Below are 223,152 nucleotides of genomic sequence, written 5' to 3' on the forward strand. Positions count from 1 at the left end.
GATAACGTGCAGATGACGGTCTCGCTGATCGCGCCGATCGCGATGGAAGAGGGCCTGCGCTTCGCGGTCCGCGAGGGCGGCCGCACCGTCGGTGCCGGCGTCGTCTCCAAGATCCTCGAGTAATCGGGCATGGCGGCAGCGAATCAGAAAATCCGTATCCGTCTGAAGGCGTTCGATCATCGCCTGATCGATCAGTCGGCACGCGAGATCGTGGAGACGGCAAAGCGTACCGGGGCCCAGGTGCGGGGCCCGGTCCCCTTGCCTACGAAGAAGGAAAGGTATACCTTGCTCATCTCGCCGCACGTCAACAAGGACGCGCGCGATCAGTACGAGATTCGGACTCACAAGCGGTTGATGGACATCGTCGACCCCACGGACAAGACGGTTGATGCGCTGATGAAGCTCGACCTCGCCGCGGGTGTGGACGTTCAGATCAAGCTCTCCTGAGTTTCGGGGAACTACCCCGGCCCTGGTCGAAGACCAGTCAGCCGGGGCGGGCCTCAACAAACCGGCCAGTGGCCGGTGCCATTTGAACGAGACAATTCGGGTGGCTGGCGCCTGCAACGGCGCAGGGGTGTCTTTGCCCCGTGCGCTTGCCAGGTGCGTGTCGGTCGATAGAAGAGGACAGCGACGATGGCAATCGGAATCGTCGGCCGCAAACGCGGCATGACGCGGATTTTCATGGAGGATGGTGCCTCCGTGCCGGTGACGGTCGTGGAGGCCACGCCCAACCGCGTCACCCAGATCAAGGCGGAAGCGTCGGACGGCTACCGGGCCGTGCAGGTGACCGCCGGTACGCGTCGGCCCTCGCGGGTCAACCGCGCGGCGGCGGGTCATGTGGCCCGGGCCGGCGTCGAAATGGGGCGCGGTCTCTGGGAGTTCCGTCTCCGTGACGGGGTTGAGGCAGAGGTCGAGCCCGGTGGTGAACTGACCGTCGAGCAGTTCGAGGCCGGTGCGATCGTGGATGTCACCGGGACCTCCAAGGGCAAGGGCTTCGCGGGTACGGTGAAGCGCCACAACTTCCGCACCCAGGACAACACGCACGGCAATTCCACCGCGCACCGGGCGCCCGGCTCCATTGGTCAGGCGCAGGATCCGGGCCGTGTGCTGCCGGGCAAGAAGATGTCCGGTCAGCTGGGCAATGTGCGCACGACGACACAGAACCTGGAGGTCGTGCGGGTGGATGCCGAGCGCAATCTACTGCTGATCCGCGGCGCCGTGCCGGGCAGCCGGGACGGCGATGTCATCGTGCGTCCGGCGGTCAAGCAGCTGGCTGCGGCAGGAGGTAACTGATGGAGCTCAAACTGCAGGGCGACGGCAGCACGCTGGAGGTCTCCGAGACCGTGCTGGGTGCCGAGTTCCGCGAGCCGCTGGTGCACCAGGTGGTGGTCTCCTACATGGCGGGCGCGCGCGCCGGAACCAAGGCCCAGAAGACGCGTTCCGAGGTCCGCGGCGGCGGCGTGAAGCCGTGGCGCCAGAAGGGAACGGGCCGGGCCCGTGCCGGCACGATCCGCAGCCCGCTGTGGCGCAGCGGTGGCCGGGCCTTCGCCGCCAAGCCGCGAGACCATTCGGTGAAGGTCAACCGCAAGATGTATCGCGGTGCGCTGCGCTCCATTCTCTCGGAGCTTCTGCGCCAGGGGCGGCTGCACGTGGTCCAGGGCTTCGATGTCGAGAGCCCGCGCACCAGGGAGGCCCTCGCCGCAGTCAATTCGCTGGTGGGGAGCGATGATGCGCTCATCATCGGCACCGAAGTGAGCGAAAACCTCTACCTCGCGGTCCGTAACCTGCCGCGGGTGGATGTCCGGGACACCGAGGGGCTCGACCCGGTCACGCTGCTCACCCATGAGCATGTCGTGGTCACCGTTGACGCCCTGCGCCGCATCGAGGAGTGGCTGGCATGAATCAGGAGCGCGTCTACCAGGTCCTGCGCGGACCGCACGTCTCCGAGAAGAGCACGGTGATTGCCGATGAGGCCAATCAGGTGGTCTTCAAGGTGGCCGTGGATGCCACCAAGCGTGAGATCAAGGCGGCCGTCGAGCAGCTCTTCGAGGTGCAGGTCCGCGATGTGCGGGTCGCCAACGTGAATGGCAAGCGCAAGAACTTCGGCCGCATCCGCGGTCGGCGGCCGGACTGGAAAAAGGCCTACGTGGCGCTTGAAGCCGGCAATGAGCTCGACTTCATCGGCGGCGTCGAGTAACCGAACAGGCGAACGGGACTGAACGATCATGGCATTGCGTAAAGCAAAACCGACTTCCCCCGGCCGGCGCTTCGTCGCCCAGCCGGTGAAGGACGGCCTCCATCGGGGCGAGCCGTATGCGCCGCTGGTCCGCAAGCTCAACAAGAGCGGTGGCCGGAACAATCACGGCCGCATCACCACGCGCCACATCGGCGGGGGGCACAAGCGGCGTTATCGCGAGATCGACTTCCGGCGCAACAAGGACGGTGTACCCGCCCGGGTTGAGCGGCTGGAATACGATCCCAACCGCAGCGCGCATATCGCGCTGCTGCTCTACCGCGACGGTGAGCGCCGCTACATCATTGCGCCCAAGGGGCTGAAGGCGGAACAGGAAGTCCGCTCCGGGGTCGGCTCGCCGATCAAGCCCGGCAATACCCTGCCGCTTCGCAATATCCCGCTGGGTACCCAGGTGCACTGCATTGAACTGCGGCCCGGCAAGGGCGCGCAGATGGCCCGCTCAGCCGGTGCCAGCGTGCAGCTGGTGGCCCGCGAGGGTGCCTACGCGACGCTGCGGCTCCGCTCCGGGGAGATGCGCAAGGTGCTCAGTGACTGCCGCGCCACGGTGGGCGAGGTGAGCAACTCGGAGCATTCCCTGCGCTCGCTGGGCAAGGCGGGTGCCAGCCGCTGGGCCGGCCGCCGGCCGACGGTCCGTGGCGTGGTCATGAATCCGGTGGACCATCCCCATGGTGGCGGCGAAGGCCGCACTTCGGGTGGCCGGCATCCGGTCACGCCCTGGGGCATCCCGACGAAGGGTCACAAGACCCGCAGCAACAAGCGCACGGACAAGCTCATCGTGCGCCGTCGCAAACGCTAACGAAAAGGGGTGGATGAACCGTGCCACGCTCGATTCGCAAAGGCCCGTTTATCGAAACGCATCTCCTGAAGAAGGTTCAGGAAGCGTCCGAGGCCAACAGCAAGCGCCCGATCAAGACCTGGTCGCGGCGCTCCATGGTGGTACCGGAGATGGTGGGACTCACCATCGCGGTCCACAACGGGCGCCAGCATGTGCCGGTGCTCGTCAACGAGAACATGGTCGGCCACAAGCTTGGCGAGTTCGCGCCCACGCGGACTTTCAAGGGCCACCAGGCCGACAAGAAGGCGAAGAGGTAAGGCATGGAGACCGCGGCCAGGCTTCGATACGCGATCATCTCGCCGCAGAAGGTGCGGCTGGTGGCGGACCAGATCCGTGGTCTGCCGGTGTCGCGGGCGCTGGAGGTGCTGGAGTTCAGCCCTCGCAAGGCGGCCGGCATCGTGCGCAAGGTGGTGGATTCCGCCATCGCCAATGCCGAACACAACAACGGCGCCGATATCGACGAGCTTCGCATCGCCCGCATCCAGGTGGACGAGGGACCGATGTACAAGCGTATTCAGCCCCGGGCGAAAGGCCGGGCCAATCGCATCCTGAAGCGCACCAGCCACATTACCGTGGCCGTCGCCGAGGAGTAGGGGTCTAGGAATGGGTCACAAGGTTCATCCCACGGGTTTCCGTCTCGGTATCACCGAGGACTGGCGGTCGATGTGGTACGCCGACAGCAACCGCTTCGGTGACCAGCTGTACACCGATCACCTGATCCGGGAATTCATCCGCAAGCGCCTGTCGCATGCGTCGATCAGCCGGATCCGCATCGAGCGGCCGGCCAAGAACGCACTGATCACGATCCACACGGCGCGGCCGGGCATCGTGATCGGCAAGAAGGGCGAGGACATCGACCGCCTGCGCCGTGAGCTCACCCAGCGCATGGGGATCCCGGTGCATGTCAACATCGAGGAGATCCGCAAGCCCGAGCTCGACGCGCAGCTGGTGGCCGAGAGCGTCGCCCAGCAGCTCGAGCGCCGGATCATGTTCCGGCGGGCCATGAAGCGGGCGGTGGGCAATGCCATGCGGCTCGGCGCCCAAGGCATCAAGATCCAGGTTGGCGGCCGGTTGAACGGTGCCGAGATCGCCCGCTCGGAGCGCTATCACGAGGGCAGCGTGCCGCTGCATACGCTGCGCGCCGACATCGATTACGGATTCGCCGAAGCCAAGACGACCTATGGGGTCATCGGCGTCAAGGTCTGGGTGTTCAAGGGCGAGATCCTGGACACGGACGCCGCCCCCAACCAGCGGGCGGCCGCCAGCTGAGGCGGTTGGAAGGAGACAGTCATGCTTCAGCCAAAGCGCACAAAGTTCAGAAAACAGCAGAAGGGCCGGAACAACGGCTTGGCCAGTCGCGGCGACAAGGTCAATTTCGGCGAGTTCGGCCTGAAGTCGACCACCCGCGGGCCGGTCACGGCACGGCAGATCGAGGCCGGACGTCGGGCGATCAACCGTCACGTGCGTCGTGGCGGCAAGATCTGGATCCGCATCTTCCCGGACACGCCGATCACGTCCAAGCCCCTTGAGGTCCGACAGGGTAAGGGCAAGGGCAACGTCGATCACTGGGCCGCCAAGGTGCAGCCCGGCCGCGTGATCTATGAAATCGAAGGGGTCTCCGAAGAGGTGGCGCGCGAGGCGTTCCGCCGCGCCGCAGCCAAGCTTCCGGTGCAGACCCGCTTTGTCGAACGGACGGCGATGTGATGAAGGCAACGGAACTTCGCGGAAAGGACATCAAGGCCCTTGAGGCCGAGCTCCTGGAGCAGCGCAAGGAGCAGTTCAACCTGCGCATGCAGCAGGCGACCGGGCAGCTCGCGCGGCCCGACCAGGTGACACGGGTCCGGCGGGATATCGCCCGGCTGAAGACCGTGATCAACGAGAAGATCAAGGCAGGCGAGACGTCATGAGCGAGAAAGAAAGCGTCCAGCGCACGGTCAACGGCCGAGTGACCAGCACGGCCATGGACAAGACCATCACGGTGGCCGTGGAGCGGCAGGTCGCCCATCCGCTGTACGGCAAGTACATCCGCCGGACCACCAAGGTCCATGCGCATGACGAGGACAACGTCTGCCAGAAGGGGGACTGGGTGGCCGTCGCGGAGTGCCGCCCGATCTCCAGGCGCAAGTCCTGGCGGCTCGTCGAAGTGCTCGAGCGCGCGGCCCAATAGGCAACGGATAATCATAGAGAGTCAATCGCCATGATTCAGATGCAGACGCTGCTTGGCGCGGCGGACAACAGCGGAGCGCGGGAAGTCCAGTGCATCAAGGTACTGGGCGGATCGAAGCGCCGCTACGCCGGCATCGGCGACATCATCAAGGTCAGCGTCAAGGACGCGATCCCTCGCGGACGCGTCAAGAAGGGCGAGGTCTACAACGCCGTGGTGGTGCGCACCAAACGCGGCGTGCGCCGGCCTGACGGTTCGCTGATCCGGTTCGACGGCAATGCCGCTGTGCTGCTCAACAATAACCTGCAGCCCATCGGCACCCGCGTGTTCGGGCCGGTGACCCGCGAGCTGCGCACGGAGCGGTTCATGCGGATCATCTCGCTGGCGCCGGAGGTACTTTAGTCATGCGCAAGATCAGAACCGGTGACGAAGTCATGGTCATCGCTGGCAAGGACAAGGGCCGGCGTGGCCGGGTGACCCGGGTGCTCCCCGAGCGGGATCGCATCGTGGTCGAGAACGCGAACATGGTGAAGAAGCATCGGCGGGCGAATCCCCAGGCGAATGACGCCGGCGGGATCATCGAGCAGGAAATGCCGCTGCATCGCTCCAATGTGGCCATCTACAACCCCAACACCGGTAAGCCCGACCGGGTCGGTGTCCGGGTCGAGGATGACGGCCGTAAGGTGCGTTTCTTCAAGTCCGACAACAACCTGATTGATTAGGGTGCCGTGATGGCCAGATTGCGGGAGCAATACAAAAGCGAAATCGTCTCGGCGCTGTCCCAGCGCTTTGAGTACGGCAACCCGATGCAGGTGCCGCGGCTCGAGAAGATCGTCATCAACATGGGCCTCGGCGAGGCGGTCCGCGACAAGAAGGTCGTCGATCATGCCGTCGGTGACCTGGCGGCGCTCGCCGGCCAGAAGCCCATCGTGACCTACACGCGGAAGGCCGTTGCCGGCTTCAAGATCCGCGAGGGCTGGCCGATCGGTGCGAAGGTCACGCTGCGCCGCGAGCGGATGTACGAGTTCCTCGACCGGCTGATCAACATCGCCGCGCCACGGATCCGTGACTTCCGCGGGTTCTCGCCGCGCTCGTTCGACGGGCGGGGGAATTACAACGTCGGCATCCAGGAGCAGTTGGTGTTCCCGGAGCTCGAATTCGACAAGATCGATGCCATCCGCGGTATGGATATCGCGATCGGCACCACCGCAAGGACGGATGAGGAAGCCATGGCCCTGCTCGAGGGCTTTGGATTCCCCTTCCGCAAGTAAAGAGGGCAGGAAATGGCTAAGGTTTCCATGGTCCAGCGTGAGCTCAAGCGCGAGCGGCTTCGCAACAAGTATGCTGCCAAACGCGCCGAGCTCAAGGAAATCATTCGCAGCCCCGCCTCCTCTGACGAGGAGCGGGCGGCGGCCCAGGAGCAGATTCAGAACCTGCCCCGGAACGCCAGCCCGGTGCGGGGTCGCAACCGGTGCAATGTCTCCGGCCGGCCTCGCGGTTATTACCGCAAGTTCGGGTTGGCGCGGAACATGCTCCGCCAGGCCGCCATGCGCGGCGAGATCCCCGGCCTGAAGCTGTCCAGCTGGTGAGCGGTATGGGCAAGGGTAACCAGGCAAGGAACCAGGTGACGCGAACATGAGCATGACCGATCCCATCGCGGATATGCTGACCCGCATTCGCAACGGTCAGTCCGCCGAGAAGACGGAGGTCTCAATGCCCTCCTCGAAGCTGAAGATGGCCATCGCCCGAGTGCTGAAGGACGAGGGCTATGTTCATGACTATCGGGTCGAGGGCGACGAGAAGAAGCCGACGCTGGTGGTGTCGCTGAAGTACCACGACGGCCGTCCGGTCATCGAGGAGATTCAGCGCGTCAGCCGTCCCGGCCTGCGCCGCTTCGAGGGCAAGGGCTCTCTGCCGCGGGTACGTGGCGGGCTGGGGACTGCCATCATTTCCACCTCGCAGGGTGTCATGACCGATCGGGCGGCGCGCGACGCCGGTCACGGCGGTGAAGTCCTCTGCGTCGTGTTCTAGAGACGGGACGAGGCGGTCATGTCCAGAGTAGCGAACAGTCCGGTAACGATCCCGAGTGGTGTCGAGGTCAAGCTCGGCGGCGATCGTGAGATCACCGTCAAGGGCGGCAAGGGCGAGCTCAGCCACACCATCCATGACTGGGTGGACGTCGGGCAGGAAGAGCAGACCCTGACCTTTGCGGCCAACCGCGAGCGGCAGGATGCCGTGGCGCTGGCTGGTACCACCCGGGCCCTGGTCAACAATATGGTCCGTGGCGTGAGTGAAGGCTTCGAGCGGCGCCTGCAGCTGGTCGGCGTGGGTTACCGCGCCCAGGCGCAGGGGCAGAAGCTCAATCTCACCCTTGGGTTCTCGCACCCGGTCGAGCATCCGGTGCCCGAAGGCGTGACGGTCGAGACGCCGTCCAACACGGAAATCGTGGTCAGGGGCATCGACAAGCAGAAGGTCGGTCAGGTCGCGGCGGACATCCGCGCCTATCGTCCGCCGGAGCCCTACAAGGGCAAGGGCGTTCGATATGCCGACGAGCGGGTCATCATGAAGGAAGCCAAGAAGAAGTAATGGCGATGGAGAAGAAGGCAGCAAGACAGCGCCGGGCCCGCAAGGCCCGCGCCAAGATGCGGGAGCTCGGGACGGTACGGCTGACGATTCACCGTACGCCCCGGCATACCTACGCCCAGGTCATCTCCGCGGATGCCGGCCAGACACTGGCGGCGGCGTCCACGCTGGAGAAGGACGTGCGTGGCGAACTCGCCAGTGGCGGCAACATCGAGGCCGCCAGGGCGGTGGGCCGGGCCATCGCCGAGCGCGCGACGGCGGCAGGCATCACCGAGGTGGCCTTCGACCGCTCGGGCTTCAAGTATCACGGACGCGTGCAGGCGATCGCCGACGCCGCCCGTGAAGCCGGACTCAAATTCTGAACAGAGGCATAGTGGCGATGGCGACCAGTGATGTCAGCGGTGAGGGCCTTCGCGAGAAGCTCATCACCATCAATCGCGTGGCCAAGGTGGTGAAGGGCGGCCGTCAGTTCGGCTTTACCGCCCTGACCGTGGTCGGCGACGGCGAGGGCTCGGTAGGTTACGGATACGGCAAGGCGCGGGAAGTGCCCCTGGCGATCCAGAAGGCCATGGAGCGTGCTCGGCAGAACATGCGTTCGGTCAACCTCAACGGCCCGACGCTGCAGTACGCGATCACGGGCTACCACGGCTCAAGCAAGGTGTTCATGCAGCCGGCCTCCGAAGGCACCGGCATCATCGCCGGGGGCGCCATGCGCGCCGTCTTTGAGGTGGTGGGCGTGCAGGACGTGCTGGCCAAGGCCATCGGCTCGCGGAACCCGATCAACGTGGTCCAGGCGACCATCAAGGCGCTCAGCGACTACGATTCGCCGGCGTACGTAGCGGCCAAGCGCGGCAAGACCGTTGAAGAGGTTCAGGGCTGATCATGGCTAAGAACAAGCAGCTTCGTGTGACCCTGGTGCGCAGCCTCTCCGGCCGGCTGGCCGGACACAAGGCCTGCGTGTCGGGGCTTGGCCTCCGGCGGATGCACCACAGCGTAGTGGTCAATGACACGCCGGAGAACCGCGGGATGATCAACAAGGTCTCCTACATGCTCCAGGTCGAGGAGGTCTGAGTGATGCGACTCAATTCACTGCGTCCCGCACCGGGTTCGCGGCGCGACGCCGAGCGTGTCGGCCGCGGCGCCGGCTCGGGCATGGGCAAGACCGCGCGTCGCGGTCATAAGGGTCAGAAGTCCCGGACCGGTGGCTTCCACAAGACCGGTTTCGAGGGCGGCCAGATGCCGCTGCAGCGTCGGGTGCCGAAGGTCGGCTTCCGTTCGCGCAGGGGTCAGTATGTCGCGGAGGTCCGCCTGCCGGAGCTGGCCGCGGTCGACGGCGACGTGGTCTCCCTCGAGACGCTGCAGGCCGCCGGTGTGGTGCCGCGCAATACCCGTTCGGCCAAGGTCATCGCCTCCGGCGAGATCGGCCGGGCCGTCACGCTGCAGGGCGTACGCGCCACCGCGGGTGCTCGGGCGGCCATCGAGAAGGCCGGCGGCAAGGTCGAAGCGTAAGTGGCCCGGGCGTCCGCCAATGCAGGTGCCCTCGGGGGCATGGGCCGGCTCACGGAGGTCCGCCAGCGGCTGACCTTTGTGGTGCTGGCCCTGATCGTCTATCGACTCGGCGCGCACATCACGATTCCGGGCATCGACCAGGGTGCCCTCGCGGATATGTTCGAGCAGCAGTCGGGCACGATCCTCGACATGTTCAACATGTTCTCCGGCGGTGCGCTGGGCAGGCTGTCGATCTTTGCCCTGGGTGTGATGCCCTACATCAGCGCCTCGATCATCATGCAGCTGATGAGCGCGGTGGTGCCTTCGCTGCAGCAGCTGCGCAAGGAAGGCGAGCAGGGCCGGCGCGTGATCACCAAGTACACGCGCTATGGCACGCTGGCGCTGGCGCTGTTCCAGGGCATCGGCATCACGGTGGCGCTGCAGAACCAGGGCGTGGTGCTCGATCCGGGGCCGAGCTTCGTGTTCATCGGCACGACGACGCTGGTCACGGGTACCATGTTCCTGATGTGGCTGGGTGAGCAGATCACCGAGCGGGGCATCGGCAACGGGATCTCACTGATCATCTTCGCCGGCATCGTCGCCGGCCTGCCGGCGGCACTGGGCGGGACGCTCGAGCTGACCCGCACCGGCGAGCTCGGCATTCCGACGGTGATCATCCTGCTGATGCTGGCGCTGAGCGTGATCTGGTTCATCGTGTTCATGGAGCGTGGCCAGCGACGGATCACCATCCACTACGCGCGGCGCCAGCAGGGTCGTAAGATGTATGCCGGGCAGACGAGTCATCTGCCGCTGAAGATCAACATGGCCGGCGTGATCCCGGCGATCTTCGCATCCAGCATCATCCTGTTTCCCGCCACCATCGGACAGTGGTTCGGCGAGATGGAGGGGCTGTCGTGGATGCAGCGCCTGGGCCAGACCCTGAGCCCGGGGCAGCCGCTCTACATCGCCTTCTATGGGGCGGCGATCATCTTTTTCTGTTTTTTCTACACGGCGCTGGTTTTCAACTCGCGGGACACGGCCGACAATCTGAAGCGCTCCGGCGCTTTCATCCCCGGTGTACGGCCCGGTGAGCAGACTTCGCGCTATATCGACAAGGTCATGACGCGGCTCACGCTGGTGGGCGCGGGGTACATCACGGCGGTCTGCCTGCTGCCGGAGTTCCTCATCCTCTACTGGAACGTGCCGTTCTATTTCGGCGGCACCTCGCTGCTGATCATCGTGGTGGTGGTGATGGACTTCATGTCGCAGTTGCAGGCCCATCTGGTGTCCCACCAGTACGAGCCGCTGATGAAGAAGGCCAATCTGCAGGCCCACGGGCGTGGCGCCGGCGGCGGGCTGATGCGCTGAATGAGAAATCTGGAGACGGGACGATGAAGGTACGTGCCTCGGTCAAGAAAATCTGCCGCAACTGCAAGGTGATCAAGCGTGGCGGCGTGGTGCGGGTCATCTGCACGACGGATGCCCGCCACAAGCAGCGTCAGGGCTGAGCCCGGACGACAGTGGCTTGAATGGAATACGGTAATCCGGCTACACTAGCGGGTTTCCGCGAGCAAAGAACAACTCGGGAGTAACGGCTCATGGCCCGTATTGCTGGCGTCAATATCCCCGCCAACAAGCACACAGTGATCGCGCTGACCTCGATTTACGGCATTGGCCGGACGCGGGCGGCGACGATCTGCAAGGCGGCCGACGTCGCGCCCGACCGCAAGGTCAACGAGCTCACGGACGATGAGCTCGAGCGCGTGCGCGGCGCCGTCAACGAATATGCCGTCGAGGGCGACCTGCGGCGTCAGGTGGCCATGGACATCAAGCGTTTGATGGACATGGGCTGCTACCGCGGCATCCGCCACCGGCGTGGCATGACGGTGCGGGGTCAAAAGACCCGCACCAACGCGCGTACCCGCAAGGGCCCGCGCCGTGCCGTCACCCGTTAACGCAATAGCAGGACAGCATTCACATGGCCAAGCCAACCACCCGTACCCGCAAGCGCGTCAAGCGTACGGTTGTCGATGGGATCGCGCACGTCAACGCGACCTTCAATAACACGGTGATCACGATCACCGACCGCCAGGGCAATGCCCTCGCCTGGGCCAGTGCCGGTGGCAGCGGCTTCCGTGGCTCGCGCAAGAGCACGCCGTTCGCCGCCCAGGTGGCGTCCGAGCGGGCCGGCGAGTCGGCCAAGGACTATGGCCTGAAGAACCTGGAAGTGCGGGTCAAGGGACCGGGACCGGGCCGCGAGTCCGCCGTCCGGGCCCTCAACAACGTTGGCTACCGCATCACGAATATCGAGGACGTGACGCCCATCCCGCACAATGGATGCCGTCCGCCCAAGAAGCGTCGCGTCTGATCAGGGGAACGCAATCATGGCACGTTACATCGGACCGACCTGCAAGCTGGCCCGCCGCGAGGGCACCGATCTCTATCTGAAGAGCGGCGTCCGGCCGCTCGACAGCAAGTGTAAGCTTGACACGCCGCCGGGGCAGCATGGCCAGCGCCGTGGCCGCCTCTCGGATTACGGCCTGCAGCTGCGCGAGAAGCAGAAGGTGCGCCGCATGTACGGCGTGCTGGAGCGGCAGTTCCGCAAATATTACAAGGAAGCCGACCGCCGCAAGGGCAACACGGGTGAGAACCTGCTGCAGCTCCTTGAGAGCCGGCTCGACAACGTCGTCTACCGCATGGGCTTCGCGGCCACCCGCGCTGAAGCGCGTCAGCTGGTGGCGCATCGTGCGGTGGAGCACAACGGCCGTGTGACCAATGTCGCCTCCGCCGAGGTCAAAGTGGGTGACGAGGTGAGCATCCGCCAGCGGGCCCAGAAGCAGCTGCGTGTTCAGGCCGCCCAGGAGATGGCTCAGCAGAACGGTCTGGTGGAGTGGCTTGAGGTCGATCCGAAGGCCTTCAAGGGCACCTTCAAGCAGCTGCCCGACCGCGGCGACCTCGCCGCCGAGATCAACGAGCATCTCATCGTCGAGCTTTATTCCAAGTAAGGACGCCGCGGGCGGTCTTACCGATCAGGAGTTTCATTCATGCAGGGTCAGTTTAAGGATTTCCTTAAACCTCGAGTGGTGGACGTGGATGCGGTCAGCGAAAAGCGCGCCCGTATCACGCTCGAGCCGCTGGAGCGCGGATTCGGGCACACGCTGGGCAACGCGCTGCGGCGCGTGCTGCTCTCCTCGATGCCCGGCTTCGCCGTCACCGAGGTCGAGATCGAGGGCGTGCTCCATGAGTACACCGCCGTTGAGGGCGTTCAGGAGGATGTCGTCGACATTCTGCTCAACCTCAAGAACCTGGCCGTGCGTCTGAACGGCCGGGATGAGGCCACGCTGCGGCTCCACAAGAAGGGGCCGGGGGCGGTGACCGCGGCGGACATCGCCGAAGAGCAGAACGTCGAGGTCAAGAACCCGGAGCTGGTGATCTGCAACCTCACCAAGGCTGGTGAGATCAGCATGTCGATCACCATCGCCAGTGGGCGCGGTTACGAGCCGGCGACCGCCCGTGATCCGGAAGAGGAGCGGACCATCGGACGCCTGGCGCTGGACGCGACCTACAGCCCCGTCCGTCGGGTGGCCTACAATGTTGAGAGCGCGCGCGTCGAGCAGCGCACCGACCTCGACAAGCTGGTCATGGACATCGAGACCAGCGGCGTGATCGAGCCGGAGGAGGCGATCCGCCTGGCTGCCGGCGTGCTGCGTGATCAGCTGGCCGTGTTCGTCGACCTGGAAGGGGGCGAGGGCGAGGCTGAGCCGCGTCGCAAGGAGCCGGAGGTGGATCCGGTGCTGCTGCGCCCGATCGACGATCTGGAGCTCACGGTGCGCTCCGCGAACTGCCTCAAGGCCGAGAGCATTCACTACGTCGGTGATCTGGTGCAGCGGACCGAGGTCGAGTTGCTGAAGACGCCGAACCTCGGCAAGAAGTCGCTCAATGAAATCAAGGAAGTCCTGGCACAGCACGGGCTTCAGCTTGGCATGCGTCTCGAGAACTGGCCGCCGGCCAGCCTCGAAGAGCGTGGCCGAGCCACGGGTTAAGGGGAAAGCGTGATGCGTCATCGCAAGGCAGGACGGAAACTCAACCGCAACAGCTCGCATCGGCAGGCGATGTTCCGCAACATGTCGGCGTCGCTGTTCGAGCACGAGGCCATTCGGACCACGCTGCCCAAGGCCAAGGAGCTGCGGCGTGTCGCGGAGCCGCTGATCACCCTGGCCGGCAACGACACGGTGGCCAACCGCCGACTGGCCTTTACCCGGCTGCGCAATAAGGAAATCGTCACCAAGCTCTTCGAAGAGCTTGGGCCTCGTTACCGTGAGCGCCCGGGGGGCTATCTGCGTATCCTCAAGGCCGGTTTCCGGGCCGGAGACAACGCGCCGATGGCCTTCGTCGAGCTCGTCGACCGGCCCATGGCGGAAGCGCCCGAGGAGGTCGACGAGGAAGTCGCCGAGGCCTCCTGAGGCCGGCGACTCGCCCACCAGGGCGTCCCAGCGGTTCAATCGCATGTTGAAAGGCCACCCCGGGGTGGCCTTTTTCATGTGCTAGACTTCGCCAGATTGCGGCGGTGCACCAGTGCCGGCGCGCTGACAAAAATGGAGGGGGTTCCATGAAAGCACCTGTACGCGTAGCGGTAACCGGCGCCGCCGGCCAGATCGGTTACAGTCTCCTTTTCCGTATCGCCTCGGGGGACATGCTCGGCCCCGATCAGCCCGTCATCCTTCAGCTCCTTGAAGTACCGCCGGCCATGGATGCCGTGCAGGGCGTGATGATGGAGCTCGACGACTGTGCCTTCCCGCTGCTGGTGGGTCTGCAGGCCAGTGACCAGGCCGAGGAGGCGTTCAGGGACGCCGACTACATCCTGCTGGTGGGCGCCAAGCCGCGTGGCCCGGGCATGGAGCGCAAGGATCTCCTTGAGGCCAACGCCGCCATCTTCTCGGTGCAGGGCAAGGCCATGAATGCGGTGGCCAGCCGCGACGTGCGCGTACTGGCGGTCGGCAACCCGGCCAACACCAACGCCCTGATCGCCCAGCGCAATGCGCCGGATCTCGACCCGCGCTGCTTCACGGCGATGACCCGGCTCGACCACAACCGGGCGCTGGCGCAGCTCGCGAACCGCACCGGCACGCATGTCACCGATATCCAGAAGCTCACGGTCTGGGGCAATCACTCCGCCACCCAGTATCCGGACATCAGCCATGCCGTGGTGGACGGCAAGGCCGCCGGTGACCTGGTCGATCAGGCATGGCTCGAAGAGAGCTTCATCCCCACGGTGCAGCAGCGCGGCGCGGCCATCATCAAGGCCCGGGGCCAGTCCAGTGCGGCCTCGGCGGCCAGCGCGGCCATCGACCACATGCGCGACTGGACCCTGGGTACGCAGGAGGGCGACTGGGTGAGCATGGCCATTCCGTCGGATGGCAGCTACGGCATCACCGAGGGGATCATCTACTCCTTCCCGGTACGCTGCAGTGGCGGCCGCTACGAGATCGTCCAGGATCTCGCCATCGACGACTTCTCCCGCGAGCGCATGAGCGCCACCGAGCAGGAGCTGATCGAGGAGCGCGACGCGGTCCAGCACCTGCTGCCCTGAGCATGGCCGCCGGTGCCCGCGCCGGTTCCTGGTCCGCTGAAGGCCGATGACCCGTCCGGGCATCGGCCTTTTTCATGCCCGTGCGGTGCGCTCCAGCAGCGGCGCCAGGTACCGCCCGGTATGCGACCGCGGGTCGGTGGCGACCGCCTCGGGCGTGCCCGTGGCGACGATCCGCCCGCCACCGGCGCCGCCCTCCGGGCCGAGATCAATCAGCCAGTCGCAGGTCTTGATGACATCCAGGTTGTGCTCGATGACCACCAGGGTGTTGCCCTCGTCGCGCAGCCGATGCAGCACCTCGAGGAGCTGGGCGATGTCATGGAAATGCAGCCCGGTGGTGGGTTCATCAAGGATGTAGAGCGTCTGCCCGGTGCCCCGGCGCGAGAGCTCCCGGGCCAGCTTGACGCGCTGGGCCTCGCCACCGGAGAGCGTCACCGCGTTCTGTCCCAGCCGGACGTAGCCCAGCCCCACGTCGATGAGCGTCTGCAGCTTGCGGGCGAGGGCCGGGATGCTGGAGAACACCGCCAGCGCCTCGGCCACACTCATGTCCAGGACCTCGGCGATGCTGTAACCGCGGTAGCGGATCTCCAGGGTCTCACGGTTGTAGCGCGCCCCCCGGCAGGTGTCGCAGGGGACGTAGACATCGGGCAGGAAATGCATGGCCACCCGGATCACCCCTTCGCCCTGGCAGGCCTCGCAGCGCCCGCCGCGGACGTTGAAGCTGAACCGGCCCGGGCCGTAGCCACGCGATCGCGCCTCGGCGGTGGCGGCGAAGAGCTCGCGAATCGGCGTGAAAAGCCCGGTATAGGTGGCCGGGTTGGAGCGCGGCGTCCGGCCGATGGGGCTCTGGTCGATGTCCACGACCTTGTCGAAATGCGCGAGCCCGTCCACGGCCTCGCAGTCCGCCGGGGTCAGCTCGGCGCCGTTCAGGGCCGCGGCAGCGGCCGGGTACAGGGTGTCGTTGATGAGCGTGGATTTGCCGGATCCGGAGACGCCGGTGACACCGATCATCAGGCCGGCCGGGAAGGCCGCATCCACCGCCTGGAGGTTGTGTCCCCGCGCGCCGCGGATGTGAATGGCGCGGGTGTCGTCGGGGGCCAGCCGCTCCGCCGGCACGGCGATACGGCGCCGCCCCGCGAGGTAATCGCCGGTCAGCGAGTCCGGCGCGCGCATGACGGCCTCCGCATCGCCGGCGGCGATCACGGCTCCGCCCTCGCTGCCCGCCCCGGGCCCCATGTCGACGATGTGGTCGGCGGCACGGATCGCCTCCTCGTCGTGTTCCACCACGATGACGGTGTTGTCGAGATCACGCAGGTGCCGGAGGGTATCCAGCAGACGGTCGTTATCCCGTTGATGGAGGCCGATGGAGGGCTCGTCGAGGACATACATCACGCCGACCAGGCCCGCGCCGATCTGACTGGCCAGGCGGATGCGCTGGGCTTCTCCGCCCGATAGCGTCTCGGCGCTGCGCTCGAGGCTCAGATAGTCGAGGCCGACGTTCACCAGGAAGCGCAGGCGCTGGTCGATCTCCCGCAGGATGCTCTCGGCGATCGTGGCCCGGGCGCCGGTCAGATCCAGCCCGCCCATGGCGCGGGCCGCCTCGGCGATGGACAAAGCATTGATGTCCGCCAGCGTCCAGTCGGCCACCGTCACGTGCCGGGCGGCGGCGTTCAGGCGGCTACCGCCGCAGTCGGGGCAGGTCCGGCGGGTGAGGTAGCGGGCCAGTTCATCGCGCACCGCAGCGGAGTCGGTCTCGCGATAGCGGCGCGACATGTTGTTGACCACGCCCTCGAAGGGGTGCTCGCTGGCCCGGTCGCTGCCGCGTCGCGCCCCGGCATAGTGGAACCGGATAACCTCGTCCCCGCTACCATAGAGCACGATGTCGCGGATCGAGGCCGGCAGGTCCCGCCATGGCGTATCCACGTCAAAGCCGTAGTGGGCGGCCAGGTCGTTGATGATCTGCCCGTAGTAGGCGTTGCGCCGGTCCCAGCCACGGACCGCGCCGGCCGCGAGCGAGAGCTCGGGGTGGGCGACGATGCGCGCGGGATCGAAGAACTGCTCCACGCCCAGTCCATCGCAGGTGGGGCAGGCCCCCTGGGGGTTGTTGAACGAGAAAAGCCGCGGCTCCAGTTCGCTCAGCGAGTAGCCGCATTCGGGACAGGCATAGCGCGCCGAGAAGACCAGTTCATCGCGCGTGGCATCGTCCATGTCCGCGAGCCGGGCGACATCGTCACCCAGCGCCAGGCAGGTCTCCAGCGAGTCGGCCAGCCGCGTCGCCAGGTCCGGCCGGACCCGGAAGCGATCCACCACCACCTCGATGTCGTGGCTGCGCTGCGGGTCGAGGGCGGGGACGTCGTCCAGGTCCACCACCTCGCCGTCCACCCGGGCGCGGACGAAGCCCTGGTTACGCAGGTCGGCGAAGACCTCTCGGTGCTCGCCCCTGCGCCCGTGGATCCGCGGGGCGAGCAGCATGAAGCGCCGTTCACCCGGCTGGGCCAGGATCTGATCGACCATCCCGCTCACGCTCTGCGCCTCCAGCGCATGGCCGTGGTCGGGGCAGTGGGGTGTGCCGGCGCGGGCGAAGAGCAGACGCAGGTAGTCGTGGATCTCGGTCACCGTGCCCACGGTGGAGCGCGGGTTGTGCGAGGTCGACTTCTGCTCGATGGCGATGGCGGGCGACAGGCCCTCGATATGGTCGACGTCGGGCTTGTCCATCATCGACAGGAACTGCCGCGCATAGGCCGACAGCGACTCCACATAGCGACGCTGTCCCTCGGCATAGAGCGTGTCGAAGGCGAGCGATGACTTGCCCGAGCCGGACAGGCCGGTGATGACGATGAGCTTGCCGCGGGGCAGGGTCAGGTGCAGATCGCGCAGGTTATGGGTACGCGCGCCCTCGATGACGATGGCGTCCATGGACTTCCCGGTCAAAACAATTTGTTAGTATACCGCCCCTGCGCAACTCAGACCGACAGGGGCAAGCGTGCACGGCAAAAAGGGATCCGGCGCCGGGCCGATGAACAGCGACGAACGCCGGGCCACGGCGGGGCTTTCCATCATCTTCGGCCTGCGCATGCTGGGGTTGTTCCTGATCCTCCCGGTCTTCGCCCTCTACGGCAGCGATCTGCCCGGCGCCACGCCGGCACTGGTGGGGCTCGCCATCGGTGCCTACGGCCTCACCCAGGCGATCCTGCAGATCCCCTTCGGCATGCTCTCCGATCGCATCGGCCGGCGCCCGGTGATCGTCTTCGGCCTGCTCATCTTCGCCATTGGCAGTGGCCTCGCCGCCGAGGCCGAGAGCATCTACGGGGTGATCCTCGGTCGGGCGCTGCAGGGCTGCGGGGCCATCGCCGCGGCGGTGATGGCGCTGGCGGCGGATCTCACCCGCGACCGGCAGCGCACCAAGACCATGGCGCTGATCGGTATCAGCGTGGGTGTCGCCTTCATGGTGGCGCTGGTGGCCGGCCCGGCGATTGCCGCCTGGGCCGGGCTGCCCGGCGTGTTCTGGGCCACCGCCGGTTTTGCGCTGGTGGCCATGGTGCTGCTCTATGGCCTGGTGCCGGCGGGTGGCGAGCGGGTGTTCCGGCCCGAGGTCAATGCCCGCGCCGGCGGCCTGCCCGTGGTGCTGCGCCAGCCCGATCTGCTGCGCCTCGACTTCGGGGTGCTGGTGCTGCATCTGATCCTGACCGCGAGTTTCGTGGTGCTGCCCGTGGTGCTGGAATCACGCCTTGGTATTCCGCGGGCGGATCACTGGATGGTCTACATCCCGGTGCTGGTGCTCTCGGTGGCGGGCATGGCGCTGCTCATCGGCATCGGCGAGCGGCGCCGTATCCTGCACCGACTGCTGGCGGGGGTGGCGGGGATCGTGATCGTCGCCGACCTGGTCCTCGCCGGGTTCAGCGCCTGGCTGCCCGGCATGCTCGTCGGGCTGTGGCTTTTCTTTGTCGGCTTCAACACCCTGGAGGCGAGCCTGCCTTCGCTGCTCACACGCTTCGCGCCGGATGGTCTGCGGGGCACCGCGCTGGGGGTCTACTCCACCGCGCAGTTCCTGGGCGCCTTCCTCGGTGGGGTGTTCGGCGGCATCATCCAGGGCGCCTTTGGCGTGAACGGGGTATTCATCTTCTGCGCCATCGCGGCGGGACTCTGGCTGCTGACGGCCGTAGGGCTCAGCGCGCCGGCATCCTACCGCGAGGCCGCGGCAACCGAAACGGAGACAACATGACGGATCTCATCCCGCCCTATGGCGGCAGCCTCAAAGATTTGAGGCTCGACGCCGAGTCGGCCCGGGCGGCCAAGGACGCGGCCGTGGACTACCCCAGCTGGGATCTCACCGGGCGCCAGCTCTGCGACCTGGAACTGCTCGCCAACGGCGGTTTCTCGCCGCTGGAGGGCTTCATGGGCCAGGCCGACTACGAGCGCGTGGTCACCGACATGCGGCTCGCTGACGGCACACTCTGGCCCATGCCGGTGACCCTGGATGTGAGCGAGACCTTCGCCGGGGAGATCGCCAGTGGCGATCGGGTGGCGCTGCGCGACCCCGAGGGCGTGATCCTGGCCATTCTGACGGTCTCGGACATCTGGCGGCCCGATCGCGGGGTGGAGGCGGAGCGGGTCTTCGGCACCACCGATCCGGGGCATCCGGCGGTGACCTGGCTGCGCGAGCAGAGCCACCCGGTTTATGTGGGCGGCCGTATCGAGGCCCTGGATCTGCCGGTTCACTACGACTTCACCCACCTGCGCCTGACGCCGGCGGAGCTTCGCGAACGCTTCCGGCGCAATGGCTGGCGGCGGGTGGTGGCGTTCCAGACCCGCAACCCCATGCATCGCGCCCATGTCGAGCTCACCTTCCTGGCCGCCCGCCAGGCCGAGGCCAACCTGCTCATCCACCCGGTGGTGGGCATGACCAAGCCGGGTGACGTCGATCACTACTCACGCGTGCGCTGCTATGAGCATGTGCTGCAGAAATATCCCGAGCAGACCACGGCGCTCTCGCTGCTGCCGCTGGCCATGCGCATGGGCGGCCCGCGCGAGGCCGTCTGGCATGCCATCATCCGCCGCAATTACGGCTGCACCCATCTCATCGTGGGGCGCGATCATGCCGGCCCCGGCAAGGACAGCCGCGGCGAGGAGATCTACGGCCCCTACGACGCCCAGGATCTGGTCACCCGGCATGCCGACGAACTGGGCATTGAGATGGTGCCCTTCCGCATGATGGTCTATGTCCAGGAGCGGGCCGGCTATGCGCCCATCGACGAGGTGGACGAGGCCAGCGAGACGGTGATGAACATCTCCGGCACCGAGTTCCGCCGCCGCATGCGCGAGGGCCTGGAGATCCCGGACTGGTTCGGCTACCCCGAGGTGGTCCAGGAACTCCGCAAGACCTATCCGCCGCGGGCGCGACAGGGCTTCACGCTGTTCTTCACCGGGTTGTCCGGCTCCGGGAAGTCCACCATCGCCAATGCCGTGATGGTCAAGCTCATGGAGCGGGGCGGCCGACCGGTGACGCTGCTCGACGGCGACGTCGTGCGCAAGCACCTGTCCAGCGAGCTGGGCTTCTCCAAGGAACACCGCGACCTCAACATCCGCCGCATCGGCTTTGTCGCCGCCGAGATCACCCGCAACGGCGGCGTCGCCATCTGCGCGCCCATCGCCCCCTATGCGGCCACGCGGGGGGCGGTCCGGGAGATGGCCGAGGGCGCCAATGGCGGGTTCATCGAGATCCATGTCGCCACGCCGCTCGAGGAGTGCGAGCGGCGTGACCGCAAGGGGCTTTATGCCAAAGCCCGGGCGGGCCTGATCAAGGGCTTCACCGGCATCGATGACCCCTATGAGGCCCCCAAGGCGCCGGAGCTGCGCATTGATACCACGGACTGCACGGTGGAAGAGGCCGCGCAGAAGGTCCTGCTCAAGCTCGAGAGCCTGGGCTTCATCGATCTGCGCTAGCCGCTCGTCGGCCGGCATTTGGCATGGCGGCCGGAACGCGTAGAGTGCGAATGTCCAGCGCGGGCCGCAGCGGCCCGCGCGCAACCCGTCAACGGAGGAAGTCATGGCGCGAGGAGTCAATAAGGTCATTCTCATCGGCAATCTCGGGGCCGATCCCGAGGTGCGCTATTCGGCATCCGGCAGCGCGATCACGAACGCGCGGCTGGCCACCACCGACCAGTGGAAGGATCGCCAGACCGGCGAGCAGCAGGAGCGCACGGAGTGGCATCGCCTGGTGTTCTTCGGCCGCCTGGCCGAGATCTCGGGCGAGTATCTGAAAAAAGGCTCCAAGGTGTTCGTCGAAGGGCGCCTGCAGACCCGCAAGTGGCAGGGCCAGGACGGCCAGGATCGCTACACCACCGAGGTGGTGGTCAATGACATGCAGATGCTCGACGGCGCCGGTGGCGGCGGCATGGGCGGCAGTGCCGGCGGCGGAATGAATCAGGCGGCACCGGCATCCAGTGCCGAGCCCGCGCCGCAGACCGCCCCCGCCGACGACTTCGACGACGACATCCCGTTCTAGGGGCGGATCGCCAGGGCGAGCCGCCGGAGCTCGCCGATCATCAGCGGCACCAGGCTGGCCGCGATCACCAGCAGCCAGCCGGCGCCGCCGATGGGGGCGGTGCCGAGGACCCGGTCGAGACCGGGCAGATACACCGCCGCCGCCAGCAGCACCCCGCAGACGCCCAGTGACACCCAGATCCATGGGTTGCCGGCCACCGTCCCCCGCCACAGCGCCGTCGCCGGTTCCCTGAGCGCGAACACGAACCACAGCTTGCTGAAGCCCAGTGTCAGGAATGAGACGGTCACGGCACTGGCCTGATCGAGTCCGAGCGCGGTCAGTGCCAGGTAGAGCACCGCCAGGATGGTCGCCGCGATGACCGCGCTCCAGGCCCCGATGGCCAGCCAGTGGCGGCGGGTGAGAATCGCCTCGCCGGCGGGCCGTGGCGGTTGCTGCATGACGTTGGCCGGCGCGGCGCCCACGGCGAGCGCCAGGGCCGGAAAGACGTCGGTCAGCAGGTTGAGATAGAGGATCTGCAGCGGCAGCAGCGGCAGCGGGGCGCCCGCCAGGGTCGCCAGGGCGACGCCCGCCACCTCGGCGAAGTTGGTGCAGAGCATGAACATGAGTGAGCGGCGGATGTTGGCGAATATGCCGCGGCCGTGCCGGATGGCGGTGACGATGCGCTCGAAGCGGTCGTCCTGGAGGATGATGTCGCCCACCTCGCGGGCGGCATCGGTGCCGCGCTGGCCCATGGCGATGCCGATATCCGCTTTCTTGAGCGCCGGTGCGTCGTTGACGCCATCGCCGGTCATGGCCACCACGTAGCCGGCGTCCTGGAAGGCGGTGACGAGGTCGAGCTTCTGGGCGGGGGTGACCCGGGCGAACACCTGCGCCTCGGTGATCGCGGTTGCATCGGTCCCGGATCCGTCCCCGTCGCCGTCGCCCAGATCCTGGCCCTCCACGACACGCAGATCCTCGGCCGTCCCGATGCCCACCGCCGCGGCGATGGCCCGGGCGGTGGCGGCCTGGTCGCCGGTGACCATGATCACCTGCACGCCCGCCCGCTGGCAGGCCGCCACGGCATCGGCGACGCCCGGCCGCGGTGGGTCCATCAGCCCGGCAAGGCCGACCGGCTGCAGGGCCTGATAGAGCTGATCGGGGTCATCCGGCACGGCACCAATGCCGCGCTCGGCCAGTAACAGCGGGCGCAGCCCACCGCCGGCGAGCTCCTCCACCCGCGCCCGCCATTCATCGCGCCCGGCCTCATCCATGTCACTCGCCGCCAGTACGGCCTCGGGCGCGCCTTTCACCGCGACACGCAGGCCGTCGCCGGATGTCTCGTGACAGGTGGCCATCATCATGCGCTCGGCATCGAAGGGCTGTTCATAGACCTCGGGGCAGTCGTCGATCAGCTGCCCGCGGTGGATTCCGGCCTCCCGGCCTGCTTCCAGCAGCGCGATTTCCATCGGATCGCCATGATCCGCGCCGTCGTCGCTGTCGGCGGCCAGCTCGGCGTTGCTGCACAGTACCCCCACGGCCAGTGCCCGCCGCCGGGCCGCCGTCTCGTCCTCGACGTCCGGCGGCAGCACCAGCGTCTCCAGGTGCATGCGGTTGGCGGTGAGTGTGCCGGTCTTGTCGGTGAGGATGATGCCGGTGGATCCCAGCGTCTCCACCGCCGCGAGATGGTTGATGAGGGCATTGCGGCGGGCCATCAGCCACATGCCGCGGGCCAGCGCCAGAGTGGCGACGATGGGCAGGCCCTCAGGCACGGCCGCGACACCCAGGGCGATGGCGGTCTCCACCATCACCAGCATATCGCGGCCAGCCAGAAGACCCAGGGCGGCGAGCCCCAGCGCCAGGGCCAGCACCACCCAGGCCAGCCGATGACCGAGCTGGTCGAGCCGGGCCTGCAGGGGCGTGGCAGTGGATCGGGCCGAGGCGGTGAGATCGGCGATGGTGCCGAGTTCAGTATCCATCCCGATGGCGGTCACAATGGCCACCCCGGCGCCGCGGGTCAGCGTCGTGCCCTTGTAGAGCATGCCCTGGCGCTCGGCGAGGGGCGTATCCGCCGCGACCGCGTCGGCGGTCTTGCTGACCGGCACCGATTCGCCGGTCAGCGCGGCCTGATCGCACTGCAGGCCCTCGGCCTCCACCACCCGGGCATCGGCGGGCACGAGATCGCCCTCGCTCAGCAGCAGCACATCACCGGGCACCAGTTCGGTCGCCGCGATCTCCTCGCTGCGGCCGGCGCGGCGCACCCGCACCCGGTCCGCCTGCAGCCCCTGGAGTGCGGCCATGGAGCGGGCCGCCCGCCATTCCGAGAAAAAACCGATGAGCGTATTGATGACCACCACGGCCATCACGGCGGCGGCCTCGACGTGGTGGCCGAGCAGCAGCGCCAGCAGGCCGGCCACCGTCAGCACGAGGATGACGATGCTGCGGAACTGGCGCAGCAGGATGCGCAGGGGGTGGCGCTGCCGGCGACCGGCCAGACGGTTGGCGCCGTAGTGCCGGTATCGACGGCTGACGGTCTGGCGATCGAGGCCCCTTGCCGGGTTCACCTCAAGCTGCCTGGCCACGGTCTCGGGAGAGCGCTTGTGCCAGGCCTGCTCAGTCATTCGTCGGATCGGTCCTCGTCGCCCAGGGCGCTCAGGGCTTCTCCCACGCATTCCACGATATGACGCCGGTCGCTGCCATACCGACTTGGGCTGATCGCCTCACCGATACGGATCCGGACCCGGCCACGCCTTGGCAGGAGATGTCCGACCGGCAGGACCTCGCGCGTGCCCTCGATCCAGACCGGCACCACCGGGACGGGATGGGCGGCCAGCAGCAGGCCGATGCCCGGCCGGAGCGGTTGCAGCGACTGATCGGTCCCCCGCTGGCCTTCCGGGAACCAGACCAGTGAGTGGCCCCGCTCCAGGGTGGCCGCGGCCAGCGCCAGGCTGCGTCGCGGTGCGGCGCCGGGGTCGATGGGCAGAATCCGGGCGATTCGGCTGAAGGCGCGTCGCCAGGCCGAGGAGAAAAGCAGTCCGGTCCACCCGGCCCAGAAAAGCGGTTCCATGCGTTCCCGCGACAGCGTTGCGGTCAGGGCGATGGGATCGTAGGCGCTGGTATGCCGCGGCGTGATCAGGAACGGACCGCCTTCGGGCCATTCGCCATCGATCTCGATCCGCGTGAACAGCCGGTTGAGCAGCCGACATCCGCCCAGGGCCACGCGGGCGGCGCCGTGGCGCAGGGGGCCACGCGGGGCGAGGGCCCGCCGGTCGGCATCATTCAGCCACATCTCCGGCGACTGCAGCGCCTGGATCAGGGACTGGCCGGCACGGTCGTCATCGCTCATGGCCTGGTCGGCCTGGATGACCTCCTGGAGCAGATCGCGGACCGTCTCGACACGGCCGATGGCCTCGTCGCCCAGTTCCACGCCGGCCCGATCGCGCAGGGCGATGCCCATGTCCACCCAGCTCAGCGAGTCCAGACCCAGATCGCGGCTCAGGCGGCTGTCCGGCGTCAGACGATGATCACCGAATCGCTCGGTCAGGTACTGCCAGGTGGCGGCGGCGGTGGTATCGGCGAGCAGTGCCTGATCCTCCGGAGCCATGTCCTCGGGGTCGATGGGACGCTGTTCCACGTGCCGCTTGCCGGCCCGGAGATCGTCATAGAGACGCGCCAGGTGGGGGCGCCGCAGCTTGCCGAGGCGCGTGCGCGGCAGCGGATCGGCGCTGAACTGCACATCGCCCAGGGCATGATGGCCGGGCAGTTCACCCTGCGCCGCATCCACCGCCGCCCCGGCTTCAGCCTGCGGAACGCCCTCGGCATCCGGTTCGGGGACCACGACGGCGACCAGCCGGCCGCCGGCGTCCAGCACGCCAGCCTCGCGGATCGCCGGCCTGGCGTTCAGCACCCGCTCGATGCGCTCCGGGTCGATGTTCTCGCCACCCGGCAGCACGATGGTTGAGGACAGCCGGCCGGCGAGATGCAGATAGCCGTCGTCGTCGATGTGTCCGGCATCCCCGGTCCGGAACCAGCCCTCGGCATCGAATACCTCGTCGGGATCCACCGGGTCGTTCCAGTAGCCGGCGAAGACGTTCGGCCCGCGGGCCCGGACCTCGCCGTCGACGATGCGCAGCGATACCCCGGGCAGCGGCCGCCCGGCGGTGTCGAGGCGGGCCTCGCCCGGCGCGTTCAGGGTGAGGATGGGCGAGGTCTCGGTGAGTCCGTACCCCGTGGCCACCGTCCAGCCCAGTGCCTGCAGTCGGCCGCCGATGGCTGGATCAAGGGCGGCGCCGCCACTGACCGCCAGGCGGAGGCATGGGGCGAGCCGCTTCATCACCGGCCGGAACAGCCAGCGCCCTGGCTGGTGCCCGAGCCTCGCCTCGACGCCATTGCAGAACCGCACGACACCGTGCAGCAGCCGCCGGCGTGACGCGCTGCCGCCGGTCAGACGACTCTCCAGGCGGGTCCACAGGGCCTCATAGAGTCGTGGTACGCCGAGCAGGATGGTCGCTCCGCCCTCGCCCAGGGCCTCGGCGATGCGCGGCCCGACCAGCGAGCGGGGCATGATGAGCGTCGCCCCCACGGTGAGGACCGTGAGCAGGCCGATGCTGAAGGGGTAGACATGATGCAGTGGCAGCGGAAGCAGGACCCGGTCATCGGCGCCGGCGATCCGTTCCTCGAGCAGTCCCTGGACATTGCTGGCCAGGTTGGCATGGGTGAGGGGCACGCCCTTGGGCGGGCCGGTGGTGCCGGAGGTGTAGAACACCGCGGCCACGTCCTCGGGCGCGGCGGCAACCGCCGTCATGGCGTCGGCGGGCGTATCCGGCGCTGGCAGGGTCAGCGTGTCGAGCTCGACGACCCGTGCCGGGAGGCTCGCCGGCAGCGACTGGCGCAGGGCCGCGGTGGTGTAGACGCGGGCCGGGTCGGCATCCGCGAGCACATGGGCAAGGTCGGCGGTGCCCATCTGGGCATCCACCGGCACCAGGATGCTGCCGTTGATCAGCGTGGCGAGGGCGATGACGACCCACTCGACGCTGTTGGGTGCCTGGATCATGATCCGGTCGCCCCGGCCGAGGCCGGCGTCCCGGAATGTCGAGGCGAGCTGCGCGGCGCTATCCAGCAGCTCGCCGCGGCTCATCCGCCGGGGCCCGTGGGCGGTGAAGGCGAGCAGCGCGGTCTGATCCCGACTCACCTCGGCGGCGTGGATCAGGGCCGGTACGCTCATCGTCGACATGTCAGCGCAGTCCCCGGTAGGTCGGGTGGTCGGCCAATGCCAGCATCTCGGTATCCCCGCGGCTGTCCCCGTAGGCGTGGATCGGGTGATAGGCGTCCGGGTCCAGGACTTCTCTGAGACGTCGGACCTTCTCCGGGCCGCGGCAGTTCGTCCCCGCCAGGTTGCCGGTGATGCGCCCGTCCCGGCGCTCCAGCTCGGTGGCGATCAGCTCGATGCCCATGGACTCGGTCCACGGCCGGATCCATTCGCTGACCGACGCGGAGATCACGATCACCCGGTGGCCGGAGGTGCGGTGCCAGTCGAGTTGCTCCCGGGCCAGCGGGCGCAGCAGTTCATGCAGGTGATTGAGGGCGTACTGCCGCCCGATGGCCGTGAACTCCGCCTCGGTGAGCCCGCCGAAGAAATGCCGCAGGACATGCACCTTGGCGGTATCACGATCGACGATGCCCGCCGGCACCCCGAGGAGCCAGGGTGACAGCCGCACGCCCGCCGCCAGGCAGCGGCCGAGGCCGAACTGATGGAACAGCAGATCACTCAGCGTATCGCGCCGGGTGAGCGTGCCATCCAGGTCAAAAAGCGCCAGGGGGCGGGTGGTTGTCATGAAAATTACTCACAAGAGTGAACCCCGCATTCTGCCGCCAGTCCGGCGGGGATGCACGCCGGCGCCGGTTGGCGACTGGTCAGCACCGCGTCGACTCAGTAGAGTTCCGTCTCGCGAACACCAGAGACAACGGGACAAGGAGCTGACCCTCATGGCCACCCCCCATATCAGTGCCGAGCCAGGCGATTTTGCCGAGACCGTCCTCATGCCGGGCGATCCCCTGCGTGCCAAGGTCATTGCCGAGAACTACCTGGAGGACGTGCGGGAGGTCACCAGCACCCGCAACATGCTCGGCTTTACCGGCCGCTACGGCGACACACCGGTCTCGGTGATGGGCTCGGGCATGGGCATCCCGTCCATGTCCATCTACGCCTTCGAGCTGTTCAACGAATACCGGGTCGAGAAGATCATCCGCGTCGGCACCTGCGGCGGCGTGCGCCCCGACGTGGAAGTGCGCGACATCATCATCGCCATGGGCGCCTCAACTGACTCCAGCGTCAACCGCACGCGTTTCGGGGGCTGTGACTTCGCCGCGATCGCCGACTACGGCCTGCTCGAGGCCACCGTCGATGCCGCCCGCTCCGCCGGCATCGCCCCGCGCATCGGCAATGTCTTCTCCTCGGAGCTGTTCTACAACCCGACGCCGTCGTTCTTCGACATGATGAAGGCCCACGGCATCCTGGCCGTGGAAATGGAGGCCGCCGGGCTCTACGGTGCCGCGGCCGAGGCCGGCAAGCGCGCCGTCAGTGTGCTCACGGTGAGCGATCATGTGGTCACCGGCGCGTCCACCAGTGCCGAGGAGCGTCAGAACAGCTTCCAGGACATGATGAAGGTGGCGCTTGAGGCCGCCGTGAATGCCGACTGACGGCGACGGGGGAAGACAATGAGAATCACCATTTTCGGAACCGGGTACGTCGGCCTCGTGACCGGGGCGTGCTTTGCCGAGGTGGGGAACGACGTCATCTGCGTCGATGTGGATGCCGACAAGATCGCCGCGCTCAACCGTGGCGAGATCCCCATCTACGAGCCGGGCCTGGAGGGCATGGTGGTGCGTAACCGCGAGGCCGGCCGGCTGCGCTTCACCACCGACGCCGACACCGCCGTCCACCATGGCCAGTTCCAGTTCATCGCCGTGGGCACGCCACCCGACGAGGACGGCTCCGCCGATCTGCGTCATGTGCTGACGGTGGCCGACACCATCGCCACCTGGATGGAGGACGACAAGGTCATCGTCGACAAGTCCACGGTGCCGGTGGGCACGGCCGACCGCGTCCGCGAGACGGTGGAGCGGCGGCTCGCCGAGCGCGGCGTCGCGGTGCGCTATGCGGTGGTCTCCAACCCGGAGTTCCTCAAGGAAGGCGCCGCGGTGGAGGACTTCATGAAGCCCGAGCGGGTCATCGTGGGCTGCGATGACGCCGTGGCCCGCGAGAAGCTGCATGCCCTCTATGCGCCGTTCAACCGCAACCACGACCGGCTGATCAGCATGGATGTGCGCTCGGCGGAGCTCACCAAATACGCCGCCAATGCCATGCTCGCCACCAAGATCAGCTTCATGAACGAGCTCGCCAATATCGCCGACCGGGTGGGCGCGGACATCGAGCGGGTGCGCATCGGCATCGGCTCTGATCCGCGCATCGGCTATCACTTCATCTACCCCGGCGCCGGCTATGGCGGCTCGTGTTTTCCCAAGGATGTCCAGGCGCTGGCGCGCACCGCCCATGACGTGGATTATGTCCCGCAACTGCTGCAGGCGGTGGAGGAGGTCAACGACCGCCAGAAGCACTACGTGTTCAACCGCATCCGCGACCACTACGCCGGTGCGCTCAGCGGCAAGCGTTTCGCGCTCTGGGGGCTTTCCTTCAAGCCCAACACCGACGATATGCGCGAGGCGGCCAGTCGGCGGCTGATGGAGTCGCTCTGGGAGGCCGGGGCGATGGTGCAGGCCTTCGACCCGAAGGCCATGCCGGAGACCCGGCGCCTGTACGGCGACCGGTCGGCACTCACCCTCTGCGATAGTCCCGAGGCGGCCCTCGCGGATGCCGATGCCCTGATCGTGATGACCGAGTGGAACCTCTTCCGCAGCCCGGATTTCGAGCTCGTCCGCGAGCGTCTGTCAGCACCGGTCATCTTCGACGGGCGCAATCTCTACGACCCGGCCATCCTGGCCGGGCTCGGCTTTCACTACTACGCCATCGGCCGGCCGCCGGTGGCACCGGGCGATGGAGAGCCTGCGACATGAGCAGCATCGATGCAGGCATGCCGGTCCATCCGGTGATCCTCTCCGGCGGCGTGGGATCGCGGCTCTGGCCGCTGTCCCGTGAGCGCTACCCCAAGCAGTTCCTGGATGTCGCGGCCAGTGGCAACACGCTGGTCCAGCAGACCGTGGCGCGGCTCGAGGGCGTCGCTGGCCTCGACTCGCCCATGGTGGTCTGCAACCAGGAACATCGCTTCCTGGTGGCCGAACAGCTGCGCGACAACCCGCTCGGCGCCGCCCGGATCCTGCTGGAGCCGGTGGGCCGCAACACCGCCCCGGCGGTGGCCACGGCGGCCCTGCAGGCGCTGCGCGGGGCCGAGGACGCCGTCCTGGCGGTGTTCCCCGCCGACCATCTGGTGGGTGAGCCCGGGGCGCTGCGCGCGGCCATCACCGATGCCGTGGCCGCGGCGCGGGCCGGTTACCTGGTCACCTTCGGCATCGTCCCGACCCGCCCGGAGACCGGCTATGGCTACATCGAGGCCGGCGAGGCCGTCGAGGGCGGCCCGGCCCATGCGGTGCGGCGCTTTGTCGAGAAACCCGACGCCGCCACGGCGGAGGCCTATGTCGGAACCGGGCGTTTCTACTGGAACTCGGGCATGTTCGTGATGCGTGCCTCGCGCTATCTCGAGGAGCTGCAGCGCCATGCCCCGGCCATCGTCGAGGCCTGCGAGGCGGCCCTCGCCGATGCTGAGCACGACCTCGACTTCATCCGCCTCGCGGAGGCGGCCTTCGCGCGCTGTCCGTCGGATTCCATCGACTATGCGGTCATGGAGCATACCGACGCCGCCGTGACCCTGCCGCTGGATGCCGGCTGGAGCGATCTGGGCTCGTGGGCGACGCTCATGGAGGCCGGCGAGCGCGATGCCGAGGGCAATGTCCTGCTCGGCGATGTCATCGCCGAGTCGAGCCGCAACAACTACGTGCGCGCCGAGAGTCGTCTGGTGGCGACGGTGGGCCTGGAAGACCATGTCGTGGTGGAGACCGCCGACTCGGTGCTGGTCGCCCCGCGCGACCAGGTCCATGCCGTCAAGCAGATCGTCCAGCGCCTGCAGGATGGCGGGCGCACCGAGGCGGTGGAGCATCGCCAGGTGCATCGGCCCTGGGGGAGCTATGAGGGCCTGGTCCGGGCCGAGCGGTTCCAGGTCAAGCGCATCGTCGTCAATCCCGGCTGCCGGCTGTCGCTGCAGATGCACCACCACCGCGCCGAGCACTGGGTGGTCGTCCGCGGCACGGCCCGGGTGACCTGCGGCGAGGAGGAGTTTCTGCTCGGCGAGGATCAGTCGACCTATATCCCGCTGGGGACCGTCCATCGTCTGGACAATCCCGGGATGATCCCTCTCGAGCTGGTGGAGGTGCAGTCCGGCAGCTATCTGGGCGAGGACGACATCACCCGGCTGGAGGATGTCTATGGCCGCTGATCGGTGGATTGTCCGCCTGCGGCGGCCCTAGTATTCTGCCCGCCATGACGCAGAAGGTTTACGTGCGCACACACGGCTGTCAGATGAACGAGTACGACTCGATCAAGATGGTCGACGTGCTGGCTGCCGAGGGCGATTACGAGCGGGTGAAGACGCCGGAAGAGGCGGACGTCATCCTGCTCAATACCTGTTCGATCCGCGAGAAGGCGCAGGAGAAGGTGTTCTCCGAGCTCGGTCGCTGGCGGGCCCTGAAGGAGACGCACCCGGATCTGCTGATCGGCGTCGGCGGCTGCGTGGCGAGCCAGGAAGGGGCGGCCATCGTCGAGCGGGCGCCGTTCGTGGACATGGTCTTCGGCCCGCAGACACTGCATCGGCTGCCCGACATGGTCGGCCGTGCCCGCGAGTCGGGCCGGGCCGTGGTGGATGTGAGTTTTCCCGAGATCGAGAAATTCGATCGCCTCCCCGAGCCCCGCGCCGAGGGTCCGACGGCGTTCGTCTCGATCATGGAGGGCTGCAGCAAGTACTGCAGCTTCTGCGTGGTGCCCTACACCCGGGGTGAGGAGATCAGCCGGCCGTTCGAGGACGTGCTCGCCGAATGTGCCGAGCTCGCCGAGCAGGGGATCCGCGAAGTCACCCTGCTGGGGCAGAACGTCAATGGCTATGCCGCCGAGGGACCCGCCGGCGAGGCCGCCGATCTGGCGTTGCTGATCCACTACATCGCGGCCATCGACGGCATCGACCGGATCCGCTTCACCACCTCGCATCCGCTCGACTTCAACCAGGCCCTGGTGGATGCCTACGCCGAGGTGCCGGAGCTGGTCAATCACCTGCATCTGCCGGTCCAGAGCGGCTCCGACAATATCCTGGCGTTGATGAAGCGCAATCACACGCGGGCGCATTTCCTCGAGCTCGTGGCGCGGCTGAGGGCGGCCCGTCCCGACATCACCCTGTCGTCGGACTTCATCGTCGGCTTCCCCGGCGAGATGGACCGCGACTTCGAGGACACGATGGATCTGGTCGAGCAGGTCGGCTTCGACCAGTCGTTCAGTTTCATCTTCTCGCGCCGGCCCGGCACGCCGGCCGCCCAGCTCCCCGATGCCACCGGTCGCGAGGCCAAGAAGGCCCGGCTGCAGCGCCTGCAGGCCCTGCTCGATCGCAACGCCCGGGCCATCAGCCAGGCCATGGTGGGACGGGTCGAGTCGGTGCTGGTGGATGGTGTCTCGCGCCGCGATGACACCGAGATCAAGGGCCGCACCGCCAATAACCGGGTGGTCAATTTCCCGGGCAACCGGCGTCTCATCGGCCGGTTCGTGAAGGTGCGCATCACCGAGGCGCTGGCGCATTCCCTGCGCGGCGAGCTGATCGACATTGATATCGAGCGCGAGCCCGAGCTCGCGCGGCTGGAGTCGGCTTGACCGCCCAGCACCCCGACGCCGTGGATTTCACCCTGGCACCGGCCGACAACGAGCGGCTGGCCAATCTCTGCGGCCAGTTCGATGAGAACCTGCGTCAGGTGGAGCGTCGGCTGGGCGTGGAGATCGAGAATCGCGGGCACCGCTTCCGCATCATCGGCGATGACGAGGCGGCCAGCGTGGCCACCGATGTGATCCGGGCGCTCTACGACCATACCGCGCGGGAGCTGATCGGCGCCGAGAATGTCCACCTGCAGCTGCGCACCGCCGAGGCGGAGGCGGCGGATGCCCTCGGCCCGGATGACGGCGCGCAGGGCGAGGCGGGCGTCGAGGCGTCGTCCCCCGAGGGCGTGACCATCCGCACCCGCAAGGGAATGATCCGGGGCCGTGGCCCCAACCAGCGGGCCTACCTCGAGTCGATCCAGCGCCATGACCTGAACTTCGGTGTGGGTCCCGCCGGTACCGGCAAGACTTACCTGGCCGTGGCCTGCGCCGTCGAGGCCCTGCAGCAGGACCGGGTCCAGCGCCTGGTGCTGGTGCGCCCGGCGGTGGAGGCCGGCGAGCGGCTGGGTTTCCTGCCCGGCGATCTGGCCCAGAAGGTGGATCCCTACCTGCGGCCGCTCTACGACGCGCTCTTCGAGATGCTCGGCTTCGAGCGTGTCAACAAGCTCATCGAGCGCAACGTCATCGAAGTGGCTCCACTGGCCTACATGCGCGGCCGGACCCTCAACGGGGCGTTCATCATCCTCGATGAGGCGCAGAACACCACCGTCGAGCAGATGAAGATGTTCCTCACCCGGCTCGGCTTCGGATCGACCGCGGTGGTCACCGGCGATGTCACGCAGATCGATCTGCCGCCGGGCAAGACCTCGGGGCTGCGCGATGCCGTGGACGTGCTGCACGAGGTGAACGGCGTGAGCTTCACCTTCTTCAATGCCCACGACGTGGTGCGGCATGATCTGGTCCAGCGCATCGTGCGTGCCTACGACCGGCGCGAAGACGACACCGCCGGCCACTGATTCCGACATGCCCGATCTCGACCTGCAGTGCGCGACCGCCGCACCGGTGCCCGACACCGCGGATTTCCGCCGCTGGGTGGCGGCGGCCACCGAGGGTCGTCGGGATGACTGGGAGCTGGCCATCCGGCTGGTCGACGAGGACGAAAGCCGCATGCTCAACCGCGATTACCGTGACCGGGACCGCCCGACCAATGTGCTCTCGTTTCCGGCGGAGCTGCCGGCCGGGGTGGACCTGCCGCTGCTGGGCGATCTGGTGATCTGCGCCCCGGTGGTGATCCGCGAGGCCGCCGAGCAGGGCAAGACCGGGCGCGCGCACTGGGCCCATCTGACGATTCACGGCGTCTTGCACTTGCTTGGCTTTGATCATATGACTAGCGTGGAAGCGGAGTGCATGGAGGGCGAAGAGCGGGCCATCATGGCGCGGCTCGGGTGGCCCGATCCGTATGCATGAGCCCGGGGGTGGACCGCGGATCGATCGGTTAGGGTGCTGCGGATCAGCGCGCTAACCCATCGACCGACCGGTCGCCAACCGAGGCACACGAAGAGAAGCATGAACGACGACCAATCCGGGAGTACCGACGCCAGTCAGGGCAACTGGCTGGAGCGTATCGGCCGGGCGTTGGGTGGGCAGGAGCCACGCGATCGCGAGGGCCTGATCCAGATCCTGCGGGGGGCCCATAATCGCAGTATCCTTGATGCTGACGCCCTGTCCATGTGTGAGGGCGTCCTGCATGTGGCGGAGCTGCAGGCGCGCGATGTCATGATCCCGCGCTCCAAGGTCTCGCTGCTGCGTCGCTCGGAATCGGTCTGGGACCTGCTGCCGACGATCATCGAGAGCGGGCACTCGCGCTTTCCCGTCACCGGTGACAGCCGGGATGATGTCATCGGCATTCTCATCGCCAAGGACCTGCTGCCCTACCTCGACCCGCAGCACCAGCGGGAATTCCACCTGCGGGAGCTGCTGCGGCCGGCGCTGTTCATCCCCGAGAGCAAACGCCTGGATGCCCTGCTCAAACTCTTTCAGGAGAGCAGGAATCACCTCGCCATCGTGGTCGATGAGTACGGCGGCCTGGCGGGCATTGTCACCATCGAGGATGTCATCGAGCAGATCGTCGGCGAGATCGACGACGAGCACGACCTTGACGAGACCTCGTGGATCCTCAACCGCACCGAGGATGGCCGGACGGTGGTCAAGGCCCTGACCCCCATCGACACCTTCAACGAGCACTTCGGCACCCGGTTCAGCGACGAGGAGTTCGACACCATCGGCGGACTGGTCGCCAACGGCTTCGGTCACGTCCCGCGCCGCGGCGAACACCTGCTGCTCGACGATCTGCGCTTCGACGTGGTCCGCGCCGACAGTCGCCGGGTGCATCTGCTCATGGTCACGCCACAGCCCGGCGCCGGTACTTCGGTGGACGGTGATGACGACGTCTGAGCCTGCATGACACGACTGACCGAGTCAGCGCTGGCGCTGGCCGCGGGGCTGCTGATGGCCCTTGGGCTGGCGCCATTCTCGCTGGCCTGGGCGCCGGTGCTGGGCCTCGGCATGATCTTCGCGCAGTTGGCCCGGATGCGCCGCGCCCGGGCGGTGTCTGGCCATGGCTATCTCTTCGGCCTCGGTTATGCGGGCCTGGGCGTCTACTGGATCTACCACAGCATCGCCGACTACGGCGGCGGGCCGCTGGCGGCGGTGCTGGCCACCGGCACCCTGGTGGCGCTGTTCGCCCTGATTCCCATGAGCGCCCTGTTCATCGGCTGGTGGGTGGGCGCCGGTCATGCCGGCCGCCGCGTGCTGATGGCACTGCCCCTGGCCTGGCTGCTGGTGGAGTGGGTGCGCAGCTGGCTTTTCACCGGGGCGACCTGGCTCAGCGTGGGCTATAGCCAGATCGATACACCACTCGCGCATTTCGCGCCGGTCTTCGGGGTCTACGGGCCCGGGCTGATGGTGGCCCTGCTCGGCGGCACCCTGGCCTGGTGGCTGCTGCGGCCGCGCTCGGCGAGAGTCGCGCTGCCGCTGCTGGCGACCCTGGGCCTGGCCATGGCGGGGATCGCCCTGCAGCGGGACTGGACGCAGCCCGTGGATGGCCCTGTCACGGTGGCGATGCTCCAGGGCAACATCGCCCAGGATCGCAAGTGGGACCCGGACGAGCGGGGCGTCATTCTGGCGGAATACCTGCGCATGAGCCGGGCCGAGTTCGGTCAGGACCTCATCGTCTGGCCGGAGACCGCCCTGCCGGTGTTCTACGGTCAGGCCCGCGAGTGGCTGGATCGGCTGGCGGAGCAGGCCGCCGCGGCGGGCAGCAGCATTGTCCTCGGCGCACCGGTGGCGGCCGAGGACGGGCTCTACAATGCCGTCGCCGTGCCTGGCGGGACGCCGCAGTTCTACTACAAGCGCCATCTGGTGCCGTTCGGCGAGTACGTGCCCTTTCGTGATCTCGCCGGCGGGGTGCTGGACTTCGTCGGTACGCCGCTGGGCGACTTCAATGCCGGCACCCGTGCCGATCCGCTGCAGGCGGCGGGCCATGCCCTGGGCGTGAGCATCTGCTACGAGGTGACCTTCGGTGCCGAGGTGGCGGACGCGCTGCCGGTGGCGGAGATCCTGCTCAACGTCAGCAATGACGCCTGGTTCGGGGCCTCGACCGCGCCCTGGCAGCATCTACAGATGGCCCGCATGCGGGCGCTCGAGACCGGCCGCCCGATGATCCGGGCGACCAATACGGGCATATCGGCGCTGATCGATGCGAAGGGACGCGTGCAGGTCAGTGGCCCGCTATTCGAGCGAGCCGTGGTGAGCGGTTCGGTGCAGCCGCATGCCGGCGCCACCCCCTATCTCCACTGGCGTGACGGGCCCATGGCGCTGCTCGCGCTCGCCGGCACCGGGCTGCTGCTCGTGCTGCGGTGGCGCGGGGCGTCGCCGCATCGCCGCTGGCGATCATGAGCGGTAGACTGGGACCGACGACGGATCAGGAGTGACGCCATGAGCGAGAAAGACGACCAGCGCGATCATGAACTCCACGGTTATGAACGCATGCTCGAGCGCCTGCGCGAACGCCTCGAGGAGACCGGTGAGGCGGTGGAGCATGGCTTCAGCGAGGCCCTGGACGCGGTGCGTGAGCGCAGCGTGGCGCTCGGTGAGCTCACCCGCGAGGAGGCCGATCGGGTCGCCGCCTGGCTGCAGCGCGATCTGGAGGATGCCGCCGAATACGTGGAGAAGGCCCGCGGCACCTATTCCGACTGGCTGCACATGGATCTGCAGCTGGTGGAGAACTGGGTCTGGGACCGCTTCTCCTCGGTGGCCGATCAGACGCGTCTTCAGTGGCAGGCCCTGAACCGCGAACTGCAGGCCGCGGCGCGCTATCACACCGGCGAGATCACCGGGCCGGGGACGCTGGTCTGCCGGGATTGCGGCGAGGTCCTGCATTTCAAGCGCGCCGGTCACATCCCGCCATGTCCCAGGTGCCATGGCAGCCGTTTCGAGCGGGCGGTCCGCCAGCGGCGCGACTGATCGAAGGTGCAAACGCGCCCGGCACCGGGGTATCCTCTCGCGCCATGGAAAAGCATTACGATCCCGCCCGACTGGAGACCGACGCGCAGGCCTACTGGGAAGAGGAAGGCTGCTTCCGGGTCAGCGAAGACCCCGAGCGCGAGAAATACTACTGTCTGTCGATGCTGCCGTATCCGAGCGGCCGGCTGCACATGGGGCATGTGCGCAATTACACCATCGGCGATGTCATCAGCCGCTACCAGCGCATGCAGGGCCGCAACGTCCTCCAGCCCATGGGTTGGGATGCCTTCGGCCTGCCCGCCGAGAATGCCGCCATCAAGCGCGGCGTGCCGCCGGCGGAGTGGACCTACCAGAACATCGACCACATGCGCCGCCAGCTCCAGCGCATGGGCTACGGCTACGACTGGACCCGGGAGGTCACGACCTGCGATCCGGCCTATTACCGCTGGGAGCAGCTCATGTTCACCCGGCTGCTGGAGAAGGGCCTGGTATACCGCGCCCGGGCGGTGGTGAACTGGGACCCGGTGGATCAGACGGTACTCGCCAACGAACAGGTGGTGGACGGGCGCGGCTGGCGCTCCGGGGCCCTGGTGGAGCGCCGCGAGATCCCGCAGTGGTTCGTGCGCATCACCGACTACGCCGATGAGCTGCTGGACGGCCTGGATGCCCTGCCGGGCTGGCCGGATGCGGTCAAGACCATGCAGCGCAACTGGATCGGCCGCTCCGAGGGTGTCGAGCTGGATTTCGCCCTGGCCGACGGTGGCCGGCCCCTGCGCGTCTACACGACCCGGCCGGATACCCTGTTCGGCGCCACCTACATGGCGGTTGCCGCCGACCATCCGCTGGCTCTGGAAGCCGGGGAGCGGGATCCGTCCATCGCCGCGTTCCTCGATGACATCCGTAAGGGGGCGGTCACCGAGGAGGCCCTGGAGAAACTCGAGAAAAAGGGCATGCCGCTCGGCGTCGAGGCGATCAATCCGCTCTCCGGCGAGCGGATCCCGGTGTGGGTGGCCAACTTCGTGCTGATGGGCTACGGCACCGGCGCGATCATGGCGGTGCCCGCCCATGATGCCCGCGACCATGAGTTCGCCACCCGCTTCGGCCTGCCCATCCGCCAGGCCGTGGGGCCCGCCGACGGCAGCGCCGTGGACGTGCAGGCCGAGCCCTGGACGGCCAAGGAGGAGCTGGTCACGGTGAACGCCGGCGCATTCACCGGCATGGACTTCCCGACCGCCTTCAATGCCATCGCCGACTACCTGGAGGCGAAGGGCATCGGTGAGCGCCGGATCAACTATCGCCTGCGTGACTGGGGCGTCTCGCGTCAACGCTACTGGGGCTGCCCGATCCCGGTGATCCACTGCGCCGACTGCGGTGACGTACCGGTCCCGGATGACGATCTCCCCGTGACGCTGCCCGAGCAGGTCACGTTCACGGGCCTGCAGTCGCCGCTGAAGACCGATCCCGAGTGGCGCCGCACCCCCTGCCCGCGCTGTGGGGCCGAGGCGGAGCGTGAGACCGATACCTTCGACACCTTCGTCGAATCGTCATGGTACTACGCGCGCTACTGCAGTCCGGATGCCGATGCCATGCTCGACGAACGGGCCAACTACTGGCTGCCGGTGAACCAGTACATCGGCGGCATCGAGCATGCGGTGATGCACCTGCTCTATTTCCGTTTCTGGCACAAGCTCATGCGCGATCTCGGCTACGTGGACAGCGATGAGCCCGCCACCAACCTCCTCTGCCAGGGCATGGTGCTGGCCGAGGCCTACTACCACGACAGCGAGGAGGCCGGGCGGGAGTGGATCGCCCCCGGCGAGGTCGAGGTCGAGCGCGATGGCAAGGGGCGGATCGTGCAGGCCCGGCGCCGGGCCGATGGGGCCGAACTGGTCGCCACCGGCTGGACCACCATGTCCAAGTCAAAGAACAATGGCGAAGATCCGGAAAGTCTGGTGGATCGCTTCGGGGCCGATACCGTACGGCTTTTCACCATGTTCGCCGCACCGCCGGATCAGGCCCTGGAGTGGCAGGATAGCGGTGTCGAGGGGGCCTCTCGCTTTCTGCGGCGGCTCTACGCGCTGGTCCATGATCATGTGAGCGCGGGAGCGGTGCCGGCGCCCCGGGCCGACGGGCTCGATGACGCGGGGATCGCGCTGCGACGCAAGCTCCACGAGACCATCGCCAAGGTGAGTGATGACATCGGCCGCCGCTATACCTTCAATACCGCGATTGCCGCGGTCATGGAGCTCTGTAACGCCCTCGGGCGCCATCCGGCCGACACCGGGGCCGCCCGTGGCCTGCACCAGGAGGCCCTCGAGGCCGTGGTGCTCATGCTCCAGCCCATCACGCCGCATCTGAGCCACGGCCTGTGGAAAGCCCTCGGGCGAGACGGCGCCGCGGTGGACCAGCCCTGGCCGGCGGTGGACGAAGCCGCGCTGGTGCGCGATGAGGTCGAGCTCGTGGTGCAGGTCAACGGCAAGCTGCGCAGCCGGATCGCCGTGGCAGCGGACGCCGCCGAGGACAGCATCCGCGGACAGGCCCTCGAGGATGCCAATGTCCAGCGGTTCATCGAAGGCAAGACCGTGCGCAGGGTGATTGTCGTGCCCGGCCGGCTGGTCAACGTGGTGGCCAATTGATCCGGGCTGGCCGCCATCTCGCGGTCGTCTCCCTGGCCCTGCTGCTGGCCGCCTGTGGCTGGCAGCTACGGGGGACTGGTGGCGCTGGTTTTGATGGGGTTTCCGTTGCCGTAGACGGTGCGGTGGGAAATCGGATTCTTGACCAGGTTCGATCGCAGTTACGGGACTTGGGCGCCGAAGTGGAAACATCGATTGCTGATGCGCGGTTGGTGGTCAATATACTTGAAGCGTCGAGTCGTCGTCGGACGGTAGCAACCGGCTCGGATGGCTTCGCCAGGGAATATGAGCTGATCTACCACATGCGTTTCAGCCTGAGCGCTGGAGGGCGGGCCCGGGAAAATCCGCCGATTATTGAACCGCAAACGGTGCGTGCGACGGCGAGCTATGCTGCAAGTCCTCAAGCCCTTCAGGGCCAAGAGGCGGAGGAGCAAGTACTCCAGGAGGGGCTTGCTGCTGATGTTATCCAGCAAATGCTGGCGCGGATCGGCCGGCAGCTCTAGGGCGGCGGCGCCATGGCCGATATCCGCTTCGACGACCTGCCCGCCCGCATCGATCGCGGGCTGGCGCCCATCTACCTGATTGCCGGTGAAGAGCCGCTGCTCATCGAAGAGGTCCTGGACCGGCTGCGGGCGCAGGCCCGCCGCGAGGGGTTTGGCGAGCGCGAAGTGCTGCACGCCGACGGCAGCTTCGACTGGAGCCGGCTGGCGGCCACCACCGATAATCTCTCGCTTTTCACCGAGCGGCGCCTCATCGAGCTGCGCCTGCCGGGCGGCAAGCCCGGCCGGGAGGGCAGTGCCGCGCTCAAGGCGCAGGCGGCGGCGCCGGACGCCGACAATCTGCTGGTGGTCATCTGCGGTCGACTCGAGCCGGCGCAGCGCAGATCCGCCTGGGCCAGCGCCATCGCCCGGGCCGGTGTGATGAGTTATGCCTGGCCGCTGCGCCGCGGAGATCTCGCCGACTGGACCCGGCGCCGCGCCGGCGAGCGCGGCCTGGCACTGGATGCTGAAGTCGCGGCGCTCATGGCGGAACGCAACGAGGGCAATCTGCTGGCCCTCGCCCAGGAGATCGAGAAGCTGGCACTGCTTGCCGATGACGGGCGGGTGAGCCTTGATACCGCCGGCGAGGCGGTGGCCGACAGCGCACGCTTTGCTGTCTTCGATCTGCCGGAGGCCGTGCTGGCCGGCGACGTCGTCCGAACGCTGCGCATCCTCCGTCGTCTGCGGGCGGAGGGCGAAGAGCCGGTGCTGGTGCTCTGGGCGCTGGCCCGCGACATCCGCGTACTGGCCGATCTGCAATCGGCCCTGGATGGCCGTGGCGGTGTCGCTGAGGTCATGAGCCGGCATCGGGTCTGGAAGAGTCGTCAGGGCCGCCTGCAGGCCATTGCCCGCGGGACCAGGCCTGGTGCCTGGGCGCGCATGCTGGGACGCGCGGCCGGCGTGGACCGGGTGATCAAGGGTGCCGCGCCAGGGCGCCCCTGGGATGAGTTGCTAGAATTGTCGACGAGGGCGGCCCGCGGCGCGGCCACCATCAATCGCAGGGAGAGACATCGATGAGTGCGAATCAGCCGGCTGTCCGCCAGGACGTGACTGACTACATGCATGGCCTCGGCCAGGCCGCCCGCGAAGCCGGGCGCCACCTTGCGGCCACCGAGAGTGGTCCCCGCAATGCCGCGCTGTCCGCCATTGCCCGACGGCTCCGGGCGGACGAAACGGCCCTGCGGGAGGCCAACGAGGCCGATCTGGCGGCCGGTCGCGAGCAGGGGCTGGACGCCGCCCTGCTGGACCGCCTGGCACTCACTGAGGCGCGGATCGAGGCCATGGCCACCGGGCTTGAGCAGATCGCGGCGCTGCCCGATCCGGTGGGCGCTGTTAGCCACCTCGATCCCATGCCGAGTGGCATCCGGGTGGGGCGCATGCGGGTGCCGCTGGGCGTGGTGGGCATCATCTACGAGTCCCGCCCCAACGTCACCGCCGACGCGGCCGGTCTGTGCCTGAAGTCGGGCAATGCCTGCATCCTGCGTGGGGGCTCGGAATCGCTGCGCTCCAACCGGGCCATCGCCGCCTGCATTGCCGAGGGGCTGGCCGAGGCCGGGTTGCCGGAGACGGCGGTGCAGGTGGTGGAGACCACCGACCGGGCCGCCGTCGGCGCGCTCATTACCATGGACGAGCATGTCGACGTGCTCGTGCCGCGGGGTGGCAAGGGCCTGATCGAGCGCATCATGCAGGACGCCACCGTACCCATGATCAAGCACCTCGACGGCGTCTGCCACTGCTTTGTCGACGCCGGGGCCGATGCCGACATGGCCGAGCGCATTGTGGTCAATGCCAAGACCCAGCGTTACGGCACCTGCAACACCCTCGAGACGCTGCTGCTGGATGCCGCCATCGCACCGTCGCTGCTGCCCCGTCTTAAGTCGGCTTTCGATGCTCACGGTGTCGAGCTGCGCGGCTGCGAGAGGAGCCGCGCCCTGGTCGACGGACTCACCCCGGCGGAGCCCGCCGATTGGGATGCCGAGTACCTCGCTCCCATCCTGGCGGTGCGTGTGGTCGATGGCATCGACGCCGCCATGGCCCATATCGAGCGCCACAGTTCCGGTCATACCGAGGCCATCGTGACCCGGGATCATGCCCGGGCCCAGCGCTTCCTGCGCGAGGTCGACTCCAGTTCGGTCATGGTCAACGCCTCGACGCGCTTCGCCGATGGAATTGAGTACGGCCTCGGCGCCGAGATCGGCATCAGCACCGACAAGCTGCATGCCCGCGGCCCGGTGGGGCTGGAGGGACTGACCACGCAGAAATACATCGTCCTGGGCGAGGGGCATATCCGCGAATGACCGCGGGGCAGGGGGCGCCGGTGGCGCTGCTGGGGGGCACCTTCGACCCGGTACACTACGGCCATCTGCGCCCCGCCATCGAGCTGCTGGAGGGTCTGGGTCTGTCGGAGCTCCGTCTGGTGCCCGGCCATGTGCCACCGCATCGCCCGCAGCCGCGGCTCGATGCCGCCATGCGCTGCGCACTCCTGGAGACCGCCGCGGCCGATATCCCCGGGCTGGTGGTGGACCGCCGGGAACTGATGCGCTCGGGGCCGTCCTATACCGTGGATACGCTCGCCGGCCTGCGCCGCGAACTCGGCCCGGAACGGCCGCTGTGCTTTGTCATGGGCAGCGATGCATTCCGCGGGCTCATGCAGTGGCACCGCTGGCGCGAACTCATCGGTCAGGCCCACCTGGTGGTGACCACGCGTGGCGGCGACAACGCCGCCAGACCGCCGGCGCTGGACGAGTGGCTGGCGCCGCGCCGCGCCCGGCATCCCGGCGAACTGCGTAATGCGCCGGCCGGGCGGGTGTGGTTCCATCCGGTCTCGCGGCTGGAGATTTCCGCCACCGCCATTCGCGGCCTGCTGGCCCGCGGCTTTTCGGTCCAGGGCCTCACGCCGGATCCGGTCTGGCGGCGCCTGGCCGCCACTGGACTCTATGGTTATCCCCAGGCATCAAGGGCCACCCGGCCCGGGAGGTTGCACCCGCACCATGACTGAAACCGCTGTTTCACCCCAGGCGCTGCGTGACCAGGTGGTCGAGGCCCTGGACGACATGAAGGCCGTCGACCCGCGCATCATCGATGTTCGGGGCCGCACCGCCATTACGGATTTCATGGCCTTCGCCACCGGCAACTCGCGCCGCCATGTCCGTGCGATCGCCGATGCGGTCATCGACGCCGCCCGTGATCTGGGGCTGCGGCCGACGGGCGTGGAGGGCCTGGAGGGCAGCGAGTGGGTGCTGGTGGATCTGGGTGATGTGGTCGTCCATGTGATGCTGGAGGATGTCCGCGACTTCTATCGCCTGGAGCGTATCTGGGGTGTTGATGAGGCGGAGGCCTGAGGCGGGATGCGCCTCGATCTGGTCGCCGTGGGCCGGCGCGCGCCGGACTGGATCAGCACCGGCGTGGACGAGTTTGCCACGCGCATGCCGCGTCATCTGCCGCTGGCGGTGCGCACGGTCAATGCCGGCGACGCCCGGCGCGGCGGGGATGTGGCACGGGCCCGCGGCCAGGAGGCCGATGCGCTGCTGGGCGCCGCCGGTGATGCCCGCATAATCGTCCTCGATGAACGGGGGCGGTCCTGGCGCACCCGCGATCTGGCACACTATCTGGACGACGCGATGCAGGAGGGCCGTGACCTGGCCTTTCTCATCGGCGGAGCCGATGGGTTGCACCCGCGCTGCCTGGAGGCGGCGGAGCGCCAGTGGTCGCTCTCCGCGCTCACGCTGCCGCATATGCTGGTCCGCGTGATCGTGGCCGAACAGCTCTATCGCGCCTGGACGCTGCTCTCCGGGCATCCCTACCATCGGGGCTGAGCCGTCCCGCTTTCAGGAGCCTTCAATGACCGACGCCCAATCCGATGCCACCGATCCCGATCTCTTTCTCGCCTCGGCCTCGCCGCGACGCGCCGAGCTCCTCGAGCGCATGGGCGTGCGTTTCCGCACCGTAGCCCAGTCGGTGGATGAACAGATCGAGCCCGATGAGACCCCGGAGGTATTCGTCATCCGCCTGGCCCTGGAGAAGGCCCGGGCCGGACTGAGTGCCCGTCCGGCGGGCGCCGGTGCCCCGGTGCTGGGTGCCGACACCGCCGTGGTCATCGACGACGAGGTCCTCGGCAAGCCCGCGGATCGCGACCAGGCGCTGGCCATGCTCGACCGGCTCGCCGGGCGCTCCCACCGGGTGCTGACCGGCGTGGCCCTGCTGGACGAGGACCGCGAGGTGACCCGGCTGTCGCTGAGCATGGTGACCCTGCGCGAACTCGCAAGCGCTGAGAAGAACGCCTACTGGGAGAGCGGCGAGCCCGCCGACAAGGCCGGGGCCTATGCGATCCAGGGCAGGGGGGGCGTGTTCATCGAGCAGCTCGAGGGTAGCTACTCCGGTGTCATGGGCCTGCCCATGTTCGAAACCCACGACCTGCTGGCCGAGTTCGGCATCGATTACCAGTCACGCTGGCCGGCGGGTCAGTGAGCCAGGAACTGCTGGTCAACATCACCCCGCAGGAGACGCGGGTGGCGGTGCTGGACAACGGCAGCGTCCAGGAGATCCACATCGAGCGCTCGCGAAGCCGCGGGCTGGTGGGCAACATCTACCTGGCCGAGGTCTCGCGGGTTCTGCCCGGCATGCAGGCGGCTTTCATCGACGCCGGGCTGCAGCGCACGGCCTTCCTGCACGCCTCGGACATCAATGCCGGCCAGGCGGTGGTGGACGGCGCGCCCCGCGAACAGCCGCCCATCCAGCAGCTCCTGCGCGAGCAGCAGCGGATCATGGTTCAGGTGGTCAAGGATCCGATCGGTAGCAAGGGCGCGCGGCTGACGACCCAGATCGCTATTCCGTCGCGCTATCTGGTGCTGCTGGTGGACAACCCCGGGCTGGGCGTATCGGCACGCATCGAGAGCAATGCCGAGCGGGAGCGCCTGCGGGGCATCGGCCTGTCCCTGCTGGGCGAGGAAAGCCCCAATGGCTGTATCCTGCGCACCGCTGCGGAAGGGGTATCGGAGGCCGCGCTGACCCGTGACTGGGCGTTTCTCCAGCGGCTCTGGGCGGCCGTGCGCGACCGGGCCGAGGAGGCCCAGCCCGCGACGCTCCTGCACGAGGATCTGCCATTGGTGCTGAGGGTCCTGCGCGATCTGGTGGGCGATGACGTGGAGCGCGTCCGGATCGACTCGCGGGAGTGGCATGAGCGCATGATCGCCTTCAGCGAGGCGTTTCTGCCGGATGCCCGTTCGCGCCTCGAACACTACCCCGGCGAGCGGCCGATCTTCGATCTCTATGGCGTTGAGGATGAGATCCAGCGGGCGCTGCAGCGCCGGGTCACCCTGAAGTCCGGCGGTTACCTGATCATCGATCAGACCGAGGCGCTGACCACCATCGACGTCAACACCGGCGGCTATGTCGGTCACCGCACCCTGGAAGAGACCATCTTCAAGACCAACCTGGAGGCGGCCCAGGCCATCGTCCGACAGCTGCGCCTGCGCAATCTTGGCGGGATCATCATCGTCGATTTCATCGACATGGCCGACGCCGAGCATCGCCGTCAGGTGCTGCGGGCCCTGGACAAGAGCCTGGAGCGCGACCATGCGCGGACCCAGATCAGCGAGATCTCGGCCCTGGGGCTGGTGGAGATCACCCGCAAGCGCACACGTGACTCGCTCCAGCATCAGCTCTGCGAGACCTGTCCGACCTGTGGCGGGCGGGGCTATCTGAAGAGCGCCGAGACGGTGGTCCACGAGATTACCCGCGAGATCCTCCGGGAGGCGCGGCAGTTCGAGATCACCCGACTGCTGGTGCTGGCCTCGCAGGAGGTGGTCGACCGCGCCCTGGAGGAGGAGAGCGACAGCTTCGCCGAGCTGGAGGCGTTCATCGGCAAGCCCATCGAATTCCAGGCCGAGCCGCTCTACAACCCCGAGCAGTTCGACGTGGTGCTGATGTAGGCATGACCCTCGGGGAGAGACTGCACCGCTGGATCTGGCCGCAGCGCGGGGAGCGGCTGAAGGCCGTGTTCGTCTACACGCTGGTGACGGTGCTGGTCTCGGCGGCGGTTCTGCTGACCGGTGTGCGCCTGCTGTTCGCCGCCGCGCCCTCGCTGACCGCGCCGGTGGGGCAGTTCGTCTCCTCGCAGCTCGGGGTGCCAGTCACCATCGGCGGACTCGATGCCCGACTGCAGGGGCTCCGCCCCGGGCTGGTGCTGCGCGACGTGCGCGTCGGTGCGGCGGAGGCGTCTGCGCCACTGCGGCTTGGCGCCATGACCCTGGCGGTGGCGCCCTGGGAATCGCTGCGCAGGGGCGAGCTGCAACTCCACGGTCTCTCGGCGCAGGGCCTGGAGGTGACCCTGCGGCGCAGTGATCGCGGCGACTGGCAGATCTCCGGCCTGTTGCCGGGCCCGGGGGGAGCCACTCCGGCCTCGTTCCTCGGCGCCCTCCAGCGACTGCCGGTGGACCGGCTGCTGATCCGCGACTCCAGTCTGGCACTGGTCAATCACGATGCCTCGGCCCGTATCGCCTTCTCGCCGGTGGCGCTCCGCTGGCGCCGCGAGCCCGACGGGCAGTGGCGGTTCGCCCTGGACGCCCGTCATGAGGATGAGCAGATCCAGGGGCGGCTGGAGCTCGGTCCGGGCCAGCCGGCCAGTGCCCGCGGTCTGGTGGAATTCCAGGCCCTGAAGGCCGAACGGCTTGCCGCATGGGCCCCGCGTCTGCGGGCCGAACCCGCACCGGATGGCACCCTGTCCGGCCGTCTGTGGCTGGATCTGGCCGCCGATGGCGGGTTGCGCCTGACCACCGAGTTCGAGGCCGCGGGCCTCGGTCTGCTTGATGGCGGCGTACGGGCGCTCGGGGCCCGCGCCACGCTGGAGCGGGACGATGGGGCATGGCGGGGCCATATCCAGCCGGACGGGATCGAGCTCGCCAACGGTCAGGCGCTGACCCCGGGACCGGTGAGTGTCGCGCGCTCCGCGGACGGGCTCTGGCGGATGGCGATGATGGACCTGCCCCTGGAACCACTGGCCGCGTTGCTGCCCCAGGCGACCGGGGAGCCGCCACAGGTTCGGGGCCGGGCCGGGGCGGTGTCGCTCGTCTGGCGCGATGCCGCGACCTGGCGGCTTGCCGCCGATCTGAATGCGGTCGGGCTCAGTGGCGCCGCGCCCTGGCCTCGGCTCGAGGGGGGTGATGCCACGCTGATGGCCGGTGCGCACGGCGGTCGAATGGCGTTCCGGGGATTGCAGGCGACGACACGGCTTCCCGATCTACTCCGCCATCCGGTGGACATGACGACACTGCGCGGCGGGCTGCGGTGGTGGCGTAAGCCGGCGGATGGCTGGCACCTGGCACTGGACGAGTGGCGCGGCGACTGGGCGGGTACCGCCGTGGCGCTGGATGGTCAGGTCTGGCTCCAACCCGGACAGTCGCCGTTCGTCGATCTTCAGGCTGCGGCGGGTGCCGCCGGAGCGGGGCGGGTGGTGCGCCATCTGCCGGTGGGCGTGATGGACATGGAGCTGGTGGACTGGCTCGACGGCGCCGTCGGACCCGGCGAGATGCGTGGCGCCAGCCTGCGGCTTTTTGGACCGCTGCGGGACTTCCCCTTCGATGATGGCACGGGGTTGTTTGATCTGCGCACCCGCCTCACCCCGCTCGAGTTCCGGTTCCGCCCCGACTGGCCGGCCTTCGAGCAGGTGGATGCCGAACTGCGTTTCCGCAACCGGAGCATGATGATCGATGCCGACGCCGCCCGCATCGCCGACGTCCCGCTGCTTGAAGCGACGGCGCGCATCGATGATCTCTGGACGCCTCAGCTGAGTATCGACGGCCGCTTCGCCGGCGGGATGCAGGCCATGCAGGATTTCCTGATCCGCTCTCCGCTGCTGCCCCCGAACACGCGCCTCGAGGATGTGGTCTGGCGTGGTGATGGCGAACTCGATCTGGCGCTGTACTTCCCGTTCCGGCAGCAGCCATTGCAGGTGGACGGGCAACTGCGTCTGGCGGGTGCCGCGGTGTCCGCATCGGGCGCCGGGCTGGCGCTGGAGGATATCCGTGGTGAGGTTGGCTTCGACGAGCATGGCTTGAACTGGGACGGGCTGCGGGCGCGCCTCGGCGGTCGTCCGCTGGTCTCGAGCGCCACGACCACTGGCGAGGGCGCCGATGCGCGTATCGAGGTGACGGCGGATGCGCGCCTGGCGGTCAGCGACTGGCCGGGTCTCGCCGGGATGGCCGGGCGGGCCGAGGGCACCGGTGCCTGGCGGCTGCGCTGGGAGCGGCCGGGGTTTGCCGTATCCAGTGCCCTGCGGGTGGCGCAGCGACTGACCGTCCGCTCGGGCCTGGAGGGGATCCGGCTTGATCTTCCGCTGGGGCTCGGCAAGCCGGCGTCGGATCGTGCACCCGTGCGGCTCGACTGGTCGGCTCAGCCCGATGGTCGGCAGCAGTGGCGGCTTGCCTATGATGAACGCCTCCAGGTCCGCCTCCGTGAGACCGGCGGCGGCGACCGCCGCGCCGCCGTGCATTTCGGAGCCGGACCGCCATCACTGCCCGCGGAGTCCATGACCCGTGTCACGGGCCGGCTGCCGGTACTCGATCCAGCCGGGCTGGGGGGAGGCCAAGGGGATGATTCCGGCCCGGGGGGTGTCCTGGATGCCCTGCCGCCCATGGGCTCGGTGGATCTGATGCTGGCCGGCGCCGACATCAGCCGCTGGCGCCTCGGCGAGACGCGGTTCCGGGGCGGCATGGGCGCCGGGGGCTGGCGGTTCGACCTGAGCGGGGCGGCGGACGGGACCCTCAGCCAGACCGGTGGATCCGCGCCGTGGCTCGTGCGGCTGTCCCGCCTCACCCTCGCGACCCGCCAGGGCGATGAGGCGGTCACCGACCCGGACCAGGACGCGGAGACCGGCGGCGATACCGAGGAGACAACGGCGAGCGGGCCCGACATCGAGCTGACCGCCGATGAACTGGTCGCGGACGGCGCGTCACTGGGGCGTCTCGAATTCAGTCGCCTGGGCGCGGGCACGGCGACGAGTCGGGCGCGGCTGGCACTCAAGGGTGAGATGGTCGACCTGCAGGCGCGGATCAAGGGCGGCCCGGGCGACGGCCCCGACAATCGACTGCATTTTGATCTCTACACCCGGGATGCGGGCACGCTGCTCCGGGCGCTCGGCATGGCGCGGGTCCTCGACAAGGGCGAAGGCTCGGTCAGTGGCGATCTGAACTGGCTGGGGCCGATGTTTTCCCCGCGGTTGCCGACGCTGGCCGGCGACGTGAAGATCGATCTGCGCAATGGCGGACTGCCGGCGGTGGAGCCGGGGGCAGGGCGCGCGCTGGGGCTTTTCAGCCTGTCGGTTCTGCCGCGCCGTCTGGGGCTCGATTTCTCCGATGTCGTCGGCGAAGGGCTCAGCTATGATCGCATGGAGGGGACCTGGCGGATCCGTGCCGGGCAGATGCAGACCGACGGCCTGACCGTGACCGGTCCCTCGCTCAACCTGACACTGCGCGGTCGCACGGACCTGGTCCGGCAGCGCTACGACCAGACGGTCACGGTGACGCCGCGGCTGTCCTCGGCGCTTACTTTCCTCGGGGGGCTCGCCGGCGGCCCGGCGGCCGCCGTCATGCTGTTCCTCACCCGCGGCATGATCGAGCCCGGAGTCGAGCGGCTGACCGAATTCACCTATCGTATTCAGGGTCCCTGGGCCGATCCGCAGTTCCGGATGATCTCTCCGGTCGTCGCGGCCCCCGACAATGGAGATGACAATGAGCAGTGATCGCGTCCGCGCCGCCGTCGTGCAGATGGTCTCCGGCGATATCGTGTCGGATAACCTGCGCGATGCCGGTGCATGGGTCGATGCGGCGGCGGGTGACGGCGCCGAGCTTGTCGTGCTGCCGGAGAATTTCGCCTTTCTCGGCCGGCATGAGCGGGCGGCGCTGGAGGTCGGCGAGTCCGATGGTGCCGGGCCGATACAGGATTTCCTGGCGGCGACCGCGCAGCGCCTCGGGATCACGCTGGTGGGCGGGAGCCTGCCGATCCGGGGCGGGGAGCCGGATCGGGTACGCTCGGCCTGTCTGGTCTATGGGCCCGACGGCCGGCGCATCGCCCGCTACGACAAACGTCATCTATTCGATGTCTCACTGCCCGGCGGAGAGGGTTATCGCGAGTCGGCCACCTTCGCACCGGGTGATGACATCGTCGTCGCGGATACGCCGGCGGGACGCCTGGGGCTGTCGATCTGCTACGACCTGCGCTTCCCGGAGCACTACCGGGCCCTGGTGGATGCCGGTGCCGAGGTGCTGCTGGCGCCGTCGGCGTTCACCGCGACCACCGGCGCGGCCCACTGGGCGGTGCTGGTGCGGGCCCGAGCGGTCGAGAACCTCTGTTTCATGCTCGCGGCGGATCAGGGCGGGCTGCATGCCAACGACCGCCGGACCCATGGCGAGAGCCTGATCATCGATCCATGGGGCGAGTGCCTCGCGGCCTGTCCGGTGGGTGGCGGCCCGGGGATGGCCGTGGCCGACCTCGACCGGTCCCATCAGAGGCAGCTGCGTCAGCGTCTGCCGGCACTGGGCCACCGGCGGGGCTGAGGCCGCCCCCGCATCAGGTCGGCGACAGCCCCACGGGGCAGTCCAGCTGCGTGAATGCCGGGGGCATGGTGTCGAGCCGCATGGCCGTCAACCGGCCACCCCACAGGCAGCCGGTATCCAGTGAGATGTAGCCCGGCCCCTGCCGGCAGCCGAGCCTTGACCAGTGACCGCTGATGACGGTTGTCTCCCGCGGTCGCAGCCGTCTGCCCGGGGTCTCGTACCACGGATAGAGCCCATCCGGCGCCTCCTCGGGCGGGCCATTGTCGCTGAAGTCGAGACGCCCGTCCGCATGGCAGAAGCGCATCCGCGTGAGGGCGTTGATGATGAAGCGCAGCCTCGGCCAGCCGTGCAGCGCCGCCGACCAGGACGCCGGTTTATTGCCGTAGAGATGGGCGAGCAGGGCGTCCGATGCCTCGCTCCGCAGGCGGGTTTCGGCCTCGCGGGCACACCGCCGGGCGGTGGCGAGGTCCCACTGCGGCGGAATGCCGGCATGCACCAGCGTCAGTCCGCCGGCCGGCTCGATGAGCAGTGGTCGCTGGCGCAGCCAGTGGAGCAGATCCGCCGCATCCGGTGCCTCCAGCAGGGGTTCCAGGCGATCGTTACGCCGTAGCCGGCCATGTCCGGCGGCCACCGCAAGGCAGTGGATGTCGTGGTTGCCGAGCACGCTCTCGGCGGCCGCCCCGAGATCGCGGATGAAACGCAGCGTCTCCGCTGCCTGTGGCCCGCGCCCGACGAGATCACCGGTGAACCAGAGCCGGTCGCGGGCGGGGTCGAATTGCAGGCGCTCGAGAAGCATGCGCAGCGGATCAAGGCAGGCATGGACATCTCCGATGGCATAGTCGGCCATATCGGCTCCTAGTCGGCGGAATCCTGACGCTCGACGATCCGGGCCAGCCGCCCGTAGCCGGCGAGATCGACCTGTTCGGCCCGGGTTGCCGGATCGATATCGGCGGCCTCGATGGCCGCGGCATCCAGCAGTCCCCTGAGCGCATTGCGCAGGGTCTTGCGGCGCTGCGCAAAGGCCTGTGCCACGACCCGGCCGAGGCAGTCATCATCAACATCGCCCAGTGGTCGCGCGCGATGGGGGATGAGGCGCACGAACCGCGAGGTGACCCGCGGCGGCGGTGCGAAGGCGCCGGGGTGGACGTCGAACAGCGGCTCCACCTGGCAGCGCGCCTGCATCATGACCGACAGCCGCCCGTAGGTCCTGCTGCCCGGGACTGCCGCCATGCGGTCCACGACCTCGCGCTGCAGCAGCACATGCAGATCGCGGATGCCTGCGGGGGGTGCGGTGAGATGGAAGAGCAGCGGCGTGGACAGGTTGTAGGGGAGGTTGCCGACGATGCGCAGCGCCTGGTAGGCCTGATCGATCAGCGGCGCCAGCGGGCGTGTCAGGGCATCATCCTCGATGACCTGGAATTGGCCGGCCTGGGCCGCCGGATGCCGACGCAGGCCGGCGGCCAGGTCGCGGTCGATCTCGATGGCCGTCAGCCGCACGCCGTGGTCGAGCAGTGGCCGCGTCAGTGCCCCCTGCCCCGGGCCGACTTCGAGGAATGATTCACCCGCCCGTGGCGACAGGGCGATGATCATCTGCTGGATGATCATTCGGTCGTGCAGGAAGTTCTGTCCGAATCGGCGCCGGGCCCGGTGCATGGATCAGCCGCCGGCCCGACTCATGCGGATCGCCTCGCGGATGGCTGCCTGCAGGCTGCCGGATTCGGCCATCCCTCGGCCGGCCAGGTCGAGGGCGGTGCCATGATCCACCGATGTGCGGATGATGGGCAGTCCCAGGGTGATGTTCACGGCGTGGCCGAACCCGACGTGCTTGAGAACCGGGAGCCCCTGGTCGTGATACATGGCCAGCACCGCATCGGCATCCGCCAGGTGGCGGGGCGTGAACAGGGTATCGGCCGGCAGTGGCCCGGTCAGGTTCAGCCCCTCGCCACGCAGTCGCTCCAGCACCGGGGTGATGGTCTCGATTTCCTCGCGGCCCAGATGGCCGGACTCCCCGGCATGGGGGTTGAGACCCGCCACCACGATATGCGGGCGGGGCAGGCCGTAGAAGCGTATGAGGTCGTCATGCAGGATGCGCAGCACGCGCGAGAGCCGTTCGTCGGTAATCGCCCCGGGCACGGCCCGCAACGGCAGATGCGTCGTGGCGAGGGCGACACGCAGGCGATCGGCGGCGAGCATCATCACCGGCATCGGTGCGCCGGTGCGTTCAGCGAGGAACTCGGTGTGCCCGCTGAACGGCTGCCCGGCCTCGTTGATGACGCCCTTGTGGACGGGTCCGGTGACCATGGCCTGGAAACGGTTCTGCAGACAGCCGTCCACGGCGGTGCGGAGGGTCTCCAGCACATAGGCCGCGTTCGCCGGGTCGAGCACCCCTGGCGTCACCGGCGCATCCAGCTGAACCGGCACGATCTCCAGCTGACCCGGAGCCGGATCCGCGGACGGATCGAAGGGCGTGACCGCCGCCCCCACGTTGTCCATCAATGCTGGATCGGCAATGGCCACCAGCCGCGCCTCGGGGAAGGCATCGCCCAGGCCGGCCACCAGTTCCGGGCCGATACCGGCCGGTTCGCCCGGCGTGATGGCGATGCAGGGCCGGGTGAGGGTCATCCGGCGGCTCCGAGTCGCGACTCGACGTAGGCCTCCTCACGCAGCTCGCGCAGCCAGAGCTCGGTTTCCTCCTCGCTCTTGCGCTGTCGGATGGCCGCCTCGGCCTCTTCCCGGGCGATGGTCTCGCTGGCATCGCGCTCGCGCCAGTCGACCACCTCGGCGATATGCCAGCCGCCGCGGGTGCGGAAGATTTCACTGACCTCACCGGCCTCCAGCGACATCACCGCGGAACGGAAGCCGGGCGGGAGGTTGTCGGGGTCGATCCAGCCCAGATCGCCGCCATCGCCCGCCGAGGTCGGGTCATCGGAATTGGCCCGGGCCAGATCGGCGAAATCGCTGCCACCCATGATCCGCTCGCGGAGGGCCTGCAGTCGCAGGCGCGCGTCGGTGTCGGTGACCACCTCGTTGGTCTCGATGACGATATGGCGGAGGTTGGCCTGCCGGATCATCTGCCCGTCACCGCCACGCGTCTCCCGCAGGCGATAGATCTGAAAGCCCGCCGGCGTGCGCAGCGGCGAGGTGTACTGCCCGGGTTCGAGCTCGCGGATCGCATCGGCGCCCGCCTGTGGCAGCTGGGAGGCCGGGCGCCAGCCCATGTCGCCGCCCTCCAGCGCATTGCGCGCATCGGACTCCGCTGCGGCGACCCGGGCGAATGACTCGCCGGCGTCCAGTCGCTCGACCACCGCATTGGCGCGTTCCCGCGCCTCGGCGATGGCGTTCGCGGAGGCGGCCTCGGGCACGCTGATGAGGATCTGCTCGAGGTGGTATTCGCGATCGAGACTGCTGTTGCGCTCGATGAACTGCTGGATCTCCTGTTCGGTGACGTCCACGCGCTGGTTCATCACCTGCTGGCGGAGCCGGCTGATGATGATCTCGCGGCGCAGCTGCTCCCGGAACCGGGCCATGTCCAGGCCCTGGGCCTCAAGGGCATCGCGCAGTCCGGTGAGGCTGAGGCCGTTACGCTCGGCGACCTGGCGTACCGCCGCGTCGAGGGTCGCCGAGTCCACGCGGATCCCGCGGCGCTCGGCGACATTGAGCTGCAGCGTCTGCATGATCAGGCGCTCGAGGACCTGGCGGCGCAGTTCCTCGGCCGGGGGCATGCGGACGTTGCGTTGCTCGAGATCCTGGCGCACCGAGATCAGCTCGGCTTCCAGTTCCGAGGCCAGGACGACGTCGTCATTGACCAGAGCGACGATGCGCTCCAGCACCACCTCCTGGGCCTGGGCGATATTAAGGGAGAGCAGAAGCAGCAGCGTAGCGATTAGTGGTCTTGCCATCGATTTCAGCGCCCCGGGTCGTAGCCGTCGATTTCATCGCGAAGGAATGGCCGGATTCTATCACCGATGCCGCCCAGCCCCCGGAGTTCCAGTTCCAGCATGTATTCACGGTCCACGCTAGTGCCATCATCTGCGTTACGCTGGAGTTCGTCCGCCATAACGATCCGCCAGGCGTGACAGCATCCGCCTTGCTCCAGCCCGACGAATTCATTCCGGTTACGGTCATTTTGAAGGTCTTCCGTCATGCCAGCGAAAATGCGCAGCCCCGGGCGTAGGCTGAGTGCGAAGGATATTTCTCCGTCGTAGAGCGTGACCTCTCCATCTTGTTTGCGTCGTCGGAGCCCGAGGTTGATCGCTTCGTCGTCATCGCCGCGCCAGCGCAGCAGTGTTCGTAACTGGCGATCTCCGCTGTTTTCTGGATTCCAGTTATAGTCTATGTCGGCGCTGTAGCCGCCCGGGAGAGACATCCTGAGGGCGGTAATGTAGTCGGATCGGTCCCTTGATGCGTCTTCATGCAAGTAGAACGTCTGACCGGCGGAGGCGCTCAGGAATTCACGGCCAGTGTCGGAATCAATATAGCGAGTGGTTACACCAACGGTGACCTGCTCTGTCCGTTCAATGTCAAAGGCAGTCGTTCGGAACAACCGAGAGAGATTTGTCGGCGCCGAGGTCGTGCTGAAGTCCGGCAGGCTGTCCTGCCCCCTGTCCGGCACATTGCGGTAGAAGATTCGCGGTTCAAGCGTTTGGTAAACCCCGGAAAACGCGGTCTTGGGCCGCTCCAGGAAGATTCGCGCATCGGCTTCGTAGATTGGTACAGATACCCTCGGGGTGGCATCTGTGGCCTGGGGGTTTTCGAGCTCGTAGCCCGTGTACTGCCAAGCGATGCTCGGCTCGAAAAAGTAGGCCGGGCCACGTAGGGGCAACCCAATCTTAGGACTGAAATGGTATTCGACTCCTTGCTCGCGGTCTCTTTCACGGCTGTAGAAGTCGGTCCATTCGCTGGCAATATCCAGTTCAAGCGGACCGAAGCGCTGAAACGGGCTGTACCCGACCTGCACCCTGGGGCGCCTCGCGTAAGGGGCACTCGGAGCATCTGGCTCGACGTCCACTCGTTGCCATGACTGCGCATCAAGTGAGGCGAGCCATCCATTTCTCGCCCACGAAAGCTCGGCGTAACTCTCGAGAAATGCCGCGGATCGATAGTCGAACTCATCACCGAAGTCATCACTGAACTCGGTATCACTGGTGCGTTGCTGAACCAGTCGGCCGCGGAGGCTATTACCAACGTGCAGCTTGTGGTCCTGGTTGATGGCCCAGCGGTCTTGCCCGAAACGGTCGTCGTGTGGAAGGTAGCTACCACTGATCTCACCAGCGAAAGCCTCCTCGAGATAGCGGAACTCGCTGTCCATCATGAGCCCTCGCTTCCAGTATGACGTCGGAGTGACCGTCGCATCATAATTAGGAGCGATATTCCAGTACCAGGGCAGGGCAACGGTCGTGCCGTTGCGTTTCGACTGGCCGATCGTGGGCGCGAGAAATCCTGTAAGTCGCTCGTTGCCCACCGGAAACTGCAGGTATGGAGTGTAGAAAACCGGAAGCCGCCCGACAGATAGTATGGCGTGATGAGCCCGCCCTTGTCGCGATTCCGTGTCGATCGACGCACGGCTCGCGCTTAGTGTCCAGAATTCGTTCCCGGGCAGACAGGTGCTCAGGGTCACGCCTTTATATCGGGTAAATGTTGGCCCCTCTCGGATGATCTGCTCCGCACTTCCCTGCATATGTGCGGCGGCTATGCGGTACTCCCTGACGCCGTCGAATCGGCCACGCTCCGGGTCGAGCAGATACCGGGCCCGTGCGCCTGCGATCAACCATCCGGATTCTCTGAGCTGGATCTCTCCCTGCGTTTGGATCTCTCCAGCGCCCGTATCGTATTGGAGGTGCTCTCCCTCGAATGTCTGATCTGCCCGGCTCAGCATGACATCACCGCTGAACTCATAGACTGGTGGTGATCCGGTAATGCGTGCGCTGTCGGCTGTTATACGCACTGGAGCTCTTCCGCTTGCACGCATCTCTGCATTTCCCGCCACCGGCTCCAGCAGGGGCGCGGCACACAGGGCCCAGCGGCCGTTGTCCTGGGCCTCGGCGGTCATGCAGGCCGTGGCCAGGGCAAGGGCGATCAGTAGCGTTCTCGGTGTTCGCTGCAAGTAAGCGCCTGATTCAGTCGATGGGCGGAACCACAAGTCCAGAAAGGGTACCCTATGCACTCCATCGGGACCACGCGTGGAGGACGCCGGCAGTCTTGGACGGGCAGACAGGGGATGAGCGCGACCGGGCCATGGCCGACTGGCTGGCTCAGCTGGGCATGGACCCGGCGCGGCTTCGGCCGCTGGGCGCCGATGCCAGTACGCGTCGCTACTTCCGGCTCATGGGCCCCGAGGGTCCGCGCGTGGTGATGGACGCCCCGGCGCAGGCCGAGAGCTGCGAGGCCTTTCTGCGGGTCCAGCGTCTCATGGCGGGTGCCGGGCTGCATGTCCCGCGCGTCGAGGCCGCAGACAGCCAGCAGGGCTTCATGCTGCTGGAGGACCTTGGCGATGACGGCTATCTGGCCGCTCTGTCCGGCCCGGACCGGCGGCGGTTGCTGGATGACGCCCTGCATGCCCTGGTGCGCTGGCAGGCGGCAACCCGGCCCGACGCGCTGCCCCGCTTCGGTGCCCATCGCCTGGCCAGCGAGCTCGCGCTCTTCCCGACCTGGTATGTGGAGCGCCATCTGGGGGTGGCTCCCGACGCCGAATGGTGGCGGCGCTGGCAGGCGGGCAGTGCGGCACTGATCGGTGCCGCGACGGCCCAGCCGCAGGTCTGGGTGCATCGCGATTTCATGGCCCGCAACCTGCTGGTCAGTGACCCCAGTCCGGGCATCATCGATTTCCAGGACGCGCTGCTCGGGCCGGTGACCTATGACCTGGCGAGCCTCCTGCGGGATGCGTTCTTCAGTCTTGATCCGGCGGAGGAGGCCGACTGGATCGAACGCTACCGGGAACGGGCCGGGCGGGCCGGTGTCCGGCTGCCCGACAATCCGGTGCGGGCCCTGGATCTGATGGCCGCGCAGCGCCATCTCAAGGTCCTGGGTATTTTCGCGCGACTCCGGCATCGCGATGACAAACCGCGCTATGTCGCGGATGCGCCGCGTTTTCTCGCCTATCTCGAGCGGGAGTTGCGGCCGTATCCGGCGTTTCAGGATCTGGCGGATCTGGTGGCGGCGCTGCCACCTCCGCCACCGGCAGCCGCTTCGACATGAATGCCATGATCCTGGCCGCCGGTCGCGGCGAGCGCATGCGGCCGCTGACCGATCACTGCCCCAAGCCGCTCCTGACGGTAGGCGGCAAGACCCTGCTCGACTGGCATCTGGAGCGCCTGGCCGCTGCCGGGTTCGAGCGGGTGGTCATCAATATCGCCTGGCTGGGGGCATTCATCCGGCGGCACCTGGACCACCATGCGCCACCCGGCCTGGAGATCCGCCTGTCCGATGAGGGTGACCAGGCCCTGGAGACCGCCGGTGGCATCGCCCGGGCCCTGCCGCTTCTCGGCACCGAGCCGTTCATCGTGGTCAATGGCGATGTCTGGACCGACCTGGACCCCGCCAGCCTGCCGACGGCGCCGGAGGGGCTTGCGCACCTGGTGCTCACCGATAATCCGGTCCATCACCCCGATGGCGATTTCTGGCTGGCGGGGGACGCGGTCACGAGCCACGGCCCGGGGTGTCGGCTGACCTTTACCGGGATCGGCTGTTATCGCCCGGAGCTCTTCGCCGGGGTGGGCCGGGAGATCGCCCCCCTGGCGCCGCTGCTGCGCCGTGCCGGCGAGCGCCGACAGCTGACGGGCCAATATCATGGCGGCGAGTGGCATGACATTGGCACACCGGCGCGGCTGGCGGCCCTGGATGCCCGTCTCAGAGCCGGTCGAGACCCTTCAGCAGATGCGCCGTGAGGCCGTCAAAGGCCTCGGTCAGCGGACAGTCAACGCCCAGTGAAGACAGATCGGTCACCGGCATGCCGGCGTAGCCGCAGGGATTGATGCGCTGGAACGGCGCGAGGTCCATGGCGATGTTGACCGCCAGGCCGTGGTAGCTGCAGCCGCGGCGGATCCGCAGGCCCAGGGCAGCGATCTTGGCCTTGCCCACGTAGACGCCGGGGGCATCCGCCCGCGGCGCCGACTCAATGCCCTGGCCGGCGAGCCAGTCCACCACGGCCCCCTCCAGCAGGCTGACGAGGCGGCGGGCGCCGAGGCCGTGACGGCGCAGGTCGAGCAGCGGATAGAGGATCGCCTGACCGGGGCCGTGGTAGGTCACCTGCCCTCCGCGGTCGGTCTGCACCAGGGGTATATCGCCGGCATCCAGGACGTGTTCGGCACGACCGGCCTGTCCGAGGGTGAACACCGGCGGATGCTCGACCCGCCAGATTTCATCCGCCGTCCCGGCGTCACGTTCGTCGGTCAGCCGGCGCATCGCGCGCCAGACGGTGTCGTAGTCGCAGCGTCCCCAGTCGCGGATCAGGATCTCACCCGCCATCAGAGCGTGGCGAGCACACCGTCATGGGCCTGGAGATCGGCATAGATGGCATCGAGCTGGGCCCGGCTTCGCGCGGTGATGGTCACCGTGACCGACATGAACCGCCCACCGCTGCTGTGGGCGGTGTAGAGGCTCTCCTCGGAGACGTCCGGTGCGTGCTGCGCGACGATGTGCCGGACGGCCTCGGGCAGGCCACTATCCACGGGCCCCATCGCCTTGACGGGAAACTCGCAGGGGAAAGTCAGGCCTTCCGGCCGTTCATTCAGTTCATCCATAGCAACAGGCTGTCAACGGTGCGTGAGATCAATCCGCCCTCCGGAACCGATTCCAGGGCGACGATATCGCGCCGGGTCACCGGCTCGCCATCCAGAGAGACCTGCAGCTCACCCAGTGCCTGACCGAACTCGACGGGCGCCTCGAGTCGGTCGGCGAGGGTCATCTGCGCATCCAGACGCTCGTAGGAGCGGATCGGGACGGTGACGTAGACATCCTCGGTCACTCCGACTGGCAGGTTATCGACGTTGCCCTTCCAGATGCGCGGCGTGTCGATGGCCTCGTCGGCCGCGTACAGGCGGTGGGTCTCGAAGAAACGATAGCCATAGTTGAGCAGCGCCTTGGACTGCTGGACGCGGGCCTCCGGGGTGCCGGCGCCCATGACCACCGAGATCAGCCGCATGCCGTCGCGGCTGGCGGAGGTGGCCAGGCAATAGCCGGCGGCCTGGGTGTAGCCGGTCTTGACGCCGTCCACGGAGTCGTCCTGCCAGAGCATGCGGTTGCGGTTGAACTGCTCGATGTCATTCCAGGTGAAGGCGCGCTCCGAGTAGAAGCTGTAGTACTCGGGGAAGCGGGCGATCAGGGCGCGGACCAGACGGGCGGTGTCCTCGACGGAGGCGTAATGATCGGGGTCGGGCAGGCCGGCGGCGTTGGTGTAGTGGGTATTGTCCATGCCGAGTTCGGCGGCGTACTGGTTCATCAGCGCGGCGAAGGTTTCCTCACTGCCCGCCACATGCTCGGCGAGGGCGACACTGGCGTCGTTGCCGGACTGGATGATCATCCCGCGCAGCAGGTTCTCGACGCTGATGCGGTCCCCGACCTCGATGAACATGCGCGATCCGGGGGCGCGCCAGGCCTTCTCGCTGACCAGAACCTCTTCGTCGAGGCTCAGGTTGCCCGACTTCAATTCGCTGAAAACGACAAACGCGGTCATGACCTTGGTCAGGCTGGCCGGGTCGCGCTGCAGATCGATATTCTTCTCGGCGAGGATCTCACCGCTGTGGAAGTCCATGAGGACATAGCTCTCCGCGCCCAGCACCGGCGGGGCGGGGATGGGCATCGGCTGGGACTGCGCCGCGGCCTGGGTGCCGAGGAGCAGGGTGAGCAACAGGACGGTCAAGCGAAGCAGCGTCATGGGCGATGGTCTCAGTCAGCAGTGGCGGTGTCGTCGGGAATAATGACATGCCCGGGCGAAAAACGGGCACGCTGTAGTTCGGCGCTGATGCGATCGACCGCGGCCACATCGGGCAGCGGCCCGACGCGCACGCGATGCAGGCCGTCATTGCCGCGGTGGATGCGGGGCGCGGCGGAGAGTCCGGCGCCGTTCAGCTCCGCGGCCAGCTGCCGGGCGTTGGCCGCCTGGCTGAAGGCCGCGAGCTGGATCCAGTACGCCGGCTGGTCGCCTGCCGCGCCGTCATCGTCAGTCCGGGCGGCGACCGTGCGTGCCCGGGCGGGGGCCGGCTCGTCCGGTGTTACGGTGCGGATCTCCACCGGCGCGGTGCCGGTGCCGAGCATGCCCAGCTTGGCCGCCGCGGCGTAAGAGAGGTCAATGATGCGCTTGTCGGCGAAGGGGCCGCGGTCGTTGACCTTGACCACGATGCGGCGACCGTTGCCCAGATGCCGTACCTCCACCCAGGTGGGCAGGGGAAGGTGCTTGTGGGCTGCCGTCATGGCGTACATGTCGTAGGGCTCGCCGCTGGAGGTGCGCCGGCCATGGAACTTGCTGCCGTACCAGGAGGCAATGCCGCGTTCGCGATGACCGGCCGCGGTGTCCATGACCCGGTAGCGCTTGCCGAACACCTCGTAGCTCTCCGGGTTGCCGTATCGGCTGCGCGGGGCATCCTGCGGCACGGCATCGGGGATCGCCATGGGGTCGTCGATGACGCGGCCCGGGCCATCGCCGGGCTCCGGCACCATGCTGCTGCACCCGACCAGCACCAGTGTCACGAGCAGTACAGCCAGCGCCTTCATGGGCGCGCCTCCCGAATGGCGTCGGCAAGCTGGTGGACCGCCATCGCGTAGAGCGCGCTGTGGTTGTAGCGCGTGATGGCGTAGAAATTCTGCAGCGTCACCCAGTATTCGGTGCCATCCTCCAGCTCCAGGGCCAGCAACCGCGCGCGCGCTTCGCCATCCAGCGGCTGCTCCGGCCGGACGCCGGCCTGCGCCAGCTCGGCCACGGTGTCCACCGGTTCCAGGGGCGTTCTCAGGAAGGCCCGCCAGGCCTTGCCACGGACCTGGGCGGGGACGGCGACCGGGGCATCGCCCTGCCAGCCGTGAATGGCCAGGTAGTAGCCGACACTGCCGATGGCGTCGGCGGTCTCGGAGAACAGATCCCGCCGGCCATTCCCGTTGAAGTCCACCGCGTAGGCGCGGTAGCTGCTGCTGATGAACTGCGGCACGCCCATGGCACCGGCGTAGGAGCCCAGCGGCGCGGTCGGGTCCATGCCCTCCTCGTCGGCGAGCACCAGGAATTCCTCGAGTTCGGAGCGGAAGAAGTCCGCCCGGGGGGGATACGCGAAACCCAGCGTGCGCAGTGAGTCGATCACCCGATGGCGGCCGCGGTAGCGGCCATAGAGCGTCTCCACGCCGATGATCGCCACCATCACCGCCGGCGGCACGCCGTAGCGGGCCTGCGCGGCCTCCAGCCACTCGGCATGGGTGTCCCAGTAGTCGACCCCGGCGGCGATGCGCTCCTCGGTGAGGAAGATCCTGCGGTACCGGTACCAGGGCAGCGCCTCGGCGGGATTGCTGATCGCCTCGATGATTTCGGGCTGGTGCCGGGCCTCGTCGCGGATCAGGCGCTCCACCATGTCCGCGTCCATGCCGTGGCGGCTGGCCATTGTCTCGGAGAAGTCCCGCAGCGCCTGCGGATCGGCGGGGTCTTCACCGTGGGCGGTGACACTGCAGGCCGACAGGGTGATGAACCCCAGGCAGACAATCAGCAACGACAGGAAAGGACGAGCGGTGTTCACGATGACCACATGCGGCGGTGGGTGTGGATAGCCATGAGAATACCGAACCCCGCGAGAAGCGTCACCATGGATGATCCACCATAGCTCACCAGGGGCAGGGGCAGGCCCACCACGGGCAGGAGCCCCGAGACCATGCCGATGTTCACGAAGCAGTAGACGAAGAAGGTCAGGGTCAGTCCGCCGGCGAGCAGGCGCGAGAAATTATCCTGGGCTTCGTGGGCGATCCACAGCCCACGGGCGATGATGGCGAGGTAGACGGCGAGGATCATGATCACGCCGAACAGGCCGAACTCTTCGGCCATCACCGCGAAAACGAAGTCGGTATGGCGCTCGGGAATGAACTCCAGATGGGCCTGGGTCCCGTTCAGCCAGCCCTTGCCGCTGACACCGCCGGAGCCGATGGCGATCTGTGACTGGATGATGTTGTAGCCGGCGCCGAGCGGGTCGCGCTCGGGGTCGAGGAAGGTCAGCACGCGCTGGCGCTGGTAGTCCTGCATGCCGAAAAACCACAGCAGCGGCGCCGCCGCCGAGACCAGCACCGCCATCAGCCCCATGAGCCGCCAGCCGATGCCGCCGAGGAAGAGCACACTGGCCCCGGCGGCGGCCACGAGGACGGCGGTGCCCAGATCGGGCTGGGCGCCGATCAGGCCCACCGGCACGGCGATCACCAGCACGGTGATGGCGGCGCGGCCCAGGCTCACCGGCAGGGGGCCTCGGGCCATGAGCCAGGCCACCATCATCGGCAGCGCCAGTTTCATGAGCTCGGAGGGCTGGAACCCGATCACACCCAGATCGAGCCAGCGCCGGGCGCCGCCGCCGATCTGGCCGGCCACCGGCACGGCGACCAGCAAGAGCAGGACAGCGCCGAAAACCCACGGCGCCAGTCGCGCCAGGCGCCAGGGCGGGATCTGGGCCGCCACCACCAGCACGCCCAGGCCGATGCCGAGGCGGATGAGATGATCATGAACGGGCTCGATGCGCCCGCCGAAGGCGCTGTAGAGCACTACGACGCCGATGCCGGCCAGCAGCGCCAGCAGCGCGAGCAGCACCCCGTCCAGGTGCAGGGCGCGCTGCAGCAGACCACCAGTGGCCCGCCGTGCCGCCTCGTTAACGCCACCCGCGGGCCAGTTCACCCTGTGCCTCCAGTCGCTCCATCCACGCGTCGATCACGCGGCGCGCCATGGGGGCGGCCGTGGCGCTGCCACTGCCGCCGTTCTCCACCACCACGGCCACCGCGATGCGCGGCGAGGTGGCCGGCGCGAAGGCGGTGAACAGCGCGTGGTCGTGGAAGCGCTCATCAATGGCGTCCTCCTCGTACTCCTCGTCCTGGGCGATGCCGATGACCTGCGCCGTGCCGGTTTTCCCGGCGATCCGGTAGTCCAGGTCCTCGCCGATGGCGCGGGCGGTGCCGCGCGGGCCGTGCACCACCTCGACCATGGCGTCGATGGCGGTCTGCCAGAGTGCCTCGTCGTCGAGGGTGAGCGGTGCCACGAGCGGGGGTGCGACGCCGCCGCCCTCATCGGTCTCCAGCAGGTGCGGCCTGACCGGCGCACCGCGGTTGGCGAACATGGCGGTGGAGGCAGCCAGCTGGATCGGCGTGGCGAGGGTGAACCCCTGGCCGATGCCGGTGTTCACGGTCTCGCCCTGGTACCAGGGCTCGCCGAGGTTGTCGCGCTTCCACTCGCGGGAGGGCATGACGCCCTTCCGCTCGCCGGGCAGGTCGATGCCCGTCTCGAGACCGAATCCAAAGCGGGTCATCCAGTCATGCACGGCGTCAATGCCCATCTGGTAGGCCAGGTCGTAGTAGTAGATGTCGCAGGACTGGGCCACCGACTGAATGAGGTCCACATGGCCATGACCCTCCGGCTTCCAGTCCCGCCAGGTGCGGGAGACGTTGGGCAGATGGTAGCGGCCGTTGCAGAAAACGGTTTCGTCGGGATCCATATGCCCCGAAGCGACACCCGCCAGCCCCAGGAAGGGCTTGACCACGGAACCCGGCGGATAACGCCCACGCAGCGCCCGGTTGAACAGCGGCTGGTCGGGATGACCGCGCAGTGACCGGAACGCCTCGCGATCGAGCCCGCGCGAGATGGCGTTGGGATCGAAGCCGGGCTTGCTCGCCAGGGCCAGGATGCCGCCGGTGCGTGGATCCATCGCGACGATGGCGCCGCGGTGATCGCCGAGCGCCTCCTCCGCCACCCGCTGGAGCGCGATGTCCAGGGTCAGCCGGATGTCATCGCCCGGCACCGGTGGCTCGCGATCGATGATCGAAAGTGGCCGCCCGAGGGCATTGGTCTCGATACGCTCGAGGCCCATTTCCCCACGCAGCCGATCCTCGTAGGCGCGTTCCACGCCGGTCTTGCCGATCATGCTGGTGCCGCGGTAGTGGCGCCGGTCACGATCGCGCAGTTCCGATTCGCTGATCCGGCCGACATAGCCGACGGCATGGGAGCCGATCTCCCCATACGGGTAGTGACGCGTGAGATGCGGGCGCACCTCGACGCCGGGGAAGCGATGGCGGTTGACCGCAAGCCGGGCCACATCGGCATCGGTCAGCTGGAGTTTGAGCGGGATTTCCTGGAAGCCTCGGGCCCGTCGTCGGGTCTCCTCAAAGGCGTTGATGTCCTCGGGGCTCAGGTCGATCAGGCCGCCCAGCTCCTCGAGGAGGGCATCCATGTCGGTGACCTGCTCGGGGATGACCGTGAGCCGGAATGCCGGACGGTTTTCGGCGAGTATGCGCCCGTCCCGGTCGAGGATGAGCCCCCGGGTCGGCGTCACCGGCGCGAGGCGGACCCGATTGTCCTGGGACTGGGCCGCGAAGTGGTCATACTGGGCGATCTGCAGGTAGGCGATGCGGCCTGCCAGCAATCCGAACAGCACCGTCGCGATCACGCCTGCCACCAGCAGCCTGCCGCGCACCACGCGGCGTTCGCCGGTCTTGTCACGCAGCAGGTCGAGACCCATCTCAGTTGACCCGGTAGGCGCGGCGCAGGAAGCGCAGCAGCAGGAACATCGGCGGCCAGATCAGCGTGCTGGTCAGTACCGGCAGCCAGAACTGCCAGTCGAGCGCCGGCGCGTTCATCAGACCCCGGGTCAGGAACAGTGAACCACGGACCAGCAGGAGCAGCAGCAGCACGGTGAGGGCCTGCTGCCAGACCGGGAAGTTGCGGATGCGCTGATAGAGCTGGATGGTCAGATAGGCGGCCAGGGCAAAGGCGAGGGCATGCGAGCCCAGCGGTGTTGCCTGCAGGACGTCCTGCAGCAGACCCACCAGCCAGGCGACGCCCACCCCCACCCGGACGGGCAGCGCGAGACTCCAGTAGATGATGACCAGCATGGCCCACTCCGGCCGCCAGGGTTCGAGGACCGATGGCAGCGGCAGGACGGTGAGCACCAGGGCCAGCAGGATGGTGAGCGCGATCAGCCAGCGCCCATGAGGCCGCGCATCATTCATCGTCCGTCTCCGGGCCCGACTCCCCGGTCACCGCCATGGCGGCCGCGGCGTCGCCGCGCTCGATGAGCAGCACCTCCTGGACGCGGCCCAGCGCGCCGAGCGGTTCCACCTCCACTCGCGAGAATTCGCGACCGGGGTTGGTGGTGACGCTGCGGACCTCTCCCACCGGGTAGCCGGCAGGGAAACGCCCGCCCAGCCCCGACGTGACGAGCAGATCGCCCGCGCGGATGTTCGCGTTGTTGGGCAGGCTGCCGATGGTCAGCGTATTGATCCGGCCGGTGCCGAAGGCGACGCTGCGCAGGCCGTTGCGATTGACCTGCACCGGAATGCCATGACTCGGATCGCTGATGAGTCGGACGGTGGCGGTGAGCGGTGAGACGCGCTCGACCTGACCGATCACGCCATCCGAATCGATCACCGGCTGACCGACGTGAATACCGTCACGGAGGCCCTTGTCGATCTGGATCAGGTGGCTGAACGGGTCGAGGTCCACGGCGACCAGCTCGGCGATCAGGACCGGCCGCTCCAGCTCATAGGAGGAATCCAGGAGGCTGCGCAGGCGGATGTTTTCCACCTCCAGTGCATCGAGGCGCTGGAGACGGGCCTCGTAGATGCGCTGGCGATCGCGCAGGCGCTGGTTCTCGCTGATCAGCTCGCGGCGGCTGGTCAGCGACTGATCGGTGAGGGTGGCCAGCTGATCGGGCAGTCCGGCGATCAGGCGTACCGGATGGACCGCGGCGGAGAGGGTCTGCCGCGCCGGCTCCAGCAGCCCCTGGTGATGATCGATGGCGAGAAGCGCGACCGACAGCAGGGCCAGCAGCACGAACCGTGCTGTGGTCGATGGAGCCTGTGTGAATAGCGGTTTGATGGCCTGGCGTCCTCCGGCGAATCGCGTAATGCCAAAAGCCTAGCGGGCGCCCCGTCGAGCCCTCAAGCGCCAGTGCCTTTGGCCGGACCCGACGGGTCTACTCGCTGGTGAACAGGTCAGCGCCCTTCTCGTCCATCAGCTCCAGGGCCCGACCACCGCCCCGCGCCACCGAGGTCAGCGGATCCTCGGCGATGACCACCGGCAGGCCGGTCTCCTCCATCAGCAGTCGATCGATGTTGCGTAGCAGGGCGCCCCCGCCGGTGAGCACGATGCCGCGTTCGGCGACGTCGGCGCCCAGCTCGGGAGGGGTCTGCTCCAGGGCCGTCTTGACCGCGCCGACGATGCCGGAGAGCGGCTCCTGCAGGGCCTCGAGCATTTCATTGCTGTTGAGCGTGAAACTGCGCGGGATGCCCTGGGCGAGATTGCGACCCTTGATCTCGAGCTCGCGGACCTCGTTGCCGGGAAAGGCCTGGCCGATTTCGTGCTTGATGCGCTCGGCGGTGGCCTCGCCGATGAGGATGCCGTAGTTGCGGCGCACATAGTTGACGATCGCCTCGTCGAACCGATCGCCACCGATCCGCACCGAGGCCGAGTAGACGATGCCGTTCAGCGACAGGACCGCCACTTCGGAGGTCCCGCCGCCGATGTCGAGGACCATGGAGCCGCGGGCCTCGCCGACCGGCATGTTGGCGCCGATGGCGGCGGCCATCGGCTCCTCAATCAGATACACCTCGCGGGCGCCGGCGCCGGCCGCCGATTCGCGGATGGCGCGACGCTCAACCTGGGTGGAGCCGCAGGGCACGCAGACAAGGACGCGCGGGCTGGGCCGGAAGAAGCGCGCCTCATGCACCTTCTTGATGAAGTACTGGAGCATCTTCTCGGTGACGGTGAAGTCGGCGATGACGCCGTCCTTCAGTGGCCGGATCGCCTTGATGGTGCCGGGGGTCCGGCCGAGCATGAGCTTGGCCTCGCGCCCGACGGCGGCGATGGTCTTGGGGCCTCCATCGCGGTCCTGCCGGATCGCCACCACGGACGGCTCATCGAGCAGGATGGACTGCCCGCGGGAGTAGATCAGCGTATTGGCGGTGCCGAGATCGATCGAAAGATCGTTGGAGAAAATGCCCCGTATGCCCTTGAACATGAAGAAATCCAGACGAGTGGGAAAGATTCGCTAATCTATCAACCGCCGGGGGTTTGGGCAAGCAGGTCGGTGTGGTAGCTTAAGCCGCTTGATGCTTGATTCCCGAGGTGATCCCGCATGCCCATCGACGCCGATGAAGTGGCGCAGATCGCGCATCTGGCCCGGCTGGCCGTCAATGCCGAAGACAGCCAGGCCCACGCGCAGAACCTGTCCGAGATCCTCGCCTTCGTCGAGCGGCTCGGCGCTGTCGACACGAGCGGGGTGGAGCCGCTTGCCCATCCGCTGGAGATGACCCAGCGGCTGCGTCCCGACGAGGTCAGTGAAGAAGACCAGCGTGAGCGCTTCCAGGCCATCGCGCCGCTGACCGAGGACGGTCATTACCTCGTCCCGCGCGTCATCGAGTAATCCCGCCCGACAGGGCCACGGCTCAGGATTCGACCGACCATGCATGACCGGACCATTGCCGAACTCGGCGCGGCGCTCGAGCGCGGCGAGTGTTCCAGCGTCGAGCTCACCCGCTCGACGCTCAAGGCCATCGAGCAGGCCACCGAACTCAACGCCTTCATCACGCTGACGCCCGAGACCGCAATGGCCGAGGCTGAGGCGGCGGATGCCGCCCGCGCCCGCGGCGAGGCGGGCCCCCTGACCGGCGTGCCCATCGCCCACAAGGACATCTTCTGCACCGAGGGCGTCCGGACGAGCTGCGCCAGCCGCATGCTGGACCGGTTCGTGCCCCCCTATGACGCCTTCGTGGTGAGCCAGCTGCGGGCCGCCGGCGCGGTCAGCGTGGGCAAGACCAATATGGATGAGTTCGCCATGGGCTCGTCCAATGAAACGAGCTGGTACGGGGCCGCGCGCAATCCATGGGACATCGGCACCGTGCCCGGCGGCTCATCGGGGGGCTCGGCGGCGGCGGTCGCCGCGCGTCTGGTGCCCGGAGCGACCGGTACCGACACCGGTGGCTCCATCCGTCAGCCCGCCGCGCTCACTGGGATCAGCGGCCTCAAGCCCACCTACGGACGGGTGTCCCGCTACGGGATGATCGCCTTCGCCTCCAGTCTCGATCAGGCCGGGCCGATGGCGACCACCGCGGAGGATCTGGCGATCCTGCTGCAGGCGATGGCCGGGTTCGATCGCCGGGATTCGACCTGTGTGGATCGGCCGGTGCCGGATTATCGCGCGGCGCTCGGCGATGGCGGTCTGCGGGGGCTGCGGGTTGGCCTGCCCCGGGAGTATTTCGAGGCGGATGGCGTTGACAGCGAGGTGACCCGGGCCGTCGAGGCCGCGGTGGACGCCCTGCGCGAAGCAGGCGCGGAGATCCGCGGGATCTCCCTGCCCAACACCAGCCTGGCGGTTCCCGTCTACTATGTGATCGCCCCGGCGGAGGCCTCGTCCAACCTGTCGCGCTTCGACGGGGTGCGCTACGGCCATCGCTGTGACGACCCGGCCGACCTTGAGGACCTCTACAAGCGCAGCCGCGGGGAGGGTTTCGGTGAAGAGGTCAAGCGCCGGATCATGGTGGGCACCTATGCGCTGTCGGCCGGTTACTACGACGCCTATTATCTCAAGGCACAGCAGGTCCGGCGGATGATCCGCGACGATTTCGCCCGGGCGTTTGATGAGGTGGATGTCATCGCCGGCCCCACGGCGCCGTCCACGGCCTTCGCACTGGGCGCCAAGTCGGATGACCCGGTCCAGATGTATCTCTCGGATATCTTCACCATCGCCGTCAACCTGGCCGGGCTGCCGGCGCTGTCCGTCCCCGCCGGCTTTGGTGGCGGGCGGCCGGTGGGGCTTCAGCTCATCGGCAATCATTTCGACGAGGCGCGCCTGCTCGGCGCCGCCCACGGCTACCAGCAGCTTACCGACTGGCACACGCGGCGGCCGTCGCTGGAGGGATAGCGGATCATGCAATGGGAAGCAGTCATCGGCCTGGAGCTGCATGCGCAGCTGGCCACGCGCACCAAGATCTTCTCCGGGGCCTCCACCGCCTATGGAGCGGAGGCCAACACGCAGGCGTGCGCCATCGATCTCGGCATGCCCGGCATGCTGCCGGTACTCAACGAGCGGGCGGTGCGCTTCGCCGTGCGTCTGGGCCTGGCGCTGGACGCCGAAGTGGCGGGTCGCTCGGTATTCGCCCGCAAGAATTACTTCTACCCGGACCTGCCCAAGGGCTACCAGATCTCTCAGTACGAGATTCCGGTGGTGGGTACCGGGCATCTGGACATCGAGCTCGAGGATGGCAGCCGCAAGCGTATCGGCGTGACACGGGCGCATCTCGAGGAGGATGCCGGCAAGAGCCTGCATGAGGGCTTTGCCGGCATGAGTGGCATTGATCTCAACCGCGCCGGCACCCCGCTGCTGGAGATCGTCTCCGAGCCCGAGCTGCGCTCGGCGAAGGAGGCGGTGGCCTACATGAAGAAGATGCACTCGCTGGTGCGCTATCTGGGCATCTGTGATGGCAACATGCAGGAGGGCAGCTTCCGCTGCGACGCCAACGTCTCGGTGCGGCCGGTGGGGCAGCTCGAGTTCGGTACCCGGGCCGAGCTCAAGAACCTCAATTCCTTCCGCTTCGTCGAACGGGCGATCAATTTCGAGATCGAGCGTCAGATCGAGCTCATCGAGGACGGCGGCACGGTCGTGCAGGAGACCCGGCTGTTCGACCCCGACCGTGGCGAGACGCGATCCATGCGGGGTAAGGAAGAGGCCCACGACTACCGCTATTTCCCTGATCCGGACCTGCTGCCGCTGGAGATCACGCCGGCGTTCATCGACGAGGTGCGCGCCGAACTGCCGGAGCTGCCCGATGCCAAGCGGGCGCGCTTCGCCAGTAACTATGGCCTGCCCGATTACGACGCCGGTGTGCTGACAAGTTCGCGAGAACTGGCGGATTACTTCGAGGCGGTGGCCTCCGGCTGCGGCGATGCCAAGCTGGCGGCCAACTGGGTGATGGGCGAGTTCTCCGGCGCGCTCAACAAGGCCGGGCTCGACATCATTGACAGCCCCGTGGATGCCGAGTCGCTGGCGGGGCTGCTGCGCCGCATCGTCGACGAAACCATCTCCGGCAAGATCGCCAAGGAGGTCTTCGAGGCCATGTGGCAGGGCGAGGGCGATGCCGATGCCGTGATCGCTGACCGTGGCCTTGAGCAGGTCACGGACAGCGCCGCCATCGAGGCCATGGTGGACGAGGCCATTGCCGCCAATCCGCAGCAGCTTGAACAGTATCGGGCCGGCAAGACCAAGCTGATGGGCTTTTTCGTCGGCCAGGTGATGAAGGCATCCGGTGGCAAGGCCAACCCGCAGCAGGTCAACGAGATCCTCAGACAGCGGCTGGATGGGTGAATCGGGCATGAGCGACCGGCTTCACCGCTTTCTGTTCGAGCATGCCGATGTCCGTGGCGAGGTGGTGCAGCTGGATGATGCCTTCGCCGAGATCGTCCGGCGTACCGACCATGAGCCGGCGGTGGTGCGCCTGATCGGCGAGGGACTGGCCGCGGTGGCGCTGCTTGCCGCCACGCTCAAGTACCCCTGTGCCCTGACCCTCCAGCTCCAGGCCCGGGGTCCATTGACCCTGCTGCTGGTACAGGCGGCCAGCGACGGCTCGTTGCGGGCCATGGCCCATGCCCGGCAGCCGGTGCCCGATGATGCCCCGCTGGATGCCCAGGCCAGCGATGGGACGCTGGCCATCACCATTGAGCCGGAGTCCGGTGGTGAGCGCTATCAAGGCGTGGTGGACCTGGCCGGTGGCAGCCTGTCGGCCGCGCTGGAGCACTACTTCCGTGAATCCGAACAGCTGCTGACCCGGGTCTGGCTTTCCGCCCGGGAGGATCACGCCGCCGGCATGCTGATCCAGCGTCTGCCGGCCAGTGAGGTGGCCGGTGGCGACGCCGACGCCTGGTCGCGGGCCGAGCAGCTCGCCGCCACCATCACCGGCCATGAGCTCCGCGAACTGGCGCCGGGCGAGGTGATCCGGCGTCTGTTCCACGAGGAGGACATCCGTCTGTTCGACCCGATGCCGTTTCGCTTCCGCTGCCGGTGCTCGCGGGAACGGGTGGCGGCCATGCTGCAGGGGCTGGGCGAGCAGGAGATGCGCGAGATTCTGGAGGAGCAGGGCCAGGTTGAGGTCCACTGCGATTTCTGCAACGAGCCCTATCGCTTCGATGCCGTGGATATCGAGGCGCTTTTCACCGATCCCGCCGTCCGGTCACCGGACAGTGGCGAGTCTCACTGACCGGCGGGCACACCACAGACGGGACACTGCGGATCGCGACGCAGGCTGAGTCGCCGCCACTGCTGGGTCAGGGCATCCACGACCAGCAGCCGACCGGCCAGGGATTCGCCTAGCCCGGTCACGACTTTCACCGCTTCCACGGCCTGCAGGCTGCCGATGACACCGGTGAGCGGGCCCAGTACGCCGGTCTCGCTGCAGCTCTGTGCCTCCTCGCCGATGTCGGCATAGACGCAGCGATAGCAGGGGCCTCCCTGGTCAGGCCGGAAGACCGCCACCTGGCCGTCCATGCCGATCACCGCCCCGGACACCAGCGGCCGACCGGCGGCCACGCAGGCGGCATTGACGGCGAAGCGGGTGGCGAAGTTGTCCGATCCGTCGATGACGATATCCACGGCCTGCACGACTGTGACGAGATGGTCGGTGGTCAGCCGCTCCGCCAGCGTGTCAACGGTCACCTCCGGGTTGAGCGCGGCGATCCGGTCGCGGGCGGAATCGGTCTTCAGGTGGCCCAGATCGTCGGTGCCGTGGATGATCTGGCGTTGCAGGTTGGTCAGCTCAACGCGGTCGAAGTCGGCCAGGACCAGGTGCCCCAGGCCGGCGGCGGCGAGGTAGAGCGCCACCGGTGAGCCCAGTCCGCCGAGACCGACGACCAGGGCGCGGCTGGCCAGCAGCTGTTCCTGCCCGGCCAGGTCCAGTCCCGGCACCATGATCTGCCGGCTGTAGCGGATGAGCTGATCGTCGTTCATGCCGGGTGCTCCAGAACGCCGCCGGTCACGCGCTCATGGCCGGCCAGGTCGAAACGGCTCTCGATGCCGCTGAACCCCTGCGCCGCCAGCCGGTCCCGGATCGCGGGAGCCTGGCGGTGGCCATGCTCGAGCCAGATCCTGCCGCCGGGGCGGAGGTGGCGCGGCGCCGCGGCGATGATGGTATCGAGCGCCTCCAGGCCGTCCGCGCCCGCCCGAAGGGCGCCGCGCGGCTCGAAGCGTGCGTCGTCGCGGTCCGGCTCCGGTTCGTGGTCGGCGATGTAGGGTGGGTTGGAGACGATCAGCCCGTAGCGGTCCGTCGTCACCGGGCCGTACCAGTCGCCCGCCAGGAAGCGGATCGATGTGATGCCCAGGGCGTCGGCGTTACCGCGGGCCACGGCGAGCGCCCCGCGCGATCGGTCGACGGCGTCGATCCGGGTATCCGGCCAGGCGCGGGCGAGGGCGATGGCGATACAGCCACTGCCGGTGCCCAGTTCCAGTACCCGGTCGGTGGGCTGCTCGAGGGCCGCCTCCACCAGGTGCTCGGTTTCGGGCCGGGGGATGAGAACCGCCGGCGTGATCGTCAGCTCGAAGTCCATGAACGCCCGGCGACCCAGCAGATAGGCCACCGGCTCGCCGGCCCGGCGACGCGCCATACTGCGCCGGAAACGCTGCCAGGCGGCGGCGTCGAGCGGGGTCTCGGGCCAGGCACGCAGCTGCACCGGATCGAGGTCGGTGGCGGCGGCGAGCAGGCAGTCGGTGTCGATCGCCGCGCTGGGGCTCGTGGCGGCAAGCTGATCGATCCCCCAGCGCCGGGCCTCGGCCAGCGTGGCGGGTTTCATCACTTCAGGCCGGCGGCCCGCAGGTTGATGGCCCGTTCCTCGAGCATGACCGGGATGCCGTCGTCGACGCGGTAGACGCGTTCTTCGTTGGCGGTGATCAGTCCCTCGTCGAGGGGCGTATCCACCGGCGTCTCGTCCTGATAGTGCACCGCGCCCTCGGCGATGCGCTCATTGAGCGATTTCAGCTCCGCACGGGCGAGTGTCCGGACCGGCTGCTTGGTCACCGGGCAGCAGAGGACGTCCAGCAGTTTACGGTCAATGGCCATGGCGACTCGGCTGATTGGGGTTGATACGTAGGATATCAGACTGCCGGATCGGCAGTCCCTGGCGTGGAGAAATTCGCCCGCCCGGGCTACCATAAACGGACGATCTGCCAATTGAACTCCGGTTTTGGAAAACGCCATGAGTGAAGCGCCCATCGACAATCTGAACGTCCTTGCCCAGGAGCCCCTGCCCACGCCGATGGAGATCAAGACAAGGCAGCCGCTCTCCGAGCGCGGTCGCGAGACGGTGGAGGCCGGCCGGAAAGCCGTGGAGGCCATCCTCGACGGTCAGGATCACCGCCTGCTGGTCGTGGTGGGACCCTGCTCCATCCACGATGTGGAGGCGGCCAAGGACTACGCGCGGCGCCTGAAGGCCCTGCATGACGAACTGCAGGACTCGCTGTTCATCGTCATGCGCGTGTACTTCGAGAAGCCCCGGACCACGGTGGGCTGGAAGGGACTGATCAACGACCCCTACATGGATGACAGCTTCGACATCGAGGAAGGGCTCGGTCGGGCCCGCGATCTGCTGCTCTATCTCGCCGAGCTGGGTCTGCCCGCCGGGACGGAGGCGCTCGATCCGATCACGCCGCAGTACCTCGGCGACCTGATCAGCTGGACGGCGATTGGTGCGCGGACCACCGAGTCGCAGACCCATCGCGAGATGGCCAGCGGCCTGTCCACTGCCGTGGGTTTCAAGAATGGCACCGACGGCAGCCTGGATGTGGCGATCAATGCGATGCGCTCGGCGTCGAGTCCCCATAGTTTTCTGGGCATCACCCAGCAGGACGGGCGCTCGGCGATCATCCGGACCGCCGGCAACCGCTATGGACATGTGGTGCTCCGTGGTGGGGATCAGCCCAATTACGATTCGGTGAGCATCGCCCTCTGCGAGAAGGCCCTGGCCGATGCCGGCCTGTCGGCCCGGCTGATGGTGGACTGCAGCCATGCCAATTCCAGCAAGGATCCCGGCCTGCAGCCGCTGGTCATGGAGAACCTGGTCAACCAGATCATTGAGGGCAACCGCTCGATTGTCTCGGTGATGATCGAGAGTAATATCGGTTGGGGCAACCAGAAACTCGGGGACGATCCGGCCGCTCTGGATTATGGCGTGTCCATCACCGATGGCTGCATCGACTGGGAAACCACCGAGCGTGTGCTCCGGGATGCCGCTGGCAGACTGTCCCAGCCGCTGCTCGCGCGGACCGGTTGAGGGCAGGGAAGAAATTGGGGCTTGACCGTTGCGACGGCGAAGGGTTGAATCAGCCCTCGACCTAACGGAGGTGCACTATGACCGACAAGGCTTCACTGCCCGTTCGGGGGATCGACCCCTACCAGCCCGCAGAGGGCGAAGAGTACATGAACGAGGCTCAACTGGCGCATTTTCAGGCCATCCTCGAGGCATGGAAACGGCAGCTGCAGGAAGAGGTGGAGCGCACGGTCAGCCACATGCGTGATGACGCGAATCATTATGCGGATCCGGCCGACCGCGCCACTCAGGAGGAGGAGTTCGCCCTGGAACTCCGCACCCGGGACCGGGAGCGCAAGCTGATCCGCAAGATTGACCAGACCATGGAGCGCATCCGCAAGGATGATTACGGTTTCTGCGACCAGTGCGGTGTGGAAATCGGGCTGCGACGGCTCGAGGCCCGGCCCACGGCCACGCTTTGCGTGGACTGCAAGACGCTTGAGGAAATCCGCGAGAAACAGCGGGTCGCCTGACCCGGGAAGCTCTGCCAGCGGGGCGGCATGATGCCGCTCCCGCGCCTCGCCTAGCCTTCGGCCGCCAGCGCGGCCAGCTGATCCGCCTGGTACTCGCTGATCAGCGGCTCAATCACCACGTCCAGATTGCCCATCAGTACATCCTCGAGCTTGTAGAGCGTCAGATTGATCCGATGATCGGTGACCCGGCCCTGCGGAAAGTTGTAGGTCCGGATGCGCTCCGAGCGATCGCCACTGCCGACCAGCAGGCGGCGGGTTTCCGTGCGTTCCGCCACGGCGGCGTCACGCTGCTGGTCCATGAGCCGGGCCTGCAGCAGTGACAGCGCCTTGGCGCGATTCTTATGCTGCGAGCGCTCCTCCTGGCACTCGACGACCACTCCGGTGGGCAGGTGCGTGACACGCACGGCCGAATCGGTCTTGTTGACATGCTGTCCGCCGGCACCGGAGGCCCGGAAGGTATCGATGCGAAGGTCCGACGGGTTGACGTCAATCTCATCCAGGGCCTCGGCCTCGGGCAGGACCGCGACGGTGCAGGCGGACGTGTGGATGCGGCCCTGGGACTCGGTCGCCGGGACGCGCTGCACACGATGGGCGCCGGACTCGAACTTGAGCCGCGAGTACACCCCCTGGCCGTCAACCCGTGCCACCACCTCCCGGTAACCGCCCTGTTCGCCGTGGCTCTCGCTCAGGATTTCCGTGCGCCAGCCCTGCTGTTCGGCGTAGCGCAGGTACATGCGCAGTAGATCGCCGGCGAACAGCGCTGCCTCATCACCGCCGGTGCCCGCCCGGATCTCCAGGAAGGTGTTGCGCGCATCGTGGGGATCCTCGGGGATCATCAGGACCTTGAGCGCCTGCTCGAGATGCACGAGACGCTCCCGCGCATCAGCGGCCTCATCCTCGGCGAGCGCCCGCATGTCGGCATCGCCCTCGGCCGCCATTTCCTCGGCGGTGGTCAGGTCCGCCTCGGCGGCCTCGAATTCACCCAGGGTGCGGGCCACCGGCTCCAGCCTGGCATACTCGCGGGACAGGCGGGTGAACGTGGCCGAATCACCAATGACGTCGGGATCGGCGAGCAGCTGTTCGATTTCCTCGTGCCGCTCCACCAGATTGTGGAGTTTGCGGCGCAGGTTGTCATTCATTCGTTCTCGTCGTCTCTGCGGTCGTCGAGGCCCAGCAGGCGATGGCTCTCCCGGATGGTCTCCGGATCGCCGCTGCGGGCTGCCTCGCGCAGCCCCAGCGTGGGCAGATGCAACAGCTTGCGGGTCAGTCGGTGGGCGAGGGCCTCGAGCACCTGCTCCGGCGGCTGCCCGGCGTTGAGTTGTCGGCGTGCCTGGTCCAGTGCGTAGTCGCGCTGACGCTCGCCGTGCTGGCGATAACGGCGGATGGCGCTGACCGCATCCAGCGTCCGCACCCAGTCCATGAACCGGTCGGCCTGCCCGGCCACCAGACGCTCGGCCTCATCGGCGGCCGCCGCCCGCGATTGCCGGTTGCGGTCGATCACATCGCGCAGGTCATCGACAGTGTACAGATAGATGTCGTCCAGATCCTCGACGCGGGGTTCGATGTCGCGGGGAACGGCCAGATCGGCCATGAAGACCGGGCGGTGGCGACGTGCCTTGAGGCTTCTGCGTACCGCATCGCGGCGCAGGATGGGTTCGGTGCTCGCCGTACAGGAGATCACGATGTCCGCGTCCGGCAGGTTGCCTTCCAGTTCATCCAGGCCGATGGCCCGGCCACTGCAGAGCGCCGCCACCATTTCAGCCCGGTCGCGGCTGCGATTGGCCACCATCAGGCCGCCCATGCCCTGTTCCCGGAAGTGTCTCGCGGTGAGTTCGATCATTTCGCCGGCACCGATCAGCAGCGCGTGGCGCTCGCCCAGATCCCCGAAGATCTGACGGGCGAGGGTGACCGCGACGAACGCCACGGAGACCGGGTGGGCACCGATGTCCGTCTCGGTCCGTACGCGCTTGGCCACCGAGAAGGCATGCTGGAAGAGCCGGTCGAGGATCTGGCCGAGGAGCCCGGCCCGGGACGCCGAGTGATAGGCGAGCTTGGCCTGCCCCAATATCTGCGGCTCGCCGAGCACCAGCGAATCGAGGCCGGCGGCAACCCGCAACAGATGGATGATGGCGTCGCGGCCCTCGAGGGTGTACAGATAATCGCTGAGACCATCATGGGGCAGCCCGTGCTCGCTCTCCAGCCATCGCTGGAGAATTGCCGGCGTCGCCTCGAGCGCCAGTACCGCGTAGATTTCCGTGCGGTTGCAGGTGGACAGCACGGCGGCCTCCCGCACGCCCGGTCTGTCCGCAAGGGCAGTCAGGGCGGCGTCCAGCCGATCGGCCGGAAACACCACCTGCTCCCGCACGGCAAGCGGCGCTGACTTGTGATTGAGGCCCAGGCTGACGACAGGCATCGGGATCCGATTGAGTGGAAAGTGGCAGATTGTAGGGCAGCACCGCTGCAACACAAGTATAGTAAGGCCTTGATGATCAGGTTCGCTAACAGCAAGCCGCAGCGGCCGACCGCGGTCCGATGCCCCGGCGCGCGGATCTGGCCATTGCTGATGGCAGGGCTGCTGGCGGCCTGTGTGCCCATGGCCGGTGACGACGTTCCTGTGGCGGAGCGTGCCGACACCCGATTGGCCGTGTCCGCCGATCCCGTCGCCGGGGAAGTCGAATCGCCCATGCACCGGATCATGGCAGCCGAGCTGGCCGCCGTGCGGGGGCGTTTCGAGCGTGCCAGTGCGCTGTATGCCGAGGCGGCCGATCGGATTCGTGATCCCGAGGTGATGGCCCGCGCCGTGCAGATCGCACTGCGCGCCGATCAGCCCGATCAGGCGATCCGGCTGGCGCAGCGTTGGGTGGAACTGGCCCCGGGGAGCGTTGAGGCGAAGCAGCTGCTCGGCGTGATGCAGCTGCGCGCCGGACAGATGGATGCAGCCATGCAGACCCTGCTGGACAGTCTGCCCCCACCCGGCCCGGACCGTGACCCGGCGATTGCCAGATTAGGCGGATTGCTGCTGGATGGCGCGCTGCCGCCTGACGTCATCAAGGTCATGCAGGCCATCGCCCGCGCCGCACCGCGGTCGGAGGCGGCAAAGCTCGCGTTGGCCCGGCTTGCTCTGACAAGGGGTGAGCCGGCCATTGCGCTCGGGGCGGTGGATGACGCGCTGGCGGAGCGGCCCGGCTGGGTGAGCGCACGGCTCCTGCGCGCCGACGCGCTGCTGGCCCTCGGTCGTCCGGACGCCGCCGTCGCCATCTTCGAAGATCTGCTGGAGGACTCGGCTGGCAATCATGCCCTGCGGCGCGACTATGCACGAACCCTGCTGGATCTCGGCCGGGACGGTGAGGCGCTGGTGCAGTATCGCGACCTCGTGACCGCCGGTGCCACGCATCCGCAGCTGCTCAGTACGGCCGCTCTGCTCGCCATGCAGGCCGGCGACGACGCGCTGGCGCTGGAGGCCCTGCGACGCCTGCGCCGCGCGAACCCCGGCTTCCGTGCCCGGAGCCTGCTGCTGGAGGGCGGGCTGCTGCGTCGTGCCGACCGACTCGGGGAGAGTCTGGCGGTCTTCAACCGCGGCCTGCGGGACTACCCGGCGAACACGGAGCTGCGCTACGGGCGGGCCATGACCCGGATCATGGACGGCGATATCGAGGGGGGCGAGGCCGACCTGCGGCGGATTCTGCGGGACGATCCCGACGATGCCCGTGCGCTCAACGCACTGGGCTATACCCTGGTGGATCAGACCGACCGCATTGCCGAGGGAGCGGCGTTGATCGAGCGGGCCTATGCCATCGAACCGGATGACCCCGCCATCATCGACAGCATGGGCTGGGCCGCCTATCGGCAGGGCGATCCGGCACGTGCCCTCGGTTATCTGCGGCGTGCTCATAAGCTGACCGACGGCGATGCCGAGATCGCCGCCCACCTCGGGGAAGTGCTCTGGGTGCTGGGCCGCCGCGAAGCGGCCCGCGATGTCTGGTCGCAGGCCGCCGCGGCCGATGCCGATCACCCCGTCCTTCGGGAGACCCGGGAGCGTCTTGATCCATGATCGGGCCGGTCGAATGGCGCCGGGGACTGGTGGCCGCCCTTCTCACGGTGCTGCTGGCGGGGTGTGCCGTGCGCGCGCCACAACCGCCGGAGGCCGGCCGCACCGTGGCGGTCGGCGACTGGGATGCGCCGCCTGCGCCGGATGCGTGGGCGTTCAGCGGGCGCACGTCGCTGCGGCTCGCCGATGAGGGGGCGACCGCCTCGGTGTCTTGGGTGGAGGATGCGACGACTTACCGGATCGACCTCCGCGGGGTCCTCGGTGCCGGTAGCCTGCGCATCGTGGGCGACGAGGCGAGTGTGCGGCTGACCACCGCCGATGGGGAACGTTATGAGGCCGGCAGTGCCCGGGAGCTGGTCCGGGCAATCACCGGCTATGACCTGCCGGTGGGATTCCTGCGCCACTGGGTCACGGCGAGCCCTGTGCCATGGCTGGACGGCCAGGTCACGCTGGATGAGCGCGGCAGGCCCCGGCAGTTGCAACAGGACGGCTGGGAAGTGACATTCGATGGTTACCGCACGCTTGATGCGCATCGACTGCCCGGCCGGATCGGCGTGAACCATCGGGACATGGCCATCAGACTGGTGATCGGCGAGTGGCGGCTGCGCTGATGGGTCCAGTCTCCCGTGACTGGCCGGCGCCGGCCAAGATCAATCGCTTCCTGCACATCACCGGTCGGCGCGCCGATGGCTATCACGAGCTCCAGACGCTCTTTCAGTTCGTCGAGCCGGTGGACGGACTGGTCTTCGCGATGACGCCGGACGGCACCATACGGCGTGAGGGTGGGCTGCCGGGTCTGCCGCCCGAGTCCGACCTGGCGGTCCGCGCCGCGACGGTTCTCAGACATCAGACCGGCAGCGGGCCGGGTGTCCGGATTCAACTGGACAAGCGCATTCCCGCAGGGGGTGGGCTCGGCGGCGGCTCGTCAGACGCGGCCACCACGCTGGTGGCCCTCAATGAGCTCTGGGGCTGTGGTCTATCCACCGCCGAACTCGAGCAGATCGGCCTCGGCCTCGGTGCCGACGTGCCAGTCTTCGTGCGGGGGTTGGCCTGCTGGGCGGAGGGGGTCGGCGAGCGGCTTTCACCGCTCTCGGTCGATTGCCCCTGGATGGTCATCATCGATCCCGGGGTCTCTGTGGATACGCGGTCGGTGTTCACTGACACCAAATTGACACGCCATGGAGAGCGTATAACAATACGCGGCTTCGAAACCGGGGCGGCGAGAAATGACTGCGAACCGGTGGTGCGCCGGATTCATCCGGCAGTGGGGGAAGCACTGGATGCCCTGGCGGCATTCGGTCCATCCCGCCTGACGGGCACGGGGGGGTGCCTGTTCGCCACGTTCCAGCACAGGGCATCCGCCGAGCACGCCGCAGCGGGGGTCCGCGACCGTTGGAGCGCCTGGGTGACCCGGGCAATGAATCGCTCACCTCTGCTCGACCGCCTCGACGCCGAGAGGGCACGAACGACTGGGGCGTAGCCAAGCGGTAAGGCACGGGGTTTTGATCCCCGGATTCGCAGGTTCGAATCCTGCCGCCCCAGCCAATTTCCGACAGCCACCGCAGGGTGCCGCCGCCATGGAAAACGGAAGCATGATGGTGTTCTCGGGGAACGCCAATCCCGCACTGGCCCGATCCGTGGCCGCCCACCTCAAGATCCGCCTCGGTGACGCGCTGGTCACCAGTTTCAGCGACGGCGAAGTGCAGGTGGAGATCAACGAGCATGTCCGCGGGCATGACGTGTTCATCATCCAGCCGACCTGCCAGCCCACCAACGACAATCTCATGGAACTGCTGGTCATCGCCGATGCCCTGCGCCGATCCTCGGCCGCGCGCATCACCGCGGTGATCCCTTATTATGGCTATGCGCGGCAGGATCGCCGGCAGCGCTCGCAGCGGGTGCCGATCACGGCCAAGCTGGCGGCGGATATGATCACCACCGCCGGCATCAACCGGGTGATCACGGTGGATCTGCATGCCGACCAGATCCAGGGCTTTTTCAACATTCCGGTGGACAATGTCTATGCCTCGCCGGTTCTGCTGGGCGATATCTGGCGCCAGACGCATCCGGACAAGATCGTGGTCTCGCCGGATGTGGGCGGCGTGCTGCGGGCCCGGGCGGTGGCGCGGCGGCTTGACAATGCCGACCTGGCCATCATCGACAAGCGCCGGCCCCGGGCCAACGAGCTCGAGGTGATGAACATAATCGGTGATGTAGAGGACAAGACCTGCATCATCGTCGACGACATCATCGACACCGCCGGGACGCTCTGCCAGGCCGCCACGGCGCTCAAGGAGCGCGGCGCCGGCAAGGTCGTGGCCTACATCACCCATCCGGTGCTGTCGGGTCCGGCCATCGAGCGTATCGAGAACAGTCACCTGGACGAACTGGTGGTCACCGACAGTATCCCGCTGTCGGCGCCGGCCCGTGCCAGCGTAAGGATTCGCCAGCTTTCGCTGGCGGAAATGCTCGCCGAGACGATGCGGCGGGTGAACAACGACGAGTCGGTCAGCGAACTGTTCGTCGACTGACTGCCGTAACGCCCCTGGTCGCGGGGGCCATCATGGAGACAGACCGTAATGAGCGTTGAACTGAAACTGGATGCTACCGTTCGCGATGACCAGGGCAAGGGTGCGAGCCGCCGCCTGCGTCGTGCGAAGCGGATCCCGGGCATCCTCTATGGCGCCGGTAAGAAGCCGGTCGCGCTGACCTTTGACGAGGAGCAGATCCTGCGCCTGATGCGGGAGGAGGCCTTCTTCTCTCAGATCCTCGACGTCAAGGTGAAGGGCAAACGGACCGAAAAGGCCATTCTCAAGGACCTGCAGCGGCATCCCTTCAAGCCACTGGTCTCTCATCTCGACCTGCTGCGCATCAAGGCCGGCGAGAAGATGCGCCAGCATGTGCCCATCCACTTCCTCAACCAGGAGGATGCCGTGGGCGTGAAACAGGGCGGTGGCGTGGTCCACCACGATGCCATCGAGGTCGAGGTCGAGTGCCTGCCCGATGATCTGCCAGCCGCCATCGACGTGGACATCGCCGAACTCGAGGTGGGCAGCTCGCTGCACCTCTCCGAGATCATGGCGCCCGAGGGCGTGGTTTTCCCGGGGCTGGATCCGGAAACTGACCATGATCCGGTGCTGGTGAGCATCCACGCCCCGCGCAAGGCCGTCGAGGAGTCCGAAGAAGGCGCCGAAGAGGGCGGCGAGGCCGGTGGCGGAGAAGCCTCCGGCGAGTCGGAAGAGCAGGGCTGATCCCGGCGCGGTGTCCATGCGGACATGACCACGGCGGCGATCAGGCTGGTCGTCGGCCTCGGCAATCCGGGGCCGAAGTATACGGGAACCCGGCATAACGCCGGGTTCTGGTTTGTTGAGGCCCTGGCCGACCGGGCTGGCGTCGCGTTGCGCATGGAGCGCAAGTTCCAGGGGGTGGCGGGCCGCTGGCGGGAAGGGGAGGCCGACGTGCATCTGCTCTGTCCCACCACCTACATGAACCACAGCGGTCGTGCCGTCGCCGCGCTGGCGAATTTCCACCGCATTCCTCCGGAGGCGATCCTGGTGGTGCATGATGAGATCGATCTCCCGCCGGGTGTCGTCCGCCTCAAGCAGGGGGGCGGACACGGAGGGCATAACGGACTGCGGGATATCGTGGCTGCCCTCGGCACCCGGGCATTCGCCCGCCTGCGGCTGGGTGTCGGCCATCCGGGCAGCAGCGACCGGGTGATTCCCTACGTCCTTCATGCGCCGGGCCGGGGTGAGCGGGCCGACATAGACGCCGCGGTTGCCGCAGCCCTGGATGTGATGCCTCTGCTCGCCGCCGGCGATTGGGACCGGGCCCAGCAACAGTTGCACACGAGAGACTGAGGACACAGTCCATGGGATTCAAATGCGGTATCGTCGGGCTCCCCAACGTGGGTAAGTCGACGCTCTTCAACGCCCTGACACAGAACGAGATTCCGGCGGAGAACTATCCGTTCTGCACCATCGACCCCAATGTGGGCATCGTGCCGGTACCGGACCGGCGGCTCGATCGGCTGGCCGAACTGGCCAGGCCCGAGAGCGTCATCCCGACGACGATGGAGTTCGTCGACATCGCCGGTCTGGTGGCGGGGGCGTCACGCGGCGAGGGGCTGGGGAACCAGTTCCTCGCCAACATCCGCGAGACCGATGCCATCGCCCATGTGGTGCGCTGTTTCGAGAGCCAGGATGTGCACCATGTCGAGGGACGGGTGGATCCGATCGAGGATATCGAGACGATCAACACGGAGCTGCTCCTCGCCGACATGGACACGGTCGAGAAGGCGCTGGATCGCTACGCGCGGCGGGCCAAGTCGGCGGACAAGGCGGCCATCGCCACCCGCGACGCACTCAAGGCCATGGCGGCAGCGCTGGACGAGGGCACGCCGGTCAGGGCGCAGACGCTGGACGACACCGGGGAGGCGGTCCTGCGGGAGCTGCACCTGCTGACGGCCAAGCCCGTGCTCTATGTCGCCAATGTCAACGAGGAAGGCCTGACCGAGAATGCCCAGCTGGCGGCCGTCGAGGGCCTGGCGGAGCGCGAGGGCGCGCTGGTGGTGCCGCTCTGTGCCGCCATCGAGGCCGAGCTCGCCCAGCTCGACTCCGATGAACAGGGCGAGCTGCTGGCTGCCTATGAGCTCAACGAGCCCGGTCTGAACCGCCTTATCCGCACCGGCTATGCCCTGCTGGATCTGCTGACGTTTTTCACCGCCGGGCCGAAAGAGGTCCGGGCCTGGACCGTGCGCTGCGGCGCCACAGCACCCCAGGCGGCCGGCCGCATCCATACCGATTTCGAGCGCGGCTTCATCCGGGCCGAGGTCATCGGCTTCGAGGATTACGTCCGCGCGGGCAGCGAACAGGCCGCCAAGGAGCAGGGGCTGATGCGTCTCGAGGGCAAGGACTACGTCATGCGCGAGGGTGATGTCTGCCACTTCCGCTTCAATGTCTGAACGCGGGATTTGACAGCGCTGCCGCGGCTCTGGATACTTCCTGTCCTCGCCTGAATGGCTACGTAGCTCAGCTGGTTAGAGCACATCACTCATAATGATGGGGTCGGTGGTTCGAATCCACCCGTAGCCACCATACTTTCCTTTTCCGCTGTCTGGTACGGGTCCCTGACCGGTCCGGTTACTACGTCTGAAACTGCCGTCCAAACAGGCACTTGAGGGTCTCTCCCCGGTCTGACTCTGCGTCATCACAAGCGTGGAGGGAAGACTGCATGAAAACTCGTGCAACCATGCCGGCACTTCTGCTGGCGGGAACGATGGCCATGGCCGGCACCAGCGCCGCCGAGGCGAATATCGTCAAGGAAGCCTACCTGGGGGCGGGGGTCATGCCCTGGTCCTACGAGGGCTCCGGCGAGGATGTCGACGCCATCGGCGGCCGGCTCGTTGGCGGCGTCATGTTCAACGATTACCTGGGTGTCGAGGCGCACTTCGGCTGGATGGGCGAGGATGATTCGGGTAATGACCGGACCGTGGAGCTGGATTCGGTGGACAGTGTCCTGCTGCGGCTCAACCGGCCGCTGAACGAGACCTTCGACGTCTATGCCCTCGCGGGTTTTTCATCGGTGCGTATGGTGCTGCGGCCATTCACCATCGCCGGCACCGACGAAGCCCCCTCGGATTCGGGGGTGAGTTTCGGGGCGGGCAGCCAGTTCCGCTTCGCCGAGGATTTCTCGGTGGCCGTGGATGCGGTGAGCTATCTGAGCGAGCCGGACTACGACTTCATGGCGGTCAGCGCATCCCTGCGCTGGCATTTCTGAGGCGGGATGAAAGAAAGGATGCGGTCACGCCCGATGAACAAGGTGTGACCGACTGATTCCTCTAGCGACCGACCGTGACCTCGACATTCAGTCCATCACCGTGCTGACGGACGGCCACCCCTGTCCGTGTCCCCGGCTGCTGCTCCACCCGCGCGTTATTGATATCGCCGACCTGCTGGATGGCAGCTGCCTGCGGAACCCAGCCGAACTGCATGATGCGGGCATCGTTGCCACTGCCCTGTTGATCAATCAGCGCTTCATGACCCCAGCCGCGCTGCAGGATGCCGGCGTGATTGGCATCGCCCTGCTGGTTGATGGCGGCCTCGTGCCACAGGCCCTGCTGATCGATGCCGGCCCGGTTGCCGCTGCCGTTGTGTGCGGTCGGTGTCAGTTCCGGCGCCGCCAGATCGTTGAGGGGGGAGGCGGAGGTGAACGTCCAGGGCCCGGCGCCCAGCAGCGCGGCGAGGAGTGTGCTGTACGCCAGTCGGGAAAGGCTTTTCATACCGTGATCTCCTGTCGGTTTGGGCGGTTGGGCCGGCCTAGTGGGTCATCACCCAGGCACCGCTCATGGGATAGGTTTCGCGCACCTGAAGGGGGGCGGCGCCATCGGGTTCCACATCGAGGCTTACATCGATGCGGCGTGGATCCGTTGTCGAGAGACTGATCCGGGCGAGCGTCGTCGGACTGGAATCGATCTGCGCCCGACTGCTGTCGCGGCTGCGTGTGGTCCCGGCATCGCTCACCGACTCAATCACCAGGGCATACCGGGCGGTCATCGGCCGTGGTGCGACGGCGTGTGCGCTGATCGTGACGGTCTGTCCGTGTTCGTCGAATTCCACCCAGGCGCGGATGGGCGGATCGTTGTCGGCATCCGCCATGCCGGGCTGGATGCCCACCAGGGTGATCAGGCCGAGGGCGAGCGGGGCGAGGATTGAGTGACTCTGGGGCATGGGGCTGACTCCGCGGTAGGAGGGACCCGCCACCGGGTGGCGGGTCATCCAATGCTCAGCCCCTCAGCGGGCCGACTGATTGATCGAGGCGGTGTGACCCACCCCGTCCTGGGTCACCTGAGCCATGTTGCCGCGATCCCGCTGGGTCACTTCGGCATAATGGTATGAGCCGCTCTGCAGAACATCGGTCATGTTGCCTCGGCCCTGCTGGTCGACGTTGGCGACACTCATGTAGGCGTCATCCTGAGCCACCATCAGGTCGTTTTCCCGGCCGCGCTGACGCAGTTCGGCGCGGTTGCCGCCCCAACCGGACTGCTCCAGCGTGAGCTCATTCATCCGGCCACGCTGATCCACATCAGCATAGTTGCCCCAGTCCTCCTGGGTGATGGTGATGCTGCCATTGCGGCCGCGCTGGGTGACATCCGAGGTGTTCGACCAGCCGTCCTGGTTGATCTCCACCATGCCATCGCGGCCACGCCGGTCGATCATGGCCTCGTTCCAGCCGCCGCCGGTCTGGTTGATCGTGGTCTCGTTACCGCGGCCCTCCTGCTCGATGGAGGCTTCCTGCTGATAACCGCGCTGGAAGATGGTTGCATCCAGCTCCCGGCCATCCTGCTCGATGCTCGCGTCATGGTCGACGCCGTCCTGGTCGATGGTGGCCATGTTGGCGCCAAAGCCGCCGCCACCGCCGTGGCCACCGCCACCACCGTGACCACCGCCGTGGTCATGGTCATCCTGCGCCAGGGCAGTGCCCATCGTCATGCCGAGCATGAGCACCAGCGAGAGGGCAGAAACCGTTTTGGGCTTCCTGATCATGGTGATCTCCTGTATTCCGGTTTGCGAAATGTCATTACCAGATGCCCCGGAGGTCTCCGGCAATTCCGTTTGCCGGAGAACCCGTTGGGGCAGTTCCAGAGTAGGTTCAGGGGAGGGTGGTCGGAATACGGAATGCGACGTAAATGATGCCTCGGGAATCAGGAACTCTGCGGGGATCCCTGACGGGCCGTTTCCTGGTGCTCGAGAAACGCCTCGTTGTAGGTCTGGATGACCGGCGAATTCCAGTCCTCGGCATTGGCGAGTCGCCAGTGATCCTCGGAAAGTCCGCGGACGATCAGGTGGATCAATGCGGCATTGATCGCGTCATGCGTCGCCAGGTAGCGCGGCTCGTTATAGGTATAGCCGGCCTCGACCTCCAGCAATCGCTGATTGCGTACGAAACGGAAAAGCCCGCCCTCGAGTTGATAGGAGTAGATGGTCTTGGTCGTGGTGACGGCGGCCAGGACCTCGCCATTGCTGACATTGACCGCGCGCAGGCTGACCGTCACCTGATCGATGACATAGGCCTCGCTGGCGCCGAGGCCAAAGTAACGGGCCCCGAAACCGCCGGTGGTGGTGTTGCGGTCGTAGCCGGTGATGCCACCCTCGAACAGCACTCGGGCATCCTGCAGGGTGGCCACGCTGGTATTGAGTTGACGGGCGACGCGCCGCTCGGTGAGCAGATCCTGCAGGCCCTCCCGCTCCAGCGGGCGGAACCAGCCCGAGCGTAACAGGGCCTCGGTGAGCAGGCTCCCGCCGCCCTGGGTGACCGCGGTGGACAGGTTGCTGTTGGGTGACTCGCGGTACTGCCCGGTCAGGTCGCGGAAGCCGTAGACCGCCGCCGGGATGACCCCGGCCGGTTCCGGCAGTTCAAGCAGGTCGCCATAGGTGGTCGAGGCCGACGCCAGATCGGGCCGATCCATCGTGGCCCAGTCGGGGGGGCGGTCGCCATCGAGGGTCGTGCAGCCCACGATGACGAAACCCAGGGAGAGAATCAGGCTGCGTTTGACGATCATAGCTGGTTGTTGATGTTGATTTCGGTGAATTCACTGCTTCCCTCGTCCCGGGCGAAGATCGACAGCTCCCCTTCGGTCTCGGTGAAACGCAGCTCGAAGTCGCCGATGCTGAAAAGGCGGGTGCCGTCGAACGGGATCAGCTGGCCCTCGTCATCGAGCAGGCCGATGTTGCTGGTGGTCGCCCGCGAGACATCCCGCAGCAGCGCTTCCTGGAGGTCTTCCTGAAAGCGTTCGATGGAGGTGCGCGCCGGCCGTCGCGCTGCCTGCAGCGGCGCCCGGCTGGTGTCCTGGGTGGTCGCCCGCTGGAAGCGCTGGCTGAGCATGCCGGGGTCTCCCGACTGGATCGGCTGATAGGTCAGATCGGCCTGGGCCGTGGCGGCGAGGCCAATGCCGAGCAGGCAGACGATGGGCATTCTTCCGTGCATGGTGTCGCTCCTTGCGTGTCATTCGCCGGTCTGGTTGCGAAGCCTTGTCTGATAGTCATCGATAATGCGGCTGACCTCCGCCACCGCCTGTTCGGCGGTCTCCTCGGGCGAGGGATTGCGGGGCCAGACGCGTACCCGGTAGATCGCCTGGCGTTGGAAGCGCACGATCACCTCGGTGCCCTCGCTCATCCAGGGCCGCTCTTCGATGGTGATCACGCCATCCGCCACGATGGGCTGGCTCCGCCAGTGGCTGGCGAACGCGTCACTGAACCGGTCGCCCAGCGCAGTGACCGTGCGCTGCAGGACCATGTTGTCCAGTCCGTCGTTCTCCAGTGTGTCCCCGGGTAGCGGCGGCGCTTCCAGCGGACGATCATCCTCGATGGCGCCGTTCGCCTGCTCCTCGGCCACCACATGCATGCCGGCGAGGCCGAGGATGATCAGCGCGATACCGGCCCATCCGCGATGATGCCGGTGCCGGGTCATCGGCTATCAACGAGCGGTAGCGCCCTCTGCGCCCACATGGCGGCGGCGACGCGGTTGGTGCAGCCGATCTTTCGGTAGGCGTTGTAGAGGTGTGTCTTGACGGTATGCGGACTCACGGAGAGCTGATCGGCAATATGGTCATTGCTGAGGCCGAGGGCGAGGGCACGCAGCACGGCCATCTCCTTGCGGGTCAGTGTCTCCAGGTGGGTGGCGACGCCGGCCCGTGCGCGGCTCGCCTCCGGCTGGACGACGCTGCGGATCTTGGCCAGGAGCTGATCCACGGATTCGTTGTCATGGAAGGCGGCGACGATATCGCGATGACACATGAAATTCTTGAGATCGGCATTCGACGGCACATTCAGCAGGATCATCGGTACCGTCGGCTTGCGCGAATCGGCCCTTGTGGCGCCATCGCCCAGCAGGTCGGCCACGGCGCGGTCGCTGCTGCGGATATCGAGCAGGATCAGGGCCGGGCGCTCGCACTGCATGAGTGCATTCAGCTGCGAAGGGGAGGCCAGGAAGGTGCGGCAGATGCCATAGTCAGCCAGGTACTTGCCCATCAGACGGTTCTGAATCGTTGAATCGCAAAGCAGCATGGCGGTTGGCAGGGGGGTGGACGGCTCCGTTGATAAGTCGAAGCGGGCCGAATGGTGACCATCCGGTCTGGCTTTCTGAAATGGCGTTTTTTGGGCATTCCTTTCCATGGTTTACCTCGATGTGGAATGGATGGGCTGATGGGACGAATCATAGAATCGTACTCTGGCGGGGTTCTACGCGCTTTGGATTGAGTGCCATTAATAAGTTTTCCTTAGCAATCATTTCCCATTCTTTTCGGAAATAACAGTCTGTCCAAAGGAATAGGTCATTCGGACCCCTTCGTTTGGAGGGGATAATGTCGCGGAAAAGGAGAAAGGGTGGATGAATGCCTAGAGCAGGAAAAAGGTGGCAAGCCCCAGAAACGACATGAATCCGATGACATCGGTCACCGTGGTGAGGACGACACCGCCGGCAAGCGCCGGATCGACCCCGAACCGCTTGAGAATGAGGGGGACGCCGACCCCGGAGAGCGCCGCGACGATCAGGTTGATGGTCATGGCGGCGGCGATGATCGCGCCCAGCGCCGGTCGGCCGAACCAGAGAATCGCGATGCCGGCCAGGATCCCGGCCCAGAGCAGGCCATTGAGCACACCAATGCCAAGTTCCTTGTAGAGCAGCGCCCGCGTGTTGCGTGAGGCGATCTGCCCCAGTGCCAGCGCCCGGATGACCAGCGCCAGGGTCTGGGTGCCGGCGATACCGCCCATGCTGGCCACGACCGGCATGAGCACCGCCAGAGCGACGACCTGCTGGATGGTGGCCTCGAAAAGCCCGATCACATAGGCGGCGAGCAGCGCGGTGAGCAGGTTCAGGCCCAGCCACACCGCCCGGCGCCGCGTGCTGGACCAGATGGGCGCGAACAGGTCCTCTTCCTCGCCCAGGCCGGCCATGCTGAGGATGGAGCGCTCCGCCTCCTCACGGATCACGTCGACCACATCGTCGATGGTGATCCGGCCGATGAGCCGGCCACGGGCGTCGAGCACCGGCGCCGAGATCAGGTCGCGGTCCTCGAACATCTTGGCGACCTCGCGATCGGAGGTCTCCGCGGGGATCGCAATCGCCTCGGTGTCCAGTACGTCCTCGACGCGGCCGGCAGGATCGCGGGTCAGCAGATCGCTGACGCGCAGGACGCCGAGGAAATGGTCGAAGCGGCTGACCACGAACAGGTGGTCGGTGAGCTCGGGCATCTCACCGCGCATGCGCAGGTAGCGCAGGACCACGTCCAGGCTCACATCCGGCCGGACGGTGACCGTGTCGGTGTTCATCAGCCCGCCGGCGCTGTCCTCCGGGTAGGCGAGCACGGCCTCGAGACGCTGGCGGTTCTGGTTGTCGAGAGAACGCAGGATCTCGCCGGTCAGGGTCTTGGGCAGGTCCTGCATGAAGTCGGCGAGATCGTCCATGTCCATGCCGGAGGTGGCCGCCAGTACCTCCCGCTCATCCATCTCCCGGATCAGGCCGCTGCGTACCTCATCGTTGACCTGCAGGAGGACATCACCGCCGTTCTGCTCGTCCACCAGCTCCCAGAGCAGCTTGCGCTCCGGGGCAGGGAATGATTCGAGCAGGTTGGCGATTTCGGCGGGATGCAGCGCGTTGAGCATGCGGCGTGCCTCCGGCACCGTACCGCCCTCAAGCAGATCGGTGACGGTCTCGGCGACGCGCCCCTGCTTGTTTTCGCGTTCTTCTGCCATCGTCCTTTCCGCCGGTGTCAGTCGGCCTCGCCGAAGCGGTCGGCGAGCAGGGCGCCCAGCGCCTCCAGTGCCCGCGGGCCATCATCGCCCCGGGCCGTGACCGTCAGGCGGCTGCCCTGGCCGGCGGCCAGCATCATCAGGCCCATGATGCTCTTGCCGTTGGCCTCGTTGCCGTCGTGCCGGACCTCGATGGCGGCTTCGTAGTCGCTGGCGACCGCCACGAATCGTGCCGCGGCCCGCGCATGGAGGCCCAGGCGGTTGATGATCTCGAACTCGGCCTCCTGAATCGGGCTATCCGCTGCCATGGCCTTCCCCGTCGGTATCCGCCGCCGGCGGCGTTGCCTGAAGGATACCACTGCGTGCCGCAGCGAGGGCGGTCTCGGCCAGCGCGTCCATGGGCAGCCAGGGGTAGTTGAGGGTCCGCAGGAGCATCGGCAGGTTGAGGCCGGTGATGACGGGGTAGCCACGGGCACGGCCAAGGGCGACGGCCAGATTGCCGGGTGTCGCCCCGTAGGCGTCGGTCAGAATGACCACGCCATCGCCTTGGTCGAGCTGGTCGGCCAGGGCATCCGCACGCCCGTGAGCCGCCTCCGGAGATTCCGCGTCCTGTGGACTGAGCGCCGCCATCTCAAGGGGTAGCCGGCCGAGGATGGCCTCGGCGGTCTCCTGTAATGCGATGCCGACGCCGGGGTGGGTGATGAGAAGCAGCCCGGCGCTCACGGCAGCTCCCGATGCCGGACGGTGACCGCGATGTCCTGTCGGCGCAGGTGCGCTGCCAGCGCCTCGACCAGATACACCGAGCGGTGCTGTCCGCCGGTGCAGCCGATGGCGACGGTCAGGTAGCTGCGGTTTTCCGCTTCAAAGACCGGCAGCCAGTCTTCCATGAAGTCGCTGACCTGGCGCCGATAGCGGGCCACCAGTGGCGTGGCATCGAGGAAATCGATGACCGGCTGGTCGCGTCCGGTCAACGGCCGCAGCGCAGGCTGCCAGTGCGGGTTGGGCAGACAGCGGCTGTCGAAGACGAAATCGGCGTCCGTGGGGGTGCCGTGCTTGTAGCCGAATGACTCCAGCTGCACGGATAGATGGGTCCGGGATTCGGTGAGCCGTGCGCAAATGAGGTCGCGCAGCTCGTGTAGTGTCGTTCGGGTCGTGTCCACGGTGAGATCGGCCCGCTCATGCAGCGGCATGAGCCGCTCGCGCTCGCCCTGGATGGCCTCGGCCAGGGGCAGGTCGGGACCACTCAGCGGATGGCGTCGGCGGGTCTCCGAGAAGCGCTTGAGCAGGGTGGCGTCATCGGCGTCGAGGAAAACGATCTCGGCGTTCAGGCCCCGTTCCCGCAGACCGTCGAGAATGCTCGGGAATCGTGTCAGTGAGACTGGACGGTTACGGGCATCAATGCCGACGGCATAGCTCTCCTCGCCGCCGGTATCGGCGATATGACGGCCGAAGGCATCCAGCAGGTCCACTGGGAGATTGTCGATGCAGTAGAACCCCGAATCCTCCAGCGTGGCCAGTGCCACGCTCTTGCCCGATCCGGACAGACCGCTGACGATGATCAGCCGCATGCCGGCGCCTCCGGGCGCGGCTGCGTCGTCCGGCCGCCCGTGGCGATCACTTCCAGCAGGGCGGACAGCGGCCGCTCGGGTACGACCGCCATGCGGGGGCAGGGCACTCCGTGGATGCGGATTGACCGCCAGTCGGCCTCGGTACTTGCCGGGAGCGGTTCGTCGACGAGGTCGACCACCCGATCGACGGTTGCGGATCGGGCGAGCGCCCCGTCACCGAAACACGCCGCGACATCGATCAGGCCCGGGCCACGCAGGCAGAGCAGCCCCGCGCCGGCCGCCGGCGCGCTCCCCACCAGCGTGTCGTCCAGTCGCTGGATGTCCACGGCGTCGTCAGCGACCAGGCGATGCCCGGCATGGATCAGCGCCAGTGCGGTGTCGCTCTTGCCGCTCCCGGCCGGGCCGCGCAGGAGGATGCCCATCCCATTCACCAGGACCAGCGTGCCGGGGATCAGGCTCATCCGTCGGGCGCCCCGCTGCGCCAGCCGCAGACGCTGTCATAGAGGTCCTGGTCGCTCTGGCAGGCGCGCAGTCCTGCGCACAGCGCCTCGTCGCGGAACATCTCCGCCAGTCGCGAGAGGATGCGCAGGTGCTCGTCGTTGCTGTGCTCGGGCACCAGCAGCGCGAACAGCAGGTCCACCGGGCGACGGTCGGCCGCGTCGAAGTCGATGGGCTCGGCGAGCCGGAGAAGCGCCGCCCGCGGCTGCTCGATATCAGGGCTGCGGGTATGCGGCAGCGCGACACCACGCCCGAGCCCCGTGCTGCCGAGCCGCTCGCGGACGATCAGACCCTCGAAGATGCTCCGGGTGGTATCCGGATCGGCATCGGTGTCGGCCATCAGCTGTTCGCTGAGGCATTCCAGCGCGCGCTTCTTGCTGGTGACCGTGACGCCGCAGCGTGTCCGGGCCGCCGTGAGCAGTGTGGAAAGATCCATGGTGATCAGGGTTCCAGTGTTGGTCCGACCCGGCCTTCCTCGCGGTGATGATCGGTGCGCTTCTCCTTGTGCTTGACCACCTGGCGGTCGAGTTTGTCGATCAGGGCATCAATGGCGGCGTACATTTCCTCCGACGTCGCCTCGGCGAAAAGCCGTGCCCCGCTGACGGCGAGCGTGGCCTCCGCCTTCCTGGTGTTCTTCTCCACGGTCAGGATGACGTGTACATCCACCACGTTATCGAAGTGACGCTCGAGCCGCTGGAACTTCTCGTCGACATAGCCGCGGAGTGCATCGGTAACGTCGACATGATGGCCGGTGACATCGATTTTCATGGTCTCTCCTTTATTGTCGAATCAGACCAGGCGTTTGCGATCCGTTGACGAGGCGATGCCCATGACCTCGCGGTACTTGGCCACGGTGCGCCGGGCAACGTTGATGCCCTCCTCCCGGAGGATTTCGGTAAGCCGCGAGTCGCTCAGCGGGCGCGCCGGATCCTCGGCGGCCACGAGCCGCCGGATTCGCGCCCGGATGGCGGTGGCCGAGCACTCGCCGCCATCGGCGGTGGGGACATGGCTGGAGAAGAAGTGCTTGAACTCCAGTGTCCCCTGCGGTGTGCGCATGTACTTGCGCGAGGTGATGCGCGAGACCGTCGACTCGTGCATGTCGATGGCCGTCGCCACGTCACGCAGCACCAGGGGCTGCATGGCCTCCTCGCCATGTTCCAGAAAGCCCTGCTGACGCTCGACGATGCACTCGGCCACCTTCTGCAGCGTGTCGCTGCGGGACTGCAGGCTCTTGATCAGCCAGCGCGCCTCTTGCAGATGCTGACGCAGGAGGCTGTTGTCGGCGCTCGTGTCACCCCGTCGCACCAGGCTGGCGTAGTAGTCGTTGACGCGGATCCGGGGGGAGGCATCGGGGTTGACCTCCACCTCCCAGCGGCCGTTGATGCGGTGGACGAGGCAGTCGGGGATGACGTATTCCGTTCGGGTTTCGCCAAAGCCTGAGCCCGGGTGGGGGTCGAGTTGCTGGATGAGCGACAGGACGCCGGCCAGCACCGTTTCATCGATACCCAGTCGGCGACGCAGCGTGGCGTGCTGCCCCGGGCCGAGCAGGCTGAGATCCTCGGCAATGGCCAGACGGGCTACGTCCCGGCAAGGCGTGTCCCCGGGCAGGGCATCGAGCTGTATGCGCAGCGCTTCCCGGGCGTCGCGGGCGGCGACGCCCACCGGATCCATATGCTGGATGACGGCGATGACGGCCTGGATGTCATCCAGTTCGACTTCTTCGTCATCGGCCAGCGCCTCACGCAGCTCCTCGGATGACTCCGTCAGGTGGCCCTGGTCGTCGAGGGCGTCGATGACCGCCTCGGCAATCTGTCGATCGCGGTCGCTCAGGCTTGACATCTCCACCTGCCAGTGGAGGTGATCCCGCAGCGAGGCCTCCGGGCCCGCCTGATTGTCCAGCAGGCTGTCGCGACGCGCCGGATCCGGTGCGCTGAAGCTGGTGGCACCCGCGGCCGGGTCCTCCCAGCGCTCATCGATTGGCATATCCTCGCCGAGCCGGGAGGCGTCGGCCGCGTTCGACCCCAGCGTGGTCTCCGACGGATCAATGGCCGGCGGATCCACCGCGGCCGTTTCATCGTTAGGGAAGGCGGACTCGGCTTCCTCCTCGGCCTCGAGCATGACGTTGGATTCGAGCGCCTCGCGGATCTCCAGATTGAGTTCGGCCGCCGGCAGCTGCAGGAGGCGGATGGCCTGCTGGAGTTGCGGCGTCATGGTCAGCTGCTGGCTGACCCGGAGTTCCAGGGATTGCTTCATCGTCACCTGTGCCCTTTATTGGTCTTCCAGAGTAACGCCGCCAATGGATCCCTCGCCAGTACTACAGGTGGAAGTCTTCGCCCAGATAGACCGCACGCACCTCGCGGTTTTCGAGCACGGCCGTGGCATCGCCCTCCGCGATGACGCGGCCCGCGCTGAGAATGCTGGCCCGGTCTACGAGAGCGAGGGTCTCACGGACGTTATGGTCGGTGATCAGGACACCGATGCCGCGCCCGGAGAGATGCCGCACGATGGATTTGATGTCCCCCACGGAGATCGGATCGACACCGGCAAACGGCTCGTCCAGCAGGATGAAGCGCGGGTTGGCGGCGAGGGCCCGGGCGATCTCCACACGGCGCCGCTCGCCACCGGAGAGGCTGGCGCCGGTCTGATCCCGCAGATGGGCGATGTTGAACTCTTCCATGAGCGCGCTTGCCTGACCCTCGCGTTCGATCCGGGTCAGCTCGCGACGGGTCTCGAGCACGGCGAGCAGGTTGTCGATGACCGACAGGCGCCTGAAGACCGAAGCCTCCTGGGGGAGATAGCCGATCCCCAGGCGTGCCCGGGCATGCATGGGAAGCGACGTGATGTCGGTGCCATCCAGCTGGATCTGACCGCTGTCCGCCCGGATCAGGCCGACGATCATGTAGAAGCTGGTGGTCTTGCCGGCCCCGTTGGGCCCCAGCAGTCCGACGATCTCGCCGCTCTGCAGCGCGATGGAGACATCGTCCACGACCCGACGGCCGCGGTAGGCCTTGCCGAGGCCACTGGCACGGAGTTCGCTGCCGCTCATTGATCCCCTTCCGGTGCCGGCAGCACGCGGACGTTGACCCGCCCGTCTCCGCCTCCGGCGCCTTCAGCGACGGTTCTGTCCTCGGCCGGATAGTGTGTGATGGTCTCCCCGGTGACGGTGTTGTCGCCCTGCCAGAGTCGTGCACCCTCGAGCAGGATCAGCCGTTCCGGTCCGCTGGTGAAATATTCCATGCGTGGGGCTTCAGCATGTCGGGATGACGCATCCGGCAGCGTCTCTCGGTAGGTGGCGGGAACGCCCTCGACGACTACCCTCTGCAACTGACGGTGGGCGTCGACAAAAGCGCGCATCACATCACCGGTGATCCGCAGCGAGCCGCGTGTCAAGACAACATCACCCTTGTAGACGCTCCTGCCCGACGCATCATCGACTTCGGCACTGTCAGCTTCCAGCTCCACCGGTCCACGATCGGGTGAACCCGGCGTCTGAGCATGAGTGACCGCCAGGACGGCGGTGATGGAGATCCATGCGACGTGACAAAGAAGCTTATTTCGAAGCCGCATCGTATCGTCCTCTTGTGTTTTCAAGCAGTTGGATACGCTCTTCGTCCAGCCAGGCGCGTGCTCCGATACCTTCCACGCGGTAGCCAGGGCCGACAAGCGTAACGGCCTGATCTGTTTCCGCATATCGCTCCGGAATCTGTAGATCCAGCCGCTGGGTTTCAAGACGGGTTTCTCCGTCGGGGCCGAGGCGCCTCATGACTACGTCCCCGGTGAGTCGGGCGCGTGTTTCGTCTGCCCAGCTTCGTCCACGGACAGCCTCCCCAAGCCATGGAGGACCAGTCTCGGTCGTTACATGCCACTCTGGCGCATCCAGCTGCCAGAAATCTTCGTTATCGTAAAATCGGGCTGCCGGTGAGCGGATCTGCCATGCGACGCGGCCGTCGATATCTGTTGCGGTAATCTCGATCGCTCGAGCATAGGCTGTGAGTGCTGGTCCTGCTGTTTTGTCTGGCGAGCCCACCTCGTCCTGTTGAATGAACAGTTGCCAGACCAGCAGGTAAGCGATTCCGATTGCTGCAATCGAGATGACGATCCGGCGCACTCAGACCACCCCGGCGCGCAGGAGATCGTGCATGTTGAGCGCACCGGCCAGGCGGTCATCCGGGCCGGTGACCAGCAGCGCGTTGATACTGTGTCGCTCCATGAGCGCCAGTGCCTCGGCGGCCAGCCGATCGCTCTCCACGGTGCGCGGCGCGGCGGTCATCACATCGCGTATCGGCGTCCTGTGCACATCCACCCCCTCGTCCAGCGCCCGGCGCAGATCGCCGTCGGTGAAAATGCCGATGACGCGGTCATCATCGCTGGTGATGGCGGTCATCCCCAGGCCCTTGTGCGTCATCTCCAGCAGGGCTGCGGCCATCGGGGTCTCCGGCCCGACCCGGGGAATGGCCTCTCCGGTGTGCATCAGGTCCTCAATGCGCAAGAGCAGCCGCCGGCCGAGCCGACCGCCCGGATGTGAATGGGCGAAATCCTCGGCGGTAAAGCCACGGGCATCCAGCAGGGCGATGGCCAGCGCATCGCCCATGGCGAGTGCGGCGGTGGTGCTGGCGGTGGGCGCCAGCCCCAGCGGGCAGGCCTCGGCGTCCACGCTGGCATCGAGGTGGACATCGGCGGCCTGGCCGAGGGTTGATTCCGCATTGCCGGTGATGGCGATGAGCGGCAGCCGTCGACGCTTGATGGCCGGCAGCAGGCGGTTGATTTCGTCCGTCTCGCCGGAGTTGGACAGCGCGATCACGATATCGCCCCCGGCGATCATGCCGAGATCGCCATGGCTTGCCTCCCCCGGGTGGACGAAGAACGCCGGCGTGCCGGTACTGGCCAGCGTGGCGGCCAGCTTGCCTGCGATATGCCCGGATTTGCCCATGCCCACCACAACGACATGGCCGCGGCCATCGAGCAGAAGCCGGCAGGCACGGGCGAACGGCTCGCCGATGCGCTGCGCCAGCGCGGTGACGGCGGCGGCTTCGGTGTCGAGCACCGCCCGGCCCAGCCGACAGAAGTCTTTATCCGCAACCATGTGTGCTCCGCTTTCAGCCCTGCATCACGAACAGCATCACCTGATAGGCAATGAACCCGCTGAGCAGGATGCCGCCTTCCAGCCGGCCGAGGCGGCCGCTCTTCCCGACGAAAAAGCCAATGACCGCGATGGCCAGCATGAACAGTGTCATGATGCCGTAGTCGCGGGCCAGACTCACGCCGTTCACGGCGAACGGCGCGATGACGCCGGCGATTCCGAGTACGGCGAGAAGGTTGAAGATGTTGGATCCGACGATATTGCCCACGGCCAGTTCATCCTCGCCGCGGCGGACGCTGGCGATGCCCGCGGCCAGTTCGGGCAGGCTGGTGCCGACCGCGACGATGGTCAGGCCGATCACCAGGTCACTCACGCCGAGCTGGCTGGCGAGTGCCACCGCCGCCCAGACCAGGATGCGCGAGCTGACCAGCAGGACGATCAGCCCCAGGGCAACCCGCAGCATCGCCCGGCCCACCGGCATGTCCTCCGGCAGGGCCGCCGCGATTTCGCGGGCCATGACATCGCTCTCGCCAGCGGGCCGACGCGCCTGGCGGGCCATCCATGCCAACACCGCGACCAGTCCGCCGAGCAGCAGGACGCCGTCGAGACGCGACAGGGCGGCGTCGGCAAGCAGTATGGCGGTGAAGGCAACCACGACCATGAGCAGCGGGAACTCCCGGCGGAGGATGCCCGAGTGCATGGCCAGCGGAGTGACCAGCGCTGTGGTGCCGAGGATCAGTCCGACATTGGCCACGTTCGAGCCGAGGGCGTTGCCCAGCGCCATGCCCGGCGTGCCATCCAGTGCGGCGATGGCCGAGACGAGCATCTCCGGCAGAGAGGTGCCGATACCGACCACGGTCAAACCGATGAGCAGGCTGGAAACGCCCAGGTGGCGGGCGAGGGCCGAGGCGCCCTCGACGAAGAAATCGGCACTCCAGGCCAGCGCGGCAAAACCGACCGCGAGGATGATGAGCAGAACCGGCAGTGACATGGGTGGGATCGGGCCCCGGCGCAAAAAGGCCACGATACCGTATTTGACCGGCTGAATGCCTTGGCGGATACTCGCCGGCGATTGATCGGCCATCCATCAGCGAAGCCATCCGCATGCCAGCAACCCAGTCCACGGGCGAGTCCCGGGCCCTGATTGACATACGCGACCTGTCCTTCAGTCGTGGCGGCCGACCGCTCTTCGACGGCGTGAATCTGACGGTGAACCGGGGCGAAGTGGTGGCCATCATGGGCCCCAGTGGTACCGGAAAGACGACGCTGCTTCGCCTGATCGGCGGTCAGCTGCGGGCGGCTGCCGGCAGTGTCATGGTCGCCGGTGAGGAGGTCGGCGGGCTGTCGCGGCGGGATCTGTATCGGCTGCGGCGACGGATGGGGGTGCTGTTCCAGAGCGGTGCCCTGTTCACCGATCTCACCTGCTATGACAACGTGGCATTCCCGCTGCGTGAGCATACGGAGTTGCCGGAGTCGCTGATCCGCATGGTCGTGCTCATGAAGCTGGAGGCGGTCGGACTGCGGGGTGCCCGCGATCTTTATCCCGCCGAACTCTCCGGGGGCATGGCCCGGCGGGTGTCGCTGGCCCGGGCGCTGGCGCTCGACCCCGAAATCATCCTCTACGATGAGCCGTTCGCCGGCCAGGATCCCATTTCCATGGGTGCACTCATGCAGGTGATCCGCCAGCTCAACGACGCCCTGGGGCTGACCAGCGTGGTGGTTTCCCACGATGTGGATGAAACCCTGAGCATCGCCGATCGGGCCTATGTCATCTCCGAAGGCCAGGTCATCGAATCCGGCACGCCGGAGAGGCTGCGCGACAGCGACAGCCCCTGGGTGCATCAGTTCCTCCATGCCCTGCCGGACGGGCCGGTGCCCTTTCACTATCCCGCCGAGACCATGGCGGACGATCTGCGTCGGGCGCGCTGATGGTCGGGCTGCTGCAGCGGATCGGGGCGTCGACGCTGGCCAGTCTGGGTACGCTGGGACGGGCCACGTTATTCCTCCTCAGAGTGATCCGGGGTCTGGGCGAGCTGGTCCGCCGGCCCCACCTGCTGGTGCAGGAGCTCTACTCGGTGGGCGTGCTGACGCTGGTCATCATCGTCGTCTCCGGCCTGTTCGTCGGGATGGTGCTGGCGCTGCAGGGCTACTACACGCTGGTGGATTTCGGTGCCGAACAGTCCCTCGGCGTGCTGGTGGCGCTGTCGCTGACCCGCGAGCTGGGGCCGGTGGTCACGGCGCTGCTGTTTGCCGGCCGGGCCGGATCCGCACTGACCGCGGAGATCGGCTTGATGAAGGCCACCGAGCAGCTCGCCGGCATGGAAATGATGGCGGTGGATCCGGAGCGCCGCATCATCGCGCCACGCCTGGTGGCGGCGCTGATATCGCTGCCGCTGCTGGCGATGATTTTCATTCTGCTGGGTATCGGCGGGGCCTATGTGGTCGGCACCAGTCTGCTGGGAGTTGACGGTGGCTCGTTCTGGTCGCAGATGCAGGCTCAGGTCAGTTTCACGGATGATGTGCTCAACGGTCTGATCAAAAGCGTCCTGTTCGGTCTCGTGGCCGGCTGGATCGCGGTTTTCAACGGCTATGACTGTCTGCCGACATCCGCCGGTGTCAGCCGGGCGACGACGCGGACGGTTGTGGTGACATCGCTGGTGGTGCTGGGGCTGGATTTCGTGCTCACGGCGCTGATGTTCGACTGACGGAGGTGCGCCAGGTGGAGAATTCGCGGAGTATGGAGATCGTTGTCGGCGCCTTCGTGGCGGCCGGTCTGGCGGCGCTCTTCGTGCTGGCCATGCAGGTCAGCAATATCACGGCCTTTCAGCGCGCCGACGGGTATACCGTAGAGGCCTACTTCCAGAACGTCGGTGGCCTGCGCGACCGCGCCCCGGTGCGGATGGGCGGTGTTCCCATCGGCCGCGTCAGCGGCATCACCCTGGACCCGGCGCGGTTCGAGGCCCGCGTGGAGCTGACCATCGACGCCCGCTACGACGACCTGCCCAGCGATACGGCGGCGAGCATCCGGACCTCGGGGCTGCTGGGCGAGCAGTATGTCTCGCTGCAGCCGGGTGGTATGCCGGATGCGCTGGAGGATGGCGATGAGATCATGCTCACTCAGTCGGCACTGGTCCTGGAAGATCTCGTCAGTCAGTTCCTCTATAACCAGTCCGGTGACGATGGCGACGGCAGCGGGGGCAGTGAGTGAACGGCGGGCGAATCAGCGGCGGGCCCCGCGCCGGGCTGCGGCTGGAGGGTACACTGCGCGCCGCCGATGCGGTGACGCTGCTCGAGGCGCTGCCGATGGCCGATCAGCCGCTGCGCGTGGATCTCTCTGACGTCGAGGCGATCGACAGCGCAGGGCTCGCGCTGCTGCTGGAGTGGCAGCAGCGGCTCGAAAAGGCGGGCGGCTCGCTGGTGGTCGTGTCGCCACCGGCGGCGCTGGTCCGCCTCGCCCGCATCAGCGGGGTTGATACACTGTTGACGATGGAAACCAACGACGCGGGGATGACAGCGGAATGATGGAACCAGAGGCCATTCGGGCCCTGCTGCAGGCCGGGCTCAGGGATGCCGAGGTGGAAGTGATCGGTGACGGCCGGCATTTCCAGGCGCGTATCGTCTCGCCGGACTTTGACGGCCTGCCGTTGCTGCGCCGCCACCGTCTGGTCTATGACCTGCTGCAGTCGCATATCGACAGCGATGTGCTGCATGCGATATCCATGCGTACGCTGACACCGGCGCAGGCCGCCGCCGAGCAGGACTGAGCCGGTGGAGCGACTGCTGATCCGCGGGGGCCGGTCCCTCGAAGGGGATATCCGCATATCCGGTGCCAAGAATGCCGCCCTGCCCATCATGGCAGCGACGCTCCTGGCCGACGGGCCTTCGGTGATCGGCAACATCCCGGATCTTCACGACATCACCACCACCATGGAACTGCTGGGTCGAATGGGCGTGCGGCTGACCGTCGACGAGCGCATGCGTGTGGAGATCGACCCCACCTGCATCGACAATTGCCATGCGCCCTACGAGCTGGTGAAGACAATGCGGGCCTCCATCCTGGTGCTGGGGCCTCTGCTCGCCCGGCATGGCGAGGCGGACGTGTCGCTGCCGGGGGGGTGTGCCATCGGCACCAGACCGGTCAATCTGCATGTCGAAGGGCTGCGCGCCCTGGGGGCGGACATCAGTGTGGCCAACGGCTACATTCGGGCCCGCTGCCGTCGCCTCAAGGGGACGCGTCTGGTGATGGACCTGGTGACCGTCACCGGTACCGAGAACCTGATGATGGCGGCCGTGCTGGCCGAGGGGCAGACGATCATCGAGAACGCCGCCCGCGAACCGGAGGTGGTGGATCTGGCCAACTGTCTGAATGCCATGGGCGCACGCGTCAGCGGGGCGGGCACGGACACCATCACCATCGAGGGTGTCGAGCGCCTGTCCGGCACCCGGTATGAGGTCCTGCCCGACCGTATCGAGACAGGCACCTTCCTGGTGGCGGCGGCCATGACCGGCGGGCGTGTACATCTCAAGAACACCGCGCCTTACCTGCTGGATGCCGTGATCGGCAAGCTGCGCGAGAGCGGTGCAGAGATTACGGTGGGCGAGGACTGGATCGCGCTGGACATGGGCGGCCGTCGACCGCATGCCGTCAATGTGCGGACGGCCCCGTATCCCGCCTATCCCACGGACATGCAGGCGCAGATCTGCGCCCTCAATGCGGTTGCCGAGGGCGTGGGCATGGTGACGGAAACGGTCTTTGAGAATCGCTTCATGCACGTGCTCGAGATCCAGCGCATGGGCGCCGATGTGCGCCTTGAGGGCCATACCGCCATCAGCAACGGCGTTGAGCGGCTCACCGGTGCCCCGGTGATGGCGACCGATCTGCGCGCCTCCGCGAGCCTGGTGCTTGCCGGTCTGGTCAGTGAGGGCGACACGCTGGTCGATCGCATCTACCATATCGACCGCGGTTACGAGTGCATCGAGGAGAAGCTCGCCCAGCTCGGTGCCGACATCCGCCGCATGCCCGGGGAGATCGTCCGAAGCCATGCCTGAGATGCTGACCATCGCGCTGTCCAAGGGGCGCATCCTCGAGCAGACACTGCCGCTCCTCAGCCCGCTCGGTATCGAGCCGCTGGAGGATCCGGAGCGCAGCCGGAACCTCGTGCTGCCCACCACGGATCCCGCCGTGCGCCTGATCATTGTCCGGGCCACTGATGTGCCCACATACGTCGCCGGCGGCGGGGCCGATGTCGGCGTGGCCGGCAAGGACGTATTGATGGAACAGGGCGGGCATGGCCTTTATGAACCCATCGATCTGGGCATCGCCCGTTGCCGGCTCATGGTCGCCGGGCATCCCGATGCCAGCCTGGAGGGGCGACGGCTGCGGGTGGCGACCAAGTTCGTCAACATCACCCGGCGGCATTTCGCCGGCAAGGGTCGGCAGGTGGACCTCATCAAGCTCTACGGCTCCATGGAACTGGCGCCGCTGGTCGGGCTTGCCGATGTCATCGTCGACCTGGTGGATACGGGCAACACCCTTCGCGCGAATGGCCTCGAGCCGCTGGAGCAGATCGCGGATATCAGCTCGCGACTGGTGGTCAACAAGGCATCAATGAAACTCAGACATCGTGAAATCAAGCCCCTGCTCGGCCGCATCGCCGAGGTGGTGGGCCATCGCGACGACAGGTGAGCGGCATGTTGGAGATAGAACGCCTCAGTACCACGCAGCCCGACTTCGGTGACCGGCTCGAGGCCCTCACCGACTGGCATGACGGTGCGACCCATGGCGTCGAAGCGGCGGTCTCGGACATCCTGACCGCGGTCCGTGAGCAGGGTGACGCGGCGCTGCTGCACTACAGCGCGACCCTGGATGGGCTCGCCGTGGAGTCGGTGGCGGCGCTGGAGGTGGAACTGTCGCGTTGCCAGATCGCGCTTGAGGGGCTGGAAGCGGCCGACCGCGAGGCCCTGGAGACGGCAGCGGCGAGGATCCGCGAGTACCACCTCCACCAGCGCCAGAGTGACTGGGAGAAGACCGAGGCGGACGGCACGCGCCTGGGTCAGCAGGTTCGGCCACTGGAACGCGTGGGCATTTATGTGCCCGGCGGCAAGGCCGCCTATCCATCCTCGGTGCTGATGAATGCCATCCCGGCCCATGTCGCCGGCGTGGACGAGATCGTCATGGTCGCGCCCGCCCCCGGCGGCGAGATTGCTCCCATGGTGCTCGCCGCAGCGGCGGTGGCCGGTGTCGATCGGCTGTTCCTGCTGGGCGGCGCCCAGGCGGTGGCCGCGCTTGCCTACGGCACCGAGACCGTGCCGGCGGTCGACAAGATCGTTGGACCCGGCAATGCCTACGTGGCCGAAGCCAAACGCCGGGTCTTCGGCCATGTCGGGATCGATATGGTGGCCGGCCCGTCGGAGATCCTGATCATCTGCGATGGCCAGACCGATCCGGAGTGGATCGCCATGGATCTGTTCTCCCAGGCCGAGCATGACGAGGACGCCCGCGCCCTGCTGGTCTGTCCCGAGGCAAGGTATCTGGATGATGTGCAGGCGGCGATGGAGCGCCTGCTGCCGGATATGGAACGCTCCGAGATCATCCGTGCATCACTGGCGCGGCGCGGCGCGCTGATCTGCGTGCGGGATCTGGCCGAGGCGGCCGAGGTGGCCAATGCCATTGCCCCTGAGCATCTGGAGTTGTCCGTGGTCGAGCCGGAACGCCTGGCCTCGGCCATCCATCACGCTGGTGCCATCTTCCTGGGGCGGTATACGCCGGAGGCGCTCGGCGATTACTGCGCCGGGCCGAGTCACGTGCTGCCCACCTCGCGGACTGCGCGGTTCGCCTCGCCGCTGGGCGTCTACGACTTCTGCAAGACCACCAGCCTGGTGTATTGCACGCCGGAGAGTGCGGGGGTGCTGGGCCCGGTGGCCTCGCGTCTGGCCCGCGCCGAGGGACTGACCGCCCATGCCCGCTCGGCCGAGTATCGCTTCAGCGGTACCGACGAGGGAGGTCGCTAGCGCGCCGGCGGCTGCTGCGGGGCGTCTCCGCCGAGATCGGTGGGGCGCTCGGCCACACGGACCGGCCAGTCACGGGCCTCGCCCTCACGTGCGCCCCTCAGGACGATCCGGGTTTCCGGTCGCCGTTCGGTGATCCGGTTGAGTAGATCCCGCACCGTCCGGATCGGCTGCCCGTCTACGCTCTGTATGGTGTCACCGGCCTTCAGCCCGGCGTTGTCGGCCGGCCCCCCGGGCAGTATGCCCGCTACCCGGACACCGGGTGCGTCCTGCTGCGGGATCACCTGGAGACCGATCCAGCCGCGGATGACCCGTCCGTTTTCGATGATGTCGGTGAAAACCGCCCGGGCCAGGTCGGCGGGAATGGCGAAGCCGATCCCCATGGAACCACCGGACTGACTGAAGATGGCCGTGTTGATGCCGATCACCTCGCCCCGGGCGTTGACCAGCGCCCCGCCGGAGTTGCCCGGATTGATGGCGGCATCGGTCTGAATGAAGTTCTCGAAGGTCGTCAGCCCGAGTTCGCTGCGGCCGACGGCGCTGACAATGCCCTGGGTTACTGTCTGGCCAACGCCGAACGGGTTGCCGATGGCGAAGACCACGTCGCCCACCCGGCTTCCGGCGGAGTGGGCGAGGGTGATGTGAGGCAGATCGTCGCCCTCGACCTGCAACACCGCCAGGTCGGATTCGGGATCGGTCCCCACGAGGCTTGCCGGTGCGGTGCGACCATCGGCAAGCATCACCTGGATCCGGGCGGCGCCGCGGATCACGTGGTGGTTGGTGAGCAGATGCCCCGCGTCGCTGATCAGCACGCCGGATCCGAGCGACGTGTCGAGATCCGGGTGTTCCGTGGGCGCCAGACCGCCGAAGAGATCATCCAGTGCAGGGGCTTCGAGGAACGCGTTGCGCGGATCCGGCGTCCGTGTCGCGGTGTAGATGTTGACCACCGACGGTGCCGCGGCCTCGACCGCGTCCGCGTAGGTGAAGGGCTGGTTCGGCGGTCTCAGCGCGTCGGGCTCCGTGCGCGGCGACTCATCCACGCGCACCACCGGCCGTTGACGCTCGAGCAGCTCCGGCGCCAGCCAGACCACGGCGATGGCCACAACAATCCCTACCAGGGTGTAGCTGATCACGAATCGGGTGAATCGTTGCAGGGCCATCTTCTATACTCGTCGAGGATCGCAGAGACGAGGATACGATGGTACACCGTTGGCAACTGAGTGATTACCTCGATGAACTGCTGTGCCCGGGACGGCTCAGCGATTTCACGCCCAATGGCCTGCAGGTCGAGGGTCGGGCGGAGATCCGGCGGCTGGTCACGGGCGTGACCGCGTCGGCGCGTTTCCTGGCCGAGGCCATCGAGGCGGACGCCGATGCCGTCCTGGTCCATCACGGCTATTTCTGGAAGGGCGAGCCGGCACCGGTCACCGGTATGAAGGCGCATCGACTGCGTCTTCTCCTGCGCAACGACATCAACCTCTTCGCCTATCACCTGCCACTGGATGTGCACCCGGTGTTCGGCAACAACGCTGTGCTGGCGGACTGGCTGGGCATCCATGTCGAGGGGGCCGCGGAGGCGGGGGGCGTGCCGGGGCTCTTATGGCACGGCCAGCTGGCCGAACCGATCGACGCGGATGCCTTCGCTGATCGCCTTGCCACCCGTCTGGGGCGCTGGGTAACGCCCGTGGTGGCCGGCCCTCACCCCGTGAAGCGGGTGGCCTGGTGTAGCGGGGGCGGACAGAAATTCATGGCCGCCGCCGCGGCGCTGCGCGTGGATGCCTATTTCAGCGGTGAGATATCCGAGCCCACGGCCCACGAGGCGCGCGAACTCGGGGTGCATTATTTCGCGGCCGGCCATCATGCCACCGAGCGTGGTGGTGTCCAGGCGCTGGGGGAGCATCTCGCCGCGCACTTCGGTCTGACCCACCAGTTCATCGACGATGCCAATCCGGCTTGAGCTTAACCCTTGATTGAAAGCAAGTTTTGCGTCGTTGAAAACCCCGTCAGACGGGGCTCCTCGCTTGACTGCGGAAGCCGGATGTTGGATTCTACGCGCGTTATGAACACCGTTCATGTGCGGTGTGAGGGGTGGTCAGCGGGTGATTCAGAAAGCCGCCGCGGCCGCCATGATCCGTTACCCATGCAGGGGAATCCAGATGTCCGAGGATGGCGCTAACAAGAGTCGACGCCGCTTTCTCACCGGCGCGGTGTCGGTCGTCGGCGGCGTCGGCGTTGCCTATACGGCAGTGCCCTTTCTCTCCTACTGGAATCCGAGCGCTCGGACCCGAGCAGCCGGTGCACCGGTGGAAGTCGATACCAGCACGATGCAGCCAGGTCAGAAAATCAACCTGACCTGGCGTGGTCAACCGGTGTGGGTGATCCGCCGCTCCGAGGCGGCGCTCGAGAGACTGCCCGAGCTCAATGATCGCCTGCGCGATCCGGACTCCACGGTCGCCTCGCAGCAGCCGCCTTACGCGCAGAACATCTACCGGTCCGTCGACCCGGAGTTCCTGGTGCTCGTGCCGATCTGTACCCATCTGGGCTGCATCCCGTCCTTCATGCCGCAGCCCGGCTCCCTCGATACCAACTGGCCGGGCGGCCTCTTCTGCCCCTGCCATGGTTCGCGTTTTGACCTGGCCGGCCGCGTCTACTCCGGCGTTCCGGCGCCGACCAACCTTGTAGTGCCTCCGTACCGCGTGGCCGATGACGGTCTGATCGTGGTCGGGGAAGATGAGGAGGCTGCCTGATGAGTGATGCCACCACTAAGGCGCAGGGCGGAGTGCTGGGCTGGATCGATGCCCGTTTCCCGCTCACGAAGATGTGGAACGAGCACATCGGCGAGTACTACGCGCCGAGGAATTTCAACATCTGGTACTACTTCGGCTCGCTGGCGCTGTTCGTGCTGGTCAATCAGCTGCTCACCGGCATCTGGCTGACCATGAACTACAACCCGTCCGCGGCGGGTGCTTTCGACTCGATCGAATACATCATGCGCGACGTGGAGTACGGCTGGCTGATCCGCTACATGCACTCGACGGGTGCATCGGCGTTCTTCGTGGTGGTTTACCTGCATATGTTCCGCGCCCTGCTCTACGGCTCCTATCAGAAGCCGCGCGAGCTGATCTGGGTGTTCGGCATGATCATCTACCTGCTGCTCATGGCGGAGGCCTTCATGGGCTACCTGCTGCCCTGGGGCCAGATGTCCTACTGGGGGGCGCAGGTCATCATTTCGCTGTTCGGGGCGATACCCGGCATCGGTGAAGAGCTCGCGCTCTGGATCCGCGGCGACTACAACATCTCCGGTGTCACGCTGAACCGGTTCTTCGCGCTGCATGTGGTGGCGCTGCCGCTCGCGCTGGTGGGCCTGGTGGTGTTTCACATCCTCGCGCTGCACGAGGTGGGCTCCAACAACCCGGACGGCGTCGACATCAAGAAGAACAAGGATCAGAGCGGCAAGCCGAAGGACGGCATCCCGTTCCATCCTTACTACACGGTGAAGGATACCTTTGGGCTGGGTGTCTTCCTGATCTTCTTCTCGGCGGTGGTGTTCTTCGCACCCGAGATGGGCGGGCTGTTCCTTGAGGCGCCGAACTTCGAACCGGCCAACCCGCTGCAGACGCCGGAGCATATCGCGCCGGTCTGGTACTTCACCGCGTTTTACTCGATCCTTCGGGCCATCCCGGACAAGTTCGGCGGTGTGCTGGCGATGGGGCTGGCGATATTCCTGCTCTTCCTGCTGCCCTGGATCGACCGTGGCCGGGTGCGCTCGATCCGCTACCGCGGGCTCGGGCACAAGATCAATCTGGCGCTTTTCGCGGTGGCGTTCGTCTGCCTGAGCTATCTTGGCCTCCGGGCCCCGTCCGAGGTGTACTTCGGCCTGACCGTGACGACCTGGGCCCAGATCTGGACGGTGGTCTATTTCGGGTTCTTCGCGTTCCTGTTCACCTACACCGCCTTCGGATTCGAACGCACCAAGCCCGTGCCGGAGAGGGTGACCGACTGATGAGAAAGCTCGCATTGATCCTGTTCCTCGGTCTGTTCTCCGGTGGCGCGTGGAGTGCCGGTGGCAGCGCGGACCTGATGGACGCCCAGGTCGACGTGTCCAACGAGGCCTCGCTCCAGCGGGGCGCCAACCTGTTCGCCAACAACTGCATGGGCTGCCACTCGGCCAAGTACGTGCGCTGGAACGCGCTGCCCGAGGCGCTCGGTATCCCCATGACCATGGTCGAGGAGTCGCTGGTCTACGGCTCCTACACCCCCGGGGACACCATCAATGCAGCCATGCGCCCGGAGGATGCCGCCGACTGGTTCGGTGCGCCGCCGCCGGATCTGTCGCTGACGGCGCGCTCCCGCGGTGCGGACTGGGTGTATACGTACCTGAACAGCTTCTATCAGGATCCGGACGCCAGCATCGGCTGGAACAACACCCTGCTTGCCAACTCCTCCATGCCGCATGTGCTCTGGCGCCTGCAGGGCGTGCCGGAGGCCCGTTACGAGGAAAGCCACGGTGAGCTGCAGGTGGCTGGGATCCGCGTGCCTGAGGGTCAGCAGGGGATCATGACCGAGGATGAGTACCACCAGGCCACCCGTGACATCACCAATTTCATGGCCTTCATGGCGGAGCCGGTGCGGGCCAAACGCCAGGAAATGGGCGTATGGGTGATCGGCTTTCTGGTCATCTTCACGGTGCTCGCCTGGTTCATGAAGCGTGAGTACTGGAGGGATATCCACTGAGTAGCCAGGCCGAACAGCTGGGCGCATCGTCGGTGACGCTCAGCCAGCGAACATCGATTGGTCTCTATACCGACCCGTCTGCGGTGGAGAGTCATCGAGTCCGGCTGGTACTGGCTGAAAAAGGGATCGGGGTCGAGGTGGTCGAGGTGGCTCCCGAGGGTCCACAGCCCGAGGATCTCGCCGACCTCAATCCCTATGCGGAAACCCCCACGCTGGTGGATCGGGACCTCGCGCTCTACGACCCTCGGGTCATCTGCGAGTACCTCGATGAGCGTTTCCCGCATCCGCCTCTGATGCCCATCGATCCGGTATCGCGGGCCAAGGCGAAGCTGGTTGTCTCGCGGATCGACCGCGACTGGTATCAGCTGCTGGGTCAGCTCGAGCAGGTGGAACGGCGCGGTAAGCCCGCCGTCAGACGACAGCTTGCCGAGAGCCTGGCCGCCAGCGCCGACGTTTTCGACACGGGCATGGCGTATTTCCTGAGCGACGAGATCACCATGATGGATTGCGTGCTGGCGCCGCTACTCTGGCGACTGGGTTATTACGGCGTCGAGCTGCCAGCCGAGGCGGCTGCGATTGAAGCCTACGCCGAGCGCCTTTTCGCCCGGGATCCCTTCCAGGCCAGCCTCACCCGCACCGAACAGGCAATGCGCGCGGCCTGATGACGCCGAGCCGACCCTACCTGATCCGCGGGCTCTACGAATGGATCGTCGATAACGGCCTCACGCCCCATCTGCTGGTCAATGCCGAGGGTGAGGGGGTCGAGGCGCCGCTTGAATTCGCGGATGGCGGACGCCTGGTCCTGAACGTCTCGCCCAGTGCCGTACGCGGGCTTGATCTGGGCAATGAGTGGGTCTCATTCAATGCGCGCTTCGGTGGCCAGCCCCGCCAGGTGAATGTCCCTGTTGCCGAGGTGATGGCGATCTACGCCCGCGAGAATGGCCGCGGCATGCTCTTCACCCCGGAGGATGGTGATGGCGAGCCGCCACCCGAGGGCAGCCAGGATGACGGCGCGGGTCCCGGGCCGTCCGCCGGCGGCAACCGTCCCGGACTCCGCGTCGTCAAATAGCCCGCACCGGATTCAGCCGCCGAACAGCTGTCGGTCGATCAGATCGCACAGGCAGTGGATGACCAGTAGATGAACCTCCTGGATCCGGGCCGTCACCTCGTGGGGGACCCGGATCTCGACATCGTCTCCCGCGAGTTTCAGGGCCATGGGCCCGCCGTCGCGGCCGCTGAGCGCGACCACATGCGCGCCACGGTCGTGGGCCGCCTCGATGGCCCGGATCACGTTGTCGCTCCCGCCACTGGTGCTGATCGCCAGCACCACGTCGCCGGGGAGGGCGAGCGCGCGGATCTGTCGGGCAAACACCTCGCGGAAGTCATAGTCGTTGGCGATCGAGGTAATCGTCGAGCTGTCCGTGGTCAGCGCGACTGCCGGCAGTCCCGGACGCTCCATCTCGAAGCGGTTGAGAAGCTCCGAGGAAAAATGCTGGGCATCGCCTGCCGAGCCGCCATTGCCGCAGCTCAGGATGCGTCCCTCACGCTGAAGGCAGTCGGTCATCAGCATGCCGGCCTGCTCGATGAACGGTCGAAGCTGGTCCAGGGCGACCTGCTTGGCCTGAATGCTCTCGTGGAAATGCTGTGCGATCCGCTCACTGGCGTTCATGTATCTACCTTGTCCTTGTCGTGTCTCGTCAATCATCGGCCCCGAAGGCATCCTTGAGCCAGGTGACCGCGTCGTGACCGGGCTGGAGGGCGATCACGTCGAAGCGGGCGGGCGGCTCTTCCCGCTGGCGCTGCAGCCAGGCACTGGCAGCCGCCAGAAGACGCCGCCGCTTGGCGCGGGTGATGCTGTCCACTCCATCGCCGAATCGACCGGCGGAACGGGCCCTGACCTCCACGAAAACCACTTCCCGGCCATCCTGCATGATGAGGTCGATCTCGCCCCGGCGGATCCGGAAGTTGCGTTCGCGCAGGCGAAGGCCACGGCCCTCGAGATAGGCGAGGGCATGTGCCTCGGCGGCCTGTCCGGTCTCCTGCGGGCGCGGCTTCATGGCAGATAGGCCGGTATGTCGGACTGCGCGGGCTGCAGAGGTTCCAGCCCGCCGGAGGTGATCCGTGCCGGCATCAGCTGCCGCCGGATGACTCCCTCCCGATCCAGGCTCAGCCGGCCGGTCACCCCGGGGAAATGCAGCTCGGGGCTGCGCGCGAGGGCATCGAGGGCGCGTTGCAGGCGATAGCTGTCGACCCCGAGCGCAACCAGCTGACCTGGGTCGGCCTCCGGGTCGGCTTCGCGGAGCTGTTCCCTCGCGCCAGCGCCGGCATCATTCGGTGCACCGTCAAGCAGCCAGGGCATACGCGTGAGGATGACACCGCTGAGATCGTTATCGGCGCCGGCCTGATGCTGCTGCGGATAGCTCTCGCTGATGGCGAGGATCGGCAGGTCGATGCCGCGATGGAAGCGGATCTGCGGCGCGATGAGCCGGGCGTCACGCCCGAAGGCGGCCATGAATACGCCATCCGTGTCCTGACGGCGACGCGCCTCGAAGCCGAATCCCTCGCCGGTGATGGATCGCAGCCGTTGGTAGCGCCCGTCACTCAGATCCAGCTGGAACAGGCTCCGGATGGGGCCCGTCAGATCGTCCTGCTCCGGAGGATAGCGGCGTTGCCCGAGGATACGCCCGCCGGCCTCCTCGAATGCGTCGCGGAAAGCCGCGCTGACCCGGCTGCCCCATTCGTCGTCCCGCGCCATCACCAGCAGCTGTTCATAACCCATGGCCCTCGCCAGTGCCGCGACGGCACGGGCGTCGTTCTCCGGCGCCAGGCCGAACTGCATCACGGATTCATTGCCCGATGTGCTCTGCACGCGATTGAGCGCGAGCACGGGTACCGGGAGGGATTCAGCGGAGACGAGTTCGCGCACGCCTGATTTGCTCAGCGGGCCGATGATGCGCTCCGCGCCCGCGGCGACCGCCGCATCATAGGCGGCGACGACATCGCGGCCGGCGTCGCCGACATCGAAGAACAGCAGGCGTGGCCGGTCCGCCATGCCCGCCTCCGCATAGTAGGCCGCGAGAATACCCTCCTGGATGGCCCGGCCCGCCGCAGCCAGTTCTCCGCTGAGTGGCAGTAGCACGCCCACGATCCGCGGTGGGGAGAGCGCGGCACGCTGTGCGGACAGCAACCCATCGACGAACGATTCGCTGATCGCGATGCGCTCATGCTCGTCCCGCCAGTCGGCGATGAAGGCCTGCGTCTCCGCCGGTCGAAGGGCCCGGTTGCGCACGCCGACCGCCAGTTGCAGCCAGGCCGCCACGGCCCGATCCGGCGTCTCGGCGAGGGTTTCGCGAAGCGCCGGCATGGGCGCTTCCATCAGCATCGTCCATAGCGCCGATTCATTCGCCAGACGTCGCTCGCGGGAGAGCGCACGATCGGCAAGCGAGACCCGGTGGGCGATGGCGCTCTCCAGGTTGCCCCGGGCCGCCTCGGCGCGGGCCAGCGACTGCAGGCGCAGCGGCTCCATGCGCGATGACAACGGGGCCGGCAGCGTGCCCAGACGGTCAATGACTTCCATCGGTGGCAGATCCGGGTCGAGTCGTGTGCGCAGCAGAGTCGCCACAGCGGTGTTCGAGGGTGTTGCACGGGCCTCGCGTGTGCCCAGCCACTCGCCGGCAGGTTCCGGGTCATCCAGTTCCAGCGCCAGTGTCGCGGCTTCCAGTCGCAGGCCGGTGGCTTCCGGGTCCGGCAGCTGCGCCGCCGCCGAGCGCAGCAGCATGATGGCCCTGCTGGTATTGCCGCGCGCCAACGCGGCCTCGGCATCATCCAGTTGTGGCGAACTGATCTCCGCGAGCTGGGCTGCATCCCGGGGCGCCATCGGGGCGCAGCCGGCGACCAGCAGGGCGATCGTCAGCAGGGCGATTGGAATGCGGACACTGAACAAGGGCGAGCCTCGCGGTGATCGGGACGGCCGGTTAAACTGCCGGGCAGGTTTGCTGGAAGTATCGATTCCGGGGATAAAGCGTGTCAAACGAGTCCGGCCGGCTTTTCGTGGTCGCCACGCCCATTGGCAATCTGGGAGATCTCAGCGACCGCGCGCGGGAGGTGCTCGCCACCGTTCATCGGATCGCCGCCGAGGATACGCGCCGCAGCGGTCAGTTGCTCGGTCGTCTGGGCATCCGCGGCCGCATGATCAGCCTTCATCAGCACAACGAGTCCGAACGGGTGGAGCGGATTCTCTCCTGCCTTGCGGCCGGCGAGTCGATCGCCCTGGTCAGTGACGCGGGGACGCCCCTGATCAGTGATCCGGGTTATCGGCTGGTGCGTGCCACCCGGGAGGCGGGCTTCGAGGTGCTGGCCGTGCCCGGGCCGAGCAGTGTCATTGCTGCGCTGTCGGTGGCCGGTCTGCCAACCGATCGCTTTTTCTTCGAGGGGTTCCTCCCGGCCCGCACCGCTGCCCGACGCCGGCGCCTCGAGCGCCTTGCCGGTCAACCCCACACGCTGGTCTTCCTCGAGGCCGGTCGGCGGGTTCCCGCGGCGCTCGACGACCTCGCCGAGATTCTCGGGGCGGGGCGGGAGAGCGCCGTCTGCCGTGAGCTCACCAAGCGATTCGAGACCACCCGGAGTGGTTCGCTGGCGCAGCTGGCGGAATGGATCCGCGGGGATGCCGACCGAATGCGGGGTGAGTTCGTCATTCTGGTGGGACCGGGCGTGGAAGACCGGGCGCCGGCTGCCGCAACCGTCCTGGATACGGCGACGCTGCTGCAGATGCTGCGGGCGGAGGGGCTGGGGGCGAAGGCGGCCGCACGGGTCACGGCACGCATCACCGGCGAGTCCGCCAATGCCCTCTATGACCGGGCAGTGCAGGAAGGCTGAGTCCAGGCGTCAGCGCATGGACAAAGTGTTATCATCCATCCCGGAAGTCGGCCGGACAGCCGCTGCGTCCTTCGACGTGGAGGAAAGTCCGGGCTCCACAGGGCAGGGTGCCAGGTAACCCCTGGGCGGCGTGAGCCGACGGAAAGTGCCGCAGAAAACGAACCGCCGATGGCCGTCCACGGATGGCACAGGTAAGGGTGAAAAGGTGCGGTAAGAGCGCACCGCGCGGGTGGCAACACCTCGCGGCAGGGTAAACCCCACCCGGAGCAAGACCGAATAGGGGAGCGAAGGCGCGGCCCGCGTCAGCTTCCGGGTAGGTCGCTCGAGTTGCACGGCGACGTGCATCCCAGATGAATGGCTGTCCCCGACAGAACCCGGCTTACAGGCCGGCTTCCACCCTTTCTTTTTGATGCGAATTCTCGCATTTCTCCCTAACCCAATGTTTTGAAAACTGATTTATCGCGCCTTTTTCGGCGTCTCTCGAATCCCGGGTCGGGCTCTGTAAGTTCCTGTCGTGGTGGGGAAAATTCCGCTTCCGCCGGGTTGACGGGCGGAGTGCTGCTGTCTACAGTGTGGCCATAAGTGGGGAAAAGTGGTGAAAAATGGTTGCCACGGGTGAGTCAGGGGGAATCCAGTGTTTCGTGGTGTCACCCATATCAATCTCGACGCGAAAGGGCGGATAGCCTTCCCCAGCCGCTATAGAGAGCGGCTGTCCGGGCTTTGCGACGGGAACCTCGTGGTGACCGTGGACCGCGATCACTGCCTGCTGGTCTACCCACTGCCGGAGTGGGAGCACATCGAGCAGAAGCTCGTCCGCCTGCCCAGCCTCAACCCCACGGCGCGCCGTCTCCAGCGACTGCTCATCGGTCATGCCACCGAATGCCAGCTGGACGGCAATGGACGCATCCTCCTTCCCGGCCCTCTGCGTGAGTTTGCCGCGCTGGAGAAGCGCACCGTTCTGATTGGTCAGGGCAACAAGTTCGAACTCTGGGACGAGGACATCTGGACCCGCCGCCGTGACGAGTGGTTGGAAGAAGCGGCCGCGGCCGAGGATCTGCCGGGCGATCTCGAATCGCTCTCATTGTAGGGAGTGCAGGGTTTGCGCGATTCCACGGGACATCAGGCAGTGATGCGGGACGAGGCCGTCGCGGCGCTGGTTCCGCGCGCGGGCGGTGTCTACGTGGATGGCACCTATGGCCGTGGCGGACATGCCATGGCACTCATCTCCGCGCTGGATGACAGCGCCTGCATCTGGCTGCTCGACCGCGATCCGTCGGCCATCGCACTCGCCCGCGAGCGCCATGGCGATGATCCGCGCTGCCATATTCTTCAGGCCAATTTCGCTTCGCTCGGCGAGCATCTCCGGGCGGCCGGGCTGGCGGGACAGGTCGCCGGGATCCTGCTCGACCTGGGCGTCTCCTCCCCGCAGCTGGATGAGGCCGAACGCGGCTTCAGCTTCCTGCGGGAGGGGCCGCTCGACATGCGCATGGATAACCGGGCCGGCCAGACCGCGGCGGCGTGGCTGCAGCAGGTGGACCCCGCTACGCTCCTCCGCGTGCTGAAGGAATACGGCGAAGAGCGTTACGCCCGTCGTATCGTGGCGGCCATCTGTTCGGCCCGAGATGCCGGCGAGCTGCCCGCGACGACCACCGGACTGGCCGAGTTGATCGCCGACGCCGTGCCCCGTTCCGAGCCCGGTCGTCATCCGGCGACCCGGAGCTTTCAGGCGATCCGTATTCATCTCAATGATGAGCTCGGGTCACTGGAACGGTTCCTCGAGGACGTCTGCGACCTGCTTGGCCCCCATGGCCGGCTGGTCGTCATCAGCTTCCACTCGCTTGAGGATCGCCGGGTCAAGCGCTTCATCAACCGCCGCAGCCAGGTCGGTGACCTGCCGCCCGGTGCCGGTGCGGTGCCCCCCGAGAAACGCCCGACGCTGCGCCGGGTGGGTCGGGCCTACCGGGCCTCTGACGAAGAGGTCAGCGCCAATCCCCGCGCGCGGAGTGCCACGATGCGGGTCGCGGAGCGTCTGCCATGAGCCGCCAGGGGCTGCTGACGGGGCTGCTCGCGCTGGCGGTGATGGGCTCGGCGATCGCCGTGGTCGAGGTCAAGCATCAGAGCCGCAGCCTGTTTCTCACCCTTGAGTCCCTGCGCGATTCGCGTGATGAGCTGAATACGGCATGGAGCCGGTTACGCCTCGAGCAGGGGGCGCTCGCCATGCATTCGCGGGTGGAGCGGATCGCACGGGATTCCATCGGGCTGCGTCAGCCCGCGCCGGAGCGCACCACCATGCTGCGGCTGGATGTCGGGGAGGCGCGGCCATGAGTCATCGACCCGAGACCGTGCATAAGCCGCCGGCCTGGCGTCGTGGCGTGGTGCTGGTCCTGCTGCTGGCGCTACCGCTCGTCCTGATGGCGCGCGCCGTGTCGCTGCAGCTCCTGGAGGGCGATTTCCTGCAGGGGCAGGGCGATCAGCGGCATCTGCGGGTGGAGTCGCTGCCCGCCCACCGGGGCACCATCCACGACCGCCACGGGGAGCCGCTGGCGATCAGCGCTCCGGTGGATTCCGTCTGGGCGGATCCGGGTGTCACCCTGGATGAGGCCGACCCGGCGCAGTTGCAGGCCCTGGCCGGCCAGCTCGGGCTGGATGCCGCCACGCTGCGTGCGGACCTCGAGGCACGTCGGTCCCGTGAGTTCTTCTACCTTCGCCGCCATGTCGATCCGGCCCTCGCCGATGAAGTCATGTCGCTGGAAGTGCCCGGCGTGGCGCTGCAGCGAGAGTACCGCCGCTTCTACCCCGCCGGTGAGGTCACGGGGCATGTGCTGGGGTTTACCGATATCGATGATCGCGGTCAGGAGGGGCTGGAGCTTGCCTACGAGGACTGGCTCTCGGGTGAGCCCGGCGCCAAGCGCGTCCTGCGCGACCGGCTCGGTCGCAACATCGAGGATGTCGAGCGCCTTCGTGAGCCGGCGCCGGGCCGCGATCTGCACCTGACCATCGATAAGCGTCTCCAGTACATCGCCTATCGTGAGCTGAAGGCAGCGGTGGAGCGCAATGATGCGCTGGGGGGATCGCTGGTGCTGCTCGATGTGAAGACCGGCGATATCCTCGCCATGGTCAACCAGCCCTCATTCAATCCCAATCGTCGGCAGGACATTACCGGTGGGCGCTACCGCAATCGTGCCGTGACTGACATCTACGAGCCCGGGTCGGTGATGAAGCCGTTCACCGTACTGGCCGCGCTGCGCAGTGGCCGGTATACGCCGGATACGCCGGTGGAGACCGAACCCGGCGTGATGCGGGTCGGCACGCACACCGTGCGCGATGTCCGCAATTTCGGCGAGCTGACGGTGACCGGCGTGCTGCGCAAATCCAGCAATGTGGGCGCGGCCCGGATCGCACTGGACCTGGACGACGGCCGGGTCTGGCAGGTGTTCAATGAAATGGGACTGGGCCGGCCAACCGGTGTCGCGTTCCCCGGTGAGGCGGCCGGCTTTGTCTCCGCGATGCCCTCGGAGCGACCGGTGGAGCGCGCGACACTCGCGTTCGGTTATGGACTCTCGGTGACCAACCTGCAGCTCGCCCGCGCCTATGCCGCCATCGCGGCCGACGGCATGCTGCCGGCTCCCGGACTGCTCGCCGACGCGGAGCGACAGCCCGCTGAGCGCGTGATGACGGCCGAGCATGCGCGGCAGCTGCGGGAGATGCTCACGGAGGTGACCCGCAGTGGTGGTACGGCGACGCAGGCAGCCATCCCCGGGTACCAGGTGGCCGGCAAGACCGGCACCAGCCGCAAGGCGGTCGCGGGTGGTTATGCCGACAGTCGTTACATCTCGACCTTCGCCGGTATGGCGCCGGCCAGTGACCCCCGGTTCATGGCCGTGATCACCATTGATGAACCGCGGGGCGAGGATTATTACGCCGGGCCGGTGGCCGGACCGGTGTTCCGTGCCGTGGTCGGTGATGCGCTGCGTCTGTACAACATCACACCGGATGCACCGGTGGAGGATGCCGGGGTCACCGTGGCCCAGGGGGGCCGGCCATGAACGCCGCCTGGGACGCGGAACCGCTCCTGGCGCCGTGGCTGGTGGATCCCCGGCTCGCGGGCCTGCGGGTGTCTGGCCTGACCCTGGACTCACGCGGAGTCGAGCCGGGATTCGTGTTCCTGGCGGTGCGCGGCAGCCGTCATCATGGCCTGGACTTCCTCGATCAGGCGCTCGCGGCCGGTGCCGCCGTCGTGCTCTGGGAGCCGGACGGCCGACAGGATGCGACGGCGGTGGCCATGCGTTGTGCCGCGTCCGGCGCCATCGATCTGCGGCGGGCCGGTCTGCGCGCGCTTGTCAGCGCCATGGCGGCGCGCTTCCACGGCGATCCCGGCCGGGATCTGCGTGTGATCGCGGTCACGGGCACGGATGGCAAGACATCGGTGGCGCATTACACCGCCCAGCTGTTGCAGGCCCTCGAAGGCGACAGCGCCGCGATGGGGACGCTGGGTTGGGGGCGACTTGATGACTTGCACCCGAGCCGTCATACGACATCCGATCCGGTGACTGTCCAGGCCCGGCTCGCGGCGCTGCGTGACGCCGGCGTACGGTCGGTGGCGATGGAGGTTTCCTCGCATGCGCTGGTCGAGCACCGGGTGGACGCAGTGCCGTTCGATATCGCCATCCTCACCCATGTCGGGCGTGACCACCTTGATTACCATGGCAGCGTCGAGTCTTACCGCGCGGCCAAGCGCCGGCTTTTCGCCTGGCCCGGACTGCGCCGCCAGGTACTGAACCTGGACGATGCCGTGGGTCGTGATCTGGCCGCCCGACCCCTGGGTGACGCCGAGATATTGAGCTACGCCATTGATCACCCGGCGGATCTGGCGCTCATGGACATTGAGCCGCGCCCCGACGGATTGGCATTGACCGTCTCTCACCGGGGCCGTCGTCACGCCCTGGCATTGCCCCTGTTCGGTGTTTTCAATGCCCTCAATGCCCTGGCGGCGCTCGGCGCGATCACTGATGCCGATCTGACGCCGGCCGCCCTTGAGGCGGCGGCGCACCTGCGGCCGGTGCCGGGACGCATGGAGCGCTTCATGGCACCGAATGCTCCGCTCGTCGTGGTCGACTATGCGCACACTGCCGGCGCCCTGGAAGCGGCCCTCAAGGCCCTCCGGCCTCACGTGACGGGCCATCTCTGGTGCGTCTTCGGCTGTGGCGGCGACCGTGACACCGGCAAGCGTCCGCTGATGGGCGAAGTGGCGGCACGCCTCGCCGACCGGGTCGTCCTGACCAGCGACAACCCGCGCAGCGAGGATCCCCAGTCGATCATCGACGCCATCCGCGTCGGGATGGCAGGGCAGACCGACTGCCGGGCCGTCATCGATCGCGCCGCCGCCATTGCCATGGCGATTGCCGAGGCGGCGCCGGAGGATGGCGTTCTGGTCGCCGGCAAGGGTCATGAGACCGAACAGGTCATCGGTACAACCGCCCACCCCTTCAGCGATCGCGACCGGGTCCGCGAGCTGCTGCGGCAGAGGGCGGCCTGATGCGTGCGGTGAGGCTGAAATCCCTCGCCGTTGAATTCAGCGGCACGGTGCGCGGCTCTGATGTCACCGTGACGGGCGTCGCCCTGGATTCGCGGCGTCTGCAGCCACGGGATCTTTTCGTGGCCCTGCCCGGCAGCCAGGCGGACGGACATGAATTTCTCGAGGCGGCCGCCGCAGCCGGTGCGACGGCGGCCATGGTGACGCGGTTTGTCGATGTCGCGCTGCCCCAGTGGCGGGTCGCTGATCCGCGCCGCGTGCTGATCGAACTGGCCTGTCGGGCCCGCTCGGAGAGCACCGCGCGCATGGTGGGCGTGACCGGGAGTAACGGCAAGACCACGGTCAAGGAAATGCTGACCGCCATCCTCGCCCGAATGGGCGCGACCCGTGCCACCGAGGGCAACCTGAACAATGAGCTCGGTGTCCCGCTCACGCTGTGCCGCATCGAACCCGCGGATCGCTATGCCGTGGTTGAGATGGGCTGCGGCAAGCCCGGCGACATCGGTCTGCTCGCGAGCTGGGCGCGTCCCGGAGTGGGGCTGGTCACCAATGCCGGTCCGGCGCATCTGGGCAGCTTCGGGACCATCGAGGCCGTGGCCCGGTGCAAGGGGGAGCTCTTCCAGGCTCTGCCCGACAGTGGATACGCCATCATCAACGCCGATGATCCCCATGCCTCGCTCTGGGAGCAGAAGGCATCACACTGTCATATCGAGCGTTTCAGTCTCGACGGCAACCCGGCCGAGGTGAGTGGCGAGATCCTTCCGGATGACCGTCTGAGGATTCGCTTTGCCGATGGTGAGCTCGTCGTCTCGGTGCCACTGCCGGGTCGACACAACCGGTTGAACGCGCTGGCCGCAGCCACCGCGGCGCGTGCCGCCGGCGCGGATTTCGAGGCCATCGCCACCGGACTGGCCGAGGTCGCGCCGGTGACCGGGCGGTTGCAGGGCCTGGCGGGGCCGAATGGCAGCCGGATCATCGACGACAGCTACAACGCCAATCCGGCCTCCCTTGCGGCTGCCATGGAGACCCTGACCGCCGAACCGGGGCCGGTCTGGCTCGCGCTGGGCGACATGGCGGAGCTCGGCGACAAGGCCCGCCCGCTGCATGCCGAGGCTGGTGACCGTGCCCGGGCGCTTGGCGTCAGCCGGGTGTTCGCCACTGGTGAACTCAGCGCCCATACAGTGGAAGCCTTCGGCGCCGGTGGCGAGTGGTTTGAGGATCAGGCCGCGCTGATCGAAGCGCTGGTCACGGACCTGACGCCGGGCGTCAGGGTCCTGGTCAAGGGTTCCCGCTCGGCGGCCATGGATCGGGTGGTGGCCGCCCTGCGTGAGGCGGCAGCCAGGGAGACGTCGACATGCTGTTGATGCTCGCCGAACAGCTGCAGGAGATCGACAGCGCCTTCAACGTATTCCAGTACCTGACCTTCCGGGCCATCCTCGGAACGCTCACCGCCCTCGGGATCGGCCTGCTGGTCGGCCCGTGGCTGATCCGTCGCCTCGAGCGCTATCAGGTCGGCCAGCAGGTCCGCGCCGAGGGCCCCGTCAGTCACTACTCCAAGGCGGGCACTCCGACCATGGGCGGCGCGCTGATGCTGGTGGGCATCGCCGTGGCCACGCTGCTCTGGGGAGATCTGGCCAACCGGCATGTCTGGCTGGTGCTGTTGACCACCCTGATGTTCGGGCTGATCGGCGGCACCGACGACTGGCTCAAGCTGACGCGCGGCAGCAGCGAGGGGCTGCGGGCCCGGACGAAGTTCCTTCTGCAGAGTATCGTGGCGCTGTTGGCCGGGGCCATCGTCTTCGCCACCGCAACGGTCCCGGTGCAGACCGCACTGATCGTGCCACTGCTCAAGGATGTCGCCATCCCGCTGGGTGTGCTGATCGTACCCCTCACCTGGCTGGTGGTGGTGGGATCGTCCAACGCCGTCAACCTGACCGATGGCCTGGATGGCCTCGCGATCATGCCAACGGTGCTTGTTGCCGGCGCACTGGGCGTTTTCGCCTACGCCAGCGGCAACGTCAATTTCGCTCAGTACCTCGGCATTCCCTACGTCGCCGGTGTCGGCGAACTGGTTGTCTTTGCCGGGGCCCTGGTCGGGGCCGGGCTGGCGTTTCTCTGGTTCAACACGTATCCCGCTCAGGTGTTCATGGGCGATGTCGGTTCGCTCGCTCTGGGCGCCGCGCTGGGCATGGTCGCGGTGGTGGTCCGCCAGGAGATCGTGCTTTTCATCATGGGCGGCGTGTTCGTGGCCGAGACAGTCTCGGTCATGCTCCAGGTCCTCTGGTACAAGCGCACCGGCCGGCGCATCTTCCGCATGGCGCCCCTGCATCATCATTTCGAGCTCAAGGGCTGGCCGGAACCGCGCGTCATCGTGCGCTTCTGGATCATATCCGTGGTCCTGGTCCTTGTCGGCCTGGCGACGCTGAAGCTCAGATGATGGGTGAGCCGGTCATGAAACGCGTAACCGAACTCGACGCTGTGGTGCTTGGGCTGGGCGCGTCGGGGTTTGCCAGCGCCTGCCATCTGGCCGCGGCCGGGCAGCGCGTCGCCATCATCGACAGCCGCGACCGACCGCCGCGCGAGGCGGAGCTGCGGGACCGATACCCCGGGATTCCAGTGCATACCGGCGGCTTTGACGGCGCGCTGATCGCCCGCGCCGCCGAGATCGTGATCAGTCCGGGGCTGGATCCGCGCCATCCCGCGATTCGCGAGGCAAGACGCCGCGGTCAGTCCGTCATCGGTGAGGTCGAACTGTTCGCCCGCTCGGTCGACGCACCGGTCATGGCGATCACCGGTTCCAACGGCAAGAGCACCGTGACCCGGATGCTGGCAGCGATGGCCGGCTCGGCCGGAGTGGATGCGGTGGCCGGCGGTAATCTCGGGCCCCCGGCGCTGACCCTGCTGGAGAGCCGACCGGATGCGGAACTGTTCATTCTCGAACTGTCCAGTTTCCAGCTCGAGTCGACCGTCTCCCTGAAGCCGCAGGTGGCCGCAGTACTCAATCTCAGCCCGGATCACCTGGATCGCTACGACGGCATGGCGGAGTACGCTGCGGCCAAGGCGCGCATCCTCCAGGGTGCCGGGCATGCGGTGCTGAATGCCGATGACGACTGGGTACGTGGCATGGACGACGGGTCGGCACCCGTGTCGTGGTTCAGCGCCGGGCAGGCGTCCGGCGCCGCGCGTTGGCGGCTCGGTCATGTCGATGGCGTCGACTGGCTGATGCATGACGACCAGCCGCTGCTGCAGCAGCGGGCGCTACCGGCGATGGGCCGGCACAATGCGCTCAACGCGCTGGCGGCGCTGGCCATGGGAGAGGCGGCCAGCTGGCCGATGCCGTCCATGTGCCGGGCGCTCGAGGCTTTCCAGCCACTGCCGCATCGGGGCGAGCAGCTGGGCATCCACTGTGACCGGCGCTGGATCAACGACTCCAAGGCGACCAATGCCGCCTCGGCCGCGGCTGCTGTTGCCGGCATGGAGCAGCCGGTGGTGCTGATCGCCGGCGGCGATGCCAAGGGCCAGTCTTTCGAGTTGCTGGCCGCCGCACTGGCCGAACGGGGGCGGGCCGCCGTGGTGTTCGGTCGGGATGCCGACGCGCTCGCCCGAGCGCTGGCATCATCGGCGCCCGTGGAATGCGTCGCCGACCTCAAGACAGCGGTTGAGGCGGCGCGGCGGCTGTCCCGGCCGGGTGACGCGGTCCTGCTCTCGCCGGCCTGTGCCAGCCTGGATCAGTACACCGATTACCGTGCCCGCGGTGAACACTTCCGCGCGCTGGTGGAGGCGTTGGCCGATGAGTGAGGTGACGCTTCACCCCCGCCTTGAGGCATTGCTCGGCTATCGCGACGCGGTAGCGGCGGATATTGATCGCCCGCTGCTGACGACGATCATCGCCATCGTGGCGCTCGGGCTGGTGATGATGGCGTCCGCATCCGTCGGTGTGGCCGAGCAGGCCGGCGGCGGATCAATGCACTATCTGCAGCGGCAGCTTCTGTTCCTCGTCCCGGCCGTGGCGGCCTTTGCCATTGGCCTGCGGCTGCCGCTGGACATCCTCGAGAGTCTGGCCGGCCCGCTCCTGATGTTCGGACTGTTCCTGCTGGTTCTCGTCCTGATCCCGGGGGTGGGGCGCGAGGCCAACGGCGCGGTGCGCTGGATTCCCCTCGGACCGGTCAACGTCCAGGCCTCTGAGGTGGCGAGGCTGTTCCTGCTGATTTATTTCGCGGCCTTTCTGCAGCGCCATGGGGCAACGCTGCGCAGGTCGGCGAGGCCGCTGCTCCCCGGTCTGCTGGTGCTGGGGGTGGCCGCGGTGCTCCTGCTCGCACAGCCGGATTTCGGTGCGCTGGCGGTCCTGGTGGCCACCATCGGTGGGCTTTTCTTCATTGCCGGCATGCCGCTGCTGCTGTTCATCGGTCTGGCCGCCGTCGCCGGCATCGCGGGGGCGCTGCTGATCTTTTCCTCTCCTTATCGGCTCGAGCGCCTGACCGCCTTCCGTGATCCCTGGGCCGATCCCTTCGACACCGGCTTCCAGCTCACCCAGTCGCTGATCGCCGTGGGTCGGGGTGAGTGGTTCGGCGTGGGCCTGGGCAACAGCGTCCAGAAACTCTTCTACCTGCCGGAGGCGCACACCGATTTCCTCTTCGCCGTGCTGGCCGAGGAACTGGGTCTGGTGGGCATGATGGTCGTGATCGCGCTCTATGCCTTCCTCGTCTGGCGCGCCTGCCGCATCGGCGCCACCAGTCTGCGGGCGGGCCGGCATTTCGGTGGTCTGCTGGCTTACGGCATTGGTATCGGCCTGGGCCTGCAGGCCTTCGTCAATATGGGGGTCAACCTCGGCTTGCTGCCGACCAAGGGGCTGACTCTGCCGCTCATGAGCTACGGCGGCAGCAGCCTGGTGATGAGTGCCGCGGCCCTCGGGCTTCTGATGCGCGTCGATCTCGAATGCCGGCGGGCCGGACGCTCGGCAAGCGCACGTCCGCAGAGGAGGCCGTCATGAGTGCGCGGCCCGTGCTGATCATCGCCGGAGGTACCGGCGGCCATGTGTTCCCGGCACTGGCCGTGGCGCAGGTTCTGAGCGGTCGATCCGTGCCGGTGATCTGGCTGGGAACGCCCAGCGGGCTTGAGGCCCGGGTGGTCCCCGAGGCCGGTCTGACGCTGGAGACGGTGAGCGTCCGGGGACTTCGGGGTAACGGGCTCGCGGGCTGGCTGAAGGCCCCCTGGATGGTGGCGCGGGCAACGGTCCAGACCCTGAGCGTCGTGCGCCGTCACCGACCGCGGGTGGTCCTGGGTATGGGTGGCTATGTGGCTGGTCCAGGCGGCGTGGTGGCCCGCCTGCGGCGGTTGCCGCTGGTCATCCACGAGCAGAACGCCATCGCCGGTTTCACCAATCGTCTCCTGTCACGCCTGGCGGTCCGGGTGCTCACCGGACTCGATGCACCGTTCCCGCGGGGGGTGAAGACGGAGTTCACCGGCAACCCGCTTCGCGCCGGGATCGCCAGCCGCCAGACCGCCGGTGGCACGACGCATGCGGGCAGGCCCCGCCTGCTGGTCGTCGGCGGCAGCCTGGGAGCGCTCAGCCTCAACCGTGCGGTACCCGAGGCCATCGCTGCGCTGCCCGAAGCGGACCGTCCGGACATCCGGCACCAGGCGGGTCGTCGCACGCTCGATATCGCGCGCGGCGCCTATGCCAGGAACGGCGTCAACGCCCGGGTGGATGCGTTCATCGACGATATGGCCGAGGCCTATCGCTGGTGCGACCTGGTGGTCTGCCGCGCCGGTGCCCTGACGGTCTCGGAGCTGGCGGCGGCCGGTGTACCGGCGATCCTGGTGCCATTCCCGCATGCCGTGGATGATCATCAGACCGCCAACGCACGGTTCCTCGTCGACGCCGGCGGAGCTTGCATGATCGCCGACGACGAGCTCGGTCCGGAAAGACTGACGGGTCTGCTCTCGGCGCTGCTCGGCGATCGCGACCGGCTCCGCGCCATGGGCGATGCCGCGCGACGCGTCGGTCGGCCGGCGGCCGCCGAGCGGGTCGCGGATATCTGCATGGAGGTGGCGGCATGAATCCCGTCGTCAGCAGCACAGCCGGCGGGCCGGGCGCCATGGGCCAGGTGCGGCGCCTGCACTTCGTGGGCATCGGCGGTGCCGGCATGGGCGGGATCGCCGAGGTGCTGCTCAATCTGGGCTATCGGGTGAGTGGCTCGGACCTGCGCGAGAACGCCGTCGTCGCCCATCTCCGCGAGCTGGGCGCGACGGTCCATGTCGGTCATGATGCCGCGCATGTCAGCGGGGTGGATGCCGTGGTCACGTCAAGCGCGGTGACCGAGGACAACCCGGAGGTCATCGCCGCGAGGAACCTGCGCCTGCCGGTGGTGCCCCGTGCCGAGATGCTGGCCGAGCTCATGCGTTTCCGTTTCGGGATCGCCGTGGCCGGCACCCATGGCAAGACCACCACCACCAGCCTGGTGGCCAGCATCCTTGCCGAGGCCGATCTCGATCCGACCTTCGTCATCGGCGGCCGCCTGAACAGCGCCGCCAGCCATGCGCGTCTGGGCACTGGCCGCTACCTGGTGGCCGAGGCCGACGAGAGCGATGCCTCTTTCCTCTATCTCAATCCGATGCTGGCAGTGGTCACCAACATCGACGCCGATCATCTCGGCACCTACGGCGGTGATTTCGCGCAGCTCCGCGCCACCTTCGTCGAGTTCCTGCATCATCTGCCGTTCTACGGCCTCGCCGTGCTCTGCGATGAGGACCAGGAGCTCCGGGCCCTGGCCGCGGAGCTGGGACGCCCGGTACGGACCTATGGCTTCTCGGTGTCGGCCGATCTGCAGGCGCTCGATGTCCGGGCCGACGCCGGGCGCAGCCACTTCGTGGTGCACGCCGCCGGGTGCGAGCCCCTGCCGGTCACGCTCAACCTGCCGGGCCGACACAACGTGCTGAATGCCCTCGGGGCGATTGCCGTGGCCCGTGCCCTGGAGGTGCCGGATGCGGCCATCCGCCATGCCTTGAGCGGATTCTCGGGGATCGGCCGCCGCTTTCAGCAGCTCGGCGGTCTTGCCCTGGCGGGCGGGGGCGAGGCGCTGCTGATGGATGACTACGCGCATCATCCCCGGGAGATCGAGGCGGTCACCGAAGCGCTCCGTGCCAACTGGCCGGACCGTCGACTGGTGGTGATTTTTCAGCCACACCGCTACAGCCGGACACGTGACCTGTTCGAGGACTTCGCCCGGGTGCTCGGCGAGCCGGATGTCCTTGTGGTCACGGAGGTCTACGGCGCCGGTGAGTCGCCGATCTCTGGTGCCGATGCGCGCAGTCTGTGCCGTGCCATCCGGCTGCGGGGTCAGACCGATCCGATATTCGTCGCCGGCCTCGACGAGCTGGTCGACCTCCTGCCCGGCATCCTCCGGCCGGACGATGTTGTCATCACCCTGGGTGCAGGCAGCATCGGTGGCGTACTGCCGAGTCTGCTGACGGGGGAGGGCGGGTCATGACGGCGCTGCGCGGCCAGCTTCGCGAATCGGTGCCCATGGCACGCTACACCACCTGGCGGGTCGGTGGTCCGGCGGAGCGACTCTACGAGCCGGCGGATACCGCGGACCTGGGCGCGTTCCTGGCCAGTGACCAGGCGACGGAGCCGCTTTTCTGGCTGGGCCTCGGCAGCAACCTGCTGGTCCGTGACGGCGGGCTGCGCGGATCGGTTGTCCGACTGCATCGAGGGCTGGCCTCGCTACAGGACCTCGGGGACGGCCGTGTTCATGCCGATGCCGGTGTGCCCTGCGCCAAACTCGCCCGCTGGTGCGGGCGGCGCGGCTATGCGGGGGCGGAATTCTTCGCCGGCATCCCCGGTACCGTCGGTGGCGCGCTGGCCATGAATGCCGGCGCCTGGGGCGGTGAGACCTGGACCCGGGTGGAATCCGTGGCCACGGTTGATCGCCAGGGACTGGCCCATCGGCGCCTGCCCGCTGAATTCGAGGTGAGCTATCGACAGGTCCGCGGGCAGGCCAGCGAATGGTTCACCTCGGCGACGTTCCAGTTCCAGCCGGGCGGCGATCCCGATGCCCTCAAGGCGCGGGTGCGGGGGCTGCTGGGCGAGCGTGCCGACACCCAGCCCACGGGTATGGCCAGCGGCGGATCGGTTTTCCGCAATCCGCCGGGGGATCATGCCGCGCGCCTGATCGAGGCCTCCGGTCTGAAGGGGTGTCGGTCGGGCGGAGCCTGGGTATCGGAGAAGCATGCCAACTTCATCATCCACGCCGGCGAAGCCAGCGCGGCGGATATCGAATCCCTCATTCATTTTGTCCAGGCCCGGGTCGAGGCGCTTCACGGCGTCGTCCTCGAGCCCGAGGTCCGTGTTGTTGGGGAGGCGCCTGGCGATGCGCACTGAAGGTAATCCCGGCCCCCGCGATCTGGGTCGGGTGGCGGTGCTCATGGGCGGACACTCCGCCGAACGCGAGATCTCCCTCGCCAGCGGGACGGAATGTCTCGCCGCGCTGCGGGCCCGGGGCGTGGCGGCGGAGGCATTCGACCCGGCGGAGCGCCCGGTGGCGGCGCTGGCGGACTACGACCGCGCCTTCATCGCCCTGCACGGCCCGGGGGGTGAGGACGGTGTGATCCAGGGTGCGCTCGAGGCCATGGGCGTGCCCTATACCGGCAGCGGCGTGCTCGGCTCGGCCCTGGGAATGGACAAGTGGCGCAGCAAATGGATCTGGCAGGCGATGGGCCTGCCGACGCCGGCGTTCCACGTCCTGCGGCCGGGCGACGATCCCGCGGTGGTGATCGCGGATCTCGGCCTGCCGCTTTTCGTCAAACCGCTCGGCGAGGGTTCGAGCGTCGGTACCGCGCGGGTCGAGCGGGCCGATGACCTGTCGGCCGCGACGGAAGCGGCCCGGGCCTACGGCGACGCCGTGCTGGTGGAGCGCTGCATTGAGGGCCCCGAGTACACGGTGGCGCTGCTCGATGAGGAGATCCTGCCGGCTATCCGCATCGAGGCTGGCGAGGCCTTCTATGACTTCAATGCCAAGTACCGGTCGGAGGCCACGCGCATGCTGATTCCCTGCGGCCTGCCGGCGGATGCCGAGGCAGCCATGGGAGATCTCGTCCAGCGGGCCTTTGCCGCGATCGGCGCCAGTGGCTGGGGCCGCGTCGATCTGATGGCGGACGCCGGGGGGGCGCTCTGGCTGCTCGAGGTCAACACGATTCCGGGGATGACCGACCACTCCCTGGTCCCGGCCGCTGCACGGGCGCGGGGGATCGAGATGGAGGAGCTGGTCTGGCGCATTCTGCTGACGAGCTGGAGGCATGGTGAGAGGCGGTGAGTACCGGATTCAGGCAAGGCACACGGGTGCTGATGCTGCTGGGGCTGGCCCTGGCGGTCATGGCCGGTGGCTCTCTGGCGCTGGAGCGCGGCCCGGAATGGCGACTGCTGCCGCTGGAGCGCGTGGGCTTCGACGGCGATCTGGCCCATGTGCGCGAGGCGGATCTGCGGCGCGTGTTGCGGGGGCACCTGGATGGCGGCCTGCTGGGCGTGGACGTCTCGGCCGTCCGGGCCGCGGTGGAATCCCTGCCCTGGGTGGCAACGGCCACCGTGCGGCGGGTGTGGCCGGATGCCCTGCGCATTACGGTCGACGAGCAGGAACCCGTGGCCCGCTGGGGCGGAGTGGCACTCATGAACGGGCGGGCCGGGGTGTTCCGGCCACGGCAGCTGCCGGATGTGCCACTGCCGGAACTGTCCGGCCCGCCGGGCAGTGCCGCCCGGGTGCTGGCGCGCTATCGGCAGCTCCGTGCACTGCTCGAGCCGCTGCCGCTGGAACCAACGGGTCTGGCGCTGGACGAGCGCCGGGCCTGGACGCTGACGCTGGCGGACGGCGGACAGATACGGCTTGGCCGCGAGTCGGTGGAATCACGGCTTGCCCGACTGGTGGCGGCCTGGCCGCGGATCCCCGGTGTGGCCGACAGGCACCTGGCGCTGGCGGATCTGCGCTACCCCAATGGATTTGCCCTGCGCTGGCAGGACGAGGACTGAGTTAATGACACGTAAACAGGAACGCAATCTGCTCGTCGGTCTCGATATCGGCACGTCCAAGGTGGTCGCCATCGTCGGCGAGATGCAGGCCGACGGTGATGTCGAGGTGATCGGTATCGGCTCCCACGCCTCCCGGGGCCTCAAGAAGGGCGTGGTGGTGAACATCGAGTCCACCGTGCAGTCCATCCAGCGCGCGGTGGAGGAAGCGGAGCTCATGGCCGGCTGCCAGATCCACTCGGTCTACGTGGGCATCGCCGGCAGTCATGTGCGCTCGCTCAACTCCCACGGCATCGTCGCCATCAAGGACAAGGAGGTGACCCGCAGCGATGTCGACCGCGTACTCGACGCGGCGCGCGCGGTGGCGATCCCCGCCGACCAGGAGATCCTCCACACGCTGCCCCAGGAGTACATCATCGACAGCCAGGAGGGTGTGCGCGAACCGGTGGGCATGTCCGGCGTACGCCTGGAGGCCAAGGTGCATATGGTCACGGGCGCGGTGAGCGCGGCGCAGAACATCGTCAAGTGCATCCGCCGCTGCGGCCTCGAGGTCGACGACATCATCCTCGAGCAGCTCGCCTCCAGCCACGCGGTACTCACCGAGGACGAGAAGGAGCTGGGCGTCTGTCTGGTCGACATCGGGGGCGGCACCACCGATATGGCCGTGTTTACCGATGGCGCCATCCGCCACACGGCGGTGATTCCCATCGCCGGTGATCAGGTGACCAATGACATCGCCGTGGCCCTGCGAACGCCAACGCAGCATGCCGAGGACATCAAGATGCGCTATGCCTGCGCGCTGTCCCAGCTGGCCACCAGCGACGAGACCATCGAAGTCCCGTCGGTGGGTGATCGTCCCCCGCGCCGACTCTCGCGCCAGACCCTCGCCGAGGTGGTCGAGCCGCGCTACGAAGAGTTGATGACGCTGGTGCAGGCCGAACTGCGGCGCAGCGGTTTCGAGGACCTCATCGCCGCCGGGGTCGTCCTGACCGGCGGCAGTTCCAAGATGGAAGGTGCCGTGGACCTCGCCGAGGAGGTGTTCCACACACCGGTGCGACTCGGCCTGCCACAGCACATGACCGGCCTGACGGATGTCGTCCGCAACCCGATTTATGCCACCGGGGTGGGGCTGCTGCATTGCGGCTGGCAGCACCGCGGTGAATCGCGTCCGGAACTCTCACCCCCGGGAGGCAATGGCTTCTCGGCGGTATGGGGCCGGATGAAAGACTGGTTCAAGGGAAATTTCTGATTCGTTGACGGAGGGTGACGTGATGTTTGAACTAATGGATGCCTACAACCAGAACGCGGTGATCAAGGTGATCGGTGTCGGCGGTGGTGGCGGTAACGCCGTGCAGCACATGGTCTCGGCCGACGTCGATGGCGTCGATTTCATCTGTGCCAATACCGACGCGCAGGCACTGCGTAACAGCTCGGCACGGACCACGCTTCAGCTTGGCCAGGGCATAACCAAGGGCCTGGGTGCCGGCGCTAACCCCCAGGTCGGGCGCGAGGCCGCCGAGGACGACCGCGAGCGGATCGCCGAGGTGCTGGAGGGCGCCGATATGGTGTTCATCACCGCCGGCATGGGCGGTGGCACCGGCACGGGCGCGGCCCCGGTGGTTGCCCAGATCGCCCGGGAGCTGGGTGTGCTGACCGTGGCGGTGGTCACCAAGCCGTTTCCCTTTGAGGGCAACAAGCGCATGACCGTGGCCGACGATGGTATCCGCGAGCTGGAGCGCGAGGTCGACTCGCTGATCACCATCCCCAACGAAAAGCTGCTCTCGGTGCTGGGTAAGGAGCTGACGCTGCTGAACGCCTTCAAGTCGGCGAATGATGTGCTGCTCGGGGCGGTCAAGGGCATTGCCGAGCTGATCACCCGTCCCGGCCTGATCAACGTCGACTTCGCCGACGTGCGCACCGTGATGTCGGAAATGGGCATGGCCGTGATGGGCTCGGGTGAGGCCAGCGGTGAGGATCGCGCCCGGGAAGCGGCCGAACGGGCCATTGCCTGCCCGCTGCTCGAGGACGCCAACATCGCCGGTGCCCACGGTATCCTGGTCAATGTGACCGCCGGCCTGGACCTGTCCATCGGCGAGTTCGACGAGGTTGGCAACGCGGTCAAGGAGTTTGCCTCGGACGACGCCACGGTGGTGGTGGGAACCGTCATCGATCCCGAACTTGAGGGCGAGCTGCGTGTCACTGTGGTGGCCACGGGCCTGGCCGCGACCCAGCAGACGGCCGAGCCGGCGCCGGCGCCGCGGCTGGTCAGTGGCAGCGCCGCCGGCCAGGTGGACTATGACGCGCTCGAGCGGCCGGCGGTGACGCGCAAGCGGGCTGCAGCCGGGGGCGGTGCCCGCGCCGAAGCGGATATGGAATACCTCGATATCCCAGCGTTCCTGCGGCGGCAGGCGGACTGAGTCCGCCGCCGGGTCGCCTTGCCGCCGTTTCTGATACACTGCCCGGATATTTTTCGGGCGCGCGACCGCGGGACAGCCGAGCATGATTCGACAACGTACGCTGAAAAACAGCATCCGGGCCACGGGTGTAGGCCTTCATACCGGCGAGAAGGTCTACCTGACCCTCCGCCCCGCGCCCGCGAACACCGGGATCCGGTTCTGCCGGGTGGACCTGGATCCAGTGGTTGAAATCGCCGCCCACCCGGAGTATGTCGGTGACACCGTGCTCTCCACCTGCCTGAGCCGCGATGGCGTTCGGGTCGCCACCGTGGAACATCTGCTCTCGGCGATGGCGGGGCTGGGTATCGACAATGCCTATGTCGATCTCTCGGCGCCGGAAGTGCCCATCATGGATGGCAGCGCCGGACCGTTCGTCTTTCTCATCCGCTCGGCGGGGACGCTCGAGCAGGAGGCGCCGAAACGCTTCGTGCGGATCGTGCGCCCCCTGAGCATCGAGGATCCGGATGGCAAGCGGGTGAGCTTCGAGCCCTATGAGGGCTTCAAGGTGAGCTACACCCTGGAATTCGATCACCCGGTATTCAAGGCCGGGGAGCGCACGGCCGAAGTCGATTTCTCGTCCACCTCGTTCGTCAAGGAAGTCAGCCGCGCGCGCACCTTCGGCTTCATGCGCGACATCGAGTACCTGCGCCAGAACAACCTGGCACTGGGCGGTAGTCTGGACAATGCCATCGTGGTGGATGACTACCGGGTCCTCAACGAGGATGGGCTGCGGTACCAGGACGAGTTCGCCAAGCACAAGATCCTTGATGCCATCGGCGACCTCTATCAGCTGAACCGCAGCCTGATCGGGGCCTTTCATGGCTACAAGTCCGGCCACGAGATGAATAATCGGCTGCTTCGCAAGCTCCTGCTCGAGCAGGATGCCTGGGAGGAGGTCACCTTCGAGGCCGACGAGATCGCGCCCATCGCCTACGACCAGCCGCTGCCGGTCGCCTGATTCAGCCGCGGCGCCGCGAGGCGAGGCGTCGCAGGGATTCCGCAAGGCGCGGGTCGTCCATCCCCTTCGCCGCCGACTCGAGATGATCGGCGGTGTCCGCACTGAGCGTCCGGCCTGCCTTCCGGGGCGGGGACCGCCGCGCGGCCGCCAGTCGGATGGTCATTTTCTCCGGCCGTTCGCCGATGATGACAGCCGCGGCATCAAGCAATGCCGCCTGCTGGGCACGCAGCGGCGTCGACCAGGCCGGACTCTCCGCCGTGATCACGAGAACCGCCGGGGACAGGGACGCCACCTGCCAGTGGCCATGCAGGCGCGGCGGCAGGACGGCGTTAAGCTCGCGCGTCGCATCCGCCAGCCAGGCAGTCTGCCTGCGAATGGCGGCGACATCGCCGGCGGACCGCCGCAATATTCCCTGCAGTCGGCCGGGACCGCCACCCTTGCGCTCGCTCATCGTCCGCTCCTGATTTTCCGGCGACTGATGCGCTATAGTAACGCGTCATTTCAAAGGCCTACTGGATCGGCATGCTCAGCGGAATCGCGAAAAAGGTGTTCGGCACGCGCAACGACCGGCTGGTCAAGCGCCTCCGCCGGCAGGTCAGTCGTATAAACGAGCTGGAACCCACGATGCAGGCGCTCGACGACGAGTCGCTGCGTGACATGACGCGGACCCTGCGCGAGCGGGCCGTCGGCGGCGAGAGCCTCGACGCGCTGCTGCCCGAGGCCTTCGCGGTGGTGCGCGAGGCCGCCACCCGCACCCTGGGGTTGCGCCATTTCGACGTCCAGCTGATCGGCGGAATGGTCCTTCACCACGGGCGCATCGCCGAGATGAAGACCGGCGAGGGCAAGACGCTGGTGGCCACCCTCGCGGCCTACCTGAACGCGCTCACCGGCGAGGGCGTTCATATCGTTACCGTCAACGATTACCTGGCCCGGCGCGATTCCGAGTGGATGGGGCGTCTCTACCGCTTCCTCGGCCTCGAGGTGGGTGTCGTGGTGCCGGGTATGGATGGCGAAACCAAGCGCGCCGCCTACCAGGCCGACATCACCTACGGCACGAACAATGAGTTCGGCTTCGATTACCTCCGTGACAACATGGCGCTGCGCGCCGAGGACCGGATGCAGCGCGGGCGCCACTTCGCCATCGTCGACGAGGTCGACTCGATCCTCATCGACGAGGCCCGCACGCCGCTGATCATCTCCGGCAAGGCGGAGCAGTCGAGCGAGCTGTACCAGAGCATGAACCGGATCGTTCCGTCGCTGGAGCAGCAGGAAGAGGAGGATGGCCCCGGCGATTACTACCTCGACGAGAAGGCACGTCAGGCTTTCCTCACCGAGTCCGGCCAGGAGCGTGCCGAGGAGCTGCTTCGCGAGGCGGGTCTGCTCGGCGAGGGGGAGAGTCTCTATGACGCCCGCAACATCGCCATGGTCCATCACCTGAACGCAGCGCTGCGCGCCCACACGCTGTTCCAGCGCGACGTCCACTATCTGGTGCGGGATGGCCAGATCGTCATCGTGGACGAGTTCACCGGCCGGGCGATGGCCGGGCGGCGCTGGTCCGAGGGCCTGCATCAGGCCATTGAGGCCAAGGAGGGCGTGGAGATCCAGGCCGAAAACCAGACCCTCGCCTCCATCACCTTCCAGAATTTCTTCCGGCTCTACGACAAACTCTCCGGCATGACCGGTACCGCCGATACCGAGGCCTACGAATTCCAGCACATCTATGGGCTGGAAGTGGCGGTCATTCCCACTCATCGGCCCATGATCCGCGCCGATCACCATGATCTGGTCTTCCTTGACCAGGACGACAAGTACCGCGCGATTATCGAGGATATCGAGGACTGCAATGGCCGCGGCCAGCCCGTGCTGGTGGGCACCACGTCCATCGAGCACTCCGAGCGCATCTCCTCGGCCCTGCGCAAGGCCGGTATCCATCACGAGGTGCTCAACGCCAAGCAGCACGAGCGCGAGGCCGGCATCATCGCGCAGGCCGGCCGACCGGGGGCGGTGACCATCGCCACCAATATGGCGGGCCGTGGCACCGACATCGTGCTCGGCGGCAATCTCGATGTCGAGCTGGCAGACCTCGGCGATGATGCCCCGGAATCCCGCCGTGACGGCCTGCGGGAGGACTGGCAGCAGCGGCATGATGCGGTGATCGAGGCCGGCGGCCTGCATGTCATCGGCACTGAGCGCCACGAGTCGCGGCGTATCGACAACCAGCTGCGCGGGCGCTCCGGCCGTCAGGGCGATCCGGGGTCCACGCGTTTCTTCCTCTCCCTGGACGACAGCCTGCTGCGCATCTTCGCCTCCGATCGCGTCTCCGGCATGATGCAGCGACTGGGCATGCAGGAGGGCGAGGCCATCGAGAGCGGCATGGTCTCGCGGGTCATCGAGAACGCCCAGCGCAAGGTCGAGGCCCACAACTTCGACATGCGCAAGCACCTGCTCGAGTTCGACGACGTCGCCAATGACCAGCGCCGGGTGATCTATGCGCAGCGAAACGAGCTGCTCGAGTCGGAGGATATCTCCGGGACCATCGTCGATATGCAGAACGATGTGCTGGCATGGCTGGTGGATGAGCATATGCCGCCGGGCACGATTGATGACCAGTGGGATATCCCGGCACTCGAGGAGGCGCTGCATGCCCAGTTCGGCATTGAGGCGCCGGTCCGGCAGTGGCTTGAGGCGGATGATGAGCTTGATCGTGAGGGTGTGCTCGAGCGCCTCGAACAGGCGGTCGCGGCGCATTACGAGGCCAAGGAGGCGGAAGTCGCCGGCATTGGCGTGAACATGCGCGAGGTGGAGAAGAGCTTTCTTCTGCAGGTGCTGGACAACCAGTGGAAGGAGCACCTCGCGGCCATGGATTTCATGCGCCAGGGCATCGGCCTGCGTGGCATGGCGCAGCGCAATCCCAAGCAGGAGTTCAAGAAGGAAGCCTTCCAGATGTTCCAGGAGCTGCTGGAGGGCATCAAGCGCGAGACCATTCGCATTCTATTCAATGTCAATGTCCGCAGCCCCGAAGATGCCCGCGCCGCCGAGGAGCAGCGCGAGGCGGAACGCGCCCGGGCCATGCAGTTCCAGCACGCGGAGACCAACGCCCTCGATGATGGAGGAGATGGGGCGCGCGCTGAGGCGGCGGGCGATGGCGGCGAACGCCAGCCGTTCGTGCGGGGCGAGCGTAAGGTCGGTCGCAACGAACCCTGTCCCTGCGGTTCAGGCAAGAAGTACAAGCACTGCCATGGTCGGCTCTAGCCGGCCGGACGAGGAGGCGGTCCATGGCCGTGGGTAACGCGCCGTTGCCGACCCTCCATCCGGTGCCGGGGCTGCGTCTGGGGACCGTGGCGGCCGGTATCCGCAAGGCTGGAGAGCCCGATCTGGTGGTGATCGCCCTCGACGAGGGCAGCCGCGTGGCCGGGGTGTTCACCCGCAATCAGTTCCGGGCCGCACCGGTCCGCTTCGCGGAGGCTCATCTGCGCGATGATGCCCCCCGCGCCCTGATGATCAATACGGGCAACGCCAATGCCGGCACGGGGCCCGACGGTGACCGGGCCGTTGAGCGTAACTGCGCGCAACTCGCCTCGATCCTCGATTGTCGGCCGACCCAGGTCATTCCCTATTCCACGGGCGTGATCGGTGAGCCCCTGCCGGCCGAGCGGATCGATGCGGCGCTGCCGGCGGTCGTCGATGCACTATCCGAAAACGGCTGGGCCGCCGCGGCGGATGGCATCCGCACCACCGATACGCGGGCCAAGGGACGAAGCTGCCGACTGGAGTTGGAAGCGGGGCCGGTGACGCTCACCGGGATCGCCAAGGGCTCCGGCATGATCCGGCCCGATATGGCCACCATGCTGGCCTATGTGGCCACCGATGCCGACATCGATCAGCCCCTGCTGAGAGGACTGTTGCGCGATGCTGTGGCGGTGAGTTTCAACCGCATCAGCGTCGATGGTGATACCTCCACCAACGACGCCTGCGCGTTGATCGCGACGGGTGCAAGCGGCATACAGCTCTCGGCGCAGGCGGATATCCGCTGCTTCGCCGATGCGCTGGAGGCGCTCTGCATCGACCTCGCCCGCGAAATCGTTGCCGATGGCGAGGGCGCAACCCGTGAACTCGCCGTTCAGGTGACCGGTGCCCGCAGCGTGGCCGAGGCCGAGCAGGTCGCGTTCACCGTGGCGGAGTCGCCCCTGGTCAAGACCGCATTGTTCGCCGGCGATCCCAATTGGGGGCGCATCCTGGCCGCGGTGGGCCGGGCCGGGATCGAGGACCTGGAAGTCGACCGGGTGCGGATCCATATCAACGGCTGTCCCATCGTCGAGGCCGGCGGTGTGAGCCCGGATTACCGCGAGTCGATCGCCGCTGAGCGGATGGCCGCTGACCGGGTCACCTTCCGTATCGACCTGGATCGTGGTCGCCAGGCAGTGACGGTCTGGACGTGCGACTTCTCCTACGACTACGTCCGCATCAATGCCGAGTACCGCAGCTGACGCGCCGCCGCTGCGCGTGGCGGTGGGTGTCGTTCGCGATCATCTCGGCCGCGTCCTGGTGGCAAGGCGTTCGCTCGACCGCCATCAGGGCGGGCGCTGGGAATTTCCCGGCGGCAAGGTGGAATCCGCGGAGTCCGTCACCACCGCCTTGCGGCGGGAGCTGGCCGAGGAGTTGGGGATCACCGTACGCGAGTGCCGCCCGCTCATTCGGATCGCGCACGACTACGGAGACCGCCGTGTCGTTCTCGAGGTTCGGGCGGTCGATCGCTGGTCGGGGGAGCCGACGGGCCTCGAGGGTCAGCCGCTTGCCTGGCGGATGCCCGATGAACTGGCGCCGGGCGACTTCCCCGCCGCCAATCGAGGCATCATCACCGCGCTTCGGCTGCCCGGGCATTACGTGATCAGTGCCGACTGTGACGACCCGGCCGACTGGCTGGCGACGCTTGACCGGGTGCTGGCAGCCGGTGAGCGGCTCATCCAGTTCCGGGTGCGCCAGAATGACGTAGCCCGGCGAGCTCTCGCCGATGAGGCGCTGATCCGCTGCCGGGCGGCGGGGGCGCGGCTGCTGGTGAACGGCGATGTGGAGTTGGCCCGGTTGATCGAGGCCGACGGTGTGCACCTGAACACCGCGGGGCTCGCGGCGCTGCAGGAGCGCCCCCTGGCTCCCGGCCGGTGGGTCGCCGCATCCTGTCACGATAGCGCCGAGCTCCGACGGGCCGCGGCGCTCGATGTGGACTTCGCGGTCCTGAGCCCGGTTGCGGAGACGGCCAGCCATCCCGGTGCACGTCCCATTGGCTGGGCGGCGTTCCGCGAGCTGGCCACGGACGCCCCGTTCCCGGTCTACGCACTTGGCGGGATGACGTCCGCGGACGAGGCCATGGCTCGCCGCGAGGGTGGTCAGGGTGTGGCCGGCATCTCAGGATTCTGGGTCTAGAGCCGGTCGTCTCCTTCCGGTTCAAGTCCCTCGGGCAGGCTGTCGATGTCGGGCTGCCCGGGCTCTCCCGGAATCTGATGGCGTTCCTCAAGCCAGTCGCCGAGGTCAATCAGCCGGCAGCGCTTCGAGCAGAAGGGCCGATGCGGAGAGCGTTCCGCACTCCAGGCGACTGGCGTACCGCATTGGGGGCAGGCAACGGTGGGTGTTGTGTCAGATGACACAGCGCTCAAGGGTGAACGGGACATTGTCGCTGACCTGTTGGGGTCTTTCGCCCTGCTCGGGCTGTTCCATGAAACGGATATTGCAGAAATGCCGGCTGCCGCTGATTTCCGGGTAGCACTGCCGGGCCCGTGGCAGCAGAACGCGCAGCATCTGATAGGGGGTCGCCCGGTCGAGGGTCGCCTGGAAACTCCCGCCACTGGCCGTCTCGCTGACCGGATCGGCGCTCTCGCGCAGCAGCCGCAGCACCAGGGCGGTGCCCTCGTCGATCAGCGTGAAGCCGCCGTGCCATTCGGCCAGCAGTGCCTGCCGCTCGTTCGCAGGACCCTCCAGCCACAGGTGATAACCGGGCAGGTCGAAGGCGCAGGTGCCGCCCAGTACGCCGGCTCGCTGTTCGATACCGGTCAGGAATTCATTGTTGCGCACGACCGCGGGCATGCCCGTCGGCGCCTCGCGCAGTCGCTGCGCGATGGCCCGGCACTCGGCGAGGACCGGCTCAAGCAGCCGGTCATCCACTTCCGGCCGGGCTTGGAGCTTCTCCAGACTGTTCAGTATGCGCTCCAGCTCTTTCTGTAGTTCGGAGCGGACATCGCTGCGATTGAGCAGCCCCATCACGTCGAGCAGGGCATCCACGGCAGCTCGGGTGTGCCAGGCGGACTCGCCGGCGGCGCCGAAGCGGAAGCGGTCGAAGAGAAATTCCAGACGCAGGAACGTGCGCATTCGCTCGTTGAGCGGATACTCATAGATGGTCAGATCTGCCTCGGTCCCGGTTTCTTCCACGCTCGCCTCTGTCAGCGCATGGCATCATTCTCTCCCAGACACCGGGCAATCGCCAAATCAGCCGGCCCTGCCGGCCATACCCAGATATTGCCGATGCAGGGTCTGGACGCGGGCGTCGAGCTCATCCGGTGTGCCGTCGTTGACGATGACATCGTCCGCCAGTGCCAGTCGGCGCTCGCGCTGGGTCTGACTGGCCAGCGCCCGGTCGGCCTGCGCGCGGTCCACGTGATCGCGTGCCATGAGGCGCTCGCGTTGCTTCGATGGCTCGGCATCCACCACCAGAATGCGGTCGTACGACTCCGCCCAGCCGGCCTCCACCAGCAGGGGGACCACGACGATGGCATAGGGGGCTTCCGCCTCCGCCAGGCGTTGCGTGACCCGGGCGCGGATGCGCGGGTGGGTGATGGCCTCCAGGTCTCGGCGGGCCGCCTGGTCGCTGAAAATCCGCTCCCTCAGGGCACGCCGGTCCAGTTCGCCCCGGGCGTCGATGACAGCCGCACCGAAGCGTTCACGAACCGCGGCCAGTCCTTCGGTGCCCGGTGCCACCACCTCGCGGGCCAGTTGGTCGGTGTCGATCACCGCGGCTCCGAGTGCAGCAAAGCGATCGCTGACGGCGGTCTTGCCACTGGCGATGCCACCGGTCAGCCCCACCACAAGGGCCGGTCTATTGCCTGATTCAGAATACTCCCCGGTCATATGGCCAGACTAGCGTGATCCAGCCGGCCAGGGCGAGCCAGGGGCCGAAGGGGATCTGCTCCGGGAGGGGGTGCCCGCGGCCCGGACCGGCCAGCAGCGACCAGAGGGTGCCGCCGCCGGCGGCGAACAGCATGACCAGGGGCAGGCTGCCCGGTCCGAGCCAGGCGCCCAGCATGGCCATCAGCTTGAAATCACCACCACCCATGCCGTCCTGTCCGCGCAGCAGGCGGAAGCCGGCGTTGAGACCGCTGAGCGAAATGTACCCCGCCACAACGCCCAGAATGGCCTCACGGGCCTCAAGGTGGATGCCGCCCGCGGCGACCAGCAGCCCCAGCCAGAGGCCACTCAGCGTGAGGCGGTCGGGCAGCAGGCGGGTGGTCTGGTCGATGCCCGCCAGGGCCAGTAGCCAGGCCGTCAGCAGGAACGCCGACAGGCCCGCTGGCGTCAGGCCGAAACGCGCGATGACCAGCAGGCCGCCGATGCCCATCAATGCCTCGATGATTGGGTATCGGAGGCTGATCGGCGCCTGACAGTCCCGGCATCGACCGAGGCGCCGTAGCCAGCCGATCAGCGGAATATTGTCGCGCCAGCGGATGACCTGCCGGCAATGCGGGCATCGCGAACGCCCCGCAATGATCGTATGCATGCCAGGGGACGGATCCATGTCGGCCATTGTGAGCGGCAGGCGATGGATGACGACATTGATGAAGCTGCCCACACACAGGCCGACGAGGCCGATCAGGACGGCGTATTCGCTGACGGGTACCGGCGGGTTCAAACCACCGCCCCCAGTTGAAAGACCGGCAGATACATGGCCAGGACCAGACCACCCACCAGCAGCCCGAGGAGGCTCATGATAATGGGCTCAAGCGCAGCGCCGAGCCCGTCAACACCCTGTATGACCCGTGTCTCGTGGCGCTCGGCGATCCGCTCGAGCATCGTCTCGACGCGCCCCGAGGCCTCGCCGGTGGCGATCATCTGGCCAGTGCTGGCCGGAAAGCGGCCGGCGCTGCCCACGGCGAAGGCCAGCGAGCGTCCATCCCGCAGGTGATCGGCCATCTGCAGTACCGCGTCGCGGTAGACCGTATTGCCCAGGGTGCGCGCGATGGTCGGCAGGGCCTCGGCGAGCGGTATCCCGGCACGCAGCATCACGGCCAGAGTGCGGGTGAACCGCGCGATCATCCCGCCCTCGATAAGGGTCCCGACGAGCGGAAGGCGAAGGATCAGCCGGTCGCGGCAGCGGCGTAGCCGCGGGAGTCGGGGCGTCGCCGCACCGACTATGGCGAAGCAGGCGATGAGGGCGGTCATGACGAGCCAGCCACCCTGGCGAAGCCACTCCGAGGCGGCGATGACCTGTCGGGTGAACAGCGGCAGTTGCGCGCCAAAGCCCTGGAACAGGCTCTCGAACCGGGGTACCACGAAAACCAACAGCGCCACGGTTACGACGAGTGCAATGCACAGGACGAGGGCCGGGTAGACCATCGCCCGGCGCAGACGACGCCGAATCGCCTCGCTGCGCTCGGAATCGCTGGCGATGCGCTCGAGCAGGGTCTCGAGCTCGCCGGATTGCTCGCCGGCGTGCACCAGGCCACATAGCAAGGGGCTGAAATGCCGCGGTTGCTCGGCAAGCGCGGCGGAGAGCGGCATACCCGCCGCCACATGATGCCGGATTGTGCCGATCACCCGGCGCAGACCGGCATGCTTTTCCTCGCGTGCGATCATCTCCAGGGCTTCCACCAGCGGAATGCCCGCCGTGGCCATGGTCGAGAGCTGACGCAGCAAGGGTGTTGTCTGGCGGGGGCGGACCGCTGGCGTGGCCGGTGTCAACACGCCCTCCAGCCAGGCCGGGACGGCAAAGGCATGCTCGACGACGATGCCGCGGCTCCGCAGGTGGCGACGCAGCTGTCCGGCGTCGCCCGCGGGCATGAGGCCGCATCGCCGTGCGCCGTTCAGATCCCGGCCCTGCCAGCCAAAGGTCGGCATTCCGCTCATCCCCTGGTGACCCGGTCGATCTCGCCGAGGCTGGTCAGGCCCTCGGCGGCCTTTGCCAGCCCGGCATCGCGCAGGCGCCGCAGACCGGTGGCGCGCAGGTCGTCGGCGAGGGTCGTGTCCCGGTCGTTCTGAAGGATTCGGGTGGTGATGGCGTCGGTCATGGGCATGACCTCGTGAATCCCCAGCCGACCCCGGTAGCCGTTCAGGCATCGGGGGCAGCCGGCCGCCTCGAAGAAGCGTCCGTCCGGCGGAATCCGCGCCGGCCGGCGGCAGTGCGGGCAGAGGCGGCGAACCAGCCGTTGCGCGCTCACCAGGATGACCGAGGCGGCGATATTCCAGCGGGGGATGCCCATGTTGACGAGGCGTGTGATCGCGCCCGGTGCGTCGTTGGTATGTAGGGTGGAGAGGACCAGATGTCCGGTCTGGGCCGCCTTGATGGCGATTTCCGCGGTTTCACGATCGCGGATTTCGCCGACCATCATGATGTCGGGGTCCTGGCGCAGGAAGGCCCGCAGGGTTTCGGGAAAATCCAGCCCGATCCGGCTGTTCACCGAGATCTGATTGACGCCGGGGAGCTTGATTTCCACCGGATCCTCCACCGTGAGGATGTTGCGGCTGCTGTGATTGAGCTGTTGCAGGGCGCTGTAGAGCGTGACGGTCTTACCCGAGCCCGTCGGCCCGGTCACCAGGATCATGCCGTGGGGCCGGTCGATTGCGGCGCGGTAGGCGGCGAGCTGGTCGGTCTCGAGGCCCAGTGCCTCGAGCCCCAGAGCGGTGGTCGCGGAGTCGAGCAGGCGCAGGACGAGCTTCTCTCCGAATAAGGTCGGCACCGTGCTGACACGGAAATCCACGGCCTCGCCATCGTCGGTGTCCATGCGCAGGCGTCCATCCTGCGGCAGGCGACGCTCGGCAATGTCCATCCGGGCCATGACCTTGAGCCGTGCCACCAGCCGGTCGGCCATATCCACGGGCGGGTGGGCGACCTCCTGGAGCAGGCCGTCCCGGCGAAAGCGCACCCGGCAATGGGCCTCGAAGGGCTCCAGGTGGATGTCCGAGGCCTGCTCGCGAATCGCGCGGCGCAGCAGCTCATTGATATAGCGGATGACCGGCGTGTCATCCTCCGGCGGACTGCCGGCGCCGTCCCGCACCTCGGTCTCCGCCCGGGGTGCCGAGGCCAGCTCCTGGCCCAGTGCCTCAACGCCGCCCCCGAGGGTGGCGATTCGCGCCGTGAGCGTATCGTCATCCGCGAGGACCGGCTCGACGGGCAGATCGGTGTGAAAGCGCAGCTCATTGAGCGCGGCGACGTTGGCCGGATCGGACACCGCCACCCGCAGTACGCCATCCTGCCGCGCAAGCGGCAGTGCCTGATGACGGCGAATGATCTCGGGGTCGATACGCTCGAGCAGTGCCGGATCCGGCTCCAGCTCCGCGCCACTCATGCGCTCGATGCCGAACGCCTCGGCCGCGGCGTCAGCGATGGTGGCGGGGGTCAGCGTGCCGCTGTCGAGGATCTGGCGGACCAGGGGACGGCCGGTGCGCCGCGCCTCGGCGACGATGCGATCCGCCTGGGCGGCGCCCAGGACACCCTGCTTGACAAGCCGGCGGGCCAGTGTGGGTCGACGCACGATGGCATCCATTCTGCGCTCCGTTTCCGCTTGGCGGATGCGCAGTATGGAATGCGGCAGTCCGACCCGACCGTGATCGGCGTCGCAGAATGCTCAGGGTCTACGGATCGGGCGGCGGGGGAGGATCTGGTCGGGGTGACTGGATTCGAACCAGCGACTCCTGCCTCCCGAAGACAGTGCTCTACCAAGCTGAGCTACACCCCGAACGCTGTTCAGTGATTGCGGCCCACCGCGAACCGGGCCAGCGATCCCAGTGCCGTGCGGAAGTCGTTGTCGGGAAATGCCTCGAGCGCGTGTTCGGCATGCTCGGCTTCCTGCTCGGCAAGGCCGCGAGTATAGGCAATCGACCCGGTGCGCGCAATCGCGTCAGCGACCGCGTCGATCCGCTCCCGGCCGCCGTCCTCGATGGCCGATCGCAGCATGGCGCGCCCGGGCTCATCGGTGTTGGCCATGCAGTGGATCAGCGGCAGTGTCGGTTTGCCTTCGGCCAGATCGTCGCCGATGTTCTTGCCGATGGTCTCGGCGCTGCCGTCGTAGTCGAGGGCATCGTCCGCCAGCTGGAAGGCGATGCCGAGGTGCCGGCCGTAGTCCGCCGCGGCTCGGATCGCCGTTTCGTCCCCGGGCCGGGCCAGTTCGGCCGCCAGCCGGCAGCCCGCTTCGAACAGGACCGCCGTCTTGCGGTAGATCACTTCATGATAGCGGGGCTCGGTCACATCCGGATCATGCACATGCATGAGCTGCATGACCTCGCCTTCCGCGATTCGGTTGGTCGTCCGTGAGAAAACCGCCATGACGGTGTTGTCGTCGAGTTCCACCATCATCTCGAAGGCACGGGTGTAGAGGAAATCGCCGACCAGTACGCTGGCTTCATTGCCCCAGATCTGGTTCGCGGTATCCCGCCCCCGGCGGACCGCGGATTCGTCCACCACGTCATCGTGGAGCAGCGTGGCGGTGTGTATGAGTTCCACGGTGGCGCCCAGCAGGGCATGCCGCTCGTCTTCCGGCGCATGGCCGGCGGCACGCGCCATCAGCAGGGTCACCATGGGCCGAAGGCGCTTGCCGCCACCGCCGATGATGTAGTGACCCAGCTGATTGATCAGGGCAACGTCGGACTGCAGCCGCGCCTTGATGATGCGGTCGACGGCAGTCATGTCGCCCGCAATGCGCTCGCGTATGGCGGCTATGTCCATCCGGATTGGGCCCTGAAAAGAAGAAGGAGTGCGCGATGCTAGGAAGGGGAGTAGGGGGTGTCAAGCTCGGCCGCGGCTGCGCGTTGACCGGCAACGGGATTGCGGCTATCATCTCGCGGCTTTGGATCAACTCCCTGGAGTCTTTCAGATGTACGCGGTTATCAAGTCGGGTGGCAAACAGTACCGGGTCGCCGAGGGTGACGTGCTGCGGGTCGAAAAGCTGAACGCCGAAGCCGGCGATACCGTGGATTTCGACGAGGTCCTGCTCGTTGCCGACGGCGACGACGTCAAGGTTGGAACGCCCCGCCTCGACGGCGGACGGGTCTCCGCCGAGGTCGTCTCGCAGGGCCGTGAGCGCAAGATCGAGGTGGTCAAGTTCAAGCGCCGCCAGGATTATCAGCGCCACTACGGTCACCGTCAGCCGTACACCGAGGTCCGCATCACCGGGATCCAGGCCGGCTGATCGCAGCAGCCCGACAACGGAGACAGTACTCATGGCACATAAGAAGGCAGGCGGCAGCACACGCAACGGTCGCGATTCGCAATCGAAGCGGCTTGGCGTCAAGCGCTTTGGCGGTCAGGCGGTGATTGCCGGCAACATTCTGGTCCGGCAGCGTGGGACCCACTTCCATGCTGGCGAGAACGTCGGGGTCGGCAACGACCACACGCTCTTCGCCAAGGTCGACGGTCAGGTCGTGTTCGCCCGCAAGGGGCCGCACAAGCGGCGCGTGGTCAGCGTCCAGCCGGCGGGCTGACGCCAGGCCCCCAGCGCCCTGAACCAGCCCCGCCGAGAGCGGGGCTTTTTGATTGCGGCGGACGGATAGCCAATGAAATTCGTGGATGAGGCGAGTATTCGGGTCGCCGCTGGTGACGGCGGTAACGGCTGCGTGAGTTTCCGCCGCGAGAAGTACATCCCCCGCGGCGGCCCCGACGGTGGCGATGGCGGGCATGGCGGGAGTGTCTGGCTGCAGGCGGACGATGGTCTGAACACCCTCGCCGACTTCCGGCACAGTCGGCGGTTTGCCGCCGAACGGGGGCAGGATGGCCAGGGCCGCCAGATGGCCGGGCGCTCCGGAGTGGATGTCACGATTCCCGTCCCCATCGGGACCCTCGTGCGTGACCGGGATACCGGTGAGGTCATCGGCGACCTCACCCGCAACGGCGAACGGCTCTGCGTCGCACGTGGTGGTCGTGGCGGGCTTGGCAATGTGCATTTCAAAAGCTCCACGAACCGCGCACCGCGGCAATCGGTCCCCGGCAGCCCCGGCGAGAGAAGGGAACTCGCGCTCGAGCTGCAGCTGCTCGCTGACGTCGGCCTGCTTGGGCTACCCAATGCCGGCAAATCCACGTTCCTCCGCACCGTGTCGGCGGCACGCCCGAGGGTTGCCGATTATCCCTTCACCACGCTTCATCCGGGGCTTGGGGTGGTGCGCATCGGCCCGGGCAGCAGCTTTACCGTGGCGGATATCCCAGGACTGATCGAGGGCGCCGCCGAGGGCGCGGGTCTGGGGGCCCGCTTCCTGCGCCATCTCGCCCGGACGCGGCTGCTTCTTCACCTGGTGGATGCCGCCGGACTGTATGAAGACCGCGATCTGGCTGTGGAGGTCCGCACCGTGGTGGCTGAGCTGGCGGCGCACAGTGGGGACCTCGCCGGGCGCGAGCGCTGGCTGGTGCTGAACAAGGCCGATCTGTTTCCCGAGGATGAGCGGGCCGCCGTCGCCGAGTCGCTCCGCGCCTCGCTGCAGTGGACGGGGCCGCTCTACGTGATTTCGGCGGAAACCGGCTGGGGGACGGAGGCGCTCTGCCAGGCCGTCATGGCCCATCTCGAGGACAACGATGATGCCGGCTAGTCCCCCGTCCAGCGGCCGCCGCTGGGTGGTCAAGGTCGGCAGCGCCCTGGTGACGGACAATGGTCGTGGACTGGATCACGGGCGTATCGCCGACTGGGTCGGACAGATCGTTCGGGCGCGTGAACAGGGGGTCGAGATCGTCATGGTCTCCTCCGGCTCGGTGGCCGAGGGCGTCCAGCGGCTTGGCTGGCCGGAGCGGCCCAAGGCGCTGCATCAGTTGCAGGCGGCTGCGGCGGTGGGGCAGATGGGGGTCGTGGAGGCGTATGAGTCGCAATTCCAGCGCTTCGGGCTGAAGACCGCCCAGATCCTCCTCACCCATGACGATCTGGCCGATCGCCAGCGTTACCTGAATGCGCGTGTGACCCTCCGGGCCCTGCTTGAGCTCGATGTGGTGCCGGTCGTCAATGAGAACGACACGGTGGCCACCGAGGGGATCCGGTTTGGTGACAACGATACGCTGGCGGCTCTGGTCAGTAATCTCATCGAGGCCGAGCAGCTGGTCATCCTCACCGATCAGCGAGGACTGTATGACGCCGACCCGCGTGCCAATCCGCACGCGCGGCTGATCGAGCAGGCCGCCGCCGAGGATGAATCACTGGAGGCGCTCTGCTCCGACGCGCCCGGCGTGCTGGGGAGCGGGGGAATGCGGGCCAAGGTCATGGCGGCGCGGCGTGCCGCCCGGGCCGGCGCACTGACGCTGATCGCCTCGGGTCGGGAGCCGGATGTGCTCACGCGGATCGCCGCCGGCGAATCACCGGGTACCCGACTGTTGCCCTCCAATGAGCGCCTGGCGGCGCGGAAGCAGTGGATTGCCGGACAGCTGCAGGTCCGCGGTCAGCTGTGGCTGGACTGGGGGGCGGTGCATGTACTGCAAAGCCAGGGGCGAAGCCTGCTGCCCGTGGGCGTCACTGGCGTTGGTGGAGATTTTCGTCGCGGCGAAATGGTCGCCTGCCTGGATCCGACAGGCGCGGAAGTGGCCCGTGGGCTGGTGAACTACGACTCCGACGCGGCGCGGCGTCTCGCGGGTCAGAGCAGCAATCGCATCGAGTCGCTGCTGGGTTATGTCACCGAACCGGAACTGGTGCATCGGGACAATATGGTGCTGACGGGTGTGGTCGCGGGCGGGTGATGCGCGCGCCGCTGCGGCGCGCGCACCGGCATGGGTCAGGCGAGGGCCTTGATCTGCCGGGCCAGACGGCTCTTGTGCCGTGCGGCCTTGTTCTTGTGGATGACGCCGCGGGTCGCCATCCGGTCCAGCACCGGCACGGCTTCGTTGTAGGCGGACTCGGCAGCGGCCTTGTCGCCCTTTTCGATCGCGGCCGTCACCTGCTTGAGCTTGGTGCGCATCATCGACCGGCGGGCCTGATTGTGACGGCGCCGATGCTCGGCCTGGCGGGCGCGTTTCCTGGCGGAGGCGATGTTGGCCAACGTGCTGCTCCTGTTGAGTGTCTGTCTCGAAGAAAAGAGCGGTAATATGCGAATCTTCCGCGGGAATGTCAACCACAACCGGCCCTTGCGCTGGTTCTCGGGCTGAAAAGGGGCAGCATTGCGAAAGGGGCTCTGGCAGTCGGTCATGACCTTTGGCAGCTGGACCATGCTGTCGCGGGTGATGGGGCTGGTGCGGGATATCGTGCTCGGCGTCGTATTCGGCCCCTCGGCGGCAACGGACGCCTTTTTTGTCGCCTTCAAGATTCCCAACTTCCTGCGCCGCCTGTTTGCCGAAGGGGCATTCCAGCAGGCGTTCGTCCCGGTGCTCGCCGACGCCCGTCATGCGGGAGGCGACGCCGCGGTGAGGGCCCTGTTCGGCCGGGTGACCGGTTGCCTGGGGCTGGTGCTGCTGGCCATCACGGTGCTGGCGGTACTGGGATCACCGGGACTGGTGCGCGCATTCGCCCCCGGATTCATCGATCAGCCCGAGCAGCTGGCGCTGGCGACGGAGATGCTGCGCCTGACCTTTCCTTATCTGCTCCTGATCGCCCTCACGGCCGCGGCCGCCGCCGTGCTCAACACCTATGGCGAGTTCGGCCCGCCGGCCTTTGCCCCGGTGCTTCTCAACCTCTGCCTGATCGCCGCGGCCGTCTGGCTGGCTCCGCGCCTGGAGACCGGCGTGCTGGCGCTGGCCCTGGCGGTGCCCGTGGCCGGTGCACTGCAGTTGCTCTTACAGCTGCCGTTCGTCTGGCGCCGCGGTGCACTGAGCTGGCCGCGGCCGGACTGGCGCGATCCCGGCGTGCGACGCATTCTCCGGCTGATGGGGCCGACGATCTTCAGCACCTCGGTCCAGCAGATCAATCTGCTGCTGGATACGATTCTGGCCTCATTCCTGGTGGTGGGCTCCATCAGCTGGCTCTACTGGTCCGACCGGCTCATGGAATTCCCCCTGGGTGTCTTCGGGATCGCGCTGGGGACCGTGATCCTGCCGCGCCTCTCGGCCGAGCACGCGGCGGCGAGCCCGGGCGGTTTCAATGCCACGCTGGACTGGGCGCTGCGCCTGGCGCTGGTGATCATCCTGCCGGCCACCGTCGGACTGGTCGTGCTCGCGGGACCGCTGCTGGCCACGCTGTTCGGGTACGGCGCATTCAATGCCGGCGATGTGCGCGCGGCGAGCTGGAGCCTGATGGCCTATGGCCTGGGGTTATTCGGGTTCGTGCTGGTCAAGGTGCTGGTGCCAGGCTATTTCTCCCGTCAGGACACCCGCGGACCGGTGCGCTGTGCGGTCATCGCCATGCTGGTGAACATGGTGCTGAGCGTGTCCCTGGTGTGGTTGATGTTCGACACGGGCGTGGCTCATGCCGGCCTTGCCCTGGCCACGGGGCTGGCCGCCTGGGTCAATGCCGGCCTTCTGTATCGCGGGCTGCGACGTGCCGGTGTCTATCGGCCGCTGGCCGGCTGGCGGTGGCTGGGCACCCGCGTGTTGGCCGGCGCGCTCGTGCTGGGGCTGGTGCTGCAGTGGCCGGCGCGGCAGCAGGCTTTCTGGCTGGACGCCGGTGTTGCCGCGCGGGTCACCGCACTGGCGGGTGTGATTGCCATCGGCATGGTGGTCTATTTCGTCACCCTCTGGTTGCTTGGGGTGCGCCCGGCACAGCTGCGCGAGCCCCGGGCGTGAGCATGGCTCAAGCCCGGGTTGCTGCCGTATACTGCGGGTTTTGCCGGCATTTCCGCGGGTAGAGGGCATGGAACTCGTCAGAGGCGCGCACAATCTGCATGAAAGGCACCGCCCCTGCGTCGCCACCATCGGCAACTTCGACGGTATCCATCGGGGGCATCAGGCGGTCATCGAATCGCTGCATGCGGCCGGGCGCCGGCTCGGGCTGCCCACCACGGTGATCCTGTTCGAGCCGCAGCCGCGGGAGTTCTTCATGCCCGACCGGGCTCCCGGGCGCATCATGCGGCTGCGTGACAAGCTGCGCGTGCTGCGCTCGCTGGGTGTCGAGCGGACGCTTTGCCTGCGCTTCGATGCCCGCCTGGCCGCCGAGCCCGCGGAGGATTTCATCCAGCGACTGCTGGTGGATGCGCTGGACGTGCGCTTCCTCATGGTGGGTGATGACTTCCGCTTCGGACACCGGCGCCGGGGTGACTTCGCGATGCTCCAGCGCGTCGCCGAGAACCGGGGCTTCGAGCTCGAGCGGATGCCGACGGTGAGCTATGGCGACGCCCGAGTGAGCAGTACGCGCATCCGCGAGGCGCTGGCGCGGGGCGACCTGTCCACCGCCGAAATACTGCTCGGGCGCCGGCTGCGAATCTCCGGGCGGGTGGTCCGCGGCGAGGCGCTGGGCCGCCAGTTGGGCTGGCCTACGGCCAATATCCGCTTTGGTCAGCACCCACCGCCGATGCGGGGGATCTTCAACGTCGCCGTCCATGGTCTCGGCGAGATCCGTCCCGGCGTGGCCAGCCTGGGAACCCGGCCGACGGTCAATGGTGTCGAGACGCTGCTCGAGACCTATCTGCTGGACTTCTCCGGCGATCTGTACGGTCGCACCATCGATGTCGAGTTCCTGGCCTGGCAGCGGGGCGAAGAGCGTTTCGACGGCCTCGAGGCCCTGAAAGAACAGATCGCCGCGGACGTGACCGCGGCCCGGACGTGGTTTGAGGACCACGGCTATCTGAAGGCAAACACTGTAGGATGAATCCGTGAGCGATTACAAGGACACCCTCAATCTCCCGAAAACCGCATTCCCCATGCGCGCCGGCCTCGCCAGGAGTGAGCCGAAGCGGCTGGCGCGCTGGCGCGAGGAGGGGGTGTATGAGCGCCTGCGCGCCGAGCGCCATGGGCGCCGTCGCTACATCCTCCATGACGGTCCGCCCTACGCCAACGGCAGCATTCATATCGGCCATGCCGTCAACAAGATCCTCAAGGACATCATCGTCAAGAGCCGCAGCCTGGACGGGCTCGACGCGGTCTATGTGCCGGGTTGGGACTGTCATGGCCTGCCCATTGAGCACAAGGTCGAGCAGACCATCGGCAAGGCTGGCGAGGCCGTCTCGCCGCGGGCCTTCCGCGATGCCTGCCGGTCGTTCGCCGCCGAGCAGGTGGCGGGCCAGAGCGAGGATTTTCAGCGCCTCGGCGTGCTCGGTGACTGGGCCCATCCCTATCTGACGATGGCCCCGGAGACCGAAGCGAATATCCTGCGTGCCCTCGGCGACATCGTGCGCAAGGGTCATCTCAAGCGGGGTTACAAGCCGGTTCACTGGTGCACCGACTGCGGCTCTGCGCTTGCCGAGGCGGAGGTGGAGTACGAGGACCATACCTCGCCGGCGATCGACGTACGCTTCCAGGCACTGGATGGGGAGGCGCTGGCCCGGCTGTGCGGTGCCACGGTGGACGCCGAGGATAAGCCGGTTTCGGTGCTCATCTGGACCACCACACCCTGGACGCTGCCCGCCAATCAGGCCGTCGCCCTCCATCCCGGACTGGATTACGTGCTGATCTCGATCGAGCACGGGCGTGAGCTCGTGCTGCTCGCTGAGGAGCTGCATGAGGCGGCGCTGACCCGATACGGCGTTGAGCACTATGGCATCGTGGGACGCTGCACCGGGCGTCAGCTCGAGGGGCTCAGCCTGCAGCACCCGTTCCTCGACCGCCATGTGCCCATCATTCTGGGTGAGCATGTAACCACCGACGCCGGGACCGGCGCGGTGCATACCGCCCCCGGGCATGGTGCTGACGACTTTGTGGTGGGACAGCGCTACAACCTGCCGCTGGAGAATCCCGTCGGTGATGACGGGCGGTTTCTCAACGGGGAATTCCACGGCCAGTTCGTTTTCGATGCCAACCGGGGGATCGTCGAACGGCTGGAAGCTACGCGGGCGCTGGTTCATCATGAACCGTACCGCCACAGCTATCCCCACTGCTGGCGGCACAAGACGCCGATCCTCTTCCGTGCGACGCCGCAGTGGTTCCTCAACCTGGAAGCGGGGGATGTCCGCGAGAAGACCCTGGCGGCGCTGTCCGACGTTGACTGGTTCCCGGACTGGGGCGAGGAGCGCATGGCCGCGATGGTGCGCAACCGCCCGGAGTGGTGCATCTCCCGGCAGCGCAACTGGGGGGTGCCGATCGCCCTGTTCATCGATCGTGAGACGGGTGAACCGCATCCCGACACCGATCGGCTGATCGAGGCCGTGGCTGAGCGTATGGAGCAGGACGGCATTGACGCCTGGTTCGAGCTCGATCCCGTGGAGCTGCTGGGTGACCAGGCCGAGCGCTACCAGAAGGTCACGGACATCCTGGATGTCTGGTTTGATTCCGGCACCACGCATGCCACGGTGCTGAGGGCCCGTGACGGCCTTCAGTGGCCGGCGGATCTCTATCTCGAGGGCAGCGACCAGTACCGGGGCTGGTTCCAGTCATCGCTGCTCACCTCGATGATGATCAACGGCGAGCCGCCCTACCGCGGCGTCCTCACCCACGGATTCACCGTCGACGAGCAGGGACGGAAGATGTCCAAGTCGCGGGGTAACGTGATCGCGCCCCAGGAGGTCATGAATGCCCTGGGGGCTGACATCCTGCGCCTGTGGGTCGCTTCCTCGGACTATACCGGTGAGATCGCCGTCTCGGACGACATCCTCAAGCGCACCGCGGATGCCTACCGGCGGCTGCGCAACACCGCGCGTTTCCTGCTTGCCAATCTGGCCGGCTTTGATCCGGCGGAGAATGCCCTGCCGCCGGAGCGCATGCTGGCGCTGGACCGCTGGGCGGTCGATCGCGCACGGCTGCTGCAGGAAAAGCTCATCGAGGACGCCCACCGGTTCGACTTCCATCAGCTCTCGCAGCGGGTGCATCACTTCTGCGTGCTCGACATGGGCGGCTTCTACCTGGACGTGATCAAGGATCGCCAGTACACCACCCAGGCCGACAGTGTCGCCCGCCGTTCCGCTCAGACCGCCATGTGGCATATCGCCGAGGCGCTGGTGCGCTGGCTCATGCCGGTGCTGTCCTTCACCGCCGATGAAATCTGGGAGCATCTGCCGGGGGAACGAAGTGGCACAGCCCTGGAGACGGAGTGGTATGACGGGCTGTTCGCGCTGGACGATGAACTGATGGACCGCGGCTTCTGGGAGGAAGTCCTGGCCCTCCGTGAGGTGATCGCCAAGCGCATCGAACGGCTGCGCAACGACCAGGTCCTGGGCGCCACCCTCGAGGCAGAGGTCGACCTCTTCTGCCCCGAGCCGCTGGCGACCCGCTGGGGCGTGCTGGGGGATGAACTCCGCTTCCTGCTCATTACCTCGGCGGCACGAGTGCATCCGCTGGAGGCCGCCGATGAGCATGCCGAATCGGCCAACCTGCCCGATGGCACGCGCTTTCGCTTCAGCGTTCGGCCCAGCCGTCACGACAAGTGTGAGCGCTGCTGGCACCGGCGTGAGGATGTAGGAGACAACGCCGAACATCCCGAGCTCTGCGGCCGCTGCGTCAGCAATGTCTCGGGTCCCGGTGAAGAGCGGCGCTTTGCCTGAGCCGGCGCGATGCCAGTAAACCGCCCCGCCCGCAGTGGGCTGCCATGGGGGCTCGCTGTCGCTGGACTGGTGCTCGTCATCGACCAGCTCACCAAGTGGTTGGCACTGACTGCCCTGCAACCGTATCAGCCCGAGCCGCTGCTGCCGGTCCTGAACCTGACGCTGGCCTTCAACACCGGCGCCGCCTTCAGTTTTCTCGCCGATGGCGGCGGCTGGCAGCGCTGGCTGCTGAGTGCGGTGGCGGTTGCCGTGGGCGTCTATCTGCTCATCTGGCTGCGTGGCCTTGAGGCCCGGAGACGGCTGGAGGTGGCCGGCCTGGGGCTGATACTCGGCGGCGCGGTGGGTAATCTGGTCGACCGGCTGCGCCTTGGCGGAGTGATCGACTTCATCGACGTCCACGTCGGCGGCTGGCACTGGCCGGCGTTCAATGTGGCGGACAGCGCCATCACGCTGGGCGTTGTCGCGGTCCTCGTCACGGCCTGGCGGGACTGGCGCCGCGGCCGCTGAGGGCCTTTGCCCGACCTTCGGCTCCATGGGAGACTATGAGCATGCAGGAAATCAGACTCGCCAATCCCCGCGGATTCTGTGCCGGCGTGGACCGGGCCATCAGCATTGTCGAACAGGCGCTGGAAGCCTTCGGCCGGCCGATCTATGTGCGCCATGAGGTGGTCCACAACCGCACGGTGGTTGATGAGCTGCGCGACAAGGGCGCCATTTTTGTCGAGGAGCTGGACGGCGTCCCGGCGGGATCGACCCTGATCTTCTCGGCGCATGGCGTCTCGCAGTCGGTCCGGGACGAGGCAGTGGAGCGTGGACTCCATGTATTCGATGCCACCTGCCCGCTGGTCACGAAGGTGCATATGGAGGTTCGCAAGCACGCCCGCGAGGGGCGTGAGGTCATTCTGATCGGTCATGACGGGCATCCCGAAGTGGAGGGCACCCTCGGCCAGTATGTCGGCGAAGGGGCGGAGCAGGCCGGCATCTATCTCGTCGAGACGCCCGAGGACGCCCAGAGCCTGAATGTCCGCAACGAGAACGATCTCGCCTTCGTGACGCAGACCACGTTGTCCATGGATGACACCGCATCGGTCATCGAGGCCCTTCAGGCGCGTTTCCCGGCCATCCAGGGGCCGCGCAAGGATGACATCTGCTATGCCACCCAGAACCGCCAGGATGCGGTGCGCGAGCTGGCGGGCGAGGTGGATGTGATGATCGTTGTCGGCTCCGCGAACAGCTCCAACACGCGGCGGCTCACCGAGCTCGCCGAGCGCATGAACGTGCCGGCTCACCAGATCGACCGCGCCGCCGAACTGCAGCGCGACTGGGTCTCCGATGCCGGATGCATCGGTGTCACTGCCGGCGCGTCAGCCCCCGAGTCGCTGGTCCAGGAGGTGATCGACGGGCTTGTCGCTTGGGGCGCCCGGCGCCCGGACACCGGGGGTAGCTATACGGAGGATGTCGTGTTCTCCATGCCCCGCGATCTGTTGCGGGCCATCCCCAGGCGCGGCGAGATCAAGCCCGTCGTCGACTGATCAGCATCGACCGTCATCCATGCGCTGCGGGTCGCCCGTGATCCGAGGGCGCCCCGCGGCATTGATGATGACACCCTGTCCGCGCCGGTCAGGGTCTTCCGCAGCACCGTGACAGAGGACGACCGTCCCCATCTGCAGGCTGCCGCTCGGCCGTCGCGTCCGGCCATCGGGCTGGTAGTGGACGGCGCTCCCGATGCCGGCGTTGGCCTCCACGGCAATCCGCTGGTCCGGCCCTTCGGACCGGCGCAGGAGGGCTTCGCCATGCTGGCGACGGCCGTCGCGGCTGGTATCGACGAAAACCTGCCAGCCCGATTCCCAGTCCCCGTCGAGGGCGGCCACCACGACGGTGCGCCCGCGCATGATGGCCTCGCTCCGGGCGTACCAGAAGGCCGTGTAGAGCCGTTCGGCCCCGTTCTGTAGACGTGCATCCGCCGCGATGCCCGAGAAGACCGGGGCCGCGAGGGTGGTCAGTATCGCCGTCAGTGTCAGCGTCAGCATGAGCCCCGGCAGGCTCACCCCCTCTTGCCTTCTCATCGCGCCCTCCATGGCAACCGACGGTCGAGTAATCTAGCGCAATGGTCGGCCCGGATGCTGCCCGCCAGTCGGATCGCGGCAGTCTGGTGGCATGCGGAGACGGATGGGATTCACCCTGCTGGAAATGCTGGTTGTACTGACCATCATCGCGATCCTCGCCACGCTGGCCGTGCCGGGATACCTGCAACCCGTCGAGCGGGTCCGGAGTACGCAGGCCGGGGCCTGCCTGCTCGAGATCGCCGGCCGGCTCGAGCGGCATCGAGCGCACCGGGGCACTTATGCCGGCTTTGCGCCGATGGAATCCGGCGCAAGCTGCATCGAGTCGCTGTCGCAGGCCTATGTCTTCGAGGCCGGGGTGCCGGACGAGGCCGACTGGGTCGCCATGACCGCGGATCCGATTGCCTGGCAGCTACGTGCCCGGCGCAGGACGGACACATCGCCGCCCGTGAGCGCCGCCTCGACATGCATGGCTCTCGTCTATCGCGATAATGGCCAGCGCGGCGTAATGATGTTGAGCAGCGGCCCGGTGCTGACTGACCCGGCGTCGATTCGGGCCTGCTGGCGCTAGTCCGCGCTTGTCTGAAAGGGGCTGCTCGTCTAAGATTGCCGCTTGGTTGCCGGCGTAGCTCAGTTGGTAGAGCAACGCATTCGTAATGCGTAGGTCCGCGGTTCGAATCCGTGCGCCGGCACCAGTTCCTCGCCGCCTAGCGCCCCAGGCCGAACACCAGCAGCATCGCCAGTACGATGGCCGTCCATAGCGCCATTGAGCCCGTGGGCCAGCTTTTCAGCGGCCAGCCGCTGAGACGCAGATGCGTGGTGGCATCCTCTGCCTGGCGGAAGACACGCATGAACGCTCCGCGCGCCGCGCCGTCGGCGGTCACGATCCAGTTGCGCAGTGCGAGCACCGCCTGCTTGCCCGGCACCCGGTAGAACCAGTCGAGATCGAGGCTGAGCTTGTCCTTTCCGCCGAGCATGCCGAGCAGGAGGAAGAAGGCGAGGCCCGTGAAGAGCAGCAGCTCCATCTCTTTGATCAGATGGCTGGCCGTGTAGGCGTTGTAGTCCACCGGGTAGGGAAGGATGGCGTACAGCCATCCGGGCAGGATCCCGATCACAAAGCAGAGCAGGGCGGCGATGCCCATGGCGACCCGCATGTTCAGCGGGGCCTCCGGCGGCCGAAGGCCGGCATCCCGACCCATGAAGGTATACCAGGGCAGCTTCAGCGTCGTGCTCATGAAGGTGCCGACGCCGGCGAGGGTCATGAGCAGGAAGACCACCGCCCGACCCTCCACCGCCGCCGCCTCGATGATCATGGTCTTGCTCACGAAACCGCTGAACAGTGGGAAGGCCGAAATGGACAGGCCACCCACCATATAGAGCAGGAAGGTGATCGGCATGCTTCGGTACAGCCCGCCCAGTTCGGTCAGGCGGCTGCGGCCGGTCATCTGCAGCACGGCGCCGGCACCCATCAGCAGCAGTGCCTTGTAGAGGATGTGGGTGAAGGCATGGGCGGCGGTGCCACTGATCGCCAGCGCGCTTCCCAGCCCGACACCCGCCACCATATAGCCCACCTGACTGACGATGTGATAGGCGAGCAGTCGGCGGATGTCATTGACCAGGAAGGCATAAGTGACGCCATAGAGGGTCATCAGCACGCCGAGCCAGACCAGCAGTTCGGTGTCCGGGAAGCCCCGGGCGAGCACGTAGACCGCCGTCTTGGTGGTGAAGGCGCTGAGGAATACCGTGCCGGTGACCGTCGCCTCCGGATAGGCATCCGGCAGCCAGGCATGCAGTGGCGGCGCAGCGGCGTTGATCAGGAAGGCCACCAGAATCAGCCAGAAGGCCGGTCCGCCACCCGCCAGCGGCTCAAAGGCAAGGCTGCCAGTGTGCAGCCAGTAGGCGATGATACCGGCGAGCAGGAGCATCCCGCCCAGGGCGTGGATGATCAGATATCGGAAGCCCGCATCATAGGCGGCCTGGCGCCGTCGCCGCCAGATCAGCCAGACCGAGGAGATCATCATGATCTCCCAGAACACATAAAGCGTGATCAGGTCGCCTGCCAGTACGGCACCCAGGCCGGAGGCCGCATAGAGCGTGGCGGCGACATGCTGCGCGCCGTCGTCGACCTGCAGCGCGAAGATGTTTCCGATGAACAGGATGAGGGCGAAGATGTAGGCGAAAATCAGGCTCAGGCCGTCGGCTCGCAGCGGTGTGAGCTCGACGCCGGCGAACTCCAGGGTAACTCGGGTGCCATCCGGGAGCGCGACCACCAGCAGCAGGACCAGTAACGGCAGGGCCAGCTGCCAGACCTGTCGTGAACGTCCCTGCAGGACGCCCAGTGGCAGCGCGCCGAGTATCAGCAGCAGCGCCGGGTGGAGCCACTCAGCCATCGGCGGACTCCTCGTCCCGCGCCTCTGCCTTCCGCCCTGCCCGCTTTGTGTAGTAATCCGGTGCCCGATAGACGAGACCGTAGCCGATCGCCTTATAGAGGCCGATCAGTGCCAGCGCGCCGAGGAAGGCGTAAACCGCGGTGAAGCCGGGGATGCCATCCCACGGGAAACGGCTGTAATGGGAGGATTTCAGGATATCGATCAGCACCACGAGCACCATCAGGCCGATCATGGTCCAGCGCAGCAGCCGGGCACGCTGGACAAGGGCGTCGAGTACGCGGGCGGTGGCGTTGACGGCTTTCATGCGTGTTCCTCTCTCACTGTCCCGGAATGCCCATGGCGAGCAGTTGATAGGCCGGCGCGGCGAGAATGAACAGCACCAGCGTGCCGGCCGCCGTCACAAGCAGTGGGATGAGACACATCGGCGGCGCTTCCGCCAGCCGCCGGTGGGCCGGATCATCCCCGGGGACGGGGCGCAGGAAGGCCCGCATGACCGGCGGCATGAGATAGCCCACATTGAGCAGGGTGCTCAGCATGAATGCGCCTACAACGACGTACTGCCCTGCGCTCCAGGCACCGCTCACCAGGTACCACTTGCTCCAGAACCCCCCGGTGGGCGGCAGGCCGATGACACATAGCGCGCCGATGAAGAAGGCCAGCATGGTCAGGGGCATGCGTCGCGCCAGACCGTCCATGCCGCTGACCGTGTTGATGCCGCTGGCCACGTAGATCGCACCGGCACAGAAGAACAGGGTGATCTTGCCGAAGCCATGCATGAGCATGTGCAGCCCGCCACCGATTGCCGCCAGCTCGGTGGCGAGCAGCGCGCCGGTGACGATATAGGCGAGCTGGCTGACGGTGGAATAGGCAAGACGCGCCTTGAGGTTGTCCTGGTGCATCGCCACCAGTGAGGCCGCCAGCATCGTGAATACGGCGACGTAGAGCATGAACGGCTGGGTGACGAGCCCGCGCAGGTAATCCAGCCCGAACACATACAGCGCCACGGTCAGCACGCTGAAAACGCCGGCCTTGACCACGGCCACGGCATGGAGCAGCGCCGAGACGGGTGTGGGCGCCACCATGGCGGCGGGCAGCCAGCGGTGGAATGGCATCAGGGCCGCCTTGCCGATACCAAAGAGCAGGGCCACCAGGAGCAGGGCACCGGCCCCGGGCGGCACGCCGCCGGCCAGGATGCCGCCGCTGCTGAAGCTGAGTGTTCCCGTGGCATCCCAGATCCAGATGATTGACGGCAGCATCAGTCCGACGCTGGTCACCAGCAGGAGTGCCAGATAGGTACGGGCGCCGGCGCGGGCCTTTTCCGTGCCCGTATGGGCGACCAGTGGATAGGTCGACACCGAGAGGATTTCATAGAACAGATAGAGCGTCAGCAGGTTCTCGGCGAAGGCAATGCCCATGGCCGCGCCGAGGGCGATGGCGTAGCAGGCCATGAACCGGGCCAGATTGCTGTAGCCGCCGGCCTTCAGGTAACCGATCGCGTACGGTGTGGCCACGATATAGAGCGTGGAGGCCAGCAGGGCAAAGACGAGTCCCAGCGGCTCGACCGCCAGGGTGATCTCCAGCCCTGGCACGAGTTCGATCAACTGCTGCGTCATGGCATCGCCACCGGCGATGCGATTGACCGCGAGGCCGATGACCGTCAGCAGAAGCGGCACCGGCAGTGCGAAGCAGATCAGATCACGCAGACCGGGGCGACGCGACGCCAGTGCGATCAGCGCAGCCCCGATGAACGGGATGGCGACGGCGGCGAGAGGCGTCACGGCAGCAGCCTCCCCCCGGCCAACGCCTCGGCCGCCATGCTCGCGCCACCAACGGTCAGCTGCGTGTCAATGCCGAACCAGAAGTTGGCCGCCACCAGAAGCCAGACCGGCACCAGCAGCGTCCAGTGCGCTTCCTCGACAGCGGGCGCGTCATCCGGACGAGGCTGCAGCCAGGCGATTTCCACCACCCGCGCGATGTACACCAGCGCCATGAGTGAAGTGATCAGGATGAGAACCACCAGCCAGATCTGACCGGCCTCCATCGCGGCGCTGATGAGGTACCACTTGCTGATGAAACCGGCCGTGGGCGGAATCCCGATCAGGCTGACGCCAGCCAGGGCGAAGGCGGTGAGTGTCCAGGGCATCTCGCGTCCAATCCCGCGCATGTCCTTGAGCCTGACGCTGCCCAGGCGCCAGGCGACGAGGCCGGCACTGGCAAACAGTGCCGCTTTCATCAGGCCATGGTTGAACAGATGCAGGAAGGCGGCGGTGAGACCGGCCAGGGTCACGAGGCTGACGCCCAGCACCATGTAGCCCACCTGGGCCACGGACGAGTAGGCCAGCATCCGTTTGAGATTGGTCTGCATGATCGCGAGCCATGAGCCGGCGAACATCCCGCCCAGGGCCATGACCATCAGGGCGGCGCTCAGCGGAAGCGCGGTGAAGCTGTAGCCCGGCTCGAAGACGTCGTAGATGAAGCGCAGCATCACGTACAGCGCCACCTTGGTTGCCGTCGCGGCGAGCAGGGCGCTGATCAGCGAAGGGGCATAGGTGTAGGCATTCGGCAGCCAGTGATGCAGCGGGAACAGCGCGAGCTTGATGGCGAAGCCCACGACGATGAAGCCCAGTGCAACCTGCATTGCCCGCGACGCCTCAGTGGCCGGAAGCCGCTCGGCCAGATCGGTCATGTTCAGCGTCCCGGTCAGGATGTAGAGGAACGCGATGCCGATGAGCAGGAAGGTGGCGCCCACCGTGCCCATGATCAGGTAGCGGAAGGCGGCCAGCAGTGCGCGCCGATCCCGGCCATGGGCGATCAGGCCGTAGGTGGCGAGCGACGAGATCTCAAGGAACACGAAGACGTTGAATACGTCGCCGGTCAGGGTGATGCCCAGCAGTCCGGCGAGGGCGATGAGCAGCAGGGCATAGAAACTGCCCTGCCGTTCCGGCACCTCGGCATCCACGATCAGCCGCCCCCAGGGCAGGAGCACCGACGCGACGCCGGTAATCAATAGCGCCACGAAGGCATTGGCGGCGTCCACCCGGTATTCGATGCCCACCGGCGGCGCCCAGTTGCCGAAGGCATAGCTCAACGTGCCGCCGTCGAAGACCGCCGCCAGCGTCAGTGCCGAGAGCACGAACGCGACTGCCATGCTCGCCGTCGTCAGCAGCCACGGCAGGGCGCGACCCGGCAGCAGCGCACAGATCGGGCCAGCGATCAGCGGAATGAGCACGATGAAGGGCATCAGCTCGGTGATCGAACTCATGCGCGATCGTCCCCCTCGACCGCATCGATGGCGTCGTCGTCAATGCTGCCGTAGGCCTCGCGGATCCGCACGGTCAGCGCGAGCCCCACTGCCGTGGTGGCGATGCCCACCACGATCGCCGTGAGGATGAGTACGTGTGGCAGGGGGTTGGAATAGACGTCCACCCCTTCGCGCAGAACGGGTGTGGCGCCTCCGATGATCTTGCCGGCGGAGATGAAGAGAATGAAGACCGAGGTCTGGAAGATCCCAAGGCCAATGATCTTCTTGATCATGTTGCCGCGCACGATCATGCAGTAGTAGCCGATCATCATCAGCACGATCACGGCCCAGTAGTTGAAAAAGCTGAGCACTGTCACTGCCGGTCGGCCTCCACGTCGTCGGCTGCATCCGGGTCAAGGCCGGCGGCCTCGCTGTCGGCACGCCGGCGGGCGAACAGCAGGAAAAACAGCATGACCACCGAGGCCACCGTGACGCCGACGCCGAATTCCACGAGGATGATGCCCGCCTGTTGAGCGGTCTTGGGGGCCTCAAGCAGTGGATAGAAGTCGAGGAAATGACCGCCGAGGACAACGCCGAGCATGCCGATAGAGGCATAGAGCAGCACGCCGAGACAGGCGAGGACATAAATCACGCGCGGCGGAATGATGCGCAGGCCGGTATCCAGCCCGTAGATGAATACGAACAGGATCCAGGCGGCCGCGAACAGGACGCCAGCCTGGAAACCGCCCCCTGGGGAGTACTCGCCATGGAACTGGACATAGAGGCCGAAGAGCATCATCAGCGGGATCAGGAAGCGGGCGACGACAACCAGGATGGCATTGTCTTTCACGAGTCCTGCTCCCTGCGGCGCTGACGTCGCCGGGGTGCCGGCGAGAGCAGGGCATAGACCGCGATCCCGGCGGTGAGGATCACCACGGCCTCGCCCATCGTGTCGATGGAGCGGTAGCTCGCCAGCACGGCGGCCACCATATTGGGGATGCCCATGTTGGCGTAGGTCTGCTCGATGAAGTAGGGCGCGAGATGCTGCTGGACCGGATTATCCGGATGGCCGAACTGTGGCAGGTCGAACGAGGCGTACACCAGCGCCGCGCCGGTCACGATGACAATCGCCAGCGCGGGCAGGCTATGGCCTGCCTGTCGTTTTTCATGCCGGGGCACGAGTGCCAGCACGGCCAGAATCAGCACGGTACTGATGCCGGCCCCGACGGCTGCCTCCGTCAGGGCGACATCGCCCGCATCCAGCGTGGCGAAAAGCGCTGCAATGATGAGTGAATAGATCGCGAACAGCATCGTGGCCTTCAACAGGTCACGCGTGACCACGACGGTGGCTGCCACCACGATCAGGAAAAGGAGCAGGACGATGTCGATCAGGTGTTCGATGATCCATCTCCCTTGGGCCTGACCACGCCCAGCAGAGGCTGCAGACCGGCCGCCATGGCCGCGCGGGCCGTCGCGTGTGATGCCGTCGGCGTGGTGAACAGCAGGAACAGCAGGATCAGAAGCAGCTTGAATGTCAGGATGCTCCAGCCCGCCTGCAGCATCAGGCCGCCGACGATGAGCAGTGCCGCCAGCGTGTCGGTGATGCCGCCGGCATGCAGTCGCGTGAAGACATCCGGGAACCGCACGACACCAATCCCGCCGATGACGGCGAACGCGCCACCAACCAGCATCATGGCCCCGGAGATCACATCCACCAGCAATTCAGTCATGCTCCACCCTGCGACTGGCCGCGAGGTCCCGCTGCCGGACCAGTTTGAGGATGGCGACCACAGCCAGGAAGTTGATCAGCGCATAGACCAGGGCGACATCAATCAGGTCGGCGTTGCCACTGAACTCGGCGATGAGGGCGATCAGCAGAACCGTCTTGGTGCCGAAGATATTGACGCCGACGATGGTGTCATAGACCGACGGGCCCTGGATGGCCCGCCAGAGGGCGAGGCCCATGGTGGTGAAGATGGCCAGGATGGTACCGAGCACGACGGGCTCCATCATCCGTCGCCCTCAAGCCAGCGCACCCGTCGGGCCATCTCGCCCCGGCGCAGATCCTCGGCGGCCTCGGGCAGAAGTGCATGGATCTGGATGCCGTCGCCATCGGTCTCGAGCCGTGTGGTTACCGTGCCTGGTGTCAGGGTGATCGAGTTGCCGTAGGTCACGCGGCCGACCCGGGTGCGCTGATCCGCCGGCAGTTCGACCAGCATCGGCTCGATACGCCTTGGATCGAGGACCGCCCGGGCCACCGCGATATTGGACTTGATCACCTGCCACATCAGCCAGACCCAGTAGACCGGCAGCCGCCAGGGCAGGGTGGCCGGATCGTGCTCGGCGCCGAGGACTTCCATGCGTTCGGTGAGCCAGACGACAAGCACGATCGATGCCGCGCCGAGGCCAAAAAGCAGCGGCTTGTAGACCCCGGAGAGTCCGAGCCACAGAACAGCCAGCACCACCGTAAGCGAGACGAAATACCGCATTGGCGGGAATGTACCAAGGTCGCCGACCGCCTGCCAGCAAAACCGGGCCGTTGCGGGATTGTCACAGTACCGCAATCTGCGTGACTTTATACTGACGTTTTATCATTTTACGCAGAGGGGGCACGGTGGCAAGCATTCTGCTCGTCGAGGATGAGGCGGCCATTCGCGAGATGGTGGCCATGGCGCTGGAGCGGGCCGGCTATCGCGTCCGCCATGCGGAGTCGGCGGAGGATGCGGATGCGGCCATCCGCCTCAGTCAGCCGGATCTCATCCTGCTCGACTGGATGCTGCCGGGGGAGAGCGGCATTGATTTCGCCCGCCGGCTGAAGCGCGGGCGGGTCACTCGGGAGATCCCTGTCATTCTGCTGACCGCACGGGGCGAGGAAGCCGATCGCATCCGCGGCCTCGACGCCGGCGCGGACGACTATGTTCCCAAGCCCTTTTCCCCCCGCGAGCTGGTCGCCCGGGTCAAGGCGGTCCTGCGTCGCGTCCAGCCCACCGCCGGCGAGGCGCCGGTGGAAATGCGGGGGTTGACGCTCGATCCGGTCAGCCATCGGGTCAGCGGGGATGGCCGCAAGGTGGAGATGGGCCCCACCGAATTCCGTCTGCTGCATTTTTTCATGACTCATCCGGATCGTGTATTCAATCGCGCGCAGCTTCTCGATAATGTCTGGGGTGCCAACGTCTATGTGGAGGAGCGTACCGTCGATGTCCATGTCCGTCGCCTGCGCAAGGCGCTTGCTCCTACGGGGCACGACGATCTGCTGCAGACCGTGCGCGGCGCGGGATACCGTTTTTCCATCGATTGACGGGCCGATCCCGTGCTGATGAGCAATCCCTGGCCGGCGGTGCTGGGGCGCACCGTTCTGGCGTCCCTGGCCCTGCTGGTGATCGGTGCCGCCGCCGGTGTTCCCTGGCTGCTGCTGGCAGCCGCGGTGGGGCTGCTGATCTACAACCTTGCCCAGATCCACCGCCTCGAGCGCTGGCTGCGGGCCTCGCGCAAGCGACGGCCGCCGCGGGGTCGTGGGCTATGGGGGCATGTCTTCGACGGCCTGGATCGCCAGCAGCTTCGCCAGCGTCAGCGCCGCCAGCGTCTGGTGGATCTGCTCAGACGCTTTCGCGAGGGTGCCAACGCCATGCCCGACGGCACCATCGTGCTGTCCGATACCGGCGACATGCAGTGGTGGAATCAGCTGGCATCCCGTTATCTGGGGCTGCGCTGGCCCCAGGATCGGGGGCAGCGTATCGCCAACCTCATCCGCCACCCGGACTTTGCGGCTTACCTGGAGCGCGGCGACTGGACGGCGGCGGTCAAGATCCCGTCGCCGCAGGATAACCGGCGCACCCTGGAGATCCGCATCGTCCCCTACGGCAGTCACCAGCAGCTGCTGCTGGCAAGGGATATCTCGGAGCTGCACCGGCTCGAGACCATGCGGCGGGACTTCGTCGGCAACATCAGTCATGAGCTGCGCACGCCGCTGACCGTGCTGCAGGGAATGTCCGAGCAGCTCGCCGACATGGATGAGCTGCAGGCCGATGACCTCGAGCGGCCCCTGGCGCTGATGGACCAGCAGATCGAGCGCATGACCCGGCTGGTGGATGATCTCCTGCTGCTCTCGCGCCTCGAGACCGAGCGGCCTACCGAGGAACGCGGCCTGGTGAACATCGCGGAGATGCTGGCGGATGTCGCCGAGGAAGCGCGGGCGCTCAGCAATGGCCAACACCGCATCAGCAGCACGGTGGATGAATCACTGGCCGTGGCGGGAGACGATGAGGAGCTGCGCAGCGCGTTTTCCAACCTGCTCTCCAATGCCGTCAAGTACACCCCCGCCGGCGGGCGGATCGATATCCGCTGGTTCGAGGCCTCAGGTGCCGCCTGCCTTGCGATCGCGGATACGGGCCAGGGCATCCCCGCCCATCACATCCCGCGGCTCACGGAGCGGTTCTACCGAGTGGACAGCGGCCGGGCAACGCGCCAGGGCGGGACGGGCCTCGGGCTCGCCATCGTCAAGCATGTGCTCTCGCGGCATGGCGGTCGGCTCGAGGTGAACAGCGAGATGGGCGTGGGCAGTACCTTCACGGCGGTGTTTCCGGTCTACGAGCGTCTTGAAGCGTCCTCACGGTCAGTCGGTGAGCTGGGCGACTGAACGGGTCCGGCATTCGTCCGACGAAGTTCACAGTCCTGTCATAATTGTCGACTAGCCTGCGTCGAGCGTTAACCCGAAGCACTAACGAGGAGTAACCCTCATGCAGACCTGGAAGACCACTGCCCTTGCCGTTGCCGCGGCCGTCGGCATGACATCCGTTGCCGTCGCCCAGGAGCGCGAGCAGATCCGCATCGTCGGCTCCAGCACGGTCTATCCGTTCGCCAGCTACGTGGTCGAGGAGTTCGGTGCCACCACCAACTTCCCGACGCCGGTCATCGAGTCCACCGGCTCCGGCGGCGGCCTGCGCCTGTTCTGTGATGGCGTCGGTGTCAGGACACCGGACATCACCAACGCCTCCCGGCGCATGAAGCCCAGCGAGTTCGACCGCTGCATGGAGAATGGGGTCACCGAGATCACCGAGGCCCTCATCGGTTCCGATGGCATCGTGCTGGCCCAGAGTGCCGACAATGAGCCGCTGGCCCTGACCCGCGAGCAGATCATGCTGGCGGTTGCCGCCCAGGTGCCGCAGGACGGCGAGATGGTGGACAACCCGTACACCAACTGGAGTCAGATCGACGCCAGCCTGCCGGATCGCGAGATCGAGATCCTGGGTCCGCCGACCACCTCCGGCACGCGTGATGCCTTCGAAGAGCTGGTCATGGAAGAGACCGCCGAAGAGGCCGGCTTCCCCGAGGAGTACACCGACATCCGCGCCGATGGTGTTTATGTCGACTCCGGTGAGAACGACAACCTGATCGTCCAGCGGATCCGCGAGAACAAGGACGCCGTTGGCGTGTTTGGTTACAGCTTCCTCGTCGAGAACAGCGACACGCTGGATGCCGCGACCGTTGACGGGGTCGAGCCGACCACCGAGTCGATCTCCCAGGAGGAGTATCCGGTGGCCCGGAGCCTCTGGTTCTACATCAAGGACGCCCACGATGGCGTGATCCCGGGCATCGACGAGTACGTCAGCCTGTTCATGGACCCGATCATGATCGGGCCGGACGGCCTGCTGGTCGAAGAAGGCCTGATTCCGCTGCCGGCGGCACAGTCCGCGGAGTGGCGCGAGCGGGTCGAGGATCGCGTCGAGCTCAAGCGCAGCGATCTTGAGGGATAAGGCGTTGCAACGCTCGCCCGATCAGGCGAGCATCTAGCGCCTGACGATCGCCGTCCTCCCTGAGGGCGGCGATCTTTGGTTCTACCGCCGGCGGCACGAGGCAGGACATTGGGTATCGGATTGACAACACTGTTGTTTCTGGCAGCACTGGCGCCGCTGGGTTACCTCGCGTTCCGGCTGGGTCGGGGCAAGGCGCTCCAGACCATGGCGGCGGGGATCAGCATGCACTCGCGCCCGCAGCAGTACGGCTGGTACTCGGTGGTCTGGATGGGCCTGCCGGCACTGGGCGTGGCCATTGCCGCCGCCCTGCTGAGTGTCTTCGGCGTGATTGCCCCGTCCCGCGAGCTCGTGCTGATCGTCTCGCTGGTGGTGGCCGTCATCGGGCTCGCGCAGGGCCTGCGCGCCATCCGACCGGAAGTTCGGGCCCGCAATGCGCTCGACAATGTCATCCGCTGGCTGCTATTAGGCGCCGCGCTGATCTCCATCATCACCACCGTATCGATCGTGCTCTCCATCCTGTTCGAAGCCATGCGCTTCTTCCGGGAGGTGAGCGTCTGGGAGTTCGTTACCGGGACGGTCTGGTCGCCGGGTGATACGTTCCTGGAGGCCGCCGGTCGCGGCGACGAGGTGGGTGAAGGCACGTCGTTCTTCGGCTCCGTGCCGCTGTTCGCCGGCACCTTCATGGTCACCGCCATTGCCATGGCGACCGCACTGCCCATCGGCCTGCTCTCGGCGATCTTCATGTCGGAGTACGCCACGCGCACGCAGCGTGGCATCGCCAAGCCGCTGCTGGAGATCCTGGCGGGCATCCCGACGGTGGTCTACGGCTTTTTCGCCGCGATCACCGTGACGCCGATCGTGGTGGATATCGCCGCGTTCTTCGGCCTGGATGCCTCCTACAGCAACATCCTTTCGCCGGGCATTGTCATGGGGATCATGATCATCCCGTTCATCTCGTCGCTGTCCGACGATGTGATCAACAGCATTCCGCAGAGCCTTCGGGAGGGGGCCTATGCGCTGGGCACCACGCATTCGGAAACGATCAAGAAGGTCATCCTGCCGGCCGCGCTGCCGGGTGTGATCTCGGCCTTCCTGCTGGGGGTCTCGCGGGCGCTGGGCGAGACCATGATTGTGGTCATGGCGGCGGGTGTGCGCCCCAACCTGACCTGGAACCCGCTTGAGGACATGACCACGGTCACCGTGAATATCGTCTATTCGCTGACCGGGGATCTCGCCTTCGACAGCCCGCAGACGATGTCGGCATTCGCGCTGGGGCTCGTGCTCTTCATCGTCACGCTCATGCTGAATCTGGTGTCCACCTTCCTCGTGCGCCGTTTCAAGCAGAAATACGACTAGACGGGACGCATTACGATGCAGCGACGACTGACCGGATCGGCCAACGATCCCCTCATCCGGGCCCGCTACCGGCGCGAGTCCCGCTTCAAGGCCTACTCCATCACGGCGCTTTTCGTGGCGTTCGCGATTATCGTGGCCTTTTTCACGGATATCATCAGCCAGGGCTACTCGGCCTTCTGGCAGTCCGAGATCAGGGTTACGCTGGATTACAACGAGCGCGCCGAGCGTATCGGGCGCTTCGCCATTCCCGAGGACCTGCGCGAGATCGTCTCCCGCGGCGCTGTCCGCAGCATCCCGCTGGAGATCCGCAACAATCCGGAACTGGCTGGCACCACGCGGACCGAGTGGGTGCCGGTATACAGCCGTATCGACCAGTACTTCAAGGGCAAGGAGGAGCTGCCCCCGGCCCTCGCCAGCCAGGTGGACGCGCTCAAGGCGGAGGGCATCATCCGTACCACCTTCAACTGGGCCTTCTTCACCTCCGGCGACTCCAAGCTGCCGGAACTCGCGGGTATCTTCTCCGCCGCCGTGGGCTCTTTGCTGGTGCTCGCGGTCACGCTGGTGTTCGCCTTCCCGATCGGGGTCATGTCGGCGATCTATCTCGAGGAGTTCGCGCCGGACAACAAGCTGACCCAGGCCATCGAGGTCAACATCAACAACCTTGCGGCGGTGCCTTCGATCATCTTCGGTCTGCTCGGTCTGGCGGTGTTCATCAACACCTTCGGCGTGCCGCGGTCGTCGGCACTGGTGGGTGGCCTGACGCTGGGGCTGATGACGCTGCCGATCATCATCATCAGCACGCGGGCGGCCCTGCGGGCGGTACCGGATCCGATCCGCCTCGGCGCCTTCGCGATGGGCTGCTCCCGATGGCAGGTCGTGCGCGATCATGTCCTGCCGTTGTCGCTGCCGGGTATCCTGACGGGCACCATCATCGGCCTGGCCCAGGCCATGGGCGAGACGGCGCCGCTCATCATCGTCGGCATGATCGCCTACATCCCCGAGGCGCCGACCAGCATCTTCGAATCGGCCACCGTGCTGCCGGCGCAGGTCTTCACCTGGGCCAGCGAGCCGCGCAAGGCCTTTGTCGAGAAAACGGCGGCGGGCATCATCGTGCTGCTGGCGATCCTGCTCACACTCAACGCGACGGCCGTGTTCCTGCGGCGCAGGTTCGAACGTCGCTGGTAGCGACTGGCGAGGGATTCATGGAAACTGAAGTGAAGAACGCGACATCGGCAGGGGCTGCGACCATGGCGCAGAACGCGGAGACACCAGCGGGCGAGCGTCGGGCGACGACGCCCGAGGTCAAGATGAATGCCAGCGATCTCAACCTCTGGTACGGGGAGACCCAGGCGCTGCATGACATCAATCTCGACATGTATGCCCGCGAGGTGACGGCGCTGATCGGGCCCTCGGGCTGCGGCAAGTCCACGTTCCTGCGCTGCCTGAATCGCATGAACGACCTCATTCCGCAGGTTCGCATCAAGGGCAGGGTGTCGCTGGAAGGGGAGGATATCTACGACCCCAGCGTCGACGTGGTGCAGCTGCGCACCTTCGTGGGCATGGTCTTTCAGAAGCCCAATCCCTTCCCCAAGAGCATTTACGAGAACATCGCCTATGCCCCGCGACTGCACGGCACCGGCACGTCCCGCTCCGAGCTGGATGATCTGGTGGAGTCCTCGCTGAAGCGGGCCGGGCTGTGGAACGAGGTGGCCGACCGGCTGGACACCCCGGGGACGGAACTCTCGGGTGGTCAGCAGCAGCGCCTGTGCATCGCCCGTGCCATCGCGGTGAATCCGGAAGTGATTCTGATGGACGAACCGGCCTCGGCACTGGATCCTCTGGCAACGGCGACGGTCGAGGAGCTCATCCACGAGCTCAAGGACAACTACACCATCGTCATCGTGACCCATAACCTGCAGCAGGCCGCACGTGTGGCCGGCTATACCGCGTTCTTCCACATGGGCCGGATCGTCGAGGTCAACGACACCGACACGCTGTTCACCAACCCCAAGGAACAGCGTACCGAGGATTACATCACCGGCCGGTTCGGCTGAGCCGGCAGGAGCGGCATACGCCATGGACAAAAAGAGTTTCACGCAGCATATATCGCGTCAGTACAACGAGGACCTGGAGCACATCATCACCCGGGTCATGACCATGGGCGGTCTGGTCGAGCAGCAGCTCGAGGCCGCGTTGGACGCCCTCGTGGACGGCGATCAGGCCAAGGGCGAACAGGTGGTCACCTCCGACTATCGCATCAACGCCATGGAGGTGGAGCTCGACGAAGCCTGCACCAACGTCCTGGCCCGACGCCAACCCACCGCCAGCGATCTGCGACTGATCGTCGCCGTGATCAAGACCATCACCGATCTTGAGCGCATCGGCGATGAGGCCGAGCGGGTCGGGCGCATGGCGCTGCATCTGCTCGAGGAGGATCGCCGCCGCAGTCCGATGGCGGAAATCGCCGCGCTCGGCGAGCAGGTCAAGGGCATGGTGCGCGGTGCGCTGGACGTGTTTGCCCGCATGGACGCCGAGCAGGCGGTGCGGGTCGCTCAGGAGGACATCAAGGCCGACGCCCAGTACGACTCCATCATCCGCCACCTGGTCAAGGACCTCGAGAATCATCCCAAGTCGGTCCCACCGGTGCTGGATATCGTCTGGGCGACCCGTTCACTGGAGCGGATCGGTGACCGCTCGCGCAATATCTGCGAGTACGTCGTGTACTTCGTGCGCGGCAAGGATGTCCGTCACACCAGCTTCGAGCAGATGGCCGAGGAGGCCACCGGCGACCGTCACTGACGGTTTTCGGTGACCAGCCACTCCAGTAGAGCCTTCTGCGCATGGAGGCGGTTTTCCGCCTCCTCCCAGACCACGCTCCGCGGTCCGTCGAGCACGCCGGCACTGACCTCCTCGCCGCGATGGGCCGGGAGGCAGTGCATGAACAGCGCTTCCCCGGCGGCGGCCTCCATCAGGGCCTCATTCACCTGGTAGGGGCGGAAGGCCACAAGACGGCCCTGCTCCTCGTCCTCCATCCCCATGCTGGCCCAGACATCGGTGACCACCAGATCGGCCCCCTCGACGGCGGCCATGGGGCTGGTTTCGTGACGGCTGTTGGCATGATCCGCCAGATCCTCGGGGACGTAGTCCGCGGGGCAGCCGATGGTGAGCTGGAAGTCGAGCATGTCCGCCGCCTGCATCCAGGAGCGGCACATGTTGTTGCCATCGCCCATCCAGGCCACCTTGCGTCCGCGGATCTCGCCGCGATGGGCCTGCCAGGTCTGCAGATCCGCGAGGAGCTGGCAGGGATGATGGTCGTCGGTGAGCCCGTTGATCACCGGGACACTGCTGGCACCGGCGAAGCGCTCGACGTTGTCGTGGTCGAAGGTGCGGATCATCACCGCGTCAACCATGCCGGACAGGACGCGGGCCGTGTCCTCGATGGGCTCGCCGCGGCCAAGCTGGGTGTCCCGCGGCGATAGAAAGATCGCGCTGCCGCCGAGCTGGGCCATGCCGGCCTCGAAAGACACCCGCGTCCGGGTGGACGATTTCTCGAAGATCATGCCCAGCACCCGCCCGCGCAGGGGCTCATGCAGCTCTCCGGCACGATGCAGGGCCCGCAGTTCCGCGGCCCGCCGGAGCAGCGTCTCCAGTTCTTCGGCAGTGATGTCTGCCAGGGTGAGGAAATGGCGCAGTGACATCGGAACCTCCCTGTCGGGTTCAGGCACGATCGGCGGTCGATCCGGCAAGCTGCCGGGCCGCATTCGCGATCAGTGGGGTAAGGGTGTTGACCAGCCGGTCGGCCTCGTCATCCGTGAGGATCAGCGGCGGCAGGAGTCGCACCACGCTGCCGGCCGTGACATTGATGAGGATGCCGGCATCCAGTGCCTCCCGGACCAGATGAGCGCAGGGTCCGGTGAGCTCGATGCCGATCATCAGGCCACGACCGCGGATGTCGTGGATTCCGGGGTGATCCGCCAGCGCCTCGCGAAATCCTTCCAGTATCCGCCGGCCAAGTGCCCCGGCCCGCGCCGCCAGATGATCGGCCTCAATGACGTCGAGCACCGCCAGTGCGGCACGGCTCGCCAGCGGATTCCCGCCGAAGGTGGTGCCGTGGCTGCCCGGTCCGAGGACGCCGGCGGCCGGTCCTCCGGCAATGCAGGCACCAATGGGCACCCCGTTGGCGAGCGCCTTGGCCAGCGTGACCACATCAGGCTTGATGCCCGCATGCTGGTGCGCGAACCAGCGCCCGGTGCGGGCCACCCCCGACTGCACCTCGTCGAGCATGAGCAGCCAGCCATGCTGGTCGCATACCTGCCGCAGCGCCGCGAGATACCCGGCATCCGGGATGACGATGCCGCCCTCGCCCTGGATCGGCTCGACGAACACGGCGACGGTTCTCTCGCTGGCCGCCGCCGCAACGGCGTGCGGGTCGTTGTAGGGCACACGGACGAACCCTTCGGGCAGTGGACCGAAGCCGGTCTGCGCCTTGCGATTGCCGGTGGCGGTGAGTGCGCCCAGCGTGCGGCCGTGAAAGGCATTTTCGGCGACGATGATTTCCGGGGCCTCGATACCCTGCGCGTGGCCGTATAGCCTCGCCAGCTTGATCGCGGCTTCGTTGGCCTCGGCGCCGCTGTTGGCGAAAAAGACCTGCTCGAGTCCCGCCAGGGTGCAGAGCCGCTCGCCGAGCTCGCTCTGATGCGGCACTTCGTAGAGGTTGGAGGTGTGGATCAGCGTATGCGCCTGGCCGGCCACCGCCTCGGCGACCGCCGGATGCGCATGGCCAAGCCCACAGACCGCGATCCCCGAGAGGGCATCAAGGTATTGGCGCCCGTCGGTGTCTTCCAGCCATGCACCGCGTCCCCGCCGGAAGGCGACAGGCAGGCGGGCGTAGGTGGGCATCAGGGCCGCTGACATGGCAATGACCTCCGAAAAACAAACGGCAGCCTGCGGCTGCCGAGCCGTTCATTATAGGATGGGGGGGTTATGGCCACAAGCGACCCACCGATGCCCATGAGCGCCATCGATCTGCACATGCACAGCACCGCCTCCGACGGGCGTCTGGCGCCCGCCGCGGTGGTGGAGCGGGCCGCGGCCCGGGGGGTTGAGCTGATGGCGCTCACCGATCATGACACCCTCGGGGGCATTGCCGAGGCGCAGGCGGCGGCCCGGCGGCAGGGCATTCGCTGCCTTGCCGGGATCGAGCTCTCGGCCCGCTGGGCGCGGGGCGTGGTCCATATCGTCGGACTGGATATTGATCCGTCTCATCCGGCACTGGCTATGGGAGTGACGGCGCAGCAGGCGGAGCGACGCCGACGCGCGGCGCGGATCGGCGAGCGGCTGGAACGGGCGGGCATGAAGGGCATCGCCGCCAGGGCGACAGAACTGGTGGGCGAGGGTGTGCCTGGCCGGGCGCACTTCGCGCGTGCCCTGGTTGCCGACGGCGTGGTCCGCGACATGCAGAGCGCCTTCGATCGCTACCTGCAGCGCGGTCGACCCGGTTATGCGGCAGTCGAATGGGCGGGCATCGAGCAGGTGGTGGATTGGATTCATGCCGCCGGGGGCGTAGCCGTGTTTGCGCACCCGCTGCGTTACCGGCTCTCCCGCGGGGCACTGCGGGCGGCGATACAGGCATTCGTCACGGCGGGCGGCACGTCGATCGAGGTCTCCAACGGCGGCGGTGGTCGCGACGATCTGGTGGCCGCCGCGGCACTGGCGCGGCGGTTCGGTCTGAGTGCTTCCATGGGCTCGGACTTTCATGACCCGGATTTCCGCTGGGTCGAGATCGGTCGCCTCGCCCCCATTCCCGGCGATCTCACGCCGGTATGGACGTCCATGGAGGGGGTGGCATGAATGAGACCCCTGCCGGCGACGGCATCTCCGGCGAACATCCCTTCGCGGCCCTGCAGCCGGCGCTGCTCCTCGACATGCTGGAGTCGGCGGGCGTTCGGGCCGATGGCCGACTGCTCGCCCTGAACAGTTATGAGAACCGCGTCTACCAGCTCGGCGTGGAGGACGACGCGCCACTGATCCTGAAGGTCTATCGGCCCGGCCGCTGGAGCGACGCCAGCATCCTCGAGGAGCACGCCTTCGCCGACGAACTCGCGGCACTCGATATCCCGGTGGTGCCGCCGCTTGCGACCGACGGCCGCACACTCCATCACGCCAGCGGGTTCCGCTTCGGGCTCTATCCCTGCCATGGCGGTCATGCCCCCGAACTGGACGATGCCGATACGCGGGAATGGCTCGGCCGCCTGCTGGGCCGTCTGCATGCGGTGGGCGAGGCCGCTTCCTTCCGCCACCGCTCGGCCATCGACCCCGACGCCATGGGGAAAGGCAACCGCGACTGGCTTCTGGAGTCCGGCTGGATCCCGCCTGCCATGGAGACCGGCTACCGGCAGGTCACCGACGAGCTGTTGTCGGGGGTTGATGCGGCCTTTCATCAGGCCGACGGCCGCTCGCCCATCCGGCTGCATGGCGATCTGCACCCGGGCAACATCCTCTGGACCGACCACGGCCCGCATATCGTGGACCTGGACGACTCCCGCAGCGGGCCGGCGGTGCAGGATATCTGGATGCTGCTCAGTGGCGGACGCGAGGAGCGCACGGTGCAGCTTGCCGATCTGTTGGCCGGCTACGAACGGTTCCACGATTTTGATCCCCGGGAGCTTCACCTGCTGGAGGCACTGCGCACCCTGAGGCTGATCAGTTACGCGGCCTGGCTGGCCAGCCGCTGGGATGATCCTGCCTTCCCGGTGGCGTTCACCTGGTTCGGCACCGAGCGCTACTGGGAGGATCATGTGCTGACCCTGCGCGAGCAGGTCGCGGCGATGCAGGAGCCACCGCTGCCGGTATGATGGCAGCCGCCGGCCATTCCCACGGAGGGACTGAAAGACAATGATGATGGTGATAATCGGCGCCGGGCCCGTCGGCGTCAATCTGATCGAACAGGCGCTCGCGGGCACCAACAACGAGCTCATCGTGGTCGAGAGCGATCCGAAACTGGCCGATGCCTGCGCCGAAAACCATGATGTCCGCGTCCTGTCCATGGACGTCGGAGACGACGCCTTCGTCAAGGAGAGTGAACTGGCCCGGGCAGAGGCGCTCATCGCCACCACGGATGATGACTCCACCAACCTCATGGCGGTGCTCCTGGCCAAGGAGGCCGGGGTCGAGACACTCACCAGCACGGTCAGCCGCAGCTCCCATACCGGCATGTTCAGGCGCCTCGGGGTGCATGTACTCGGCGATCCGGAGCGTCTGGTCGCGCAGCATCTGCTCGATATCACCCTGTTACCGGAGATCAACGATGTCACCACCCTGCGCGGTGGCCAGCAGATCATCGAGCTCCGGCTCGATGACGACTCGCCGTTGATCGGACTGAGCGCCGCGGAGATCCGCGGGCGCCGTCTCCTGAACGAGGACCTGGAACTCCTTGCGCGGGTGCGCGATGGCCACACCCGGCCGCTTGCCGACGATGATCGGCTGCAGCAAGGGGATGCGATCATTCTGTTTGCGGCCGAGCGCCTGCGCGGTCGTCGGCGGCGGATCTTTCGGGAAAAACGGCAGGGCGGGTAAGGCGTGCGCGAGATCCTGCGCGGCGTCGGCTTCCTGCTGCATGTGCCCGGCGCGATGGCCCTGGTCTCCCTGCCCATTGCCTGGTGGGGTGATGAGCGATGGGGCACCGTCGGCCTGCTGGTGACCGCCGCAGTGTCGTTGATCCCCGCTCAGGTGCTGATCTGGGTGACCCGCGGGCCCACTGAGTTCTATCGCTACCAGTCGATGCTGATCGCTGCGATCAGCTGGCTGCTGATCACCATGATCGGTGCCATTCCGTTTTTCATCAGCGCCCATATCGCGCCGCCGTCGATGGAGGCGGCGACCGCGTTCTTCCGCTATCCCGCGCATTCGTTCTTCGAGTCGGTGTCGGGTTTCACCTCCACGGGACTGACCGTGGTGGCCGCCGCCTCGGAGCTGCCGCACCACATCCAGTGGTGGCGCAGCTTCATTCAGTGGATCGGTGGCATTGGCGTCATCCTGCTCCTGCTGGCGGTGATTCCGGCGGAGCGCGGTGCCATCAACCTGTATTTCTCCGAGGCGCGTGACGAGAAGATCCTGCCCACCGTCAAATCCACCGTTCAGGCGATCTGGGCGATCTATGTCGGCTACACGTTGATCGGCATCGGGCTGCTATGGTTTGCCGGTGAGCCGCTCTGGCGCGCGATCAACCATGCCATGGCGGCGATCTCCACGGGCGGTTTCACCATTACCGATGACGGCATCGCCAACGCCTCGGCACAGGTCAAACTGGCGTATGTCCCGATCATGCTGGTCGGGGCCATCAGCTTTCTGGTGCATTACCGCATGGTGGTCCAGCGCGTCCGGTTCCGGGCGCTCTGGCAGCTGCTGGAAGTCCGGGTCTTCGTCTATGTGCTGGTGTTCGGCAGCCTGATCCTCTGGGTGCACCGCTGGCTGGTCAGTGGTGCGGGCGATCCGGTCAACTCACTCGTCCTCTGGGTCTCGGCCATGACCGCCAGTGGCGTCGCCTCCGTCGACCTGACGACAGTGGACAATGCGTCGCTGCTGCTGTTGCTGGTCGGACTGGCCATGGGGGGTATGGCCGGTTCGGCCGCCGGTGGGATCAAACACTTGCGGGTCGGTCTGCTGTTCAAGGATGTCATTGGCCAGCTGCGCCGTCTGCGGGCCACTCCGCATGAGGTGGTGGTGCTGCGCTACAACGGCAACCGCATCACGCCGGAGGAGATGGCGGCCCTCGGCCACACGGCGCTGCGCCTGGTGAGCGTGTTCATCCTGCTGTGGCTGGCCGGCGTGTTCCTCATGCTCTACTGGATGCCCGAGGACGTGCCCCTGTCATATATCTTCTTCGATACCGCGTCGGCGATCTTCAATAATGGTCTGGGCGTAGGGATCGCCGGACCGGAGCTGGATAGCGGGTCGGCGCTGGTGATGAGCATGCTGATGCTGCTCGGCCGACTCGAGGTCTTTCCACTGCTGCTGCTGGTGGCGTTTTTCCTGGGACGGCGATAGCTTCGGGGGGAGTGCGCCGCCCATTGACCCGCGCAACCTGTGCAATGGTGTGTTTTGCACTATCCGCCCGTTCGCGGGCCGCCAGGAACCTTCAATGACGACGACGCCGAACCCCACCGATGTGCGCAATCTGCGCAATATCGCCATCATCGCCCACGTTGACCATGGCAAGACCACGCTGGTCGACCAGCTGCTGCAGCAGTCCGGCACCCTGGAATCCCGCGGAGAGGCCCAGGAACGGATCATGGATTCGAATGATCTGGAGCGCGAGCGCGGCATCACGATCCTCTCCAAGAATACCGCCATCGAATGGCAGGATCTGCGCGTCAACATCGTCGATACGCCGGGCCATGCCGACTTCGGTGGCGAGGTCGAACGGGTGCTGTCGATGGTCGACTCGGTCCTCCTGCTCGTGGACGCGGTGGACGGACCCATGCCGCAGACCCGCTTCGTCACCCAGAAGGCACTGGCGAGGGGCCTCAAGCCCATCGTGGTGGTCAACAAGGTGGATCGGGAGGGCGCCCGGCCCGACTGGGTGGTGGACAAGACCTTTGACCTGTTCGACAACCTCGGGGCCAGTGATCAGCAGCTCGACTTTCCGGTGATCTATGCCTCTGCGCTGAACGGCTATGCCGGCACCGGTTCCGATGTGCGCAGCGGCGACATGACGCCGCTCTTCGAGCTCATCCGCGACAGCGTGCCGTCGCCTGAGGTGGACGCCGAAGGGCCATTCCGCATGCAGGTCATCTCCCTCGACTACAACAGTTACGTCGGCGTCATCGGCATCGGCCGGATCGATCGCGGCGTGATCAGGAGCGGCCAGAACCTCGCCTGCGTCGATCGCGACGGCAACCGCCGCCCGGTGCGGCTCCTCCAGGTGCTCGGGTTCATGGGCCTGGAGCGGGTGGAGGTGCCGGAGGCGAGCGCCGGGGATATCATCGCCTTCACCGGAATCGACGGTATCAACATCTCCGATACGCTCTGCGACCCCAATGCGGTGGAGGCATTGCCGGCGCTCACGGTTGACGAGCCAACGGTTTCCATGACCTTCCAGGTGAACACCTCGCCGTTTGTCGGTCGGGAGGGGAAATACGTCACGTCCCGGCAGCTGCGCGATCGCCTGATGCGCGAGCTCGTGCACAACGTCGCGCTGCGGGTCGAGGATACCGAGGACCCGGAGAAGTTCCGGGTATCGGGCCGCGGCGAACTGCATCTGGGCATTCTCATCGAGAACATGCGGCGCGAGGGCTATGAGCTGGGTGTCTCGCGTCCGGAGGTGATCACCCGCGAGGTGGATGGCCGGCTCGAGGAGCCCTTCGAGCAGCTCACCGTGGACGTTGAGGAGGACTACCAGGGCGCGGTGATGCAGCGCCTCGGCGAGCGGGGGGGCGAGCTGACCGATATGCTCCCGGATGGCCGCGGACGGGTGCGGCTCGACTACATCATTCCCGCTCGCGGACTGATTGGATTCCGGACCGAGTTCCTCACGGCCACTTCGGGCACCGGTTTGATGTATCACGTCTTCGATCACTACGGACCGGTCAAGCCGGCCGACTACGGACAGCGGGTCAACGGTGTGCTGATCGCCATGGCCAAGGGCAAGGCCCTTGCCTATGCGCTGTTCAACCTGCAGGACCGTGGCAAGCTTTTCATCGGGCCGGGCGAGGAGGTCTACGAGGGCATGGTCGTGGGTCTTCACAGCCGCGACAATGACCTGGTGGTCAACCCGATGAAGGCCAAGCAGCTCACCAACGTGCGGGCGGCCGGATCGGACGAGAACATCATCCTGACCCCCCCGCAGCGCCTCACGCTGGAGCAGGCACTGGAGTTCATCGATGATGACGAGCTGGTGGAGGTGACGCCGGGGGCGATCCGCATCCGCAAGAAGCACCTGCTCGAGCACGAGCGTAAACGGGCCGCCAAGGCCGGCGCCTGAGCCCAGCCGGCCTAGTGGTCGCGCTGGATGATGTAATCGGCCAGCGAGCGGAGCGTGTCGCCGGCAGCGCCGAACCGCGTCAGGGCGTCCATGGCCTCATCGCGAAGCTCGGCAGCGAATCGGCGTGATTCCTCGAGTCCGATGAGGCCGGGATAGGTGATCTTGTCGCGCCGTGCATCGGCGCCGCTGGTCTTTCCGGTGTGATTCGCGTCCCCGGTGACATCGAGGATGTCGTCCTGGACCTGGAAGGCCAGCCCGATGCAGTGACCAAAGCGGTCAAGGGCGGCCTGAGCGTCCGCCTCCAGGGCATGCGGCGCGCAGAGTGCACCGAGGCGGAGACTGGCGAGAATCAGTGCGCCGGTCTTGTGGATGTGCATATCCTCGAGTTCGGCGATGTCCGGCTGCCGGCCCACCGCCGCCAGGTCCATGGCCTGGCCGCCGGCCATGCCCCGCGAGCCGACCGCCCGGGCAAGCTCTTCGACCATGCGGATCCGTCGCCCGGCATCAAGCAGTCCGGGCTCGGCGAGCAGTCGGAAGGCCAGTGCCTGCAGGGCATCGCCCGCCAGGATGGCGGTGGCCTCGTCGAAGGCACGATGGCAGGTAGGCTGGCCCCGCCGCAGGTCATCATCGTCCATCGCGGGGAGATCATCGTGGATCAGCGAGTAGGCATGGATCATCTCCACGGCACAGGCCGGTGCGTCCAGTACGGCCCCGGTTTCACCGAACAGCGCACCGGCCTGATAGACCAGGAAGGGTCGCAGGCGCTTGCCAGGCGTCAGGGCCGCATAGCGCATGGCCTCATGAAGGCGCGAGGGAGTCAGTGCGGGATCGGGCAATACCTGGTCGAGGGCGGCCTGAACGCGCTGCTGGCCATCGTTCAGCGTCTCAGTCAGTTCCGGCATCGTCCGCCTCGCCGAAAGGCTCGGGTCCGGCGTCGGCATCCTTGCCCATGAGGATCTCCACCCGCTGCTCCGCCTCGGCCAGCGCCTTCTGGCATTCGCGGGTGAGGCGGATGCCCTGCTCGAAGCACTCCAGCGACTGCTCAAGGGTGAGCTCGCCGCGCTCCATGCGCTCGACGAGGGTTTCCAGCGTTTTCAGTGCCGTCTCGAAATCGGGCATTGCGGTATCTTCGCTCATGACGCCCAGTGTAGCGTGAGGCGATGATGGACGCACTCGCCCGGCGGGTTGCCAGGCGGTACACTCCGGCGCTGACCCCCCGTCTGCACGTGACAGGAATCCACTGGAGGAAAAGTCCCGGCCCATGAGCGAACGCTACGATTCTGCGGCCATAGAGGTCCTCACCGGCCTCGACCCGGTGCGTCGCCGCCCCGGGATGTACACCGATACCACCCGGCCCAACCATCTCGCCCAGGAGGTCATCGACAACAGCGTCGATGAGGCCATCGCCGGCCACTGCAGGCGCATCGATGTCACCCTGCACCGCGACGGTTCGCTGTCGGTGGGTGACGATGGGCGCGGTATGCCGGTGGACGTTCACCCGGAGGAGGGCGCCCCCGGCGTTGAAGTGATCCTCAGCCGGCTGCATGCCGGCGGCAAGTTCTCCCGCGAGAGCTATCAGTTCTCGGGCGGCCTGCACGGCGTTGGTGTCTCCGTGGTGAATGCCCTGTCAACGCGGCTCGAAGTCATGATCCGGCGGGATGGCCGGGAATGGCATATGGCCTTTGCCGATGGCGAGAAGATCCGCGACCTCGAGGCCATGGGCGAGGTCGGTCGGCGTAACACCGGCACGCGGCTGCATTTCTGGCCGGACGCCCGCTATTTCGATTCGGTGAAGTTTTCACTGCCAAGGCTCAGGCATGTGCTGCGGGCCAAGGCTGTATTGTGCCCCGGGCTGACCGTGCGTCTGCTCGAGGAGGGCAGCGGTGAGGAAACGGTCTGGCATTACGAGAAGGGCCTGGCGGACTATCTGGCCAGTTCACTGGGGGAGAGTGAGCGTCTGCCCGAGGCTGCCTTTACCGGCGAGTTTACCGCGGAGCATGAGGCGGCCGGATGGGCCGTGGCCTGGCTGCCCGAGGACGGCGAGGCCCTGCAGGAGAGCTACGTCAACCTCATTCCCACGCTGCAGGGCGGAACCCATGTCAACGGCCTGCGGACCGGGCTGACGGAAGCGCTGCGGGAGTTCTGTGAATTCCGCAACCTGCTGCCCCGCGGCGTGCGCATCGCGCCGGAGGATGTCTGGGAGCGCGTGGTCTACGTCCTGTCGGTAAAGCTCGAGGAACCACAGTTCTCGGGGCAGACCAAGGAGCGGCTGTCCTCCCGTGAGTGTGCGACATTCGTCTCTGGGGTGGTGAAGGATGCCTTCAGCCTGTGGCTCAACGAGCATACCGGTGAGGCGGAGAAGCTGGTCGAACTGGTGCTCGCCAGTGCCCAGCGCCGGATGCGTGCGGCGCGCAAGGTCACCCGCAAGCGCGTCACGCAGGGGCCGGCCCTGCCGGGGAAGCTGGCCGACTGCAGTAGCCAGGATCCCGGCATCAGCGAGCTCTTTCTGGTGGAGGGAGACTCCGCCGGCGGTTCCGCCAAGCAGGCCCGTGATCGCGAGTTCCAGGCGGTGATGCCGCTGCGCGGCAAGATCCTCAACACCTGGGAGGTGGATCCCGCCGAGGTCATGGCCTCCCAGGAAGTCCATGATATCGCCGTGGCGCTCGGCATCGAGCCGGGGTCGGAGGATCTGCGCGGTCTGCGCTACGCCAAGGTCTGCGTGCTGGCGGATGCCGACCCGGATGGCGCGCACATCGCCACGCTGCTCTGCGCGCTCTTTCTGCGCCACTTCCCTGCCCTGGTCCGGGCGGGGCATGTGTTCATGGCCATGCCGCCGCTCTATCGCATCGATGTCGGCAAGGAGACCTGGTACGCCCTCGACGAGGAGGAGCGCCAGGGGATTCTCGACCGCATCAGCGCCGAGAATCGCAAGGGCAAGGTGGCGACCACCCGTTTCAAGGGACTGGGCGAGATGAATCCGCTGCAGCTGCGCGAGACCACAATGGCCCCGGATACCCGGCGCCTGGTGCAGCTCACCGTCGATGCGCCGGAGGAAACCGAAAACCTGATGGCCATGCTGCTCGGCAAGCGTGCCGCGGCACAGCGCCGTGCATGGCTGGAGCGCAAGGGCGATCTCGCCGACGTACTGGTCTGAATTCGACAGGAGAAAGCCAAAGGCAATGACCGAGCACACCGGAGCCCATGATTTCGAGCAGCGGCCACTGCACGAATTCACCGAGAAGGCCTACCTCGACTACTCCATGTACGTCATCCTGGACCGGGCGCTGCCCCACGTCGGCGATGGCCTCAAGCCGGTCCAGCGCCGCATCGTCTATGCCATGTCCGAGCTCGGTCTGTCGGCGGCCTCGAAGCACAAGAAATCCGCCCGCACCGTGGGCGATGTGCTGGGCAAGTATCACCCCCACGGTGATTCGGCCTGTTACGAGGCCATGGTGCTCATGGCTCAGCCGTTCTCCTACCGCTATCCGCTGGTGGATGGCCAGGGCAACTGGGGGTCGGCGGACGACCCCAAGTCCTTCGCCGCGATGCGCTACACCGAGGCGCGGCTGGCGCCCTATTCGCGGCTGCTGCTGCAGGAACTGGGGCAGGGGACCGTGGAGTGGCAGCCCAATTTCGACGGCAGTCTCGACGAACCGGTCACGCTGCCGGCCCGGGTGCCCAATGTGCTGCTGAACGGTGGCACGGGGATCGCCGTTGGCATGGCCACTGATATTCCACCGCACAACCTGCGGGAAGTGGCCGCCGCCTGCATCCGCCTGCTCGACGAGCCGGAAGCCGACGTGGCGACGCTCTGCGAGCACATCAAGGGACCGGACTTTCCCACCGAGGCGGAGGTCATTACGCCGGCGGAGGATATTCGTCGGCTCTACGAGACCGGGCATGGCGGGCTGCGCCTGCGGGCGCAGTGGGAGCGGGACGGCCGCGATGTCATCGTCACCGCGCTGCCGTTCCAGGTCTCAGGCAGCCGGGTGCTTGAGCAGATCGCCGCCCAGATGCAGTCGAAGAAGCTGCCGATGGTCGAGGATCTGCGGGATGAGTCCGATCATGAGAACCCCACCAGGCTGGTGATCACCCTGCGCTCCAACCGTGTGGATGCCGAGGAGGTGATGCAGCATCTCTTTGCCACCACCGACCTTGAGAAGACCTATCGGGTCAACCTGAACGTCATCGGTCTGGATGGTCGTCCAAGGGTGCGCAATCTGCGGGAGCTGCTCGGTGAGTGGCTGGAATACCGCCGCGGGACTGTCCGACGTCGCCTGCAGTGGCGTCTGGACAAGGTCGAGGCGCGATTGCATGTGCTGGAAGGCCTCCTGGTCGCCTATCTCAATATCGATGAGGTGATCGCCATCATCCGCGAGGCGGATGAGCCCAAACCGGCGCTGATGGAGCGTTTCGGCCTGACCGATACCCAGGCCGAGGCCATCCTCGAACTGCGCCTGCGGCATCTGGCGCGGCTCGAGGAAATGAAGATCCGCGGCGAGCAGGATGAACTCGCCGAGGAGCGCGGGCAGCTGCAGAAGACCCTGGGTTCGGAGGCGAGGATGACGCGGCTCATCCAGTCGGAGCTCCAGGCCGACGCCGAAGCATACGGCGATGACCGACGCTCGCCGCTGGTCGCCCGCAGCAGCGCCCGGGCACTCAGCGAGAGCGACCTCGTGCCCAGCGAGCCCGTCACCGTCGTGCTGTCGCAGAAGGGCTGGGCGCGTGCCGCCAAGGGCCATGAGGTGGATCCGACAAAACTCTCCTACCGTGCCGGTGACGCCTTTGCCGATGCCGCGCCGGGACGCAGTAACCAGCTCGCGGTCTTTCTGGATACCCAGGGGCGCAGTTACAGCCTCCCGGCGCATACGCTGCCATCGGCCCGCGGGCAGGGCGAACCCCTCACCGGGCGGCTGCAGCCGCCGCAGGGCGCACACTTTGTCCATGTGCTCTGTGGCGAGCCCGAAGACGGCACGCTGCTGGCAGCCGACTCCGGGTATGGCTTCGTCACCCGCATGAAACACCTCCAGGGCCGTCAGAAGGCCGGCAAGGCGGTGCTCAACCTGGCCTCCGGCGGCCATATCCTGGCGCCGGTCATGCTGCAGAGCGATGCCGACCGGGTGGCCGTCGCGACCAGCGCCGGACGCCTGCTGGTCTTCCCGCTCGCGCAGCTGCCGGAGCTGGCCCGTGGCAAGGGCAACAAGCTCATCGACATTCCGGCGGCGCAGCGCCGGGATGGCAGTGAGCAGGTGGTCGGGCTATGCACGCTCGTCGCACAGCAGGCCCTGGTGGTGCACGCGGGCAAACGGACGCTGACGCTCAAACCGGCCGACCTGGCGGCCTATGAGGGTGAACGTGGCCGGCGCGGACGGCCCCTTCCGCGTGGCTTCCAGCGTGTCGACGGGCTTTCGCCGCTGATCAGGGAGTAGAACCGTGAAACGGATAATGCTGTTCCTGGGCACCAACATCGCCATCATCATCGTACTGGGCACGGTGCTGAGGCTGTTGGGTGTCGATCGCCTGCTGCAGGCGGATGGTGGAGCGCTGGATTATCAGGCGCTGCTCATCTTTGCCGCGGTGTTCGGCATGGGCGGCAGCTTCCTGTCGCTCGCCATTTCCAAGTGGATGGCCAAGCGCGCCATGGGGGTGCGGGTGATTGAAAGGCCCGCGAATGCCCGCGAGCAATGGCTCATTGATACGGTCCGCGAGCAGGCCCGGGCCGCCGGCGTCGGCATGCCCGAAGTGGGCATCTACGATTCCCCCCAGGTCAATGCGTTCGCCACCGGTATGAACCGCAACAACGCGCTGGTGGCGGTCAGCAGCGGATTGCTTCAGACCATGACCCGGGACGAGGCCGAGGCGGTGTTCGCCCATGAGGTCTGTCATGTCCAGAACGGCGATATGGTCACCCTCGCCCTGATCCAGGGCGTGGTGAATACCTTCGTGATCTTCCTTGCCCGGGTCATCGGCCACTTCGTTGACCGGGCGGTGTTCAAGAACGAACGCGGACATGGTCCCGGATTCTGGATCACCACCATTGTCGCCGAGATCCTGCTGGCGGTGCTCGCCTCGGTGATTGTCATGTGGTTCTCGCGCCAGCGCGAGTTCCGCGCCGATGCCGGCGCCGCCGAGCTTGCCGGCCGCGACAAGATGATCGCCGCGCTCCAGCGGCTTGGCGGCACGCCGCCGGCGGAGGACCTGCCGGATCAGATGGAGGCCTTCGGTATCTCCGGGCGCATTGCGCGGGGTGGATTCAAGCGCTGGTTCATGTCGCATCCACCGATCGAGGAGCGGATCGAGGCCCTGAGACGCGGTTAGGCGCTGTGCCGGCTCCGCCCCTTTCCCCGGACTCACGCGAGACGCGGGGCGTGGAGCGCGGTGGATGTCACACAGACGGGCGCCTCAAGATCGTCCGGGGAAAGGGGCGGAGCCGGCAAGCCCGCGATCGGGTGGTGTGTCATGGCTTGTCGATCCCGTCTCCTTGTCCCGGGCGACCTCGGGGCGCGTTTCGGTGGGTCATCCACCGCGTGAAGCGCCTCGCGCACCGCGCGAGCCCGGGACAAGGAGACGGGAGCGACAGGGCACGGCGGCAGATTGACCGCGCTCTCAATCCTTTACCGTCCACTCGATCGGCACCTTCCACGGCTCGCCGGCCACCTCGCGCACGAGTCTTGGCAACAGGTAACCAGGTGTGCGGGCGGCCAGCGTACGCATCAGCCTGCAGGCCTCGGTTTCGGGGACCTCGAAGTGCGCGGCGCCCTGCACGCGGTCGAGCAGGTGGAGGTAGTAAGGCTGGACGCCGAGGTCGAACAGCCGCTCGCCGAGGGCTTCGAGTACATCGGCGTCATCATTGACTCCGCGCAGCAGGACTGTCTGGTTGTAGAGTCGCACGCCATGCTCGGCGAGGCGCTGGAGGACGTTGGCCACCCCGGTATCGAGCTCATTGGGGTGGTTGGCATGGATGACCATGACCGCACTCAGGCGGGTGCCGGCGAACCATTCCAGCAGATCGGTATCAATCCGGCTTGGCAGCACCACCGGCAGGCGGCTGTGGACGCGAATGCGGCGCAGATGGGGGATTTCGGCCAGCCCCTCCGCCAGTTCCCGCAGGCGCCGGTCGTTCAGGCTGAGCGGGTCACCGCCGCTGAGAATCGCTTCATGGATCGTGTTGTCCCGCCGCAGATAGGCCAGTGCCTCGGCCCAATGCCCGCTGCTGGCGCTGGCGTCGGCGTAGGGGAAGTGCCGTCGGAAGCAGTAGCGGCAGTTGATGGCGCAGGCGCCGGTGGCCACCAGCAGCGCCCGGCCCCGGTACTTGTGGATTACACCGCCGGCCTGCAGGCTTGCGCCATCGCCCACCGGATCATCAGTGAAACCGGGTGTTTCCACTGCCTCGGCGCCGAGGGGCAGCACCTGTCTGAGCAGCGGATCATCCGGATCACCCGGGCGGATACGGGCGAGATAGGCCTGCGGTACCCGCAGGGGGAACAGGCCGGCGGCCTGTCTGGCCGGCCCGAGCAGTCCGGGGTCGAGCTGCAGCTGTTCGAGCAGGGCGGCGGGATCGCGGAGTGCCGCCTGCCACTCGCGCTGCCACTGCGCTGGCGTCATTGTGTAATCCCTTCGTCTTTTCCGTTAGCATGCTGCGCCATCCGCCGCGCACCGATGCGGCCGTGAGCGCAATGGAGATCCAATGGCGAGTTACAGCACCAACCAGTTCAAGTCGGGCCTCAAGCTCATGCTCGACGGCGAACCCTACACCATTGTCGAGAACGAGTTCGTCAAGCCGGGCAAGGGCCAGGCATTCAACCGGGTCAAGGTCCGCAATCTCAAGACCGGTAAGGTGATCGATCGGACGTTCAAGTCTGGTGAGAGCGTCGAGGCCGCCGACGTCATGGAAACGGAGATGCAGTATCTCTATAACGACGGTGAGTTCTACCACTTCATGGCGCCGGAAACCTTCGAGCAGCATTCCGCGCCGCCAGAGGCCGTGGGAGATTCCGGCAAGTGGCTCAAGGAACAGGACATCTGCAGCGTGACCCTGTACAACGGCGAGCCGCTGTCGGTGGAGCCGCCGCCGCATGTCACCCTGCAGGTCACGCAGACCGATCCCGGTCTGAAAGGCGATACCAGCAGCGGCGGCAGTAAGCCGGCGACCCTCGAGACCGGCGCCGTGGTCCAGGTGCCCCTGTTCATCCAGGAAGGTGAGGTGCTCAAGGTGGATACCCGCACCGGCGAGTATATTTCCCGGGCCAAGGACTAGGCCCCGGCCGGACTGTGCCGGAAATGCGGGATGGCAGCGGTGGCGACGACTGGCCACCCAGTGCCGATGTCACCCGGCTCCGCCAGCGCGCGGACTGGCTGAAGACCGTGCGCCGCTTCTTTGCAGCGCGCGAAGTGATTGAGGTGGAGACGCCCCTGCTGTCGCAGGCGGGTGTCACCGACGTCCATGTCGAGAGCCTCCGCGAGCGGGATACCGGCCGGTGGCTTCAGACCTCCCCGGAATACGCCATGAAGCGCCTGCTCGCGGCGGGCCTCGGCGACTGCTACCAGATCACCCGAGCCTTCCGGGCGGGTGAGCAGGGTCGCTGGCACAACCCCGAGTTCACCCTTCTGGAATGGTATCGGCTCGGGTTCGACGCGGACCGGCTCATCGACGAGGTGGCGGCGCTGGTCGGGGAGTTCCTCGGCACCACGGAGGTCGTCCGCCAGCGCTATGCGGACGCCTTCATTGAAGCGGGATTGCCGGATCCGCTGGTGGCCGGAGAGGGCGAGCTGCTGCGGGCGGCCGCCGCCCATCCCGAAGCCGCTCCGCCTCCCCCGGGCCTTGGCCGATCCGCTCTGCTGGACTGGCTTTTCAGTCAGATCGTTGTGCCCGCGCTTCCGGCGCGCTGTTTTGTCACGCATTACCCGGCGGATCAGGCCGTGCTGGCCCGGCTTGACCGTCATGATCCGCGCGTTGCGGCGCGCTTCGAGCTTTTCTGTGATGGGGTTGAGCTGGCCAATGGCTTCCATGAACTCACCGACGCCGGCGAGCTCCGGTGCCGGTTCGAGTCTGATCAGTCGGTCCGGCGGCGGACAGGGCAGCGCGTCCCCGATATCGATGAGCGCCTGCTGGCGGCGATGACGGCAGGCCTGCCAGACTGCGCCGGCGTGGCGCTCGGCCTGGATCGATTGTTCGCTCTCGCCGCCGGTGATGATTCACTGGCCGGCGTGATGGCCTTCCCCTGGGACCGTGCCTGAGTCGATCGCGCTGGCGCGGCCGCCAATCCGCTCGCCCATGCGTATGGGCTGATCCACCGCCAGGTCGTCACGCCAGGTGACCCGCGGATCGGCGAATAGCAGGATGACCGTTGAGCCCAGATTGAAGCGGCCGAGCTCCTCGCCCATGCCCAATGATACCGGGGTCTGGCGGTAGTCCCAGCTTCGTACGCGCTGGCCGCGGGGCGGCGTGATCTCGCCGGCCCAGACGGTTTCGATGCTTCCGACGCCGATGGCACCGACGAGCACGACGGCCATCGGCCCCAGGTCGGTGTCGAAGACGCTCACCACCCTTTCATTACGGGCGAACAGCCGCGGGACCTGCTGGGCCAGCGGCCGCGAGACGCCGAAGAGTCGCCCCGGGACGTGCAGCACCCGCGCCAGCGATCCCGCCACGGGCATATGAATCCGGTGATAATCGCGCGGCGAGAGATAGACCGTGGCGAATCGGCCATCCGTGAATGGCCGGGCCAGCGCCTCGTCGCCGCCGAGCAGTTCCGTGACGCCGTAATCCTGGCCTTTGGCCTGAATCAGGCGGCCAGCCGTGATGGTGCCGAACTCACTGATACTCCCGTCAACCGGGCTGATAACCGCATCCGGCGTACCGTCGATCGGCCGTACGCCCGGCGCGAGGGCGCGGGTGAAGAAGTCATTGAAGCTGACATAGGCATGGCTTTCACTGGCCGCCGCCTCACCCCGGTCCACGGCATAGACGCGGCTGAAGACCCGGATCAGCAGATTCTTCCACGGACGCCAGCGCCAGCGAGCCAGTGCATGCACCACCCGCGAAATCCCGTGCTGGGGGAGCATGCTGACGACAAGGCTGAATATCCTTCCGGCCATACCGCTCACGCCGAGGGGAATCGCTGCTGGATCCGCTGGTATTCCTCGGCGAGGACGTCGCGGCCGTGCGGCGGCTGCCAGAGCGCCCGCAGCCGTCCCTGTGGATCGATCAGCAGGATGGCCGCGCTGTGGTCAACGGCATAATCGCCGTTCTCATCGGGTTCATGCAGCGTGTAGGAAATACCCAGCGACTGGGTCAGCCGGTCGATCTCCCCGCGTGCGCCGGTCACACCGACGAAGTCATCGTGGAAGTGCTCCACGTAGTTCGCCATGGCCGCGGGCGTGTCGCGCTGGGGATCCACGGTCACGAAGACCACCGCCGGCATCTCATCCATCCCATCGCTCTCCAGTTCCTGCATGGCGCCGGCCAGCGTGGCCAGTGTCATGGGGCAGACGTCCGGGCAGTGGGTGAAGCCGAAAAACAGGTAATGCCAGCGACCGTCAAGGTCCGCGGGCGTCCAGGTGTCGCCCTCGTGATCCACCAGAGTCACTTCGGGCAGTGCCCGTGCCTGGGGCAGTACCGTGCCGACCATCTCCTCCGGGCGAAGATCGCGCTCGGGCCCGGGCCAGAACATCATCGCCCCGGCTGCACTCAGTCCGGCGACCAGGGCGACGGTGATGAACAGTCGGACGGGGGAACTGCCTTTCATGGCGGTCATTATGCCACTCCCGGAGTGCATGCATTGGCTTTCCGGGCTGATAGACTGTTCCGATGACCGGAAATTCCACTGATGCCCTCTTGACCGTCGGCGATTTCATTCGCTGGGCCGCCAGCCGTTTCCAGGCGGCGGGGCTGCATTTCGGTCACGGCACGGATAACGCCGTGGATGAGGCGGCCGCCCTGGTGCTGGGCTCGCTGCATCTCCCACCGGATCTGCATGCGGCCTATTTCGGCTGCCGGCTGGACGGCGACGAACGCGAGCGGCTTTTCGCGCGGATCGATGAGCGGGTGAGCCGGCGCCGGCCGGTGCCCTACATATTGGGGGAAGCCTGGTTCTGCGGGCTGGCATTTGCTGTGGACGAGACCGTGCTGATCCCCCGATCACCCATCGCCGAGCTCATCGAATCGGGTTTCGCGCCCTGGATGGATCCGGATCGGCTGCAGCGAATCGCCGATGTCGGTACCGGTAGTGGGTGTATTGCCATTGCCATCGCGCTGGCGCTGCCCGGCGCGCAGGTCGACGCCCTGGATAACTCACCCGCGGCACTGCTCAGCGCTCGGGACAATGCCCGTCGCCATGGGGTTGATGACCGGGTCGCGGTACGCGAGTCCGATCTGCTGGATGCCATTCCCCCCGGGCCCGTGCTGGATCTCATCGTCTCCAATCCGCCGTATGTGGAGGCGGCGGCGATGGCAGCGCTGCCACCGGAGTACCGGCATGAGCCGCGGGAGGCGCTGGCGGCCGGTGACGACGGGCTGGACGCCGTTCGGCGACTGTTGCCGCAGGCCGCCCGACGGCTGAACGATCACGGCCTGCTGGTCTGCGAAATCGGACACGGTGCGGCCGCATTCGAGGCGGCCTTCCCGGATCTGCCAGTGACCTGGATCGAATTCGAGCATGGCGGTCAGGGTGTATTCGTGATCGATGCCCAGACCCTGCGCCGGGCCGAGGCCACGCTGACCCGGGCCAACCCAACGGAGTAAACTCACGATCATGTCCGGAAACACCTTTGGGCGACTGTTTACGGTAACGACCTTCGGCGAGAGTCACGGCCCCGCCCTGGGCGCCGTGGTGGATGGCTGCCCACCCGGCCTTGCGCTCAGCGAGGCGGACCTGCAGGGCGATCTCGACCGTCGCAAACCCGGGACCTCCCGGCATACCTCCCAGCGCCGCGAGGGTGACGAGGTCCGGATCCTCTCCGGCGTGTTCGAAGGGGTCACGACCGGTGCGCCCATCGGGCTGTTGATCGAGAACATGGATCAGCGCTCCAAGGATTACTCGAAGATCAGCCAGCTGTTCCGGCCCGGACACGCCGACTACACCTACTGGCAGAAGTACGGCACCCGGGACTACCGCGGTGGCGGGCGATCCTCGGCGCGGGAAACCGCGGTGCGGGTGGCGGCCGGCGGTATCGCCCGCAAGTACCTCCAGGAGCGGCTCGGTATCCGTATTCGCGGCTGGCTGACCCAGCTCGGTCCGATTGAGCTGGCGCTCGAAGACTGGGACGCGGTCGACAGCAATCCCTTTTTCTGTGGCGAGCCGGGCCGGCTGCCAGAGCTTGAAGCCTATATGGACGAGCTGCGCAAATCCGGCGACTCGGTCGGCGCCGCGGTTGGCGTACTCGCCCGCGGCGTGCCGCCGGGTCTGGGTGAGCCGGTGTTCGACCGGCTCGACGCCGATATCGCCCATGCGCTGATGAGTATCAATGCCGTGCGCGGTGTCGAGATCGGCGCGGGTTTTGCCAGTGCCGCTCAGAAGGGGACCGAGCACCGTGACGAGATGACGCCTGCGGGGTTCGTGTCCAACAACGCCGGCGGCACGCTTGGCGGCATATCCACCGGCCAGGATCTGGTCGCGCGGATGGCCCTCAAGCCTACCTCCAGCATTCGCATCCCGGGTCGTTCGGTGAACATCCACGGTGAGCCCGAGGAGGTCGTGACCACCGGCCGCCACGACCCCTGTGTCGGTATCCGGGCGACACCCATCGCCGAGGCGATGCTGGCCCTGGTGCTGATGGATCACTACCTCCGGCATCGCGCCCAGAACGCCGACGTCGACTCAGGAACACCGGTTATCCCCGGCCATATCGAAGACTGACCCGGGCATGGCCAATGCCTTGCCCACGGTCCGCCTGTCGGCGTTCTATCTGGCATTCTTCGCCGTGCTTGGCGTCCTCTCGCCGTACTGGGGGCCTTATCTGAAGAGCCGTGGCTTTGATGCGGCGGCCATCGGCAGTCTGATCGCCCTGCTGCATGTCACCAAGATCGTTGCACCCAATCTCTGGGGCTGGGTTGCGGATCACACCGGCCGGCGCATCGCCATCATCCGTTTCGCCTGTCTGGCCGCCCTGGTCGGCTTCTCGGGTGTGCTCGTCCCGGGCGGCGACTTTCTGTGGATGGCGGCGGTCATGATGACCTTCAGTTTCTTCTGGAATGCCGCGCTGCCCCAGTTCGAGGCAAACACCATGAGCCATCTGGCGGGGCAGACGCAGTTCTACCCCCGCATTCGGCTCTGGGGGACGGTGGGTTTCATGATCTCGGTGCTGGCGGTGGGCGAGGGTATCGACCGCCTTGGCGTCGACATCGTGCCGGCCGTTCTGCTCTTCCTGTTCCTGCTTCTCGCCGTCGTCAGCCTGACAGTGCCCCAGGCGGACCGCCGCTCCGCGGAGCGCGGTGACGGGCGGCTGATGTCCGTGCTGCGCCAGCCTCGGGTGCTGGGGCTGCTGATCGCCTGCTTTCTGCTGCAGGTCAGTCATGGTCCGTTCTACGCGTTCTACAGCATCTACCTGCAGGATTACGGCTACAGCGGAACGGCGATCGGCCTGCTCTGGGCAGTGGCGTTGATTGCCGAGATCGGTGTCTTTCTGCTCATGCCGCGCTGGTTGCCACGCTTCGGCCCCCGCCGCCTGCTTGCCGTGGCGATGGTCCTCGGGGCGATGCGCTGGCTGCTGGTCGCAGGCTTTCCGGCGCTGGCGCCGGTGCAGGTGCTGGCCCAGCTCATGCACGCGGCCACCTACGGGGTGTATCACGCAGCGGCGATCTCGCTGATCGATCGCTACTTCACCGGTGGACTGCAGGGCCGCGGTCAGGCGATCTACAGCAGCATGACCTTCGGCGCCGGGGTGGCGCTGGGCAGCTTCATGGCCGGCTCGCTGTGGGATACCGCCGGCGGGGCGAACATCTTCCTCATGGCCGCTGGCGTCGCGGCATGCGCGGCCATCGTTGCCGCCAGCGTCGTGCCGCGCCGGGACAGCCTCTACGCGCGTTCCGCTTAACCGGCGATCGCCGGGCGCGTATAATCATTCAGCTAACTGTTTACCGGTGCTATCGCGCGAGGAAGATTCATGGCCGGCAAGACCCTCTACGACAAACTCTGGGATGCCCATGTGGTCCGCGACAATGGTGATGGCACGGCCCTGCTGTACATCGACCGTCAGCTCGTCCACGAAGTGACGTCGCCCCAGGCGTTTGAGGGACTGCGTCTGGCGGACCGCCCGCTATGGCGGGTAGCGGCCAATCTGGCGGTGGTTGATCATAATGTGCCCACCACGGGGCGGGCGGATGGCATCGCCGATCCGATCTCGGCCCTGCAGGTGGAGACGCTGAATCGGAACTGCCGCGAGTACGGCATCACCCAGTTCGGCCTGCTGGATCGCCGCCAGGGTATCGTCCATATCATCGGTCCGGAGCAGGGCGCCACCCAGCCGGGAATGACGGTGGTCTGTGGCGATTCCCATACCTCGACCCATGGTGCGCTGGGGGCACTCGCCTTTGGTATCGGCACCTCCGAGGTGGAGCATGCGCTGGCCACACAGACGGTTGTCCAGGCACGTTCGAAACGCATGCTCATCCGGGTCGATGGGCAGGCCGGCCCGGGTGTGACCGCGAAGGACATCATGCTCGCGATCATCGGCAAGATCGGCACGGCCGGCGGCACCGGATACGCGGTCGAGTACGGAGGCGAGGCGATCCGCGCCCTGCCGATGTCGGGCCGCATGACCATCTGCAACATGTCGATCGAGGCCGGCGCCCGCTGCGGCATGGTCGGCGTCGACGACACCACCATCGAATATCTGCGGGGCCGGCCCTACGCGCCCAGTGAGGCGATGTGGGACGAGGCCGAGGCGTACTGGCGAACGCTGGTCAGCGACGAGGATGCCGAGTTCGATCGGGTGGTCACGCTGGATGCCGCTGAGATCAAGCCGCAGGTCTCCTGGGGCACCTCGCCGGAGATGGTGGTCGCGGTGGATGGCGTGGTTCCCGATCCCGCCGATGAGCCCGATGAGACCCGACGGGCCGGCATGCAGCGGGCGCTGGAATACATGGGACTGGAGCCGGGTACACCGATCCGGGAAATCCGCCCCGAAAAGGTCTTCATCGGTTCCTGCACCAACGCGCGGATCGAGGATCTGCGTGCTGCGGCGCGTGTGCTGCGCGGCAAGCGCATCGCCAGGGGGATCCGCGAGGCGATGGTGGTCCCCGGTTCCGGCCTGGTGAAGTGGCAGGCCGAGCAGGAGGGCCTTGATCAGGTGTTCAAGGAGGCCGGTTTCGAATGGCGGGATGCCGGATGCTCGATGTGTCTGGGCATGAACCCCGACCGGCTCAGCCCCGGTGAGCGCTGTGCGTCCACCTCCAACCGCAACTTCGAGGGCCGCCAGGGGGCCGGCGGACGGACCCATCTGGTGAGCCCGGAAATGGCCGCGGCAGTGGCCGTGGCTGGTCATTTTGTCGATGTCAGAGAGCTGGAGCACTAATCCATGGAACCGTTGACTCGCGTGGAAGGCCTGGTGGCGCCGCTTGATCGCTCCAATGTCGACACCGACGCCATCATCCCCAAGCAGTTCCTGAAGTCGATCCACCGGACCGGTTTCGGCCCCAATCTGTTCGACGAGTGGCGCTATCTGGATGAGGGCCAGCCCGGACAGGACTGCACCGACCGGCCGCTGAACCCCGATTTCGTGCTCAATCAGCCCCGCTATGAGGGCGCATCAATCCTGCTCGCGCGGGAGAACTTCGGCTGCGGCTCCTCCCGGGAGCACGCGCCCTGGGCCCTGGCGGATTTCGGCTTTCGCGTCCTGATCGCGCCGAGCTTCGCCGATATCTTCTACAACAACTGCTCCAAGAACGGCATTCTCCCGGTGGTGTTGCCTGCCGAGACGGTGCAGTCTCTGTTCGAGGCCATCTGGGCCCATGAGGGCTATCGTCTGACCGTGGACCTGCCCGGGCAGCGGGTCATTACTCCCGAGGGTGAGCAGCATTCGTTCGACATCGATCCCCACCGCAAGCATATGCTGGTCGAAGGGCTCGATGAGATCGGGCTGACGCTCGAGCATGCCGATGAGATCCGGGCCTACGAGCAGCAGCGCCGCCAGGTCACACCTTGGCTGTTCACGGATGTGGAGCCGGTATGACCCACAGACTGCTGATGCTGCCGGGTGATCATGTCGGCCCGGAAATCATCGCCGAGGCGGACAAGCTGCTGCGCTGCCTGATGGCCGACTTCGGGCTGGATGCGGAGCTCGAATACGCCAATCTGGGCGGCTGCGCGGTGGACGCCGAAGGCGAGCCGTTCCCACGCTCCACTCAACGACTGGCGGAGGAGGCCGACGCGCTGCTGTTGGGCGCGGTGGGTGGTCCGCAGTGGGATGGTCTGGACCGTGACCGGCGCCCGGAGACCGGGCTGCTGGCGATCCGCTCGGCGCTGGGCCTGTTTGCCAACCTGCGCCCCGCGATTCTTTTCCCGGAGTTGGTGGACGCCTCCTCGCTGCGTCCCGACGTGGTTTCCGGTCTGGATATCCTGATCGTCCGGGAATTGACCGGCGGCATCTACTTCGGTCAGCCCCGTGGCATCCGAACCCGTGAAGACGGTATCCGTGAGGGTTACAACACCCTGGTTTACGGTACCGACGAGATCGAGCGCATCGGCCGAGCCGCCTTTGAGGCCGCCGCGCGGCGTAATGGCTCGCTCTGTTCGGTGGACAAGGCCAACGTGCTGGAGTCGAGCGAGCTCTGGCGCGAGGTGATGGAGAGCCTGGCGCCGGCGTATCCGAATGTCCGACTGAGTCATATGTACGTCGACAACGCCGCCATGCAGCTGGTCAGGGATCCGCGTCAGTTCGACGTGATCGTCACCGGTAATCTCTTTGGCGACATCCTCTCCGACTGCGCTGCGATGCTCACCGGCTCCATCGGCATGCTGCCCTCGGCATCACTGGACGAGCGCGGTCGCGGGCTCTATGAGCCGGTCCATGGCTCGGCGCCGGATATCTCCGGCGAGGGGGTCGCCAATCCACTGGCAACCCTGCTCTCGGTGGCAATGATGCTTCGCCACAGCCTCGACGAAGGCGCCCTTGCCGACCGCGTGGAGCGCGCGGTGGGCCGGGTCCTCGCCGATGGTCATCGCACCGCGGACCTGGCCGGCCCCGGCGTCGCGTCGATTGGCACGGTGGCCATGGGTGATGCGGTGGTCAACGCATTGCGCGAGGCCCGCGACTGAGCCCCGGGGCTCGAGTGGGCGCCAACCCATTCCATTCGAACCAGAGGTTTTCCATGCACAAGGTAGGATTCGTCGGCTGGCGCGGCATGGTGGGCTCCGTGCTCATGGACCGCATGCGCGCCGAAGGGGACTTCGCCGACATCGAACCGGTTTTCTTCTCCACCTCGCAGACCGGCCAGCCCGGGCCTGAGGTGGGCAAGCCCGTGACGGCACTGCAGGATGCCCACGACCTGTCGGCTCTGGCCGCGATGGACGCCATCGTCACATGCCAGGGCGGGGACTATACCGGTGCGGTCTACGACGACCTTCGCCGCGCCGGCTGGCAGGGTTACTGGATCGACGCCGCCTCCACCCTGCGCATGGCCGATGAGAGCATCATCGTGCTCGATCCCGTCAACGACGGCGTGATCCGTCAGGGGCTCAGCGAAGGGGTACGGACCTTCGTGGGCGGCAACTGCACCGTCAGCCTGATGCTCATGGCGCTTGGTGGCCTTTTTGAGCATGACCTGGTGGAGTGGGTCTCGCCGATGACCTATCAGGCAGCCTCCGGCTCCGGCGCCCAGCATATGCGCGAACTGCTCCGGCAGATGGGCTACCTGCGCGACGCGGCCGGCACCCGGCTGGACGACCCGGCCGGCGCGATCCTGGACATCGATCGCGATGTCACCGAGGCGCTCCGCAGCACGGGCTATCCGGCGGATCACTTCGGCGTGCCGCTGGCCGGCAGCCTGATTCCCTGGATCGACAAGCCCATGGACAGTGGCCAGAGCCGGGAGGAGTGGAAGGCCGGCGTAGAGACCAACAAGATCCTCGGCCGGCGCTATGAACCGATTCCCATCGATGGTATCTGCGTGCGCATCGGCGCCATGCGCTCCCATGCCCAGGCCCTGACCATCAAGCTCCGCCGGGACCTTCCGCTGGCCGACATCGAGGGCCTGCTGGACGAGGCGAACGACTGGGTCTACGTGGTCCCCAACGAGCCGGACGCCAGTCAGAAGCAACTGACGCCGGCGGCGGTCAGCGGCAGGCTGGATATCCCCGTCGGCCGACTCCGCAAGCTGGCGATGGGGGGTGAATACCTGTCGGCCTTCACCGTCGGTGATCAGCTGCTCTGGGGCGCCGCCGAGCCCCTGCGTCGCATGCTGCGTCTGGTGGTCGCGACCTGATGCGTCGCGGCATCGTCCTGGCATGCCTGCTGCTGGTGGCAGTGCCATCAGCCCGGGCCTTGCAGCTGGGCGATCTGTCCATTGAGTCCCAACCCGGCGAGCCGCTGGTCGCCGACATCGTGGTCGACGGGTCGGATCGCATCGATATGACCTCGGCCGTGGTGGAACTGGCCGGCGACCGCGCCCATGCGGCCGCCGGTATCAACCCGCAGACCCTGCCAGCATCCCTGGCGCTGCGCATTGCCGGGGAAGCGCCGGCGCGCATCCGCCTGACCACGCGGACGCCCATCGAGGCGGGGGGTGACGGGCTTGAGTTCCTCGTGGTGTTGAACTGGCCGGACGGCCGGCTTGTCCGGCAGTACGGGATCGAGCGCCATGGTGCGATGCTGCAGGCACGCAGCGGCCCGGACCTGCGCTACGGTCCGACCCGGGCCACGGATACGCTCTACAGCATCGCCGAGACGGTCCGTCCCGAGGCCGTGGCGACCAATCAGATGATGCTTGCACTGCTGGATGAAAACCCCAGGAGTTTCAATGCCGACAACATCAACGCCCTGCAGCGCGACGCCACGCTCAGGATCCCGCTGGGCGAGGCGCTGCGGTTCCCGGACCGGGCCGCGGCCAATCGCGAGGTCGCCCGACAGCTGAGTGCCTGGCAGGGGCCGGGGAAGCCGCTGCGCGGGGCTGTCACCGACGCGTCTCCGGACCCGAACGAGCGCCCTGACGGGACGCTGTCATCGGCGTCCGCCGCTGACGGCGCGCCGCTCCGGCTCCTGCCGCCGGAGCCGACGGCGGACGGGTCGGCGCCGGAACAGGTCCCGGCATCCGAGTCGGGCAACGGCATCGCCCCGGCCTCTCTCGCCGAGCTGGAAGCGCAGCTGGAACGCGTGGAGGCCTCCAACGAACGCCTGAGTGCGGATAACCGCGCCCTGCGAAGCACGCTACTCGATATGCGGGCGGATATGGCACGCCTCGAAACCCTGCTCACCCGCGATCCGGTCTCCCCGGCGTCGTCCTCGCAGGGGACGGCAGGGCCACCTGAGGTGACCGGTGCCATGGTGCTGGACTGGCTGCGCGAGAACTTCAACTGGGCGGTGGCCAACCCCCGGACAGCTGTCCGTGAACCCTGGGTGCAGGGATGGCTCGGCGGATTGGGTGGCCTGATCATCGTTATCGTGCTGATTGCCTGGCGGCGACGTCGTCGACGTCTGGTGGCCCGTCGTGACGATACGACACTGCCCTCCGACTGGCGTCCCCAGTCGGGCCGGCCGATGGCCGAAGAGCCTCCCGTCGAGCCGACACTCGGCGAGACCAGCGTCCGCGGCACCGAGACCGAACCGGTCGAGCCACTGGAGCGCGCCAGTGAGTTGATCGCCTACGGCCGGCTCGAACTGGCCCAGGCAGTGCTCGACGATGCGCTGGGTGAGGAGCCGGACAGCATTGAACTGCGGCTCAAGCTCCTGGATGTGCTGGCCATGCGGGAAGACCGCGCCGGTTTCGAGTCGGAGGCCCATGTCCTGCAGGCCCAGATCAACGACGATGATGACGAGCGCTGGCGGGATGTTGCCCGCAAGGGTCGGATTCTGTCGCCGGAGCATCCGCTGTTTCAGACATGACCCGCCTCGCGCTTGGCGTTGAATACGACGGTAGCGGCTATTGCGGGTGGCAACGTCAGCACCATGCCGACTCCATACAGACCCGACTCGAGCGGGCGGTCGCTGCCATTGCCCGCCATCCGGTCGAGGTGGTCGCGGCCGGGCGCACCGATGCCGGCGTTCATGCCTGCGCACAGGTCGTTCACTTCGACACCCCCGTGTCGCGTCCCGGGCGGGCCTGGGTGCGGGGCGTCAACAGCCACCTGCCGCCGGATATCGGGGTTCGCTGGGTCGCTTGGCCCGGGGATGACTTCGATGCCCGCCGATCCGGGCGCTCCCGGTCCTACCGGTATCTGCTGCTGGATTCGCCGTTGCGGCCGGTCCTGCTGCGTGATCGGGTGAGCTGGACCTGGAAACCGCTGGATGTGGGGCGCATGCAGGCGGCTGCGGGTCATCTGATCGGCGAGCATGACTTCAGCAGCTTCCGGGCGGCGGCCTGTCAGGCGCACCATCCGGTCCGCCATATTCAGTCGCTGCGCATCGCCCGACATGACGGCGTCATCGCCTTCGACATCACGGCCAATGCCTTCCTGCATCACATGGTGCGTAATATCGTCGGCACGCTCATGGCCGTGGGTGCGGGGGAAAAACCGGATGACTGGGTGGCGTCTGTGCTGGCGGCCCGCGATCGGCGTCGGGCGGGCGTGACGGCGCCGCCGGAGGGTCTCTACCTGCAGGGCGTACGCTACCCGGAGCGCTTCGGCCTCCCCGGGCCACCACCCGGGCCGGTTTTTGCCTGTACTCAGGCCGGGGGGTAGGATGGCGAGGTGCGTACGAGAATAAAGATCTGCGGCATCACCCGGGCCGAGGACGGCGTCGTGGCGGCGGAACTCGGGGCCGACGCGATTGGTCTGGTCTTCTACCCGGGCAGCCGGCGCTGCGTCGACGTCGACGCCGCACGGTGTATTGTCGAGGCCCTGCCTCCCCTCGTGACGGCGGTCGGGCTGTTTCTGGATGCCGATGAATCATTCGTGGGCAAGGTGATCGCAGACGTGCCACTGGACCTGCTGCAGTTCCACGGTAACGAATCCGCCCCGTTCTGCGAACAGTTCGGTTACCGTTACCTGAAAGCGGTGGGCATGGCCGGCGGCGATCCCCTTGCCGTCGCGGAGGCACACCCACTGGCATCCGGGCTCCTGCTCGACGGGCATCCGCCCGGCGCCGCGGGCGGTAGTGGCGAATCCTTTGACTGGGGGCGTGAGTTGCCCACCAGTCACCGTATAATCGTGGCTGGTGGGCTCCGCGCCGACAACGTGGCCGAAGCCATCCGGTCAACCACACCCTGGGGCGTGGACTGCAGCAGCGGCGTCGAGTCCGCTCCGGGTATCAAGGACAGGCGCAGGGTCGCCGCCTTCATTGAAGAGGTCTACCGTGTCGAACGTCATTCAGGCCATTGAAGCACCGGCGGATTACGCCCGGTTTCCTGACCCGCTCGGTCATTTCGGTCCATATGGTGGCCGATTCGTGCCGGAGCTGCTCATGGCGCCGCTCGAAGAGCTGGCCCGGGCCTATGCGCGGTTCCGTGAGGATCCGGCATTCCAGGCCGAGCTGTATGCCGATCTCCAGCACTACGTCGGCCGCCCGACGCCGCTGTATTTCGCCGAGCACTGGTCCAACCAGGTTGGAGGCGCCCGTCTCTACCTCAAGCGCGAGGACCTTGACCACACCGGCGCCCACAAGATCAATAACACCATGGGGCAGGCGCTCCTGGCCGCCCGGATGGGCAAGCGCCGCATCGTTGCCGAGACCGGGGCCGGCCAGCATGGTGTGGCCACGGCAGCGGTCTGCGCGCGGCTGGGGATGGAATGCGTGGTCTACATGGGCGCGGAGGATGTCCGCCGGCAGTCGGTGAACGTCTACCGCATGCGGCTGATGGGCGCGCGCGTGGTGCCAGTGGAGTCGGGTACCCGGACGCTCAAGGACGCGCTGAACGAGGCCTTCCGTGACTGGGCGGCCAACGTCGATGACACCTTCTATATCATCGGCACGGTGGCCGGGCCGCATCCCTACCCGGAGATGGTGCGCGATTTCCAGGCAGTGATCGGTCGGGAGACCCGCGAGCAGTGCCTGGAGCAGCACGGCGAGTTGCCGGATGCGCTGGTGGCCTGCGTGGGCGGCGGCTCCAACGCCATCGGCATGTTCCACCCTTTCCTGGAGGACCGGGAAGTCGCGATCTACGGCGTCGAGGCCGGCGGGGAAGGCGTGGAGACCGGCCGTCATGCCGCGCCCCTCTCCGCTGGTCGGCCGGGCGTGCTGCATGGTAACCGGACCTATCTGATGGAAAACGAGGACGGCCAGATCATGCCGACTCACTCGCTGTCGGCCGGTCTCGACTACCCCGGCGTCGGCCCCGAGCATGCCTGGCTGAAGGACACCGGCCGCGTCAACTATGTGGCGGTGGACGATCACGAGGCGCTGGCGGCCTTTCACAGCCTGACCCGTGCCGAGGGCATCATCCCGGCGCTGGAGACGGCGCACGCCATTGCCTATGCCGAGAAGCTGGCCGCGCGGATGCGACCGGACCAGACCATTGTGATCAACTGTTCCGGCCGCGGTGACAAGGACATCAATACCGTCGCCGAGGTGGAGGGGATGGAGCTATGAGTCGTATTGCCCACCGTTTCGAGCAGCGGCGTGCCGAGCAGCGCAAGACACTGGTGACCTACATCACCGGCGGCGACCCGCACCCCGGCGCCACCGTGCCGGTCATGAAGACCCTGGTGGCCGCCGGTGCCGATATCATCGAGGTCGGCATGCCGTTCTCCGATCCCATGGCTGATGGCCCGGTCATCCAGTCGGCCTGTGACCGCGCGCTGGAGAACGGCACGGGGCTCGCCGGGGTCCTGGAGATGGTCCGGGAATTCCGCCGCGAGGATCAGGATACCCCGGTGGTGCTGATGGGCTATCTCAACCCGATCGAGCAGATCGGCTATCAGACCTTTGCCCGTGAGGCCGCGGCAGCCGGTGTCGACGGTGTCCTGACGGTGGATCTTCCGCCGGAGGAGGGCAACGAGCTGGTGGCGGCGCTGGCCGAGCATGATCTCGATCCCATCTGGCTCATTGCGCCGACCACGCGGATGGAACGAATCCGCGCGATCTGTGACCATGCCCGGGGCTTTGTTTACTACGTCTCCCTGAAAGGCGTCACGGGCGCGGCCACCCTCGACGTCGACAGCGTGGCAGACCACGTCGAGTCGATTCGGGCCGCCACCCAGCTGCCGGTGGGTGTCGGGTTCGGGGTCCGGAACGGTACCGATGCCGGCCGTTTGGGTCAGGTGGCCGATGCCGTGGTCGTGGGCAGTGCCATCGTATCGCGGATCGCCGAGCATGCGGGTGATGACGCGGCGGTCTGCAGTGCGGTGGAGGAGATCACCCGTGATCTGCGCGAGGGACTCGATCGGCCCGCTGTGGAGACCTCGCCTTGAGCTGGTTCGAGAAGCTGATGCCCTCGCGGATCCGTACCGAGGGCGGGCGCAGCCACAGCATTCCCGAGGGCCTGTGGACCAAATGCGAATCCTGCAGTGCCGTGCTCTACCGGCCGGAGCTGGAGCGTAACCTCGAAGTCTGCCCCAAGTGCGGCGCCCACATGCGGATCGGCGCGCGCCGCCGGCTGGATGTGTTCCTCGACGAGCATGGGCGGGAGGAGATCGGCGAGGGCCTGCAGCCGCAGGACGTGCTCCGTTTCAAGGACTCCAAACGCTACAAGGAACGCCTTGCCCAGGCGCAGAAGGCCACGGGCGAGAAGGATGCGCTCATCGCGATGTCCGGCGCCGTCCATGGGCTCCCGGTGGTGGTCTGTGCCTTCGAGTTCGACTTCATGGGCGGATCGATGGGGGCAGTGGTCGGCGAGCGATTCGTGCGGGCCGCGGAGCAGGCCCGGGAGAGTGGTCGGCCGTTCATCTGTTTCAGCGCTAGTGGCGGTGCGCGCATGCAGGAGGCGCTGTTCTCGCTCATGCAGATGGCCAAGACCAGTGCGGCGCTCCGGCGTCTCTCCGAATCCGGCGTGCCATTCGTCAGTGTCCTCACCGATCCGACCATGGGCGGTGTCTCTGCGAGTCTGGCCATGCTGGGCGATGTCATCGTCGCCGAACCCGGCGCGCTCATCGGCTTTGCCGGCCCGCGGGTGATCGAGCAGACCGTCCGGGAGACGCTGCCTGAGGGTTTTCAGCGCAGTGAGTTCCTGCTCGAACATGGCGCCATCGATCTGATCATCGACCGCCGTGAGCAGCGTGAACGGCTTGCCGCTCTCCTGGCCATGCTGACGCATGCCGATCCGCCCCCGTCCGCGGCAGTGGCACAGAGCTGACGGACACCGTGTCGACGCCATCCCTCGACGCATGGCTGGCATGGCTCGAGGGCCTGCACCCCCGCGAGATCGAGCTCGGTCTGGGGCGGATTACCGAGGTCGCCGACCGCCTTGGCCTGCGGGCGGCTTCCGCCCCCATCATCACTGTCGCCGGCACCAACGGCAAGGGCAGTACGGTTGCCTGCCTCGAGGCGATCTATCAAGCCGGCGGTCATCGACCCGGGGCCTACACTTCCCCGCATCTGCTGCGTTACAACGAGCGCATTCGGGTTGATGGTGCCCCGGTTGAAGATGCCGCGATTCTGGAGGCATTCCGCGCCATTGACGCCGCCCGTGGCCGGACCACGCTCACTTATTTTGAGTTCGCGACCCTCGCCGCCGCCTGGTGTTTCCGGGAGTCAGGAGCCGATCCGTGGCTGCTGGAGGTCGGGCTCGGCGGCCGCCTTGATGCCACCAACTGTTTTAATGCCGATCTGGCGGTGGTCACGACCATCGATCTGGATCACATGGAATGGCTCGGCGGCAACCGCGAAGCGATCGCCGGCGAGAAGATGGGCATCGCCCGGCCGGAGCGGCCGGTGGTCTGCGCCGATGCCGACCCGCCGCGGCGCGTCGCCGAGCGGGCCGCGGCCATCGGCGCGCCACTCTGGCAGCTTGGCCGTGACTATGGCTACACCGCCGACGGGCGGACATGGACGTGGTGGCATGGTGACCGCCGCTACGCGGAGCTGCCACGACCCGGCTGGATGGGGGAGGCGGCGCTGGCCAATGCCGCCGGTGCCGTCATGGCCGTGAGCGGGGCTCATCCCGCCCTTGCGGTGGAACCGTCAGCGATCAGGGCGGGGCTGACCACAGCGCGGCTCGCCGGTCGCCAGGCACCGGCGCCGGGTCCGGGCGCAGGCTGGCTGCTGGACGTCGGCCACAACCCGTCGGCTATCGCCCTGCTGGCCGAGCGGCTGGAGGCCCATCGGGCAAACGGCAAGGTGCGAATGGCCTTCGGCCTGATGGCGCGAAAGCCGATTGCGCCGTTGCTCAGCCTCCTGGGGCCGGTGGTTGACGAGTGGTACGTGCTGGATCTGGACGACCCACAGAGCCATCCCTGGACCGAGATAACAACCGCGCTGGAGCGTGCGGGGCAGGTTGTCATTGGCGCCGGCGATGCCGCGGGCGCCAGGCAGCGGATGGAGGCAGCCACCAGCGGGAACGACCTGATGGTGGCGGCGGGTTCGTTTCGCGTGGTGGAGGCATTCATGCGCATCGGCGTTGGTGCTTGCAACGGCTCCGGGTCAGGTCGAAACTGAAGCAGGCAGATTGGTCGGAGTCGATCCTTGGAACAGCGGTTCAAACAGCGGTTGATCGGTGCCGTGGTGCTGGTGGCACTGGGGGTCATTTTTCTGCCAATGCTCCTCAGCGGGCCGGTGGAGCGCACCCGTGTCGACATTGAGCTGGACATGCCCGCGCCGCCCGTGGTGGAGGAAGGGCCTGCACTGCCCGGCGAGGACATGCTGAACGCTCCCGAGCCCGGCCGCGCCCTGGCGGATCAACCGGCGCCCCGTGATCCGGGCGACGTGCCCGAGGCGGCGGAGCCGCCGAGTTCGATTGATATCGAGCCGGAACCGGTTGCCAAGGCCGTTGCCGACGATGAGGGGATGGCGGAGGCAGCCCCGGTGGCCGATGCCGATGTGCTGTACGTGCAGGTGGGTGCCTTTGCCAGCGCCGACAACGCCGAGAGCCTGGCCTCGCGGCTGCGCGATGATGGCATCGCGCTGCGGGTGCATGAGGACGACCGGGAGGGACGGCTGACCTATCGTGTGCAGGTCGGGCCCTTCGTGGACGCGGAGTCCGCCGAGCATACGGCCCAGCGGCTGGCTGACGATCATGAACTTCCCGGCTTCATCGTCGAGCCGTGAAGGGCCCGGCTGGTACACTGACGACTCGGACGATCCATGAACTGGCTTGACCTTGCATTTCTCGGCGTCATCGCCGTCTCCGTGCTGATTGGGCTCATCCGCGGCTTCGTCCGTGAGGTGATTTCCGTGGCGGTCTGGGTGGCGGCTTTCTGGATTGCCCTGCGCTATGGACCGCAGCTCGGCGAACAGCTGGCGCCCTGGGTGTCGTCGCCGATGCTGAGGCTGGTGGCCGGGTTCGCCGGGCTTTTCATACTCACGCTGCTGATCGGCGCCCTGATCAGTTATGTGGCTCGGGCGCTCGTGGGTCGCACGGGCCTGAGTGGCACGGACCGGATGCTCGGCATCGTGTTCGGCGCCGCCCGCGGGCTGTTACTGGTGGGCGTGATCATCCTCGGCGCGGGTCTGACGGCCATTCCGCGCGAGGCCTGGTGGCAGGAATCCGTGATCGCCCGGGGCTACCAGCCTTGGGTGTGTCACGAACAGGTGGGTCGCTGGCTCAATCAGGCCCGGCGGATGCCCGGTGTCAGCGAGGCGCCGGTCAATGGCATCGCGGCATACGCCTACTGGCAGGCATATTGTCAGGCGAACAATCGGCAGAGCACTGAAAGCGGGAGCTGAATCTATGTGTGGCGTAATCGGCATGGTTGCCAAATCCCCCGTCAACCAGGCCCTCTACGATGGTCTGACGGTACTCCAGCACCGTGGCCAGGACGCTGCCGGCATTATGACCTTCGACCGCGGGCGGCTGCATCTGCGCAAGGACAATGGCCTGGTCCGTGACGTCTTCAGCACCCAGGACATGATGCAGCTGCAGGGCAACGTCGGCATCGGGCATTGCCGCTATCCGACTGCCGGCTGCGCCAGTTCGGCGGAGGCCCAGCCCTTCTATGTCAACTCGCCCTACGGCATCAGCATTGCCCACAACGGCAACCTGACCAATGCCGAGGCGATCAAGCGGGATCTTTTCCTCGAGGATCTCCGCCATATCAATACCAGTTCCGATTCCGAGATCCTGCTCAATGTGTTCGCCCACAAGCTGGGCGAGCTCGCCAAGCTGCGCATTGACGAGTCGGATCTCTTCAACGCCGTCGCCGGAATCCATGAACGCTGCCATGGGGGCTATGCCGCCATTGTGATGATCAACGGCTACGGGATTCTCGGCTTCCGTGACCCCCATGGAATCCGCCCGTTGTGTTTTGGCAGCCGCGAGACCGACGCCGGTACCGAATACATGATCGCCTCGGAGAGTGTCGCCCTGAACGTGCTCGGCTTTACGCTGATCCGTGACGTCGCCCCGGGGGAGGCGGTATTCGTCGACCTTGATGGCAACCTGCACACCCGGCAGTGCGCCACCGAAACCCGGCTGTCGCCCTGCATCTTCGAATACGTCTATCTCGCCCGTCCGGACTCCATGCTCGATGATGTCTCGGTCTACAAGTCGCGGCTGCGGATGGGCCGCATGCTGGCGCGCAAGATCAACCGGGAGTGGGCGAATCACGATATCGACGTGGTTATCCCCATCCCGGATACCAGCCGCACCAGCGCCCTGGACCTCGCCAATGATCTCAACATCACCTATCGCGAGGGCTTCATCAAGAACCGCTACATCGGCCGGACCTTCATCATGCCCGGCCAGGCGGTGCGGGAGAAGTCGGTGCGCCAGAAGCTCAATCCCATCGAACTTGAGTTCAAGGGCAAGAATGTCCTGCTGCTGGATGATTCCATCGTGCGCGGGACGACTTCCGAGCAGATCATCCAGATGGCGCGTGATACCGGTGCGAACAAAGTGTATTTCGCCTCGGCCGCGCCCCCCGTGCGCTACCCCAATGTCTACGGCATCGACATGCCGGCCGCGCGTGAGTTGCTGGCCCATGAGCGCTCGGTGGAGGATATCCGTCGCACGATCGGGGCGGATCACATGATCTATCAGGATCTCGATGATCTGGTCGAGGCCGTCCGCGAGGGCAATGAGGCCCTGCGCAGTTTCGACTGCTCCTGTTTCGACGGCCGCTATGTCACTGGCGATATCAGTGTCGATTACCTGTTGCGGCTCGAGGCCCAGCGCGCCGATGCAGTGCGTTATGGGGCCGGCGAGAGCAATGCTGTCAATGAACTGGGACTGGTGCGTTCATGAGCTGGGGACCCGATACCATTGGTCTGCGTGGCGGCTGGGAGCGGACGCCGGAGCAGGAGCATTCCGAGGCCATTTTCCCGACTTCCAGCTTCAGCTTCCGCAGCGCGGCGGAGGCGGCGGCGCGGTTCAGCGGCGAGGAGGCGGGCAATATCTACTCCCGCTTCACCAATCCCACCGTGCGCGCCTTTGAGAACCGCCTGGCCGCCATGGAGGGAGGTGAGCGGGCCATCGGTATGGCCTCGGGTATGGCGGCGATCCTCGCCATGTGCATGGGACTGCTGCGGGCCGGCGATCATGTGATCTGTTCGCTGGGCGTGTTCGGTACCACCGCTTCGCTGTTTGCCAATCATCTGAGCCGCTTTGGCGTGACGACGGATTTCGTCTCGCCCACCGACGTGGATGCATGGGCGGCCGCCGTCCGGCCCGAGACGCGGCTGCTGTTCCTGGAGACCCCGTCCAACCCGCTCACCGAAGTCGCCGACATCCGCGCTCTGGCGGATATCGCCCACGCCAATAATGCCCTGCTCGCGGTCGACAACTGCTTCTGCACACCGGCTCTGCAGCGGCCGCTGGAATGGGGGGCCGACCTGGTCACCCACTCGGCGACGAAATATCTGGATGGCCAGGGGCGTTGTGTCGGCGGAGCGGTCGTCGGCGACGCCGAGACGCTCGACAAAGCCATCTTCCCGTTCCTGCGCACGGCGGGCCCGAGCATGAGCCCGTTCAATGCATGGGTCTTTCTCAAGGGGCTGGAGACCCTCAATCTGCGGATGCGTGCCCACAGCGAGCAGGCCGCTGCGCTGGCAGCCTGGCTGCAGGATCACCCGGCAGTGGATCGGGTTCACTACAGCGGGCTGCCGGACCATCCGCAGCATGCACTCGCCGCCCGCCAGCAGACCGCCTTTGGCGGCATCGTCTCCTTCGAGGTGCCGGGCGGCCGAGAGGCCGCATGGCAGGTGATCGATGCCACACGCATGCTCTCCATTACGGCCAATCTGGGTGACGCGCGCTCCACGATCACGCATCCAGCCAGCACCACCCATGGCCGCCTGTCTCCGGAACAGCGAGACGCCATGGCGATCCGCGAGGGGCTCGTGCGGATCTCGGTGGGGCTGGAGGATCTCGGCGACATCCAGGCGGATCTTGATCGGGGTCTTGGCGGGCTCCGGCCGGCGCGTTAATGCCGCTGGCTCCGTCCCGGGAGGATCTTGAGGCACTCTATCGGGCCGCGCTTGCGGGCGTGAACGGCCGCCGTGCGGTGGCCTCGGCGCTGGCCGCCTCCGCGCCCCGGACTCCGCCGGCGGGGGCCTTCCATCTGCTGGCGGTTGGCAAGGCGGCATCGGCCATGGCCAACGGCGTCGCTGATGTCCGCGGCGGGGATGTGGCCGGTGGGCTGGTCATCACCCGGGAGGGCTACGACGATCCCCGATTGTTGGAGCGGATCCCGGTGCGTCAGCTGCTCTCCGCGCATCCCGTACCGGATATGCGCAGCCTCGAGGCCGGCAATGCCCTGGTCGATTATCTTCGGCGTGCGCCCGCGGAGGCCCGGTTCCTCTTCCTGATCTCCGGCGGCGCTTCCAGTCTGGTGGAAAGGCCGGCCGGACGGCAGGACCCGGCCACGCTGGCGCGATTCAATGAGTGGCTGTTGGCGAGCGGTCTGGATATTGCCCGTATGAATGCGCTGCGCAAGGCGGTCTCCACCATCAAGGGCGGGCGGCTTGCCCGGTGGCTCGACGGACGCCGCGCGGATGGGTTGCTGATTTCTGATGTGCCCGGCGATGATCCCGCCGTCATCGGCTCCGGTCTGCTCGCCGTGGACCGCGAAAACGCGCATGGCGCCCGACCGGTGGAGACGCTCCCGCCGGGGATGACGCCAGCGCCGCCACCTCCGGATGCCGCCCTGTTTGAGAACGTGCATCTGCGAATTGTCGCGAGCAATGCCATCGCCCGGCGGACCTGCGCCGATATGGCCCGGTCGGAGGGTTGGGGCGTCCGGGTGATCGATGAGCTTTTGACGGGTGAGGCCGAGCGGCTGGGCCGTCAGGTGGCCCAATGCCTGATCAACGGTCCACCCGGCCTGGTGATCATGGGCGGGGAGCCCACCGTGACACTGCCGGAACATCCCGGGCGGGGCGGACGGATGCAGACACTCGCGCTGGCGGCGGCGGAGTCGCTGGCGGGTACTGGCTGCCTGCTGCTGGCCGCTGGGACGGACGGGGCGGACGGGCCGGGCGAGGACGCCGGCTCCGTCGTTGACGGCGGAACCGTTCAGCGGATGCGGCGGGCCGGTTTCGATCCGGCGCCGACCCTGTCGCGGGCCGACGCCGGCAGTGCCCTCGCGGCGGCGGGCGACCTTTTTCAGACCGGCCCCACGGGTACCAATGTCATGGATCTGGTGATCGGCTTCAGGCCCTAGGCATTGTCGGGGCATCTCCCGCAGGCCAGCGTCGGGTTGTCATCGCTCCCTCGCTTCCCTAGGCTGTCTCGCATGTCCAGCAACTGCCGGTCTGTATGAGACGTCGGTCGATCATTCACATGCCGGAGCCCGACACTCGTCACCGCTCCGCCGGGCCCGCCGATGGATCGGGGCCTGTCCTCCCGCCGGGAGGGGCATCTCAATGAGCGCCAAAATCAGGGTAGAGAATCTCTACAAGGTCTTCGGTCCGGATCCGGACGAGGGCATGCGGCTCCTTGAGCAGGGCTTCGACAAGGAAGCCATATTCGAGAAAACCGGGAATACCGTCGGCGTCCGTGATGCCTCGTTTGAAATCGAGGAAGGCGAGATTTTCGTCGTCATGGGCCTGTCAGGATCCGGCAAGTCGACCATCGTCCGCATGCTCAACCGGCTCATTGATGCGACCTCCGGGCGCGTACTGATCGGTGACCGCGACGTCAACTCGATGTCGCGCAATGAACTGATCGACCTGCGCCGGCGGGACATGAGCATGGTATTCCAGTCATTCGCGCTCATGCCGCACAAGACAGTGCTGCAGAACGCGGCGTTCGGTCTCGAGGTGGCCGGGGTTGACCAGGCCAGCCGCGAGGAGCGCGCCATGAAGGCCCTCGACCAGGTCGGTCTCAAGGCCAATGCCCGCAGCTACCCCGATGAGCTGTCCGGCGGCATGCAACAGCGTGTGGGACTGGCCCGGGCGCTGGCGGTGGACCCATCCATCATGCTGATGGATGAAGCGTTCTCTGCACTCGATCCGCTCATTCGAACGGAAATGCAGGATGAGCTGGTCGCCCTGCAGCGGGAGCATCGCCGGACAATCGTGTTCATCTCGCACGACCTGGACGAGGCCATGCGCATCGGCGACCGCATCGCGATCATGCAGGGCGGCGCCGTCGTGCAGGTGGGGACGCCGGAGGAAATCGTCTCCAATCCCGCCAACGAGTACGTGCGGTCGTTCTTCTACGGTGTCGACGTGACGCGGGTCTACAATGCGGCGGACATCGCCGACCGCCGGCAGGTCACTGTACTGGAGCGGCCCGGTGTCAGCATGCGCTCCGCCCTCGAACGGCTGCACGCCAGCAACCGCGACCTCGCCGTGGTGCTCGACCGTGACCAGCACTATCTGGGCACGGTGACCGCCGAGTCCCTCGCCGCCCAGATCGATGGTGACGGGGAACCGCGCTATGCCGATGCCTTCGTGAACGATCTCGAGCCGGTGGAGGCGGCGACACCACTCGCTGACGTGGTCGCACGCTCGGCCGCCAACTGGTACCCGTTGCCGGTGGTGGATGACCAGGGGCAGTACCTGGGCAGTATCACGCGCGCCGCGGTGCTCAGGACGCTCGATCGCTCGGGGGAGGAATAATGGCAACGAATTTCCGTGAACTCATCCAGATCCCGGTGGGTGCCTGGGTGGAGAGTGGCGTCGACTGGGTTCAGAACAATCTGGCCGGTCCGCTGGATGCGTTCGCCGCCGGCGTGGGGTTTCTGGCGGATGCGCTTGAAGGGCTGCTTCTTTTCCTGCCCGACTGGATCCTCGCACCGCTGATCATCGCCTTCGCCTGGTGGCGTGTCGGCTGGCGCTTCGGTGTCTTCGCAACCATCGCCATGGTGCTGATTGCCGCCATGGGGCTCTGGCGGGAGACCATGCAGACGCTGGCACTGGTGATCGGGGCGAGTATCATCGCGCTGGCCGCGGGCCTGCCCCTCGGTATTGCCATGGCCCGCCGCGACGGCGTGGCGACAGTGGTACGGCCGGTGCTCGACTTCATGCAGACCATGCCGCCGTTCGTCTATCTCATTCCGGCCGCCATCTTCTTCGGCCTGGGCAAGGTGCCCGGCACCATCGCCACCGTGATATTCGCCATGCCGCCGGCGGTGCGGCTGACCAATCTGGGAATCCGTCAGGTGAGCCAGGAGAATGTCGAGGCCGGCCTGGCATTCGGTTGTACGAGTCGACAGCTTCTCTACAAAGTCCAGATCCCGCTCGCGATGCCGTCCATCATGGCAGGCATCAACCAGACCATCATGCTGGCCCTCTCCATGGTCGTCATCGCCTCCATGATCGGCGCCGGTGGGCTCGGCAATACCGTACTCACCGGTATCCAGCGCCTGGATGTCGGTCTCGGCTTTGAAGGCGGCCTCGGGGTCGTCTTCCTGGCGATCCTGCTGGATCGCATGACCCAGAGCTTCGGGCTGCGGCGGCGTCGCGACTGACGCGCCGCCCGTCACCTCTCACCCATCACTCCCCCGCGCGGGGATCTCGTGAAGCAGAAGAGGAGAACCTCGATGTTGAACAGAGCATCGCGCATTTTGCTGACCGGTGTGCTCGGCCTCGCCGTCGCCGGCGGCGCCCATGCACAGGACGACACCATCGAATTCGGCTGGACGGCGTGGTCCGACGCGGAGTTCGTCACCAAGCTGGCGGCCCGACTGATCAACGACCGGACCGACTATACGGCGGAACTGGTGCAGACCGACATCGCGCCGCAGTATCAGGGGCTGGAGACCGGTGACATCGATGCCATGATGATGGCGTGGCTGCCCGCGACCCATGAGGATTACTATGAGGAGGTCGCCGCCGGTATCGAGAATCTGGGCGTCATTTACAACGGGGCCCGTCTCGGCTGGGCCGTGCCGACCTACATCCCCGAGGACGAGCTCTCCAGTCTGGCGGATCTGAGTAATGACGAGGTCCGGTCTGAGCTGGACGGGACCGTTACCGGTATCGATCCGGGCGCCGGCCTGACCGCGCTATCGGAAGAAGCGCTCGAGACCTACGGGCTGGAGGACTATATGCTGCAGACCTCCAGTGGCGCCGGTATGACCGCTGCGCTGGAGCGCGCCGTCAACCGTGATGACTGGATCGTGGTCACCGGCTGGAGTCCGCACTGGAAATTCGGTGCCTACGATCTGCGTTATCTGGAGGATCCGGAGGGTGCGCTGGGCGGCCCTGAGCGCGTCCACGTGCTGGCGCGGGCCGGCTTCGATGCCTCCTACCCCGAGATCTCGGCCATGCTGACGCGCATGTATCTGCCCATCGACCAGCTGCAGAATTACATGTTCCAGGCTCGGGAGACATCCTATGATGAGGCCATCAGTGCCTACATCGAGGAGAACCCGGATCGCGTCAACTACTGGCTGACGGGTGAGATCTGATCGCCTGACCGTCTGGCGGCGCCGGGTGACCGGTGCCGGGGAAAAACGCCCCGCCTCGTGCGGGGCGTTGTGATTTAGACTGTGGGCATGTGGTTCAAGCGTCCTGCCCGACCCGATATTCACGCCCGGGATCCCGTCCGCCGCGAGGCGGCGGTGAATGCCGGGGAAGCGGGCCAGAGCGCGCTGCGTCGCATGGTCACCCGCGACCCGGATCCCCGGGTGCGGAACGCGGCCATCCGCCGGTTAGGGGATCTGGTCGTGCTGAGGCAGGTGATCGAGCACGAGGGCGACGAGACCGTCCGTGAGACCGCGCGGGTCCGCTATCGTCATTTGCTCTCCGGAGGCGATACGCTGGATATGGGCTACCGCTGTGCCGCCCTGGCCGTCTGTCCGGATCGCCAGATCATTGCCCACGTGGCCCGAAGCGCACGCGAACCGACTCTGCGAATCGCGGCGCTGGCCCGCATCACGGAGCCCGCTCTGCTCGACGAGGTCCGCTGTCACGATCCGGACGAGAGCGTCCGGGCCAGTGCCGGCGAGCGACTGCGTCAGCTAGCGCCCGAAGGATAGTGTCTCGAGGGTGTATCGCTCCTCCTTCACCCTGAGGACGCTGCCCTGCTCGAACCAGTCACCGAGGACGATGCGGGCGGCGGATCGACCATCCAGTTCGAATTCGTGAACCGCCGGGCGGTGCGTATGGCCATGAATCAGCCGGCGGACCTGCCAGTCGCGCAGGCGCTGCGACACGGCATCCGAGTTGACGTCCATGATCGCCTCCGCCTTGCCGGCCATCTCCTCGCCGCTCCGGGTCCTCGCCGCCTGGGCCTGGCGCAGGCGCTCCTCAATCGGCAGAGACAGAAAACCCGCCTGCCACGCCGAATCGCGAACCTGTGCCCGAAAGGCCTGATAGGCGACATCATCAATGCACAGGGCGTCGCCATGCTCCAGCAGGACCGGCTCATCATCGACGTGGATAACGGCCGGCTCCTCAAGGCGGGTTGCGCCGGCGGCGTCGCAGAAGTCGTCCCCCAGCAGGAAGTCACGGTTGCCGTGCATCAGGAAGATATCGGTACCACTGGCGGCGAGCGCCGCCAGCGCGGGACTGACCGGTTCATCGGGCGGGCGTGCATCATCGCCGATCCACGCCTCGAACAGGTCGCCGAGAATGAAAAGGGCCGCGGCCTCCCGGGCCTGTCCGCGGGTGAACGCCAGGAACGCCTCCATGGCGTCGGGCCGTACCGGATCGAGGTGGAGGTCGGCGATGAACAGAACCGGTGCCCGGTCCGTGTTGAAGCTGAACGTCTGCATGACGGCAAGATGACGCGGCCGGCGGCTGCATGCAAGTCGGGCTTCCATTAACATGCGGCGCATGGATACCCCGCCCGTGAAGACCCGCTTTGCGCCCAGTCCCACTGGCCGCCTGCACGCCGGCAACATGCGCACGGCGCTTTTCAACTGGTTACTGGCCCGACGTCACGCGGGCGCCTTCATGCTCCGCATAGAGGATAGTGACAGCGAGCGCAACGATCCGTCCGCGCTCGACGCCATTCAGGCTGATCTGCAGTGGCTCGGGCTGGACTGGGACGAAGGCCCCGGTGCCGGTGCGCCCGCCGACTGGCAGCAGTCGTCACGGGCTTCGGTCTATGAGGACGCTGCAGGGCGATTGATCGCCGCCGACGCGGCCTACCCGTGTTTCTGTTCCGCCACGCGGCTGGCGGAGTTGCGTGAGCGTCAGCGCCGCTCGGGTGAGCCGCCCCGCTATGACGGCCACTGTGCGGCGCTGGATCCTGTTGATTCCGCGGCGCGGCGGGCGGCCGGGGAACCTGCCGTGCTCCGGCTGCGCATGCCGGATGCGGGTACGATCGACTTTGATGACCTGGTTCGAGGGCCGCAGTCGGTGCGCGCCGGCGAACTGGGCGATCCGGTGATCCTGCGGGCCGATGGCAGCGCCGCCTTTCTTTTCGCCAACGCCCTGGACGATGCACTGATGGGGATCACCCATGTACTGCGCGGCGAGGATCATCTCTCGAATACCCCTCGACAGCAGGTCCTGCTGCGCCAGCTTGGCCTGCCTGTTCCGGCCTACGGCCACCTGGCACTGTTGGTCGACACGGCGGGTGCGCCGCTGTCCAAGCGCCGGGGTGATGCGTCGATTGCAGGGTTACGGGACGCCGGTTACCGACCGGAGGCGTTGCTCAACTACCTCGCGCGTCTCGGCAATCCGGTGCCGGACGACAGCCTCAGGGAGGCCGCCGAACTGGCCCGGGGCTTCGAGCCCGCGACGCTGAGTCGCAGCCCCGCCCGTTTCGATGTTCACCAGCTGGATCACTGGCAGTCGGTGGCAATGGCCGCGGCGCCGGTGGAATCACTGCGGCCGGCGCTCGAACCCGGTCGGGTCCCGGTGGACCGCGAGGCCGACTTTCTCGCGCTGGTGCAGCCCAATCTGAGATTCCCCGCGGAGCTGAACGACTGGGCCCGGCGGTTCTTTGATGCTGCCGATGTCCTGCCGGCGCAGGGCGCCGCACCGATCCGGGAAACCGGTCCGGCATTCTTTGAAACCGTGGCCGGGGTGCTGGAGACCGCTGACACCGGTGACTGGCGGCAGCTGCGTCCCGCACTGGAGGCCGCCACCGGTCGCCGTGCCGGGGCGATGATGAAACCGCTTCGGCTTGCGCTGACCGGACTCGGTCAGGGGCCGGCACTGGGTGCGGTCATCGATCTCATGCCGGCGGACATCCGCCGGGCACGTCTGCAAAAGGCAGCGGCCATGGCCGCTTCTGGAGTCGAACCGGATGCTTGAAATCCACAACAGCCTGAGCGGCGCCAAGGAACCGTTCCGGCCCATGGATCCACCGCGGGTCAGCCTCTATGTCTGTGGCATGACGGTCTATGACTACTGCCATCTCGGGCATGCCCGGGCGATGGTCGTCTTCGACATGGTGGTGCGGTACCTGCGCGAGTCGGGTTACCGGGTGCACTATGTCCGGAACATCACCGACATCGATGACAAGATCATTCGGCGCGCCGCGGAACTCGGTGAGTCCATCGATTCGCTCACGGCCCGCTTCATCGGCGCGATGCATGAGGATGCAGACGCATTGGGGTGTCTCCGTCCTGACGAGGAGCCTCGCGCAACCGGGCATATCGACGAGATCGTCGCCATGATCGAGGGCCTGATCGAACGGGGGTATGCCTACGTGGCCGGCGGCGATGTCTACTATGCCGTCAGCCGGTTTCCGGATTACGGCGCACTGTCCGGCAAGCGCCTCGACGAACTGCGGGCCGGCGCCCGCATCGAGCCCGGCGAGCACAAGCAGGATCCGGCCGACTTCGTGCTCTGGAAGGGTGCCCGGCCGGGCGAGCCAAGCTGGCCCTCGCCGTGGGGCGACGGACGGCCGGGCTGGCATATTGAATGCTCGGCCATGTCCACCCATTGCCTGGGTAATCGGTTCGACATCCACGGCGGTGGCCTGGATCTGAAGTTTCCGCATCACGAAAACGAGATCGCCCAGTCGGAGGCCGCCACCGGTGAGCACTTCGTCAACTACTGGATGCACAACGGTCACGTCCGCATCGACGACGAGAAGATGGCGAAGTCGCTGGGCAACTTCACCACGGTGCGCGACGTGCTCGCCGCCCACGATGCCGAGACGGTCCGGCACTTCCTGCTCTCCAGCCATTACCGCAGTCCGCTGAATTACACTGCGGATGCGCTCGCCCAGGCGCGAGCGGGAATGGAGCGGCTCTACACGGCGCTGCGCGGCCTGCCCGGTGACATCGGATCGGGCACGCCCGGCGCCGTTTTCAGTGCGCGGTTCCATGCCGCCATGGATGATGATTTCAACACGCCACTGGCACTCTCGGTGCTCTTTGATCTGGCCCGCGAACTCAACCGCGCCCGGGGGGCCGCCGATATGGAGCGTGCCGACAGCCTCGGCGCGACGCTGCGCAATCTGGGGGCAATCCTCGGGCTGCTGGGGGAGTCTCCGGATGCCTATCTGCAGTCGGGTGGCGGAGGCGATGCCGTTGACGCCGAACGGATCGAGGGACTCGTGGCGGAACGGGCGGCTGCGCGTGCGGCGCGGGATTTCGCCCGCGCCGACGCAATCCGCGACCAGTTGCTCGCTGAGGGTGTGATCCTCGAGGACAAGGCAGAGGGCACGATCTGGCGCCGCGAGGGTTAGGTCGGGCAGGGCCTAGTCGGCGCCGTCGAGCCCGCTCTCTCTGGGTCTGACACGGCGCTCGAGGCGCGCCACCTTGACCCGGTTCTCCTCGGTCTGCATGACAGTCACCGGATGGCCGTCGATGAGCAGACTGGTGCCGGATTCCGGGATGGTCTCGAGGTGTTCGAGGATCAGGCCATTGAGGGTCTTGGGTCCGTCTGCGGGAAGATCCCAGTCCAGCAGGCGCTTGAGTTCGCGGACGCTGGCACTGCCGGCGGCCAGATAGCTGCCATCGGCCTGCCGGTGGATGTCGCTCACCGCTTCCGCCGGATCAGTGGTGAACTCGCCGACGATCTCCTCGAGGATGTCCTCGAGGGTCACCAGCCCGAGGAACTCCCCGTACTCGTCCACCACCAGCCCGATGCGCCGACGTTCCGCCTGGAAGTTGAGCATCTGGCGATGGAGCGGCGTGCTCTCCGGTACGAAGTAGGGGTCGCGGACATGCTCGAGCAGCCGTTCGCGGGTCAGTTCGCCATCGAGCATGGCGGTCAGGACCCGGCGGACGTGGAGTACGCCGCGGATGTTGTCGATTCCGCCCTCGAAAACCGGCAATCGGGTGTACTCCGATCCGGCGACCTGCTCGGTGATGCGGGACCAGTCATCGCCAAGGTCGATTCCGACCACCTCGTTACGGGGCACCATGATGTCATCGACGGTGGCCTTGTCCAGATCGAGGATGCTGAGCAGCATGCGCTGGTGGCGCTGCGGGATCATGGCGCCGGCCTCATTGACCACGGTGCGCAGCTCCTCGCGGCTGAGTGCCGACTGTCCGCCCTCGCCGGGGCTGACCCCGAGGCCGCGCAGCAGGCCGTTCGCCAGGAAATTGGTGAGCCAGACCAGCGGATAGAGGAGGCGCAGGAGCGGGCCGAGCACAAAGGCGGCGGGGAAGGCGACGCGCTCCGGACGCAGTGCGGCCAGCGTCTTGGGTGCCACCTCGGCAAAGATCAGTATCGTCAGCGTGAGCAGTCCGGTGGCCGCCGCAAGCGCCCCTTCGCCGCCCAGTCGCAGAGCGATCAGCGTGGCGATCGAGGAGGCGGCGATGTTCACGAAGTTGTTGCCGAGCAGAATGATGCCGATCAGCCGGTCCGGGCGCTGCAGCAGCTTCTCCGCCCTTCGGGCGCCGCGATGACCGGCCCGGGCCAGGTGTCGCAGCCGGTAGCGGTTGAGCGTCATCAGCGCCGTCTCGGAGCTGGAGAACCCACCGGAGAGCACGATCAGGATGCCGAGGATGCCAAACAGCAGGGGAAGGGGGATGCTGTCCACGGGCGGTTATGCGGAGCGGCTGAGGATCAGTTCGAGAACGGCCTTGCTGCCGAAGTAGGCCAGCGCCAGCAGCAGGAATCCCGCCAGAGTCCAGCGAATGGCGGTCCGCCCCCGCCAGCCGGCCTGGTGGCGGCCGATGAGCAGGCCGGCGAAAACCAGCCAGGCCACCATCGACAGCACGGTCTTGTGCACCAGATCCTGGGCGAAGAGGTTGTCGACAAACAGCCAGCCGGTGACCAGCGAAATGGAGAGGAGGACGAAGCCACTGGCGAGCAGCTGGAATAGCAGCGCCTCCATGCTCTGCAGCGGTGGCAGCAGCCCCAGCACGGCGCCAGCCCGCCGCCGGCGAAGCACGTTCTCCTGCCAGGCGAGTACAACCGCCTGGGCGCTGGCAAGGCCGAGCACCGCATAGGCCGCCACCGAGCTGATGACATGCAGATCCACCGGCTTGCCCAGCGGGACCATGGTCGCTCCCGGCGTCCCGAGCCGATCGGCCAGCAGAAGCGTGATCGCGGCAAAGGGAAAGACGACCAGTCCGAGACTGTGGACCGGCTGGCGTACAGCGGCGAGCAGCAGCATGGCGGCCATGAGCCAGCCAAGCAGCGAGGCGGCGTTGAACAGCGACAGATTAAGCCCCGCCGTGGTCCAGACGGCCTGCCAGAGCAGGATCGCATGAATGAGCACGGCGGGCAGGGCGATACCGAACGCGAGTCGCTCGCCGCGGCGCATCTCGACACGCCCCCGCAACCCCGACAGCAGGGTGGCCAGGGCAGCGCCATAGAGCGCCACTGCGATGAGCGTGGAGAGGGTATGGATCATCTGCGCGTCGGTTACCGCGAAAGCCTTGTTGCCGGATCATCGCACAGAAAACTGCCCCGTTCGAGCGCCACTCGGGCCTCGTCGAGGGGCTCTGCACTGATACAATCGGGATCTGTTACGACAGATGACCGCGGAGGTCGCCGCCAACATGTTCGATAATCTGAGTGACCGCCTCGAGGCCATTGGCAAGCGCCTGCGGGGCAAGGGCCGGCTCACCGAGGAAAACATCCAGGAGACGCTTCGCGAAGTGCGCATGGCACTGCTCGAGGCGGACGTCGCCCTGCCTGTGGTCAAGGAGTTCATTGCCGCGGTCCGTGAGCGGGCGCTGGGCGCGGAGGTGACCCGGAGCCTGTCGCCGGGCCAGGCCTTCGTCAAGATCGTCCATGATCAGCTCGTCCAGGTGATGGGCGAGCAGAACGACGCCCTTGATCTCAGTACCCGTCCGCCGGCCGTGGTCATGCTCGCCGGGTTGCAGGGTTCCGGCAAGACCACCAGCACCGCCAAGCTGGGCCGGATGCTCCGGGAGCGCGAGAACAAGAAAGTGCTGGCGGTATCGGTGGATGTCTATCGGCCGGCGGCCATCGATCAGCTGCAGCGCCTCACAGAGGAGGTCGGCATCGACTTCCATCCCACCGACTCCGATGCCGATCCGGTGGCCACGGTCGAGGCCGCCCGGGATCAGGCCCGGACCGGGTACTACGACGTGCTGCTGGTGGATACCGCCGGCCGGCTCCACGTCGACGACGAGATGATGAGCGAGGTGCGGCGGGTGCACGATGCGGTCGAGCCCGTTGAGACGCTTTTCGTGGTCGACAGCATGACGGGTCAGGACGCGGCGAACACCGCGCGTGCCTTCGATGAGGCATTGCCGCTCACCGGCGTCATCCTCACCAAGGCGGATGGTGACGCGCGGGGCGGTGCCGCACTCTCGATACGGCAGATTACCGGCAAGCCGATCAAGTTTCTCGGTATCGGTGAGAAGACCGATGCCCTGGAGCCCTTTCATCCTGACCGCATGGCCTCCCGCATCCTGGGTATGGGTGACGTGCTCTCTCTGGTCGAGGAGGTCGAGCGCAAGGTCGACCGCGATCAGGCTGAGCGCATGGCCGGCAAGCTCAAGAAGGGCAAGGGCTTCGATCTCGAGGACATGCGCTCCCAGCTCCAGCAGGTGACCCAGATGGGGGGCATGGGGGGGCTGATGGACAAGCTCCCCGGGATGGGGCAGATGAGCGAGCAGGTCAGCCAGCAGATGAACGACGGCCAGATCCGGCGTCAGATCGCCATCATCAACTCGATGACGCCGGGCGAGCGCCAGCGCCCGGATGTCATCAATGGTTCGCGCAAGCGGCGTATCGCCAATGGCTGCGGCTTGCAGGTGCAGGATGTCAACCGTCTGCTCAAGCAGCACAAGCAGATGCAGAAGATGATGAAGCAGTTCAAGAAGGGTGGCATGAAAAAGATGATGCGCCAGATGGGGGGCGGCGGTGGTTTCCCGCCGGGCGGCATGCCACCGGGCGGTGGCCTGCCACCGGGGCTTGGCGGGCGTTGAACACCCGGGTACACTTGTGCGTTTATCGGTCTGCCGGACTCATTAGGGATTAACATGGTTACGATTCGTCTAGCGCGCGCCGGCGCGAAAAAGCGTCCCTTCTACCACCTTGTGGTCACTGACAGCCGCAATGCGCGTGACGGGCGCTTCATCGAGCGGCTCGGATTCTTCAATCCGGTGGCCGCGGGCCAGGAAGTGCCCCTGCGCATCGATCTCGAGCGCGCCGAGCACTGGCTCTCCCAGGGGGCTCAGCCGAGCGAGCGCGCCGACCAGCTCATCCGCCAGGCGCGCCGTGGCGCGGCGGCCGAAACCGAGAGCGCCTGAAGCAGCAGTGGGCGGCGCACCGGCGGGTGACGCCGAGCGCCGCATCGTGCTCGGGGAGATTGTGGGTGCCCACGGTGTTCGCGGCGAGGTCAAGCTTCATTCGTGGACGCGCCCCCGTGAAAACATACTGGGCTATCCGGTCTGGACCCTCGAAAAGGGGGAGTCGGGCCATGAGTACGAAGTCGCCGGCGGACGGCACCAGGGCAAGGGGCTCGTCGCGCGATTGACCGGCGTGGACGACCGGGACGCCGCCGCCGCGCTGCAGGGGAGCCGGATTACGGTGCCGCGGAGCGTCCTCCCGGCCAAGGCGCCCGGAGAGTATTACTGGGCGGAGCTTGAGGGGCTGGACGTTGAAACCCTGACTGGCGAGTCGTTGGG

General features: G+C 67.0%; 237 protein-coding genes, 4 tRNA genes and 1 other RNA gene (1 of these 242 only partly in view). 163 read left to right on the forward strand and 79 right to left on the reverse strand.

Going from position 1 to position 223,152, the window contains the following annotated elements:
- The 30 genes from V6X63_RS05990 to V6X63_RS06135 form a co-directional block, all read left to right on the forward strand.
- On the forward strand, positions 1-123 hold a 123-nt coding region (locus V6X63_RS05990; RefSeq protein WP_456154522.1), incomplete at its 5' end, for an EF-Tu C-terminal domain-related protein.
- 6 nt (positions 124-129) lie between these two features.
- Positions 130-447: a 30S ribosomal protein S10 gene (gene rpsJ / locus V6X63_RS05995; RefSeq protein ID WP_367965864.1), complete on the forward strand. Its 318-nt coding sequence runs from the start codon at positions 130-132 to the stop codon at positions 445-447.
- A gap of 186 nt (positions 448-633) precedes the next feature.
- A complete protein-coding gene (gene rplC, locus V6X63_RS06000) occupies positions 634-1,293 on the forward strand; it encodes a 50S ribosomal protein L3 (RefSeq protein ID WP_367965865.1) in 660 nt (219 codons plus the stop codon).
- Complete coding sequence (rplD, locus tag V6X63_RS06005; protein WP_367965866.1) at positions 1,293-1,901, forward strand: 50S ribosomal protein L4; 609 nt, start codon at positions 1,293-1,295, stop codon at positions 1,899-1,901. Before rplC ends, rplD begins: the two co-directional genes overlap by 1 nt.
- Positions 1,898-2,197 (forward strand): 50S ribosomal protein L23, encoded by a 300-nt coding sequence (gene rplW / locus V6X63_RS06010; RefSeq protein ID WP_367965867.1) that lies wholly within the window; start codon positions 1,898-1,900, stop codon positions 2,195-2,197. Before rplD ends, rplW begins: the two co-directional genes overlap by 4 nt.
- A gap of 28 nt (positions 2,198-2,225) precedes the next feature.
- Complete coding sequence (rplB, locus tag V6X63_RS06015; RefSeq protein ID WP_367965868.1) at positions 2,226-3,050, forward strand: 50S ribosomal protein L2; 825 nt, start codon at positions 2,226-2,228, stop codon at positions 3,048-3,050.
- A 20-nt stretch (positions 3,051-3,070) separates the two neighbouring features.
- Positions 3,071-3,346: a 30S ribosomal protein S19 gene (gene rpsS, locus V6X63_RS06020; RefSeq protein ID WP_367978420.1), complete on the forward strand. Its 276-nt coding sequence runs from the start codon at positions 3,071-3,073 to the stop codon at positions 3,344-3,346.
- Between the two features lie 3 nt (positions 3,347-3,349).
- Positions 3,350-3,682, forward strand: a complete 333-nt coding sequence (rplV, locus tag V6X63_RS06025) for a 50S ribosomal protein L22 (RefSeq protein ID WP_367965870.1) — start codon at positions 3,350-3,352, stop codon at positions 3,680-3,682.
- Between the two features lie 10 nt (positions 3,683-3,692).
- Positions 3,693-4,358, forward strand: coding sequence for a 30S ribosomal protein S3 (gene rpsC, locus V6X63_RS06030; protein ID WP_367965871.1), 666 nt, complete (start codon positions 3,693-3,695; stop codon positions 4,356-4,358).
- 21 nt (positions 4,359-4,379) lie between these two features.
- Positions 4,380-4,793: a 50S ribosomal protein L16 gene (rplP, locus tag V6X63_RS06035; RefSeq protein WP_367965872.1), complete on the forward strand. Its 414-nt coding sequence runs from the start codon at positions 4,380-4,382 to the stop codon at positions 4,791-4,793.
- Positions 4,793-4,996: a 50S ribosomal protein L29 gene (gene rpmC, locus V6X63_RS06040; RefSeq protein WP_367965873.1), complete on the forward strand. Its 204-nt coding sequence runs from the start codon at positions 4,793-4,795 to the stop codon at positions 4,994-4,996. The genes rplP and rpmC overlap by 1 nt, the downstream gene beginning before the upstream one ends.
- Complete coding sequence (gene rpsQ, locus V6X63_RS06045; RefSeq protein ID WP_367965874.1) at positions 4,993-5,256, forward strand: 30S ribosomal protein S17; 264 nt, start codon at positions 4,993-4,995, stop codon at positions 5,254-5,256. The genes rpmC and rpsQ overlap by 4 nt, the downstream gene beginning before the upstream one ends.
- A 30-nt stretch (positions 5,257-5,286) precedes the next feature.
- Positions 5,287-5,655 carry a 50S ribosomal protein L14 gene (gene rplN / locus V6X63_RS06050; RefSeq protein WP_367965875.1) on the forward strand — a complete coding sequence of 123 codons (369 nt, stop codon included), beginning with the start codon at positions 5,287-5,289 and terminating at the stop codon, positions 5,653-5,655.
- A gap of 2 nt (positions 5,656-5,657) precedes the next feature.
- Entirely contained in the window at positions 5,658-5,975 is a 318-nt protein-coding gene (gene rplX, locus V6X63_RS06055; RefSeq protein WP_367965876.1) for a 50S ribosomal protein L24, read from the forward strand.
- Positions 5,976-5,984: 9 nt separating this feature from the next.
- Entirely contained in the window at positions 5,985-6,524 is a 540-nt protein-coding gene (gene rplE / locus V6X63_RS06060) for a 50S ribosomal protein L5 (protein WP_367965877.1), read from the forward strand.
- 12 nt (positions 6,525-6,536) lie between these two features.
- Positions 6,537-6,842 (forward strand): 30S ribosomal protein S14, encoded by a 306-nt coding sequence (rpsN, locus tag V6X63_RS06065; RefSeq protein WP_367965878.1) that lies wholly within the window; start codon positions 6,537-6,539, stop codon positions 6,840-6,842.
- A 46-nt stretch (positions 6,843-6,888) separates the two neighbouring features.
- Positions 6,889-7,284, forward strand: a complete 396-nt coding sequence (gene rpsH, locus V6X63_RS06070; protein WP_367965879.1) for a 30S ribosomal protein S8 — start codon at positions 6,889-6,891, stop codon at positions 7,282-7,284.
- Between the two features lie 18 nt (positions 7,285-7,302).
- Positions 7,303-7,839 (forward strand): 50S ribosomal protein L6, encoded by a 537-nt coding sequence (rplF, locus tag V6X63_RS06075; RefSeq protein ID WP_367965880.1) that lies wholly within the window; start codon positions 7,303-7,305, stop codon positions 7,837-7,839.
- A 5-nt stretch (positions 7,840-7,844) separates the two neighbouring features.
- Positions 7,845-8,198 (forward strand): 50S ribosomal protein L18, encoded by a 354-nt coding sequence (rplR, locus tag V6X63_RS06080; protein ID WP_367965881.1) that lies wholly within the window; start codon positions 7,845-7,847, stop codon positions 8,196-8,198.
- 17 nt (positions 8,199-8,215) lie between these two features.
- Positions 8,216-8,716, forward strand: a complete 501-nt coding sequence (rpsE, locus tag V6X63_RS06085; RefSeq protein ID WP_367965882.1) for a 30S ribosomal protein S5 — start codon at positions 8,216-8,218, stop codon at positions 8,714-8,716.
- A 2-nt stretch (positions 8,717-8,718) separates the two neighbouring features.
- The gene (gene rpmD / locus V6X63_RS06090; protein ID WP_367965883.1) at positions 8,719-8,907 is read left to right on the forward strand and encodes a 50S ribosomal protein L30; all 189 of its coding nucleotides are present in this window, start codon (positions 8,719-8,721) and stop codon (positions 8,905-8,907) included.
- Positions 8,908-8,910: 3 nt separating this feature from the next.
- Complete coding sequence (rplO, locus tag V6X63_RS06095; protein WP_367967804.1) at positions 8,911-9,345, forward strand: 50S ribosomal protein L15; 435 nt, start codon at positions 8,911-8,913, stop codon at positions 9,343-9,345.
- A gap of 39 nt (positions 9,346-9,384) precedes the next feature.
- Positions 9,385-10,692, forward strand: a complete 1,308-nt coding sequence (gene secY, locus V6X63_RS06100; protein ID WP_407826357.1) for a preprotein translocase subunit SecY — start codon at positions 9,385-9,387, stop codon at positions 10,690-10,692.
- Between the two features lie 23 nt (positions 10,693-10,715).
- Complete coding sequence (rpmJ, locus tag V6X63_RS06105) at positions 10,716-10,832, forward strand: 50S ribosomal protein L36 (protein WP_153719625.1); 117 nt, start codon at positions 10,716-10,718, stop codon at positions 10,830-10,832.
- A gap of 90 nt (positions 10,833-10,922) precedes the next feature.
- Entirely contained in the window at positions 10,923-11,279 is a 357-nt protein-coding gene (gene rpsM / locus V6X63_RS06110; RefSeq protein WP_367965885.1) for a 30S ribosomal protein S13, read from the forward strand.
- A 23-nt stretch (positions 11,280-11,302) separates the two neighbouring features.
- On the forward strand, positions 11,303-11,692 hold the full coding sequence (rpsK, locus tag V6X63_RS06115; RefSeq protein WP_154296734.1) for a 30S ribosomal protein S11: 390 nt from the start codon (positions 11,303-11,305) through the stop codon (positions 11,690-11,692).
- A 16-nt stretch (positions 11,693-11,708) separates the two neighbouring features.
- Positions 11,709-12,329 (forward strand): 30S ribosomal protein S4, encoded by a 621-nt coding sequence (rpsD, locus tag V6X63_RS06120; protein ID WP_367965886.1) that lies wholly within the window; start codon positions 11,709-11,711, stop codon positions 12,327-12,329.
- A gap of 39 nt (positions 12,330-12,368) precedes the next feature.
- On the forward strand, positions 12,369-13,367 hold the full coding sequence (locus V6X63_RS06125; protein WP_367965887.1) for a DNA-directed RNA polymerase subunit alpha: 999 nt from the start codon (positions 12,369-12,371) through the stop codon (positions 13,365-13,367).
- A 12-nt stretch (positions 13,368-13,379) separates the two neighbouring features.
- A complete protein-coding gene (gene rplQ, locus V6X63_RS06130; protein WP_367978421.1) occupies positions 13,380-13,787 on the forward strand; it encodes a 50S ribosomal protein L17 in 408 nt (135 codons plus the stop codon).
- 146 nt (positions 13,788-13,933) lie between these two features.
- A complete protein-coding gene (locus V6X63_RS06135; RefSeq protein ID WP_367978422.1) occupies positions 13,934-14,914 on the forward strand; it encodes a malate dehydrogenase in 981 nt (326 codons plus the stop codon).
- Between the two features lie 72 nt (positions 14,915-14,986).
- Here the strand turns inward: V6X63_RS06135 and uvrA are convergent, their stop codons facing one another.
- The gene (gene uvrA, locus V6X63_RS06140; RefSeq protein ID WP_367978423.1) at positions 14,987-17,827 is read right to left on the reverse strand and encodes an excinuclease ABC subunit UvrA; all 2,841 of its coding nucleotides are present in this window, start codon (positions 17,825-17,827) and stop codon (positions 14,987-14,989) included.
- Between the two features lie 100 nt (positions 17,828-17,927).
- Here uvrA and V6X63_RS06145 point away from each other — a divergent pair, with 100 nt between their 5' ends.
- The 3 genes from V6X63_RS06145 to ssb all read left to right on the forward strand — a co-directional run bounded on the left by V6X63_RS06145 (position 17,928) and on the right by ssb (position 21,416).
- Positions 17,928-19,133: an MFS transporter gene (locus tag V6X63_RS06145; protein ID WP_367965891.1), complete on the forward strand. Its 1,206-nt coding sequence runs from the start codon at positions 17,928-17,930 to the stop codon at positions 19,131-19,133.
- A complete protein-coding gene (locus V6X63_RS06150; protein ID WP_367978424.1) occupies positions 19,130-20,854 on the forward strand; it encodes a bifunctional sulfate adenylyltransferase/adenylylsulfate kinase in 1,725 nt (574 codons plus the stop codon). Before V6X63_RS06145 ends, V6X63_RS06150 begins: the two co-directional genes overlap by 4 nt.
- Positions 20,855-20,957: 103 nt before the next feature.
- A complete protein-coding gene (gene ssb / locus V6X63_RS06155) occupies positions 20,958-21,416 on the forward strand; it encodes a single-stranded DNA-binding protein (RefSeq protein ID WP_367965893.1) in 459 nt (152 codons plus the stop codon).
- Here ssb and V6X63_RS06160 read toward each other — a convergent pair.
- The 3 genes from V6X63_RS06160 to V6X63_RS06170 are packed head-to-tail and all read right to left on the reverse strand — an operon-like array spanning position 21,413 to position 27,226.
- Positions 21,413-24,013 carry a cation-translocating P-type ATPase gene (locus V6X63_RS06160; protein ID WP_367965894.1) on the reverse strand — a complete coding sequence of 867 codons (2,601 nt, stop codon included), beginning with the start codon at positions 24,011-24,013 and terminating at the stop codon, positions 21,413-21,415. The genes ssb and V6X63_RS06160 overlap by 4 nt on opposite strands.
- Positions 24,010-26,625, reverse strand: a complete 2,616-nt coding sequence (locus V6X63_RS06165) for an AMP-binding protein (protein WP_367965895.1) — start codon at positions 26,623-26,625, stop codon at positions 24,010-24,012. The genes V6X63_RS06160 and V6X63_RS06165 overlap by 4 nt, the downstream gene beginning before the upstream one ends.
- Position 26,626: 1 nt before the next feature.
- Positions 26,627-27,226: an HAD family hydrolase gene (locus tag V6X63_RS06170; protein WP_367965896.1), complete on the reverse strand. Its 600-nt coding sequence runs from the start codon at positions 27,224-27,226 to the stop codon at positions 26,627-26,629.
- A gap of 151 nt (positions 27,227-27,377) precedes the next feature.
- Here V6X63_RS06170 and deoD point away from each other — a divergent pair, with 151 nt between their 5' ends.
- The 20 genes from deoD to V6X63_RS06270 all read left to right on the forward strand — a co-directional run bounded on the left by deoD (position 27,378) and on the right by V6X63_RS06270 (position 50,559).
- Positions 27,378-28,091, forward strand: coding sequence for a purine-nucleoside phosphorylase (deoD, locus tag V6X63_RS06175; protein WP_367965897.1), 714 nt, complete (start codon positions 27,378-27,380; stop codon positions 28,089-28,091).
- A gap of 18 nt (positions 28,092-28,109) precedes the next feature.
- Positions 28,110-29,465: a UDP-glucose dehydrogenase family protein gene (locus V6X63_RS06180; protein WP_367965898.1), complete on the forward strand. Its 1,356-nt coding sequence runs from the start codon at positions 28,110-28,112 to the stop codon at positions 29,463-29,465.
- Entirely contained in the window at positions 29,462-30,898 is a 1,437-nt protein-coding gene (locus V6X63_RS06185; RefSeq protein ID WP_367965899.1) for a mannose-1-phosphate guanylyltransferase/mannose-6-phosphate isomerase, read from the forward strand. The genes V6X63_RS06180 and V6X63_RS06185 overlap by 4 nt, the downstream gene beginning before the upstream one ends.
- Positions 30,899-30,942: 44 nt before the next feature.
- Entirely contained in the window at positions 30,943-32,313 is a 1,371-nt protein-coding gene (gene miaB / locus V6X63_RS06190) for a tRNA (N6-isopentenyl adenosine(37)-C2)-methylthiotransferase MiaB (protein WP_367965900.1), read from the forward strand.
- Positions 32,310-33,329: a PhoH family protein gene (locus tag V6X63_RS06195; RefSeq protein WP_367978425.1), complete on the forward strand. Its 1,020-nt coding sequence runs from the start codon at positions 32,310-32,312 to the stop codon at positions 33,327-33,329. Before miaB ends, V6X63_RS06195 begins: the two co-directional genes overlap by 4 nt.
- Positions 33,330-33,336: 7 nt before the next feature.
- Positions 33,337-33,780, forward strand: coding sequence for an rRNA maturation RNase YbeY (gene ybeY, locus V6X63_RS06200; RefSeq protein ID WP_367965902.1), 444 nt, complete (start codon positions 33,337-33,339; stop codon positions 33,778-33,780).
- Between the two features lie 99 nt (positions 33,781-33,879).
- Positions 33,880-34,767, forward strand: a complete 888-nt coding sequence (locus tag V6X63_RS06205) for an HlyC/CorC family transporter (RefSeq protein ID WP_367965903.1) — start codon at positions 33,880-33,882, stop codon at positions 34,765-34,767.
- A 6-nt stretch (positions 34,768-34,773) separates the two neighbouring features.
- Positions 34,774-36,270 (forward strand): apolipoprotein N-acyltransferase, encoded by a 1,497-nt coding sequence (gene lnt / locus V6X63_RS06210; protein ID WP_367965904.1) that lies wholly within the window; start codon positions 34,774-34,776, stop codon positions 36,268-36,270.
- A 39-nt stretch (positions 36,271-36,309) separates the two neighbouring features.
- Positions 36,310-36,837, forward strand: a complete 528-nt coding sequence (locus tag V6X63_RS06215) for a zinc ribbon-containing protein (protein ID WP_367965905.1) — start codon at positions 36,310-36,312, stop codon at positions 36,835-36,837.
- A 44-nt stretch (positions 36,838-36,881) separates the two neighbouring features.
- Positions 36,882-39,473, forward strand: a complete 2,592-nt coding sequence (leuS, locus tag V6X63_RS06220; RefSeq protein WP_367978426.1) for a leucine--tRNA ligase — start codon at positions 36,882-36,884, stop codon at positions 39,471-39,473.
- Positions 39,470-39,973, forward strand: a complete 504-nt coding sequence (locus tag V6X63_RS06225; protein WP_367965907.1) for an LPS-assembly lipoprotein LptE — start codon at positions 39,470-39,472, stop codon at positions 39,971-39,973. The genes leuS and V6X63_RS06225 overlap by 4 nt, the downstream gene beginning before the upstream one ends.
- Before the next feature lie 12 nt (positions 39,974-39,985).
- Positions 39,986-41,026 carry a DNA polymerase III subunit delta gene (gene holA, locus V6X63_RS06230; RefSeq protein ID WP_367965908.1) on the forward strand — a complete coding sequence of 347 codons (1,041 nt, stop codon included), beginning with the start codon at positions 39,986-39,988 and terminating at the stop codon, positions 41,024-41,026.
- Positions 41,023-42,306, forward strand: a complete 1,284-nt coding sequence (locus V6X63_RS06235) for a glutamate-5-semialdehyde dehydrogenase (protein WP_367978427.1) — start codon at positions 41,023-41,025, stop codon at positions 42,304-42,306. The genes holA and V6X63_RS06235 overlap by 4 nt, the downstream gene beginning before the upstream one ends.
- Entirely contained in the window at positions 42,303-43,007 is a 705-nt protein-coding gene (gene nadD / locus V6X63_RS06240; protein WP_367965910.1) for a nicotinate-nucleotide adenylyltransferase, read from the forward strand. Before V6X63_RS06235 ends, nadD begins: the two co-directional genes overlap by 4 nt.
- Positions 43,000-43,350, forward strand: a complete 351-nt coding sequence (gene rsfS / locus V6X63_RS06245) for a ribosome silencing factor (protein ID WP_367965911.1) — start codon at positions 43,000-43,002, stop codon at positions 43,348-43,350. The genes nadD and rsfS overlap by 8 nt, the downstream gene beginning before the upstream one ends.
- Positions 43,351-43,356: 6 nt before the next feature.
- Positions 43,357-43,824: a 23S rRNA (pseudouridine(1915)-N(3))-methyltransferase RlmH gene (gene rlmH / locus V6X63_RS06250; RefSeq protein ID WP_367965912.1), complete on the forward strand. Its 468-nt coding sequence runs from the start codon at positions 43,357-43,359 to the stop codon at positions 43,822-43,824.
- Positions 43,825-43,849: 25 nt separating this feature from the next.
- The gene (locus tag V6X63_RS06255; RefSeq protein WP_367965913.1) at positions 43,850-44,476 is read left to right on the forward strand and encodes a Maf family protein; all 627 of its coding nucleotides are present in this window, start codon (positions 43,850-43,852) and stop codon (positions 44,474-44,476) included.
- Complete coding sequence (gene rng, locus V6X63_RS06260; RefSeq protein WP_367965914.1) at positions 44,473-45,939, forward strand: ribonuclease G; 1,467 nt, start codon at positions 44,473-44,475, stop codon at positions 45,937-45,939. Before V6X63_RS06255 ends, rng begins: the two co-directional genes overlap by 4 nt.
- 2 nt (positions 45,940-45,941) lie before the next feature.
- A complete protein-coding gene (locus V6X63_RS06265) occupies positions 45,942-49,745 on the forward strand; it encodes a YhdP family protein (protein WP_367978428.1) in 3,804 nt (1,267 codons plus the stop codon).
- Positions 49,735-50,559 carry a carbon-nitrogen hydrolase family protein gene (locus tag V6X63_RS06270; RefSeq protein WP_367965916.1) on the forward strand — a complete coding sequence of 275 codons (825 nt, stop codon included), beginning with the start codon at positions 49,735-49,737 and terminating at the stop codon, positions 50,557-50,559. The genes V6X63_RS06265 and V6X63_RS06270 overlap by 11 nt, the downstream gene beginning before the upstream one ends.
- A 13-nt stretch (positions 50,560-50,572) precedes the next feature.
- On the opposite strand, the gene V6X63_RS06275 is transcribed toward V6X63_RS06270, so the two are convergent.
- Genes V6X63_RS06275 through V6X63_RS06295 form a run of 5 tightly spaced genes read right to left on the reverse strand, consistent with a single transcriptional unit; the run spans position 50,573 to position 56,662 of the window.
- Positions 50,573-51,406 (reverse strand): symmetrical bis(5'-nucleosyl)-tetraphosphatase, encoded by an 834-nt coding sequence (locus V6X63_RS06275; RefSeq protein WP_367978429.1) that lies wholly within the window; start codon positions 51,404-51,406, stop codon positions 50,573-50,575.
- Between the two features lie 8 nt (positions 51,407-51,414).
- Positions 51,415-52,212, reverse strand: coding sequence for a 16S rRNA (adenine(1518)-N(6)/adenine(1519)-N(6))-dimethyltransferase RsmA (gene rsmA / locus V6X63_RS06280; RefSeq protein ID WP_367965918.1), 798 nt, complete (start codon positions 52,210-52,212; stop codon positions 51,415-51,417).
- 3 nt (positions 52,213-52,215) lie between these two features.
- Positions 52,216-53,181 carry a 4-hydroxythreonine-4-phosphate dehydrogenase PdxA gene (gene pdxA, locus V6X63_RS06285; protein ID WP_367965919.1) on the reverse strand — a complete coding sequence of 322 codons (966 nt, stop codon included), beginning with the start codon at positions 53,179-53,181 and terminating at the stop codon, positions 52,216-52,218.
- The gene (locus V6X63_RS06290; protein ID WP_367978430.1) at positions 53,178-54,458 is read right to left on the reverse strand and encodes a peptidylprolyl isomerase; all 1,281 of its coding nucleotides are present in this window, start codon (positions 54,456-54,458) and stop codon (positions 53,178-53,180) included. Before V6X63_RS06290 ends, pdxA begins: the two co-directional genes overlap by 4 nt.
- Positions 54,459-54,463: 5 nt before the next feature.
- Complete coding sequence (locus tag V6X63_RS06295; RefSeq protein ID WP_367978431.1) at positions 54,464-56,662, reverse strand: LPS-assembly protein LptD; 2,199 nt, start codon at positions 56,660-56,662, stop codon at positions 54,464-54,466.
- A gap of 95 nt (positions 56,663-56,757) precedes the next feature.
- On the opposite strand from V6X63_RS06295, the gene V6X63_RS06300 reads away from it, so the two are divergent.
- On the forward strand, positions 56,758-57,753 hold the full coding sequence (locus V6X63_RS06300) for an aminoglycoside phosphotransferase family protein (protein WP_367965922.1): 996 nt from the start codon (positions 56,758-56,760) through the stop codon (positions 57,751-57,753).
- Entirely contained in the window at positions 57,750-58,442 is a 693-nt protein-coding gene (gene murU, locus V6X63_RS06305) for an N-acetylmuramate alpha-1-phosphate uridylyltransferase MurU (protein WP_367965924.1), read from the forward strand. The genes V6X63_RS06300 and murU overlap by 4 nt, the downstream gene beginning before the upstream one ends.
- Here the strand turns inward: murU and lipB are convergent.
- The 10 genes from lipB to V6X63_RS06355 all read right to left on the reverse strand — a co-directional run bounded on the left by lipB (position 58,405) and on the right by V6X63_RS06355 (position 67,730).
- Entirely contained in the window at positions 58,405-59,022 is a 618-nt protein-coding gene (gene lipB / locus V6X63_RS06310) for a lipoyl(octanoyl) transferase LipB (RefSeq protein WP_367965925.1), read from the reverse strand. The two genes, murU and lipB, sit on opposite strands and share 38 nt — an antisense overlap.
- Positions 59,022-59,297: a YbeD family protein gene (locus V6X63_RS06315; protein ID WP_367965926.1), complete on the reverse strand. Its 276-nt coding sequence runs from the start codon at positions 59,295-59,297 to the stop codon at positions 59,022-59,024. The genes lipB and V6X63_RS06315 overlap by 1 nt, the downstream gene beginning before the upstream one ends.
- On the reverse strand, positions 59,285-60,430 hold the full coding sequence (locus tag V6X63_RS06320; RefSeq protein ID WP_367965928.1) for a D-alanyl-D-alanine carboxypeptidase family protein: 1,146 nt from the start codon (positions 60,428-60,430) through the stop codon (positions 59,285-59,287). The genes V6X63_RS06315 and V6X63_RS06320 overlap by 13 nt, the downstream gene beginning before the upstream one ends.
- Positions 60,431-60,441: 11 nt before the next feature.
- Positions 60,442-61,266 (reverse strand): septal ring lytic transglycosylase RlpA family protein, encoded by an 825-nt coding sequence (locus tag V6X63_RS06325; RefSeq protein WP_367978432.1) that lies wholly within the window; start codon positions 61,264-61,266, stop codon positions 60,442-60,444.
- The gene (mltB, locus tag V6X63_RS06330; RefSeq protein ID WP_367965930.1) at positions 61,263-62,267 is read right to left on the reverse strand and encodes a lytic murein transglycosylase B; all 1,005 of its coding nucleotides are present in this window, start codon (positions 62,265-62,267) and stop codon (positions 61,263-61,265) included. The genes V6X63_RS06325 and mltB overlap by 4 nt, the downstream gene beginning before the upstream one ends.
- Positions 62,264-63,400 (reverse strand): rod shape-determining protein RodA, encoded by a 1,137-nt coding sequence (gene rodA, locus V6X63_RS06335; RefSeq protein ID WP_367978433.1) that lies wholly within the window; start codon positions 63,398-63,400, stop codon positions 62,264-62,266. The genes mltB and rodA overlap by 4 nt, the downstream gene beginning before the upstream one ends.
- Positions 63,375-65,231, reverse strand: a complete 1,857-nt coding sequence (gene mrdA, locus V6X63_RS06340; protein ID WP_367965932.1) for a penicillin-binding protein 2 — start codon at positions 65,229-65,231, stop codon at positions 63,375-63,377. The genes rodA and mrdA overlap by 26 nt, the downstream gene beginning before the upstream one ends.
- A gap of 1 nt (position 65,232) precedes the next feature.
- Positions 65,233-65,721 carry a rod shape-determining protein MreD gene (mreD, locus tag V6X63_RS06345; protein ID WP_367965933.1) on the reverse strand — a complete coding sequence of 163 codons (489 nt, stop codon included), beginning with the start codon at positions 65,719-65,721 and terminating at the stop codon, positions 65,233-65,235.
- A complete protein-coding gene (mreC, locus tag V6X63_RS06350; RefSeq protein ID WP_367978550.1) occupies positions 65,714-66,619 on the reverse strand; it encodes a rod shape-determining protein MreC in 906 nt (301 codons plus the stop codon). Before mreC ends, mreD begins: the two co-directional genes overlap by 8 nt.
- A 67-nt stretch (positions 66,620-66,686) precedes the next feature.
- Positions 66,687-67,730: a rod shape-determining protein gene (locus V6X63_RS06355; RefSeq protein ID WP_367965934.1), complete on the reverse strand. Its 1,044-nt coding sequence runs from the start codon at positions 67,728-67,730 to the stop codon at positions 66,687-66,689.
- Between the two features lie 117 nt (positions 67,731-67,847).
- Between V6X63_RS06355 and gatC the strand changes: the two genes are divergently transcribed.
- From gatC to hslO, 4 genes are read left to right on the forward strand one after another with little or no spacing between them, the layout of a single operon-like run.
- Positions 67,848-68,135, forward strand: a complete 288-nt coding sequence (gatC, locus tag V6X63_RS06360) for an Asp-tRNA(Asn)/Glu-tRNA(Gln) amidotransferase subunit GatC (protein WP_367978434.1) — start codon at positions 67,848-67,850, stop codon at positions 68,133-68,135.
- 39 nt (positions 68,136-68,174) lie between these two features.
- Positions 68,175-69,632 (forward strand): Asp-tRNA(Asn)/Glu-tRNA(Gln) amidotransferase subunit GatA, encoded by a 1,458-nt coding sequence (gene gatA, locus V6X63_RS06365; RefSeq protein ID WP_367978435.1) that lies wholly within the window; start codon positions 68,175-68,177, stop codon positions 69,630-69,632.
- A gap of 6 nt (positions 69,633-69,638) precedes the next feature.
- A complete protein-coding gene (gatB, locus tag V6X63_RS06370; RefSeq protein ID WP_367978436.1) occupies positions 69,639-71,072 on the forward strand; it encodes an Asp-tRNA(Asn)/Glu-tRNA(Gln) amidotransferase subunit GatB in 1,434 nt (477 codons plus the stop codon).
- A gap of 7 nt (positions 71,073-71,079) precedes the next feature.
- Complete coding sequence (gene hslO / locus V6X63_RS06375; RefSeq protein WP_367965938.1) at positions 71,080-71,961, forward strand: Hsp33 family molecular chaperone HslO; 882 nt, start codon at positions 71,080-71,082, stop codon at positions 71,959-71,961.
- Here the strand turns inward: hslO and V6X63_RS06380 are convergent.
- Genes V6X63_RS06380 through V6X63_RS06390 form a run of 3 tightly spaced genes read right to left on the reverse strand, consistent with a single transcriptional unit; the run spans position 71,955 to position 73,812 of the window.
- Entirely contained in the window at positions 71,955-72,707 is a 753-nt protein-coding gene (locus tag V6X63_RS06380) for a HesA/MoeB/ThiF family protein (protein ID WP_367978437.1), read from the reverse strand. The two genes, hslO and V6X63_RS06380, sit on opposite strands and share 7 nt — an antisense overlap.
- The gene (gene prmC / locus V6X63_RS06385) at positions 72,704-73,546 is read right to left on the reverse strand and encodes a peptide chain release factor N(5)-glutamine methyltransferase (RefSeq protein WP_367978438.1); all 843 of its coding nucleotides are present in this window, start codon (positions 73,544-73,546) and stop codon (positions 72,704-72,706) included. The genes V6X63_RS06380 and prmC overlap by 4 nt, the downstream gene beginning before the upstream one ends.
- On the reverse strand, positions 73,546-73,812 hold the full coding sequence (locus V6X63_RS06390; protein WP_367978439.1) for a Trm112 family protein: 267 nt from the start codon (positions 73,810-73,812) through the stop codon (positions 73,546-73,548). Before V6X63_RS06390 ends, prmC begins: the two co-directional genes overlap by 1 nt.
- Before the next feature lie 136 nt (positions 73,813-73,948).
- Between V6X63_RS06390 and V6X63_RS06395 the strand changes: the two genes are divergently transcribed.
- Positions 73,949-75,022 (forward strand): 3-deoxy-7-phosphoheptulonate synthase, encoded by a 1,074-nt coding sequence (locus V6X63_RS06395; protein ID WP_367965942.1) that lies wholly within the window; start codon positions 73,949-73,951, stop codon positions 75,020-75,022.
- Positions 75,023-75,099: 77 nt separating this feature from the next.
- Positions 75,100-75,531: an RNA polymerase-binding protein DksA gene (gene dksA / locus V6X63_RS06400; protein WP_367965943.1), complete on the forward strand. Its 432-nt coding sequence runs from the start codon at positions 75,100-75,102 to the stop codon at positions 75,529-75,531.
- Positions 75,532-75,581: 50 nt separating this feature from the next.
- On the opposite strand, the gene prfA is transcribed toward dksA, so the two are convergent.
- The gene (gene prfA / locus V6X63_RS06405; protein ID WP_367978440.1) at positions 75,582-76,670 is read right to left on the reverse strand and encodes a peptide chain release factor 1; all 1,089 of its coding nucleotides are present in this window, start codon (positions 76,668-76,670) and stop codon (positions 75,582-75,584) included.
- Positions 76,667-77,944 (reverse strand): glutamyl-tRNA reductase, encoded by a 1,278-nt coding sequence (hemA, locus tag V6X63_RS06410; protein WP_367978441.1) that lies wholly within the window; start codon positions 77,942-77,944, stop codon positions 76,667-76,669. The genes prfA and hemA overlap by 4 nt, the downstream gene beginning before the upstream one ends.
- A gap of 72 nt (positions 77,945-78,016) precedes the next feature.
- Between hemA and V6X63_RS06415 the strand changes: the two genes are divergently transcribed.
- The 10 genes from V6X63_RS06415 (at position 78,017) to V6X63_RS06460 (ending at position 85,357) form a co-directional block, all read left to right on the forward strand.
- Complete coding sequence (locus V6X63_RS06415; RefSeq protein WP_367978442.1) at positions 78,017-79,582, forward strand: tetratricopeptide repeat protein; 1,566 nt, start codon at positions 78,017-78,019, stop codon at positions 79,580-79,582.
- A complete protein-coding gene (lolB, locus tag V6X63_RS06420; protein WP_367978443.1) occupies positions 79,579-80,190 on the forward strand; it encodes a lipoprotein insertase outer membrane protein LolB in 612 nt (203 codons plus the stop codon). Before V6X63_RS06415 ends, lolB begins: the two co-directional genes overlap by 4 nt.
- On the forward strand, positions 80,190-81,059 hold the full coding sequence (ispE, locus tag V6X63_RS06425; RefSeq protein WP_367965948.1) for a 4-(cytidine 5'-diphospho)-2-C-methyl-D-erythritol kinase: 870 nt from the start codon (positions 80,190-80,192) through the stop codon (positions 81,057-81,059). The genes lolB and ispE overlap by 1 nt, the downstream gene beginning before the upstream one ends.
- Positions 81,050-81,124 (forward strand) — tRNA-Gln (locus V6X63_RS06430). Before ispE ends, V6X63_RS06430 begins: the two co-directional genes overlap by 10 nt.
- A gap of 32 nt (positions 81,125-81,156) precedes the next feature.
- Positions 81,157-82,110, forward strand: a complete 954-nt coding sequence (locus tag V6X63_RS06435) for a ribose-phosphate diphosphokinase (RefSeq protein ID WP_367978444.1) — start codon at positions 81,157-81,159, stop codon at positions 82,108-82,110.
- 48 nt (positions 82,111-82,158) lie between these two features.
- Positions 82,159-82,830, forward strand: a complete 672-nt coding sequence (locus V6X63_RS06440; RefSeq protein WP_367965950.1) for a 50S ribosomal protein L25/general stress protein Ctc — start codon at positions 82,159-82,161, stop codon at positions 82,828-82,830.
- A gap of 24 nt (positions 82,831-82,854) precedes the next feature.
- Positions 82,855-83,439 (forward strand): aminoacyl-tRNA hydrolase, encoded by a 585-nt coding sequence (pth, locus tag V6X63_RS06445; protein WP_367978445.1) that lies wholly within the window; start codon positions 82,855-82,857, stop codon positions 83,437-83,439.
- Positions 83,440-83,450: 11 nt separating this feature from the next.
- Complete coding sequence (gene ychF, locus V6X63_RS06450) at positions 83,451-84,542, forward strand: redox-regulated ATPase YchF (protein WP_367965952.1); 1,092 nt, start codon at positions 83,451-83,453, stop codon at positions 84,540-84,542.
- A 56-nt stretch (positions 84,543-84,598) separates the two neighbouring features.
- Positions 84,599-84,675: transfer RNA gene (locus V6X63_RS06455), tRNA-Met, on the forward strand.
- 136 nt (positions 84,676-84,811) lie between these two features.
- On the forward strand, positions 84,812-85,357 hold the full coding sequence (locus tag V6X63_RS06460; RefSeq protein ID WP_367978446.1) for a porin family protein: 546 nt from the start codon (positions 84,812-84,814) through the stop codon (positions 85,355-85,357).
- Positions 85,358-85,418: 61 nt separating this feature from the next.
- Here the strand turns inward: V6X63_RS06460 and V6X63_RS06465 are convergent, their stop codons facing one another.
- The 20 genes from V6X63_RS06465 to V6X63_RS06560 form a co-directional block, all read right to left on the reverse strand.
- Positions 85,419-85,859, reverse strand: coding sequence for a hypothetical protein (locus V6X63_RS06465; protein WP_367978447.1), 441 nt, complete (start codon positions 85,857-85,859; stop codon positions 85,419-85,421).
- A 37-nt stretch (positions 85,860-85,896) separates the two neighbouring features.
- Positions 85,897-86,307 (reverse strand): curli-like amyloid fiber formation chaperone CsgH, encoded by a 411-nt coding sequence (gene csgH, locus V6X63_RS06470; RefSeq protein ID WP_367978448.1) that lies wholly within the window; start codon positions 86,305-86,307, stop codon positions 85,897-85,899.
- Positions 86,308-86,370: 63 nt separating this feature from the next.
- Positions 86,371-87,123: a hypothetical protein gene (locus V6X63_RS06475; RefSeq protein WP_367965956.1), complete on the reverse strand. Its 753-nt coding sequence runs from the start codon at positions 87,121-87,123 to the stop codon at positions 86,371-86,373.
- Positions 87,124-87,281: 158 nt separating this feature from the next.
- Positions 87,282-88,139, reverse strand: coding sequence for a CsgG/HfaB family protein (locus V6X63_RS06480; protein WP_367965957.1), 858 nt, complete (start codon positions 88,137-88,139; stop codon positions 87,282-87,284).
- A complete protein-coding gene (locus V6X63_RS06485) occupies positions 88,136-88,564 on the reverse strand; it encodes a curli assembly protein CsgF (RefSeq protein ID WP_367978449.1) in 429 nt (142 codons plus the stop codon). The genes V6X63_RS06480 and V6X63_RS06485 overlap by 4 nt, the downstream gene beginning before the upstream one ends.
- A gap of 18 nt (positions 88,565-88,582) precedes the next feature.
- Positions 88,583-89,047 (reverse strand): CsgE family curli-type amyloid fiber assembly protein, encoded by a 465-nt coding sequence (locus V6X63_RS06490; protein ID WP_367965959.1) that lies wholly within the window; start codon positions 89,045-89,047, stop codon positions 88,583-88,585.
- Entirely contained in the window at positions 89,044-89,607 is a 564-nt protein-coding gene (locus V6X63_RS06495; protein ID WP_367978450.1) for a helix-turn-helix transcriptional regulator, read from the reverse strand. The genes V6X63_RS06490 and V6X63_RS06495 overlap by 4 nt, the downstream gene beginning before the upstream one ends.
- Before the next feature lie 366 nt (positions 89,608-89,973).
- A complete protein-coding gene (gene mgtE, locus V6X63_RS06500) occupies positions 89,974-91,329 on the reverse strand; it encodes a magnesium transporter (RefSeq protein WP_367965961.1) in 1,356 nt (451 codons plus the stop codon).
- Between the two features lie 17 nt (positions 91,330-91,346).
- On the reverse strand, positions 91,347-91,634 hold the full coding sequence (locus V6X63_RS06505; protein WP_367965962.1) for an HPr family phosphocarrier protein: 288 nt from the start codon (positions 91,632-91,634) through the stop codon (positions 91,347-91,349).
- On the reverse strand, positions 91,621-92,049 hold the full coding sequence (locus V6X63_RS06510; RefSeq protein WP_367965963.1) for a PTS sugar transporter subunit IIA: 429 nt from the start codon (positions 92,047-92,049) through the stop codon (positions 91,621-91,623). The genes V6X63_RS06505 and V6X63_RS06510 overlap by 14 nt, the downstream gene beginning before the upstream one ends.
- Positions 92,046-92,894 (reverse strand): RNase adapter RapZ, encoded by an 849-nt coding sequence (gene rapZ, locus V6X63_RS06515; RefSeq protein ID WP_367965964.1) that lies wholly within the window; start codon positions 92,892-92,894, stop codon positions 92,046-92,048. Before rapZ ends, V6X63_RS06510 begins: the two co-directional genes overlap by 4 nt.
- The gene (locus V6X63_RS06520) at positions 92,885-93,355 is read right to left on the reverse strand and encodes an HPr kinase/phosphorylase (protein ID WP_367978451.1); all 471 of its coding nucleotides are present in this window, start codon (positions 93,353-93,355) and stop codon (positions 92,885-92,887) included. The genes rapZ and V6X63_RS06520 overlap by 10 nt, the downstream gene beginning before the upstream one ends.
- Positions 93,352-93,828, reverse strand: coding sequence for a PTS sugar transporter subunit IIA (locus tag V6X63_RS06525; protein ID WP_367965966.1), 477 nt, complete (start codon positions 93,826-93,828; stop codon positions 93,352-93,354). The genes V6X63_RS06520 and V6X63_RS06525 overlap by 4 nt, the downstream gene beginning before the upstream one ends.
- Before the next feature lie 5 nt (positions 93,829-93,833).
- A complete protein-coding gene (gene hpf / locus V6X63_RS06530) occupies positions 93,834-94,160 on the reverse strand; it encodes a ribosome hibernation-promoting factor, HPF/YfiA family (RefSeq protein WP_367965967.1) in 327 nt (108 codons plus the stop codon).
- Between the two features lie 21 nt (positions 94,161-94,181).
- Entirely contained in the window at positions 94,182-95,645 is a 1,464-nt protein-coding gene (locus tag V6X63_RS06535) for an RNA polymerase factor sigma-54 (RefSeq protein WP_367978452.1), read from the reverse strand.
- A gap of 61 nt (positions 95,646-95,706) precedes the next feature.
- Positions 95,707-96,438, reverse strand: coding sequence for an LPS export ABC transporter ATP-binding protein (lptB, locus tag V6X63_RS06540; protein WP_367965969.1), 732 nt, complete (start codon positions 96,436-96,438; stop codon positions 95,707-95,709).
- The gene (gene lptA / locus V6X63_RS06545; RefSeq protein WP_367978453.1) at positions 96,435-96,959 is read right to left on the reverse strand and encodes a lipopolysaccharide transport periplasmic protein LptA; all 525 of its coding nucleotides are present in this window, start codon (positions 96,957-96,959) and stop codon (positions 96,435-96,437) included. The genes lptB and lptA overlap by 4 nt, the downstream gene beginning before the upstream one ends.
- On the reverse strand, positions 96,943-97,500 hold the full coding sequence (gene lptC, locus V6X63_RS06550; RefSeq protein WP_367965971.1) for an LPS export ABC transporter periplasmic protein LptC: 558 nt from the start codon (positions 97,498-97,500) through the stop codon (positions 96,943-96,945). Before lptC ends, lptA begins: the two co-directional genes overlap by 17 nt.
- Positions 97,501-98,475 carry a KpsF/GutQ family sugar-phosphate isomerase gene (locus V6X63_RS06555; RefSeq protein ID WP_367965972.1) on the reverse strand — a complete coding sequence of 325 codons (975 nt, stop codon included), beginning with the start codon at positions 98,473-98,475 and terminating at the stop codon, positions 97,501-97,503.
- A gap of 13 nt (positions 98,476-98,488) precedes the next feature.
- Positions 98,489-99,556: a calcium/sodium antiporter gene (locus tag V6X63_RS06560; RefSeq protein ID WP_367978454.1), complete on the reverse strand. Its 1,068-nt coding sequence runs from the start codon at positions 99,554-99,556 to the stop codon at positions 98,489-98,491.
- A 20-nt stretch (positions 99,557-99,576) separates the two neighbouring features.
- Between V6X63_RS06560 and V6X63_RS06565 the strand changes: the two genes are divergently transcribed.
- The 8 genes from V6X63_RS06565 to hisD are packed head-to-tail and all read left to right on the forward strand — an operon-like array spanning position 99,577 to position 105,483.
- The gene (locus V6X63_RS06565) at positions 99,577-100,401 is read left to right on the forward strand and encodes an ABC transporter ATP-binding protein (RefSeq protein ID WP_367965974.1); all 825 of its coding nucleotides are present in this window, start codon (positions 99,577-99,579) and stop codon (positions 100,399-100,401) included.
- Positions 100,401-101,177 (forward strand): lipid asymmetry maintenance ABC transporter permease subunit MlaE, encoded by a 777-nt coding sequence (mlaE, locus tag V6X63_RS06570; RefSeq protein WP_367965975.1) that lies wholly within the window; start codon positions 100,401-100,403, stop codon positions 101,175-101,177. Before V6X63_RS06565 ends, mlaE begins: the two co-directional genes overlap by 1 nt.
- 32 nt (positions 101,178-101,209) lie before the next feature.
- Complete coding sequence (gene mlaD / locus V6X63_RS06575) at positions 101,210-101,680, forward strand: outer membrane lipid asymmetry maintenance protein MlaD (protein WP_367965976.1); 471 nt, start codon at positions 101,210-101,212, stop codon at positions 101,678-101,680.
- Complete coding sequence (locus V6X63_RS06580) at positions 101,677-101,994, forward strand: STAS domain-containing protein (RefSeq protein WP_367965977.1); 318 nt, start codon at positions 101,677-101,679, stop codon at positions 101,992-101,994. Before mlaD ends, V6X63_RS06580 begins: the two co-directional genes overlap by 4 nt.
- Positions 101,991-102,236, forward strand: coding sequence for a BolA family protein (locus tag V6X63_RS06585; RefSeq protein WP_367965978.1), 246 nt, complete (start codon positions 101,991-101,993; stop codon positions 102,234-102,236). Before V6X63_RS06580 ends, V6X63_RS06585 begins: the two co-directional genes overlap by 4 nt.
- Positions 102,237-102,240: 4 nt before the next feature.
- On the forward strand, positions 102,241-103,521 hold the full coding sequence (gene murA, locus V6X63_RS06590; protein ID WP_367965979.1) for a UDP-N-acetylglucosamine 1-carboxyvinyltransferase: 1,281 nt from the start codon (positions 102,241-102,243) through the stop codon (positions 103,519-103,521).
- Entirely contained in the window at positions 103,514-104,158 is a 645-nt protein-coding gene (hisG, locus tag V6X63_RS06595; RefSeq protein ID WP_367965980.1) for an ATP phosphoribosyltransferase, read from the forward strand. The genes murA and hisG overlap by 8 nt, the downstream gene beginning before the upstream one ends.
- A 5-nt stretch (positions 104,159-104,163) precedes the next feature.
- Positions 104,164-105,483 carry a histidinol dehydrogenase gene (gene hisD, locus V6X63_RS06600; protein WP_367965981.1) on the forward strand — a complete coding sequence of 440 codons (1,320 nt, stop codon included), beginning with the start codon at positions 104,164-104,166 and terminating at the stop codon, positions 105,481-105,483.
- Here the strand turns inward: hisD and V6X63_RS06605 are convergent.
- On the reverse strand, positions 105,480-106,640 hold the full coding sequence (locus V6X63_RS06605) for a S1C family serine protease (RefSeq protein WP_367965982.1): 1,161 nt from the start codon (positions 106,638-106,640) through the stop codon (positions 105,480-105,482). The genes hisD and V6X63_RS06605 overlap by 4 nt on opposite strands.
- A 38-nt stretch (positions 106,641-106,678) precedes the next feature.
- On the opposite strand from V6X63_RS06605, the gene V6X63_RS06610 reads away from it, so the two are divergent.
- From V6X63_RS06610 to V6X63_RS06635, 6 genes are all read left to right on the forward strand, one after another.
- The gene (locus V6X63_RS06610) at positions 106,679-107,437 is read left to right on the forward strand and encodes a Nif3-like dinuclear metal center hexameric protein (protein ID WP_367965983.1); all 759 of its coding nucleotides are present in this window, start codon (positions 106,679-106,681) and stop codon (positions 107,435-107,437) included.
- Positions 107,438-107,636: 199 nt separating this feature from the next.
- Entirely contained in the window at positions 107,637-108,227 is a 591-nt protein-coding gene (petA, locus tag V6X63_RS06615; protein WP_367965984.1) for a ubiquinol-cytochrome c reductase iron-sulfur subunit, read from the forward strand.
- Positions 108,227-109,483 (forward strand): cytochrome b, encoded by a 1,257-nt coding sequence (locus V6X63_RS06620; RefSeq protein ID WP_367965985.1) that lies wholly within the window; start codon positions 108,227-108,229, stop codon positions 109,481-109,483. The genes petA and V6X63_RS06620 overlap by 1 nt, the downstream gene beginning before the upstream one ends.
- Positions 109,483-110,214 carry a cytochrome c1 gene (locus tag V6X63_RS06625; RefSeq protein WP_367965986.1) on the forward strand — a complete coding sequence of 244 codons (732 nt, stop codon included), beginning with the start codon at positions 109,483-109,485 and terminating at the stop codon, positions 110,212-110,214. The genes V6X63_RS06620 and V6X63_RS06625 overlap by 1 nt, the downstream gene beginning before the upstream one ends.
- Positions 110,215-110,246: 32 nt before the next feature.
- Positions 110,247-110,876 (forward strand): glutathione S-transferase N-terminal domain-containing protein, encoded by a 630-nt coding sequence (locus tag V6X63_RS06630; RefSeq protein WP_367978455.1) that lies wholly within the window; start codon positions 110,247-110,249, stop codon positions 110,874-110,876.
- Positions 110,876-111,283, forward strand: coding sequence for a ClpXP protease specificity-enhancing factor (locus tag V6X63_RS06635; RefSeq protein WP_367965988.1), 408 nt, complete (start codon positions 110,876-110,878; stop codon positions 111,281-111,283). Before V6X63_RS06630 ends, V6X63_RS06635 begins: the two co-directional genes overlap by 1 nt.
- 12 nt (positions 111,284-111,295) lie before the next feature.
- Here the strand turns inward: V6X63_RS06635 and V6X63_RS06640 are convergent, their stop codons facing one another.
- Genes V6X63_RS06640 through V6X63_RS06650 form a run of 3 tightly spaced genes read right to left on the reverse strand, consistent with a single transcriptional unit; the run spans position 111,296 to position 114,157 of the window.
- Entirely contained in the window at positions 111,296-111,883 is a 588-nt protein-coding gene (locus V6X63_RS06640) for a phosphoheptose isomerase (RefSeq protein ID WP_367965989.1), read from the reverse strand.
- A gap of 28 nt (positions 111,884-111,911) precedes the next feature.
- A complete protein-coding gene (locus V6X63_RS06645) occupies positions 111,912-112,271 on the reverse strand; it encodes a YraN family protein (protein WP_367978456.1) in 360 nt (119 codons plus the stop codon).
- Entirely contained in the window at positions 112,268-114,157 is a 1,890-nt protein-coding gene (locus V6X63_RS06650) for a penicillin-binding protein activator (protein WP_367978457.1), read from the reverse strand. Before V6X63_RS06650 ends, V6X63_RS06645 begins: the two co-directional genes overlap by 4 nt.
- 80 nt (positions 114,158-114,237) lie before the next feature.
- Here V6X63_RS06650 and rsmI point away from each other — a divergent pair, with 80 nt between their 5' ends.
- The 19 genes from rsmI (at position 114,238) to lpxC (ending at position 134,054) form a co-directional block, all read left to right on the forward strand.
- Positions 114,238-115,089, forward strand: a complete 852-nt coding sequence (gene rsmI / locus V6X63_RS06655) for a 16S rRNA (cytidine(1402)-2'-O)-methyltransferase (RefSeq protein WP_367978458.1) — start codon at positions 114,238-114,240, stop codon at positions 115,087-115,089.
- 43 nt (positions 115,090-115,132) lie between these two features.
- Positions 115,133-115,487: RNase P RNA component class A (gene rnpB / locus V6X63_RS06660), an RNA gene on the forward strand.
- A gap of 236 nt (positions 115,488-115,723) precedes the next feature.
- Positions 115,724-116,176: a division/cell wall cluster transcriptional repressor MraZ gene (mraZ, locus tag V6X63_RS06665; protein ID WP_367965993.1), complete on the forward strand. Its 453-nt coding sequence runs from the start codon at positions 115,724-115,726 to the stop codon at positions 116,174-116,176.
- A gap of 12 nt (positions 116,177-116,188) precedes the next feature.
- Positions 116,189-117,127: a 16S rRNA (cytosine(1402)-N(4))-methyltransferase RsmH gene (gene rsmH / locus V6X63_RS06670; RefSeq protein ID WP_367978459.1), complete on the forward strand. Its 939-nt coding sequence runs from the start codon at positions 116,189-116,191 to the stop codon at positions 117,125-117,127.
- Positions 117,124-117,414, forward strand: a complete 291-nt coding sequence (gene ftsL, locus V6X63_RS06675) for a cell division protein FtsL (RefSeq protein WP_367965995.1) — start codon at positions 117,124-117,126, stop codon at positions 117,412-117,414. Before rsmH ends, ftsL begins: the two co-directional genes overlap by 4 nt.
- On the forward strand, positions 117,411-119,135 hold the full coding sequence (locus tag V6X63_RS06680) for a peptidoglycan D,D-transpeptidase FtsI family protein (protein ID WP_367978460.1): 1,725 nt from the start codon (positions 117,411-117,413) through the stop codon (positions 119,133-119,135). Before ftsL ends, V6X63_RS06680 begins: the two co-directional genes overlap by 4 nt.
- The gene (locus tag V6X63_RS06685) at positions 119,132-120,625 is read left to right on the forward strand and encodes a UDP-N-acetylmuramoyl-L-alanyl-D-glutamate--2,6-diaminopimelate ligase (protein ID WP_367978461.1); all 1,494 of its coding nucleotides are present in this window, start codon (positions 119,132-119,134) and stop codon (positions 120,623-120,625) included. Before V6X63_RS06680 ends, V6X63_RS06685 begins: the two co-directional genes overlap by 4 nt.
- The gene (locus V6X63_RS06690; RefSeq protein ID WP_367978462.1) at positions 120,625-121,986 is read left to right on the forward strand and encodes a UDP-N-acetylmuramoyl-tripeptide--D-alanyl-D-alanine ligase; all 1,362 of its coding nucleotides are present in this window, start codon (positions 120,625-120,627) and stop codon (positions 121,984-121,986) included. The genes V6X63_RS06685 and V6X63_RS06690 overlap by 1 nt, the downstream gene beginning before the upstream one ends.
- Complete coding sequence (gene mraY, locus V6X63_RS06695) at positions 121,977-123,059, forward strand: phospho-N-acetylmuramoyl-pentapeptide-transferase (protein ID WP_367978463.1); 1,083 nt, start codon at positions 121,977-121,979, stop codon at positions 123,057-123,059. Before V6X63_RS06690 ends, mraY begins: the two co-directional genes overlap by 10 nt.
- A gap of 14 nt (positions 123,060-123,073) precedes the next feature.
- Positions 123,074-124,420: a UDP-N-acetylmuramoyl-L-alanine--D-glutamate ligase gene (murD, locus tag V6X63_RS06700; protein ID WP_367978464.1), complete on the forward strand. Its 1,347-nt coding sequence runs from the start codon at positions 123,074-123,076 to the stop codon at positions 124,418-124,420.
- A complete protein-coding gene (gene ftsW, locus V6X63_RS06705) occupies positions 124,413-125,612 on the forward strand; it encodes a putative lipid II flippase FtsW (protein ID WP_367978465.1) in 1,200 nt (399 codons plus the stop codon). The genes murD and ftsW overlap by 8 nt, the downstream gene beginning before the upstream one ends.
- Positions 125,609-126,682, forward strand: a complete 1,074-nt coding sequence (gene murG / locus V6X63_RS06710) for an undecaprenyldiphospho-muramoylpentapeptide beta-N-acetylglucosaminyltransferase (protein WP_367978466.1) — start codon at positions 125,609-125,611, stop codon at positions 126,680-126,682. Before ftsW ends, murG begins: the two co-directional genes overlap by 4 nt.
- Positions 126,679-128,112 carry a UDP-N-acetylmuramate--L-alanine ligase gene (murC, locus tag V6X63_RS06715; protein WP_367978467.1) on the forward strand — a complete coding sequence of 478 codons (1,434 nt, stop codon included), beginning with the start codon at positions 126,679-126,681 and terminating at the stop codon, positions 128,110-128,112. The genes murG and murC overlap by 4 nt, the downstream gene beginning before the upstream one ends.
- A complete protein-coding gene (gene murB / locus V6X63_RS06720; protein ID WP_367966004.1) occupies positions 128,109-129,005 on the forward strand; it encodes a UDP-N-acetylmuramate dehydrogenase in 897 nt (298 codons plus the stop codon). The genes murC and murB overlap by 4 nt, the downstream gene beginning before the upstream one ends.
- Complete coding sequence (locus V6X63_RS06725) at positions 128,995-129,936, forward strand: D-alanine--D-alanine ligase (RefSeq protein ID WP_367966005.1); 942 nt, start codon at positions 128,995-128,997, stop codon at positions 129,934-129,936. The genes murB and V6X63_RS06725 overlap by 11 nt, the downstream gene beginning before the upstream one ends.
- Positions 129,933-130,643 (forward strand): cell division protein FtsQ/DivIB, encoded by a 711-nt coding sequence (locus V6X63_RS06730; protein WP_367978468.1) that lies wholly within the window; start codon positions 129,933-129,935, stop codon positions 130,641-130,643. Before V6X63_RS06725 ends, V6X63_RS06730 begins: the two co-directional genes overlap by 4 nt.
- A 4-nt stretch (positions 130,644-130,647) precedes the next feature.
- A complete protein-coding gene (gene ftsA / locus V6X63_RS06735) occupies positions 130,648-131,889 on the forward strand; it encodes a cell division protein FtsA (protein WP_367966007.1) in 1,242 nt (413 codons plus the stop codon).
- A gap of 22 nt (positions 131,890-131,911) precedes the next feature.
- Positions 131,912-133,057: a cell division protein FtsZ gene (gene ftsZ, locus V6X63_RS06740; protein ID WP_367978551.1), complete on the forward strand. Its 1,146-nt coding sequence runs from the start codon at positions 131,912-131,914 to the stop codon at positions 133,055-133,057.
- 82 nt (positions 133,058-133,139) lie between these two features.
- A complete protein-coding gene (lpxC, locus tag V6X63_RS06745; RefSeq protein WP_367978469.1) occupies positions 133,140-134,054 on the forward strand; it encodes a UDP-3-O-acyl-N-acetylglucosamine deacetylase in 915 nt (304 codons plus the stop codon).
- A 1-nt stretch (position 134,055) separates the two neighbouring features.
- Here lpxC and V6X63_RS06750 read toward each other — a convergent pair whose 3' ends face one another.
- The gene (locus V6X63_RS06750) at positions 134,056-134,505 is read right to left on the reverse strand and encodes a DciA family protein (RefSeq protein ID WP_367966009.1); all 450 of its coding nucleotides are present in this window, start codon (positions 134,503-134,505) and stop codon (positions 134,056-134,058) included.
- A 71-nt stretch (positions 134,506-134,576) separates the two neighbouring features.
- Here V6X63_RS06750 and secA point away from each other — a divergent pair, with 71 nt between their 5' ends.
- Genes secA through V6X63_RS06765 form a run of 3 tightly spaced genes read left to right on the forward strand, consistent with a single transcriptional unit; the run spans position 134,577 to position 139,475 of the window.
- Positions 134,577-137,306 carry a preprotein translocase subunit SecA gene (gene secA / locus V6X63_RS06755; RefSeq protein WP_367978470.1) on the forward strand — a complete coding sequence of 910 codons (2,730 nt, stop codon included), beginning with the start codon at positions 134,577-134,579 and terminating at the stop codon, positions 137,304-137,306.
- A gap of 23 nt (positions 137,307-137,329) precedes the next feature.
- Complete coding sequence (gene argJ, locus V6X63_RS06760) at positions 137,330-138,541, forward strand: bifunctional glutamate N-acetyltransferase/amino-acid acetyltransferase ArgJ (RefSeq protein WP_367978471.1); 1,212 nt, start codon at positions 137,330-137,332, stop codon at positions 138,539-138,541.
- Entirely contained in the window at positions 138,522-139,475 is a 954-nt protein-coding gene (locus V6X63_RS06765; RefSeq protein ID WP_367966012.1) for a Nudix family hydrolase, read from the forward strand. Before argJ ends, V6X63_RS06765 begins: the two co-directional genes overlap by 20 nt.
- On the opposite strand, the gene yacG is transcribed toward V6X63_RS06765, so the two are convergent.
- The 8 genes from yacG to V6X63_RS06805 form a co-directional block, all read right to left on the reverse strand.
- Complete coding sequence (gene yacG / locus V6X63_RS06770) at positions 139,472-139,720, reverse strand: DNA gyrase inhibitor YacG (RefSeq protein WP_367966013.1); 249 nt, start codon at positions 139,718-139,720, stop codon at positions 139,472-139,474. The genes V6X63_RS06765 and yacG overlap by 4 nt on opposite strands.
- Positions 139,686-140,474 (reverse strand): cell division protein ZapD, encoded by a 789-nt coding sequence (gene zapD / locus V6X63_RS06775; RefSeq protein WP_367966014.1) that lies wholly within the window; start codon positions 140,472-140,474, stop codon positions 139,686-139,688. The genes yacG and zapD overlap by 35 nt, the downstream gene beginning before the upstream one ends.
- Before the next feature lie 57 nt (positions 140,475-140,531).
- A complete protein-coding gene (gene coaE / locus V6X63_RS06780; protein WP_367978472.1) occupies positions 140,532-141,125 on the reverse strand; it encodes a dephospho-CoA kinase in 594 nt (197 codons plus the stop codon).
- A gap of 25 nt (positions 141,126-141,150) precedes the next feature.
- Complete coding sequence (locus tag V6X63_RS06785; RefSeq protein WP_367978473.1) at positions 141,151-141,948, reverse strand: prepilin peptidase; 798 nt, start codon at positions 141,946-141,948, stop codon at positions 141,151-141,153.
- A complete protein-coding gene (locus V6X63_RS06790; protein ID WP_367978474.1) occupies positions 141,945-143,162 on the reverse strand; it encodes a type II secretion system F family protein in 1,218 nt (405 codons plus the stop codon). The genes V6X63_RS06785 and V6X63_RS06790 overlap by 4 nt, the downstream gene beginning before the upstream one ends.
- A complete protein-coding gene (locus tag V6X63_RS06795; protein ID WP_367978475.1) occupies positions 143,159-144,799 on the reverse strand; it encodes a GspE/PulE family protein in 1,641 nt (546 codons plus the stop codon). The genes V6X63_RS06790 and V6X63_RS06795 overlap by 4 nt, the downstream gene beginning before the upstream one ends.
- Before the next feature lie 115 nt (positions 144,800-144,914).
- Positions 144,915-144,991 (reverse strand) — tRNA-Pro (locus V6X63_RS06800).
- An 8-nt stretch (positions 144,992-144,999) separates the two neighbouring features.
- The gene (locus V6X63_RS06805; protein WP_367978476.1) at positions 145,000-145,977 is read right to left on the reverse strand and encodes a polyprenyl synthetase family protein; all 978 of its coding nucleotides are present in this window, start codon (positions 145,975-145,977) and stop codon (positions 145,000-145,002) included.
- 148 nt (positions 145,978-146,125) lie between these two features.
- Between V6X63_RS06805 and rplU the strand changes: the two genes are divergently transcribed.
- From rplU to proB, 4 genes are all read left to right on the forward strand, one after another.
- Complete coding sequence (rplU, locus tag V6X63_RS06810) at positions 146,126-146,440, forward strand: 50S ribosomal protein L21 (RefSeq protein ID WP_367966020.1); 315 nt, start codon at positions 146,126-146,128, stop codon at positions 146,438-146,440.
- A 31-nt stretch (positions 146,441-146,471) separates the two neighbouring features.
- Positions 146,472-146,732, forward strand: a complete 261-nt coding sequence (rpmA, locus tag V6X63_RS06815) for a 50S ribosomal protein L27 (protein ID WP_367966021.1) — start codon at positions 146,472-146,474, stop codon at positions 146,730-146,732.
- Positions 146,733-146,804: 72 nt separating this feature from the next.
- Complete coding sequence (cgtA, locus tag V6X63_RS06820; RefSeq protein ID WP_367978477.1) at positions 146,805-147,827, forward strand: Obg family GTPase CgtA; 1,023 nt, start codon at positions 146,805-146,807, stop codon at positions 147,825-147,827.
- Positions 147,814-148,956, forward strand: a complete 1,143-nt coding sequence (proB, locus tag V6X63_RS06825; protein ID WP_367978478.1) for a glutamate 5-kinase — start codon at positions 147,814-147,816, stop codon at positions 148,954-148,956. The genes cgtA and proB overlap by 14 nt, the downstream gene beginning before the upstream one ends.
- A gap of 35 nt (positions 148,957-148,991) precedes the next feature.
- Here the strand turns inward: proB and rpsT are convergent, their stop codons facing one another.
- Positions 148,992-149,255, reverse strand: a complete 264-nt coding sequence (gene rpsT, locus V6X63_RS06830) for a 30S ribosomal protein S20 (RefSeq protein ID WP_367966024.1) — start codon at positions 149,253-149,255, stop codon at positions 148,992-148,994.
- A gap of 118 nt (positions 149,256-149,373) precedes the next feature.
- Between rpsT and murJ the strand changes: the two genes are divergently transcribed.
- The 5 genes from murJ to ispH all read left to right on the forward strand — a co-directional run bounded on the left by murJ (position 149,374) and on the right by ispH (position 156,307).
- Entirely contained in the window at positions 149,374-150,930 is a 1,557-nt protein-coding gene (gene murJ / locus V6X63_RS06835) for a murein biosynthesis integral membrane protein MurJ (RefSeq protein WP_367966025.1), read from the forward strand.
- 67 nt (positions 150,931-150,997) lie between these two features.
- Positions 150,998-151,951, forward strand: a complete 954-nt coding sequence (ribF, locus tag V6X63_RS06840; protein WP_367966026.1) for a bifunctional riboflavin kinase/FAD synthetase — start codon at positions 150,998-151,000, stop codon at positions 151,949-151,951.
- A 4-nt stretch (positions 151,952-151,955) separates the two neighbouring features.
- On the forward strand, positions 151,956-154,775 hold the full coding sequence (gene ileS / locus V6X63_RS06845; RefSeq protein WP_367966027.1) for an isoleucine--tRNA ligase: 2,820 nt from the start codon (positions 151,956-151,958) through the stop codon (positions 154,773-154,775).
- Between the two features lie 9 nt (positions 154,776-154,784).
- Complete coding sequence (gene lspA, locus V6X63_RS06850) at positions 154,785-155,282, forward strand: signal peptidase II (RefSeq protein WP_367966028.1); 498 nt, start codon at positions 154,785-154,787, stop codon at positions 155,280-155,282.
- Between the two features lie 41 nt (positions 155,283-155,323).
- Entirely contained in the window at positions 155,324-156,307 is a 984-nt protein-coding gene (gene ispH, locus V6X63_RS06855; protein WP_367966029.1) for a 4-hydroxy-3-methylbut-2-enyl diphosphate reductase, read from the forward strand.
- On the opposite strand, the gene V6X63_RS06860 is transcribed toward ispH, so the two are convergent.
- Positions 156,308-156,841 (reverse strand): GspH/FimT family protein, encoded by a 534-nt coding sequence (locus V6X63_RS06860; RefSeq protein ID WP_367966030.1) that lies wholly within the window; start codon positions 156,839-156,841, stop codon positions 156,308-156,310.
- A gap of 103 nt (positions 156,842-156,944) precedes the next feature.
- On the opposite strand from V6X63_RS06860, the gene V6X63_RS06865 reads away from it, so the two are divergent.
- A complete protein-coding gene (locus tag V6X63_RS06865; RefSeq protein WP_367978479.1) occupies positions 156,945-157,409 on the forward strand; it encodes a type IV pilin protein in 465 nt (154 codons plus the stop codon).
- A gap of 48 nt (positions 157,410-157,457) precedes the next feature.
- Positions 157,458-157,533 (forward strand) — tRNA-Thr (locus V6X63_RS06870).
- A gap of 12 nt (positions 157,534-157,545) precedes the next feature.
- Here the strand turns inward: V6X63_RS06870 and V6X63_RS06875 are convergent.
- The 10 genes from V6X63_RS06875 to V6X63_RS06920 are packed head-to-tail and all read right to left on the reverse strand — an operon-like array spanning position 157,546 to position 164,958.
- On the reverse strand, positions 157,546-159,228 hold the full coding sequence (locus V6X63_RS06875; RefSeq protein ID WP_367978480.1) for a Na(+)/H(+) antiporter subunit D: 1,683 nt from the start codon (positions 159,226-159,228) through the stop codon (positions 157,546-157,548).
- A complete protein-coding gene (locus tag V6X63_RS06880; RefSeq protein WP_367978481.1) occupies positions 159,221-159,532 on the reverse strand; it encodes a hypothetical protein in 312 nt (103 codons plus the stop codon). Before V6X63_RS06880 ends, V6X63_RS06875 begins: the two co-directional genes overlap by 8 nt.
- A 13-nt stretch (positions 159,533-159,545) precedes the next feature.
- Positions 159,546-161,006 carry a proton-conducting transporter transmembrane domain-containing protein gene (locus V6X63_RS06885; RefSeq protein ID WP_367966034.1) on the reverse strand — a complete coding sequence of 487 codons (1,461 nt, stop codon included), beginning with the start codon at positions 161,004-161,006 and terminating at the stop codon, positions 159,546-159,548.
- Positions 161,003-162,490 carry a monovalent cation/H+ antiporter subunit D family protein gene (locus V6X63_RS06890; protein WP_367966035.1) on the reverse strand — a complete coding sequence of 496 codons (1,488 nt, stop codon included), beginning with the start codon at positions 162,488-162,490 and terminating at the stop codon, positions 161,003-161,005. Before V6X63_RS06890 ends, V6X63_RS06885 begins: the two co-directional genes overlap by 4 nt.
- Positions 162,487-162,846, reverse strand: coding sequence for a cation:proton antiporter subunit C (locus tag V6X63_RS06895; RefSeq protein ID WP_367966036.1), 360 nt, complete (start codon positions 162,844-162,846; stop codon positions 162,487-162,489). Before V6X63_RS06895 ends, V6X63_RS06890 begins: the two co-directional genes overlap by 4 nt.
- Positions 162,843-163,319: a Na(+)/H(+) antiporter subunit B gene (locus V6X63_RS06900; protein WP_367978482.1), complete on the reverse strand. Its 477-nt coding sequence runs from the start codon at positions 163,317-163,319 to the stop codon at positions 162,843-162,845. Before V6X63_RS06900 ends, V6X63_RS06895 begins: the two co-directional genes overlap by 4 nt.
- Positions 163,316-163,828, reverse strand: coding sequence for a DUF4040 domain-containing protein (locus tag V6X63_RS06905; protein WP_367978483.1), 513 nt, complete (start codon positions 163,826-163,828; stop codon positions 163,316-163,318). The genes V6X63_RS06900 and V6X63_RS06905 overlap by 4 nt, the downstream gene beginning before the upstream one ends.
- A 29-nt stretch (positions 163,829-163,857) precedes the next feature.
- Positions 163,858-164,199, reverse strand: coding sequence for a monovalent cation/H(+) antiporter subunit G (gene mnhG, locus V6X63_RS06910; RefSeq protein WP_367966039.1), 342 nt, complete (start codon positions 164,197-164,199; stop codon positions 163,858-163,860).
- Complete coding sequence (locus tag V6X63_RS06915) at positions 164,192-164,482, reverse strand: monovalent cation/H+ antiporter complex subunit F (RefSeq protein WP_367966040.1); 291 nt, start codon at positions 164,480-164,482, stop codon at positions 164,192-164,194. The genes mnhG and V6X63_RS06915 overlap by 8 nt, the downstream gene beginning before the upstream one ends.
- A complete protein-coding gene (locus V6X63_RS06920) occupies positions 164,479-164,958 on the reverse strand; it encodes a Na+/H+ antiporter subunit E (RefSeq protein WP_367978484.1) in 480 nt (159 codons plus the stop codon). The genes V6X63_RS06915 and V6X63_RS06920 overlap by 4 nt, the downstream gene beginning before the upstream one ends.
- A 125-nt stretch (positions 164,959-165,083) precedes the next feature.
- Here V6X63_RS06920 and phoB point away from each other — a divergent pair, with 125 nt between their 5' ends.
- From phoB to phoU, 7 genes are all read left to right on the forward strand, one after another.
- Complete coding sequence (phoB, locus tag V6X63_RS06925; RefSeq protein ID WP_367978485.1) at positions 165,084-165,767, forward strand: phosphate regulon transcriptional regulator PhoB; 684 nt, start codon at positions 165,084-165,086, stop codon at positions 165,765-165,767.
- 12 nt (positions 165,768-165,779) lie between these two features.
- Positions 165,780-167,105, forward strand: coding sequence for a phosphate regulon sensor histidine kinase PhoR (gene phoR, locus V6X63_RS06930; protein ID WP_367978486.1), 1,326 nt, complete (start codon positions 165,780-165,782; stop codon positions 167,103-167,105).
- A 100-nt stretch (positions 167,106-167,205) separates the two neighbouring features.
- On the forward strand, positions 167,206-168,222 hold the full coding sequence (locus V6X63_RS06935) for a substrate-binding domain-containing protein (protein WP_367978487.1): 1,017 nt from the start codon (positions 167,206-167,208) through the stop codon (positions 168,220-168,222).
- Positions 168,223-168,342: 120 nt separating this feature from the next.
- Positions 168,343-169,578 carry a phosphate ABC transporter permease subunit PstC gene (gene pstC / locus V6X63_RS06940; RefSeq protein WP_367978488.1) on the forward strand — a complete coding sequence of 412 codons (1,236 nt, stop codon included), beginning with the start codon at positions 168,343-168,345 and terminating at the stop codon, positions 169,576-169,578.
- 15 nt (positions 169,579-169,593) lie between these two features.
- Positions 169,594-170,763: a phosphate ABC transporter permease PstA gene (gene pstA, locus V6X63_RS06945; RefSeq protein WP_367978489.1), complete on the forward strand. Its 1,170-nt coding sequence runs from the start codon at positions 169,594-169,596 to the stop codon at positions 170,761-170,763.
- A 17-nt stretch (positions 170,764-170,780) separates the two neighbouring features.
- A complete protein-coding gene (gene pstB / locus V6X63_RS06950; RefSeq protein ID WP_408022305.1) occupies positions 170,781-171,632 on the forward strand; it encodes a phosphate ABC transporter ATP-binding protein PstB in 852 nt (283 codons plus the stop codon).
- 22 nt (positions 171,633-171,654) lie between these two features.
- Positions 171,655-172,377: a phosphate signaling complex protein PhoU gene (gene phoU / locus V6X63_RS06955; RefSeq protein WP_367978490.1), complete on the forward strand. Its 723-nt coding sequence runs from the start codon at positions 171,655-171,657 to the stop codon at positions 172,375-172,377.
- Here phoU and argF read toward each other — a convergent pair.
- Both argF and V6X63_RS06965 read right to left on the reverse strand, forming a co-directional pair.
- Positions 172,371-173,276 (reverse strand): ornithine carbamoyltransferase, encoded by a 906-nt coding sequence (gene argF, locus V6X63_RS06960; RefSeq protein ID WP_367966048.1) that lies wholly within the window; start codon positions 173,274-173,276, stop codon positions 172,371-172,373. The two genes, phoU and argF, sit on opposite strands and share 7 nt — an antisense overlap.
- 19 nt (positions 173,277-173,295) lie before the next feature.
- Positions 173,296-174,492 (reverse strand): acetylornithine transaminase, encoded by a 1,197-nt coding sequence (locus tag V6X63_RS06965; protein WP_367978491.1) that lies wholly within the window; start codon positions 174,490-174,492, stop codon positions 173,296-173,298.
- Between the two features lie 69 nt (positions 174,493-174,561).
- Between V6X63_RS06965 and V6X63_RS06970 the strand changes: the two genes are divergently transcribed.
- The 5 genes from V6X63_RS06970 to typA all read left to right on the forward strand — a co-directional run bounded on the left by V6X63_RS06970 (position 174,562) and on the right by typA (position 180,559).
- Positions 174,562-175,428, forward strand: a complete 867-nt coding sequence (locus V6X63_RS06970) for a PHP domain-containing protein (RefSeq protein ID WP_367978492.1) — start codon at positions 174,562-174,564, stop codon at positions 175,426-175,428.
- Positions 175,425-176,432: a serine/threonine protein kinase gene (locus tag V6X63_RS06975; protein WP_367978493.1), complete on the forward strand. Its 1,008-nt coding sequence runs from the start codon at positions 175,425-175,427 to the stop codon at positions 176,430-176,432. Before V6X63_RS06970 ends, V6X63_RS06975 begins: the two co-directional genes overlap by 4 nt.
- 40 nt (positions 176,433-176,472) lie before the next feature.
- Entirely contained in the window at positions 176,473-177,153 is a 681-nt protein-coding gene (locus V6X63_RS06980; protein ID WP_367966052.1) for a potassium channel family protein, read from the forward strand.
- 3 nt (positions 177,154-177,156) lie between these two features.
- Positions 177,157-178,623 carry a TrkH family potassium uptake protein gene (locus V6X63_RS06985; protein ID WP_367978494.1) on the forward strand — a complete coding sequence of 489 codons (1,467 nt, stop codon included), beginning with the start codon at positions 177,157-177,159 and terminating at the stop codon, positions 178,621-178,623.
- Positions 178,624-178,717: 94 nt separating this feature from the next.
- Positions 178,718-180,559: a translational GTPase TypA gene (gene typA, locus V6X63_RS06990; protein ID WP_367966054.1), complete on the forward strand. Its 1,842-nt coding sequence runs from the start codon at positions 178,718-178,720 to the stop codon at positions 180,557-180,559.
- Between the two features lie 11 nt (positions 180,560-180,570).
- Here typA and ispA read toward each other — a convergent pair whose 3' ends face one another.
- On the reverse strand, positions 180,571-181,461 hold the full coding sequence (gene ispA / locus V6X63_RS06995; protein WP_367978495.1) for a (2E,6E)-farnesyl diphosphate synthase: 891 nt from the start codon (positions 181,459-181,461) through the stop codon (positions 180,571-180,573).
- Entirely contained in the window at positions 181,445-181,696 is a 252-nt protein-coding gene (locus V6X63_RS07000) for an exodeoxyribonuclease VII small subunit (protein WP_367966056.1), read from the reverse strand. The genes ispA and V6X63_RS07000 overlap by 17 nt, the downstream gene beginning before the upstream one ends.
- Positions 181,697-181,820: 124 nt before the next feature.
- Here V6X63_RS07000 and parE point away from each other — a divergent pair, with 124 nt between their 5' ends.
- The 3 genes from parE to htpX are packed head-to-tail and all read left to right on the forward strand — an operon-like array spanning position 181,821 to position 186,877.
- Positions 181,821-183,713, forward strand: coding sequence for a DNA topoisomerase IV subunit B (gene parE, locus V6X63_RS07005; protein ID WP_367978496.1), 1,893 nt, complete (start codon positions 181,821-181,823; stop codon positions 183,711-183,713).
- 25 nt (positions 183,714-183,738) lie between these two features.
- Positions 183,739-185,988 carry a DNA topoisomerase IV subunit A gene (parC, locus tag V6X63_RS07010; protein ID WP_367978497.1) on the forward strand — a complete coding sequence of 750 codons (2,250 nt, stop codon included), beginning with the start codon at positions 183,739-183,741 and terminating at the stop codon, positions 185,986-185,988.
- A gap of 4 nt (positions 185,989-185,992) precedes the next feature.
- Positions 185,993-186,877: a protease HtpX gene (gene htpX, locus V6X63_RS07015; protein WP_367978498.1), complete on the forward strand. Its 885-nt coding sequence runs from the start codon at positions 185,993-185,995 to the stop codon at positions 186,875-186,877.
- Positions 186,878-187,165: 288 nt separating this feature from the next.
- On the opposite strand, the gene epmB is transcribed toward htpX, so the two are convergent.
- The gene (gene epmB / locus V6X63_RS07020; protein WP_367978499.1) at positions 187,166-188,164 is read right to left on the reverse strand and encodes an EF-P beta-lysylation protein EpmB; all 999 of its coding nucleotides are present in this window, start codon (positions 188,162-188,164) and stop codon (positions 187,166-187,168) included.
- Between the two features lie 82 nt (positions 188,165-188,246).
- Between epmB and efp the strand changes: the two genes are divergently transcribed.
- Positions 188,247-188,816, forward strand: a complete 570-nt coding sequence (gene efp, locus V6X63_RS07025; protein WP_367966061.1) for an elongation factor P — start codon at positions 188,247-188,249, stop codon at positions 188,814-188,816.
- 23 nt (positions 188,817-188,839) lie between these two features.
- The gene (epmA, locus tag V6X63_RS07030) at positions 188,840-189,796 is read left to right on the forward strand and encodes an EF-P lysine aminoacylase EpmA (protein WP_367978500.1); all 957 of its coding nucleotides are present in this window, start codon (positions 188,840-188,842) and stop codon (positions 189,794-189,796) included.
- Here epmA and asd (V6X63_RS07035) read toward each other — a convergent pair.
- On the reverse strand, positions 189,755-190,657 hold the full coding sequence (gene asd, locus V6X63_RS07035; RefSeq protein WP_367966063.1) for an archaetidylserine decarboxylase: 903 nt from the start codon (positions 190,655-190,657) through the stop codon (positions 189,755-189,757). The genes epmA and asd (V6X63_RS07035) overlap by 42 nt on opposite strands.
- Positions 190,658-190,662: 5 nt before the next feature.
- Positions 190,663-191,307, reverse strand: coding sequence for an SCO family protein (locus tag V6X63_RS07040; RefSeq protein WP_367966064.1), 645 nt, complete (start codon positions 191,305-191,307; stop codon positions 190,663-190,665).
- A 62-nt stretch (positions 191,308-191,369) separates the two neighbouring features.
- On the opposite strand from V6X63_RS07040, the gene prmB reads away from it, so the two are divergent.
- The 23 genes from prmB to V6X63_RS07155 all read left to right on the forward strand — a co-directional run bounded on the left by prmB (position 191,370) and on the right by V6X63_RS07155 (position 215,166).
- Entirely contained in the window at positions 191,370-192,302 is a 933-nt protein-coding gene (gene prmB, locus V6X63_RS07045; protein WP_367966065.1) for a 50S ribosomal protein L3 N(5)-glutamine methyltransferase, read from the forward strand.
- 10 nt (positions 192,303-192,312) lie between these two features.
- Positions 192,313-193,416 carry a chorismate synthase gene (aroC, locus tag V6X63_RS07050; protein ID WP_367978501.1) on the forward strand — a complete coding sequence of 368 codons (1,104 nt, stop codon included), beginning with the start codon at positions 192,313-192,315 and terminating at the stop codon, positions 193,414-193,416.
- A gap of 7 nt (positions 193,417-193,423) precedes the next feature.
- Entirely contained in the window at positions 193,424-194,593 is a 1,170-nt protein-coding gene (locus V6X63_RS07055) for an MFS transporter (protein ID WP_367978502.1), read from the forward strand.
- Between the two features lie 69 nt (positions 194,594-194,662).
- The gene (gene leuC, locus V6X63_RS07060; RefSeq protein ID WP_367978503.1) at positions 194,663-196,072 is read left to right on the forward strand and encodes a 3-isopropylmalate dehydratase large subunit; all 1,410 of its coding nucleotides are present in this window, start codon (positions 194,663-194,665) and stop codon (positions 196,070-196,072) included.
- Positions 196,073-196,075: 3 nt separating this feature from the next.
- Entirely contained in the window at positions 196,076-196,729 is a 654-nt protein-coding gene (leuD, locus tag V6X63_RS07065) for a 3-isopropylmalate dehydratase small subunit (protein ID WP_367978504.1), read from the forward strand.
- Complete coding sequence (gene leuB / locus V6X63_RS07070) at positions 196,726-197,814, forward strand: 3-isopropylmalate dehydrogenase (protein ID WP_367978505.1); 1,089 nt, start codon at positions 196,726-196,728, stop codon at positions 197,812-197,814. Before leuD ends, leuB begins: the two co-directional genes overlap by 4 nt.
- A gap of 53 nt (positions 197,815-197,867) precedes the next feature.
- Positions 197,868-198,980, forward strand: coding sequence for an aspartate-semialdehyde dehydrogenase (gene asd / locus V6X63_RS07075; protein WP_367978506.1), 1,113 nt, complete (start codon positions 197,868-197,870; stop codon positions 198,978-198,980).
- Positions 198,980-200,596 carry a type IV pilus assembly protein FimV gene (locus tag V6X63_RS07080; protein WP_367978507.1) on the forward strand — a complete coding sequence of 539 codons (1,617 nt, stop codon included), beginning with the start codon at positions 198,980-198,982 and terminating at the stop codon, positions 200,594-200,596. Before asd (V6X63_RS07075) ends, V6X63_RS07080 begins: the two co-directional genes overlap by 1 nt.
- Positions 200,593-201,393, forward strand: coding sequence for a tRNA pseudouridine(38-40) synthase TruA (truA, locus tag V6X63_RS07085; protein WP_367966073.1), 801 nt, complete (start codon positions 200,593-200,595; stop codon positions 201,391-201,393). The genes V6X63_RS07080 and truA overlap by 4 nt, the downstream gene beginning before the upstream one ends.
- Positions 201,394-201,402: 9 nt before the next feature.
- Positions 201,403-202,032, forward strand: coding sequence for a phosphoribosylanthranilate isomerase (locus V6X63_RS07090; RefSeq protein ID WP_367978508.1), 630 nt, complete (start codon positions 201,403-201,405; stop codon positions 202,030-202,032).
- Complete coding sequence (trpB, locus tag V6X63_RS07095; protein WP_367978509.1) at positions 202,007-203,239, forward strand: tryptophan synthase subunit beta; 1,233 nt, start codon at positions 202,007-202,009, stop codon at positions 203,237-203,239. Before V6X63_RS07090 ends, trpB begins: the two co-directional genes overlap by 26 nt.
- Positions 203,236-204,060 carry a tryptophan synthase subunit alpha gene (gene trpA, locus V6X63_RS07100; protein WP_367978510.1) on the forward strand — a complete coding sequence of 275 codons (825 nt, stop codon included), beginning with the start codon at positions 203,236-203,238 and terminating at the stop codon, positions 204,058-204,060. The genes trpB and trpA overlap by 4 nt, the downstream gene beginning before the upstream one ends.
- The gene (gene accD / locus V6X63_RS07105) at positions 204,057-204,941 is read left to right on the forward strand and encodes an acetyl-CoA carboxylase, carboxyltransferase subunit beta (RefSeq protein WP_367978511.1); all 885 of its coding nucleotides are present in this window, start codon (positions 204,057-204,059) and stop codon (positions 204,939-204,941) included. The genes trpA and accD overlap by 4 nt, the downstream gene beginning before the upstream one ends.
- Before the next feature lie 8 nt (positions 204,942-204,949).
- Complete coding sequence (locus tag V6X63_RS07110) at positions 204,950-206,242, forward strand: bifunctional folylpolyglutamate synthase/dihydrofolate synthase (protein ID WP_367978512.1); 1,293 nt, start codon at positions 204,950-204,952, stop codon at positions 206,240-206,242.
- Positions 206,243-206,269: 27 nt separating this feature from the next.
- Complete coding sequence (locus tag V6X63_RS07115; protein ID WP_367966079.1) at positions 206,270-206,851, forward strand: SPOR domain-containing protein; 582 nt, start codon at positions 206,270-206,272, stop codon at positions 206,849-206,851.
- 36 nt (positions 206,852-206,887) lie between these two features.
- Positions 206,888-207,469, forward strand: a complete 582-nt coding sequence (locus V6X63_RS07120; protein WP_367966080.1) for a CvpA family protein — start codon at positions 206,888-206,890, stop codon at positions 207,467-207,469.
- A gap of 4 nt (positions 207,470-207,473) precedes the next feature.
- Entirely contained in the window at positions 207,474-208,985 is a 1,512-nt protein-coding gene (purF, locus tag V6X63_RS07125; RefSeq protein WP_367978513.1) for an amidophosphoribosyltransferase, read from the forward strand.
- Positions 208,982-210,166, forward strand: coding sequence for an O-succinylhomoserine sulfhydrylase (locus V6X63_RS07130; RefSeq protein WP_367978514.1), 1,185 nt, complete (start codon positions 208,982-208,984; stop codon positions 210,164-210,166). Before purF ends, V6X63_RS07130 begins: the two co-directional genes overlap by 4 nt.
- On the forward strand, positions 210,166-211,401 hold the full coding sequence (locus tag V6X63_RS07135; RefSeq protein ID WP_367978515.1) for a glycerate kinase type-2 family protein: 1,236 nt from the start codon (positions 210,166-210,168) through the stop codon (positions 211,399-211,401). Before V6X63_RS07130 ends, V6X63_RS07135 begins: the two co-directional genes overlap by 1 nt.
- Before the next feature lie 202 nt (positions 211,402-211,603).
- Positions 211,604-212,803 (forward strand): glycine betaine/L-proline ABC transporter ATP-binding protein ProV, encoded by a 1,200-nt coding sequence (proV, locus tag V6X63_RS07140; protein ID WP_367966084.1) that lies wholly within the window; start codon positions 211,604-211,606, stop codon positions 212,801-212,803.
- Positions 212,803-213,654, forward strand: coding sequence for an ABC transporter permease (locus tag V6X63_RS07145; RefSeq protein ID WP_367966085.1), 852 nt, complete (start codon positions 212,803-212,805; stop codon positions 213,652-213,654). Before proV ends, V6X63_RS07145 begins: the two co-directional genes overlap by 1 nt.
- Before the next feature lie 75 nt (positions 213,655-213,729).
- Positions 213,730-214,596 carry a glycine betaine ABC transporter substrate-binding protein gene (locus tag V6X63_RS07150; RefSeq protein WP_408022306.1) on the forward strand — a complete coding sequence of 289 codons (867 nt, stop codon included), beginning with the start codon at positions 213,730-213,732 and terminating at the stop codon, positions 214,594-214,596.
- Between the two features lie 87 nt (positions 214,597-214,683).
- Positions 214,684-215,166, forward strand: a complete 483-nt coding sequence (locus tag V6X63_RS07155) for a hypothetical protein (protein ID WP_367966087.1) — start codon at positions 214,684-214,686, stop codon at positions 215,164-215,166.
- Here V6X63_RS07155 and V6X63_RS07160 read toward each other — a convergent pair.
- On the reverse strand, positions 215,149-215,904 hold the full coding sequence (locus V6X63_RS07160) for a UDP-2,3-diacylglucosamine diphosphatase (protein WP_367966088.1): 756 nt from the start codon (positions 215,902-215,904) through the stop codon (positions 215,149-215,151). The genes V6X63_RS07155 and V6X63_RS07160 overlap by 18 nt on opposite strands.
- Positions 215,905-215,965: 61 nt before the next feature.
- On the opposite strand from V6X63_RS07160, the gene gltX reads away from it, so the two are divergent.
- Complete coding sequence (gene gltX, locus V6X63_RS07165; protein WP_367978517.1) at positions 215,966-217,396, forward strand: glutamate--tRNA ligase; 1,431 nt, start codon at positions 215,966-215,968, stop codon at positions 217,394-217,396.
- Positions 217,389-218,780 carry a cysteine--tRNA ligase gene (gene cysS, locus V6X63_RS07170; protein ID WP_367966090.1) on the forward strand — a complete coding sequence of 464 codons (1,392 nt, stop codon included), beginning with the start codon at positions 217,389-217,391 and terminating at the stop codon, positions 218,778-218,780. The genes gltX and cysS overlap by 8 nt, the downstream gene beginning before the upstream one ends.
- A gap of 12 nt (positions 218,781-218,792) precedes the next feature.
- On the opposite strand, the gene V6X63_RS07175 is transcribed toward cysS, so the two are convergent.
- A complete protein-coding gene (locus tag V6X63_RS07175; protein ID WP_367966091.1) occupies positions 218,793-220,082 on the reverse strand; it encodes an HlyC/CorC family transporter in 1,290 nt (429 codons plus the stop codon).
- Between the two features lie 6 nt (positions 220,083-220,088).
- Positions 220,089-220,901, reverse strand: coding sequence for a cytochrome C assembly family protein (locus tag V6X63_RS07180; protein ID WP_367966092.1), 813 nt, complete (start codon positions 220,899-220,901; stop codon positions 220,089-220,091).
- A gap of 148 nt (positions 220,902-221,049) precedes the next feature.
- Between V6X63_RS07180 and ffh the strand changes: the two genes are divergently transcribed.
- The 3 genes in view from ffh to rimM are tightly spaced (at most 54 nt apart) and all read left to right on the forward strand, a layout consistent with a single transcriptional unit that may run on beyond the window.
- A complete protein-coding gene (gene ffh / locus V6X63_RS07185) occupies positions 221,050-222,450 on the forward strand; it encodes a signal recognition particle protein (protein ID WP_367967812.1) in 1,401 nt (466 codons plus the stop codon).
- 54 nt (positions 222,451-222,504) lie between these two features.
- Complete coding sequence (rpsP, locus tag V6X63_RS07190; RefSeq protein WP_367966093.1) at positions 222,505-222,774, forward strand: 30S ribosomal protein S16; 270 nt, start codon at positions 222,505-222,507, stop codon at positions 222,772-222,774.
- Positions 222,775-222,781: 7 nt separating this feature from the next.
- On the forward strand, positions 222,782-223,152 hold the 5' portion of the coding sequence (rimM, locus tag V6X63_RS07195; protein ID WP_367966094.1) for a ribosome maturation factor RimM. The gene runs 154 nt beyond the window's last position; the window shows 371 of its 525 coding nt (coding positions 1-371); it begins with the start codon at positions 222,782-222,784; its stop codon lies beyond the right edge, outside the window.

Source organism: Spiribacter onubensis (genome assembly GCF_040838425.1).
Classification (GTDB): Bacteria; Pseudomonadota; Gammaproteobacteria; order Nitrococcales; family Nitrococcaceae; genus Spiribacter; species Spiribacter onubensis.

Excerpts from the sequence above, each read along its gene's own strand:
- rpsJ (WP_367965864.1), top strand. The coding sequence starts at position 130 with ATGGCGGCAGCGAATCAGAAAATCCGTATCCGTCTGAAGGCGTTCGAT.
- rplC (WP_367965865.1), top strand. The coding sequence starts at position 634 with ATGGCAATCGGAATCGTCGGCCGCAAACGCGGCATGACGCGGATTTTC.
- rplD (WP_367965866.1), top strand. The coding sequence starts at position 1,293 with ATGGAGCTCAAACTGCAGGGCGACGGCAGCACGCTGGAGGTCTCCGAG.
- rplW (WP_367965867.1), top strand. The coding sequence starts at position 1,898 with ATGAATCAGGAGCGCGTCTACCAGGTCCTGCGCGGACCGCACGTCTCC.
- rplB (WP_367965868.1), top strand. The coding sequence starts at position 2,226 with ATGGCATTGCGTAAAGCAAAACCGACTTCCCCCGGCCGGCGCTTCGTC.
- rplV (WP_367965870.1), top strand. The coding sequence starts at position 3,350 with ATGGAGACCGCGGCCAGGCTTCGATACGCGATCATCTCGCCGCAGAAG.
- rpsC (WP_367965871.1), top strand. The coding sequence starts at position 3,693 with ATGGGTCACAAGGTTCATCCCACGGGTTTCCGTCTCGGTATCACCGAG.
- rplP (WP_367965872.1), top strand. The coding sequence starts at position 4,380 with ATGCTTCAGCCAAAGCGCACAAAGTTCAGAAAACAGCAGAAGGGCCGG.
- rpmC (WP_367965873.1), top strand. The coding sequence starts at position 4,793 with ATGAAGGCAACGGAACTTCGCGGAAAGGACATCAAGGCCCTTGAGGCC.
- rpsQ (WP_367965874.1), top strand. The coding sequence starts at position 4,993 with ATGAGCGAGAAAGAAAGCGTCCAGCGCACGGTCAACGGCCGAGTGACC.
- rplN (WP_367965875.1), top strand. The coding sequence starts at position 5,287 with ATGATTCAGATGCAGACGCTGCTTGGCGCGGCGGACAACAGCGGAGCG.
- rplX (WP_367965876.1), top strand. The coding sequence starts at position 5,658 with ATGCGCAAGATCAGAACCGGTGACGAAGTCATGGTCATCGCTGGCAAG.
- rplE (WP_367965877.1), top strand. The coding sequence starts at position 5,985 with ATGGCCAGATTGCGGGAGCAATACAAAAGCGAAATCGTCTCGGCGCTG.
- rpsN (WP_367965878.1), top strand. The coding sequence starts at position 6,537 with ATGGCTAAGGTTTCCATGGTCCAGCGTGAGCTCAAGCGCGAGCGGCTT.
- rpsH (WP_367965879.1), top strand. The coding sequence starts at position 6,889 with ATGAGCATGACCGATCCCATCGCGGATATGCTGACCCGCATTCGCAAC.
- rplF (WP_367965880.1), top strand. The coding sequence starts at position 7,303 with ATGTCCAGAGTAGCGAACAGTCCGGTAACGATCCCGAGTGGTGTCGAG.
- rplR (WP_367965881.1), top strand. The coding sequence starts at position 7,845 with ATGGAGAAGAAGGCAGCAAGACAGCGCCGGGCCCGCAAGGCCCGCGCC.
- rpsE (WP_367965882.1), top strand. The coding sequence starts at position 8,216 with ATGGCGACCAGTGATGTCAGCGGTGAGGGCCTTCGCGAGAAGCTCATC.
- rpmD (WP_367965883.1), top strand. The coding sequence starts at position 8,719 with ATGGCTAAGAACAAGCAGCTTCGTGTGACCCTGGTGCGCAGCCTCTCC.
- rplO (WP_367967804.1), top strand. The coding sequence starts at position 8,911 with ATGCGACTCAATTCACTGCGTCCCGCACCGGGTTCGCGGCGCGACGCC.
- secY (WP_407826357.1), top strand. The coding sequence starts at position 9,385 with ATGGGCCGGCTCACGGAGGTCCGCCAGCGGCTGACCTTTGTGGTGCTG.
- rpmJ (WP_153719625.1), top strand. The coding sequence starts at position 10,716 with ATGAAGGTACGTGCCTCGGTCAAGAAAATCTGCCGCAACTGCAAGGTG.
- rpsM (WP_367965885.1), top strand. The coding sequence starts at position 10,923 with ATGGCCCGTATTGCTGGCGTCAATATCCCCGCCAACAAGCACACAGTG.
- rpsK (WP_154296734.1), top strand. The coding sequence starts at position 11,303 with ATGGCCAAGCCAACCACCCGTACCCGCAAGCGCGTCAAGCGTACGGTT.
- rpsD (WP_367965886.1), top strand. The coding sequence starts at position 11,709 with ATGGCACGTTACATCGGACCGACCTGCAAGCTGGCCCGCCGCGAGGGC.
- V6X63_RS06125 (WP_367965887.1), top strand. The coding sequence starts at position 12,369 with ATGCAGGGTCAGTTTAAGGATTTCCTTAAACCTCGAGTGGTGGACGTG.
- rplQ (WP_367978421.1), top strand. The coding sequence starts at position 13,380 with ATGCGTCATCGCAAGGCAGGACGGAAACTCAACCGCAACAGCTCGCAT.
- V6X63_RS06135 (WP_367978422.1), top strand. The coding sequence starts at position 13,934 with ATGAAAGCACCTGTACGCGTAGCGGTAACCGGCGCCGCCGGCCAGATC.
- uvrA (WP_367978423.1), bottom strand. The coding sequence starts at position 17,827 with ATGGACGCCATCGTCATCGAGGGCGCGCGTACCCATAACCTGCGCGAT.
- V6X63_RS06145 (WP_367965891.1), top strand. The coding sequence starts at position 17,928 with ATGAACAGCGACGAACGCCGGGCCACGGCGGGGCTTTCCATCATCTTC.
- V6X63_RS06150 (WP_367978424.1), top strand. The coding sequence starts at position 19,130 with ATGACGGATCTCATCCCGCCCTATGGCGGCAGCCTCAAAGATTTGAGG.
- ssb (WP_367965893.1), top strand. The coding sequence starts at position 20,958 with ATGGCGCGAGGAGTCAATAAGGTCATTCTCATCGGCAATCTCGGGGCC.
- V6X63_RS06160 (WP_367965894.1), bottom strand. The coding sequence starts at position 24,013 with ATGACTGAGCAGGCCTGGCACAAGCGCTCTCCCGAGACCGTGGCCAGG.
- V6X63_RS06165 (WP_367965895.1), bottom strand. The coding sequence starts at position 26,625 with ATGTCGACGATGAGCGTACCGGCCCTGATCCACGCCGCCGAGGTGAGT.
- V6X63_RS06170 (WP_367965896.1), bottom strand. The coding sequence starts at position 27,226 with ATGACAACCACCCGCCCCCTGGCGCTTTTTGACCTGGATGGCACGCTC.
- deoD (WP_367965897.1), top strand. The coding sequence starts at position 27,378 with ATGGCCACCCCCCATATCAGTGCCGAGCCAGGCGATTTTGCCGAGACC.
- V6X63_RS06180 (WP_367965898.1), top strand. The coding sequence starts at position 28,110 with ATGAGAATCACCATTTTCGGAACCGGGTACGTCGGCCTCGTGACCGGG.
- V6X63_RS06185 (WP_367965899.1), top strand. The coding sequence starts at position 29,462 with ATGAGCAGCATCGATGCAGGCATGCCGGTCCATCCGGTGATCCTCTCC.
- miaB (WP_367965900.1), top strand. The coding sequence starts at position 30,943 with ATGACGCAGAAGGTTTACGTGCGCACACACGGCTGTCAGATGAACGAG.
- ybeY (WP_367965902.1), top strand. The coding sequence starts at position 33,337 with ATGCCCGATCTCGACCTGCAGTGCGCGACCGCCGCACCGGTGCCCGAC.
- V6X63_RS06205 (WP_367965903.1), top strand. The coding sequence starts at position 33,880 with ATGAACGACGACCAATCCGGGAGTACCGACGCCAGTCAGGGCAACTGG.
- lnt (WP_367965904.1), top strand. The coding sequence starts at position 34,774 with ATGACACGACTGACCGAGTCAGCGCTGGCGCTGGCCGCGGGGCTGCTG.
- V6X63_RS06215 (WP_367965905.1), top strand. The coding sequence starts at position 36,310 with ATGAGCGAGAAAGACGACCAGCGCGATCATGAACTCCACGGTTATGAA.
- leuS (WP_367978426.1), top strand. The coding sequence starts at position 36,882 with ATGGAAAAGCATTACGATCCCGCCCGACTGGAGACCGACGCGCAGGCC.
- holA (WP_367965908.1), top strand. The coding sequence starts at position 39,986 with ATGGCCGATATCCGCTTCGACGACCTGCCCGCCCGCATCGATCGCGGG.
- V6X63_RS06235 (WP_367978427.1), top strand. The coding sequence starts at position 41,023 with ATGAGTGCGAATCAGCCGGCTGTCCGCCAGGACGTGACTGACTACATG.
- nadD (WP_367965910.1), top strand. The coding sequence starts at position 42,303 with ATGACCGCGGGGCAGGGGGCGCCGGTGGCGCTGCTGGGGGGCACCTTC.
- rsfS (WP_367965911.1), top strand. The coding sequence starts at position 43,000 with ATGACTGAAACCGCTGTTTCACCCCAGGCGCTGCGTGACCAGGTGGTC.
- rlmH (WP_367965912.1), top strand. The coding sequence starts at position 43,357 with ATGCGCCTCGATCTGGTCGCCGTGGGCCGGCGCGCGCCGGACTGGATC.
- V6X63_RS06255 (WP_367965913.1), top strand. The coding sequence starts at position 43,850 with ATGACCGACGCCCAATCCGATGCCACCGATCCCGATCTCTTTCTCGCC.
- V6X63_RS06265 (WP_367978428.1), top strand. The coding sequence starts at position 45,942 with ATGACCCTCGGGGAGAGACTGCACCGCTGGATCTGGCCGCAGCGCGGG.
- V6X63_RS06270 (WP_367965916.1), top strand. The coding sequence starts at position 49,735 with ATGAGCAGTGATCGCGTCCGCGCCGCCGTCGTGCAGATGGTCTCCGGC.
- V6X63_RS06275 (WP_367978429.1), bottom strand. The coding sequence starts at position 51,406 with ATGGCCGACTATGCCATCGGAGATGTCCATGCCTGCCTTGATCCGCTG.
- rsmA (WP_367965918.1), bottom strand. The coding sequence starts at position 52,212 with ATGCACCGGGCCCGGCGCCGATTCGGACAGAACTTCCTGCACGACCGA.
- pdxA (WP_367965919.1), bottom strand. The coding sequence starts at position 53,181 with ATGACCCTCACCCGGCCCTGCATCGCCATCACGCCGGGCGAACCGGCC.
- V6X63_RS06290 (WP_367978430.1), bottom strand. The coding sequence starts at position 54,458 with ATGGCAAGACCACTAATCGCTACGCTGCTGCTTCTGCTCTCCCTTAAT.
- murU (WP_367965924.1), top strand. The coding sequence starts at position 57,750 with ATGAATGCCATGATCCTGGCCGCCGGTCGCGGCGAGCGCATGCGGCCG.
- lipB (WP_367965925.1), bottom strand. The coding sequence starts at position 59,022 with ATGGCGGGTGAGATCCTGATCCGCGACTGGGGACGCTGCGACTACGAC.
- V6X63_RS06315 (WP_367965926.1), bottom strand. The coding sequence starts at position 59,297 with ATGGATGAACTGAATGAACGGCCGGAAGGCCTGACTTTCCCCTGCGAG.
- V6X63_RS06320 (WP_367965928.1), bottom strand. The coding sequence starts at position 60,430 with ATGACGCTGCTTCGCTTGACCGTCCTGTTGCTCACCCTGCTCCTCGGC.
- V6X63_RS06325 (WP_367978432.1), bottom strand. The coding sequence starts at position 61,266 with ATGAAGGCGCTGGCTGTACTGCTCGTGACACTGGTGCTGGTCGGGTGC.
- mrdA (WP_367965932.1), bottom strand. The coding sequence starts at position 65,231 with ATGGGTCTCGACCTGCTGCGTGACAAGACCGGCGAACGCCGCGTGGTG.
- mreD (WP_367965933.1), bottom strand. The coding sequence starts at position 65,721 with ATGAATGATGCGCGGCCTCATGGGCGCTGGCTGATCGCGCTCACCATC.
- V6X63_RS06355 (WP_367965934.1), bottom strand. The coding sequence starts at position 67,730 with ATGTTCAAGGGCATACGGGGCATTTTCTCCAACGATCTTTCGATCGAT.
- gatC (WP_367978434.1), top strand. The coding sequence starts at position 67,848 with ATGCCCATCGACGCCGATGAAGTGGCGCAGATCGCGCATCTGGCCCGG.
- gatA (WP_367978435.1), top strand. The coding sequence starts at position 68,175 with ATGCATGACCGGACCATTGCCGAACTCGGCGCGGCGCTCGAGCGCGGC.
- gatB (WP_367978436.1), top strand. The coding sequence starts at position 69,639 with ATGCAATGGGAAGCAGTCATCGGCCTGGAGCTGCATGCGCAGCTGGCC.
- hslO (WP_367965938.1), top strand. The coding sequence starts at position 71,080 with ATGAGCGACCGGCTTCACCGCTTTCTGTTCGAGCATGCCGATGTCCGT.
- V6X63_RS06380 (WP_367978437.1), bottom strand. The coding sequence starts at position 72,707 with ATGAACGACGATCAGCTCATCCGCTACAGCCGGCAGATCATGGTGCCG.
- prmC (WP_367978438.1), bottom strand. The coding sequence starts at position 73,546 with ATGAAACCCGCCACGCTGGCCGAGGCCCGGCGCTGGGGGATCGATCAG.
- V6X63_RS06390 (WP_367978439.1), bottom strand. The coding sequence starts at position 73,812 with ATGGCCATTGACCGTAAACTGCTGGACGTCCTCTGCTGCCCGGTGACC.
- V6X63_RS06395 (WP_367965942.1), top strand. The coding sequence starts at position 73,949 with ATGAGTGAAGCGCCCATCGACAATCTGAACGTCCTTGCCCAGGAGCCC.
- dksA (WP_367965943.1), top strand. The coding sequence starts at position 75,100 with ATGACCGACAAGGCTTCACTGCCCGTTCGGGGGATCGACCCCTACCAG.
- prfA (WP_367978440.1), bottom strand. The coding sequence starts at position 76,670 with ATGAATGACAACCTGCGCCGCAAACTCCACAATCTGGTGGAGCGGCAC.
- hemA (WP_367978441.1), bottom strand. The coding sequence starts at position 77,944 with ATGCCTGTCGTCAGCCTGGGCCTCAATCACAAGTCAGCGCCGCTTGCC.
- V6X63_RS06415 (WP_367978442.1), top strand. The coding sequence starts at position 78,017 with ATGATCAGGTTCGCTAACAGCAAGCCGCAGCGGCCGACCGCGGTCCGA.
- lolB (WP_367978443.1), top strand. The coding sequence starts at position 79,579 with ATGATCGGGCCGGTCGAATGGCGCCGGGGACTGGTGGCCGCCCTTCTC.
- ispE (WP_367965948.1), top strand. The coding sequence starts at position 80,190 with ATGGGTCCAGTCTCCCGTGACTGGCCGGCGCCGGCCAAGATCAATCGC.
- V6X63_RS06435 (WP_367978444.1), top strand. The coding sequence starts at position 81,157 with ATGGAAAACGGAAGCATGATGGTGTTCTCGGGGAACGCCAATCCCGCA.
- V6X63_RS06440 (WP_367965950.1), top strand. The coding sequence starts at position 82,159 with ATGAGCGTTGAACTGAAACTGGATGCTACCGTTCGCGATGACCAGGGC.
- pth (WP_367978445.1), top strand. The coding sequence starts at position 82,855 with ATGACCACGGCGGCGATCAGGCTGGTCGTCGGCCTCGGCAATCCGGGG.
- ychF (WP_367965952.1), top strand. The coding sequence starts at position 83,451 with ATGGGATTCAAATGCGGTATCGTCGGGCTCCCCAACGTGGGTAAGTCG.
- V6X63_RS06460 (WP_367978446.1), top strand. The coding sequence starts at position 84,812 with ATGAAAACTCGTGCAACCATGCCGGCACTTCTGCTGGCGGGAACGATG.
- V6X63_RS06465 (WP_367978447.1), bottom strand. The coding sequence starts at position 85,859 with ATGAAAAGCCTTTCCCGACTGGCGTACAGCACACTCCTCGCCGCGCTG.
- csgH (WP_367978448.1), bottom strand. The coding sequence starts at position 86,307 with ATGCCCCAGAGTCACTCAATCCTCGCCCCGCTCGCCCTCGGCCTGATC.
- V6X63_RS06475 (WP_367965956.1), bottom strand. The coding sequence starts at position 87,123 with ATGATCAGGAAGCCCAAAACGGTTTCTGCCCTCTCGCTGGTGCTCATG.
- V6X63_RS06480 (WP_367965957.1), bottom strand. The coding sequence starts at position 88,139 with ATGATCGTCAAACGCAGCCTGATTCTCTCCCTGGGTTTCGTCATCGTG.
- V6X63_RS06485 (WP_367978449.1), bottom strand. The coding sequence starts at position 88,564 with ATGCACGGAAGAATGCCCATCGTCTGCCTGCTCGGCATTGGCCTCGCC.
- V6X63_RS06490 (WP_367965959.1), bottom strand. The coding sequence starts at position 89,047 with ATGACCCGGCACCGGCATCATCGCGGATGGGCCGGTATCGCGCTGATC.
- V6X63_RS06495 (WP_367978450.1), bottom strand. The coding sequence starts at position 89,607 with ATGGGCAAGTACCTGGCTGACTATGGCATCTGCCGCACCTTCCTGGCC.
- mgtE (WP_367965961.1), bottom strand. The coding sequence starts at position 91,329 with ATGGCAGAAGAACGCGAAAACAAGCAGGGGCGCGTCGCCGAGACCGTC.
- V6X63_RS06505 (WP_367965962.1), bottom strand. The coding sequence starts at position 91,634 with ATGGCAGCGGATAGCCCGATTCAGGAGGCCGAGTTCGAGATCATCAAC.
- rapZ (WP_367965964.1), bottom strand. The coding sequence starts at position 92,894 with ATGCGGCTGATCATCGTCAGCGGTCTGTCCGGATCGGGCAAGAGCGTG.
- V6X63_RS06520 (WP_367978451.1), bottom strand. The coding sequence starts at position 93,355 with ATGAGCCTGATCCCCGGCACGCTGGTCCTGGTGAATGGGATGGGCATC.
- V6X63_RS06525 (WP_367965966.1), bottom strand. The coding sequence starts at position 93,828 with ATGGATCTTTCCACACTGCTCACGGCGGCCCGGACACGCTGCGGCGTC.
- hpf (WP_367965967.1), bottom strand. The coding sequence starts at position 94,160 with ATGAAAATCGATGTCACCGGCCATCATGTCGACGTTACCGATGCACTC.
- V6X63_RS06535 (WP_367978452.1), bottom strand. The coding sequence starts at position 95,645 with ATGAAGCAATCCCTGGAACTCCGGGTCAGCCAGCAGCTGACCATGACG.
- lptB (WP_367965969.1), bottom strand. The coding sequence starts at position 96,438 with ATGAGCGGCAGCGAACTCCGTGCCAGTGGCCTCGGCAAGGCCTACCGC.
- lptA (WP_367978453.1), bottom strand. The coding sequence starts at position 96,959 with ATGCGGCTTCGAAATAAGCTTCTTTGTCACGTCGCATGGATCTCCATC.
- V6X63_RS06555 (WP_367965972.1), bottom strand. The coding sequence starts at position 98,475 with ATGGTTGCGGATAAAGACTTCTGTCGGCTGGGCCGGGCGGTGCTCGAC.
- V6X63_RS06560 (WP_367978454.1), bottom strand. The coding sequence starts at position 99,556 with ATGGCCGATCAATCGCCGGCGAGTATCCGCCAAGGCATTCAGCCGGTC.
- V6X63_RS06565 (WP_367965974.1), top strand. The coding sequence starts at position 99,577 with ATGCCAGCAACCCAGTCCACGGGCGAGTCCCGGGCCCTGATTGACATA.
- mlaE (WP_367965975.1), top strand. The coding sequence starts at position 100,401 with ATGGTCGGGCTGCTGCAGCGGATCGGGGCGTCGACGCTGGCCAGTCTG.
- mlaD (WP_367965976.1), top strand. The coding sequence starts at position 101,210 with ATGGAGATCGTTGTCGGCGCCTTCGTGGCGGCCGGTCTGGCGGCGCTC.
- V6X63_RS06585 (WP_367965978.1), top strand. The coding sequence starts at position 101,991 with ATGATGGAACCAGAGGCCATTCGGGCCCTGCTGCAGGCCGGGCTCAGG.
- hisG (WP_367965980.1), top strand. The coding sequence starts at position 103,514 with ATGCCTGAGATGCTGACCATCGCGCTGTCCAAGGGGCGCATCCTCGAG.
- hisD (WP_367965981.1), top strand. The coding sequence starts at position 104,164 with ATGTTGGAGATAGAACGCCTCAGTACCACGCAGCCCGACTTCGGTGAC.
- V6X63_RS06605 (WP_367965982.1), bottom strand. The coding sequence starts at position 106,640 with ATGGCCCTGCAACGATTCACCCGATTCGTGATCAGCTACACCCTGGTA.
- V6X63_RS06610 (WP_367965983.1), top strand. The coding sequence starts at position 106,679 with ATGGTACACCGTTGGCAACTGAGTGATTACCTCGATGAACTGCTGTGC.
- petA (WP_367965984.1), top strand. The coding sequence starts at position 107,637 with ATGTCCGAGGATGGCGCTAACAAGAGTCGACGCCGCTTTCTCACCGGC.
- V6X63_RS06620 (WP_367965985.1), top strand. The coding sequence starts at position 108,227 with ATGAGTGATGCCACCACTAAGGCGCAGGGCGGAGTGCTGGGCTGGATC.
- V6X63_RS06625 (WP_367965986.1), top strand. The coding sequence starts at position 109,483 with ATGAGAAAGCTCGCATTGATCCTGTTCCTCGGTCTGTTCTCCGGTGGC.
- V6X63_RS06635 (WP_367965988.1), top strand. The coding sequence starts at position 110,876 with ATGACGCCGAGCCGACCCTACCTGATCCGCGGGCTCTACGAATGGATC.
- V6X63_RS06640 (WP_367965989.1), bottom strand. The coding sequence starts at position 111,883 with ATGAACGCCAGTGAGCGGATCGCACAGCATTTCCACGAGAGCATTCAG.
- V6X63_RS06645 (WP_367978456.1), bottom strand. The coding sequence starts at position 112,271 with ATGAAGCCGCGCCCGCAGGAGACCGGACAGGCCGCCGAGGCACATGCC.
- ftsL (WP_367965995.1), top strand. The coding sequence starts at position 117,124 with ATGAGCCGCCAGGGGCTGCTGACGGGGCTGCTCGCGCTGGCGGTGATG.
- V6X63_RS06680 (WP_367978460.1), top strand. The coding sequence starts at position 117,411 with ATGAGTCATCGACCCGAGACCGTGCATAAGCCGCCGGCCTGGCGTCGT.
- V6X63_RS06685 (WP_367978461.1), top strand. The coding sequence starts at position 119,132 with ATGAACGCCGCCTGGGACGCGGAACCGCTCCTGGCGCCGTGGCTGGTG.
- V6X63_RS06690 (WP_367978462.1), top strand. The coding sequence starts at position 120,625 with ATGCGTGCGGTGAGGCTGAAATCCCTCGCCGTTGAATTCAGCGGCACG.
- mraY (WP_367978463.1), top strand. The coding sequence starts at position 121,977 with ATGCTGTTGATGCTCGCCGAACAGCTGCAGGAGATCGACAGCGCCTTC.
- murD (WP_367978464.1), top strand. The coding sequence starts at position 123,074 with ATGAAACGCGTAACCGAACTCGACGCTGTGGTGCTTGGGCTGGGCGCG.
- ftsW (WP_367978465.1), top strand. The coding sequence starts at position 124,413 with ATGAGTGAGGTGACGCTTCACCCCCGCCTTGAGGCATTGCTCGGCTAT.
- murG (WP_367978466.1), top strand. The coding sequence starts at position 125,609 with ATGAGTGCGCGGCCCGTGCTGATCATCGCCGGAGGTACCGGCGGCCAT.
- murC (WP_367978467.1), top strand. The coding sequence starts at position 126,679 with ATGAATCCCGTCGTCAGCAGCACAGCCGGCGGGCCGGGCGCCATGGGC.
- murB (WP_367966004.1), top strand. The coding sequence starts at position 128,109 with ATGACGGCGCTGCGCGGCCAGCTTCGCGAATCGGTGCCCATGGCACGC.
- V6X63_RS06725 (WP_367966005.1), top strand. The coding sequence starts at position 128,995 with ATGCGCACTGAAGGTAATCCCGGCCCCCGCGATCTGGGTCGGGTGGCG.
- ftsA (WP_367966007.1), top strand. The coding sequence starts at position 130,648 with ATGACACGTAAACAGGAACGCAATCTGCTCGTCGGTCTCGATATCGGC.
- ftsZ (WP_367978551.1), top strand. The coding sequence starts at position 131,912 with ATGTTTGAACTAATGGATGCCTACAACCAGAACGCGGTGATCAAGGTG.
- lpxC (WP_367978469.1), top strand. The coding sequence starts at position 133,140 with ATGATTCGACAACGTACGCTGAAAAACAGCATCCGGGCCACGGGTGTA.
- V6X63_RS06750 (WP_367966009.1), bottom strand. The coding sequence starts at position 134,505 with ATGAGCGAGCGCAAGGGTGGCGGTCCCGGCCGACTGCAGGGAATATTG.
- secA (WP_367978470.1), top strand. The coding sequence starts at position 134,577 with ATGCTCAGCGGAATCGCGAAAAAGGTGTTCGGCACGCGCAACGACCGG.
- argJ (WP_367978471.1), top strand. The coding sequence starts at position 137,330 with ATGGCCGTGGGTAACGCGCCGTTGCCGACCCTCCATCCGGTGCCGGGG.
- V6X63_RS06765 (WP_367966012.1), top strand. The coding sequence starts at position 138,522 with ATGCCGAGTACCGCAGCTGACGCGCCGCCGCTGCGCGTGGCGGTGGGT.
- yacG (WP_367966013.1), bottom strand. The coding sequence starts at position 139,720 with ATGTCCCGTTCACCCTTGAGCGCTGTGTCATCTGACACAACACCCACC.
- V6X63_RS06790 (WP_367978474.1), bottom strand. The coding sequence starts at position 143,162 with ATGAGCGGAATGCCGACCTTTGGCTGGCAGGGCCGGGATCTGAACGGC.
- V6X63_RS06795 (WP_367978475.1), bottom strand. The coding sequence starts at position 144,799 with ATGGATGCCATCGTGCGTCGACCCACACTGGCCCGCCGGCTTGTCAAG.
- V6X63_RS06805 (WP_367978476.1), bottom strand. The coding sequence starts at position 145,977 with ATGGACATAGCCGCCATACGCGAGCGCATTGCGGGCGACATGACTGCC.
- rplU (WP_367966020.1), top strand. The coding sequence starts at position 146,126 with ATGTACGCGGTTATCAAGTCGGGTGGCAAACAGTACCGGGTCGCCGAG.
- rpmA (WP_367966021.1), top strand. The coding sequence starts at position 146,472 with ATGGCACATAAGAAGGCAGGCGGCAGCACACGCAACGGTCGCGATTCG.
- cgtA (WP_367978477.1), top strand. The coding sequence starts at position 146,805 with ATGAAATTCGTGGATGAGGCGAGTATTCGGGTCGCCGCTGGTGACGGC.
- proB (WP_367978478.1), top strand. The coding sequence starts at position 147,814 with ATGATGCCGGCTAGTCCCCCGTCCAGCGGCCGCCGCTGGGTGGTCAAG.
- ribF (WP_367966026.1), top strand. The coding sequence starts at position 150,998 with ATGGAACTCGTCAGAGGCGCGCACAATCTGCATGAAAGGCACCGCCCC.
- lspA (WP_367966028.1), top strand. The coding sequence starts at position 154,785 with ATGCCAGTAAACCGCCCCGCCCGCAGTGGGCTGCCATGGGGGCTCGCT.
- ispH (WP_367966029.1), top strand. The coding sequence starts at position 155,324 with ATGCAGGAAATCAGACTCGCCAATCCCCGCGGATTCTGTGCCGGCGTG.
- V6X63_RS06860 (WP_367966030.1), bottom strand. The coding sequence starts at position 156,841 with ATGAGAAGGCAAGAGGGGGTGAGCCTGCCGGGGCTCATGCTGACGCTG.
- V6X63_RS06865 (WP_367978479.1), top strand. The coding sequence starts at position 156,945 with ATGGGATTCACCCTGCTGGAAATGCTGGTTGTACTGACCATCATCGCG.
- V6X63_RS06875 (WP_367978480.1), bottom strand. The coding sequence starts at position 159,228 with ATGGCTGAGTGGCTCCACCCGGCGCTGCTGCTGATACTCGGCGCGCTG.
- V6X63_RS06880 (WP_367978481.1), bottom strand. The coding sequence starts at position 159,532 with ATGAAAGCCGTCAACGCCACCGCCCGCGTACTCGACGCCCTTGTCCAG.
- V6X63_RS06890 (WP_367966035.1), bottom strand. The coding sequence starts at position 162,490 with ATGAGTTCGATCACCGAGCTGATGCCCTTCATCGTGCTCATTCCGCTG.
- mnhG (WP_367966039.1), bottom strand. The coding sequence starts at position 164,199 with ATGACTGAATTGCTGGTGGATGTGATCTCCGGGGCCATGATGCTGGTT.
- V6X63_RS06915 (WP_367966040.1), bottom strand. The coding sequence starts at position 164,482 with ATGATGGAGCCCGTCGTGCTCGGTACCATCCTGGCCATCTTCACCACC.
- V6X63_RS06920 (WP_367978484.1), bottom strand. The coding sequence starts at position 164,958 with ATGCGGTATTTCGTCTCGCTTACGGTGGTGCTGGCTGTTCTGTGGCTC.
- V6X63_RS06935 (WP_367978487.1), top strand. The coding sequence starts at position 167,206 with ATGCAGACCTGGAAGACCACTGCCCTTGCCGTTGCCGCGGCCGTCGGC.
- pstA (WP_367978489.1), top strand. The coding sequence starts at position 169,594 with ATGCAGCGACGACTGACCGGATCGGCCAACGATCCCCTCATCCGGGCC.
- pstB (WP_408022305.1), top strand. The coding sequence starts at position 170,781 with ATGGAAACTGAAGTGAAGAACGCGACATCGGCAGGGGCTGCGACCATG.
- phoU (WP_367978490.1), top strand. The coding sequence starts at position 171,655 with ATGGACAAAAAGAGTTTCACGCAGCATATATCGCGTCAGTACAACGAG.
- argF (WP_367966048.1), bottom strand. The coding sequence starts at position 173,276 with ATGTCACTGCGCCATTTCCTCACCCTGGCAGACATCACTGCCGAAGAA.
- V6X63_RS06965 (WP_367978491.1), bottom strand. The coding sequence starts at position 174,492 with ATGTCAGCGGCCCTGATGCCCACCTACGCCCGCCTGCCTGTCGCCTTC.
- V6X63_RS06970 (WP_367978492.1), top strand. The coding sequence starts at position 174,562 with ATGGCCACAAGCGACCCACCGATGCCCATGAGCGCCATCGATCTGCAC.
- V6X63_RS06975 (WP_367978493.1), top strand. The coding sequence starts at position 175,425 with ATGAATGAGACCCCTGCCGGCGACGGCATCTCCGGCGAACATCCCTTC.
- V6X63_RS06980 (WP_367966052.1), top strand. The coding sequence starts at position 176,473 with ATGATGATGGTGATAATCGGCGCCGGGCCCGTCGGCGTCAATCTGATC.
- typA (WP_367966054.1), top strand. The coding sequence starts at position 178,718 with ATGACGACGACGCCGAACCCCACCGATGTGCGCAATCTGCGCAATATC.
- ispA (WP_367978495.1), bottom strand. The coding sequence starts at position 181,461 with ATGCCGGAACTGACTGAGACGCTGAACGATGGCCAGCAGCGCGTTCAG.
- V6X63_RS07000 (WP_367966056.1), bottom strand. The coding sequence starts at position 181,696 with ATGAGCGAAGATACCGCAATGCCCGATTTCGAGACGGCACTGAAAACG.
- parE (WP_367978496.1), top strand. The coding sequence starts at position 181,821 with ATGAGCGAACGCTACGATTCTGCGGCCATAGAGGTCCTCACCGGCCTC.
- parC (WP_367978497.1), top strand. The coding sequence starts at position 183,739 with ATGACCGAGCACACCGGAGCCCATGATTTCGAGCAGCGGCCACTGCAC.
- epmB (WP_367978499.1), bottom strand. The coding sequence starts at position 188,164 with ATGACGCCAGCGCAGTGGCAGCGCGAGTGGCAGGCGGCACTCCGCGAT.
- efp (WP_367966061.1), top strand. The coding sequence starts at position 188,247 with ATGGCGAGTTACAGCACCAACCAGTTCAAGTCGGGCCTCAAGCTCATG.
- epmA (WP_367978500.1), top strand. The coding sequence starts at position 188,840 with ATGCGGGATGGCAGCGGTGGCGACGACTGGCCACCCAGTGCCGATGTC.
- asd (WP_367966063.1), bottom strand. The coding sequence starts at position 190,657 with ATGGCCGGAAGGATATTCAGCCTTGTCGTCAGCATGCTCCCCCAGCAC.
- V6X63_RS07040 (WP_367966064.1), bottom strand. The coding sequence starts at position 191,307 with ATGAAAGGCAGTTCCCCCGTCCGACTGTTCATCACCGTCGCCCTGGTC.
- prmB (WP_367966065.1), top strand. The coding sequence starts at position 191,370 with ATGACCGGAAATTCCACTGATGCCCTCTTGACCGTCGGCGATTTCATT.
- aroC (WP_367978501.1), top strand. The coding sequence starts at position 192,313 with ATGTCCGGAAACACCTTTGGGCGACTGTTTACGGTAACGACCTTCGGC.
- V6X63_RS07055 (WP_367978502.1), top strand. The coding sequence starts at position 193,424 with ATGGCCAATGCCTTGCCCACGGTCCGCCTGTCGGCGTTCTATCTGGCA.
- leuC (WP_367978503.1), top strand. The coding sequence starts at position 194,663 with ATGGCCGGCAAGACCCTCTACGACAAACTCTGGGATGCCCATGTGGTC.
- leuD (WP_367978504.1), top strand. The coding sequence starts at position 196,076 with ATGGAACCGTTGACTCGCGTGGAAGGCCTGGTGGCGCCGCTTGATCGC.
- leuB (WP_367978505.1), top strand. The coding sequence starts at position 196,726 with ATGACCCACAGACTGCTGATGCTGCCGGGTGATCATGTCGGCCCGGAA.
- asd (WP_367978506.1), top strand. The coding sequence starts at position 197,868 with ATGCACAAGGTAGGATTCGTCGGCTGGCGCGGCATGGTGGGCTCCGTG.
- V6X63_RS07080 (WP_367978507.1), top strand. The coding sequence starts at position 198,980 with ATGCGTCGCGGCATCGTCCTGGCATGCCTGCTGCTGGTGGCAGTGCCA.
- truA (WP_367966073.1), top strand. The coding sequence starts at position 200,593 with ATGACCCGCCTCGCGCTTGGCGTTGAATACGACGGTAGCGGCTATTGC.
- trpA (WP_367978510.1), top strand. The coding sequence starts at position 203,236 with ATGAGTCGTATTGCCCACCGTTTCGAGCAGCGGCGTGCCGAGCAGCGC.
- V6X63_RS07120 (WP_367966080.1), top strand. The coding sequence starts at position 206,888 with ATGAACTGGCTTGACCTTGCATTTCTCGGCGTCATCGCCGTCTCCGTG.
- purF (WP_367978513.1), top strand. The coding sequence starts at position 207,474 with ATGTGTGGCGTAATCGGCATGGTTGCCAAATCCCCCGTCAACCAGGCC.
- V6X63_RS07130 (WP_367978514.1), top strand. The coding sequence starts at position 208,982 with ATGAGCTGGGGACCCGATACCATTGGTCTGCGTGGCGGCTGGGAGCGG.
- V6X63_RS07135 (WP_367978515.1), top strand. The coding sequence starts at position 210,166 with ATGCCGCTGGCTCCGTCCCGGGAGGATCTTGAGGCACTCTATCGGGCC.
- proV (WP_367966084.1), top strand. The coding sequence starts at position 211,604 with ATGAGCGCCAAAATCAGGGTAGAGAATCTCTACAAGGTCTTCGGTCCG.
- V6X63_RS07145 (WP_367966085.1), top strand. The coding sequence starts at position 212,803 with ATGGCAACGAATTTCCGTGAACTCATCCAGATCCCGGTGGGTGCCTGG.
- V6X63_RS07155 (WP_367966087.1), top strand. The coding sequence starts at position 214,684 with ATGTGGTTCAAGCGTCCTGCCCGACCCGATATTCACGCCCGGGATCCC.
- V6X63_RS07160 (WP_367966088.1), bottom strand. The coding sequence starts at position 215,904 with ATGCAGACGTTCAGCTTCAACACGGACCGGGCACCGGTTCTGTTCATC.
- gltX (WP_367978517.1), top strand. The coding sequence starts at position 215,966 with ATGGATACCCCGCCCGTGAAGACCCGCTTTGCGCCCAGTCCCACTGGC.
- cysS (WP_367966090.1), top strand. The coding sequence starts at position 217,389 with ATGCTTGAAATCCACAACAGCCTGAGCGGCGCCAAGGAACCGTTCCGG.
- V6X63_RS07180 (WP_367966092.1), bottom strand. The coding sequence starts at position 220,901 with ATGATCCATACCCTCTCCACGCTCATCGCAGTGGCGCTCTATGGCGCT.
- ffh (WP_367967812.1), top strand. The coding sequence starts at position 221,050 with ATGTTCGATAATCTGAGTGACCGCCTCGAGGCCATTGGCAAGCGCCTG.
- rpsP (WP_367966093.1), top strand. The coding sequence starts at position 222,505 with ATGGTTACGATTCGTCTAGCGCGCGCCGGCGCGAAAAAGCGTCCCTTC.